This is a genomic window from Enterococcus sp. DIV1368b (genome assembly GCF_050529595.1).
GTDB classification, from domain to species: Bacteria; Bacillota; Bacilli; order Lactobacillales; family Enterococcaceae; genus Enterococcus_B; species Enterococcus_B mundtii.
Window position 1 is genome coordinate 288,358 of the sequence record NZ_CP172883.1, and the last position, 216,643, is coordinate 505,000.

Sequence of the window (216,643 nt, forward strand, 5' to 3'; positions counted from 1 at the left end):
TTGCGCCATCACCAAGAAGCGGATGCCCCTCGTGTCATGGTGGCAGCACACATGGACGAAGTTGGTTTTATGTTGACACAAATCCAAGATAACGGATTGTTCAAAGTGGTTCCGCTAGGCGGTTGGAATCCTTATGTAGTATCGGCTCAACGCTTTACATTGAAGACATCAACAGGGAAAAATTACCCATGTATTTCTTCTTCTGTTCCACCACATTTATTACGTGGTACAAGCGGTCAAAAGTCAGTCGAAGTAACAGATATTTTATTTGATGCTGGTTTTGAATCAAAAGAAGAAGCAATGAGTTTTGGTGTCCTACCAGGAGATACGATCGTTCCTTTTGCAGAAACGATCAAAACAGCAAACGGCAAAAATATCATCAGTAAATCATGGGACAACCGTTACGGTTGTACGATGGTCTTGGAAGCATTAGAAGCCCTAGAAAAAGAAACATTAGGTCATACGCTGATCGCCGGCGCCAATGTCCAAGAAGAAGTTGGTTTACGTGGATCAAAAGCTTCAGTGAACAAATTCAAACCTGATCTATTCTTTGCGGTAGACTGCTCTGCAGCAGATGATACAGTAACGAAAAAAGGCACATTTGGTCATCTAGGAGAAGGCACATTGATGCGTATCCAAGATCCAGGATTGATCATGTTGCCGCGATTACGTGAATATTTATTAGATATTGCTGAAACAAACAATATTCCTTATCAATACTTTGTATCAAAAGGCGGTACCGACGCTGGTGCTGCTCATACACAAAATGAAGGAATCCCAAGTACCGTTATCGGTGTCGTTGGACGCTATATCCATACGCATCAAACGATGTTTAGTATCCGTGACTTTGAAGCAGCCAGAGAAATGTTGATCCAAACATTGAAGGGCTTAGATAAATCAACGGTGAATACGATCGTTTACGGAAAATAAGTAATCAACGAGTAAAGGCGATCCGCTTTTGCTCGTTTTTTATTTTTTAGATATAGTTTGGTCAGTTTTTTGTAAAGGTGTATAATTTAAGTAGAACATAGAATAAGAAAGAAGTGTGAACCTATGATTACTCCTAAAAGTCTTGAAGAAGTAGCCGGTTATGTTGAAAAAGGCAATCATATCTTTTTCTTTACTGCCGATTGGTGTGGCGATTGTCGCTTCATCAAACCACAAATGCCAGAAATCGAACGTCATTTTTCAGAGTGGACATTTGTCGAAATGGATCGAGATGCGTACATCGATTTAGCAGCAGAATGGAATATTTTCGGTATTCCAAGTTTTATTGTCATCAAAGATGGGAAAGAGCTAGGTCGTCTGGTCAATAAAGATCGTAAAACAAAAGAAGAAATCGAACAATTTTTAGCAAAAACGATTCAGCAGTGAGAAACGAGAGGAGTGGGAAAAATGGAACAAGCATATAAGAAAATATTAGTTGGAATCGACGGAAGCGAGCAAGCGTTTGCTGCATTCAAAAAAGCCGTCGAGGTAGCTCGTAGAAATGAAGGCACAGTATATGTGACGAATGTGATCGACCAACAATTTTATCAATTTATGGGGTATACGCCTATTGACCAATCCTTGATCGATCAACAGACTGAATCAGCAAAACAATTGATTGAAGAATGTAAAAATTACGGAAAATCCGTTGACTACCAAAAAATAGAAGGTATTGTGGCTTATGGTTCGGTCAGAGAATCTATGGCAGTAAAACTACCAAAGAAATATCAAATCGACTTGATCATGATCGGTCAATCAGGTTTGAATGCCGTTGAACGCTTTATGACTGGGAGTGTGGCAAGCTACGTGATTCGACAAGCTCCGTGTGATGTCCTAGTCGTTTCAGAACCAAGAGAAGCCTAGTTTTTGATTCAATAGGCAGATCCTTGAACAAAAAAGACGAGGAAACGAAAGATGGTGCATTTCGTTTCCTCGTCTTTTTTTGTGATCCGTGCTTTCTTTTTATTCCGGCAAGTTTTTCTAAGAGAATTTATCATGCAAGAACTTCCTTTTTTTGTTAAGATAATACAAGAGAGTTTGGTGCTGATCGATCTACTCAGTTGCCATAAATCAAAAACAACTTCAACAAATGATATTGGAGGAAACAAAATGATTTTTGCTTATAATCGCGCACATGTGGGCGACACATTAATGGTGATCATAGCCGACGATAAAGGCACGGAAAACACTGTTAGTCGTAAATGGAATGTTGCGCAAATCAAAGATGAATCTGGTCAAATCGTTGCATGGAACTTTTTCCATATCTCAGATCATCTAACAATTGAAGGCAATGGCCAAGTAACAATCTCAGAAGAACAACTAGCTGAATTGAACCGTTTGATCAAAGAAGCTGGCTTTGAAGAAACATTGGAAAAAGACAACCAACCGAAAATCGTTGTTGGTTACGTCAAAACTTGTGAACCTCATCCAGATTCTGATCATTTATCTGTAACTGAAACAGAAGTAGATGGTGGTGAAGTTTTACAAATCGTTTGTGGCGCACCGAATATTGAAGCAGGTCAAAAAGTAGTCGTTGCTAAACCTGGTGCAATGATGCCAGACGGTATGATGATTTGGCCTGGAGAATTAAGAGGGGTCAAAAGTGACGGAATGATTTGCTCTGCAAAGGAACTTCACGTACCTAACGCCCCAGAGAAAAAAGGCATCTTAGTTTTACCTGAAGATGCGATAGTTGGCGAAGCATTCAAAAACTAGCATGAATAAAAAAACGACTACCTCCATTGAGGTAGCCGTTTTTTTATTAATTATTTGAGCCATTGGAACTATTTGAATTTCCTTGATTTAATGCAGTATTATCAATTGTCAATTTGATATCTACAGTTTTTTCTTCTTCGCCACGGTAATAAGTGATCTTCACAGTGTCACCAACTTTTTTACCATAAAGCACAGACTGTAATTCAACACCAGATGAGACTTCTGTATCATCGATTTTTGTGATGACATCATATTGTTCTAAGCCAGCTTTTTCCGCAGGCGTTGCTGGTTGAACCGAACGAATGATCACGCCATTTGTTACAGAAGATGGTAATTTCAAGATCTGTTCCTGTTGTTGTGTAGAAACGGCGGAAAGATCGGTCATTGTGATACCCAGTGCAGGGCGTGTTACTTTTCCATCTTTTTCAAGTTGATTGATGATATTTACGACATCATTACTTGGAATCGCAAAGCCCATTCCTTCAACACTTACACTTGAAGAATCAGAAGTCGATGCAATTTTACTTGAATTGATACCAATAACTTGGCCTTCGATATTAACTAGTGGACCACCAGAGTTCCCTGGGTTGATCGCTGCATCTGTTTGGATCGCATTGATATTCACTGTCTCATTAGATTCATTTGTACTTGTCACTTGACGATTCAAGGAAGAAACAATTCCTGATGTCACCGAGTTTGCGTATTGAGAACCTAGAGGAGAACCAATCGCAATCGCAGGTTCGCCGACTTTCAATGAAGCAGAGTCGCCAAATGAAGCAACAGTATCGACTTTGTCAGCACTGATTTTTAAAACAGCTAAATCAGTATAAGCATCTGTACCGACTAATTCTGCTTTCACTTTTGTTCCATCTTTTAGTAAAACTTCTAGTCCTTGTTGTCCATCGACAACGTGATTATTCGTCACGATATAAGCGGAATCGCCCTCTTTTTTATAAATCACACCGCTACCTTCACTGTAAGCTTGCAATTCGCCATCTTCGCCACTACTTTCTTGTTGTTGGCCAAATAATGAACCAAACGGGTCAGATGATGAACTTTGTTTTTGTAGGTTGATAACAGAAACAACTGCTCCTTGCACTTTATCTACTGCAGAAGTGATATCTGAATCTACATTGACTTTTACATTTTCGACAACTGTTTCGCCTGATGCATTTTGTGTCCCACTGCTAGAAGAAGTCGTTACTGAGTTACCACCTCCAGTTGCTGCATAAAAAATACCGAAAGTCAGTAATCCGCCAATCACGCCACCAACTACGCCAAGACCTAGCTTTCGCCAAATGCCATTAGATTTTCTTTTTTTCATTTTTGGTGTCACATCTCTTCTGTCCATGTGATCTGCCTCCATTTATTATTTTCTTGATAAGTTAAGTATAGACTTATTTACTAAATTTAGTCTACTTCCAGACTGTGAACTTTTTATGAAAAACATTAGGAAAAATAATTGTTTTCAGATGAAAAAATAAAATACAAACTTATACACAGGAATTGTGGAAAAGTATTTGTAAAAAATGCGTATAAATGCCCATAAAAGTTATCAACAACTTGTGGAAAAAGTGGAAAAATCTGTGCGAAACATATGTTTGCTTAAGAAATACTTATGAAATAAGCAATAAAACCACGATAAGCTGTGGATAAACCTGTGGAAGATGTGTATAACTATGTGGGAAAACTTTTTTAAATCTCTTTGTCGAATAAGAATACTCTATTATAATAAGAAAGAAGAATTCGATATGAAAGACCGAGGGAAGGAAATTATTATGAATATAAAAATCATTTCAGTTGGAAAATTAAAAGAGAAATATTTGATCCAAGGAATCAATGAGTATGTCAAACGACTTAAAGCATATGGAAAAATCGAACTAATCGAAGTACCTGACGAAAAAGCACCAGAAAATCTTAGTGAAGCCCAAATGCGCCAAGTCAAAGAAAAAGAAGGCGAGCGTATACTCGCAAAAATCAAAGATCATGAATTTGTCTACGCTTTAGCGATCCAAGGCGAAAATCCTACCAGTGAAGCCTTTGCAAAGCAAATTGATCAATTAGGCATCCAAGGAAAAAGCCAGCTCGTCTTTGTCATCGGTGGCTCATTAGGATTAAGCGATGACGTCATGCAACGCAGCAATGCCCAAATCTCCTTCGGCAAAATGACCTACCCGCATCAACTGATGCGTCTAATCCTCGTTGAACAAATTTATCGCGCGTTTCGGATCAATACGGGGGCGCCGTATCATAAATGAAATAATGATCGATATCACGAATGACTGTCAATAAATGACGGTCTTTTTTTAATGTTATTTTAACGATTATGAAACCAAAACGACGTTTTATGATATGTTCTATTTTTCAATTGATTATTATATTAAAATGGAAATATATCGAAGGTGTAAAGTTAATTTTATCAGTTATTTTATTTGATCAAAGAGCTCATTTTTTTATGAAATAATAAAAATCGTTTTAATCGTTTTAAATATGAAAATAATTCAGAAAAAATTCGTATTTAGTTTAAGAAGGACAGTATCTAAAGAGCAAAGCTATCGTTTAGGAAAAAGAATGTTGTAAGAAATCAACCATCAAATATCTAAGAAGGTGAATGAATGTCAATAGACAATGAAATGATCTATGAGAATCAAAAAGAAATTTGGAAAGTGGAACACCAACAAGACGAATTAGCAAATGGAAAACGTAGGTTAGAAAACCAGCTCCTTCAATTAGAAAAAGAACTTCAAAGAGGTTTTCGCCAATTATCTGAAGTGAATCATGAAGATATCCAACAAGGCATGGCCAATGCGATTTGGATGCAGAAGGAGTATGAAGCAAAGCAACAAACATTTCAACAACAATTTCATCAGGCACATGAAGAACTTGATTTTTCGTACAGGAAAACTTTACAAGGATTAGAAGTAGAAAGAGAAGAGTTGTTTGCAGAAAGGAGAACATTTGAGTGGGATTAGTTTATGTGAGTGGGGAATCATCAGAATTTATGTCAGCGTTAAAGAAGAACTTAGCCAGTAGTAAAGAAACGATCAATCAACTAAAGAGAGGAAGTCAAAAAGTCGTATCAGCTGTTAACGGAAACGAATTGTCTGGTGCAGCATATACAGCAGGAAAAGGATTATTTAGTGAATTGATCATTCCGACAATTACACGAACAACGAATGCGATTGAAAAAATTGAACAGGAGCTACAAAGGTATAAAGTCGCGGATCAGATTGTAGCAATGGAAGGATACTTGGATGAGAACAAACTGAACCAGCAACTGGCGACGACGCGAGTTATGAAAGCATCAGTAGACACGACTTCTGCTTTTGTTCAGTCCCAAGCACAAAGTAATCCGTTCGTCGGCATTCTCGAAACATTGCTAAATGTCCAACGAGATCTAAATCGTATGTCAGAGAGCTTTCAACAAGATATTGATCAATTACAAAATAAGCTAAAAAAATTACATAATTTCAATTCTCAAACTAGTGGATTATTCAGTCATAGTTTGGATGAATTGAAACTGGCAATGCAGGGTGTATTAGTGTTAAAGAATACGAGAGTGCGGACAGATGGTTCATATTTGTTACCCGAGGGGATAAATAAAAAGTGGTTTACTTCTGATCAAATGGATATAGAAAATTATGATGAAGTTATTTCAGTACTTCAAACAACAGGGGGGACTCTGGCTAGTGAGAAAACAGAGAAACTATTTATACAAAAAGGAATACAGCATGGTCAAGATGCTTCCGACTATATCTGGAAAAACCGATATTCGTTAGAATTACCAGACGGAAAGATTTTGGGAGAAGTTCCTGGAGCCACTCTAGCTGCAAGAGAATCGGCTGAGAATGCAATAAAAGGGGTATTTAAATATGGAGGTAAGGTAATAACAGAAGGAGCAGGATTATTAATTGGTGTAGGGATAGATATAGTTTCAGGTGATAGTGCTGAAGAGGCTTGGGGAAAAGGAATAATTACAGGATTAGCTAGTGCAGGAGTAGTAAGTGGTATAAAGCTTAGTACTGGAGCATTAGCTGCAGTTGGACTAATTTCTGCTCCTGTAAATATTGGTATAGTAGGTTCTATAGCTGTAGGTATAGGTGTAGGTATTGCGAATGATATTTTAAGAGAAAAATTTAAATTTGTTAGAGATTTTGAAGATAGTGTGGGACAAGCAGTAGTATCTGGATGGGGTGATTTCACTGAAGGGGTGAGTGGTTTTATTGGAGGCCTATTAGATGGAATATAGCCGTAAAATTATTGGTGGGAAAATATATAATATTGCATTTCAAAAAAATAAAATTATTCGCGGATGGTTGTTATTAGTAACAGAAAACAATGAAGAATTTGTTGTTCGACAGAATTCAAATTTGTTAAGGTTGGGCAACTATCATCTGAAGAGAGAAATATATAAATCTAATACTTCTTTAATGAGTTTTTCTGTAGACTGTAAAGAGATAGAGAAAGATTATAAGAAAAAATCGAACAGTAATTACATAGGTAGTGCGGTTGCTTTAGTATTATATCCAATAATAAGAAAAATAGTTCCAGTTGAATGGTTATGGGATAATTCTGATCAATCTTTTAATTTTTCTATAGGTATAAAAAATCTATTGTTTTTTTGGCTAACTATAATAGTTTGCTTGTACTTTTGTTCTTTCTTTAGAAAAAGAAATTTTCTTTTTAAAATGATGAATAATGATTTTGATGTAAGTTTTTTAGGAAAGATAAATCTGATTAATAATTCTAAATATACAAAAAAAGTATGGACAATAAATAATCTAGTTGGTCTAGCTTTGATTATTTGTTTTACAATCATTTTTTTGTTTATAATACCTTTTTTAGTACAAGCAAGATTGCTAAGTTTGTTGAGTTTTTATATAGTTAAAATTTTTTTGTTCAATGGTAAAGTTTGGTTCGTTAATAATGATGTGAAATATATAATGTTAGAAAGTGTATCTTGAGTAAATGATATGGAAATAGAAGATGGTGAGATTAGAAATTTATGCTTTGATAAAAAAAGAGTAATTCCAGGTTGGTGTCTATTGATTTCAGATAATAATGAAGAATATTTAATAAGACAAAACAATTTCATGGTAGGTTTAAAGCAATATAGAGTTAATAGAAAGATCTATCAAGCCAGTATTTCTTTGAGTGAATCCAGTATTTCTGGTTTAGAAATGGAGAAGGAAATCAAGAAAAAATCAGAAAAAAGTTATTTAGGAGTAGCCATTGGACTTCCTTTAAGTAACTTAGTGAGGGACTTTATTCCACAGAATTGGCTTTGGGGCAAAAGTAATTTGCCAATAGATATGTTGGAAGGAATCATCAATTTATTATTCTTCTGGTTAACATTAGTCGTTTGTCTTTCTGTTGTCTCTTATTGGAGAAAAAATAGATTAAAAATGGAATTAGAAAAAAGAGGTAGTTCTTTAAAGCTTATAGGTAAGGGATATGCAATTACTCCATTGATCATTACACAAAAAAATTTAAAGTGGTGGTGAGAAGAATGAAGATGATTCATTGCGTAAAGGTATTAATAGTAGGGATAGGATTGCTTATATTTTATGGCATATTTACGCTAGTGCTTCCTTTTTTGATACAAGAAAGATTATTATTTTTTCTTACAGTGTTTATTCTTGTGAGTACTATATATAATGGCAAAATATATTCAACAAAAAAAGTGAAATATAAAATAATATTTGATAAAGATGATCGGTAAATATGTATATCCTTTTTTTGTATTAAATTTCTTATGGAATAGAAGTCGGAAATACAGAGATTGAGCCTACTAATAGCAACAGCTATAATAACTAGAATGGAGAATACATATGGAACAAACTAACTTATTGCCTTTGGGTAGTGTTGTGTACATGAAAGAAGGAATTATGCCATTACTAATTGTTGCGCGACAACCGATTTTGAAGATGCAAGAGGAAATTTATTACTTAGATTATGCTGCAGTAAATCAACTAACTGGTTTAAATAATATTGAAGAAATAGCGTATTTTAATAACGAGGACATTCGAGAAATTTTATATCAAGGATATATAAGTGAAAATGAAAAAACAGTTTTAACAGCCTTAGAAGAATGGAAGCAAAATAATTTGGATATCCCTAAAGGTAAAGTTATTGATCTAAAACATACTTCTAAGAAAAAAGAATACGGGGATTTAGGAAAAAAATCTTTATTGGAAGGAGAAACATTTGGTTTTTAATTTTATATTGAGTTAATGAGAATGCTAGCAAGGATTATTAAGCCCATCAAATACAATTTAAAGATGAGGAGGAAGATCGTTTTGGTTGGTTTTTTATGAAAAAATCACAGAAATAAAATACTATAGAACTGTTTTGAAACTAATTAAGTAATAGCTTATAGTGCTAAATTTTCCAGAATCAACTGAGAAACTTGAAGGAGGCTTTAGATGATAGGAAACAACTGTGCCCAAGAGATTAAAAGAATTAATGGCAGATATTATTTACTGGAATTAAATGATGGATTGTACATTGTTGATTATTTTAAGTTAATGAGGCTGAGAAACTTTTTTCCGTTTAGTACCTTTTACGACAACGCTCCGAAAAAAAGTTGGACTGCATATAAAGTAACTGGATCAGCAGAAATTTTTGAAGGTAAAAAAATACCTGAAATACAATTTTATGTTCCTGAATCTTATGGAATTTTCGGAGTTTTTGTAATTAGTCCTTTTCTTATATTTTTGGGCTATCTTGAATCAATATATTTAGCTCTATTGATTGGTAGTGTTCTTAGTACATATGGAATAATATCGACCTGTCGACTATTACATAACAATAAGAAAGTGAAAGAAATCGTTAAAGATACGACAATTGTACAGTTAGTACTTGTTGAAAATAAAAGGTCAAAAATTTATGTATTTCTGAGTAATTTTTTATCATGTGTATATGGTATGTTTATAGGTTACCTATTTATATCGGCAATTTTATCAGGTGACTTTTGGAAAGTTATTTTTGTTTCATTAGTATCACCTACAATTTCATTAATATTTGGAAAAATCATATCAAATTTTAGAGAAGTTCCAGATGCATCTTCTAAATATCAAATTGAAAAAAGATGAAAATTACATAAAAGATTATCAATTGAAATGATTGTATATTTTGAACCCATTATTCTAATCGATTATGAGGATAAACAAAAGATGAATGTGTGAAAAGAAATAATATGACTACCAAAATTTAAGTTTCTGTTGAATGTGTATGTATTTTTTAGTCCACCTCTAAGCATTTAGGAGCATAGGTGCTGTATCTTTGAGAATCTATCAAGAAATCCTACCAAATAAAGAAAATTAGGAAATCATTCATTGTTCCATAGGAATCTTGTAATAATTATTTGATAAGGTATCATCGTGGGGGATTGAGAAAGAGGGTTCAGATGAAGAAAACTTATCAAGTGATTTGTCTATTGATCATGGCTTTTTTGTTTTTTACGCCCGTTCAAACTTTTGCCGTAGCAGGTGGGCATGGTGGTGGTTCAACCGGTGGGGGCTCTGGTGGCGGTTCGATAGGGGGAGGTTCCAATTCCTATTATCGGAGGAGTCGGACGACTAATAGTAACAGTACATCAGAAGATTTTCTCTTTGTTGCTTATCATTAGGAAGTATATTTGTTTTTTCTTTATTTAAAAAAAAGAAAACGCACAATATGGATATCAATGATTTGTTATCAAGAATGCCTGGAACAAAGCGTGAAAAGAAAAAATTGCTTTCTGAGATCAACAGAATCTTTTATGCAATACAAAAATCTTGGGAAGAAGAGGCTCCTGAAAAAGCAAAAAATTGTTATACTTCAAGATTATTTGAAGAACATCAGCAAGTGTTACAAAAAAATAAAGATGACGGTGTAAGAAATCATACAACGAAAATAGCCATTCAAGAATTGGCTAACTACCGACAAATCAATGATACTAGTTTCTCTATTCGAATCGATTTTAGTTGTTTCGATTACTTAGTCGATCGAAAGAACCAGCAGTTGATTTCAGGAGATAAGCGGGAAAGGCTTTATTTTTCGCAAGTATGGTATTTCAACTACTCTGAAAAAGACAAAATTTGGCAAGCAGATTTTATTCAACCGATATTTTTAGATTGATAGCGTGTCTTTAGAGGATAAATGATCAACCATATAAAATAAGATGACAAAAAAGAGGATTGAAGAATCAATAAGATGCTTCAGTCCTCTTTTTATAGTTATTGAAATAGATGATTCTCTATCATGATTAAATAACTAAAAAATGTCATTCGTGATATGAGTATAATGGGATCCTAACTTAGTCTTATAGGAATTATATAAGAGAAAAATCAGGAAAATCATCAATGAAATTAGAGAGAGATATCTTGCGAAAATAGCGAGATTTGTATAGGTATAAGTAATCACAATTGTGTTTTTACCGGGTGGGATGACTAACTCAGTTGTACCTATTGAAGATAAAGAAGTTTCAACTGGAGTGTTATTCACTGTTGCGATTTGTCCATCATAATGGTAAAGAGATGTTGTGAAAACTGATTTTTCATTATTTTTATTATCAACTTTAATTGTATATTTACTATTAGTAAAAGAAGTCTCGGGTTTTATTTCCTCATTATTAAGGAAGTATTTATGATTGTTAATCACATCTGGATATTTTATTGATTCTTTATTTGCATAATCAGTATGCTGGTAGTTCTCGGCAGCAGAAATAGCATTTTCAGGTTCGATGCGAGTTAATGAGTCATTATTCGCTACTAGATTAATTATCCCAGAAAAATGAAGGGTAATCCCAATTAGAGTAACACTGATGATTTTTATCATATTTTTTTTATTATATAAATTATAATAGATTAAGATACTTATTGTATAAGCTAAAAACAATGAAGTGAAGCCATTCAATCGCCAAATAAATTGTAGGCTCTTTATAGGGGTACTGTTCAGTAATTTTAAGGGAAATAAACTAGTACAACAAAAAAGTGTAAATATACCAAGCGCGAAAATGAATTTATCAGTAACTTGCAATTTTTTTACAAAAGTAAAAGTTACTAATAATCCAATAAAAATAAAGAATCCGATTGTATAATTTCTATAGTTATTATTTAAAATATGAGAGAGCATATCACTAGGAGCCATCCCGATTAATTCTCTTCCTTGAGGTACTTTGAGTTCTTGTGCGCTAGATTGCTGAATAAATGGAATTAAAAAAGCCGCACTTAATAAAAAGGTCACTGTAGTTGCTTTTAACAAGCTTAATAATCTAGACATTTTATTATTCCAAAAATAAAAAGATAAAATTATGGTGATAGCTATAAAGCCTGTAACCATTGCTACCGATAGTAAATGTGTATAGACTACTAAAGTCATACCAATAGTAAGCCAATACCACTTGCTATAATCGCCCACATATATTTCATAACAACCAACCAATATTAGAGGTAAAAAGGTTAAAGCAACTGCTTCTCCTAGTGAGGCTCTAAAAAAGATATCAATTGCGCGATAGCCTGCAAATGTGTATATGATAGAAAATAGTAGAGCGATGTATCTGTTTCTTTTTAATTTATTCATTGAGAAGTAAGCTATTAACATTGTTAAAAATGTTATGAAAAAATAGTATAAATTATAACTCAATACAAGATTACCTGTAATTTTAAAGAAAAAACTAGCCGGGTAAAAAGTTAACCAAGGGTAGAAAACGTTTATCATAGTACCATGATGGGCAAAATTATTAAAATTGACTGGAGAATCCCATACATTATCTAAACCTACAAGGCGTGACAAATGAAAATATGTGTCTTGAGACGAGTTATGTAAGATTCCATGTGTCAAAAATAAAGGTAGTACATACATCATACTTAAGCAAAGTATAAACATGATATCTATTAATTGATATTTATTCTTTTTCATCTTTTTCTCCTTTTTTTCATCTATTACTAAAAACATTTAATAATATTATAACATATATTGGTTATTTTATAAACTACTTTTAAAGTTTGTTCCTTTAATAAATCTAAATAATAAAGCGTAAGATTGCACGATTAGATAAAATTTAATTATAAAAATAAGTAATTACTAAAAAGATAAATAATAAGAATTTTCTGAAAATTACCCTTTTGTTTCTCTCATGAAGATGTTAGAATGGTTGTTAAACTATAAAGGGGTGGTTGTTTGTTAGAGAAATTCTTGGACATGTCGTTAGTTCAACGTATTGGTTGTGGTATTTTAATTGGTATAATATTAGGTATTTTTTTACCGACCTGGGGATTTATTGCTTTATTAGGAACGTTGTTTGTTAGTTGTTTAAAGGCTATTGCACCACTATTGGTGTTTTTTTTGACTGCCGCTTCGATTGCGAAACACAAAATGGGGAATGAAACATTTGTAAAGCCGATTTTAGGATTGTATCTAGGCGGAACTCTTTTAGCAGCTTTTGTTGCGGTGATCACTAGCTCGATTTTTACAGTGCCGATCACGCTACAAGAAACAGCTTCGGAACAAGCACCTCAAAATATAGGGACTGTTTTATCTACGATGTTGACCAATGTCACTCAAAATCCGATTCAAGCAATTATTGATTCTAATTATTTAGGTGTGTTATTTTGGGCTGTATTATTAGGGTTGGCATTGCGGACACGTACAGAAGCAACGAAAGAAGTTATCGATCAGATTTCAGTCGCATTGTCACAGGTGGTCCAATTGATTATTTCTTTCGCTCCGATCGGTATTTTGGGATTAGTCTATGAATCGATTGCCACAACAGGTCTTTCTGGACTGACCGAGTATCTCCAATTAGTTCTTGTGTTAGTAGGTACGATGCTCTTTGTTGCTTTGGTCATCTATCCATTACTTACTTTTTTGTTCATCAAAGAAAATCCCTATCCATTGATTTTCTTTTGTTTAAAAGAAAGTGCAATCTCTGCCTTCTTTACTCGTAGTTCTGCGGCGAACATTCCGATCAACATGATGTTGGCAGAAAAACTGAAATTAACAAAAGAATCTTATGCCATTTCGATTCCATTAGGAGCAACGATCAATATGGGGGGAGCTGCAGTGACGATCACAGTGATGACGTTAACGACTGTTCAAGCGTTAGGTATCGAAGCTTCTTTTGGCTTAAAATTGATTTTAAGCATCTTGGCGGCTTTAGCTGCTTGTGGTGCATCTGGAGTAGCTGGTGGTTCATTACTGTTGATTCCTTTGGCTTGTAGTTTATTTGGCATCTCAAATGATATTGCGATGCAAGTGGTAGGAATTGGGTTTATTATTGGGGTCATCCAAGACTCAGTTGAAACAGCGCTGAATTCTTCCAGTGACTTACTATTTACCGCAATTGGTGAATTAGGTGATAGAAAAAGAAATGGCGAGGCTGTTTCGATCAAAAGTCGTTTGAGTGAATTGTAATAGAGGAATCTTTCTACCATCATTTCAAAGTACATTTTTTTTAAGCCCACAGCAATCGTCTGTTGGCTTTTTTCATGTCTTTTACTGCGGGTAGAATTATTTAGTTGTTTCTGAGTATACTAAAAAAAGACTTCGATTAGTAATGTGCAGACTATCTCATTATTTTCTAATGATTTATTTGGTCTTCTAATCGGTTGTTAGAAAAATTATAGTAAATATAGAAGGTGATGGAAAATGACAGTTATGCACTATCAGGAAAATAAAATGCGCAGAATAACCATTCTCAATCGACTGTTGAATTTTGAGCACTTAAGTTACCAACAGCTTTCTGATGAATACTTTGTCTCACGAAGTAGTATTGCCAATGATCTTTCTTATGTGAAGGATATTTTTACCAAAGAAGGATTGAATTTGACATTTGATCGTTCGGGAACATTTTTTGAAGGAAATGAAATTCAAATCCAACGTGTGTTGAAGCGGACCATCCTTAATCATTTCAATGAACTAGAAGTGGTAGCAGAACTGGTAGAACAGCAACTTTTAAGAAGAATTGAGCAAGCTTTTCGTCAAGGAATCAACGAAAAACAAATGGAGATTCCAGAGAGTTATTTCAAAAGCATTGTGATTTCAATTTTATTGATTGTCCAACGCTCAAAAGAGGGTAAAAAAATAGATTTGATTGGTAAGAATCAGTATGGAAAATATTTCTTGGAGTTCAACAAGTACCCGCTTGTGTATGAACTATTAAAAAAATTAGAAGACCAGAAAATTTATCAGTTCACGCAAGAAGAGGTCCAATATTTAACTTACATTATCGTAGGAAGTGGCTTGAAATTCTTTATGAAAAGTGAAAATATTCCTTTTGCTTTTCGTGGGAAAATTCGGCAATTGATCCAAAAGGTTAGCGAAGGTATCCAGATTGATTTAACACAAGATAACCGTTTAGAAGAAGATCTTCTAGTTCATCTGTATCAATTACTTTTGCGAATTGAAGCGCAAACAACGATCGTCAATCCATTGATTGACGAAATCAAACAAAATTATCCATCCATTTATGGGGTTGTATGGTTTGCATTAAAAGATTTTTGTTGGCCAAGTGAAGTGAATCTATCTGAGGATGAAGTTGGGTTTGTCACCATCCATTTTCAAGCTGCTATTGAGAGAATCAAACGATTGAACAAATTATTATTTGTCTGCCCGAATGGCATTGGAACAAGTTCATTTGTTTCAGCCAAAATACGAAGAATCTTACCTGATATTGACAGCATTGAAACTGCCTCTATTGATAAGTTGACTTACATGGATCTATCAGAAATTGATTTTATTATTTCTACAGTCGATATACCCAAGCAATCAAAGCCTGTCGTCAGAATCTCGCCCATGGTGACTAGTCGTGATATGAAACGAATCATGAATCATTATATCGATTTAGTCATTGATCATGAGCATATGAAGGAAAGGCGGATATTGCCTGAAAAAACAAAACACTTGCTTGCGTCCAATATTTATTTTGGTCATTATGAGTCAAAAGAAGAAGCAATCCATTTTCTGATTGAGCAGCAAAACTTTAAAAATGACTATAAAAAAGAACAATACACCCAGTCGGTTTTTGACCGAGAAGCAATCCAATCAACCTATCTCGATAACGGTTTTGTGATTCCTCATGGTAATCCGTTATTCGTAGAAGAAACTGCTATTGCAATATTAGTAGCGGATAAACCAGTTAATTGGGGAAATCAAAAAGCAGATATCATCGTATTATTGATGATCCGAGAAGAAGATGTGAAAGAAGTTGAAGCAGTGATGAAACTTATCATGCAAGGGATTGGTGATAAAAACTGGTTCATCTCAAAAATGTTGGAGGTAAAAGAATGAGCAGAATTGATCCATTATTGGCAAAAGAGCAGATCCAAGTAATCGATGCAGTGGAAAATTGGGAGACTGCCGTTGAGATTGCAAGTGAGCCTTTGTTAAAAAGTGAAATGATAGCGCATACCTATTTGGATAATATGATCAAAAGTGTAGAAGAGCATGGTCCATATATGGTTTTAACCGACTATTTTGCCCTCATGCACGCCAAACCAGGTGTAGGAGTGAATGAACAAAGCATGAGCCTTTTAGTCGTAAAAAATGCAGTAGATATGAAAGAAAAAGCGGTGAAAATATTTTTGATCTTAGCTGCGAAAGATAGTGAGAGCCATCTGGAGAAATTGCAAGAAATCATGTCCATATTTATGGATGAAGTGAAGTACCAAACTATTTTATCGGGAAATAAGGAAAAAATAATCCAATTACTAACCTAAGGAGGAAGAAAAAAATGAAAATTTTAGCAGTATGTGGATTTGGTGTTGGAAGTTCAATGGTTTTAAAAATGTCGATTGATAAGGTGATCAAAGAGTTAGGTCTTAAAGCTACAGTAGAGAATACTGATTTATCCTCAGCAAAAGCGACTCAAGCAGATGTTTATTTTACTAGTAATGAATTACTACCAGAACTGAAAGCTTCGGTCAAAGCGCCTGTTTATCCAATCAAAAAATATATGGATACAAATGAAGTGAAAGCACAATTAGAACAATATTTAGCAAACAAGGAGGGCTAGACTGATGAATTTTATTAGCGATCATATTTTGAAAAATCCACCTGTTCTTTTAGCCCTGATCGCGATGATCGGTTTGATCATCCAACGAAAGTCATTTTCAGAAATCATCAAAGGTTCCTTGACCGCAGCCTTTGGGATGGTGGCGTTAACGGCTGGGGTAAATATGTTGGTAGGGACGATAGCTCCTATCAATACGGCGGTCCAGACACAATTAGGTGTGCAAGTTACTGAAGGGTTATCTGATGTGACTTTTACAGCAGAATACGGTGGTACAGTCGGTTTAGCCATGTTCTTAGGATTGATCATCCATTTGTTGATTGCTAGGTTTACACCAGTCAAAACGATTTTTCTGACTGGACATATGCTGTGGTGGTTCCCATTTGTATTTGTAGCTGCCGGAGTAGAGGCTGGTCTAACTGGCGCTTTACTGATTGGGATCAGTGCATTATTGTCTGCTTGCTATTGGTCATTCATGCCATGGATCATGCGCAAATATGTTTGGGATGCTACCGGTGATGATTCTTTCTTGATCGGTCATCCGACAGGAATCTTATCATTGATTTCAGGATTTGTGGCAAAGCGTGTGGGAAATAAAGAAAAATCGACAGAAGATATCAATGTTCCAGAGAACCTTTCATTTTTCCGAGAAATTTCGATCACGGGAGCATTGGTCATGTTTCTTATGAATGTGGTAGTTGGGATCATCGCACCAGTTTTGATTCCAGAAGGTGGGAATCTTGTTATGTTTGCCATTGAAGCTGGGTTGAATTTCGGTGCTGGATTATTGATCATGTTGTATGGTGTTCGTTTATTGATTAATCAAATTATTCCAGCTTTCCAAGGAATTGCTGAAAAAGTGGTACCAGGTGCGAAACCTGCTTTTGACGTCCCGATTCTATTCAACTATCGTCCGAATGCGGTCATTATTGGTTTTATCGTTGCGATGATCACTTCAACGATTTTAGTTGTCTTAGCAAATTCATTCCAGTTATTTGGTGTACTGATCGTACCATTGGTCATTACAAGTTTCTTTGAATGTGGTGGAGCCGCAGTCATTGGTGAAGGCCAAGGCGGTTTTCGTGGGGCAGTTATCGGAACGATTGCAGCATCTGTCGCAATGGTTGCTTTAGTTGGTTTTTCTGCCATGATTTTCAGTACAACGATCCAAAGTTGGATCTTGATTTTTGGCGGAAACGATTTGTCATTGTGGGGAATGATTGGACGAGGAATCAGCAGTTTGTTTGGAGGGTTTTAAATGTTTCGTTACATGGATAAAATCAGAGAACTATTAACAATTGTCGAAGAAAAAGAAAGGCAATCAATTGGAGAAGCAATTAAATTATTGACGCAAGCAAATTTACAAAAACATTCGATCTATATTTTTGGCGCCAGCCACGCGGGTATTTTAGCAGAGGAAATGTATTACCGCGCTGGAGGAATGATGACGATCAATGCAATATTTGGACGAGAAGTGATGTTGGATCGAAATCCAGTAACCTTTACGAGTCAAATGGAGCGATTAGAAGGCTATGGAATGGCCATAGCCGGAACGATTCCTTTTAAAGAAAATGATGTATTGATTCTTCATTCAGTATCTGGCAGAAACCCGATCATTATTGACTTAGCTAAAGTGGCAAAAGAAAAAGGAGTAAAAATCATCGCACTAACAAATGTATCCTACTCGAAATCTGTAACTAGTCGCCATTCATCAGGGAAACGATTATTTGAAATTGCGGATATCGTGATCGATAACCACGGCGATATCGGAGATGCGTGTTGTGAACTAACAGGTCTATCACAAAAGGTCGGCCCTTCTTCTACGGTGATTGGAGCGTCCATTCTCAATACGATCATTGTAGAAGTTTGTGAACAGTTGATTTCTGAGGGAGTGAAACATCCACCGATTTTCTATTCTGCCAATATAGATGGTGGCGATCAATTGAATGCTGAATTATTTGAAACGTACAAAGAGGTCATTCATTATCCATTCACTTAAACTAGCGCGTCGTGAGCCATTGATTTTAAAAAGATAACTTTTTTGAGAATATAGTAAATAAGCTATGTCAAAGCAAAAAATCCTCTGATCCTAACTCACTGAGTGTGACAGAATCAATAGGATTTTTTGTTTTGCAATTAAATTGAAAATGTTATTCTGTATATAAGAATAAAAGTGTTTTGGAGGAGTACATGTTTTTTTTACGACGATATGGGCTTTATTTTTTATTTCTAGGAGTGTTGAGTGATTTTTCAACACCTTATATTTTGGGCTTGTTCTATCCTGGTTTAGATCAATTGAGGCTGCCAATCAGTGTGTTCGGTGACGTCACAAGTCCAGTGAGAACATTCTTTCTTGTTTATTCTGTTTTTTCAGGAATCTTTTTTATCTTATCCTTACCTGCGTTGTATGCTTCGTTTGAAAAAGTATCTACTCATTTAGCGAAATGGTTGGTTGTTTCACTAGGTTTCTATGCGATAGGCGATTGCCTTTTTACAGGATTGTTTAGTCTTAACACCCAAGCTACTTCGTGGGATTTCTCAACGTGGGTACATAATGTTGGTTCTAGTTTAGGTTATAGTGGCTTTCTTTTATTTCCGGTTTTTGCTTTATTGCTCTATCGAAAAGAAGCGAATCAACCAATCAGTCGAATGTATATCGTCTTAATAAGCTTGAGTCTGCTGAGTGCGATGATTTACGGACTGGCAAGGATCCCAGTGCTGAATCACCTCCCACTATTGGATAAACTAGGTTTTTGTCAAAGATTGAGTTACTTCTTCAATTATTTAACGATCGTATCAGTAGGTATCAACCAACTAAAGCGAGTGACAATATAGCTGTTTGGTTGAACGAAATGGATATTTCTAAACAATCGAATAAGCGAGCTTCCTGAAGTTTTTTTTTCAGAAAATGAGCCGCGCAAGCCAAAAATAGGAGAGACTATTTTCGACTTGTGCGGCTTATTTCTCGAAAGTAGGTGCTTCTGCTACTAACTTGCTTAAAAAATTTATAAAGGTGTTCTTACTTTTCTGCCAACTTAATTGGCAGAAATCTCTACTTTTTATTTTGGAAGCGCCAACATATACTTGGTTCAGAAAGGAAAATCAATCATATGAAAACGAGAACGATTGAGTTACTTCAAAGATTTAGAGCATATCATTATCCAATCAAAGCGGAACAATTAGCGTTAGAGTACCAAGTCAGTCAACGAACGATTCGTCAAGATGTGTTGGATGCCAATAGTTGGTTGCGAGCCAATCAGCTGGCAGAGATCCAAACGGTTCGTAAGCAAGGGTTTCTATTGCGTTTAAGCGATGAGGAAGAAAAAAGACTGGCAGAAGCATTGGTGACTTATCAAGAGGAGTTGTTGAATCGTGACGAGAGGACCTTTGATTTAGTGTTATCAATTGCTTATGAGCAACAGCCAGTTTATTTGAATCGTAAGGAAGAAGCATTCATGATCTCGAAAAGTACGATGGACGAAGATATGCGTCGTTTGCGAGCGGATTTGATCAAATACGGTATCGAGATCGTGAGTTTTGGTAGACAGGGATTAGTCTATAAAGGAGCGGAGCGCTCCATCCGCACGATGATTTATGACTTGATCAATAAGAATCTAGGAAGAATTGATTTTTCAGCAAGAAATGGTACGAAAATCACTGCGGCTCAAAGAATTTTTCAACAGTATTTTCCACCTTCGGAGATTGTAAAGCTCGAAGCCATCTATACAGATACTATGATCAGACAAGAAGATGATATCTACAAAAATCAACTGTTGCTGTTTACGATGATTTGGGTCCAGCGAGTCAGAAAGCATGAACTTATTGCAGCCATTAATTGGAAAAATAGTAACGAAAAAAAAGACGGTTTCACTGACTTTATTGAAAAGGTGATCGCTGAGTTTCGTTTGACAGACGTTCCGCCGGTTGAAAGAAACTACCTTCGTTTTACGATCGAGACATTCAGTTCAAAAGATATCAGTAATTCGTTGGAATGGGTCCAAGCCCAACTGTTGACGATCCAACTGATCCAGTTTGTCGAGGAACAGACCCGTATCCCATTTCACTTAAAAGAAGAAATCCTGTGTGAAAACCTTTATAAACATATGACGGCTTTGATCATTCGCATCAAACATCGAATCCAAGTCACGAATCCTTTGAAAGAAAATATTCGGGCCAATTACCGCCCCATCTATGAAGCAGTTGAATTATTTGTCCCAACGATCGAGGAAGTCATTGGTGGAGAGATAATCGAAGATGAACTTGTTTTTCTAGTGATCCATTTTTCGACGATTGCTAGCACGATCAAACAGAATGTCATGTACATGTATAAATCAGTGGTGGTTTGTCACCATGGATTGGCAACAGGCAATCTATTAGCAGAAAATTTAAAAGAGAAGTTCCCACAAATTGAAGTTGTTGCGGTATTAAGTTCTAGAGAAGCGGAGTTGGTGGATAAGTTAAATGTCGACTTGATTTTCAGTACGTTCCAATTATCAGATCAGAACAAACCACTGCTTGTGTTGGAGCCTATTTTAACCGATGCGAATCGTCCAATCATTGCAGATTTTTTAAATGCTCACCAAAAGGTCCAACGACTGATTCCGACAGAGAGAGGGCAAACAGAATTGTTTACCGACGTCTTGCGGATCGTGGAAGAAAGTGGAGGCAAGATCGATCGGCCAATCTACACCAAATTAGAAACATTATTTGAGCAAAATCATTTAGAAATCAATAAAAGGGAGATCCAACCAATGCTAAAAGACATTTTGACAGATAATCATATATTGATCCAAGAACACGTAGACAATTGGCAAGAAGCGATTGAACGAGTGGCTAAACCATTGTTGAAAGAAAATATCGTTGAGTCAAGTTATGTTGATGCGATGGTTCGTGCAGTAGAAGAGTATGGCGCCTATATCGTTATTGGCAAGCATCTGGCATTAGCCCATGCCAGACCAGAAGATGGCGTCAATAAGTTAGGGGTGAGTGTCGCGACAATTCGTCAGCCAGTTGATTTTGGCAATGAAGAGATGGATCCGGTTAAAATCATTTTCTGCTTGGCAGCGGTGGATTCATATTCCCATCTGACAATCATGAAGGAGTTGATCGAGTTGATCAATGACGAAACGAAATTGACTCGTTTGATCGAAAGTCCTAATGTAGATTCATTTAAAAAACGACTATTTAAGTAGCTAAAAGGAGAGAGTGGAATGAACAAATTGAATATTTTATTTGTATGTGGCGCAGGACTAGGAAGTAGTTTTGCCGCTCAAATGTCAGCCGAGGATGTATTGAATAAATTAGGAGTGACAGCTAAGCTGGATCATTGTGATATTTCGTCAGCCGTTTCGATGAAGCCGGATGTGATCATTACCGCAGAGAATTTTCGTTCACAATTTGAGAAATTTACCATTGATCCGACAACAGCCATGATTTACTTGAAAAATATCGTCTCAAAAGTTGAGATCGAAGAGAAGTTAACACCAGTTTTACAAAGTAAGGGAGCTATCTAATCAAAAAAATAGGGGGAGAAAACATGGGTGTTATCAATTTTATTATCGAAAATATTTTGACTCAAGCATCGATCACGATTGCCTTGATTGCGATGCTAGGCCTGATCCTGCAAAAGAAATCAACGGGTCACATTATTTCGGGTACATTGAAAACATTGCTAGGCTTTCAAGTTTTAAGTGCGGGTTCGAGTATCATCGTCGGTAGTTTGACGTATTTTGGGCAAATTTTTACCGAAGGGTTCCAAATGGAAGGGATCATTCCTTCAATTGAAGCAATCAATGGTCAAGCAATGAATGAACTTGGTCTAGGTAGAGACATCGCATTAACATTTTTAGCTATTTTTGTCTTTAATATCTTACTTGCCCGTTTTACGAAGTGGAAATATATCTTCTTGACTGGTCAAGCAATCTTATGGATGGCGACGATGACCACTGTATTTGGGTACTTTGCTGGGTTACGTGGATTTGTCTTGATTTTAGTTGGTGGTTTCATTGGGGCAGTTTTTGCTATTGCGATGCCAGCGATGGCGCAACCAATCATACGCAAGATCACTGGTTCAAACGATATTGCTTTAGGCCATTTTTGTACGATCGGTTATTTATTTGAGGCTGGGGTAGCAAAAATTTTTGGTGAAAGAGGCGAGAACAAGAAATCGATTGAAGATATCAAATTGCCTGCTCACTTTGAATTTTTACAAGATACGTATCTATCGGTCATGGTGGTGATGGTACCTCTTTATATCGTGACTGTGTTGTTTGCAGGAGAGACGTTTGCGGCTGAGCTATCAGGGGGCCAAAACTACATCATGTTTGCCTTTTTACAAGCTATCCAGTTTGTTGTCGGTGTATACGTATTACTTTCAGGGGTACGCTTATTACTAGGCGAAATCGTTCCAGCGTTTCGTGGGATTGCGATGAAACTAGTCCCTGATGCGATTCCAGCGTTAGACTGTCCGGTATTCTTCCCTTATAGCCCGAATGCGGTGATTTTAGGGTTCATCACAACAACGATCGGTACGGTCATTGCGATGTTTACGTTGCCGGTGTTTGGATTAGCGATGATTCTGCCAGGGATGTTGACGAATTTTTTTGCTGGAGGGACAGCGGGGATTTTTGGTAATGCAGTTGGTGGACGACGAGGAGCAATCATTGGCGGGATCGCTCATGGTTTCTTTATTACCTTGTTGCCAGCATTACTAGTAACGATTTTTAACTCAATGGGATTTGTCAGTGCGACAGCGACAGATGTCGATACAGTAGTGGTAGCGCTACTTTACGCTTGGATCTTAAGTCCGATTTTAAAAGCATTCTAATGTGAAAGTAGGGATCATGATGTTTGGTTTTTTGAAAAAGAAAAAAGAGCAACCTGAAGTAATACAGATGCTCTCCAGCGAAGAAAAAGAAGAACTTCAAACAGCAATCGAACGACTCAAGAAAGATATCGACCAGACAGAAGAAACAGACCAACTAGCGGTTCTTTTTGAACAAGTAGGACTAAAACTCGCTGAGTTAGGGGATAACGATCAGGCAATCGAACAGCTTGAGAAAAGTTTATCACTGAAGAAAAGTATCAATGATGGGTACAAGAAGTTGATGTCTTTATATAATGCAAAAAGAGCAGAAGCTGCACGAGCTGGAGACGATCAAGGAATTGATCATTATATGGGGAAAATGGACGAGATGCGACAAATTGCTAAACAACTCACGATTACAGGGAATAAATAAGAATAAAGGTGGCTATAAAAAAATGTATACGACATTAAAAGAAGTAACAAAAACAGCAGAAGCTTTGAACTTTACCGTGGGCGCATTCAATGCGCATAACTTGGAGATGTTGCCAGAAATGTTACGAGCAGCCAAAGAAATGGGTGCGCCGATCATTATCCAAACAAGTGTGGATACGGCGAAATATATTGGGATGAATGTCTTAGTCAATGTAGTGAAAACGATCGCTGAAGAAGAAATGGTGGATGCTGTTCTTCATCTGGATCATGCGCGTGATTTCTCCGATATCAAGCAAGCGATCGATAGCGGTTATACTTCGGTGATGTATGATGGTTCCCATTTACCTTTTAAAGAGAATATCTTGAAAACAAAAGCAGTCGTTGAATACGCCCATGCTCGTGGTGTCTCAGTGGAAGGGGAGCTAGGAACGATTGGTGGGACGGAAGAAGGAATCCATGTGGCAGAAGATGATAAAGTGTATACCAAACCAGAAGATGCGGTAGAATTCGTAGCAGCAACTGAAGTAGACGCATTAGCAATTGCTATTGGAACAAATCATGGGCAATTCAAATCAAAAACAGAAGTCAATCTACCACTCCTGAAAGAAATCGACGCAGTAGTCGATGTTCCCTTGGTCATCCACGGTGGTACTGGAGTGAAAGAGGAAGATTATCCAGAGTTGATCAATCACGGAATCCGTAAATTCAATGTTGGGACAGAGCTACTTGTCAACTGGACGAAAACCGCAAAAGAAAGCTTTGGTGAAACAGAAGTCAGCCGATCATTACGCCACAACGTGATCCCAGCCAATGAAGCAGTGAAGGCAATCATCAAACATAAAATCGGCTTGTTTTTGAATACAGGAAGTGAGATCTATGCAGAAAAGAGCTAAAATGAAAAAATATTTGTTTCTTTTGGCAGGAAGTCCGGGAACAGGAAAAACTTATTTGATGGAACGACTGTTCGAACGGTTTCCAACGATGTATCGTCTTACCTTAGATGAAGTCAAAGAGTATTACGCTGAATCAATTGGGTTCGATAATTTAGCTGAACGAGCAGAGCAAGAAAAAAACAAGGTGTATCCATTCTTTTATCAGGCGTTGGAACTGTACATGGAAGCTGGGAAGAAAGTGATTGTTTCAGAGTATCCTTTCAGTGACAAACAAAAAGGACCATTAGAAGCGTTATCAAAAAAATATGGCTATGAAGTGATCACGATTCGCTTGCACGCAGACTTTGATGTACTATGGCAACGACGTTATAAAAGAGATCGTGATCCTGAACGTCATTTGAGTTATATCATGGACCATTATCATTATGGAGATACGTTGGACGATCGATCGTTAGGAACCAATCATATCACCAAAGAAGAATTTAGAGCTGTTATAAATGATCGAAAGTATGAACACTTTGAACTTGGAACGCTTTATACATTCGATGTGACTGATTTTACCAAAGTGGATTATACGCCGCTGTTAGACGAGTTAGAGTGGCGAGTGGCGAATGACCAATAAAAATTAATGACAAATTGATTGATTCGACTGGTGTTGAATGGTTAGTAGGGATGTTGCGCACGATTTTGAATGTCAATTCTGATGTGTATTCAGCGATCCTAGTGGCGAAATCAGTCGATGAAATCGATTATGAGATTTTTAGTCGTGGCTAAATGAATAAAAAGAAAGGGGTTGCAATTTTAAAAAATACTTGTTATAGTAAATGTAAATAAAACAGGCATGTGACTGGTAAAGCAGGCAGGACCTAAAGAAAGACACACAAAGAATCCTTTGTTGTTATTTCTTATGGTCTTGCCTGCTTTTTTCTTTTTTGTCTGCGCAGCGAAAAAGGAAAACGAAAGAAGGAGTGGAAAAAATGGATTATCAAACTTTAGCAAAGCATATTTTACAATTCGTTGGCGGAAAAGAAAATATCATTCATTTGGAACATTGTTCAACTAGGCTTCGTTTTACGTTGAAAGATGTCAAACAAACAAATCGTGAAGAGTTAGAACGCTTAGATGGGGTCATCGGTGTTCGTAGCAATGCTCAATTCCAAGTAATCATTGGGAATGAAGTAGTGGAAGTTTATGACGAATTAGCCAAACTGATCGGAGAAATCTCTGCAGATCAGAACATAAACAAAGAAAAGAAACCTGTTGGAACAATTTTACTTGATTTTATCATTTCAGTTTTTCAACCGTTGATTCCCGCGATTGCAGGTGGCGGTGTCTTAAAATCACTTTTACTGCTCTTATCTTTATTGGGTGTCATGGATGCAAACTCATCTACTTACCTTCTATTGAATTTGATCGGAGGAGCGCCTCTTTATTTCTTACCGATTTTAGTTGCGATGACGACGGCAAGAAAGCTAAAAGTCAATGAGATCGTAGCTGTTTCAGCAGTGAGTGCCTTGCTTTTACCAGAAATGGCAACCCTTCTAGCAGACGGAACATCCTTTCTAGGGTTCTCAATTGAAAATATTGCGTATGCTTCTCAAGTCTTCCCAGCAATCTTAACAGTGTTGTTTTATAGTATCGTCGAAAAATATGTCACGAAAATTTCTCCGAAGCCGATTCGTATTTTCTTTGTTCCGATGGTTGCTTTATTAGTGACTGTCCCAGTTGCACTGCTGATTTTAGGCCCTTTAGGCTATAACGTTGGTGGCGCATTCTCATATTTGATCGTCGAGTTATATCAACGATTAGGCTGGTTAGCAACAGGTTTACTTGCTGCAGTTTTACCATTGATGGTCGTTACTGGTATGCACAAAGCGATGATTCCTTATGCTGTTTCTTCAATGGGAGAGTTAGGAAAAGAGATGCTCTATTTACCGGCTTCTTTGGCTCACAATATCGCTGAATCTGGTGCATGTTTTGCCGTAAGTTTAAAGACAAAAAATATGAAATTGCGACAAACAGCGATTTCTGCAGGAATCTCAGCTTTGTTTGGTATCACTGAACCCGCATTATATGGGGTCACGATCTTACACAAAAGGGTATTGAGTATCGTGATGGTTTCTAGTTTCATCGGCGGGATATTTGCCGGAATCATGGCTTTAGAAGCCTTCGCATTGGTTGGACCAGGGATTGCGAGTATCACTATGTTTGCCAGTGCAGATCAACCGATGAATCTTGTCTGGGCATTCGTCTGTACAGCTCTTTCTTTTGTTGTGTCGTTTGTAGGTGGCTTGGTATTTTTTAAAGATCAAGAAGAAGCAACCACACAAGAAGAGAACGAGAGTCGTAGGGGAGGAACTTGGGGTATCGTGAGCCCAGTCAAAGGGCAAGTGATTCCTCTTGAAACAGTCCCAGATGATGTCTTTTCTAGTGGGATGGTTGGCGAAGGTGTCGGGGTCATTCCAGAAGAAGGTATTGTTTTTTCTCCTGAAGAAGCACAAGTGACCATGCTATTTGAGACAGGTCATGCAATCGGGTTACGAACGGTGAGCGGAGTAGAATTACTGATTCATGTAGGAATCGATACAGTCAAGTTACAAGGTGAAGGTTTCCATGCCCTTGTTCAAGAAGGGCAGATGGTGCAACCAGGCGAGCGTTTACTTGAGTTTGATATTGAAAAAATCAAACAAGCAGGATTTGATCCAGTCGTTGTGGTGGTCGTGACCAATCAGAAGGAGTATCACATTGATCGTCAAGTAGAAAATCAATCAGTGACACCCGAAACTGAGTTATTGATGATTTCTGCTTTAGCAAAATGAAAAAATGAAAGTGAGGAATAGAAAAATGGATATGACACAAACAGGTTTTCCCGAAGGATTTCTATGGGGAGGTGCAATTGCAGCAAACCAAGTAGAAGGGGCATGGGATATTGGTGGAAAAGGGTTATCTGTGGCCGATGTTGCAACCTACAAACCCAATGTAGACAACAAAGATTACGCAGCTCATGTAGGTGTGACGATCGAAAAAGTAGAAGAAGCAATAGCCGACCCTACAGACAAGTGGTTCCCTAAACGACGAGGGGTCGATTTCTATCATCGTTACAAAGAGGATTTAGCGTTATTTGCAGAAATGGGGTTTACTACATTACGTTTGTCGATTGCGTGGTCCCGACTCTTTCCAAATGGGGATGAAAAGACAGCTAATCCTGAAGGTGTCTCATTTTACAAAGAAGTTTTTAAAGAAATGAAGCGCTTAGGAATCGAACCGATTGTGACCTTGTCTCATTATGAGATGCCATTAGCATTAGCGATGAAAGGCAACGGTTGGATTCAACGAAGTGTGGTGGATGACTTTGTTCGATTTGCAGATACTTGTTTTGATGAATTTGGGGAGTATGTTCATTACTGGTTGACGTTCAATGAAGTGGATAGTATTTTTAGACACCCATTTACGACTGCAGGGATTTTGACTGATACAATCGAACCAGACAAAATCGAAGCGGCTATTTATCAAGCGTTACATCATCAATTTGTGGCAGGGGCTTTAGCAACGAAACATTGCCATGAAAAAATCCCTGGTAGCCAAGTTGGTTGTATGTTGACCAAATTGATGACCTATCCGTTGACGAGCCGACCAGAAGATGTGGAACGAACATTGAAAAAGAATATGAACAATCATTTTTATGCGGATGTTCAAGTGAAAGGTATGTATCCGCCGCTCGTGTTGAAAGACTTAGCCAACCGTCATATCACAATCGACATGCTACCTGGTGACAAAGAATTATTGAAAGAACATACGGCAGATTTCTTATCGTTTAGTTATTATATGTCTATGTGTGAATCCGCAGATCCAAAGGCAGAGCGGACACCGGGGAATACCGTTTTGGGTGTTAAAAATCCTTATTTAGAAGCGACAGATTGGGGCTGGCAAATCGATCCTTTAGGCTTGAAAATTTCTTTACTAGAATTATATGACCGTTATCAAGTACCCTTGATGATCGTTGAAAATGGCATGGGAGCTTTTGATGAAGTGATTGACGATGAAATCCATGATCCCTATCGAATCGCCTATTTTACTGCACATTTCAAAGCGATGAAAGCAGCCATCGATGAAGGGGTGGATTTGATTGGGTATACAAGTTGGGGGCCTATTGATTTAGTCAGTGCCGGAACCTCTCAAATGTCAAAACGTTACGGATTCATTTATGTAGATGCGGATGATGAAGGAAATGGAAGTTATGATCGCTTGCGTAAAGATTCATTTTACTGGTATAAAGAAGTTATTAGAACGAACGGTCGATCCATCGAGTGAAGGAACTGTTCGATGCGTTCAAGGAGTAACCTTGACCGAAGGAGGCTATCATGAGGAAAATACTAAAGGTGCTTAACTCCAGTGTGGTATTGATCGACAGCAATCAGCAAAAAATGATTGCTTTAGGAAAAGGGATTGGTTTTGGCAAAAAGCCCGGTGAGATCATCTCGGATGATTCGATTGATGAAATCTATCTGCCCTATGATGAAGGCAAAGCCATGCAATTATTGGATTTGATCAAAGAGGTTCCTTTGACCTATTTTGAATTAACGAAAGCAATGGTCTCTAGTATGGAGAAACGACTAGGGAAACGGTTAAACTCTAGTATTTATTTAACATTACCTGATCATTTACATTTTTCAGTTGAACGTATGACCAAAGGAATCATCATCACTAACCGGTTATATTGGGAAATCAAGAATTACTATCCGGAAGAATATCAAGCAGCCGAGCAAGCGCTAACGATCTTCAATGAAAAATCCGATGTCGAGTTACCCATTGAAGAGGCAGCAAATATCGCCTTTCATGTCATTAATTCATTGTCTCAAGAAAGTCAGGGAACCGATAGTATGAAGCAAGCGAAAATGATTGGTGGCATCGTCAACTTAGTAAAATATTCGATTCGGATCGACATTGCTCCAGACTCGATCCATTATAGTCGTTTTATTACTCATGTTCGTTTTTTCGTTGAACGGTTGTTTGCGAATAAGATGCTGGATGGACAAGATGATGGTCTGTATCAGCAAATGTGTACCTTGTATCCATTGGCGATGGAAAATGCAGACAAAGTAAGGCAATATATCCAGAAAATGATCCAACAGGAAATCACGAAAGAGGAAGTCACCTATCTAGGTGTGCATATCAATCGATTGATGCGGCACCCTGATTGAAGAAAAAATAGACAAGATTAAGTAATGAAAAGCAGCAAGCCAGTGATCCTTTCTGGTAGCTGCTTTTTTTTGTAACAAATAGGAGGAATAGACTTTTTAGCAAAATATATGTCTATAAAGTACCAGATATCCTATTTTTTGGATAATATCGTGTGGTGATTCACAATCGTATCTGATTAGTTATATAACATAATTGATTTAAAAATTAACAAAAATAATTAGGGTTATATTAAAAAAACGGGCTGTTTTTAGTGTATAATACTCCTTAGTGTCATGCGACAACCCATCCACTTGGGCTTAAAATGATTAGATAACGCTTACGTTTGTGAGCAATCAATCAGGCTATTTGAAATAAATCAAAGGAAATGGGAAAATGAGTCAAGTAAAATAGTTTTTCAAGCGAATAATCAGTCATAACTAGCGGACATTGTGAATGATTGAATGATCGTAAGGGGAATTATTTGCTTATTCGTCGTATAACCAAATTAAAGGGGGAGAACAAAGAAATGAAGATAGCAATTGCTGGTGCAGGTGCAATGGGGAGTCGGTTTGGACTCATGTTGCAAAAAGGTGGAAATGACGTGACATTGATCGATGGTTGGAAAGACCATGTAGAAGCGATCAAAGAAAACGGATTGAAAGCTAACTTTAACGGTGAGGACATCGTTGTCGATATCCCAGTCGTTCTTCAATCAGAAATCAATGACGTAGAAAAAGTTGATTTGATCGTCTTATTCACGAAAGCAATGCAACTAGAAAAAATGTTGGAAGATATTCGTCCAATGATCAAAGATGAGACCAAAGTCCTTTGTTTATTGAACGGAATCGGCCATGAAGATATTATTGAAAAATTTGTACCAATGAAAAATATTTTTATTGGTAATACAATGTGGACGGCAGGCCTAGAAGGTCCTGGACGTGTGAAATTATTTGGTAGTGGTTCAGTAGAACTACAAAACTTAGGAGACGGACAAGAAGAAGCTGCGAAAGAATTGGCAGAAACTTTAGCTGAATCGGGTTTGAATGCGAAGTATTCAAGTAATATCCATTACTCGATCTATCGTAAAGCTTGTGTCAATGGCACGATGAACGGCTTATGTACGATTTTAGACGTGAACATGGCAGGACTTGGTCGTACTTCTACGGCTCATGATATGGTTGTTGCTATCGTAAATGAATTTGGTCAAGTAGCAAAAGCAGAAAATATTGATTTAGATGTGGAAGAAGCAGTCGCACACTGTGAAACTTGTTTTGATCCTGAGACGATCGGTATGCATTTCCCATCGATGCATCAAGATTTGATCAAAAACAACCGATTGACAGAAATCGACTATATCAACGGTGCGATTTCACGTAAAGGAAAGAAATACGGGATCGCTACGCCTTACTGTGACTTTTTGACAGCGCTCGTGCATGCAAAAGAACAGATTTTACAGGCGAAATAGGAGGAACAAATAAATGGATACGACGAATAAATTAACGCCAAGAATTTTTTTGAACAAAGTATTAGCTGGAACAGCAACAGGGATCATCGTAGGACTGATTCCAAATGCTGTTTTAGGAGCTATTTTAAAGTATTTCAGTGAATATCCTGTTGCTGTGACGATCGCACAACTAGCTGTGATCTTCCAATTAGCGACTCCGTTGATCATTGGTGGTTTGATCGGGTTACAATTTGGGTTTAATCCGATGCAAATGATGGTAGTAGCTGGTGCTTCATTTGTCGGCTCTGGTGTTGTCCGCTTTATGCCAGACCTTGGTGAAGCAGGTGTATATGTAGGGTCAGGTACAGGAGATATCATCAATACTATGATCACTGCAGCGATTGCTGTTGGTCTGATCCTATTGATCGGCGATCGTTTTGGCTCAGTCGCAATCGTATTGACACCAATCGTAGTCGGTGTGGGCGCAGGTCTTATTGGGTTTTATTTATTCCCTTATGTGACAGCGATCACCTCTGCAATCGGTGAAGGTATCAATAACTTCACGACATTGCAACCTCTTTTGATGTCTATTTTGATCGGTTGTTCATTTGCCTTTTTGATCATTTCACCGATTTCAACAGTGGCGATTGGTTTAGCAATCCAGTTAGACGGTGTCTCTGCTGGTGCTGCTGCTATGGGTGTTGCAGCAACAACCTTTGTGTTGATCGTCAATTCTTGGCGTGTCAATAAATCAGGTGTCACGATTGCGATTGCGTTAGGTGCGATGAAGATGATGATGCCGAACTTATTCCGTAAACCGATCATCTTAGTTCCATGTTTAGTAAGTGCGGTTATCACAGCGATACCTGTTGCACTTTTCTCTGTATCAGGAACACCAGCTTCTGCGGGCTTTGGGATCGTTGGTTTAGTTGGCCCTCTTGCTTCATTAGATGCTGGACTAAATATCGTGATGGTGTTGATTTGTTGGTTCGTCGTACCAGTCGCGGCTGCTTTATTTACGCAATTGGTATTTGAAAAAGTCTTAAAACTTTACGACCGAGAAGAAGTCTTCAAATTCTTAGGTTGATCAAAATTATAAAAGAAAAAAACGCAAAACAGAGAAATTTCTGGATTGCGTTTTTTTTTGAGAAGAAGCTGGTGTTATCTGCTATACTGACACTAAATGAAAACAATGGATCATTTGATCCAATAGAAGGAGAATACATGAGAAATATAAAATTAACGATCGAATATGATGGAAAAAGATATTCTGGTTGGCAACGACTTGGTAATGATGAAAAAACGATCCAAGGAAAGATCGAAGCGATCATTTCGCAAATGACCGGTGAAACGATTGAGATTATCGGTTCTGGTCGAACAGACGCTGGGACACACGCCAGAGGTCAAGTAGCTAACTTCAAAACAGCTAGTACAATGAGTCGAATGGAGATGCTGGATTTCCTCAATCGTTATTTGCCAAGAGATATTGTGGTGAAAAAAGTGGAAGAAGTACCTGAACGTTTTCATGCTAGATATAATGCAAAAGGGAAAAAATATAGTTACTACGTTTGGAATGCACCGATTCCAACAGTGTTTGAAAGAAACCATAGTTTTGATTATCCGAAGGCACTTGATTTGGAGAAAATGGAAGAAGCTTGTCGGAAACTAGAAGGAAAACATGACTTTATTGGATTTTCAGCATTGAAAAAAACAAAAAAATCAACAGTACGTACAATTGAAGAATTATCGGTCCAACAAGAAGGTAATATGCTTCATTTTACATTTGTAGGGGATGGTTTTTTGTATAAAATGGTACGGATCTTAATGGGAACGATTTTAGATATTGGTTCAGGTAAAGCAGATTTATCTTTGATCGATACGATTTTTGAAACGAAAGTCAGACAGCAAGCAGGCGAGACAGTTCCCGCACATGCGCTTTTTCTAGATGAAGTGTATTATTAAGAGATGTTAAATGATTCAAAGAAAATAGTGAAAAAGCAATCTCAGCTTTTTCCTGTTTCCTTGGATCGACAAGGGACACTTTGGGAGGAGGAGATCCGATGAAGAAAGAGGAAGAAATCACCACTCTCTATAATTTGATTTTAAACCCAAACACGCGAGACTGGGAGCGGCAACAACTAATGGCAGCAAAAGAAGAGTTAGCAACTTCTGTTTCTCTAAAAGAGGTACTTGAAAAGTTGGAAGTTTCTTTACGACCATTAGCTTTACGACAAAATCTAACGCCAGACGTCATGGATTTCTATTTGCAAATGATCGGCGATCCGTTAGGGGAAGCGCGGTATGATTTTTCTAAACACGAAATGACAGATCCGACTGTTCAAGAACGAGCAGTATTTGCTGGCGGTTGTTTTTGGTGTATGGTAGAGCCTTTTGAGCAAAAAGCAGGGATTGTTTCTGTGATGTCCGGGTACACAGGTGGACAGTTTGATTCCCCTAATTATGACCAAGTCAGTGGCGGCTATACTGGTCATGTGGAAGCAGTGGAGATCATATTTGATAAGCGAGTGATCAGTTATCAAGAGCTAGTCGAGATTTACTGGCAAGTAACGGACCCGACGGATGAATTTGGACAATTCCAAGACCGCGGAGAACAATATCGCCCAATCATTTTTGTTCAAAATGAAGAGCAACAAAAAACTGCTGAAGCGTCGAAACAAGCATTAAGCGCATCAGGTCGCTACAGAAAACCGATAGTTACAGCTATTTTGCCAGCGACAGCTTTTTGGCCGGCTGAAAATTACCATCAACAATTTTACCAGAAGCAACCAAAACGTTACAAAAAAATAAAACAAACCCGTCGTCAATTAGCATTTTTGCAAAGAATGACGCACAATTGGGGGAAAAAAGCCAAGAAATAAATAAGTTAACACAATTATGATAGCGTTTTCTGCCAGAGCTGATGTATCACTTGAAAGTAGACAAGGATACATGGGTACTTGAAATAGAGATGGATCAAAAAGCTGGGTTAGTAGTCATCTGCTATCCTTGAAAATGAAAAACGGCATTCCAGAAGTAACTCCTTATTTTTTCGGAGTGGAAGACTTCTGTGATAATCATAAAAAATAAGGAGTGAATGAAATGTATGTAGCTGATAAAACGCGTTACGAAAACATGGAGTATCGTAAAAGCGGTCGATCTGGCTTAAAGCTGCCCTTACTGTCTTTAGGGTTATGGCAAAATTTTGGGGAATATGATCCCATCAGTAATCAGCGGGAAATTTTAAGGGGGGCTTTTGATTTAGGCATCACCCATTTTGATCTAGCCAATAATTATGGTGGACCTGCTGGAGCAGCTGAAACAAACTTTGGGCGACTTTTTAAAGAGGATTTCAAATCCTATCGAGATGAACTGATTATCTCTAGTAAAGCAGGCTATCATATGTGGGATGGCCCTTATGGCGATTGGGGGTCTCGTAAGTCGATCATTGCCAGTTGTGACCAGAGTTTGCAACGTATGGGTTTGGACTATGTGGATATTTTCTATCATCATCGTCCAGATCCTGAAACACCTTTGGAAGAAACCGCAGAGGCATTGATGCAATTAGTTCGACAAGGAAAGGCCCTTTATATCGGTATCTCTAACTACAATGGGGCGGACACACAGCGAATGGCGGAAATTTTACGCAAAAAAGATGCACCCTTCGTGATCCATCAAATGCGTTACAATCTGTTTTCAAGAGAATTACTTGAGACGGACTTAGCACCTGTTCTTGCTGAAAGTGGACTAGGTGCAATCACGTTTAGTCCCTTAGCACAAGGCTTGTTAACGAATCGCTACTTACATGGTATTCCTGAAGATTCACGTGCCCATCGAAAAGAAATCCCTTTTCTTTCAGAAGAACAGATTGCACCGACACTACGTAAAATCACACAGTTACAGGAAGTGGCGGAAGCGAGAGGACAAACATTGGCTCAGATGGCATTGGCGTGGAATGTGCGACAACCATCAGTGACAAGTGTCTTAGTCGGTGCTAGCCGTTTGAGTCAGTTGCAGGAAAGTGTCAAAATGAAAGATAATCTCGTCTTTGCACCAGAAGAACTAGCAACGATCGAAACGATTTTGGCAGAAAATTAACGTGTGAGAAAATCACGTTGAAGTGGATACAATAAAAGCAAGAGTGTCTGGGGCATTAGTCCTCTAGCATATTTTAAAACCGAATAAAAGGCGGAAACAGGAGTAACTTCTTCGGAAATAAGGCGTCATCCACAAAAATTTGAAAAACAATTTTCGTGGATGGCGCCTTATTTATCGAGGCTAAACACTTCTGTTCCAACCTCCTCTTGCTTCTGCTATCGTATTTTGTGTTTGAGAGGTGATGTAGAGACAGACGGCGCAGATTGTTTTTCTTCACTTCTTTTTTACTTGGTACAATAACTTGCCTGCTTGTTCTTCTAAAGTGAAGGTTTTATCGTCTTGCTTTTTTTGTTCCTGTTCTATTTGTTCCAAATTTGTTTCAGACGCAACAGAAGGAGCCTTCACATACAACATACGCCCATCTTCTGCGGTTTTTATTAAAGATACGGGAGACGAGTGGCTATCGATTTCTGTTTTTTTTTCTGACACTGTCGCTGTTTCTAGCGTTAGCTCACTTATTTTTCTTGTGAATGGTTCATGTAGTTCTTCCTCAGTTTCCAAATCAATCTCTTCCTCTAGTGGTAGTTGATAAATTTCATCTAATAAACTTTTTGAGAAAAACCAACCATCATTCTTTTTTTTACCCATAGTTGTCAAACACTTCCTTTTATTTAAAAATAACTTTTCCTAAAATACGAGAATGACTAACAAGTCCAAATGTCCGACTATCTTCAGAAATATCCGGATTATCGCCTAAAACAAAATAGGTATTTTCAGGAAGATAGGTCAAATGTTTCATTTGCGCGACTGCTTCTGGACTCAGTCGAAAAATCTCTGTAGGAGAATGGGGCTTGCTGCCTAAATGCAAGGTCAGTTCATTCCCATGTACTTTTATAGAATCTCCTGGGATTCCGATAATCCTTTTTACGATTTCATCCGTAGAGGATCGCTGAATAGCGATGATGCTATAACGTGTAAGCGAAGAAAATTTGTCCACGATCACTATGTTGCCGTTGACTAAAGTATCCTCCATCGATGTTCCAGTAACTTGATGAAAGTGATAGCGGTGAAGCAAATAAGTAAACGTAACGCATAGAAGCAGACATATTAAGAAATAGGGTCCTTTCTTTTTCCTTTTTCGAAGTTGACCATTCACCCAAATAAACAAGAAAACAGCTCCCTTTTTTTACTTGCTTGTTCTTTTTGATTAGTCCAATCGATTTTTTAGTTCTTGGACTCGTTCAACTAACTCAAGGATTGTCTGATGGTCATTTATTCGAGCATTTTGTAGTTCAAACAGCATGTAGACGCAAAAGGCCAATGCAATAGTTAGCAAGCTATTAATGATCAAAAGATAAAAAAATTGTTTTTTCAATAATTTCAGTTCATAAATACTGATTTTTTTATATAGAAGTGGTTGACCACCGGCTTTCTTTTTTAGCAAAATCAATCTCACTTGTTTTATCATTTGGATTCCCAAGAAAAATAAAATAGCCAACACAACAAGGGATAAGATACTGTTGATAAGCATGAAAGAGACCTCCTTTATAAGTAGTTCTTTTGAAGATGTTTTGCTCAATGGGGGAAAACACTTAAACAAGATGGAACAACAGTATCGGTATCAATAAGAAAAAAACGATCGGGATCAAGGTCTGTAATGGCTCGGCGACGATCTTAGACGCCACGGACATTGACCACGAATTAATGGGATGGACGGGAGAGTCCGCGAGAATCGTACCATCTATGTTTGTACGGTTTTTTTCTAAGCCTAATTGTGCTAATTCAGTAGCGGATAAGGTGCTTAGACTTTTTACGCTACTTAAATTCCCTTGAACGACTCGACGAAAACGTGTGCCGATGTCACCTTCACAACGCACTAAAGTGATCATAGCTTGTGGTGCTTCTTTTTTGATTTCGAGTAACTCGATTTCTGTATCAACAACGACATCGTTGTAGCTCACTTCATAGACAAATAGCTCGTTGAAATCTGTCGCATAGATCTTTGCATTGAGACGAAGTTGAGCGATTTGATGAAGCAAGACATTTTGTTCAAATACATTATGTGACAAGAGGACATAATTGCCTTTGCCGAGTTGTTGATTTTGCGTGTAAGTGGCTACGCCATTCATCAAGTTGTCATTATTCATACCGGCCAGTATCGGTAAGTCGATTGCTACTTCTGGGATCATTATTTTTCCGATGCCCCAGTCATTGATGCTTTGTTGGTAATTGATCTTCGCTTTGGAAAAATTACTGAGATTGACACTCGCAATGTCGATTTCAGAGTAGTTAGCTGCCGCTATTTTTGGCAAGTTGAACGTTGAAAGGTCTGTATTTTGTCCTATATCAATGCTCTCCATTTCTTGTTGTTTCTGAATTTGTGTATAGCCATAGATTCCGACACTTAGTAAAGCAACCATTGAAAGAACTAAAGTAATAAAGAGCCCTTTGGTCAAGAAATAAAGGCGAAGCAATTTTTTTCTGGATTTTTCTTTGACAAAGGGGTCTTCAGAGCGAAAGCGTTTGACTAGATAACGAAAACGAACAATAAGTAGGAGAGCGAGAGTGAGACAAACACTGAAAGAGCCTAATACAATGGTTTGATAACTCCAGAAATTTCGTTTTTCAACTTGTCGATTAACGGCTTCGTTGTAAGGAATCCGGACACCATTTACTAATAATCGATACGTATTGATTCCTGGTGGCGTGCAAGTCAATAAGATGACCATATCCTTTCCAGGGATGATTTTGGCTTTATCGACTTCAGTAGGCAAGACTTCTTCAAAGGATTCGATTTGATAAGCGAGGCGTTCACCTAAAATCGTGAGAAAGAATAGATCGCCAATTTGAAGATGGATGATATCAGTAAATAAAACTTGGTTCTGGATACCGCTATGACCAGTGATGATCGATCGTGTGTTTTCACCGCCCACTGGAATCGAACTCGCTTCGTAATGTCCTAAGCCACGATTAAGTGTCAAAAAATCAGTGCCGTGATAAAAAGGCATGGTTTCGATTGCCAAAGCGGGAATGTCTAGTGTACCCATTACCCCAGCGGTATTGATCAATGTTTGGTACTCAATTTCATCGAAGTCAACCAAGTCTCCTTGTTGTTCTTTATAAATCAATTCATTGTAACGTTTTGCTTGCTCGAATTTATGCCCTAATTCATCTTTCGTTAGCTGTTCTAATGCTTGATGGTAATTGATGGAAGCAGTACTACGTTCACGATTTGCGAGATAGTTCGCAAAAATCGGATAGATCAAAGTGAGCGTTCCTAAAAGAATCAATAGTGAAGCAAATAACAAAAGAACAGACTTTTTTTCTTTTTCAATCAAGGTTGTTCACCTCATTTTCATTTCATTATTTTTGTTTTTAGATTTGCGAAAAAAGCAAAGTCATTTCTCTTTTCTGCTTTCGGAAATGTAAAAACGAGAGTTGTGAAAAATTCTGAAATAAGCGGAAATCCACAAAAATCAACACTCGATTTTTGTGAATTTCTTCTTACTTCTTAGGTTAGAAACAATTGGTTCTAGACTGTTTAAGGCTTTTTTTTCCCTTTTGGTTTAAAATTAACGATTGTGACGATCCCTAGTAAGATGATCAATGCCAGTGTAAAATAAACCGGAAAAAGTGAACCGAGATTCCCACTTGTTTGTGGAATCCTTTTTGTAGTCGCTTGCCCTTGTTTCGGTATAGTCGATCTAGGAGTAGCTCCTTCTTCAGGAGAGACGACCACGCTTGATTTTGGATAAATAAACAATTGATCTAAACGAGTGCCATCGGCAGTAATTGCAGGTAATTGGACAACGACTGGCTTAGCTGGGGAAGACAATGCATCGTTTGCAAGTTCGGTGACTTCATAGAGTCCTTCAGTCAATGGAATAGTCGCTTGCCCGTTTGACCCCGTGATGATTTCGATTGGTTCAAAACTTGGGATTTCCGTAAAAGGATCACTGGCATCATTACTCGGTGTGACCTTCTTGATTTGATAACGAATCCCAGGAAAGGGGGTTAATGCCTGTCCCTGTTCGTTCGTTAATCCCGTTTCTAAGGAGCCAGTTGGCTCAGAAGGAAGTAGGTGATTATCCATTTCCTGCTCTGAAAGCTTATATTTTACAATGGTTAATTGGAAGGCTTCTTCTGCGTATGCCACAGGAGTAGTCCATTTTCCAATTGAACCACCGAAGAGGAATAGTAGAACCAACAGGAGGCGAATAAATAAAATGGAATGATCATCTTTTTTTGGGTTCATCTTTCTTTCCTCCTGTTTTTTTTCGATTCATTTCCTCCAATTGGTATTTTGTACCTAATCCGATTAAACCAATCAGGGATAAACTAGCAGCTGCGATAAGGACACGTTGCATGATTGAACTGTTACCGGCAAAAGGCAATTCAGTGATCAGCTCATCTTCGGCAAAGAGATGAACGATCGTGTTGTTTTCATCCAATGTGACCTCGCTTGGTTGTTTCAATAGTTCATAGCCATCGGGTGCTTTTGTTTCAACCAACTCATAGGTACCGAAGGGAACCTCTTCAAAATGAATACGTCCATTCGCGTCAGTTGTCTTCGTTTGGAGGATCACGCCTGATTCTTTTTCGTGGAGGGAAAACTCAGCGCCAGCCAGTTTATTTCCTCCAATCAACTGATTTTCGTCATTGATATCTGGTTGATCATCCTGATCATCATCTACAGCGGTACCTGCTTCTAACTTATACAAATAAATCTCTCCAAGTGTACTGACAAATCCTAGGTTCAAGTAAGGAATATGATAGATAGAATCATCTGTCGTGATCATTCCCGGCAAATTGGCTAAAGGTTCAGCGATATACTCATTGGTTCGGAAGGTGGTTTGATTTGCTTTTGAGTTGATGGAAGGATCATCACCAACCATTGGCCTCGTTACTGCAACTTCTTTTCGTTCGATTTGATCGCCGATTTGGAATTCTACTACATAGGTTCCTTCTGGTAGATAATTAAAACTGTAATGACCATTTACATCTGTTTTTAGTGTGGCATTTCCGTTACTGTCAACAAATGATGTTCCTTTCAAGTTATGCTCGACCAACTGATCGGCTACTTCGCTTGGGTGAGTCAGGCTTGTTCGATAGAGTTTGACAGGGATATTTGCTAGCCTTTCCTCGCCATCATCGTATAGACCATCGCGATCTTCGTCTAACCATACGAACCCGCTCAACTCTCTGCCATATACTCGGGTAATCGTTTCTTGTGAATGGACAGGTAAGTCGATTTGCGCATTCATATGGGCGGTATTTCGATATTGGTCGCCTGGTAATTGGTCAACTGGTTGGACAGTGATGGAGAGAGTGACCGATTCACCAATCGGAACAGTTGGTTTAGTGATCATAAAACCTGTGGCATGTTTGATTTCTTCATCAGGTGTTGAACCGGGTGTGTATTCCGTCCATGTAGCAAGGTCGATCTCATTTGGGTTCGTCGCATCTTCTACTGGTTCGGTGGTGTAATACATCGTATATCCTTCTGTGTCGATATCCACTGAAAGAACCTCTAGCGTACCATTGAAAGAAGAGCCACGAGAATCACCGTTATACGGTAAGATATCCATCAGACGAAAATCATGAGCGGGTTGTAAGGCACTGTTGGCTGAAGTGATCGAATAAGTGAACGAAGTATCAGCATCCGCTTCGGTCAAAGGATTCATTTCTTGATTTCCTGTTTCAATTGATGTTTTGTTGACGGACTTGCTTATTGTTAGTTGCTGGACAAGCTCTTGAATGAACTGGTCTTGAGATGATCGAGCTGATTCGGCACGGGTATCTGTAATTTCTGGAGTATCGGAAATCCACATTTCACCAACACTACGTATGACGAGTGAATGAGTTAAGCCCATGTCATTGAATGCTAGTTGCGAACTATCACTGATAGCCGTGAAATTCACTTCAATCCCCTCTGTAATAGAGGAGTCAGGAAACACCCAACGCAATGTCGTTTCTCCGTTTTCGTGTTGGATAATGATTGGATCAGGTAAAGGATTATCATGTTCATCTTTCGAAGAACCAGCTAGGTAATTGATTCCTTTTGGAAGAATGGTATTCAGCGCACTATCATAATCAACTTCTTCCGATCCAGAGAATGTTCCTCGAACTTTGACATCGATTTGTTCGTCGGATTGATACAAAGGTTTCGATACAAGTGTTTCTGTTTCAATTCCAAAATTCTTAATAAAGGCATTTGTACCAAGAAAAGGCGTAGTAACAGCACTTGGTATACTACTATCGTAGGGAATGGTTACATTAGAACCATCCGCGGCCCAAGTAGCTGGAAAGAAAGTAAGATTATTTTCCGCAGGGCTTTGCTTAAAAACAACACCTGAATCATTTCTGAGAGCAGCACGTGATAGGTGGACATAAGGATCGCCCTCCTCATCCAATGCGCCTGATTGACCGATGACTCTTATTGGAACGCCATTCCAGTGTAAAAAGGTAGGCTCGTTATTGATATGGTATTGGAATCGGACGGCACTGATCACCCCAGCTTCCTGTGCTTCTTGGGGAGTGTCGTACCAAGTGTAATTTGAAACGATTGTATCAATATGTGGGACGGTTAAGTCGGGCATAGCATTTCCATTATTTCTAACACCATACGTTAAATAAGAGTAATCACTTTCGTTTGGATAATAACGTTGTGTATACGGTTGTCTAGAAATATCATACTCAAATCCATTGGAATTCCATTGGAAAATTTGGTCAGAGGTTGCTGTTCCAGGAACATTCTGTGTGACAAACCAGCCTCCTAAATGTAATTTTTGTCCTCTCATAAGAGTCGGTTTGCCAACATTAAATTCCCACGTATTGAATCCAATATCCTGATTTCCCCAACTGTGTATCTTGCCTGTTATGGGATCTGGAGGATTTAAAACGACGAAGTTTGGACCGGAGGAAATATCTCCTGTCGGAATCATATAACTACTAAAATGTACTTTAGCGTCATTAGTAGTAGTTACTCCATCATAATTTAAAGTAGGAATACTTAAGTTTAATGTGTAATACGACCAATTGTTTGTTAACATTAATTCCTGTAACCTCGAATGATCCCAGTCAAAAATAAATTCAATGCTGATAAAAGCTTTGTTTGAAAAGGTATGACCTAAAGTGTCATAAGTATAGATATTTTTGATTCCTTTATAGTTTGAGATTTCCCAAGATTCTTGATAATTTCCTAATTCAATCATGACATTACCAGAGTTGAACACCCCGATTTTTTTGTGATCACTATAAGGTTCAGAAAAGTAAAGTTCATTTGTTTTTCCGTGGGGTACAGGCAATGGGTGCGCTAATATTGTCGGATCAAATGTTGCTTCATACGGACTACCTTCTGTGGTTGCTTGCCAATCAGCAGTCGTTCGATCGGCATCTGTGACAGAATAGAAACGTGTTTGGGCGGAGTCATATTCAGATGGATCTACAGGTATTTGAGTATTTCCCAAAGTTCCGGTGACATTTTGAATAAGATCAAAAGTAATCGGTCCTTCAGGGTAGGTGGAACCGCGAATATCACCGATACTTCGTCCATCTAGATTTTTTAGCTCAATGACTAATCCTAGGTTGTATACCGAATCATTATTTGTAGCGTTAGGATCATAGATTTGATAAGTCGTTTGCTCGCCACGGACGAGTGTTGCAGCAATAGAAGGTGCGGAAGAAACGATTGTTGGCGGCGCAGTTAGATTTGCTAAATGTTCGACTGTATAAGTGTGATTAAATGTTTCTAACTCACCAGTATTTATATTTATGGCATCAATCAGTTGCAATTTGAACGTGGGTTGCATGATCGTTCCGTTCTTTGCACCAGACACATTGACAACGATGGGCACGAAAACTTGTCCCGAAGTGCTGATGATCGATTCCATGATGCCTTCAGAATACATGGTGCCATCACCGATGCCTGTATCAATATACGTGCCATTGGCAATTTCTCCATTAATAAAAGGCGCATCATTAATCAGGGTAGTCGCGTTAGGCAAGGTGCTAACGACACGATAGCGGATATTTGTGTAATCGTTTGGTAACTGTGTTTGTATTGAGAAGCCAAGTCGGTATAAGATTTGATCATTGGAACGCACGATATCGTTATTTGGAGAACTATCATAGCCAGGATCATCGTGGGAATCAAAACTGTCTGTACCAGTGGCCATCGTTAATTTGGCATCTTTGATGACGATAGGATTACTGCTAGTTTCTTCGCTGGTATCTATTTCTTCAGCCACTAATTTTGGTGTAATGATGGAGTCTTCTGCAGGGAACTCTTCTTCGAGAAGTTCTTCCATTGTTAAATCAGTTTCCTTTGTTTCGACCACTAAGATATTCTCATCGGCGATAGTTTCCTCAAATGGAGGAAGTGCTGTATCGTTTCTTTCATCATGGGTTTCAGCTTGTTCTGTTTGGGCCTCGTAGTCTGAGTCTTCGGCTGAAGATGACGTTTCTTCAACGTGGGATTCGGATGTTTCTTCTAATGCAGTCACATCATCTGGTCTTAACCATTGAAAAAGGGATTGATACTGCTGAGAATAAACATCCGTCAATACGATACTCATATCTTTCGTTGGTTCCCGAAAAACGAGAGTGACTGGCTGATCTTTGACTAAGCGTAAGTAAATAGTCGGTTGCTCCGAGTTTTCCTCGGATGCTACACCAATTACATCACTTGCTACTGCTTGTTCAATTGTAGGGAGGGCAGGCTCAACCATGGACGCAGTAGTTGAGGAGACGGTTGTTTCCGTCGTTTCTACACCAATACCTAGACGAGCAAGCTCTTCTTCTTGAACAAAATTTTCGGTGGAATAGATAGGGATGGTTTGCTCCTGTTCCTCATTTAAGGTGGTGATTGCATAATCCGTACTAGCTGGGAGAGCGAGTAAACGATTTTCAGTACTTCTGATCGTGATGGTTGCAGGATCATCATAAATTTGTGTTTCTTTTGTCATAAAGGTTTGATCCTGATTGATTACTTCAACTAAATGTGCTTCTTCTTTGGCTCGAAGGGGACCACCTACAATAACGACTTTAGCGATTATACCAAGGATAATCGCTAAAACAATCACTATTAGAATAGGAGGTTTTACTTTGAGTCTAGAAAAACTAGTATTCATTGCAGTCTCCTTTCATTCTGGACTTACGTCTGTTTTCGCTTTTTGTGGATAATGACCACTGTTGTGCCAATAACGATGGCTACAAGTGCAATTGTGATGATCAGATTTCTGCCTATACCGCCAGTAAATGGCAAGCTTGTTTGCGGTTTATTAGTGACTGTCAGCTCAATCGTTGCATCATCTGCGGTCGTCAAATCGACAGTTACTCTTTGGGGAGCTTTCAATAATTCGTAGCCCTGAGGAGCAGTAGTCTCGACAACCCAGTAGTCGCGTGTAACCTCGTGATTTTCCACGTAATTATTACCATTGGCATCCGTCCAGTCTAAGGCTAACCCATCAAAAGTCGCGTGACCATTTGCATCAGAAGTAGAAGTTAAGAAAGTTATCCCTGATGGTAAATTGGCATCCTCTGCATAGCTATTTCCATTACTAGCAATAAAAGTTTTATTGTTCGCATTACTCTCAGAGGTGGCAATTTTGAATTCGGCACCAGCTAGACCAGTCCCGCTATTTTCTGAAATTTTTTCGATATCAAAGCCACCAGTATAGTATTTTGGATTCGTTGTTTCTGGTGGTGTTGTACTTTTTGGTCGTTGGCCCGGAAGTTGATGGTTGACAGTAAAGGTATTTTCAACAATATTGTTCCAATATTCTGGAACATGCGTGGTAAGCACCGTACGGATATCAGTATAGCCATTTGCGACTGATCCGGCTTTGATCAGACCAGCTTCTGTCAAAGTGGTTGTCAGTCTATTTGTCTCAGCATCAAACGAGACCGTATAATCGGTAAGCGCCAAGTCTGTCCATTCACCACCAGCTTGTCTAACTTGCATTTTTGCGCTATCTGGAACATAAGTTAAGTCACTATTCAGTTCGTCTACCATTGAAAAATTTGGCTGTAATAACCCACTAGTATCTCGATATACAATGGGCTGACCAGCGATCATCTCGACAGTATCCACCGTCTGTCCAGCGGCATCTAAAATATCGATCGTTCCTGTTTGACTGGCGACTTGCCAGAGACCTGCTGGGATGTTAGTAGTCAATTCCCAGCGAAAGGATTGTCCGGCTTGAACAGAATCGCCTTTTTCACCATTGATTGTTTTGTCAGGATGCAATAAATCTTCTAAAATATTCTTTGGTTCAACTTGTACATCATAGATCAATGAAGATAAATCGGTACGACTGGTTTGGGGAATATGCACAAAAAAAGGATAAACAGCTGTTTCGATTTTTTTTCCATCGGTTGCAGCTAAATTTTCGCCTGTACGTTCATCTGGTAATTCAGTAATTAAATAGATGCCATCATTGGCTCGACCAATGCCTAAGTCAAGCGTTGCTTTTCCACTTGTGTCAGTTGTAATTGTCTGGGCGTTGAAAGTGGTGTCGATTTCGTAATCTGTGCCCAATTGTTGTTGTTTTGGATCAGTTAAAGAGCTACCACTCGATAATTTTTTCACCCGTTCCACTTTGAAGTTGATTCCAGGAATCAACTCTCTATCTGGATTGGTGAGGGTTCCGTCTCCTCGAGGTTCCAACTCACTAAAGTCAGTGATCGCGTACTTCCAGATCGTTAAGCTTCGCCTAGATGTTTCATTGGCAATTGCGTTATCAACTGTTTCAGCTAAGGCGATTGGTACATGAGGTAATCGCAACGAATGGTCAATAGAAGATAGACCGATTGATAAAAGTGTTGTAGCAAATACTAATTTTGATAATGTTTTTATTATGGATTTCTTCTTCATTTTCTCCCTCCTCAACTATCAAGCAATGCATGTCCAAATGTGTGTGTACGTTAGATTTGCTGAGTGATTGAACATGTATGCCTGCTTACATACATAGGTCAAGAGTAGAGGATGAAAGTGATTTCCAAAGCAAAAGTTTCATAAATGACACTTTTATCATTAGAATAAGGTGAGTTTATGATGGTAATAAGATTAATTTACGTTTGCTGGTTGATTGTACTAGATGAACATCCATAAAAGAATAAAGTAAATGAAATATTGGATTTACTAAAAAACTTTTAGCAAATGTAGCTTCTAAGTAGATAATAAAAATCAGACCAATGGCTATAAAAAGGGTAACCTGATGGAATAGGTGATTGTCATTACTCGGACATTTGTGCAATGATCTCTACTTTTTCCCATAAGGTATTGAGTGTCTTGATTTCGAAAACCCCTTTTTGTTCGTCTCGGAAGACATAGGCGATGATTTTTTGTAATCGACTATATTTTTTTTGCCCTCTTTCCAATTCACCATGAAGCGTTAGTTTTGCAGCATATAAAAATAATCGCCAAATCCGAAAGCGATAATTAAAACGGTGAGGTGTTCGTTTCAAAATAAATGTCGTTGCAACGGTGACATTGCTTTTACGGCAAGAATCTAGGGCTGTTTCGTAATACCCAAAATACAATAGATCCAAGACTAATGGGTCTAAGACTTCTTCATGATTCGTTCTGCGGTATAAAAATCGTTTAAAAAAATAATCATATTCTTCAAAATTAAGCGTTTCCGTAATTGAAGAAAAAAGTTTTAGTTCGATGTTTGTCCATAGATCAATACTATTTAAATAAGTTTTTACTTGTTGGATCAATGTTTCGTATTCTTGATAATCGCCAATGAACTTGCTGTGGATTAGACCAGCGCGCCAATATACATATTGATAACCTAAACCATCTGTTTTAACAAATTGGTCCAACGCTTGAGTTTTAATTTTTGCGATTTCAAGATAGTCAAATTTAGCAAGGGCTTCAGCCAACTGGTTTTCTAAAATTTTAGAACCTTGTTTGATCAAAGGGATTACTTCTTCAAATTCAGTTAATTCGATCCCAAGAATGTCAATGATTTTTAAAAAATTGTTTAGACTGATTTCACCTTCTCCGCGAACAAAGCGATAATAAGTAGGTCTTGTGATTCCTGTAGCAAAAATCGTTTTTGTTGAAATTTTTTTTTCTTTTCTAATATCATTCAATAATTCCCCCAAAGCAAGAGGAGTTTTTACATGGTTGATCATCGGATTCACCCTTTCTTTTATCTTGAAAAATAAAAAATATAAGTTATTTTATTTTTTAAATAAGTTATGTTTTATATTGATAAATAAAATTTTATCTTACTGTTTTAGATATAAACATTATAATAATAAGGTTAATCTATTATATATTTACTTTTAGATAACATTAATTATTTTTGTTTTGTTATTTAAAAATAATATTTTATTATCTTAAGTGTAATTTTTTTTGATGTAGTGATAAAGTTATTTGCTTATGAATGAGTCAACCTATTTTCAAGTTAAGAAAATTTTAAGAATTGGTGTATTATTTTGATTTCTGTGAAAATTTGTACAAAAAATTCTTAGAACGTACCTAATAAATCGTAGAAGAGTAGTGTCATATATGAAACTCTCTGACACTGTAGATCCATTTAAGTTTAGTGTAAGGATATTAAGCTGTTAGCTACTTGTATGTAGGAGATAAAATAGGATCGCTGAAAATCAATGGGATAGTCAAAGGAGTAACTTTTTATGGAAAAAGAAAAAATATTATATAAAAATGGTAAGAAAATAACTATAAGAAGTACAAGTATCAAAAAAAGTAATGTGTATAAACGAAAGATCGCTGGGGCGTTTATAGTCATTGGTACGGTGGCAAGTAGTTTTAGTCATAGTATTGTATCAGCTGATCAAATCATTACGAATACGATAGAAATGGAAGATACACCCATTTCGCCAATCGATGAGATGGTCTTATCAGAAAGTACCACAAACTCAGATAGTGAGCGACTTGAAGCGAAAGAGGAGGAGGAAGTACCTACAGAAGAAGATAATGAAGTGACTACTCCTTCACCTGTCCCTGATTTGCCGGACAATCCGGAACCAGAACCAACTTTCCCTCAACCTTCTGTGCCAGAAACGCCTAAACCACCAATATCACGACCTCCAGCAATCACACCTGAGATGCCAACAACGCCTCCACCGATAGGATCAGAAATAAAGGGTAATGAGGATTCAGGCACGAATGGTGTTGAGTCAATCCCAGATCAAACGGAATCAGAGGGAGAAGTATGGACGTCTCCACCTGAATCATCTTTGGGAGCGGCCCCTGCTGAGACGGTGCCAACTGAAACCGTAGAAAGCATAACGATAACCAAAGGACCGATTGCCCGAACCGAACAGAGTAGTCCCTTTTTCAGAGGGTTTTCTGCCAATACGACCACGGAAGCTTTTATTCAAGAAATTGCGCCGGAGGCTAGAAAAGTTGCTTTAAGCAACGATCTATATGCATCTGTGATGATTGCTCAAGCCATTTTAGAATCGGGTAGTGGAAGTAGTCAATTAAGTGCATCTCCTCATTATAATCTCTTTGGAATAAAAGCTTACACCGAGGAAAATTCGGTGGAATTTTTAACACAAGAGGATGATGGAACAGGAAACTTATACACACTTAGCGCACGTTTCAAATCTTATGAATCCTACGAAGAAAGCTTTTTAGATTACGCCAAATTATTAAGAGAAGGATTAACTCAAGATGCTGATTTCTATTCTGGTGTCTGGCGTTCGAATACTTCTTCATATCAAGAGGCTACAAGGTTTCTAACGGGCAGATATGCCACTGATACGTCCTATTATCAAAAATTAGATGCATTGATCGATGTCTATGACTTGGAAAAGTTTGATATTGAAATCGATCAACTAATGATTGGAGAAAATGGATTTATCAACCCATTGGAACACTTTACGATTACGAGTCACTATGGTATGAGAGGAGCGGAGTTCCATCGAGGGATCGATTTAGCAGCCAATGCCGGAGCGCCGATCTTTGCCAGTGAAGCAGGAACAGTTATAAAATCCGAATATCACGCTTCGTGGGGAAATGTCATTTCGATACGTCATGAGAACGGATTATTTACATTATATGCGCATCAAAGTGTCAATGTTGTTGAACCAGGGCAAGTCGTTCAAAAAGGGGAAGTGATTGGTTTTGTTGGTTCGACGGGGAATTCAACTGGACCACATTTGCATTTTGAGCTATCAACAGATGCCAGTATGGAACAACGATTTTTAATCGATCCGTTTGAAATCATACAACTATGAAAAGGAGTAACCTATGAACTTTAATGCAGAGCAATTAAGGAAAATCACTTTCCCCACGGTTTCTCTAGCGGGGTACAAAAAACAAGATGTGGATGATTTTTTGACACACGCAGCAAATGATTATGATGCGATGAAAGAGACCAACACAGAATTAGAGAAAAAACTGACACTTGCTGAAAATCAAAAAGAGAATTTAGTAAAAGTATTTGAAAAAGAAAAAAGTGATTACTTGGCTGAGATCAAAGAATTAAACGCTAAATTGAATGAAGCAAGTAAAGATGAAAGAGACGTGCATGCCAAAAAAAGAAGTTTTGAGAATGCCTTGATCATTGCGCAAGATGCAGCGTTGAAGATTGAAGAAAATGCTGAATTAGAAGCCAGACGTCTGGTGGGAGAAGCAAGGGCTGAACAAGAAAATATTCTCAAAGAAGCAAAGATCGAAGGGAATAATATCAAAGCCGAAGCCTATAATTTATTAGCTGAAGTAAATGGAAAAGTCAGTGAAGCGGACACTTATTATGAAGAACAGATGACGAAGCTAGAAAGTGAAAAAGAAAAAAGGACCAAAGAAATCATGCAGTTGGAAAGGGAAGCGAATAACGTTCGCTTGCAAATCATTTCAGAATATCAACGTGCCATCAATAATTTGTCTGAGGGGAAATGGCAAAACTGGATAAATGCAGTCAAACAAACGGTTAGTGATGGCAGTGAATAGTTCATACCACCTTTCGACTTCCCCTACTTTCACCACGAACTTAGTCGGAGGATATAATAAAGCAGAAGTTGACTCTTTGTTGGAAAAACTCAAGGGAGAACAGGAAGCAATGAATCATAGGATTCAAGAGCTAACCCGTGAGAATACAAAGAAAACAACAGAATTGATCAATTTGATCAAAGCTAATGCGACCGTTTCTTCTATATTAAAAGAAAAAATGACTAAGATAAATGTGTTAGAAAAGTCTTCCCCGACCAAACAGACTGAAAAGTTAACGGATACGATTCAAACCACCCAAGCAAAAGAAGCACTGTCTATTGAAAAAGAAAGCATCCATTGTTTGAAGAACGAGTTGAAACAGAGGCTACATGAATTCGAAGATTTTCGAACAAGAAATATCGAAGCATGGCGCCATTCGATGGCTCTGCTGAATGAAGAGATAAACGAAAGTACAAGGAAACATGAGAGGAACGTTGGATTAGTTCAGCAAAAAAAGTTTGGAGGTTGAAGAGGTGACAGGATTCGATAAAAACTTATGGGCTTACAAACGACAAAAATTAGAAGTCTTGGCTAAGAAACGTGTTACTTCTATAGAAGTATTACAAGAATTGAAATTTATGAAAAGAATCGATGCGATTGAATCAAAAAATAAATCAACGAAGTAACTACTTGTTGATTTTTTCTAGCAAACAATCATTGAAATCCGCCAAGTGAGGAGTAGCCATACTTTTTACTTGGTGTTTTTTGTACTCTGCCCTCTCTTTTTGCACACTAAAAATAGTGTGCAATACAAAAATTAGAGTGTGCTTGATAAAAAAACAACATGAAAACCCTTTTATACCAACTTGATAAAGCGATTTCAAAGTTGGCACGATACTTGCATTATATAAAAGTGTAAGAAGAAGAAAAGGAAGTGTTCACAATGGAAAAAAGAACAATCATGCTTGTCTGCTCTGCAGGAATGAGTACAAGTTTATTAGTGACAAAAATGCAAAAAGCAGCAGAAGAAAAAGGCGTAGAAGCGGATATCTTTGCAGTTTCAGCATCAGAAGCTGATAACCAACTAGAGTCAAAAAATGTAGACGTTTTATTATTAGGGCCACAAGTACGTTTCATGCAAAGTCAATTTGCTGAAAAACTAGCACCAAAAGGGATTCCGTTAGATGTTATCAACATGCAAGACTATGGCATGATGAACGGTGCAAAAGTATTGGAACAAGCAGAATCATTGATCAATAAATAAAAACAAGAAAAAGAGGGAAGAAAATGGAAGATCAAAAAAATTTAGAAGCGATCATGGGCTTGATCATGTTCGGCGGCAACGCAAAAAGCGATGCAATGGAAGCGATTGCGGCTGCGAAAAAAGGTGACTTTGAATTAGCAGATGCAAAAATCAAAGATGCAGAAGAATCATTGGTTCAAGCACATCATTCGCAAACAGGGTTATTAACACAAGAAGCACAAGGGGAACACATGGAAGTTACTTTGTTGACCGTTCATAGTCAAGATCATTTGATGACATCGATCGCGTTTACAGATTTAGCAAAAGAAATTATTGATCTATACCGTCGTATAGAGGCTTAAATAAAAGTTTTTTAAAGGAGAAAAGAGGAAAAGATATGGATAGCTTTGTAGCATTTATGGAGAAACACTTTATACCAGTCGCATCAAAAATCGGTGCGCAACGCCATTTAGTGGCCATTCGTGACGCTTTTATGGTCAGTATGCCATTAATGATCTTAGGCGCTTTAGCTGTAATGATCAATAACTTGCCGATCCCTGGATTCCAAGAATTGATGAATTCGATTTTTGGTGGTGAAGCATGGAAAGGATTCGGTGCGGCTGCTTGGAACGGAACGTTTGCGATTCTTTCTGTTTTGATTGCGTTCTTATTAGCTTATCATTTAGCAAACGGTTACCGTAAAGATGGCGTATCTGCCGGAGTGATTTCATTAGGTTCATTCTTCGCACTAGGCGGCGCTTTAGGTATGAGTTCAAACGGATTATTTATTGCAATTATTGTCGGAATTATTTCAACAGAGATTTTTGTTCGTTTAAGTGGAAATGAAAAATTGATCATCAAAATGCCAGACGGAGTGCCACCAGCAGTAGCAAAAGCATTTGCGTCATTATTACCAGCAATGATCACGATCTCATTTTTTGCACTAATCGCTGCAATTTTTGCAGCATTCGGTGTTGCTGATATTGTCGGAGCATTCTATACAGTGGTTCAAGAACCATTCATGGGTCTTGCTAACTCTTACCCATCTGCATTATTGCTTGCATTTATTACACCGTTCCTTTGGTTCTTCGGATTACATGGAGCAAACATGGTCGATCCATTGATGCAAACCATCAATGCGCCGGCGATCCAAGCAAACGTCGAAGCGATTGCCAACGGTCAAAGTGCACCATTTATCGTCAACAAACCTTTCTTTGACAGCTTTGTCAATTTAGGTGGTACAGGTGCGACACTAGGATTACTGATTGCGATCTATTTAGTAGGACGTAGAAACAAACCTTATATGGTCGTAACGAACTTATCGATTGCACCAGGAGTATTCAATATCAACGAACCAACCATGTTTGGTCTACCAATCGTTTTGAATCCAGTGATGTTTATTCCATTTATTTTAACACCAATGGTTTTAGTAACTGTTGCGTACTTTGCGACATCAACAGGACTTGTACCAGCAGCTACAGTAATGCCACCATGGGTAACACCACCAGTGATCGGCGGATTTTTAGCAACAAACAGTCTTTCAGGCGCAGTGTTATCTGCGGTCAACTTACTGATTTCAATTCTGATCTATCTACCATTCGTTAAAGTAGCAACGATCCAAGAAATGAAAAAAGACGCATTGAACGCGTAAGAAATAATAAACGGAGAGCAAGTGATTGCTTTCCGTTTTTTTTTGTTACTACTGTTATCATTGCTATTTTTTAGAAAGCAACGTATAGTTTTTGTAAGCATTTTATTTGAATAGGAGGATAGCGTATGAATACAATAGATATTCAAAAAAGGATCGAACGATTCCAAGCATATGGAAACACACTTCCAGGAGCTAGGGTATATTTTCGCGAAGATTGGGAAACGCTTTATTTTGATTTGGATGGTAAACAGTTTGGGATGATGAGTCCAGAAGCGAATGAAAAAGCATTGATCACGTTAAAACATTTTCCAGAAAAAAACGAGGAATTACGAACGATGTACCCTGAGATCATTATACCTGGTTACTATGCCAATAAGAAACATTGGAATTCGATCATGTTAGGCAAAGATGAATTGTCAGACGAGGAAATCGAGAAAATGATTTTGATTTCTTATGAATTGGTACTAGCTAAATTCGCTAAAAAGAAACAAGAAGAAATCAAAAACTCAGTGATAGAAAGTGATTGAAAGCTTGAAGGGGCATCAATCATTTTCTAGTCGATGAAAAAGGTCTGGAAATAGGGGCAACCTATTTCCAGACGCTTAATAAAATTTGTGCAGATGGACTCAGAATGTTTGGATCGATGATTCGCCTCTACCTCTTTGTCACAGAAATAATCAACATCATCGGACGTCTTAATTCGTCTTTCATACCAGGCATATCTAACATATGTGACGGTGGTATTGGTTCAAGCACATGGTTGATTTGAAAGCCATTAGACAATAATGTCTCAAGATAAGTTGTAATCGTTCGATGATATTTTTTTACAGAAGATCCTAGGAAGTTTGTGTCACGCTCCCCTTCGTCAAAATAATGGTCAACTGGAAAGTGCATGATCTGACTGTCTTCTGTATAAATCCAATCTTGCCGACCATCCGCTGTAAAAACAGGATGTTCAACTGAAAAAAGAAATTGGCCATTCGGTTTTAGAAAGTGATGGATATGCTTGACGAGCTGCTCCCAATTTTCCACATAATGGATAGCTAAAGAACTGAACACGACATCAAACGAGTCTTTTGCAAACTGAATCGTTGAAATATCATCTTTTATATAACTGATCGTGGTGTCATTTGTTCGAGCTCGGGCTTCTTCTAGCATCTTCTCAGACAAGTCGACACCAATGATTTTTTTTGCCCCTTGCGAAGCAGCGTAACGACAGTGCCACCCATAGCCACATCCAAGATCAAGGACTGTTTGTCCATGGAGATTGGGGAAGATAGTTGCAAGCGTTGGCCATTCTCCAGCACCTTGTAAGCCTTTTTTGCTACGAGGCATTTCTTTGTATTGATCAAAAAATTGTTGATCGTCGTAAATGTTTGTCATAATTGTTTCCTCCATGTCATTATTTTATACCACTAAACAACATGGAGCTCGTCTCTTTTGTGTGCAATCATCTCGCTCACTCCTTTGATTTCTATTCTAGCTTAGGTTAGAAAAAGAAGCAAAAATCCAAGCAACAGATAAAAGTACTTCGTGGTCTAATTTGACACTGCGTATAGAATGACTGGAGGTTGCAAAATTGAATATGTATCAATGGATCAAGTTAAATGAACACCCAGAGCTAATGGAAGAAACCGCAAGTTGGTTTTCCTCAAAATGGGGAATTCCTGCTGTAGTGTATAAGGAAAGTATTCGTACTGGCATCATTGCGAAGGAAAGTATTCCACAATGGTACGTCGTTCTAGATAAAAATGAAGCAATCGTTGGTGGAGTTGGCGTGATCGAAAATGACTTCCACGACCGTCCAGATTTAGCACCTAATCTTTGTGCTTTATATGTTGAACCGGAGCATCGGAATCAGGGGTTAGCGAAGTGGATATTGGAACAAACCAGAAAAGAGATGCATCGATTAGGGTTTAAACAACTTTATTTGATTACAGACCACACTTCCTTTTATGAACGATACGATTGGTCATTTTTGACGATGGTCAAGGAAGAAAGTGGAACAACTGCCCGGTTGTATCAAATCGCTACAATAAACTAAAAAGAGAAGCGCGAGAGGTGTGTTCAAATCTCGCGTTTCTCTTGTTTGGCTTGTTCTCTTCGTTGTTTTTTTTCATCATAGATAAAGATATTACGTACGATACGCAAGATGGGGCGAGTGGTCAAGAAGATGGCGCCTGCTAAATATAAGTAATTGCTGTAATAATCAGGGATTTTCGTGATCAAAGCAACACTTCCCAGGACATAAAATATTCCTGTCAGCAAATCGACCGCTAATGAAATCAACGTGTAACGATTTTGAAAATACAAACGAAAGCGCCGTCCACGGATCTCAATATCTTCTTCTTTGCCAATCTCGACATCATGGGTATTTCGTTTGATTTTTGGCATATAAAATCACCTAACTAGTTTTTATTTCTACGGTTTCAAAACAACTTTGATATTTTTATCTTCTTTTTTGTCAAAAATCTCGTATGCTCGAGCCGCTTCTTCTAACGGCATTGAATGAGTGATGATCTGAGTTGGATCAAACATTCCTTCTGCAATCATGTCATAAATTTTAGGCATCAAGTGGACAACTGGTGCTTGCCCATGTTTGACGTCAATATTGCGCATAAAGAATTCTTGAAGTGGATAGGAAGAAGCAGGTGTCATATAAACACCAGTGATTTGTACTGTACCAAATTTTTTCACCGCTTTAGCAGCCATTTGGATAGGTGAGATCGTTCCACTTTGTAAGCTAACTAAATTTTTAGCTTTTTCTTTTGTTGGCTCTAAACCATCCATTCCGACACAATCAATGATGACATCTGCACCGCCACGAGCTAACTCATATAAATCATCTCCGGCTTGGTTCACGTCGTCTAATAGATAGGTTTCGATTTGATTATAGCGGACCGCTTTGTCCAAACGATGTTTGACAGGATCGACCGCAATGACACGTTTTGCTCCTGCCATCACAGCAAATTTTTGTGCAAATAAACCAACAGGACCTGAACCTAAGACGACGACGGTATCATCTTTTTTAACCCCTGCATTTGCAACGCTCCAATAAGCGGTTGGTAAAATATCAGATAAAAATAAAACTTTTTCATCAGGTAAATCATTATCTGGAACGATAAATGACGTAGAATCGGCGAAAGGTACCCGAAGATACTCTGCTTGACCACCCCAGTGATTTCCGTTCAATTTACCAAAACCGAATAATCCGCCGTATAATTCTTCCTGATTGGAATTATCACACTGACTTTCCATATGGTTTGCACAAAAATGGCAATGGCCACAACTAATATTAAAAGGAATAACTACACGTTGCCCTTTTTTCAACTTCTTCACTTCGGAACCAACTTCTTCGACAATCCCCATAGGTTCATGTCCAACAACATAGCCTTTTTCCATAACGGATTCCCCATGGTGATAAAGATGGAGATCAGATCCACAAATCGCTGTTGCAGTGATACGGATGATTGCATCGGTTGGTGCTAAAATTTTTGGATCATCAACATTTCTAATTTCCATTTTTTGCTTTCCTTGCCAAGTGACTGCTTTCATCGTAGTGCTCCTCTCCTGTTTTCGTTAATAAAACTAACGATAGTTATTTATAAACTCATTCTAAGGGAATGTTACTTTTTTTCACAATGAAACGCGCTTTTAGTTTTAGTTTAAAACAGTAAAATAACTTTTGACGAAAAAAGGAAGTTGTAGTTTTATTGACTGAAAGTTATAATTAAAGTAGTTGGTTTTCAAAAAAATAAAACGTAAAAGAACAATTTTTTGTGCTGACATAGGAAAGGAGAGAAATGAGAAATAGTCGATTAATCAAAATAATTATAGGAGTCGTGTGTACAGTCTTGCTCTTTTTTTTATCGATTGGCGGACTTTTTTATACGACTTTAGCAAATGAAGGATTTATGAATGAGCAAATCAAACAAGCAAACTACATACAAAAAGTAACGAAAGAGATCAATGGTCGTGTCCAGAGCTACCACCAAGAAGCAAGAGTCACTCCAGAATTACTTGCCGACAGTGTATCTGAGGAATTAGTTAAAAAGAATATCGAGCATTTTGTCAAAGAAACTTATCGCGGCAAGCAACCAAGCTTGATCCAAGCAACGGAGTTGGAAGAACATATCAAAGAGACGATCCATACATATAAAACAGAACATGAGATCAATATTGAAGAAGGGATTGCGGGAGAAGAACTCGCTTTACATATGATCGGCGGGATCTTTGAACGGAGTGTCCAACCAAGTTATCTGCATCTTTTTATTCGAGGAATCAATGACCTGAGCCACCAGGTACTTCACTATGCTTGGGGCATTGTGAGTGTGAGCCTATTGATCTTAGCGGGGTTCATTTATTTCAATCCTGGCTCTATCCGTTCACGTATCAAAAAATTTGCGTGTAGTCTGATGGGCGCTGGACTGATAAGTCTAGCATTTGCCGCAACTTTATACTATGCACAGATTTTGCAGACGGATGAGCAAATGGAGTCACTTCAAGGCTTGATGCGAACATATCTTTCTAACTTTACTTTGATTGTTTTACTAGTCGGAGGAAGTGAGATTGTTGTGGGTGGCTTCGCATGGCTCCTTGCGAAAAGAGAAAATAAAAAGAGAAGCATCGGGGAAAATCAAAAGTAGCGAAAAAACAAGAGTTCTCCGCCTATTTCCATAGGTGGAGGACTCTTGTTTTAGAACTGAAGCAGCACAGGAAAGTGGACTTCACAACCTCAATCAAACATTTTTTTCGCTGCACGCATCAACGTAGGGATATCTTTGTCATAACGTGGTGTTTTCACCAAACGTGACATTGGAATACCTGCAAAATGGAACGCAGCAATTTCTCCTGAACGAACAGCACTTTGTTCGGTAAAGATCATTTGGTAAGGCTGTTCAACGAACTCACCGGTAAAGGCAAGGTTTGTTGAATGTTTAGGAATGACTTTTGGTCGATCACTTTTCGCACGATTGTTGAATAAGGCAGAAGCATATGGCATGTAAACCGGAATATTATTGATGACACTATCGTAGATTTCGGTTTCTTTTTCGCGAATGTTTACTGGACCAGGATCAACTTTTGAAAGCTGACCAAGCAATTCTTCCAACATTTCTTTTCCGTTCATTTTAATATATTCTTTGTCGACAAATTCACCACGACGTCTTGGATACAAGAAGTAGCCCCAAATCACTGTTTCATTCGGTTTTTGTGAAGTGAAATGCGGTTGGTGATGCACGACGATCGACATATTGACATCTTTTTGACCAAGTGGGGTGATCGGTGTTGTTGAAATAAATGAATTCAACGCATTACCTGGTTCTTGTGTCGTGATACGTGTGATCTCGTTTAGCAACACATGATTTTTCGTTGTCAACGTAAAGCTGACCCATTCACTTGCGTCACGATCTGCGAAAAATTTATCTGGATTACCTAAATTGTAGAATTTTTCACTGGCTTTTTTCCACAAACTAGAAGCAGCACCGTAATCCATATTTTCCTCTGCGGGCGTTTCGTAGTCGCCAAGTGTTGCCGAATCAGTGATCGAACCATTCGTAAATAATACGCCAGTATCTCCATCAACGACGACATGTTCTTCTTCTTGTGTTTTTGTATTGATCATCTTCAAGCCTGTCACCGTGATTTCATCTTGCATCGCTGTTTCTTTGAATTCCCAGTCAACGACACGACGATTCAAAATGATTTTACATCCTTGTTCTTTCAAATAATTGATCAGTGGCAACATAATACTTTCGTATTGATTATAGCGTGTCCGATTGACCCCAACTAAATGCTCGATTTGAGTAAACTCATAAATCATTTGGTGCATATAGCGACGTAATTCTTGTGCAGAACTACGTGTTCGAAAAGCAAAAGTCGTTTCCCACATAAACCAGAAGTTTGTTTCAAAGAAATGAGGATCATCTTTGAAATACTCAGCAATCGTCACATTATCTAATTTTTCTTCTTCTGAATCAGGCATGGCAATCAGTTTCGTTAATAATACGCGATCTTTATTGTTGAAGCCTAATTTACCGCCATCAATGATTCCCTTGCCACCTTCCAACAAACGAGCTTTATCAAAAGTCGGATGTTTGGCATCGAAATCTCGTGTATCTTCTTCGGCTGTCATGCCCGGTTCTGTAGCAGAAGGGATGCGACTGAGTAGATCCATCAAATCGACATACGTACGGTAATTCAGCATACGTCCACCACGTGCAACGTATCCTTTTTGATTTTCTAAGGGGTGATTTTTGTTCCAATATTCATCAGTAACTGTGTCCACAGGAGCGCCATCATTTGATCCATGGTCATCTAAGGAGTAGAAAGTGATTTGATCTCCACGCCATTTGCCTTCTTGGATCAAATAAACAGCTGCTGCCATATTCGCGATTCCTGCACCAATCATAATTGCTTTCTTTTTTTGCATTGTCCAATCCTCCAATATCTCCTAAATCATTTTATTCTGGCTAATTTTCTAGATTGATTCAAATTCATCATAAAGGTGACTATCATCTTCTAGTAAGCCTGTTTTTTTGCCAAGATAAACAGCACCTATAGCGACTAGTCCTAAGCCAATGCCTACTTTCAACCATTTCTTGTTCATAAAAAAACCTCCTTTTGGTTTGTGAACTATTTCTACTTCAAAGCATAGAGCGTTTAGAAAAATAAGCCAAATGATAGGGTAAGGAAACAACCTGGGTTTTTGACAGTTTGGAGGAAGTGTCTGTTTTTTCGTGTGTTTTGTAATAAATTCTTAACAAAGAGAAGTAAAAAAAAATTTGGGAATGAGTTATAACGCGTTTTAATTCATGTGAATTCAGAAAGGTGTGGAAAAGATGAAGAGTTTAAAGGTGAGAAAAATTGGGAATAGTGTCGGTATCATTTTACCTAAGGAACTTAGGTTACATGAGGGGAATATTTTGAGCTATACGAAAGAAGGTACAACATTGATAATTGATACAAAAGAAGTGATGAGAGAACAAGACCGTAAAGAAGTAGAAAAAGCATTTACTGATTTCTCAAAAGGTTTAGTAGTTTCCGAATCTGAAATGAAAGATACTTTTAGTAAGTATGGTTGGGATGAGTAGATGGTGTATACGATCGTGTATTCGGAGAGTTTTCGCCAGGGGTTAGAGCAGTTGATCAATGGATGGGGAAATGAATTATTTTTATCTAAAGAAAATATTCGACATTTTACAAGGATGATCTATCAATCAATCGAACTTACTAAAAATTTTCTCGAAATGCATGAAGAAATATCTGCGTTGTATCATTTTCATGAACGTACATATCGTATATTAATCGGAAACAAATATGCCATATTTTACCGAATAAATAAAAAGAAACATCTTATTTTGATTGGCAATATTTTTCAGCAACGTCAGATGAAGCTCAGCGTTCAATAGCTAATAGTTAGTTTTGCTCAAACTGGACGAAACTCCGTACTCTTAGTAGGATAGGAGTAGAAGAAAAAGTGGGGTGTAAAGATGTTTAGTGAAACGTTGGTCCATTTGTTGGAATGGGTGACTGCGATTTTGAATATTTTCTCGATTTTAGTCTTATTGGTTGGAATTTTTTTAGTTTTAAAAAATTTGATAATGGAACGCCCATTGATCAAAGATTATGCGGTGCGTAATCGGCGGAATGCGGATATTCGAAAGTTACTAGCTAGTTATATTTTGTTGAGTTTAGAAGTACTGATTGTGGCAGATCTCATTGAATCCGTCATCAAACCAACTTGGACAGATATTTTAAAATTAGCATTGATCATTATCATTCGCACGATCATCTCTTATTTCTTAAATTTAGAAATCGCGAGTCATGTATCGCATGAAAGAAGGGAAGTTTGATGGAGATCAGTTGGATGACACTTCTTTATCCATATCTTGAATGGTTGGTCTTGATTTTAGATATTTTTGCCATTGCGGTCTTATTATGGGGTGGTTTTCTTTCGATCAAAGATTTTTTGAAAGATTCCTTGAACCCGTCATTCAAACAAAATGAACGGATTCATCAAAATAATGGCATCAAAAAAATGCTAGGTGGGTATATCTTGTTGAGTTTAGAGATATTGATTTCTGCTGGGATCATCGAGTCAATCATCAAACCGACATTACAAGATATTTTTCAGTTGGCCGCATTAGTGGTGATTCGTACGATCATCTCTTACTTCTTGAATAAAGAAATCGGTCCAGCGGATGTCTGAGTTTGCAGGATCATCATAGACAGAATGTGCAAATGATATTAGTATTCACGTCTCTTAAAATTGAATGAATAGTTTTTCAGAAAGTAACGATTATAAAAAAAGCTAGAAAAACCAAAATTTTGTAGGATGAATTTTTGGTTTTCTAGCTTTTTTTATGGAACTGTCTAGTTTTTTCACACGCTTTATTCGACAGAATAAATGTGTGCAAGAGTTACTATTACGAAAGTATGCCTCCCTCATGAACTATTTTTTACAAGCAATATAATCGCTTGTTCCACTGTTTCGACTGAGATTGGAATAACATGTTCCATGGACAAGGCAACAGGGGTGTAAAGTGTACGTTCACACAACAGCCGGTTAGAAGAGGCTGCCACAAAATCGAGAGCTTCTTTACTTAATTGTTTATAGATCACTGGCTCTACGGAAATGTCACATGTCGTAACGGCCTCTAAAGCTTCGCGATAAATCAAGTATTTGATATCTGAGTTGGTCACGATCCGCACAGTTAATTTTTGTTTATCTAAGCGTAAAATACCAGTCAATTCAATAACGAATGACCGCAGACAATTTGGATTGATCTTTAATTGATAAGGAAGTGCATGGCTCCAATCGCTAACGATCCGTTTTACTTCTTCAAATAACTCTCGTTGTTCATCGGTCAATAAATGAAATTTTTCAGGTAAGAACAATTGATAGTTTTTCCAAGCAGAACGCAAAATACGTATCAACGCACGCTCAAAAGCTTTGTTTCCAAGAAAAGGATGGTCAAAATGTTGTTCAAATCGTTGGATCAATTGTTTTGTCTCTGGATTATTTTCAATAAAGACCTGATGCAATTGGGCAAAATCATCTTCGATTGCTTCATAAGAATCAAATCCATAATCACATAGATTGAAGAGTATCAGAATAAAATAAAATTCATTTGGTTGAAAAAATTGCTTGAACGGACTTTCTTCCCAAGCAGCAAGAACGAAATGATAAATCGGTCTCTTTTTGATTTCATCGATGAATGATTGATCGATTGATAGCGGGGCATCTTTTTGATAGAACAGACTGATCAGAAAGCCTGTTTGCAAAATCTCTTGGGTATCCCGATCATAAATACGTCCACTTTTTTTAGTGACTGCTTGAATAAATTCTTGCGCTTGGACATCAAAGGAGCGAGGAAGAGAGAAGTCTGGCAATGTGCCTGTCCGATAGCTCACATTTAGCAAAACCAAGCGTCTTTCGATGTCAGTAAAGTGGGGGGAATGATGTTCAATAGCGATATCGCATGCTTGAAAGTAGTCTAACACTTGTTTCTTCAATGCATAAGCTTTGCTGACTGAAATAAATTCGAGTTCAGTCAATTGAATATAATCTGGTTCATCTTCTAAGTAAAGAAGGCAGGTTTTTAAAAATAAAGACGGTCGAGAGAGTCGTTGCATCAATTGGAAGCGAGAAGTTGTTGGTGCGAAGTATAAAGAATAGGTTTCTTTTTCTTTTGATTGATAAATGATTTGGTCGCTCAATTCTCTACTTAATGATTTGATATCATTAAGTAGAGTGGTTTGACAAACATGTAACAAAGTAGCTGTCGTTGGAAGATGGACTTCTTTATTTACATAAAACTGACCACAAAGAAAGAGTTGGCGTAAGAGATTTTTCTCAAGATAATGTTCAATCATGGGGAATCCTCCCTGTTTGTATAGTCATGCACAAGCACTTAGCTATTATGCCATGTTTTTTGTAGATACGCACCTATCACTTAATCTTTCTTAGCAAACAAGATGCTAAATTTACTTATATTTGTTATTGTATCTGTTTTATTTAAAAAAATTGGGAACTGATTGATAAAAAGAACCAAATAGAAAAAATAAATATGAATATTTTTCAACGAATAAGTACATTGGATTTCTTTTTTTTTGTTCGTGAATTAAACGTTATAATCAATAAATTGAACCATTCTTAGTAGGAAGTTTAGTCACATCGTTCGTTTTTTTTAGCTGAAAATACAGAATAATCAGACTTTATTTTTTTTGTCTTCAAAGTAAGAAATCTAAAGGTATGTTATTAAAAAAATTTTTTAAAATTTGGGCGTATAGTCAAACACGTAAACTGATCAAGAAACAACAGCCGGCTGATTATTTCCTGTGATCAGGTAATAAGAGAGGAGAAATGAATCATGAAAGATATGGATATCAAAGCCGTCTTTATTGGCGACAAAGCAGAAAATGGCCAAGTGTATAAAATGTTATTGAATAAGATGGTGGATGAACATTTAGGTTGGCGTGAAAATTATTTACCAGCTGACCTTCCCGCAATCAGTGAAGCAGACAAATCAACAACATCTTATCTTGCGACTCGACAACATATGATGGAAGTCTTAGATGAAGTCAGTGAACGAATGCGTGCCGGTTCAATTCCTTGGCATTCAGCCGGACGTTATTGGGGACAAATGAATGCAGAAACATTGATGCCAGCTTTGTTGGCTTATCACTTTGCGATGCTTTGGAATCCTAATAACGTGGCATTGGAATCCTCAATGGCCACATCACAAATGGAAGCAGAAATCGGAGAAGACTTTGCGAAGCTGTTCAGTATGCCGAATGGTTGGGGACATCTGACAGCGGATGGTTCGATTGCGAATTTAGAAGGTCTATGGTATGCCCGTTGTATCAAATCAATTCCTTTAGCGGTCAAAGAAACTTACCCTGAAAAAGTGAAGGACCTTTCGGATTGGGAATTACTTAATCTATCTGTAGAAGAAATCTTAGAAATGATCGAAACATTTACTGATGAAGAATTAGACAATGTCAAAGCTGCATCTTCACGAAGTGGGAAACACATCCAAGAATTGGGCAAATGGCTTGTTCCTCAAACCAAACACTATTCATGGATGAAAGCATTAGATATTTGTGGTGTCGGGTTGGATCAAATGATCGCGATCCCCGTTGATGACTGCTACCGAATGGATGTCCAAGTATTGGAAAAGACGATTCGTGAACTAGCTATCCAACATATTCCCATCCTAGGTGTGGTCGCTGTTGTAGGTACAACAGAAGAAGGACAAGTCGATCGTGTCGATCAAATCGTTGAACTTAGAGAAAAATTGAAAGATGAAGGCATTTATTTCTACCTTCATGTGGATGCAGCTTATGGTGGCTATGCTCGTTGTTTGTTCATGAATGAAGCGTATGAATTTGTGCCTTACGCATCATTAGCAGAATTTTATGAAGAACATCATGTTTTCCATCATGAAGTGAAAATCGAACGAAGTGTTTATGAAGGATTCAAGGCAATCAGTGAAGCAGAATCAGTGACCGTTGATCCCCATAAGATGGGTTACGTTCCTTATGCGGCTGGAGGAATCACGATCAAACATAAAAGTATGCGGAATATCATCTCTTATTTTGCACCTTATGTATTTGAAAAATCGGTTAAAGCTCCTGATATGTTAGGTGCCTATATTTTAGAAGGCTCAAAAGCTGGGGCAACGGCTGCAGCAGTTTGGACGGCGCACCAAGTTCTCCCTTTGAATGTCACTGGTTATGGTCAATTGATCGGTGCATCAATCGAAGCTGCTCAACGTTTCCGAGAATTTCTTGGTCAATTAAGCTTTACTGTCAATGGGAAAACAATTGAAGTCTATCCATTGAATCACCCAGATTTCAATATGGTCGATTGGGCATTCAAAGTCCAAGGCTGTACGGATTTAAAAGAAATCAACCGTTTGAATGAAAAAATGTTCGATGTGTCCTCTTATATGGAAGGGGATGTGTACGCAGAACGCTTCATCACTTCTCATACGACCTTCACGCAAGCGGATTATGGCGATTCTCCAGTGGCATTTGTTGAAAGCATGGGTGTTCCAAAAGAGGAATGGCAAAAAGAACAACAAGTTACTTTGTTGCGAGCTGCTATCATGACTCCTTATTTAACCGATGACAACATCTTTGATTATTACACCGAAGCCATCAAACACGCAATGGAAGAAAAACTAAGAGAAGTTCTTGCGTAGTTTTAGTGATAGAAAGAAGGATCGATCATGACAGACTCAAAATCTACCAAACAACTGTCAACGTTAACGTTTATTGGGATGACTTGCGCTTTAGTCGCAAGCGTCCGTAATATTCCTGATGTCGCTGCCACTGGTTGGACGATGTTGTTTTATATGTTAGTTGCTGTACTCTTTTATGCGTTTCCGATCTCTCTGATTTCAGGAGAGTTTGCAGGGATGTTTCCTCAAAAGGGAGGGCCAGAACTATGGGTCTCTCAATCCCTCGGTAGAAAATGGGGATTTGTCGTTTCTTGGCTTTTATGGGTTCAAATGTTTCCAGGAATGGTCATGGTTGCCTCAGCACTTGCCCCATTGTTTGGCAACATGGTCAATAACGTCCCATTGGGCTTGAATAGTAAATTCACATTACTCGTGATTTTAGTCGTTTATTGGATCATCACACTATTGAACTTAAAATTCGACATGGCAAAAATTGGCGGGAAAATCGGTGTCTGGTTGGGGTTGTATATCCCGTTGGCATTAATGCTCCTATTGGGTGTCGCAGCATGGATCAAGGTCGGTATCATGCCAAATGGAACATTAGGAAAATTTTCTTGGGATCTTTTAGTTCCCGATCCAAGTACTGCAAAATCATTCGTTTATTTTGCACCGATCATGTTCATTTTTACTGGAATCGAAATGTCTTCTGTTTATATCACTCGATTGGCACATCCAGTTAAAACTTATATACGCGGTATTTTCGCTGCGTTAGTCTTTTTATTTGTGGTAAACACGCTGAATGCGTTAGTCGTTGCCAATGTGGTACCAAAGGGTCAAATGGAGTTGAATAATATTGCCCAATCCATTTCGATCGATTGCCAAATTCTTGGCTTGCCACATATGATTGTGAACCTATTCAGCTTACTTGTATTTGTCGGTGTCGCTGTACAATTGTCTGCTTGGGCTTCTGGTCCAGCCAAAACTGTTACAGAAAGTGCAAGAAAAGGCGCGTATCCTCCTCGTTTCAATTTTTGGAAAACCAATGAATTTGATGTGTCAAAAGCGGTGATCTTGACACAATCCATTATCATTTCTGTGTTTGCACTATTTTATTTATTGATTCCAGGAGTCAATCAAGCATTTTTGATGTTAGTAAATGCAACGACAGTGATTTATTGTATCGTCTATCTTATCATGGGTGTCGCATTCTTACGTTTTAGAAAAACAAATCCAACTATCCCTCGTCCATTTCGAATCGGTAAAAAAGAGGGAAATGGGAATCTCGGTGCATGGCTTGTTGTGTTAGTCTTATTTGCAGCAATCGTTTTTTCTGTCGGACTTACATTAAAAGCTGGTACGTGGATCAACTTTGTGGCTGTCGCATTGATCAGTGGTATTCTTTTTGTTGCCCCATTATGTATCGAAAAAATTAGAAAACCTTCTTGGGAACAAGAAATAAAAAACAAATTGAGTGAACAAAAATCAACGAAGCAATCGGAGTAAAGGGGAAAATTTCGTTTGAAAAGCAAACCTAGAAACCTGGCTCATATTAAATCACACTAATTATTTCATGTTTGCCTGAAATAATCGACATAAGAAACCCTCCTTCTTACGTATAATAAGTATTATCAAATGAAATACAGGAGGGATTGCCGATGACATGGTACAAAGAAACTGCTGAACAAACAATGAATAAATTAAAGACGACCAAAGATGGTCTTTCAAATCAAGAACGTACCAGTCGTTTAGAAATACAAGGACGAAATGAAATAGAAGTAAAAAAGAAAGTGAGTCCGCTTCGGAAGTTTTTGAAGCATTTTACGGATTTGTTGATGATCATCCTGATGGTGGCTTCTGTCTTGAAGTTTTTAACGGGTGATTATATTGAAGGTAGTATTATTTTACTTGTAGTGATCATCAATAGTTTTGTTGGTTATTGGCAAGAAAGAAAAGCAGAAGAGTCACTCAATGGGCTAAAAAGTTTAATGAGTCAAGACGCAGTGGTTCTTTCTGAAGGCGTCAAGAAAAGTATCCCTGCCACTGAGATCGTGCAAGGGGATATAGTTAGTTTAACAGCTGGAGATGTCGTGCCTGCCGATATTCGTTTAGTCGAAACATATGGTTTGATGATCGAAGAAGCTGCGTTGACCGGTGAATCCGATGCGGTAGAGAAAATGAGTGAGCCGTTAGTCGATGAATTAGGCGCAGGAGATCAACTCAATATGGCTTTTTCAGGTACACTTGTCCAAGCTGGATCGGCGCTTGGTGTCGTCGTTGAAACAGGGAATACGACAGAGATTGGTAAAATCAATCAGGCATTACAATCAGTTCAACAACAAACGACCCCTTTGGTTCGCAAGATCCATCAGTTGAACAAGCAAATCTTCAGAGGAATCGTTTTTCTAAGTTTATTCTTGATTTTCTTTACCTCATTTAGGTATGGCTTAGAATGGAACTTTTTATTCTCAACGATCATTGCGTTGATCGTTTCTATGATCCCCGAAGGCTTGCCAGCGGTATTGACGATGATCCTCTCACTGGGGGTCAATGAAATGGCACAAGAACAAGCGATTATCAAAGGACTACCTTCCGTTGAAACACTTGGTTCAATGACGGTGATCTGTTCAGATAAAACGGGTACGTTGACTAAAAATGAAATGACTGTTGTGGAAACAATGACAGAAGATGAGACACGCTTACTTGAAATCATGAAAAATTGTCAAGAAGTGCAAACGAAAGATGATCAAGTAGTTGAAACGTTGAGTGGCAATCCAACTGAGCTGGCTTTATTACGATACACAGCTGAACAGAATCTTCCCCTAAAAACGGCGCTTGCTAAACTGCCATTTAGCTCAAGTTATAAATATATGGCAACATTGCATGAAGAACAGGACCATGCAGTAGTGTTTGTCAAAGGAGCGCCAGAAGTTTTATTATCGAAATCTTCTTTGTCACAATCAGAACAGCAACAATGGATCAACCAAGCATCACAACTAGCAAAAAAAGGCCAACGTGTATTAGGGTTCGCCTACAAGCAATTGCCTATTGAGCAAGAATTAGACCATGCACAGTTGCAACAACTGACATTTGTTGGGATTGCAGGAATCATTGATCCACCAAAAGAGAGTGCGATCCAAGCGGTAAGAGAGTGTCAGCAAGCAGGGATCTCGGTGAAAATGATTACTGGTGACCATAAAGACACAGCCCAAGCAATTGCTGATCAAATCGGGTTGAAGCATACGAGTAATGTCCTTGAAGGGATCGATATCGATCGACTCTCTGATCAAGATTTAGCGAAGAAAGTGAGCAAAGTCGATGTCTTTGCTCGAACGACTCCGGAGCATAAATTAAGGATCGTAGAAGCTTTGCAGAAGAATGGTGAAATCGTTGGGATGACCGGTGATGGTGTCAATGACGCGCCCGCATTGAAGCGAGCAGATGTGGGAATCGCTATGGGGATCAAAGGAAGTGAAGTCAGTAAACAAGCCGCAGATATGGTCTTAGGCGATGACAACTTCCATACGATCGCTAAAGCAGTCAAAGAAGGACGTCGGATTTTAGATAATTTACAAAAAACGATCAGCTTCTTCTTACCTACATCTTTAGCACAAGGTTTGGTGATCATCTGGGCATTACTTGCGAATCAGCCATTGCCTTTGACACCGATCCAAATCTTATGGGTCAATATGGTGACAACAATCACGTTATCCTATGCGTTAGGCTTTGAACAAGCAAGTAAAGACACGATGAGTCGGCCACCAAGAGATCCTAACCAAGGGATTTTGACTAAGTACAATGTTTTCCGGATTTTCTATGTGTCCCTCTTGATCATTATCCCAGCTTATTGGTTGGCAATGCAGTTTGAAGGTCAAGCCTTACAACAAACTGTTCTTTTACAAAACATTGTTGCTGCCCAAGCCGTCTATATGATCAATTGCCGTGAGCAAGTCGATGCTTCATTGAACAAAGGCTTCTTCCAAAATAAATTCTTATTTATTTCATTAGGTATTTTATTTGTCCTCCAAACTGGAGTCATTTATCTACCCTTTGCGCAACAAGTCATTGAAACAACAAGTTTGAGCTTTGCTCAACATTTACCAATCCTTGCAAATGTACTTCTATTATTTACAATCGTAGAAGTCGAGAAACGAATCAGTAAAACATGGATCAAAAGAAAAGAAAGAGAAGCTTTTGCCGGTAACTGAGAATCGTCGATCGTTCAAGAGATAAAGGCAAAGCGGCAGTCTTCCCCTAGGTTACAGTAGAGGAAGGCTGTCGCGTTTTATGTTTTAATGCTTGGAGCTGAACGCTTCTTTTACAACCTGATAAATGGTGTTCAAGAAGCAACACTTCAATAATAAGCCAAAAAAATCAAAAATGAAAAAGCCATTTTCGATTTTTCTTTCTTATTACTCAGTGCTGAACGCTTCTTTCACAACCTAGATAAACGGTATTCGAAAAGCTGACCTTCAACATTAAGCTGAAAAATCAAAAAATATGGAAAGCTATTTTCTGATTTCCCATCTTACTGCTCAGGTCATAACGCTTTTCTCACAACCTAGATAAACGGTGTTCAAAAGCCAGCTCCTTCAATATTAAGTCAAAAATCGAAAAAATATGAGAAGCTATTTTCTCAATTTCTGCCTTAATACTTGGAGCTGAACGGCTTTTTCACAACCTATGATAAACGGTGTTCGAAAAGCTGACCTTCAACATTAAGCTAAAAAATCAAAAAATATGGGGAGCTATTTTCTGATTTTCTATCTTACTGCTCAGGTCAGAGCGCTTTTCTCACAACCTGATAAACGGTGTTCAAGAAGCAACACTTCAATAATAAGCCAAAATAATCAAAAATGAAAAAGCCATTTTCGCTTTTTCTGTCTTATTACTCAGTGCTGAACGCTTCTTTCACAACCTTACAAATAACTTCTAAATGTGAGTTCGGTCAATTGGTCGAGCTCATTTTTTGTTGGTATGGTAGAGATGTAGATGATTGGTATCGGGACTTGGTCGAGGGGGGTGTTTGAGACGAACAAGTCGTTTTTATGGAACGTGATGTCAGAAAGTTGAGATAATTCTACTGGGATCAATTGAACTCGTTTCCCAAAGTAATCATTTAATTCTTGTTGCAAAAAGGCTTTCCAAGAGGGTTCGCCTTGAAAGAAGAAATACAGGTTCAATTTATTTGGACGAACGGATAAGATCGCTTGTTGGATCAAAAATGATAAGAGGCGCAAAAAGTATTCGTCTTCTTGAACAGGTAACTCTTGTTTCAGTTGCTCAAGTAATTCTTGTTTGAATGGGTACAACTGTGGATATTGCTGCTCATATTCTTCCAAGAAATAGTGATACTGCAAATTCAACTGCTCGATCAAGATAGGTGATTCATGATATTTCAACAATAACAAGATCAAGTTATCCGCAAGTTTTGTCTCGTTTAGTTTTTCTAAGTGCAAGGTATCAGCTAAATCCTGAACGAATTGTTTGATCTTGCCCGAAAAAGGATAACTTTGCAAGATATCTGCTACGGGTTCTTGGTATTGATTGTTGTAATTCCAACTTTCTAAAAAGCAAAAGAAAGCAAAAATCAATTCATCTTTTTGTAAATAAACGCCTTCTAATTCATAAAGCGTGGTCAATTCAGTCGCATACGTGGAGTAAAGAGTATCTTCAGGTTCAAAGAAAGAGTCCTCGATACGGCAGTTTGCCTTAACACGTATCGTGTTGATGAAAAACCAGCAAATGCCAAAAATCTCTTCTGTTTCAACAGAAAAAGGGGTTTGCTTCAAGCGTTTCAAAAAACGAAAGTAATGGGATTCATGGATGGAATAATCTTCAAAAAAATAATTATTATGAGTAAATGGCATCAAAAGACGATGATAAAACAAGCGGATCGCATTCTCAGAACCACTCATCGTACTTGTATATTTTGTCAGCTTGATCTGTAACCCATAACGAAGGAGTTGGCGATTGACTTTTCTTGTATGGCGTTTCAGCGTTTCGTAAGAAAGTCCATTGGCTGCTAAGAAATTGGTTGTGGAACATTCCTTTGTAAACAATAGTTCTTTGATCAATTGTACACTAACGGATTGCTTTAGAAACAATTCCCACAGATCATTGGCAAGTAGATTTTGTTGATTGAGTAAACGAATCCCTGACTGATCACTATCGATCAACCAGCCATCAGGTAATTGTGAGCGGATGACTTGTAAGTCGGAAAAAATCGTACGTTCCGTTGTATTTGTTTCTTCAGCAAGCTCATTGACAGTGATTTTGGGATGGTTTAAAAGTAGTTCAATCAACGTGACTTGTCGTTGTAAATCTTTTTCAGTGATGATTTGATGCATGAGCGAGTACATCCAACATCCCTCCTTTTAAAACAAATTATAACACAATCCTTGACTTACATAAGCGGTTTCTTGTAGTTTTGGAGTAAGAGATAACAGCGTGGATTTATTGAAAGGAATGAATTGCAATGACAACAAAAAACGAAAAATACAAACGTTTATTAGCGATCGCAGAAGCCGGTCTCTTCTATGGCAAAGATCCATTTGACGAAGAACGTTACCAAGAATTGAAAGCGATCGCTTTATCATTATTAAGTAATGGCGACAAGGAAATCGAAGAACGCCTTGAATTTATTTTAGAACAAAATGAAGGGTATCCAACACCCAAAGTCGATGTACGTGCCTTTATCAAACAAGAGGATAAAGTACTGTTAGTGGAAGACAGCCATACAAAAGAATGGGCATTGCCGGGCGGTTTTGCGGAAATCGGCTATTCACCAAAGGAAAATATCGAAAAAGAGGTGAAAGAAGAAACCGGGCTAACGGTGACGGTGGATCAACTACTGGCGATTTTTGATACCAATACCCGAAAAGATATTCCACAAGCCTTTCAATACTATAAAGTCATTTTTGGATGTTCAATCATCGGAGGTTCTTTTATCACGAATAATGAAACTTCAAACAGCGCCTTTTTTGCATTGGATGATTTACCTACTCTTTCCCAAAAACGGACGACAGAAGAACAGCTTGCGATCTTAGCGAAAGGTCATTTGCCTTATTTTGACTGATCAATATATTTTTGTTGCATTTGCAACAAAAATCAGTACAATAAAAGTACAACTAAAGGAGAGAAGAGATGGCTGAGATCATAAGAGAAATCGGCGCGATAGCACGAGCGTTAGATTCGATCAGTAATATTGAGTTTAAAGAAGTCGCTTTGACGAGGGGGCAATACCTGTATCTCGTTCGGATTTGTGAAAATCCAGGTATCATTCAAGAAAAAATAGCCGAAATGCTTAAAGTCGATCGAACGACAACTGCCCGTGCGCTGAAAAAGCTGGAAAGCAATGGCTTGATTCGACGTGTAACGGACGAACAGAACAAGAAAAACAAAATGTGTTATCCAACAGCCCAAGGAGAAGCACTTTATCCGATGATCATCCGAGAACACCATCATTCTACGAAAGTCGCTTTAGCTGGCTTGTCTGAAGAAGAAATCCAACAGTTGGAAAGATTATTGACACACGTAAGGAAAAATATCAGCGAAGACTGGAATTTTGTAAAAAAGGGCCATAAACGCCTGTATTGAAAGGGATGTTGGAGTGGAAAAGGTAGAAATCAGACCGATTGTGGGAAGTGAAGTGGAACGCCTTCAAGCAATCAGCATTGAAACGTACACAGATACTTTTGGCGAATATAACACGCAGGCAGATATGGATGCATATCTTTCGCAAGCATATGATTTGCAGCGATTGACAAAAGAACTGATCCATCCAGAATCAGCTTTTTTCTGGGCACTAGATCATGGCGAAATTGCGGGTTATCTAAAACTGAACACAGGAAAAGCACAATCCGAGGAAATGCCTGAGGATCATCTAGAAATCGAACGGATCTATATTCGACCACCCTATAAGAAAAAAGGGATCGGCACTCACTTGATGAACTGGGCGTTGGCTCAAGCGAAAGCACAGGGAAAAACAGATGTGTGGTTAGGTGTGTGGGAACATAATGATCCCGCCCAAGCTTTTTACCGTAAGCATGGGTTCATACGCCAAGGACAACATGTGTTTTATATGGGAGACGATGCACAGATCGATCATATCTTAGTCAAAAAAATCAATGAGGTGTAACGAATGAAAAAATTTGTAGCAGATCCATCATTTTGGGAAGTGTTCCCAGAAGCAAAAATCGAGATCTTAACGGTAGAAGGGATCAATAACGAAGTCGTTGAAGAAAACAAAGCAGATTATTATGACAAATTGAATCGTGCTGCTAAAGAAGCAAGAAATTATTTAACAGAAGAACCTTTTAGTCAAAATGAAGTGATTGCACAATGGCGTCAAGCGTTTACCCAGTTCAAGACCAAAAAAGGCGCACGTTCATCGATCGAGGCACTACTAAAAAGAGCCAGTCAAGGTCGCGAATTTTTCCCGATCAGTCCGTTAGTGGATATCTATAATAGTATCTCTTTGCGCTTTGGCGTACCCTGTGGCGGAGAAGATCTTGACACGATCGTTGGGGATCTTCATTTGGGTAAAGCCCAAGGTGGAGAAAATTTCTTGCCATTAGGCGCAGAAGAAGATGCGCCCGCATTACCAGAAGAAATCATTTATTATGATAAAGAAGGCGCAGTTTGTCGCTGCTTTAACTGGCGTGAAGCGCAACGGACCATGTTAACAGAAAAAACGACGAACGCTGTATTGGTGATCGAGGCAGTCAACGCACAACAAGCAGAAGTTGCCGGAAAAGCAATGACTGCTTTACAAGAAGACATTGAACGAACATTTGGTGTAACGAGTACTAGACAAACAGTGACGAAAGAACAACCAGAAATCACTTTGTGACCGGACACGTAGGAAATAACCAAAACGATGGAGTCACTCGTAATCTTCAAACAAAGCAAACTTGAAGATTGCGGGTGATTTGTCTTTTGATTGCTTAACACGAAAATAAGCAACCTTCGCTCAATCATCTTGTGCTTAATAGCAGTGACTTCCACTAAGTGTGTTTCCGCTTTCGTGCTATAATGAAAACAAGCTTTTATTTAGAGGAGGCGTTGTCAAATGATCCATAAATCTCGTGTCATGCTATACGTCGAAGATGTCGCGTTAGTCAGTCGGTTTTTCGTTGAGCAATTGAAGGCAGAAATAGTAGAAACGTTGGAATTGCCAGAGGAATATCAAAGCATTGTCTTGCGTATGTCGCAAGAATTGGAGTTGGCTATTTTTCCTCGGACATTCGTTGAACGATTTTCACCAGAAGTGTTAGGACCACCACCGTCTATGATTTTCTTTACAGATAAGTTTGACGAACTTTACGAACAAATCGAAACAGCTGGTGAAATTTTGGAGAACAATGGCTTGTTGACGTTTAACTTTTCCGATCCTGAAGGAAATTTTTTTGTGATTGCAAAATTAGAATCGACAGAAAAAGTAGATGAAAGGGAGACAGAAGATGAAAATCTCGATCACTGAAACACTTGAAGATTATTTCAAAAAGCAACGGATGAAAAAGAGTGATAAATTGAGAATGAAGAATTTGAAATCTGGGAAAAATCCTGCCAAAGGATGGAATAAAATGGTCGATACAGGCTTCGGTGGTTTAAATTCTTTAGATTATCGTGGGAAAGGGAGTAATTTACCGATCAGCCAAATCGACAATCAGCAATTTCGTGCGGAAGAACAAAAGCGAATCGGTAAAGAAACCCATAGATAGAAGCTTCTTCAACTATTGTGTACTTAGTTTTATTTATTAGTAATCGACATACTCTTCTCTAAATGAAAGCGGAATAGGTAAATAGTAATGTTCGGATTTTTGATTAAATCCGAATTTTTTGTTTACTTATTTCTTTATTTGGGATAATATTAAACACGTTGTTTTATTAATAAATCTAATATAGTAAGAACTTTTTTATAAATGTTCGGTTTTAGGGGGATGAACGATGAAGGAAAAGATACTTTCCTACTTCGAGATTGACGCACTGAATACGACGGTGAAACGTGAGATACTGGCTGGGTTTACGACATTTATCTCTATGGCATATATCTTATTTGTCAATCCAACAGTACTTGGTGCTTCGGGGATGGATGAAGGGGCAGTGTTTACTGCGACAGCATTAGCCAGTGCCATTGGCTGTATTTTGATGGGGGTCGTTGCACGCTACCCGATTGGAACAGCACCCGCGCTAGGAATCAATGCCTTTTTTGCTTACTCGGTCTGTTTAGGTATGGGAATTCCATGGGAAACAGCATTGGCAGGAGTGTTCGTCGCTTCGTTGATTTTTATTTTGATCACCATTTTTAAATTACGTGAGATGATCATTGATGCCATTCCAACAGACTTGAAGTTTGCGATTTCTGGCGGGATAGGTTTGTTTATTGCCTTTCTAGGCTTGAGTGAAGGTGGCTTGATCGTGGCAAATGAATCAACGCTTGTTGGCTTAGGTTCATTGAGTGTCGGTTCCACTTGGTTGACGATTTTTGGTTTAGTCATTACCGCAGTATTGTTAGTTCGTCGCGTACCAGGAGGGATTTTTATCGGTATGGTAGCTACCACGCTTCTAGGACTAGTCACTGGACTGATTCCTATGCCTTCACAGCTTGTTGCGGCAGCACCTAGCTTGAAACCCACTTTCTTAGTTGCATTGAAACACGTCGGTGATATCAATAGCTTACAAATGTGGGTAGTCGTTTTGACGTTCTTGTTAGTGACATTCTTTGATACAGCTGGAACATTGGTTGGTCTAGCAAACCAAGCTGGTTTCATGCAAGATAACAAAATGCCACGTGTTGGGAAAGCATTAGCTTCGGATTCTACTGCGATGTTAGCTGGTTCATTGTTAGGTACATCGCCAGTTGGGGCTTTTGTTGAGTCATCCGCAGGGATCGCCGTTGGTGGACGATCTGGATTAACTGCAATCACTACAGGGATTTTATTCTTGTTCGGGTTGTTTTTCTCACCATTATTATCAGTCGTGACTTCTCAAGTAACTGCACCTGCGCTGATTTTAGTTGGTGTGTTGATGGCCCAATCATTACGTCAGATCGAATGGGGAAAAATGGAGATTGCGATTCCCGCTTTCTTGATCTTGATCGGTATGCCGTTGACTTATAGTATCTCAGATGGGATTGCATTAGGATTCATCTTTTATCCAATCACCATGCTAGCAGCAAAACGTGGCAAAGAAGTCTCACCGATCATGTACGCGCTATTCTTTGTCTTTATAGGATTCATGTGGATCTTGAATGTTTGATTGATTTAGGTAGAACTTGAGTGTTCATTCGCTTTTAAAAGAGTGAGGGGCAGTCCAGTCGTCCTTTCTCAAAAATAAAAAACGAGTCTGATTTTGATGTTTTTTTGTCAAAATTGGACTCGTTTTTAGTCATATACACACTTTTTATCCATGTGTTCCCCTAATTTCCTTAGATCTAGTGCCATGAGCGCCAGTTTGATATCACTCGCCCACGTTAGTGAAAACATTGGCACACCAAGTAAGCCTTTAGATGACCGGTCACTGGTTCGACGAGTTTGCAAACACTGTTTATTTGGTTTTAAGGTATGAAACAAAAAATGAATTTTATTTTTGTCCCACCAACAAATCGAACCGCTGAAAAATAAGGACTAGAATATGACGACATGAAATTAATCGATCTTTACGATAACAATCGTTTAAAATATATGTGGTCTTTTGAATACACTGATAAAAACGTTGTTAATTACGTAGCAGCAATTCCACATTTTAAGTTTATACGATTAGTTGAAGAGATAGTTCTAAAAAAATTGAACATACAAAGGAAAAAGATAAATGAGGTACCATTTGAATAAAACAACAAATCATGATATGATTGTTTTGCAGAAAAAGAACATGTGAACACTGAAGCCCTAGAGTAGTAGGATACTCTAGGGCTTTTCTTTTTGGCTAATGTCGCCGTATTTGTTTTACTTCTTGTTACGAGTATTCAGCCAGTACTCGTATGTGGCTACTAGTAAGCCGACAAGAAGGGGGCAGAAAAATGCTAAGAACATGTGAACACCTCCTCCCAGTCGCAAGACTGTAGGATAGGCGACTACTCATTTTAACATTTCATCATAATAATAACCATGCTTTGATAATAGGTAAATAATTATCATTTTATGTCCCTTTTATTGCATTGTTAGAAAATTATTCAAGTATAGTTTCTTAGTTAGTAAATGTGAGTCCAACGAAGTATACCTTTGTTGGGCTTCTTTGATTTGCCATACAAAAAATGAAATAAATGTACACTCGCTTCGTTTTTGTAAACCTCAAGGGAATCTAATTTTGTTAAATTATTAATTGTTCTGAGGCGTTGGTTTATTTGAAACGGAGGCGAACGATGAAAAGGAAAACATTAATAGTAGTGATTCTGGCGGTATTAAGTATTCCAGCCAATATAAGTTATGCGGTTGAAAATGAAGTTTTATTTGAAGATACAATTGATAGTGAAGTACTTGATGAAATACAAGATGATCAATTAGAGGATATTGAATCATCTGTGGAGATAGACGCTGAATCAGGGTTAGAGGAAGCTTCGGAGGAAGTAAAAGAGTCTGATGATCCGACAGTTTCTGAATCAGTAGATCAAGAAGAAGTAAAAGAAAGTTCAATAGAAGTTACAAAGACACAAAATAAAGAAGCAGAGGTAATTGCTTCAGGTCAAAATGGAACTGGATTTACTTGGACTCTGTACGAAGATGGGGTACTTGTCTGTGGGGGAGGAACATGGTCAGGATCTTTTTCTGCATGGTACTCTTGGCGAAGTCAAATAACTAAAGTCATTATTACTGACGAAATAGATCCGCCCAACAATAGTGACAGATTTAGTACGATGTTTTATAACTGTAGCAATTTAATAGCAGACGAAGGATTGGAAAAATTAAAAACAGGGAATGCAAAGTCTTTTGCTTTGATGTTTTATAACTGTGAAAGATTAGAAACGATAGATTTATCTAGTTTCGATACTAGTAGTTCAACAAGTTTTGCTTCTATGTTTGAAAATTGTGTGAAATTAGAAAAAATTGATTGTTCTAAATTTAAAACCACTAATTCAATTAATTTTAGTAAAATGTTTGCATTTTGTAGAAATGTTAAAGAGTTGGACGTAGCTAATTTCGATGTGAGTAAGGCAATAAATTTATCAGGAATGTTTCAAGGCTGTAATTCTATAAGTTCAATAGATGTAAGCAAATTCAACACTGAAAATACTACTAATTTTAGTTCAATGTTTATAGGTTATAAAGGAACTCAACTGGATGTTTCAAACTTTAATACTGAAAAAGCAACTGATATGAGTTTTATGTTTCAAAATGTGTCTAATATTGCTGAATTAGATGTTTCAAACTTTCAAATGAAAAACGTTAAAAATATGGAGTATATGTTTTCAGCAATGACTAGTTTAACAAACTTGAACTTACAAGGATTTGATGTTTCAAATGTAGAAAAAATTTCTGCGTGCTTTTCTGGATTAGCTAGCATTGAAAGATTAGATCTATCTCATTTTGTGACAAACAATTTGCGAGAAGCAGAGTATGTATTTAGAAATATGACGAATTTAAAAGAATTAAATATTGATAATTGGATTATACCGTCTAATGTTTCAGTTTATAAATTCTTTGAAGGTACCTTATCTACCAAAATTACGATTGGTTCTAGAGTAACATTAAATACCCTTATGTATATGCCCGATCTTAGTAGAGGATACGTATGGGCAGACACAAATGATGAAATAATAGATAGTGATCAATTAGTTGCTTTTCATAATAAAAATGGAGTAAGCAACACCTATCGAATCGAAGAGTTGCATACCCTGACATTTGATACGATAGGAGGGTCAGAAGTTGATAGTCAAAGAAGTATTATCGGTAAAAATTGGGTTGTTCCTGATATACCAGAAAAGAAGGGATATATATTTGACTATTGGTCGACAGACAAAGATGGAGAAAATCCATATGATTTCAAAACTCCTATCTCCAGCTCACTCACATTGTATGCACAATATACTCCAGCCTATATCGTGAGCATACCAGCAACTATAAATCTAAACGAAACTAATCAATTAAAGGTAGTTGCGGAAAATTATGTGGAAGCAAAGACTTTGATTATTTCAACAGATGAAAAAGTGTCATTAAGAAATATACACGACAGTACACGGATACTTGAGAAGGAGATTACTAAAGAAAAAGAATATCCTGAATCAACTAATGTATTAGAAGTAGCAGGTATAAATAAGGAAGAAAATATTTTATACATTCAGCAAGCTGAAGAAAAAGAATTAGCAGGAACCTACGAAGGGATTTTAAATTTCACCGTAGATTTTTATTAGGAGTAAGTACATGAATGAAACTAAAAAAATACTTTATACATTTTGTTTGGTTGTTATTTGTAATCTGATTGCATTAATTATAGGGATTCAGATAAGGAAAGGGGGATTATAGAATTGTAATAGGGGTAAAAAATTAGAATAGAACGAAAATCAAATCAGGAAAAAGGAGAATACTTATGATCAAAAAAATTATTACAGGATTTGCAGTGCTTGTGTCTTTAAGTCTATTTGGAGGGATGGTACAAGCAGATGAACAAACTGAGTTGGAATACGAGGTAGGGAGTGAGTATGTTATTTCAATACCTTCTAAAATTGTATTAGATCCTTCTGGACCAGTCCCATTAAAAATCAACTCTGTTTCTCACAATTTGAGTCCATTGAAATTAGTCTCAATTTCGTTAACTGATGGTTTAATTGATGCAGGAGTAATTGAACTTAAAAGATTCATTGATCCTACAACAACTATAAATGCTTATGTTACTTTAGATGGAAATGCACTACCAGTTAATAATACTCTCAGAACTTATGACTATACAGCTGGACAAACAGAAGAACTAGCAAGGTTAGAACTAGGTATCCTTGGTTCGCCAAATACATTTAAAGCTGGTACTTATTCTACTATATTAACATTTACATCTGAGATGACTGACAAAGTGATTGGTTAATCAAGAAATATATTTGGAATGTAACGTGAGGGGGATATTTAGATGCGGGCAATCAAGTTTGTTTTGTACTTATGATGCAGACAATTAAAAACTAGCTGTGGTTACTTTATATGGAAATAAAATGTTCAATGTATCTAAAGATTAAAAATTGTATGTTTCTTGATGTTCAAAAAAGTCCAACAGGGTGTGCCCTGTTGGACTTTCTATTTAGCTATTGAACACTTAAATTAGAAAATGACATCGAAGTTGAGCAAGAAAAATAAAAGGTAAGGGTCGAAAATCTTTAAGTGGTTGATCCTTACCTGTTATTTTTCTTGCACGCTAATTATTCTCTCGCATTCATTCTGATGAATTCGTGATCTTATTTCTTTTCAGGATTTATTTTCTAAATATGCATAATGAGGTGAAAATTGTGATTTTTAATATTAAATAAATTGTTATAAGATAATGATTGTAAAGAAGGCTGGAAGATAAGACTTTTTTTCACTAAAAATTATTAAAAACAGTCGTTTTTGAGATAAATCTTAGAGGAGGAGGAAAGATGCGAAAAACTATTGGTCTTATGATTGGTCTAATGTCCCTAATAATAGCGATACAATTTCCGCTGCAGGTGTATGGTACACAGGTCCGATCCGTCGAGTCAGAAGGATCTATTGGATTTACAGGTACCTATGAACCGATCGGACCACCAGATCCCCCCCCTAGCACTAGCCCGCAAAAGCCAGGAGGCACTTTGCCGAAAACCAATATGACCGATAGCTCACTCGGAATGTGGATCGGAAGTTTCTTAGTGGCAGGCGTTTTATTAGTCGTAGGGAGTAAAAAAAGAAAAGCAATATCCAAAAATTAATTTAAAGAAAGCAGGAATTTAAGTATGAAATTTATTCGTTTAGCAACTGTAGCCGCATTATCAACAACAATTTTCGCAGGAGGAGTACAAGTCTTTGCTGAAGAGACAGACCCAGAATCAAAAGAAGTACGTAAAACAACAACGACCGGTCAAGTCACCTTCACTCCAAATATTGAAGACACAGTAGTAGAACCTGATCCTGAAGGTCCAGAGGTGACGATTCCACCAATTCCTGGTACAGGACCACTAACTATTGCCACAGTTCCAACAATGAACTTTGGGACTAAAGTTATCTCAACTGCTGATGAACATTACAACATGATTGCGGAAATGCAACAGAAAGCCGGAACAACAGGCGAAGAAAACATGATTCCTTATGTCAGTATGGCGCAAGTCCAAGACACCCGCGGCACCAATGAAGGATGGGAACTGAGCGTGAGTTTAAGTGAATTTCAAACAGAAACTGATACTCTAAATCGTGTGTTAAAAGGCGCCCAAATCACGTTATTCGATCCTTCTCTTCGTTACAGTGTGAATGATGCAGATCAGGAACCGACGATTCACGCAAGTGGTTTAGAGTTGATTCCAAATGAAGATGCCGTGCCGATCATGACGGCTGCTAACCGAAAGGGTGGCGGAACTTCTTCCATTGTTTGGGGAGATCATGATGCGCTCGCAAAACAAGTGGAAGATGGGGTAGATGTCGTCGAAAATAAGGCGATCCAATTGTTTGTTCCTGGCTCGACTGCCAAAGATGCAGTAACGTATACCTCTACATTGACATGGGAATTAGAACTAACACCAGATAATGAGGCACCTGATGAGGTTTAAGAAGTAACCATTCTTATTTCTATGTTCTATTAGTCACTGGCAGCGTTACAGATTTCTGTGACGCTGCTTTTTTAGAAAGGATTATGACAAATGATACACAAACAAACGATACAAAAAAGTCTGTGGTTGCTTATAGTGCTCTTCTTTTTCTTGCCGCATCCGACGGTCCAGGCCGAAGAAGCTGGTTTAAATACGTACGTTACCCCTCTTTTTCCAGAGAGCCAAGTGGATGAAAGTAAAGGATACTATGAGTTATTGCTCTCACCTGGGCAAAAAGAGACTTTGCGACTAGAAGTCGGCAATTCCAGTTCAGAACCAATCAACGTTCAGGTGACACCGCATACGGCTTATACGAATACTTTGGGGAATGTCGAGTATGGAAAAGACGCCAAAGAAGTGGATCCAACCTTACCCTACTCTTTGGATGAGTTGATGACTCCTTCGGAGGTCATTACTGTAGCGGGAAATGAAACAAAGGTCATAGAAATTCCTCTTCAAATGCCTAAAGACGCCTTTGAAGGGTATTTAGCGGGCGGTTTAAGGATCACCGAAGTAAAAGAAGAGGGAGATAGAGATGCTCCAGAAGGAGAAGGGGTCGCAATCAAGAATGAATTTGCCCATGTGGTAGGTGTGGTCGTCAGTAATACCCGAGACTCGGTGCAACCGGAGTTGGAACTATTAGATGTGTTTGCGGATCAATTGAACTATCGCAATGTGATCAGTGCCACGCTACAAAACTTTACGCCCACTTTTGTCAATCAATTGGCGGTGGAAGCTACCGTGAAACGAGCAGGGGAGAACGAGGTGCTCTATAAGGCTGAGAAAGAAATGATGCAGATGGCCCCAAATTCTAATTTCAACTTCCCGATTTCTTTAGAAGGCGACCGTTTTCGAAGTGGGAACTATGTCCTAGAATTGACAGCGACTTCTGGGGAAAATGAATGGTCATGGACGCGTGAATTTACGATTGAAGTCGATGAAGCTCGCAAGTTAAATCGAGAAGACGTGATGATTGATTCAAGTATCAATTGGTGGCTAGTAGCCACACTTGTTTTGTTTGCGGTACTTTTACTTATTACTGGTTGGTGGTTAATAAAAAAAAGAAAAGAGAATAAGAGTGAAAGGGTGAAAGACAATGAAAAGGAAAAATAAACTCGCTTTATTTTGTGTCATTTTTCTTTGTTCTCAGCTAGTTACACTTCCACTGACAATTGGTTTATCTACCTCTGTTCAGGCAATCGAAAATACGACTACAATTGATTCTTCGACGACCTTTAATGAGCATGAACAACTTAAAGATAAACCGATCTTCTCATTTCAAGAGACTCAAGCAACCTGCTCTATTGGAGAAGTGTTTACTTTAGTAATGATTGCAGATCAAAAAGTTACTGAAGCAGCAATAACTTTACCGGAAGAAACAGCAGTTCTAGATGACGAGTTAGCGCATGGAATCACTGTAAAACAAGACCTAGAAAAAAATCAAATAGAAATAAAAATGGCTGTTCCACAAAAAGTATTTAGTATTCCTTTGGTTTTTGAGCAGACAGGCATGTATACAATTACTTTAGGAGAAGCAACGATGACGCTTGAGATAGTTGGTGAAGAATCATCCCAAGAACATAAAGGAAACAAAGTAACTGATTCATCGAGTGAAGATAAAAAGGAGGAAACAATAGAGTCCTCTTCTTCAGAAGAAGAACTACCTGATGCCGCCACACTGAATGAACCAAACCAAGAGGTAAATCAGGAAGCAAATGATGTTGAAGTGAATAGTGATGATCTAATTAACGTAGGCTCATGGGTTGATTTTATCGAAGCCTTTTCAAATCCATCTATATCTACAATAGAAATTACTGATGATTTTGAAGTTCCTACAACGCCATTAACTGGCTTAACAGGTATGGTAACTGGAAACAATTCTAATGTGACTGGAGGAGCCACGTTCGTTTATTTGACGAGGAGTAGTATCTCTAGAAAATTAGCTATTAATGGCAATGGACATCAAATCGATTTTGGGGCTGTTTCATTGGGCTTAAGGTCAGCAACACATAATGCCAATTCCCCATGGGATATTACATTTAATGATTTGGATATCTACTCAGGGAATTGGTGGGGGTTTTTTCAAACAGTAAACCTCACTTCAGCACAACATGCACTTTCTAATATCACTCTAAATAATATCAATGGGTATGGTAACGAATTAATTGCTCCTTATTATACGAATGTTAATATTTCTGGAACAGTTAACAATCATATTACTGCAACTTATAGCTCTAAATTCCGTACGGATTGGAGAGTGAATACGGTAAATTCTGTAAATTTAGAAACTAGAAGTTTAACTATTAAGGAAGATGGAGAACTTAATTTGTCAACTGTCAATAGCGGGAATATTATTATAGGATTAGGCGGGTTAAATGCTAATTTGACATTAGAACAAAATGCTACAATCAACATGGAATCTAATGGAACGGGGACTGGGGATAATGCGAATGGCAGAGGTTCTAGTATAGATATCGCCAATGGAGATCTGATCATGAAAGAAGGGTCAACTATTAACATTGACAATAAGAGAAGTTATTCAGCGATAACCTTGCGTAGCAGTAACTCTACGTTAAAATTGGAAGATAGTGCTAAAATAAACATCGAGTCAACAGGTCATACCAATAACTCAAATGCGATAGATAGAAATTTAGTTTATATGGCTGCTGGGAGTTCTTTACTAGTAGGCGAGAATGCGGAATTTAATATCAATGCCACAGGAAGAGGCAGTGCAACATCAAACATTGTCCATGTAGCTGGAAATGCAAACTTCCAAATTGCCAAGGATGGGTCTCTAGATATAAAAAGTGATAGCACGTCAATCAGTCAAAGTTTACTTAATTTTGCCTCAGCAGGTTCAACATTCGAATTCTCTGATGCCAAAAAAGTGAACTTAGAACGTACGACACCTATTTCTGGATCTACCTCTAATGGACTGATTAGTATCGCTGGAACTACAGGTCTTCTAGATATCGATGTCCAATCTGTTAAGCAATGGAATAGAGATAATTTTACAGAAGAACCCGATTATTTTTGGACCCCTATTTTTAATTTAATTCTTCGTTACAATACGATAAATCCAACAATCACGAATGTTTCTTCTATCTTTCAAGAGACGATGACTAGCTTCAATGAAGCTTTCACTACACGTAACGTTCAGAGAATACTCTTTGAAAAAATACCAGATGTGGAGATAACTATTGACCCTCTAACAGAAGACGCATTGGAAGTAAATTCTTATACTATTACCGGCAAGGCTTCTCCGCACAGTGTAATACGGTTCTCTGGTGATCCAGCAATACCAGATGGTGAAATTCCATCACCAAATTTTTCGGAAACCGATAAATATCATGTGACTACTGATGAAAATGGAGACTATTTATATGAGTTACCTAAAGATTCACTATTCACTGAAGGAAACGAAGTGACGGCTTATGCCTACCTAAATGGAAAATCTGCTAATGCAAGTACGATTGTTGAAAAATCGAGAAGACCACCTAATCCTAAGGATCCGATGAATCCCGAAATTGAAGTCGATCCAGAAAATAAACCTGAGCTCGAAGAAGAACAAGGTTTATTAAGCATTGATTTTGCTTCTCAATTCACATTTGGTCAACAAGCGATCTCTACGAGAACGAAGCGGTATTATGCGCAACCGCAACGCTTGTTAAATCCTGATGGAACCGTTAATGAGGCTGAAGAGCGACCAAATTATATCCAGATCAGTGATCGACGGCCAGAAGAGGAACGTCACGGCTGGCAATTAGCAGTTACGCAAAACAGTCAATTTACGGATCTACAGGAAAATGAACTAAGAGGGGCACGTTTGTTTTTAACTAACCAACAATTGGAGTCTATGCACGGAAGTGAAGAGCCGATGTTGTATAATCAAGGCGGTGTCACCTTAATTCCAGGAGAAAAGACTGAACTTTTGACCGCGCTTGACGGCCAAGGGTTAGGTACCTGGATCTATCGGTTTGGTGACGGTGAAAGTGCAAGCGAAAGCGTGGCACTTGAAGTCCCTCCAACCGCGAATCCAAGAGCAAGCACATATGAAACAACACTCACTTGGGAACTAAGTGTAGTTCCCGACAATTAGTCACAAGAAAGAGAAGGGCTGCGGCTCTTTTCTTTTTCTTCTTAGAAAGGAGAGATAAAATATGCACATTTTATTTGATCATTTAGTCATGGCGGATAAGACTAAACGCTGGTTGGTCTTATTGGCAACGTTAGAAGAAGAGGAACACGTTATCGCCCACACCTTAGTTGAGCAAACTGGTTTTGGGCGACGGACGATTATTGAGGACATAAAGGAGATCAAGGACTACTTTGGTGAGAGGATCCATTTGATCGGTGATGAGAAGGGCTATCACTTTTCCTTTCTTAACCCTAAAGGGTATTATAAGGAGAAACAAGCGTTACTGGATAAAGAGAAACTTTTTCTCTTGGTGGATCAGTTGGCTGCGGGAAAGTGTTTAGACAATCAACAGTGGGTGGCACATCTTGATGTTTCGAGTACAAGCTTTCAACGGATGAAACGACAGCTTCAAACGTTATTAACGAACTATTATGGGATAAAAATTGAATCTAAAACCAATCAACTATGGGGGGAAGAAGCGGGGATTCGCCAATTTCTTTATGATTTTTATTTCACCTTACCATTGTATCCCAGGTTTCTTTCAGAACATATTCAGGACCTATATCAGGAGAAAGTGGTGATTCGAGAAGGACCTTGGCACCTAGACCAAACTTTGTTTAATCAATGGCTGCGAATAGCCAAGCAACGGGTTGACCAGGGACATTGCTTACATGAAAAAGTGGCATATAAACAAGTTCAGACGACTCTAACCCAGGCTTTGGATCAACAGGTCAGTGTGGCTCTTCCAGGATCAGAAAAAGCCGCGTTGTTCCTCCTCTCATTAGATGAACGCCAGTTTCTGAACCCTATGACACAACAAGTATTTATCCACACATTTTCACCTGTGAGTGAGTATGAGTTACCAATGCGTGAGACCGAAGGTCTGACTTATGGTTTTTTCGAAACACTCCTCTTTTTAATGGAGGCCTTTTTCCAGTTGCCTACACTTGAAGCACCAGCACAAGTGCCGTATGCAAGCCGTGAGAAACCGTCTCCTTTAGACGTACTCATGAAACGTTTTTTAGCCGAGAAGAAAAAATATAGCCAGACGATTTATGTTTCCTATCAGCTAGTAGGCCCACGAGCTTTGACACGATGGATCAAACAGGAAGTTGAAACGATTTTAAAAAAATCTGGCTTACAGGCGGTTGAAGCTGCCCAAATGAATCCGCTCGGACTAGTACGCTATGTACAAATCGTGAATCAACCACAAGCTAGAAACGCTCGTGCAACGATTGAACTTCCCTACGTACCTAGCAAGGAGAAAATCGCTGAAGTGCTCTCTGTATTTTCTGAGTCAAGATGATTTAACGGTCAGGAAAGATAAATATTTGAAAAAGTGAGGAGGAAAAAAGTTGCGTGAGTTTCAGATGGCTTTTATTACCAGCGCAGAGGTCAAGCGATGGATGCAGGTGTTAAGTGTGATGGAACAAGAACGGCGTTTTACGATTGGAGAGCTGAGTGAACAACTAGCTATTTCACAACGTACCTTAATAAAAGATATTCAAACATTCAAAAAATATTTTGGTACAAGCATCGAATTACGTTCGAATTACAGTGGGTATCATTTTGAAGAACGAAATCGTAGTGACTACCAAGAGAAAAAAGAACAACTGTTGGAAAACGAAGTGCTATTTGAAATCGTGGGAAATGTTTTTTGTGGAAAAGATTTTACAATAGCTGACTTAGCTCACCAATACAGTTACGCAGAGAGTACTTTACGAAGGTTTTTTTTAAGAATCCGACCGGTATTAGCTGAGTATGAGTTAACATTGGCTTTTAATCCAGTCAATTTTTTAGGGGAAGAAGTCAATATCCGAAAGTTCTTTTTTGATTTTTATTATAGCAGTGAACAGACTCCGTATACAATCCGTCCGCCAGAAAGCTTACATACGTTGGTCTTGAATGAACTGTCTGGTAAATTGGGGAAGTATGAATTGGGTACAGGAATCACGATTTCAGCCTTTTATTACCATCTTTATATCGCAATGGTCCGAGTCCATCAAAACCATTTTGTGTCCTTACCTGAATGGCTAAAAGCAAGCATTTATCAAGAAAAAGATTTTCAGTTGCTTTATTCTTTACAAGAAAGGATCAAAGAGGAATATGAGATTTATCTACCAAAAGAAGAATTTGCTTGGATCCATTTATTGATTATTTCCAAACGGACGATTCATCGTGTGGACCAAGAACAAACTTTTAACCAACGATTCAGCCACTGGAAGGATCTTCAGTTTATCGTGTCAGATTACCTTTCTGACCCTTTCTTTGAACAGTGGGATACGAATACTCTAGGACAGTTTATGACCTCTTTTTTCATTTCGCGTTTGATGAATGAAGCAGTGGGTCCGGTGTTGAACAAAGAGCTAGAAGAAATCCATTGGATGGTGAAGAAAAGCGATAAACAGATTTATGAGGCCCATAAACAATTCCTCTTAAAACACGCCCAAGTACTCAGTTTTTCTGCCCAATATTTTGAAGATATCGTGGTGAGTTTTACGACATATATGAACTTATTGTTCCACTATTACCAACCGGTCAAAAAAGTTTTATTTTTATTAGAAGGTGACTACTTAATAGTTCAATCGATTCGAATGCAGGCACGTGTACTATTAGGAGAATATCATAAGCTGTTGTTTATGCAGCTTCAAGAATTGACGCCGGAACGTTTAAATGATGTGCATGTTGATTTGATTGTAACGAACTATCGACCGTATCTTTTGGATTTCGCTCTTGACACGGATCATATTCTTATGAGCAGTATTCCTACGGCGCAAGATTGGGCAAGAGTCAAGCATCAGTTGAATCCACTGATCGATCAGGAAACATTTTAAAAGAAGGAATGAAAAAAATGACGACATTTTTTACAAAAAAAGCGTATCTGGAGGGCTTTAAAAGTATCTTTGAAGAGGCTGAAAAGCGAGCAAGTGAAGACCTAAAGGTCTATTTAAACACCCAGATCCAACAATTGGAGACCTTAGTGAGTCAGATCTGTCAGGAAAATTTTTGGGAAATATTTCCGGAGATCTTAGGAATCGATGCCAAGATGAGGCTATTAGCAGATTTGCTCAACTTTGATAATTTTCTAGATGTGAAAGAAATACTTAGAATCGTTGAAAGTGACTATCTCACCTACTTCAAAGAATTATGTGGGTACGATCGCAGTAAGGAACCGAATCACTCCATGATTTTCAATGTAGTATAATAGATCGATGGCCTGATTGGAGTAACTTAAATGCGTAGACTCTTATTTTGGTAAGAATTTTTTCATTGGTTAATGATTATTTGTTTTTATATAGTCATTCTTATTGTTGATTTCATGTTTAATTCTATAAACTGTTTGTCTAGTAATATTGTAGTTTTTTGAAATTGTTGAAATAGCAACACCCTTATTCAGATCCTCAACGATGCTTTTATAAACAAGGCGACGTTGAGGATCTTTTGTGTCTGCGCTGTATAGCTTAGGGCGTCCTTTATAAACACCATTCGCTTTAGCAATCTTAATTCCTTGTGCCTGACGTCATTTAGATTCTGTACGTTCCTGCTCGGCAATCATGGCAAGAATCTGAATGATTAAATCCTTAATGAACTTATCTAGGAGAGGATTACCAATTGATTCAGCCATGATAGGTAGACTAGTAATGATCAGTCGGATGTTATTATTTTTTAGGTAATTAACTGAAGCAATAATTTCATTATAATCTCTTCCTAATCGATCAATAGCCTCTCAATAAAAGTATCTTGTTCACGTACAAAATCTAAAGCTTTTTGAAAAGCTGGTCTTTCTGAAATTGTGGCTCCTGATTGTTTCTCAATAAAAATTTTTTCTGCTCCAAATTGTTTCATTTCTTCAATTTGGCGTTGTTCATTTTGATCAAGGGAAGAGACACGAATGTATGCAACTTTCAATTTTTCACCTACTTTCTCGAACTATTTAAAATACACCCTAATAATTCATCATCTACACCAATGAAAGTTTTTTCATGTGTCTATGAAAAAGAAGGATTACATTTTTCTGTGTTAGATATACTATACTTTATTGAAAGAACGAGAATATAGTAATTGGCACCCAAGATATTAAACAAAAAAATCACAGATTAGCTGATTATTATATTAAAGGACTAAGTTAACTACCAAATAATTTAGTTGAATGAAAACAGAGAGAAAGTTTAAACATATTGATAATGAAACTTAAGTAGAAGATATGGTCAATTTAGAAACAAAATCAATAATGTATTATCTCATTTTATAAATTAAATAATTTGCTGTGTATCTATGGTTAAAATCGTTGTATTAATTTTAGATAAGTTAGTGAAGTGTTAGTATAAAATCTTCCATGCTTAAGAAGATTCGCCAGGGGGAAACATAATGATTAGTAAGAAAGAAGAAAAAAAATTAATCGCAGAAATCGATAAAAAAAGAACTGAGTACATGAAGAGTAAAAGGTATGGTAAAGATATATGTGAATTATTCCTTCAAAATTTTAATTTTAAAGGAAATACGTTAGATAAATTAGATGTTCAAAAAGAAATATTTCCACTCGTAAAACAGGTTATTGAATCTTACCCAGAAGAACTTCAACATCGTAATATTGATTTAATAAAGTCTTCTTTAGATCGAAGCTATTATGCTTCCCAAAATGCTACTCTTTTATCTCATTATACTGAACAACTTATCAATCATAATGATGATAGTTTCTTAGTAGTGCCAACTGGTTTTAGAACTGGAACTGGAGCGCATGAAGTGTCATGCATCATAAAAAAAAACGATGAAAAAATTCAAGTGGAAATATTTGACAAAGCGGGTGTTTCTCCTCCTGAACGTCTTGAAAAAGCAAATGAAATTCTCGATAATTATGGAAGAAATTATATTGTAAGCAATTATTTCTATAAAATAGATAATACTCCTGATGGAATTAATTCAATGGCTAAAGCTATTGCAAGTGGGTTTACAGATAGAGGATTTAAACCTTCTGATATAAAATATCAACCGTTACACTTTCTTAGTAAAATAGCAAAGAGCGAGCATTATGGACGCAATGTTACATCAAGCCAATATATACAAGGGAACTGTTTAATGAAAGAGGTAGTAGCTTCACTAAAAAGAGTACTCTCAGAAAAAAGTTCTCCAGGGCAGCTGATCTTTGCGACTGATAAACAAGGTAGAACGGATTCTTTAAACGGTATTCTTACAGAAGTTGCTTGTTTCCGGTTAGAAAAAATGGGGTATGGAACTGATATCAGCAACTATTTAAGAGATCAATATAAAATGTATTGTTATTTAAAAGATGATAGGAAAAACTATCCAGAAGACATTAAAGTTATGAGGAAGATAGAAAATGGTAAAATATTAAATAAACATTTCACTAATAGCATTCCAGAATTTAAAAGAGTAGCTTCTTATAAGATTGAAGTATCACTCAATGATAACAATAAAAAAAAGAGTCTTTTTAGTAGATTTAAAAAGTTTATAAAATTAGAAGGAAAGAAAGTTCGAGTCAATCATTTGACTAAGGAAGAAATATCGGTGATACGATTAAACGTTAACGATATTAGAAAAAATGTAGAAAAAGATAAAGAAAACATAAGTAGGAATTTTAATAACATTAAAGAGAAAGCTTTAACTATGTCAATGTTTATAGAGCCAAACGTCTCCAGAGGATCAGTTAGAAATTCTTCGGTAAAAAATCATAATGTACGAGAATAATATATCAAGAGGTTGAAATAAGTCACCTTTAAATTTGTTGTACTCTATTGAGAGATCAAAAATATACCAAAATTTTTTTATGTCTCTACAAGTCCATTAAAGAATTCTCATATATTTTTTTGCCCGTTGCTTTGTATCCTCCACTTAAAAGAGAAGTAATATCTGGATCAAGAAAACATTCCAGATAATCAATTCGATCGATATTTTCAGCAATAAGAATGCCTTTTTCTATTTGGAAAAGAGTTTAGATGGTCTGAAATCTAGTTATTCAATCAAGAATTAGTGAATGAATAAGGTGTAAATTTGTGTAAATCGCAGGAAGATATTGTGTGAGTATAATTGAGTTTACTCAAAACTGAAAGTTAAAAAGTTTATAATGTTTATTGTTTACCCTTACCGTTTATTTTTGTTTCTATATTCTCCAAGTATTGATCCTAAAAAGCAACAGCAACAGCTTTAATATCTTTCCTATAGTGTTAAATCCTTATGATATAATTATAGTAAAATCTCATAAAATAAGTAATATTTTCAAATATTGTTATTTTCACGAAAATTGTGAGGAGTTAGTGATGAAAAAAATTTTTGTTTTTAGGTAGTGTTATTAGTGTGGTTCTATTGTCGGGTTGTGGGCAAGGGAATATCGAGATGATAGACTTTGTTGATGTCAATTTTAAGGGGTTAAATACCAGAGAAACTGGTAGTTATTTTGTTGATCATGAACGTCTTCGTAATTATTTGGTTGAGAATGATAAGGAGTTAACCTTTGAAAGTAACAACGCCTATTATGATGATAAACAACTTGAAGAAATGTTAGGTATAAATTTAGATAAAAATTCAGAGTTATCCAATGGAGATAGTGCTAAATTAACACTTGAAGTTGATTCTTCAAAAGTTAAAAATTTAGTCGGTGGGGATAAAGAAATAGTTATTAAAGGTCTTGATGAACCAAAGAAGTTAATAACAGGAGAGGTTGAAAAATATTTAGTTGTTAACTTTAACGGTGTTAGTGGACTTGGCACTGCAACAATTGATAATACTCTTCCGGACGATTTACGTTATATTCAATTTACTTTAGTTGATGATGGGAAATTTAAGAAGGGGATCTAGCAAAAATTGATATATCAGAAGATTTAGAGAATCGTTTGGCAGATAGAAGTTATCTTTTAGATGATACTTTTGATCCTAGTTTTGAAGTTAAAGGATTAGATGAAGTTGCCGAAAAAGCTACTGATATTGTTAATTTAGACGATATTAACGTATGATCGATGAAGAAGTGAATAGATCATATAAAGATTGGAGCCCGGAAAAATCTTACGGATCTCGATTTGAGATAAAAGAGGAGGGCCTATCTTATCGACAATTTGCTAGAAATAGCACTGACTCACAGTTTAGTTTTCATTCTGCAACAAACAATGGAAATCTGATAAAGATTGTCAGCGTAAAGAGGTATTACGGTGGAACTGAGAACAAGTTGAATTCTGAATTTACTGCTATAATTGGCTACTCAGACTTATTTCTTGATGAAGAAAATAAAGTTAACGTTGCTGACCTAGTATCTATCACAGATACTAAGGATTCGACTTATTCCGTGGAATCTGTTATCCAACTGTATGAGGGATACGGATATAAGCGAGTTGAAGAATAATTTACTGATTTTGTCTACCGTAAGAGTTTCGGTAGACAATTTTTATTTTGAAAGAAGGCTTCTTTAAACTCGTGAGAAAATATAGAGGGATTTTAGTTATGTACGTCTCTTGTACACTACTTCAGTATTTTGTTTTATGTTATAAAATTGATAGTGATGTTTATTTAGCAAAAGAGAGAACTATTATATAAAAAACGTGTTCATACGAGCATTCTAAGGTCAGATTCACACGTTAAGAGGTATCATTGGCTAAATGAGTCATCATACCAGCTACGAATAAATATATTTTTAGGGAGGAACGAAGTAAATGAAAGAACAACAATTAGGCTATACTTTTTGGGGACGTCCATTATAAGTATTAGAACGAAGAGCGGCTGTATCGTTCGATTATGCTTGTGGTGAACTGATTCAGTTCAATATTCAAACGAAAAAATATCATTGTGAAAATTGTTACCAATTCATTGATCAAGACTTCCAATTGCTAAACAAAAAAATAAGTAGGTTTGTTATAGTCAGACAATTGTCTGGCTTTTTTCGGCTCTATAATTTATGAATCAGAATTGATTATTCTGTTCCATAAATTATAGAGCCGAAAAACTGGAAAAATCAGTTGTACTTATCCAGGGCTTTTTTTATTTGTATCAAAGAATTTTTTGAACAGTCAAGGGAACAGAGAATATGTAGCGATTTATTCTTTGATCTTGAAAAGGTGGATCTTTTTGCTGAATTCAGCGACTTGCGCGACATCGATCGTACCGTTTGTTTTCGAGAGCGCATTAGACATGCCGCAAGCCATCGAATAGGACAATGCTTGTTCAATTGGATACTGTTTATTCAATGCTACGGCCATTCCACCAACTGTTGAATCGCCACAACCTGTTGTATTTACAATAGCAATTTTAGGAATCTCAATCTTAAAAAAAGTGGATTGGTACTTAACGATTGCCCCATCGCCACCTTGGGAAACCATAACGGTGTCGATCCCCTCGAAAAGAGTGCTCTCTAGCACAGTAAAAATTTCTTGAGATGAACATAATTTTCGTCCAATCAGCTCTTCTAATTCATGCTGATTTGGTTTAACAAAATTCGGACGAGCATTCGTTTGGGCTAAACAATTTTTTAGTTGTTCGCCAGATATATCCATTAGAATCGGTATCTGTTCACCTAATGCTTTACGGATAAATTGAAGCAATTGAGCGTGAAAGTGACCATTCGCAGAGTTTACTGAGCCAGAAATACAGACGACGGTAATCGGATGTTGCTCAATTAACATGGAGAGATGATGATAAAAAAGTTTCTCATCTTCATCAGATAAGTAAAGTCCTTTTTCTACCAGCTCTGTATGGGTGTTTCCGTCGTGCATGATCGTAATCGCATTGCGAGAATTTCCATTGATAGTGAGAAAATCTAATAAATAATGTTCTTCAGCTAGTAAAGAATCAAGAATCGATTTGCCAACATTTCCTCCCAAAATACCGGTTAATAAAACTTCTTCTCCTAACTGTGCGATGACTCTGCCAGCGTTGATGCCTTTTCCCCCAATTGATATATGCGGGTTATCCACCCGATTCACTTGATCCAATTGTAGTGAGGGCACAAGATAGGTGTAGTCCATCGAAGGGTTCATTGTAATCGTTAAAATCATTATTTTTCCTCCTTAAGGATTTCCGTAAAGGAACGATAATGCTCATAAGTAGTCTCAGAAAGTTTATTATCAGTAATTAAATAGTCGACATCAGATAGGGAGTAAAAGGTGTAAACGTCGGAACGATTAAATTTAGAGCTATCTGCAACGATGCATTTTTTGCGGGAATGTTCGAAAGCAACTTGTTGGATCGAACCTTCAACAAGATTCGCAGTGGTGATATTGTTTTCGAAGATCCCATTTGTAGCAGCAAAAGCGAAATCGATATTTAAATTTTCAAAACTTTTTTCTGCGGTTTCTCCATAAAATTCTTCCGTTGTGCGGGAAAATTCCCCACCTGTCAACAGTACACGATAATTTGTATTGTAAATTAAGTAATTAAAGGCGAGCAAACTATTTGTGATCACGAATAAGTTTGCTTTTTTTAGTTCAGGTAAAGCATGGAGCGTCGTTGTTCCGGCACCAATATAAATAGTGTCGTTATCTGAAATGATACTGTTCATGACTTTTCCGATGAATTTTTTTTGAAGAACATTTGTCTCGATTTTTTCTTGGGTAGAAAGCTCATGCTCGATTTTTTCTAGTTTTTGCGCGCCACCATAAATTTTTACCAATAAAGATTGATCCGCTAACTCTGTAATATCTCTACGAATAGTCATACCGGAAACGTCTAATGTTTTAGCTATTTCTGCAATGGATAAGTAGTCATGCTGATTCACTAACGCTAAAATTTTTTCTTGCCGTTCTTTCTTTAACATAGTTTCACCTCGGGTTGGATTAACGATCTTTCAAGTTAATTTTTTCAACTTTCTTTATACATTAATTAATAGCATTTACACTCAGAAAAAGCAAGGATAAATGTTTGGATGTGTTAAAGTTTGTTAATTTTATTTGCAGAAAAGAGCCGACATTTAGAAAAAACTGACAAAAAAGAAAGCGTTGACAACGAATAAATACTATTGTATATTTACATTGTGAAACACATCTTAACAAACATTAACATTTTTTATCATGTAAGTTGAACGAGGAGGAAGAATAGGTGGACTACACGAGTATGTTTGATGAAAGGCTGATTTTTCTCGATTTGGAAGGAGACAATTTGGAAGATCTATTTGGAGAAGTAGCGAAACGACTACAGAAAGAAGCTTTTGTTAATGAGAATTATTTAAAGGGATTAATAGCAAGAGAACAAGTTTTTCCAACTGGGCTGATTACGCAGTATTTAAACATTGGCTTACCTCATTCAGAACCAGCGTATGTCGAAAAGCCTTTTATTGCTATTGTACGTCTAAGTACTGAGGTGAAGATAAAGCAAATGGGAGATAGTCAAGAAATGCTGGTAAGGAATCTCTTTTTTTTAGGAATCAAAGAACCAAAAGAACAAGTCGGCTTATTACAATCATTAATGGCATTGTTTATGGATGGAAAATTTGTAAAGGCATTCATTGAAGCGCGAGAGGCACAAGTAATTTATCAATTGGTAACGCAGAATATAAAATGAATTTTGGGGAGGATTTTAAGATGAAAAAAAGATTAATCGTAGCATGTGGGAGTGGTGTTGCAACAAGTCAAACGATCGCAAGTAAAATCGCTGGGATGCTTGAAGACGATGGGATCGATTTCCCCGTTGAAGCAGTGGATTATAAGTCTATCCAAAATGAATTGCCATTGACAGGGATTTATGTTTACGTTGCACAGCCAGATGATGAAGTATTGGAAAAAGCAGAAGAGTTAGGAGTACATGTTTTTGCCGGAATTCCGTTTCTGACGGGCATGGGTATGGATGCTATTTATGATGAGATCAAGGAATTGATTGCCTAGCACAAAAAAATCTTATCAAAAGAAAGAAGTGAAAAAAATGCAACTATTTCAAGATGTTATCAATTATATTCTAGATTTGGGTTCCGCCATTTTTGTACCACTAATCATTTTGCTCCTAGGTTTGATTGCGGGTATGAAATTCAAAAAAGCATTTATGTCCGCGATTACGTTAGGCATTGCTTTTACAGGGATGTCGATGGTCATTGGTTTTATGTCAAACGCAGTTAGTCCAGCATCTGAAGCATTGGCAAAAAATACGGGCTTGAATTTGCCGGCGCTAGATCTAGGATGGACTGGAGCGGCGAGTATCACCTGGTCATGGTCCTATGCATTTATTTTCTTCGCAGTTGTTCTCGGTGTGAATTTTATTATGTTGATTTTTAACTGGACAAAGACGCTCAATGTCGATATGTGGAATGTGTGGGGCAAAGCACTAACGGCCTATCTTGTCTACTTTGTCAGTGGTAGTTTACTGGCTGGGTTTGTTACTGCCATCATCCAGGTCATATTGGAACTTAAGATGGGAGATATGTTCCAACGCCATATTGAGGATTTGACAGGTATCCCTTTAGTAACCGTAACACACTTAATGAATATTTCAGCAGTACTCTTATTACCAATCAATGTGATCATGGATAAAATTCCTTTCTTTAACCGGCGCGCCGATACAAAAGCATTAAAAAAGAAAATCGGTATCTTCTCTGAAAACTCAGTGATGGGATTTCTCATCGGCTTGGGTTTAGGGTTGGCCGCAGCTTATGGGGTTTCGGGTTCATTAAATTTAGCTATTCAAATCGCTACAGCAATGGCCTTATTCCCAATGATCTCAAAAATGTTTATGCAGTCTCTTTCACCACTTGCCGATGCAATGTCGGAAATGATGAAAAAACGGTTTAAAGACCGGGAAATTTACATTGGGTTAGATTGGCCTATCTTAGCTGGTCGCACTGAGATTTGGGTCGCCGCGATCTTATTAGTACCAGTCTTTATTGGTTATTCAATCGTTCTACCGGGAAATGCTGTTTTACCTTTAGCGGGAATTATCAACTATTCGATCGCAGTAGGTGGTTTATTACTCACAGGCGGAAATTTGGTTCGTATGCTGATCATGGGGGTCATTTCGATGCCAATTTATCTGTATGCAGCCACTTATTTAACTCCAATCTTAACGGGCTTAGCAGATCGAACCGGTGCAGTTGAAGGAATACAAAAAGGCCAACAAATTACCTGGTCTTCGATCGAAGGACCGGAATTTCGAATCTTGTTTGCAGAAGCGTTTAAAGGAAATATCTTGGGTATCATCGGGTCAGTTCTGTTTATCGCAATGTTTGTTTGGTTGTATAAATATATGAGCAAGGTAAAGGTGCCAAGTCAAAGATATGAAGAACAAGGGACACAATCTACGCAAGTACGTGCGACGAATGGCTAAACTTTTCAAAAAGTAAAGGGGCGACAAAAATGGGAAAGAGCGAAAAAATAAAATGGCAACTACTTCTTTTTCTAGCAATTGGCTGCTATCTCTTAGCTTTGGTGACACAACAGTACCTATTTAATGTCGTAGCTATTGGTCTAGCAGTCTGCGTTTATAAATATGGCAATCCAGTACTTTTCAAAGAATACGATGAACGGAAAAAGAAACAGGATGAAGAAGCATCCAAAATAAGAGCAGCTGTACAAACAATCATACGTAACAAAACGCTTTAAAAATAAAAAAGGTGGTTTTGAATATGTCAGATGGACGGATGATTTTTGAAAGAGAGCGGGAAGATTTAGCGCGAATCGTAAAATTGATCTTTACAAGGAAGAATACGAATGTGGCAGGCGGTAATTTCTCTTTTAAAACAACTGATGAAGTAGGGAAAGAATATATTATTATGACACCGACTATGATGTCAGAAGCTTATTTAGGGGAAGTCTCACCAGCACAAATCTTAGTCGTTGAGCCTCATACAAGAAAAGTGATTGATGGGGTAGGTCAACTTACACGAGAAATCAACTTACACGAAGCGGTTTATGATACGAATCCAGCGATAAAAGCGGTTTTACATGCCCATTCGCCACACTCGATGTTTTGGGCAACCGCCGGCTTGGATATGCCTAATTTAACGGAAGCAACCCAAAAAATCGGCTATATTCCTGTGTTAGACTTTGAACCTAATTGCTCGCCAGAATTAGCAGAATTAGTCTCTGATTACATGAAAAAAGAACAAGTAGCCTTACCGAATATGTTGCTACTCAACAGTCACGGAGTGTTGATCAGTGCGCCAGGAGCATCGGGCATTGAAGCGATCCATAAAGCTTTACAGATTCTAGATACTACGGAATGGAATGCCGAAATTGCATATAAGCAAACAATATTCCAATCCTTAGGTTTATTAGATGGTTTTTATTCTAAAGGTAGACAGGTAGGAACCCTTGAAGATTTGAAAAATCATACGCCGATTTATAATAAAGAAGAAATTTTTGCTGGTGGTGATTAACTATCAGTTAATCATCTATTACGATTGAAAAAAATCCAAGAACATTCGTTTACGAGTTCTTGGATTTTTTTCTTATGATGGGGATTTTGTTACTGAACTTCAAATAAAAATTTAAGTACGCTTAATGTAAATATTATTAAAAATTACTTATTCTTGAGAACATTCCACAAATCGAACCGCTGAAAAATAAGGACTAGAATATGACGACATGAAATTAATCGATCTTTACGATAATAATCGTTTAAAATATATGTGGTCTTTTGAATACACGGATAAAAACTTTGTTAATTACGTAGCAGCAATCCCACAGTTCAAGTTTATACGATTAGTGGAATTATCTAGCGATGAGGTAGTTCTAACGACGATTGGAAATTTTCTTGACTATATACCTGACCAAAATTAGTTAGAAAAAATTTGTCCTAGCTTGGTTGCTAAATAAATGCAAGAAGAGGTAGTAAATAAAGTGACGATATTTAATAGATACAAAGATGCGAGATTTATCTAGTTCGTCAGATATATGAAGAGACAAGATCGTTAAATTTAGAAAGTACATAATGAAAAGGACTCAATGCCTAAAAACGTGTTGAGAATTTTTTATGGTTTTGATAATTTTTGCATAATGTTATAACCAACGATCAAAGGTTATTGAACAGTTATGATGTTAAAACAATAATTTATGAAAAATTGGCAACATTTAAAAATAGCATGATATATTGAAGTAGGGAGTATGATGTTCAATTAATTTAAGGAGATGAAATAATGAAAAAAAGTGATACTAAAAGGCTTAATTTTAACTACGTTTATGTTAATGGCGTGTTCAATGATTATCCCAGATGAAGTTGCTTTTGCCAGTGAAGAAACTATTTCTGGCAGTGAAGAAGTTATAGATGAATCTAGCAATAATATGCAGGTGGATATGTCAGGATTAGTGATACATAGGAGCGTTGGTACCCTCAATTTTTCTGAGTATGTTTATATGCAAAATAAACCACATGGATCAAGTCGTTGGCTTCCAACCTTGACAAAAATTTGGCAGGTTAAATATAAAGACGGAAAAAATACCAAGGTTATGTGAATTGGACAGGTAAGTATAAAAATGGTACGCAAATTGGTGCATATTATCAATACACTGGCGTGTTAACTAGAGCATAATTTTTATAGGAAAGATAAAGTTATGATCCTTGGATAAACGAAAGGTGACAGTATATTGAAATTAAAAACGATTCGTTCTATTAGAGTAGTAAAAATAATACAGTCCTTACTTAGTTTCTCGTCTGTCTACTTACTAATAAAAGGACCTAAGTATGTATTTTTAATACCACTATTATTTGGTTTTCTCTTGGAACTAATCCTTCCAAAAGAGTATGGTGGGGGGAATATTCAAAAATAAAAAGAATGTATTTATACATTCAGATAAAATTTGGACTGAACCACTTATTGGAATTATACTTTTGATTATATTTATTATTTTTTCAACTATTTAATTATGGCGAATTTTATAATGAACTTAGACACCTAAGGCATAAAAAAATGCCATCGTTAAATTTCATGTATTATTGAAGTTCCTAGACAATCAATAAGGATGAAATCACGATGACGCAAACTGAGAATACCACAGAATCACGCAAAGGAAAACACCTTGATCAAGAGGAACGTAATAAAATTGAAGCATGGAAACAACTGGATACACCATTATCCAATCGTCAAATCGCTAAAAAGCTTGATCGATCGAATCAAACAATCCACACGGAAATTAAAGACGGAACGGTTCGCCAAATCAAACGACAAATTCAAAATGGTCATGCCTATTCCTATGAGTACTTCACCTATTCAGCAGCGGCTGGGCAAGCTTCCTACGAAAAAGTGCGCGAGTCCTCGTGCAAGAAACCTAAATGGGTGGACACACCTGATTTCATGGCGTATATCGACCAACAAATGAAACAAGAGAAACGCTCACCGGATGTCGTTGTTCACCACGCGAAGAAGAACAATTTATTTCCGCATGAAAGTATTCCTTGTACAACGACGCTATACAACTATATCGACGATTGTTTGATGGAGACTCGAAATATCGATCTTTGTCTCAAAACACGCAGAAGTACGGAGGCCTCTCGCAATCGCAAGAACAAAACGATTTTAGGTGAACTCATTGAAAACGTCCAGAGATCGTTGATAAACGATAACGCTTTGGTGATTGGGAAATCGATACGGTCAATGGCCTACATTGCGAAAAAATCAGGCATTACTGACATTAACAGAACGTAAGACTCGGTATGAAATGATCATCCAAATTGATGGAAAAACTTCTGACCCAGTCAAACGCGCATTAACGACGTTGCAAGAGGCTGCAGGAAAAAACTTCAGTCAATTGTTCAAGACAATCACTTCGGATAATGGTGTCGAATTTTCTGGTCTAACAGAACTGCTTCAGGGCATCATCGACGTCTATTTTACCCATCTATATTCTTCTTGGGAACGCGGATAGCGGATGTCTCTTTGCGGACGATTCAGCGAGTACAAGACTGGACGAACAACTTGCCGAGAAAGATTTTGAACTATGCGACACCGAGGGACCGACTCTTAGAAGAGCTGTCACATCTCTCTTTATCCGAATGATCAAATAAGGTATTAAAGAATAATAAGTAAATTTCAATAAGTGGCTAACTTGCACTTGAAATTTGCGAACTATTAATAAATGCATACAAACACTCGAAAGCAAACAAAATAGACATTGAGTTAACCCAGAGAGATAACGAAAATATATTACTAGTGATTGATAATAGTACAGGAATAAAAAGGAATCAACTAAATGATGATGAATTTTATTATGATCATTTGGGGTTGCTCTCAATCAAGCAAAAAGTCGATTGCAAAAATGGGAAATTTATTATTTATAGTGGGAAAGAGATTGGCACAGACATTGAAGTTAAGATACCAGTAATGAAAGGAATGAAGATATGAAACTTTTATTAATTGATGATCATCAATTATTTTCCTCGAGCTTAAAATTGGTGATGGAAAAATTTGATATGGTGGAGAAAGTCATTACATTAGATAAGCTTCACTTAATTAATGATTATCTACTCAAAGATATGGTTGATTTAATTTTGTTGGATATAAATCTTGGTAAAGATATCTCTCCTGAAGAATTAGTGAATAATTTATATCAAATTGTTGAAAAAGGCGTCAGTTTTATTGAACAAGAAGAAGCAATTTTGACTAAAAAAGAAAAAGAAATATTAAATTATTTGAGTGAAGGGAGGACACAATCAACAATAGCTAAGGAGTTACTAATTAGCAGAAGGACAGTAAATACACATGTTCAATCGATTCATGATAAATTTAACGTATCTTCAACTTCAGAAGCCATAATCAAAGGAGTAAAATTAGGAATTATTTCTATAATTAATTAAAATGTTAAATACATAAAAAAAGCGATGGGAAATGTAAGTTAGACACATTTTTCCATCACTTTTTATATTCTAATAATTAATAATAATTTTGCACAGAATACCTATTTAAATCATGCTGAATGACGTTTAAAATAAAATTAAAGTTGATAGTAGGATTACTTGAAAGGAGTCAAATAGCACAAACCTTAATTTTTCAAAAGGCTTACTGATAGACACTTGATGCTAATTAGATAATTTTAGTTAGTTTCAAAATTGTTGTTATTGCTGAATTACTGTTTGATACACTTTCTATGTAATTATTCTAGTTAACTATTAATTTTAAAATCAGAAGGAGGATATTTATGAAAAAAATAGTTGTTTGTACATTATCTTTAATTGTCTTGGCTACTGGTGGTATCGCTGCCTCTGCTGCAACGGAATACCCTGATGGTGGTACATGGAATTATGGTGTCGGTATCACAGGTTCATATTCTGATTATTTCCATGGTACTAAACGCCACAGCGCTACTGTAAAAAAAGGTTCAGACGAATCTTATCAAGCTCAAGGGGCTGGCGTGTGGGCTAAGGCTCGTCTTGGCGCATATTCAGGATGTAATTTCTATTATAATTATTGGTAGAATGGCTTTGAGAGAGTATACATATTTTCTCAACTATAATAGGAACGGAGCGTATGTATTTTACGTTCCGTTTTTCTTTAAAATTTGGGGGAACTACTTTGAAAAAAACAATGATCTTATTCCTATCTATAATAACAATTCTAATAAGTGTTGCATTTGCACTAAATAAAAAATCAGAAGAAGATAAATATTATGATAATATTGAGTTAACTAGTAATTCCACTCATTTTTTCATAAAAGATTCGGATATATCAATTGATGATCAGTTATCAGAGTTTGCTTCTTTATCAAAAAAATACAACGCTACATTTATTCGTTCTGATATTTTAACAGAAAATGGAAAAACATATATTTATAAGTCAGGTATATATTCTACTAATTATTTTGATCAATTGGGTATCAAGCTAGCAAGTGGAAAAATTCCTGCTTCTAATAATGAGTTTCTTGCAAATTATAATACTGAAGATAACAATCAAAGTGGCCGTATTTCGAATATGTTTTCTGATAAGAAGTTGATTTTTGGAACATTGCAGGATTTTTATACTAAAAATAAAATGAGTGTAAATGGCAGCTATACACTTATATCAGAATCAAAAGATTCAGCTGATATTTTAAATCAGATTTCTACAGTTTTTAAAATACCTAAAGATGAACTGTTAAAAGCTACTTATGAGCAAGCATATGGCCAAGGAACGATATACTTGTTAGTGTTAGTGTTATCAATCATTATCATGGCAATATTCTGTCTGATGAGTGCATTTTATCCAATTGCTAAGTTAAAAGAAATCGGTGTGATGAAATTGCTTGGCTTTAAAGATATAGATATTTGGATAAAGCTTAATAAAATTATATTATTAATCCCTGCGCTTTTCTATATATGTACACTGCCTATTCAATTCTTTATTATTCCAGATAGCAATCTATCTTATTTCTTGGAATTAACGTTAGTTGAATTAGTTGTTTTTGTATTAGCTTGGGTATTTTCTTTAGTAATGTTAATCATTATTAGACGCTATAATCTTTCGGATATTTTAAAAAATTTCTTTAATTTAAAATTTTCACTTTATTTCAGTTATCTATTGAAGTTTTTCGTTTTCGTTGCCGTTGTTGCCGTTATTCCTTTGTTAGTAACAGAATTAAATACTCTACATAAGGACTTAAAAGCAAAAGATTTGTATGAACAGCAGAAACATTATCTTACACTATCAAAGTTTAACTACGTTGATGATGAATTCCAAGAGTCTCTCCAAGGGAAAGGAAAATTAGATTCTAAATTAATTAATCTGTATAAAGAGTTAGATACTTCAGCTGATATTCAATATGTTTCAGTAAGTAATATAAATGCTACCGTATTTAACGGAGCTAAAATAAATACAAGCAAATTTAAAAATATAGAATTTGATGATTCGGACGATTACCTAATTATGAGTGCTAATGAGAACTATCTGAAAAGAATTCAATTCAAGTTACCAACACCTTCATCAAAAATATTTTCTGAAACAGAAATGACTTACCTAGTTCCTGAATATTTGAAAAAAGATTTTGAAAAAACAGAATTTTTTATAAGAATTCAAATCGCATCTCTTCTATCGGATAACTCGTTTGAAAATATTGAAGATATCCCAATTAGGTTTATCTTTTATCCAAACAGTGAAAACGAAATATTCTCTGAAAATATAGAAATGATAGGGAATAATAAGACGTTTATAAAAAATCCGATTATTTTTTGCATAAATAACAATACAATAAACACAAGTAGTATGTTCTTGAAAAATAGTCCTTTAAGTAATCCACTTAGAATTGAGAATACTAAAGAAAATAAACATGCAATAAGTGAGGCGATAATAAATAACAGCCTTGAGAATAATTCTATACAATTTGAAAATATTCTTTCCACAGGCTTTGCACAAGAATTGCTTATTTCACAATCTAGTGTAGGGATTTGGATTACTATCCTATGTCTAACGATTTCAGTTAGTGTATTAGCTTCTTATTACATTATATTGATTATTTTGGCTTCCAAGAGAAAAGAAATGATTGTATCAAGACTTTTAGGCTATACTTTCTATGATAGGTATCGCAATGAAATTTTCTATTTCTTTTCCATCTATATTTTTGGACTAATAGAAATAGTCATTTTGAATAGGCAACTACTGTCAATTCTTGCTTACTTGTTACTAGTATCAATAGATATTTTTATTATTTTCTTAATGGTTACTCGATATGAAAAAGGAACACTTAGTGCAGGTTTGAAGGGGGATGTATGATGAGTATTATTAATATCAAAAACTTCAATAAAAGTTTCGGTGATAAAGTCGTTTTTGAAGATTTTAATTTAGAAATCAATGATGGCGATATGGTTGCAATAACCGGTCCTAGTGGGTGTGGAAAAACAACTTTGCTTAATACTATTGGCTTGATTGAGCCAGTGGAACAAGGTGAATACCATATTTTTCAGAAAGCAGCACCAAAAATAAATTCGAAGCAAGCCAATAAAATGATTAGAGAAAACATTTCATATTTGTTCCAAAATTTCGCATTAGTCGACAATTTTACTATAAAAGAAAATTTACTGATGGCGTTAAGGTATGTGAAACAAACAAAAAAAGAAAAAGAAGAGTCAATAGATAATGCACTAAGAATGGTTGGATTAGAAAATTATCAAAAATTAAAAGTATTTGAAATTTCAGGTGGAGAACAACAGCGAGTTGCTATTGCTCGTTGCCTCTTAAAACCAAGTAAAGTTATTCTCGCAGATGAACCAACTGGATCACTGGATACAAAAAATAGAGATGAAATTTTAGCAATCTTGAACCAGTTAAATGCAAGTGGGAAAACTATTATCATAGTAACACATGATAACAAAGTAGCAGAGAGTTGTCATCATACTATTGGACTCGGTGTATAAAAAAGAAGGAGCTACAAATGAAATTACAAAATAGAACACTTAAGAAACTATCGATTTTGATTCTTTTGGTAGTTGGTGTTATTTCTTCCTTTTTATATGTAACATCACGATTTGATTCGCTAAATAAATTTAATCCTCTAGTAAAAATGCAAGTTGGATACGCAATTGTACCTGAAAAAGTGACATACAATGGTGGAAAAGAATATGCTGATGATGGAAAGCGTCAAATACCAGATGATTATGAGAATATTGAAGTAATAAATTCAACTACTATGAAAATTGAAAAATTAACATTTAAAGGTGGGCAAGCTCCAGAAAATCATAATTATATTAAAGTTCGTTATAAAGGAAGCTATGTATACAAAATAACGTTTATAACAGATGATTCAGTCCCTAGCGATGTGATGAAAGTAATAAGAAAAAATAAAACCGCTGAATAACAAAAATTGGTAAAAAACTAAATTCAGAAATTAAACTAAGACATAAAAAAAGGAATCCGTTTCGGTGGCGAAGCCAAACAGAAACGGATTCCTTTTTTTGATGACATATAGCCCCATATTCTAACAGGGGGCTAACAAGTAACAGGGAACTGTCTCAACTACCCTATTGAGGCTGATATATCAACGTTCTTGTTGTCACATTCCATTAGGAATGGTCACACGATTCTTCCCTATTTTTCTGGGTATTCTTTATTGAGTAAATGATTCTTTTCAACCTCTTCGACGAATGGCCGATATAACTGTCCATTAAAAATTTCAAAGTTCCTTTCTTTGAACGCCTATGTTCTCATCTATTTACTATAAGATATAAATATCCTTTTTATCTATATCAGAAAAATATTCACTCTGTAAACCTGAATTTGATTTACAATGCTCTAAATAAAATTCCATATTTCCCTAATTGACTTTGCTTTTCTTTGGATTGTTCCTGGGCTAATTGTTTATTAGTTTCATGGAGTTCTGCTTCTAAATGATAAGCGGCATACGATCATGGACAGGTGAAGCCGATTCGTTGGGTTTTGTGGTTATAATAATTGATTCCATTTCAAATCCTGCACCGGTCTTATGTGTCATTTTTCTAGATAAATAGAATAAATTTTCAGCGATAAGTGACAAATAATTAGAAAAAATTGTGCCAATTAACCATAAAAATTACAAATGATATACTAGTGTCTATCTAGAGTACACTCTAAACGCTCATGTTGATAGCAATCTATACTTATTTCAATCAACAGTTTCTGTTTTAAGGCGCTAATCCATTGATTGAAACTTTCTCCACGCTCTTTTTTATTTCTAAACCCCAGATTTTAATGTTATCGGTAACATGTTTGTACCTGTTTACTCTTGTTTTTGTAAGCGTTACAATTCTTTAAGAATAGGACAAAACAAATGGAGGATCATATGGAGAAAAAATGGTGGCATCAATCAGTTGTATATCAAGTGTATCCACGTAGTTTTCAAGATACGAATGGAGATGGAATCGGTGATTTAAGAGGGATTATTTCAAGATTAGATTATTTAACCTATTTAGGGATCGATACGATTTGGCTTTCCCCAGTCTATGAATCACCAAATGATGACAATGGCTATGACATCAGCGATTATGAAGCAATCATGGCTGAATTTGGGACGATGGCTGAAATGGACGAACTGATTGAGGAAGCGAAGAAATCAGGCATCAAAATCATTTTAGATCTAGTCGTCAATCACACTTCTGATGAACATCCATGGTTTATCGAATCACGAAAAAGCAAAGACAATCCATATCGAGATTATTATATCTGGCGTGATCCAGTAAATGGTGACGTGCCTAATTCACTACGTTCGATCTTTAGTGGACCGGCTTGGGAATTTGATGAAACGACAGGTCAATATTATTTGCATCTATACAGCAAGAAACAACCTGATTTGAATTGGGAGAACGAGCTGGTCAGACAAGAAGTTTATGATATGATGAATTTTTGGATCGACAAAGGAATTGGTGGATTCCGTATGGACGTCATCGATACGATCGGCAAATTACCGGATCAAGAAATTACCAATAATGGTCCTCGACTCCATGAATATTTACAAGAAATGAATCAAGCAACTTTCGGAGATAAAGATTTGATGACGGTAGGAGAAACGTGGAGCGCAACGACAGAAATCGCGAAGCTTTATTCTGACCCCAAACGAAATGAGCTATCCATGATCTTCCAATTTGAACATATGACTTTGGACCAGCAAGCAGGCAAGGATAAATGGGATCTAAAAGCTTTAGATGTCTCTGAACTGAAACAGGTCTTGTCCAAGTGGCAGACAGCATTAGGTGATGAAGGTTGGAACAGCTTATTTTGGAATAACCACGATTTACCGAGAATCGTTTCACGTTGGGGGAATGATCAAGAATACCGCGTGGAAAGTGCAAAGATGTTTGCTATTTTACTACACATGATGAAGGGGACTCCTTACATTTATCAAGGAGAAGAACTAGGTATGACGAATGCTCCGATCCAGGACATTTCAGAAGCCCAAGACATCGAAACAATCAATATGTATCATGAGCGTTTCGCATCTGGCTATCGTAAAGAAGAGATCTTGCAGTCTATCAATGCCAAAGGGCGTGACAATGCGCGTACCCCAATGCAGTGGGATGAAACAGCACATGGTGGATTTACGACAGGAACGCCTTGGCTATCCGTTAATCCAAACTACAAAACGATCAATGCAAAACAAGCAGTCGCAGATCCCTCTTCGATTTTCCATACGTACAAACGTTTGATTGAGTTACGCAAACACAATGAGATCATCGTTTGGGGAGAATATGAATTGTTGGCAGAAACGTCAGCCGAGGTTTTTGCTTATTATCGTACACTCAATGAAGAACGTTGGCTAGTTGTGTGTAACCTATCCGAGCAAACACATGGATTGACTATTCCACAAGAAGCAACGGAACTGATCATTGCCAACTATGACCGAGAAGTACCTATGGGAGAAGTTGAATTACGTCCTTATGAAGCGTTTGTGGTGAAAATTAAATAATGAGTGATAGAAGTGCTTAGCTCCGAGAAATAAGCGTGAAATACCAGAAATTGTTCTTGGAATTTTTGAGATGTACGCTTATTTCACTAGTAGTTATTTCTGGAACATCGTTCATTCGGTTTAAGTGTGCAAGATTCCTAATATCTTCCAGCCTATTGTTGCATTCTTTAAGATAGGCTGGAAAATATTGTATAAAAAGCTATGTTTCTTTCTTTTTGATCAGTCAATTAAATCAAAGGATAAAGCCTACATTAACAAGAAGTATAAGACAAAATTCAATAAATTCACGCTTGTTGACGTACGCTTTTATGTACGTTATAGTTAATAATAAAGAAGGATGTGAATAGAGATGGAAGTAATTACACCAACGAAGGCTCGAAATAATTTGTATAGCTTGATTAAGCATGTTGTGGCGGACAATCAACCGGTTGAAATTATCAATACTAAAAGTGAAGATGAAAGTGTAGTAATTATTAGTAAGGCAGATTGGAATGCAATTCAGGAAACGCTGTATTTACAAAATACAGGGGTACTTAATCAGATTAAGCACTACGAAGAGGAAGAAACGGAAGAGTTAGGTGAGATTGATTGGGATACCTTATAGACATTAAAAAAAATGCAAAAAAAGATTTTACTAAACTTAAAAGTGCAGGGTTACATAAAAAGTTTGATGAATTACTCAAGGTCATTCGAAAGAATCCTTTTCAGTCACCGCCACCGTATGAAAAACTAGTAGGAATTCCGTATTACTCAAGAAGAATCAACATTCAGCATAGACTAGTTTATAGTGTGGACATTGAGAGGGAAATAGTAACAATTCTTTCCGTCTGGTCTCATTATGAGCGTGGGTTGTTTTAAAGTGCGTAAACTGAATTGCTCATTTCATGATATATGACTGTTTAGACACTACAGTGGAAATTTGCCCTTAGTTATTTTACACATTCTAAAACTGAATAGATGCTTCTACATATCATTGTATTTTTATAGGTGATCATTTGAACTACATATGAATGCTATCCTCCTCTTTGACAAATCAACTAAATCATACTATGATATGTACGCTAACAGGAGGTGTAAAAATGGGGAAATCAATTGAACGTTCGTTAGAAGAATGTCTTTTTTTTAGTGTGAAGAAGCTCGATCGAGTATTGAATAAATTAGCTGATGAAGCCTTCAAGAAAACAGGACTTGCACCTACTTATGGATTTATCTTACTGATTTTGAAAGAAAAAAACGGTATTCCTCAAAAAGATATCGCGCAGATGTTGTATTCAGCGCCTTCAACGATTGCACGTTTTGTAGAAAAGTTAGAATATAAAGGCTATGTCAAAACGGTTACAGAAGGACGGTTATCTTTGGTATTTTTAACTGATGAAGGTCGTGAATTTGTCAAAGAGATCGACAGTAGTTGGGATGAGTTGCACCACGCATATAAAGTTGTTTTAGGTGCTGCCGAGAGCGAGCGGCTTTCTCAAGAGCTGAATGAAGCGACCAATAAATTACAAAAAAAATAAAATTTTTTAAACATAACAGTTGCATGTACAACTAATCGTATGGTTAAATAAATACGAGAAAAAATAAGTGACATTCGTCATATTGGAGGAAGAAGAATGGCAAAATTCAATGAATCAATCACATTTCCATCAGGTAGTGAGCTGAAAAATCGGTTGATGCTATCACCAATGACTACAGAACTTAGCTTTTTTAATGGGGTAATCACAAAAGACGAGATCGAATACTATGTACAACGCTCAAAAGGATTAGGAGCAGTGATCACTGGTGCGGCAAATGTGCAAGACATCGGTAAAGGTTGGCCAGGTGAATTGAGTATCGCCCATGATGAAATGCTTCCTCGTCTAAGCGAGTTAGCACAAGCCATTCAAGGCGAAGGCGCCAAGGCAATCGTGCAGATCTTCCATGGCGGTCGTATGACAAGCCGTGCGACATTATCAGGAGAACAAACAGTATCTGCTAGTGCGATTCCAGCAGAACGTCCAGATGCCGAAACACCTCGGGCATTAAGTGATGAAGAAGTTAGTGAAACGATCCAAGCATTTGGCGAAGCAACACGCAGAGCCATTGAAGCAGGATTTGACGGAGTAGAATTACATGGTGCGAATACTTACTTGATCCAACAATTCTTTTCTCCTCATTCGAACCGTAGAGAAGATCAATGGGGTGGTTCTTTAGAGAAACGTTATCATTTTATTGAAGAATTATTGAAATCTGTCTTCCAAGCAGTTGAAACACACGCAACCAAACCATTTATTGTTGGCTATCGTTTTTCACCAGAAGAATTTGAAACACCAGGTATCCGTTTTGAAGAAACGATTTGGTTGATGGAACAATTACGTGAAACGAAATTAGACTATCTGCATCTTTCATTGAATACCTATGATCGTGTGGCTCGTTCTGAGACCTACAACGAAAAATCAATTCTTGAATATGTCCACGAAACGATTCAAGGGAAAATCCCGTTAGTAGGTGTCGGTAATGTCCGTAACCGCAAAGATGTCGAGTCTGTGTTAGCTCATGCGGAACTCGTAGCAGTAGGTCAACAAATGTTGGTAGATCCAGAATGGGCGGTCAAATTATTAGAAGGTCGAGATGCTGAATTTGTGACGAAACCTTTTTCTGAAGCATACAAAGACTTGTATTTACCAAGTCCGTTGTATAATTTTCTTGATCAACGCTATGGATCAACCATCAATATCTAAGAAAGAAGCTGAAAAAATGAAAGTTTTGATTGTTTTGACAAATGTAGAAAAATACGACAATATCGAGCGTCCAACAGGTTTATGGTTAAGTGAATTGACTCATTTTTATGATGTATTAGTCAAAAACAAGATCGAAGCTGATTTTGTTAGCCCGAATGGCGGATACGTACCATTGGAACCAAAAAGTATATTAGATATGGACCAAGTGGATTGGACCTATTACCAAGATGAAGACTTTCGTAATCGTGCGTTAGGTCAAACGTTACGTCCGGATGAAGTGGACCCAACAGAGTATACGGCGATTTATTATGCCGGTGGTCATGGAACGATGTGGGATTTCCCCGGATCAGAAAAATTAGCAGAGATTGGTTCTGCGATCTACAAAAATAATGGGATCGTATCAGCGGTTTGTCATGGGGTCGTAGGCTTATTACCTGTCGTTGATGAAAATGGACAGTCCATTTTATCTGGACGTAAAGTGACTGGCTTTAGTAATGAAGAAGAGGAATTAAACGGAACAACGAATAACGTACCATTCCTGACCGAAGATTCATTGAAAGAAAAAGGGGCCGATTATCAGGCAGGGAAAGCTTTTACTGAAGTTGTTCATGCAGATGGGCGTTTATTAACAGGACAAAACCCACAGTCTGCACATTTATTAGGAGAAAAAGTCGTTGCTGAATTGACGAAATAACGTGGAGTTTGGAGAGGAAATCAATGATGGAAACACGGACCTTGAACAACGGATTGACAATTCCTGTACTTGGATTTGGTGTCTTTCAAATCTGGGAGCAAGAAGAATGTGAGCAAGTCGTTTTAGAAGCGCTGAATGCTGGCTATCGCCTGATTGATACTGCGGCTGTTTATTACAATGAAGAAGCCGTTGGTCGAGCAATCAAAAAAAGTGGGATTCCAAGAGAAGAGATCACTATTACAACCAAGTTATGGGTCACTGATGCTTCTTACGAGGGCGCATACAAAGCGTATGAACGTTCTTTACAAAAATTAGGGGTAGACTATATTGATATTTTCTTGATCCATCAACCTTACAATGATTATTATGGTGCATGGCGTGCCATGGAAGAACTCTATGATGCAGGCAAAGTAAAGGCGATCGGAGTCTCCAATTTTTCAACAGGTCGTTTGACTGATTTGATTTTGAATCATCGGATCAAACCAGTGATTAACCAAATCGAACAACATCCATACCGTCAACAAAAACAACAAAGAGAAACAGCCACGCATTTTGATGTCGTGACTGAAGCATGGAGTCCCTTTAACCAAGGAAAAGATGGGATCTTTGATGAACCAGTTTTAAAAGAATTAGCTGAAAAATACCATAAAACTGTCCCACAAATCATCCTACGTTGGCAAACACAACTAGGGATCATCACGATCCCTAAGTCTGTCCATGTGGATCGTATGAAGCAAAATATCGCCATTTTTGATTTCCGATTAACAGAAGAAGAATTAAATTTGATTGAACAGCTCGATCAAGCACCAGAGTCAACCGGACCTCGTGAACATCGAACCTTAGTTGAAAATCTGCATAATATCTCCATTGATCAAGCGGATCAATAACTGATATGCTGATGTGTAAAAAAGAGAGTATAGAAGCTTATAGTGTTTCTAAAAAGTAGTTCTTTAATACTTAATGCGGGTAGAAAACAGTCTTGTTTTCTACCCGCATTTTTTTGTTGAAAAACTTAGAAAACTGGGATCATATCATTCTCTAAACAATTGGATAGGAACGAAGTATCAATCAAGATAGATTGGTGTGTGATTTTAAAGTATAAGGGTGGTACATTTAGTTTTTTTCTTTTCTAATCAACCAGCTTTTCTAGCTATCTAATTGACTTGCATGACGATGACTTTGGTGGCAATAAAGGTATCGCCAACTTGTTGACCATAAAGATTGACGGATCTTTCAAGCTGTAAGTCTGCTCTTGAGCCTTCAACGATTCGAGAGTTTTGAGTTTGTGCATCATAAATAACGACTGTAATCTCAGTCTCACTGGTAATAGTAAAGCTTAATTTTTCGTCAGAGGAAACGGCCATGTCATAGGAATCTTCATCTTCATTTTTTTGATAAAATTTTGTGATCTCTAGTTCAAATTGATCACCATTCATAGACACAAGAATCCCAGACTCATCTGCTTGATCAAGTAAATCATTGGCACGATCAAAATCTGTTTGCTCGTTGTTGTTTTGCTCATCATCGCCACTTTGACTCGTTTCGGTTTGTTTTTGTGGGGGAGTGATTTGTGCATTGGTGGGGACGTTGTCATTGTTTACCTGTGACGGGTTGGAGCTAGTACCACAGCCAGTCAATACTATCGCTAAGAAGAGAATGGATAACATTCTTTTTTTCATAAAAACACCTTCCTGTTTATTCATATCGTAATGCTTCGATTGGTTTTAATTTTGACGCTTTATAGGCGGGTAAATAGCCAAAAATAGTACCGATCAGCATCGAAAAAGTAACACTGATCAAAATAGAAAGCAGAGATATCGTCAGTGGGTAATTGAGCAGATTCAGGGCGACCAGACTGATGATCGTGCCTAAAATTATACCAATCAATCCACCAATTACTGATAAGACGATTGCTTCTGTCAGGAATTGTCGCAAAATCACTTTTCGCTTGGCGCCTAATGCCTTCTTTAAGCCAATCTCTCTAGTTCGCTCTGTCACGCTGACCAGCATCGTATTCATGACTCCGATCCCACCGACTAACAAGGAAATACTGGCAATTCCGCCCAATAAAATCATATTTGAACGATTGATATCATCAGTCATCTTCTTTACTTCATCATAATTTCGAATGGAAAAAACAAAATCTGATGGTGGGATGCTTTTTGTCAGTTCATGGCTAGCCTGAACGACAGCTGATTCTAACACTTCTGCATTCGTAGCCTGAAACAATACCGTTGGCTTTTGATCAAGTTTCCCTTCAACTAGACGTTGGCTATTTCTAGGAATGAAAGCATATTTCCCTGAAAGTTGATCCGTTTCAGACTCTACGATACCGATGATTCGAAAAGGTGTTCCATTAATCTCAATCAGTTGATTTAAAGGGTTGCGATACTGAAAAAAAAACTCTGCCAAGTCAGCTGTGATCAGAGCGACTTGTTTTTGTGATTGTAATTCGGTTTCAGTCATTGCTCTACCTTTAAGAATCTTATGAGGCATGATTTCAAAGAAACTTCCATCCATTCCTAATACTACGGCATCGGTCTGTCGCTCTCTTTGAAAGACCGGCAAATTAGCTTCATAGAATAAGCTGACATTCTTGGCATGATCGATAGTCAGTAATTTTTGGAGTTCACCATCTGATATCTGAGGAGAATAGTCAGGCAGCCGATCATTTCTACCATTTTCTCCGGCAAGAAAGGCACTTCTGGCGTCATATTCGATACGCATTGAATTAGTAGAACCGCCAATCATCTGCTTTTTCATATTTTCAGTATTTCCATTGATAATACTCACAATAGAAATGATTGAAGCAATCCCAACAATGATTCCTAACATCGTCAACAGAGAGCGTAAACGATGCTGGTAAATCGATTGAATCGCTAACCGAATATTTTCTTTCATTCTTTGACCTCCTCAACAATCAAACCATCTTTTAAAAGAATTTGACGTTTGGCATAGTCAGCAACCTCTTGTTCATGTGTAATCAACACAACTGTCTTTCCCATATCATTTAGATTTGCGAATAGGGACATGATTTCATGACTATTGGCAGTGTCTAAGGAGCCGGTCGGTTCATCAGCTAAAATCACATTTGCCTCTCCAACCAGTGCTCGAGCAATGGCTACCCGCTGTTTTTGACCACCAGATAATTGATTGATCCTAAAATCGATTCGGTCAGCCAAACCGACACTTTCTAAGGCATGAATAGCTCGACATGTTCGTTCCTCTTGCATGACACCGGCATACAAAAGTGGTAAAGCAACATTTTGTAAAACGGGCAATTTTGGCAATAGTTCAAAATTTTGAAAAACAAAACCAATTTTTTGATTGCGAATTTCAGAAAGATCGTCTTCGTCCATTTGACTGGTTATCTTGCCATCAATTAGATAGCTTCCTTTTGTCGGTGTATCTAAGCAGCCGATAATATTCATCAAGGTCGATTTGCCGGAACCTGATCGTCCCATAATAGAAACAAACTCCCCATTGTCAATTGTTAGATTGATTTGATTCAAGACATGGATTTCACCAAGCCCTTGTTGGAACGTTTTACAGACATCAATTAGTTGGATCATTTGTTCTCACATCCATTCCTACTTTGACATCATTTGTGGGAAAGACAAGCTCGCTGTCCAAGTCTAGCTCACTTTCTAGCAAATACATTGCTTCATCCATTTCATCTTCGGACAACTCTACTTGTTTTTTGCTGATTTTATGATTTTCAACAACATAAATAAAAGGCTTGTCTTCTTCATAGAAAACGAATGATTTTGGCAGTTTGATTTCCGTTTGGTTTTCTTCGATCAGTTCCACAAAACAATGAGTACCAATGCTTGGTGGGGTTTCACTTTTATCCAAAGCGACTTCAAAGCTGAATTGAGATAAATTTGGGTTTGCACCTTGTTCTTCCACAACTACTGAAGGTTCTTTCATATCACCAACTCGTGTGATCTGTCCAGTCCATTGCTGACTACCGCCATTGCGATCCTTTAGTTGAACTTTTTGTCCCGGTTCCAGCTGACTGCGACGGAATTCATCTACGGTCCCTTTTAAAAACAGCCGGCTTGTGTCAACGATAGTCATGAAAGGGGACTCTGGGGCGGTTTCACTCGCACTCATATTCATTTGTCGTTCATCAATATCTTTGACGATTCCGTCAATACCAGCCTCCACGACATCTGAACCATGTTGTTCTTTGACGGAGTTCAACTCCAATTCTGCTCGTTCTAGTTCTAAGGTTGCATCGCCTATACTATTCTCTGAATTTTGAGCTTCCATCAATAGTTGACTTTGTTGTATTTCTAATTCATTTTTGCGATCTTCTAGCGCTTCTTTATCTTCATCCTTTGCGGTAGTGATTTTTTGTTTGGTCTCTTCCAATTGAGTAGTTACCTTGTTGTATTGTTCCCATTTCTGGTTTGTTTGTCGCTGGGCTTGTTCTACTGCACTCCTACGGTTTGCAGTAGTTTGCTCTGCTTCCTTAATAGCTAAAGATCCTTCAGGATTAGAATAAACAAACAGTGCTTGTCCGGCTTTCACTTGATCTCCCGCCGCAACTTTTTTTTCGACGACTGAGCCTCGCCCGCTATCTACCTTCACTTCAATGGTTCTCGCCGGTTCAATGACCCCCACCAAGTGAAAGTCATTTCTAGGTTGCAGATCTTGTAAAGATACACGCGTGATAGATGGGGCTTCTCGGCGATCACGCCTTAAAGTACTTGCCCCAGCTATACTCCCGATAACCAGTAGAGCACCAGTGACCATGATGGCTTTTTTAAAATTTTTTTTATGTTTTCTCAAACCTCTCACCTTCCTCATCGGTTAATTGGATGACTACCTTTATTTAAGCACTTCACCTACAAACGTTTTGAATGATTCTCTTAATATATTCTGAAGATTTCTTAAGAGATATTCTCTATTCGTTGTATCCTCGCTTTGTTATAATCAAGAATGAATGAAGACTATTTATTTGAAAGGAACTTTTCATGCATATTAAACATCCTCGCTTCGTTTTTTCTTTTTTAGGCATCTGCTTATTATTAGGAATCGTTTGGCTAATAAAGGAGACAAGAATCATTCACATGGTCATCGACGATTTTTTTTCAAAATTTGTCATGCAAGAAGTTGTTGGAACGAGTGACGGGGAAGGGGGGACGATTATTGGCAATTTTGTTGATTGGACGATGATCAAGCAACTCCTATTAGCATTCTCTCTCTTTCTTATTTTTATCGTTTCCTTAATCAACTATTTTATCTATCGCTACTACTCAAGAAAAAAGATTACACAAATCGCTGAAGGCATTCAGCCTTTTTTCTCTGGGTCTACGGAAGCTCCGACTAGAAGTATGCCAATCGATAATGAATTGTTAAAAATAAAAAATACGATGAACCGAAATGAAACCCTCCTAAAGGAAGAAACTCAACGAACAAAGGACTTGATCACTTATTTGGCTCACGACTTGAAGACACCTTTAGCCTCCGTGATCGGCTACCTCAACTTATTATTGGATACAAAGAACTTAACGAACGAACAAATGACTCAGTCTCTGACTATCGCTCTTGAAAAGTCTGAACGGTTGGAAACACTGATGAATGAATTTTTCGATATTACTCGATTCAATCTTCAAGATATCCAATTGTTTAAACGAGAACTTGATTTTGTGTTCTTATTAAAACAAATCCAGGAAGAATTTTACCCGTTGCTGAAAGAAAAAGGACAAGAGGTTCGGTATATCGGACCGGAAAGCTTGAAAATTGAAGCTGATAGTGAACAGTTAGCCAGAGTATTGAATAATCTGTTGAAAAACGCGATCGCCTACGCACCTGAACATACAATGATCACAATGGAACTATCGGTTTCTGAGCACCAAGCAACCTTTATTCTTGCCAATCAAAGTGAGCCCATCGAACAAGAGCAGCTAGAAGCATTATTTGAAAAGTTTTATCGCCTTGATCAAGCCCGTTCAACAAAAACCGGCGGTGCGGGACTAGGTCTAGCGATCGCCAAAGAAATCATTCTGGCTCATCAAGGAACCATTCAAGCTGCCAGCAAAAATAATGAGATCCAGATGTTTGTTACTTTGCCTTTGGGTAATGCAAAAATGAAGGGTTCAGAAAGCAACTAAGTTGAAAAGGACGGTCGATACGATTGGAAAAAATACTTTTAGTTGAAGATGAAAAAGAAATTTCAGACCTAATTCTCTTTTATTTGCAGAACGAGAATTTTTTAGTAACGACTTGCTCTGATGGGAAATCTGCTCAAACACAAATTGAACAAAATACATTTTCACTGGCAATTCTTGACGTGATGCTACCGGACATCTCGGGGTTCGAACTTTGTAAAGAAATCCGAAAAAATCATAACTATCCGATCATCATATTGACCGCAAAAACCGAGGAAATCGATAAGATCACAGGATTGACGATTGGCGCAGACGATTATATTACGAAGCCCTTTCGCCCATTAGAAGTAATTGCCCGAGTGAAGGCCCAGATTCGGCGATCCACTCAGTACAATGGATTTGATAAACACAAATTGATCGTTAAAGATTTGGTATTAGATGTTGATAAACGAAAATGTTTTTTACAGGAAGAAGAGCTTTTTCTGACACCAATCGAATTTTCCATCTTAAAATTATTGATGGAACGACAGGGACAAGTCATTAGCTCTGAAGAAATGTTTCAAGAAATTTGGGGCGAAAAATATTATACTTCCTCCAATAATACTATCATGGTCCACATTCGAAATTTAAGAGAAAAAATGCATGACACGCACAAGCAGTCTTCCTATATTAAAACGGTTTGGGGCATTGGCTATAAAATCTAAAGCTAAGATCAGAAAGCGTGGCATAAGTCAGGCAGTTTATACGCACAAAAACACAAGGGACATTCGAAAACCAACAAATTTCGAGTGCTCCTTGTGTTTTTATCTTCGATGTTTCAACTGATTTTTTTCGTTCGTCTAGCTCAATAGCGTGGCTTAGTGAACGGGATTGTCTGCTTATTTCCAGCGCGCGTCCACTACGATGCCCTTTACTGATTGAAACGTTTTCTAAGAAATGATACTCTAAGGATAACAGATGAAAAAGAGGAGAATAACATATGAGGATCGTAATCGTCGGTGGCTCATTTGCGGGCATTCAGACAGCTATTTCTTTGCGCAACGACTGTCCAGAAAGTGAGATAATCATTATTGAGAAGCAAGCGCGGATAGGCTTTATTCCGAATAGTGTCAATTTGATCTTAAAAGGGGAATTTCATGAAGAAGCGCATCATTATTGGATGACGAAAGAGCAATTGACTCAAGAACATCAGATAGCAGTACGGGTAGAAACAGAAGTGACTGCGCTAAACAGCGATAAAAACCAAATCCAATTAAATGATGGGGAAATATTGTCTTTCGATTTTCTTGTGATTGCGACAGGCTCACAACAACGCTTCCGTTTTAGTACACAAGAAAACGACACGATTTGGACAATCAAAGATCCTAAAACTTCGCAACAATTTCAACAACGTATTGGAAATGCAAAAAAAATCGCAGTGATCGGTGCAGGGCAAGTTGGCTTGGAACTCATCGAAGGATTAGCGAACTTGGGAAAAGAACTTCATCTGTATGAAAGCCAATCGACAGTTTTATTTCGATATTTTGATCCAGAGATGATCAAGCCGTTGTATCGCGAGCTGAACAATCGAGGTATTCGCTATTTCTTAAATGAACAAGTACAAGAAATCATTGAAGCAGAACAAACAAAGATCTTCACGGAAAAAAGAAGTGAGACGTATGATTTAGTCTTGTTAGCAAATTACACACGACCAGATAATCAATTATGGGAAGAATCCTTGCAATTGAATGATGATGGGACGATCTGGGTAAATGACTACCTGCAAACATCCCAGGAAAATATTTATGCGATCGGCGATGCCATCCAAGTAACCTATCGACCAACGCAAGAAAAGATGTACGTGTCTTTAGTCAACAATGCGATTCGAACAGCGAAGATCGCCAGTAAAAATATCAGTGGGCAACAAAAGAAGGATTTAGGTACGTATCGTCCCATCGGTAATCACTGGTTCGGACATTATTTTGGGAGTGTCGGTTTAACAGAAAGCGAAAGTATCTTTTATGCTGGGGAAATCAACACACAATATTTAACCACCAGAGCTTCTGCTGCGAACCAGGAGTTGATCCAAATAAAAGTGCTATTGACGGAAGAAGGAAAACTGATTGGCGCGCAATGTCATAGCCAAGCAGTGATTTTCTATCTTTTAGACCGACTGACTTTAGCAGTTGAGGAAGGATGGACACTCGCAGATCTGGAAGCGCGCGAATTCTTCTTTCAACCAGAGTATCGAGCGCCAACAGCTCTTGTAAAGGTGGTTGATTCTTTCGATGAAGATTGAAGAATTTTTAGAAAAAAAAGAGCAAATCCAAATTGAGATTTTACGAATGATTGTATTAGAAGGTGGTTCCGCTTCAATCAATGAGTTGCGCTCCTCTGTGAAATTATCAAAATCTGCCTTCGACCAATATATCGAAGACCTTGAATTGATCGGTCGTATGATGAAAACAAAGATTTCTGTCCGAAAAAATGAATTTCAAGTCGTCCTTGAATTAGATGAGCATACGAGTTTAGAAAAAATCATGCTTTTTTTGGTACAACAAAGCGTGAAATATCAGATCTTGACGTATCTTCTTGAACACCAACAAGCTTCAAGTGTTCGTTTGGCAACAGCTTTTACGATCAGTGAATCCTCTGTCTTTAGAAAAACCAAAGAATTGAATCAGCTATTGAAAGAGTTCTCTCTACAGATAAAGAATGGACAAATCCAAGGAGAAGAACTCCAGATCCGTTATTTTTATTATTCCTTATTTCAATTTTTCCCAGAGGCACAAAGACCACAGTATTTACAAGATACTCCAGATAAGCGTCCGTTGATAGTAGGATTGGCGCATGTGTTGAATACAACTTTTTCCCCACAATCATCGACAAAAATTGCGACATGGATCGGTATTACACGGAAAAGGTTACTGTCAGATAAGATAAAGTTTTCTAGTACAAAAGAGAAAAAAGAAATATACCAAGAGGATCAACTGTACCAGACCATCCATCCGGTGATTTCCTTATATCTTAGTCGAACAGCAGCTGATGTTACGGCGTATGAGTCGATGATGTTTTATAGTTTTCTCGTTACTTTCTCGGTACTGGAGGAAGAGACATTTTATCAATACGAGTTGACTCGTAGCAAAAAGTTACCTACAGCGGTGTTGGATACGTATATTCGAGAAACCATGCTGTGGCATTATCGACCAAGGCGTCTAAAAATCAAGGAAGAGAAAACAATTGGGTATCACTTGGCACAAATCAATAATGAGTTATACTTTTTTTCTGGCTATTTAACCATCTATGATCCGCCACACTTACTCATCCAACAACAACGCATGTTGGGTGATTCGTTGACTCAATTACTTGAACGATTGAAAAAAACGACAGTCGAACAGCTTCCTATGAAAAAATTGACCAATCAAGTTTTGGATAATCTGATGAGTCAATACGCGAATATTTTGATGATGATCGATTTCTATATTGAAAAATCTGTGGTTATTGGCATTGATCTACACTCCTTACCGATCTATCGGGTTGCTTTCCAACAGTTCTTGATTCGAGAGTTAAAGGGGATCAGCGGGATCGTGATCGAAGAAGTCCAACCAGAAAAAAGTTATGATTTTGTGATCACCTTCAATCAGGATAAAAAAGGTCAAGAGTACTATTATCTATCGGAGTTTGCTTCAAGTTATGATATTTTAAGGTTAAAGCAAAAAATCGAGCAAGAAAAAAAAGCCAAAAATTAAAAAACTGTCAAAAAAAAAGTGAATTGCTATTTTTTTGGCAGTTTCTACTCCTTAAATAGGTGTACCATAAAAGTAGTTAAAGAAAGCGTTTGCAAAAATGGAGGAGATCATAATGACAGAATCAACGTATATCATGGCGATTGACCAAGGGACAACAAGCTCACGAGCGATTATCTTTGATAAAAAAGGAAGACACATCGGTAGTTCGCAAAAGGAATTCACACAATATTTTCCCCGAGAAAGCTGGGTAGAACATGATGCGAATGAAATCTGGAACTCCGTACAATCAGTTATCGCAGGTGCGTTTATTGAATCTGGTATCAAGCCAACACAAATCGCCGGTATTGGTATCACGAATCAACGTGAAACAACAGTGATTTGGGAAAAAGATACAGGACGTCCGATTTATCATGCTGTAGTGTGGCAATCGCGTCAATCCGCTAGTATTGCTAACAAATTAAAAGAAGACGGACACCAAGAGTTTTTCCATGAAAAAACTGGTTTAGTCATTGATGCGTATTTCTCTGCTACTAAGATTCGCTGGATCTTAGACCATGTAGAAGGTGCACAAGAGCGAGCAGAAAAAGGCGAGTTGATGTTTGGAACGATCGATTCATGGCTTGTTTGGAAGTTGACAGATGGACAAGCACATGTAACCGATTACTCGAATGCGAGTCGTACAATGTTGTTCAATATCCATGAATTGGATTGGGATCAAGAAATTTTAGATCTACTGAATATTCCCCGAGTGATGTTACCGAAAGTAACCTCAAATTCGGAGGTTTACGGTTATACACAAGGGTACCATTTCTATGGTAGTGAAGCACCGATTTCTGGTATGGCAGGAGACCAACAAGCAGCCTTATTCGGTCAAATGGCTTTTGAGCCAGGAATGGTCAAAAATACGTATGGTACAGGTTCATTTATTGTGATGAACACAGGTGAAAAACCACAATTATCTAAAAACAATCTGTTGACGACGATTGGTTACGGAATAAATGGAAAGGTTTACTATGCGCTAGAAGGTAGTATCTTCGTAGCTGGTTCCTCGATCCAATGGTTACGTGATGGCTTACAAATGCTACAAAAAGCGAGTGATTCAGAAGATGCAGCGAAGCGTTCGACTAGTGATGATGAAGTTTACGTCGTACCTGCTTTTGTTGGACTTGGCGCTCCTTACTGGGATCAAGCAGCACGTGGCTCTATGTTTGGCCTTACTCGAGGAACAACAAAAGAGGATATCATCAAGGCGACACTACAATCCATTGCCTACCAAGTTAGAGATATCATCGATACGATGCAAGATGATACAGGCATCCAGATTCCTGTGTTAAAAGTCGATGGAGGTGCAGCCAATAATGAATACTTGATGCAGTTCCAAACCGATATCTTGAATGTACCGATCCAACGTGCCGGTAACTTGGAGACCACTGCATTAGGTGCTGCCTTTCTTGCAGGATTAGCAGTTGGTTATTGGAAAGATACGGATGAAATTCGTGAGTTTTACGAAGCTGGTAAAATCTTCGAGGCGGAAATGCCAGAAGAGCGTAGAGAAAAACTTTACACTGGTTGGAAAAAAGCAGTGAAAGCAACTCAAGCATTTGAGTAAAGGGAGGGAACACAAGATGTTTTCAAAAAAAACAAGACAAGATAACATTGACCACATGAAACAAGAAGAATTAGATCTTTTGATTATCGGGGGCGGAATCACTGGTGCAGGTGTCGCAATCCAAGCAGCTGCTTCAGGTATTAAAACCGGTTTGATCGAAATGCAGGATTTTGCAGAAGGAACGTCTTCACGCTCAACCAAGTTAGTTCATGGGGGGATTCGTTACCTAAAAACGTTTGACGTTGAAGTGGTAGCAGATACAGTAGGCGAACGTGCAGTGGTACAACAAGTGGCACCGCATATCCCTAAACCAGATCCGATGTTATTGCCGATTTATGAAGGAGAAGGCGCAACGACATTCAATATGTTTTCTGTAAAAGTAGCGATGGATCTTTATGATAAATTAGCAAAAGTAACTGGAACGAAGTATGAAAACTATACGTTGACACCTGAAGAAGTTCTTGAACGTGAGCCGTTTCTTAAAAAAGATGGCTTAACAGGTGCCGGTGTCTACTTGGATTTCCGGAATAATGATTCCCGTTTAGTGATCGATAATATCAAAAAAGCGGCAGAAGATGGAGCATATCTTGTCAGCAAAATGAAAGCTACCGGTTTTATCTATGAAGGTGACCAGATCATCGGAGTCAAAGCGCGTGATTTGTTAAGTGATGAAGTCATTGAGATCCGAGCAAAAGTAGTGATCAACACAAGTGGACCGTGGGTGGATAAGATCCGCAACCTGAACTTCAAGCGTGCGATCTCACCAAAAATGCGTCCGACAAAAGGTGTCCATTTAGTAGTCGATGCGAAGAAACTACCTGTGCCACAGCCTACTTATTTCGATACAGGAAAACAAGATGGTCGGATGGTCTTTGCGATTCCTCGTGAAAACAAAACGTATTTTGGGACAACAGATACCGATTACCAAGGTGATTTTACAGACCCTCAAGTAACACAAGAAGATGTGGATTACTTACTAGATGTGATCAATCATCGTTATCCAGAAGCAAATATCACTTTGGCTGATATCGAATCAAGTTGGGCAGGATTACGCCCGTTATTGATCGGCAATGCCGGTTCTGACTACAACGGTGGTGACAACGGTTCGATCTCTGATAAAAGCTTCCGTAAAGTCGTTGATACGGTAACGGATTATAAGGAAAGCAAGGTATCACGAGTAGAAGTCGAAGATGTGTTGAATCACTTAGAAAGTAGTCGTGATGAAAAAGCACCATCAACTGTTTCTCGCGGTAGTTCATTAGAACGTGAACCAGATGGACTAGTTACTTTATCTGGTGGTAAAATCACCGATTATCGCAAAATGGCAGAAGGCGCGATGAAATTGATCCGTCAACTGTTACAAGAAGAGTATGGTGTAACTGTAAAAGAGATTGATTCCAAGACTTATTCGATCTCAGGTGGCGATTTTGATCCGACGAAACAAGAAGAAATGGTCGAAGAATATACAAAAATCGGTGTGGAAGCAGGTCTTGATGAAAAAGATGCTGCATATATCGCAGATTTCTACGGAACAAATGCGAAACACATCTTTGAATTAGCGAAAGAAATGAGTCCTTATCCAGGATTGACTTTGGCAGAATCTGCGCGTTTGCGTTACGGTTTAGAAAACGAAATGGTCTTAGTTCCAGGTGACTATTTGATTCGCCGTACCAACCATCTACTTTTTGAAAGAGATCAGTTGGATGCCATCAAACAACCGATCATTGATGCGATTGCTGCATACTTTGAATGGACAGATGAAGAAAAAGAACGTGAAACGCAACATTTAGAACAACTGATCGCTGAGTCAGACTTACGTGACCTGAAAGGAGAAAAATAAAATGAATGCAGACATGACCCAAATCATGGGAGAATTTATTGGAACGATGATTTTGATCCTTTTAGGGGACGGCGTATGTGCGGCAGTGAATTTAAACAAAAGTAAAGCGCAAGCCTCCGGTTGGATCGTCATTGCATTTGGTTGGGCAATGGCTGTTACGATGGCAGTATTTATTTCAGGATTCATGGGACCCGCTCATTTAAATCCTGCGGTAACACTTGGGATGGCAATGACAGGGGCAATCGGTTGGAATTTGGTTTTCCCATTCATCATCGCGCAATTACTAGGTGCGATCGTTGGTGCGGTACTTGTTTGGTTATCTTATTTGCCACATTGGTCAGCAACAAAGGATCAAGGGGCAATCTTAGGAACCTTTGCGACTGGACCAGCCATCCGCAACTATCCTGCTAACTTTATTACAGAGTTGATCGGTACGTTCGTTTTAGTCTTAGGACTATTGGCATTTGGCCAAACAGAATTTGCTGGTGGAACAAATGTATTTGCTGTTGGAGGATTGATTTTAGCTATCGGGTTATCACTAGGTGGTTCCACAGGATATGCGATCAATCCAGCTCGTGACTTAGGTCCACGTATCGCTCATGCGATTTTACCAATCGCTAATAAAGGTGGTTCTGACTGGGGTTATTCATGGGTACCGATTGCAGGACCAATGGTTGGGGCAATCGTCGCAGTAGGTATGTACACGTTGATGGTTTAATAAAGTAGATTTTGTATATAAAAATAAAATAAATGGTTCTCTTGGTCGTTGTTCACAAACCAGGAGAACCGTTTTTTATTTTATAAGTCAAAGTGTAATAACAAGAGATACAACAAAGTTACATCAAGCTTTGATAGATAGCGATGATTTCTGCTACGTTCGTTTCTCTTGGATTTCCTGGGGTACAGACATCATTGAGCGCATCTTCAGCAATTTTTGCAATATCCGCTTCTTTGACTCCTAGTTCGGAGATCGTCGCAGGAATACCAACTTTTTTCGACAAAGCATCAATCGCTTCGCAAGCGGCATCACGAATGTCCTCGATGGAACGAGATTCTGCGTCTTTGATGTTCAACGCCTTCGCGATTTCTCGATATTTATTGCCTGTAAACTCTTTATTGTATTTCATGACTGTTGGTAATAAGGCAGCGCAAGCGACACCGTGGGGGATGTCATACCATGCGGATAATGGATGCGCCATTCCATGCACAAGGCCTAACCCGACATTTGAAAAACCCATTCCTGCCAGGTACTGTCCTAAAGCCATATCTTCTCGGCCTTTTGGATCACCATTCACGGAATCGGCTAAACTACGACCGATGATCTCAATGGCTTTGAGATGGAACATGTCACTCATTTCCCATGCGCCTTTCGTGATCAACCCCTCGATAGCATGAGTCATCGCATCCATCCCAGTTGCCGCACACAAGGCTTTCGGCATGCCCATCATCAAATCACTGTCAACAAAGGCAACGATTGGAATATCATGAGGATCAACACATACAAATTTACGAGAACGCTCTTTGTCAGTGATCACATAGTTGATCGTGACTTCAGCGGCCGTACCAGAAGTAGTCGGAACAGCTAAGATCGGCAAGCTTGGATGTTTTGTATCTGCCACGCCTTCTAGACTACGGACATCAGAAAACTCTGGATTTGTTACGATGATTCCAATGGCTTTGGCTGTGTCGATCGGCGAACCTCCGCCAATTGCTAGAATCACATCCGCTTTCGCTGCTTGAACGAAAGCCACACCCTGTTTTACATTCTCAATCGTTGGATTAGGTACGATACCATCGTAAATTTCATAAGCAATCTCTGCCTCATCTAATAGAGTAGTGACTTTTGCTACAACACCGATTTTATGCAACTCTTTATCAGTGATCACAACCGCTTTTTTGAAATTTCTGGCATGAAATTCTGTTGGGATAGCTGCAATAGCCCCTTTTCCATGATAGGATGTTTCATTTAAAATCATTCGATTTGCCATTTGGTTTACTCTCCTTTAGGTAGGTCGGTTTCAGAAATTATATATTCTGGTGGATAACGCAGTTTTTTGAAATAATAGGTGCGATCTTTTTTATTGAATGTCCGCACCACACGACAAGGATTTCCTACTGCTAAAGAATTAGCTGGAATATCCTTCGTGACGACACTTCCTGCCCCAATCACTACATGATCACCGATCGTCACCCCGGGAAGTACGGATGTATTTGCACCGATCCAAACATTGTCGCCGATCGTAACAGGCGCCCCAAATTCTGCTTGGTACTCTTGGCGTAAAACTGGATCTAAGGCATGACCGGCTGTGTAGATCCCAACATTTGGAGCAAGTAAGACATCCTTACCGATCGTGATCGGAGCGACATCAAGTAACGTGCAATTATTATTGGCTAAAAAGTTTTCTCCGACAGTGATATTGATACCATAGTCACAGTGAAAGGGTTGCTCAACAAAAAGTTCATCACCTGTTTTCTTGAACATTTTTTTGATCAATAGCTGACGTTCAGATAATTTTCGAGGATGGATATGATTGAATTCATAAAGGAGATCTCTCGTGACCAAACGAAGCTGCAATAATTCTTCATCTTGACGATAGACCTCACCAGAAATCATTTTTTCGACATTGGATTTCATTTTGCACCTCACGATTGTTAATCGTTCAAATAGCCAGCACGTGGGACAACCCCAAACGCATCAGCCAGTAATTTCAAATTGTCATCTTCTAACGTTTGTTTGATGCCACCTTGTGCCATGACGATCGTATAGATTTGGGCAGCTTTTTCAGCTGTTTCAATCAAACCAAATGTTTCATCCATATCTTTTCCAGAACCATAGATCCCATGTTGTGGCCAAACGACTAAACGGGTTTCTTTCATTTTTGCAGCAGTTGCTTCGCCGATTTCATTCGAACCGGGAACTAACCATGGAATGACCGAGATGCCTTCTGGGAAGACAACTAAGCACTCTGTACACATTTGCCATAATGTACGAGTCAATTCGCGTTCAGAAAGTGGATGGCTAAAAGTCATGGCTAACAAGTGTGTTGCGTGACAATGCATGACGATGCGGTTATCTGGATCGACACTTAATCGAGCGATATGGCTCATGAAATGACTTGGTAACTCAGAAGTCGGAACAGCATCAGGGGCTAATCCCCATAAAATGTCGATCGCATGACCATCTTCGGTCACACGGATCAATCCAAGATTTTCTTCTGGCTCTGCCTGTACATTTTTAAAATATTTTCCAGACCCTGTCACTAAGAAATACCTTCCGGCTAATTCTTGGGCATCAAATGGCAACGGCAGTGTTCGTAAAACTTTCGTAGGGTCGATAAAAGGTAGGATTTGCGCTTCTTCTAATAAATAGGTGATATTCCCACCATTACGTTCATCCCATCCTAGGCGGTACATATTGGTTGTTGCTTGAATCATCTCTTGTACAAATGGAGCAGTGAGCATCGCTAATTTTTTCACGAGTGAGACCTCTTTTCTTTTTCTGATGAATAGAAAGAACATGTAGTATGTGGTTATTTTGTAAATCAACAGAAAGAACCTCAAAATCAGTTAGACGGATTCTCGAAAGCTTCTGTTGATAGGTGAGGGGCTTTTTTACAACTTGATAGATAGTGTTCATGAAGCAACACTTCGGTCATAAGCCAGAAAAATCAAAAATGAACCAGCCATTTTCGATTTTCTATCTTACTGCTCAGGTCAGAGCGCTTCTTTCACGACCTAATAAACGGTGTTCAAGAAGCTGACCTTCAACATTAAGCTGAAAAATCAAAAAATATGAAAAGCTATTTTCTGATTTTCCATCTTACTGCTCAGGTCAGAGCGCTTCTTTCACGACCTCTGATAAACGGTGTTCGAAAGCCAGCTCCTTCAATATTAAGTCAAAAATCGAAAAAATATGAGGAACTATTTTCTCAATTTCCTTCTTAATATTCGGAGCTGAACGGCTTTCTCACAACCTTGATAAACGGTGTTCAAGAAGCAACACTTCGGTCATAAGCCAGAAAAATCAAAAATGAAACAGCCATTTTCGATTTTCCTGTCTTATGCCTTAGTGCTGAACGCTTCTTTCACAACCTCTTACTTTGTACGTCTTTTTCGTATTGTAGGACTTCTTGGTACCAGTCCATGCCTACTGGGACGTTGTTGATTTCACAGAAGTAATTCCAAACGTCGGCGTATGGGAAGTCTTTTAATTCTTCAGTGAAGGCTAAGCGTTTGGTGAAGTCGAAGTTTAGTTCGGCTTCTTTTAATTCTTCGATTGGTTCAAGCATGGCTTTTAACAATGCTTTTTGGGTGTTTCTTGTACCGATTGCCCATGCGGCGATCCGGTTGATGGTTGCGTCAAAGAAATCGAGACCGATCGCTGTTTTTTCAAGTAAGTGATTGCGGACTAATTCTTTGCCTATTTCTTGTAATTCGTCATCCATGATCACAACATGGTCTGAATCCCAGCGTACAGGACGAGAGACGTGAAGCATGATCCCTTTAGAGAATAAGGCGAGAGACGAAAGTTTGTTGGAGATGACCTCGGTTGGATGGAAGTGTCCTGCGTCTAGGCAGATCAATTTGTTCCGCGTCAAGCCATAGCCCATATAAAATTCGTGTGAACCTACTGTGTAAGCTTCGGCACCCAGTCCGAATAGTTTGGATTCCACAGCATCTTGCGTATATTCTTCGTTGAGTTCTTCTGAGAAAATCTCATCTAAAGATTCCATCAATCGTTGACGTGGAGATAGGCGATCGATTGGATTGTCTTTCATTCCATCAGGCATCCAAAAATTATCGATACAGGTTTGTCCGATTTCTTTTCCCATATACTCGGCGATTTTACGAGCGCGTTTCCCATGTTCGATCCAGTAATCCCGTACTTCTTTGTCTGGATGAGCAAGTGTCAAGCCATCTTTCATCATTGGGTGAGAGAAGAAGGTTGGGTTGAAATCAAGACCGATCCCTTGTTCTTTTGCCCATGCGACCCATTTCTCGAAATGTTTTGGTTCGATCTCATTCAAATCGACCGGTTCATCTGTATCTAGATACATAGCATGTAAATTCAATTTATGATTCCCAGGGATCAATGAGAAAGCTTTTTCTAAATCTTGGCGTAATTGGTCCGGCGTATGGGCGGCTCCAGGATAGTTTCCTGTAGCCATGATGCCACCAGTCAGTTCTCCATCTGGTGTCAAGAATCCTTTGACATCATCGCCTTGCCAACAATGCATTGAAATCTTCACTTCTGCGAGTTTCTGCAAGACTTCCTCGGTATCAACACCGATACTCGCATATTTTGCTTTGGCTTCTTCGTAACGTTCTTTGACATTCATCATATTGAATCTCTCCTTTTATATTAAAAATTCTTTGTATCTAGCAAGTGCTTGTGTCATTTCCTCGGTATGTCGAGGGTGAAAAGTGGCTAATGAAACGGAATCTCTGATTGCTTCACGCGCCAGTTGCAACGTACCGTAGCCATTCGTCGCAATCATTTGGACCATTAGATTACCAATAGCGGTCGCTTCATCTGGTCCTGCTTCGACTTCGATATTGCAAATATCGGCTGTCAGCTGATTAAGGAAGGTATTGTTTGAACCCCCACCGACGATGTGTAAATGATGAAATTCTTTTCCGGTGATCCGTGCTAAGTTCTCTAGTTCGACAGCGTAGCATAGAGCTAAATTGTCATAGATACAGCGAGCCAGCTGACCAGGGGTTTGAGGGATAGATTGGTTTGTTTCTTTACAATAATCTTGTAATTCTTGAATCATATTTTTGGGATTCAAGAAACGTGGGTCGTTGACATTGATCAGTTGTTGGAAAGGCGCTTCTTGTGAGGCCATTTCTGCCAATTCAGCAAAACTGTAGGCACCCTCTTGCAAACGAGCAACTTCTTGGATCAACCACATCCCCATGATATTTTTTAAGAAGCGAATGGTTCCTTGAACGCCCCATTCATTTGTAAAATTAGCATCAAAAGCTTCTTTTGTAGAAATCCCTTCAGGAATCTCCACGCCCATCAATGACCAAGTGCCAGAACTGATGTATGCCCAATCTTTGCCAGTCGCGGGTGTGCCGACGACTGCTGAAGCAGTGTCGTGAGAAGCAATCGTGATGAAGGTTGCTTTTGGCAGATCATAGGTCGGGAATTGGGCAGTTTGTAATTCGCCTAGAATCTGTCCGGGTTCGGTGATTCGTGGAAAAAGGGTAGCGTCGATGCCTAGAACAGCTAAAATATCAGGGTCCCATTTCCGAGTTTCTAAGTTCAGAAGCTGCATAGTAGATGCATTAGTCTTTTCAGTGACTGCTTCTCCAGTGAAGAGGTAACCGAGTAGATCAGGCATCAATAATAAGCGATGGGCATTTGCTAAAGTTTCTTTTTTTTCAGCAAGTAATTGAAACACCGTGTTGAAAGGTTGCAGTTGGATACCTGTTTTTTGGTAAAGTTCATCTAGTGGCATGCTTTGTTCAAATTGTGAGATGGCATCTTTCGTGCGTTCATCACGATAGCTCGTCGGGGCGTCGATCAAATGACCATCAGCATCAAGCAAGCCATAATCGACACCCCACGTATCGATGCCGACATAACATTCTGTGATGCCTTGTTGCTTTGCTTTTTCCAAACCTTTTAAGATTTCAGTGACTAGATGTGTGAGCGGCCACTTTGCGACACCAGCGATTTTTTCAAACCCATTTTTGAAGCGATGGACTTCCTGTAAGTCAAAACGGCCTAATTCATTAAGATTGGCATGAATCAAACGACCACTTGAAGCGCCAATGTCGATAGCAAGATAATTCATCAAAATTCCTCCAATTTGTTTTTGCTTGAATCAATGAAAACTAGACTTCATTTGGGAGTGGCTTCTTTTTAAGAGTAAGGAGAAGAAAAAGAATACCTAAAACGGTCATCAAAATGCAGCCATTGATAAAAATATTTTGTAAAGCATCAGAACCGATACCGAACCTTTCCAAAAGTTGATGTCCATAGGGTGAAACAAAGTTACCGATATTTGCTAGAACGAGAATAAAGGAAGTGGTACTTGCTTTTGCTGCCTGCGGAACTGAACGAGTAGCATCATTGAAGATGTAAGGAACGAACAGAGCAAAGGCGATACCGTTCAGTGCAGCCCCTATACCGATCATAAATAAATGATTGGCTGTCAAGATGAGGAACAAGCTTGCTGCCATGATGAAAAAAGAAATAGGCAACGTCCAGCGTTTCAATCCTTTGTAAATCAACCCGAATAAGAAACCAGCAACCATGTTAGCAATCTGCATAAAAGAAAGAAGCGTTCCGGCATCTGATTCTGTTCCTAGATTTTCAGTCACGATGAAAGTCGAAAGCTTGACGACAACGATCATGTAGAAAATGCAGAGAAAGAAAATCAAAATGCCATACATGACAGTGGTAGGACGGAGTGTCCCTTTTGTTGATACTTCTTTTTTAGAAGTGGTATTCTCTTTTTTCTTGGGTGGTTCAGGGACAAAAGCCATAAATAAGAAGATGATTGGAATGGTGATCAAGTAAACTAAAAATGCTTTTTGCCAGCCAAAAGTGAGGAGACGTCCGGCAGTGAAGGTCATGACTGCAGCCCCTAAACCTTGAAAGGCGGATTGAAAGCCAATCAATGTGGCTGCTTCTTCACCTTCAAAAAATTCGCTGATCATACTAACTGCCAAAGAATTGAAGAGACCAAAGCCGGCGCCTAATGCGGCGCGGGAGATCATCAGCAAATAGAAATTGGCGGTGAAGACGGGTAACACGCCAGCAACTCCAGCCAGCAATAATCCAAGTAAGACAGTTTTTTTCTGTCCGATGGTTTTTGCGATCAAACTGCTCAAAGCAATGAAGATAACGACAGTCAGTTGAGGGATGGTCATCAGTAGCTCGACGGATGAAGCGGATTGATCATTGAAGTAGCCTAACATCATCGGTAAAGCGGATGCAATAGCAGTATTTGACGTTAAAACTAAAGAAATGGATAACAGCGACAGTTTCATCAACCAAGTCTTTCTCATAGCTTGTTCCTCCAGATGAAGATGTATTTGTTGCACTCATCATATCTTGTAACCCTTTTCACAACAATGTCAGTATGTTACTATATTGGTGTCAAATTTACATATCAAGGGGGAGTAAAGCCATGAATCCGTTTGTACAAAAGATCTTTCTGCCGTATACACCCGAAGAGTTAGAACAGCGAAAGACGGGGCAATGGATCAAGGAATTTGAAGGAGAAAACTTAGACGAACAAGACCAGCAATTCAAATTAGACGATCACCATCTTTTTCAAGAAAATAATATTTTGATTCGCCAACATCGCCGCTTCGCTCATTATCCACTACATTCCCACCATTTTTTAGAATTCAATTATATGTATTGCGGTACTTCAGAACAGATCGTCAACGGTCTGCCAATCACTTTGAAAGAAGGACAATTATTACTTTTAGATACAAATAGTCGCCATGAATTAATGCCTTTGGGTGAAAAAGATATTTTGTTGAATTTCTTATTCAAAACAAATGATATCAACATCAATCTTCTGAAAAAAATCGATAATCGCAGTGGGGGATTGACCTATAATTTTTTAATGAATGCCATTTTAGAACCCGGTTATAATGAAACACATCTTTTGTTACACTTAGCAAAAGAACCAGAGATCCAAGTCACGTTGGATCAGATGATCCTCGAATACTTTTCAAAAAAACATCTAGGGAATGAAATCATGAACGCTTTTTCACAAGTATTATTTTTACAGCTTTCTAGAGTCTATCACTCACAATTAGCAAAAATATACAAAAAAGATGGACAAAGCAACTTGATGATCAAAATTCTGCAACGGATCGAAAGTGATTATCGAACATTGAACCTAAAAACATTGGCAGATGAGTTAGGGTATAATCCGAATTATCTATCTAATTTAATCAAGCAGCAGACAGGGAAATCCTTCAAACAATTGATTACGAACCAACGATTACATGAAGCACATGATTTGATTTTATCTACTCGCTTTTCGATCGAGGAGATTGCAACCAGTGTAGGGTTTTCCAATAAGACCCATTTTTATAAAAAGTATCGAGAATACTTTGGGGATACGCCGATCGCCGTTCGCAAACGACGCTGAAATAGTTATTTATACATACAAAGCCAACTGCGAAGAGGCCGGGGCTGAATCATTTTTCCTCGAGAAATAAGGCCCATCCACGAAAATTGTTTTTCAAATTTTTGTGGATGGCGCCTTATTTTCCGAAGAGATTCCTTCTGTTCTCGCCGATTATTTGGTTTTGGGTGGTACGAGAGGATTAAGGTCCCGCTCTTAGATTGCGTTTAACTTTTTTCATTTGCTAGAAGCTACTTATTTCAACTTAGTTAAAACATCTTCTGGAACTTGGTTTTCATCGATCGCCGTGGGTCCAGAGGTCACTCGTTTTTGACTTACTTCTGCTTTGACATAACTATTTGGTTCGAATGGCGTTGGATTTTCTGAGGAGATCGTGTAACCTAACTGGATCGTTTTGCCATCTTTAGTCACAAAGTTCAAGTCATAGTCATACGACTTCAACCCCCGAACTTTTTCACCGCTGCCATCCAGTGTATCAGTCAATGGTGGCACTGCTTCTGGTACTTTTGCATAAGCTACTTGACTTTTGTAGGTCTGATCGTAATATTCATACCCTTTGTAGCCACCAAACAATAACAGTAAAAGAGCAATAGCTCCAACCAATTTTTTCATCTTATCCATCCTTTTCTATTTACTTGATTATCAAGATTATCGCCGATTTACTCATCGTTTGAAAATCGAAAAACGTGACAATTTTGAAATGTTGTGCAAAAGAGCACAATTCAGGTGGTTTAGTATTCGTTTGACATTCTGGCAACCGCTTGCTATAGTAAAAAGGAAAAATAAATAAAACCTAGATGAACGAGGTATTTTGATGAGTGTAGTAGGTATCTAATCGAGTAAGTTGAATAACCAATAAAGCAGTAGGCTTATTTGGTGTGCTTATAGATGGTACCTGTCTGAAACATTTCTTGTAATCAAATCAAGGGGAGGACATGTCTTATTTTAGCTGTGTCCTGCCCTTTTATTCTATTTTAGGTCTTTATTTATTTTGGGGACAGGTATCTCTTCAAGAAAAGGAGAGAATATGAATCATACAATCAAACAATTACAATTTGAACAAATCAGAAAAGAAGTGATTGCCCGAGCAATCGGAGATCATACGAAAGAACGTCTGGCAGAAATGTCGATCCCGACAAATCTTCAGACCGTAGAAACAAGACAAACAGAAACGAAAGAAGCCCGTACGATTTTAGAAAGTAGCCAGCACGTGCCCTTTATGGGGCTGACAAGAATTGTGGCATTAACTGACCAAGTGAAAAAAGGCTTGATCTTAACCCCCGCTGAATTGATGGAATACGCCGATTTTTTAAGAAGCAGTCGAATGATCACTCGCTTCTTTGAAAAAAACCAATATCAAACGCCATTACTGTATGCGTACAGTAAAAATCTACCGGATCTGCAAGCGGTGGAGGACTTAGTTTACGAACAAATCAAGAACCAACAAGTCGCAGATGAAGCATCGAAAAATCTGCGTAAAGTACGAAAACAAATCCAAACGGTAGAAAAAGAGATTCAAGATCGTTTGCTAAAATTCTTGCGACATCCTGGGAATAAAGAAATGATCCAAGAAGCGATGATCGTTCAAAAAGGGGAACACGCAACGATCCCGATCAAAGCGAGTTATAAAAATAAAGTAGCCGGAACGATCATTGAACAGTCGAATAAAGGTACGACGGTATTCATCGAACCAACAGCAGTCGCTAAAGCAAGCGCACAACATCAATTATTGAAAGCAGAGGAAATTGCTGAAGAATATCAGATTCTAGCAAGTTTGACTGGGGCATTAGCTGAAAATGAACAGGCAATCGATCAAATCATCGAAACGGTCACCGTTTTCGATATTATTTTCGCACGTGGGAAATACAGTAGAGAGATCAATGGCATCACACCTATCATCAATAAATCAGAACGCATCCATCTGAAACAAGCGAGACATCCACTGTTATCAGAAAAAGCTGTGCCCTTAGATTTTGATTTGGGTGCAGAATATCGTGGATTAGTGATCACAGGTGCAAATGCTGGTGGGAAAACAGTTGTTTTGAAAACAGTCGGATTGCTGACGTTGATGGCCATGTTTGGTCTGCAAGTACCAGCAAAAGATGGGACAGAGCTTGCCGTATTCGACGAAGTCTTTGTCGATGTCGGTGACCAACAAGATTTAGCGAATGCATTGAGTACTTTTTCTGGGCATATGCAAAATATCGCACAGATTTTGAATAAAGTGGGTAGAAATACCCTAGTTTTACTTGATGAGATCGGTAGTGGGACAGAACCAACAGAAGGGGCAGCTTTAGCAATTGCCATCATGTCTGCGATGTACGAAAAAGGGGCGTTGATGGTGGCGACGACCCATTATGGAGAAATCAAAGAGTTTGCGGAACGACATGAAGATTTCGTGCCAGCAGCGATGGCCTTTGACCGAGAAGCCTTACAACCAAAGTATCAATTACAGGTAGGAAAAACAGGGGAAAGCCAAGCATTGTGGATCGCTAAAAAAATGCAAATGTCAGAGGACTTGATCCAACAAGCTCAGCAGTATCTTTCTACGAAAGACTATTCAAGTGAAAAACGCTTATTCAAACAACAAGTGAAGAAGCAAGAGGTCAAGAATGAAGAAAAGGTTTTATTTTCAAAAGGGGACCGGGTATATGCCACCCAATACAAAAAAGAAGCATTAGTCTTTGAAGATACTGGAGAAGAGACGATCGTGATTTTTGTCGATAACCAAAAAGAAACCGTCCTTCGACAGCGTGTCCTTTTAAAAATGAGAGCAGAAGAACTTTATCCTGTAGGCTATGAGATCGATCATCTATTTACAGATTTTAAAACGAGAAAATGGGAAAGAGATATCGAACGCGGCTCAAAAAAAGCCCACAAAAAATTATTAAAAGAAACCCGTCAGCGTCAGGCTGCACGAAATGGAAACGCCGAAAAAAAAGAATAACAGATTCACAATGGCATACGAAGGATTGGAAGAGCTCGCAATAAAAACCGACAATTAATTGGTTCCACGTGGAAAGTACGGTAAAATAGATGAAATGACATTTTGGGAGTTGTTAAGTAATGAATGGAGCATCTGATTGGCGAAAAGAAATTCGCACGATTCCGAATCTACTATCGATTATAAGAATTCTTTTATTGCCTTTTTATTTGTATTTTATGAGTAAGCAAGCTTTCTATCTGGCTGGATCGATCATCCTCTTTTCAGGAGTCACAGACTTTTTAGATGGATACATCGCCCGAAGATTCAATCAGATCACCGAACTTGGAAAAGTTCTTGATCCAATCGGTGATAAGTTGACCCAATTGGTCTTGATCATCTCCATGGCATGGGAACGTCCGTATATCTGGCTCGTTTTAGCTTTATTTATTGTGAAAGAAGCATTTATGCTGATTGCTGGGATCGTTGCTTTGCGTAAACAGGTCAAATTAGATGGAGCAAAGTGGTATGGTAAATGGGCGACAGCTGTGATTTATGTAGGGATGATCCTGCTGTTACTTTTCCCGGCGATTCCTGAAGGATGGGTCATGGTGATATTTGCAATCATTACCTACAGTCTGGCTCAGTCCTTTGTTTTATATGCTTTGGAGTATCGTAAACTACTGAAGCGCTAGGTAGATTGGTGTATCTTATTGTTGTCACAGCGAATGAGAAGAGCACCGTTGCAATTTATGTGAAGAATTTATCGAAAATCAATCGAAGTCAAAACTGGCTGAGATTGATTTTTTTTAGTTTAAGATAGAAAAAGCGAACTTAATGCAAAAAAATAGCTGGTAATAGGCCAAAGCATAGACGTAGCAATGATTCAAGAGTAAATATTTCAAGGAGTTAGGCAATATGTGAAGTTGAAATTACACAGAGAAGACTATATGATTTTATTATAATCTATTCGAGAAGCAGGTAGTTCACAAAAAATAAGGTCGATTCAATCAGTCGCAAGTACATATTTTAGGTTTTACTATCAATCATCAGAAGGAGAGGTAATTTATGAATCTATCGAATATTCAATCTAGCGAAGAATACTTAAAACATTATAGAGAATTTATGGAAGACTGTTTTTCCATCAACTATCCACTTTTAGCTTCTTTTTACAAAGAACTTCATCATCGTTTTTTAGAGGTCGTCTCTCAAAAGGACGGACCAGTGTTTGAGCAATTACAAGAGCTGTTAGGGATCGATGCGCAGTTACAGATACTTTACGAAATGGCGGAATGTATCGAATCGTTGAAATTAGAAATGAATGAAGAGAAAATCATTGAAATGATCAAGAGAGATAGCTTCTCTTTTTATAGAGAACGGATTGGGTTAACGAAGAAAGATCCTATTCCACGCGGATTGATCTATCTGAGTGAAAAATAGCTAGTCAATTTTACAGCTATTTCTCTATCAAGGGAAAAGGTTCGACATAGTTTTTAATACATATGATCAGCGACTGTTTGTCTAGTAGAACATCTCTTTTGTCCTATTCTTGTGATAATTATCATGTATTCTAGTATGGATTAGATTTTAATATACAGAAAAGCTGTGACCTAAGTGTTCAGCTCTGAGAAATAAGCGTGAAACCCAGAAAATTCCTCTTGGAATTTTTGAGGTCTCACGCTTATTTCTGAAGGAGCTACTTCACATTATCGCCAAATAATTACTGGATCTTCTGCTTGCACGATCCTGTCACTCTGGGATAAGAGAAAATCTACTGCGGAGGCGCCGATTTTTTTAGGGGAGAAATCAATAGTCGAAAAGGCTAATATCTCACTATATGGTAGATTTCCTTCACCTATGACAGTGAAATCTTTTTTATGAATGAATCCTGCCTGTTTCATTCCTGAAATTACACCGGCTGCTGTATCATCGCCATTGACATAGATTACCTCTGGAATAGAGGCGTGAGTTGTGATCTCTATTGCGAACGCATAGCCATCTGCATAGGTTTCGATACCAGTGAAATAGTTTTTTCCTTCAATCGCCTTTCCAAAATACGTTTCATAAGCAGTTAATTTGTTTTTTGTGGTCTGGCTTTGTGAGGCACTGCGTTTAGTGGTAAAGATGACCCTGGAAATACCACGAGCATGCAGGGTAAGGAACAATTGATCATACGCTTTTTTTCGATCTGGATAAATCATGGCAAGGTCGTCATTGTCCATCTTTTCAGTTGAAACGATTTTTCCTTTGAAGCGAAGAGGTTCAAGTAGCTCATCATTTTTTGTTCGTGACGTTAGAATAAGACCGTCGATCATTTTTTGCTCTAGTAGTGTGTAATAGTGATTCTCCGTCTCCTTTTCATAATAAGTAGGGAGTAATAATACTTGATACCCTTTACTTTTTGCCTGATACAAGATACTGTCCACCAATTGATTATAACAAGAACTGTTGTTAGGCAAGGTAACACCTAAAGTATAGGTTTCTCCTTTACTCAATTTTACAGCATTGCCGTTCACCACATAGTTCGTCTCTTCAATAACGGATTGAACTTTTTTTCGTAAAGCATCGGACACGTAACGATCGTTATTTATCACTCTGGAAACGGTAGATTTGGATACTCCTGACATTTTTGCGATCTCTCGAATCGTAACGATGGGATTTTCCTCCTTTTCTCTTGACTTGGGACGCGTCCCAGTAGGTATACTTTCTTTTGAAAGGTGGTAATGGAATGACAATCAAAATGATCGCTGTAGATATGGATGGTACATTTTTGAATGATCAAAAGAAATACAATGAGGAACGCTTTAAGAAACTTTTTGACTTACTACAGGAAAAAGGAATAAAGTTTGTTGTAGCAAGTGGAAATCAATATTTCCAGTTGCGTTCATTCTTCCCTGATCTTTATAAAAGTATAGCATTCGTAGCAGAAAATGGGGCAAATATTTTAATTGGTGAAGACCATGTGTACAATGCAGAATTACGTCCTGAAAAAATCGTTCAGACATTAGATGTATTGGAAGAGTTAGCGCCCATGAACTTGATCTTATGTGGGAAACAGAGTGCCTATCTCTCTAATACGGTTTCTAAGGAGTTGTTTGAACGTGCAAGTTTTTATTACCCTAAGCTTGAAAAGGTAGAAGACCTGTATACGTTAGCTAAGGGAGAAGAAACGATTTTCAAGTTTGCTTTATCCTTCGATGAGCAAGAAGCGGTAGAAAAACTAACAGCCTTAAAAAATTCTTTAGGAGAGGGATTGATACCGGTCTCTAGTGGTCATGGAGATATCGATTTGATCATCCCTGGTGTTCACAAATTAAACGGGTTACGATTGTTAGGCAAAAAATGGGGGATCAGTGATGATGAGATTGCTACATTTGGCGATAGCGGGAATGACTTTGAAATGATCCAACAGATCAAGCACAGTTTTGCTATGGAAAATGGACAGCCCAAGATCAAAGAAGCAGCTTCGACGATTATAGGATCAAATAATACAGAGGCTGTACTCGATACGATCCAAGCAATTGTAGAAGGGGAATATACGTAACTTAGTGGTAGCAAATTACCGAAACATTGAGCTATAAGAAATAAGGCATCATCCACGAAAAATGTTTTTAAATTTTTGTGGATGACGCCTTATTTTTTTAGAGGTTACCTTTTGTTCCAGCCGTGGATTCGATTTTAGGTGGTGCAAGAGGGTTATTGTTCCAGACACTTGTGGTACTGATTTTTTAAGATCTGTGTTTATTTTTTGATGATCATATTGATGGCTTGTTCCATTTTTTTTGCTTGTTCCTCCACACTGTTTTCTGGATGCTCCAAGCAGTTTTTTAAATTTTCGGCAACGATCATCCCCATGACACGATCAATACTCGAACGAACAGCGCTTAATTGCGTAATGATATCCATGCACTCTTTTTCTTCGTCAATCATTTTTTGGATACCACGAATTTGTCCTTCTGTACGTCTCAAGCGATTTAGAATTGTTTTGTTGTCAATAGTCATCATAGAACCTCCCACTCTTTTTTTGCAAATAATACCCTATATAGGTATTATTTGCAAATGAAAACTGCAACTTTTTGAAATTAAAAGTTTTAATGGTTGACATAATCACATTTATCGTGTTGAATATACCCCAGTAGGTATATTTTTTCTAAAAAAAGAGGAGAGAATGAACATGGGATTATTTCAACTTAGTCAATCAATAACAGTAAAGGATTTGCAAGATAAATTAAAAGAAAACATCCAATTGATCGATGTTAGAACACCAGCTGAATACCGAGGCGGGCATATTAAGCAAGCGGAAAATATTCCTTTACACCGTATTAGTACGTATAATGGGGAGAAACAAGCACCAGTATACGTTATTTGTCAGTCAGGAATGCGTAGTAAGCAAGCAACGAAAGAATTAAAAAATCTTGGTTATCAGGCGATCAATATCCGTGGCGGGATGAATCAATGGTTTGGGGAAAAGATTGGAGGAAGATAAAAAATGAAATTTGTGATAATTGGCGGTGTTGCTGGAGGGATGTCTGCGGCCACTCGTTTAAGACGACTGCAAGAAGATGCAGAAATCATTGTTTTTGAAAAAGGGCCCAATGTTTCTTTTGCTAATTGTGGCCTCCCTTACTATCTTTCTGGTGAGATCGATGAAAGAGAAAAGCTCTTGATCCAAACACCTGAAAGTTTAGCTGCACGCTTTCGTTTGGACGTTCGAGTGGAGCATGAAGTCACAGCGATTTTTCCAGAAACAAAAGAAGTGGAAGTTTCTCATGGAGGGGAATCTCGCAAAGAAACGTATGATGCCCTTTTGCTTTCTCCAGGAGCTAAACCCTTTATACCTGAGATCACAGGCTTGTCTGAGGCAAAAAATGTATTTACTGTGAGAAATGTTCCAGATGTTGATGCTATCATGGAAAAATTAGAGGAACAACCTCGTAAAGCAGTAGTTATTGGCGCCGGTTTTATTGGGATCGAAGTAGCAGAAAATCTAAAAAAACGTGGATTGGATGTAACGATCGTCGAACGGACTCCGCAAGTCGTGCCGACGTTGGATGAAGAGATGGCTTCTTTTATACAAAAAGAATTAGAAAATAATGATGTTCAAGTTTTAACAAATTGTGCTGTTACTAGTTTTGAAGAACAAGGAAACATGCTTCGTCTAGAAAATGGCGAAATGTTAGAGTCAGATTTGACGATTCTTTCGGTGGGGGTCCAACCAGATAGTCGCTTAGCTGAGATGGCAGGTTTAACGTTGGGATTACGTGGCGGTATCGTTGTGGACGAGCATTATCAAACGAGTGATCCGGCGATCTTTGCAGTAGGAGATGCGATTGTCGTGAAACATCAAATCACGAAGGAACCTGCATTGATTTCTTTCGCTTCGCCTGCGAATCGACAAGGACGACAAGCTGCTGATAACATGGCTGGGCGGCCACGCCTGAATCAAGGCAGCCTTGGAACGGCTATTGTTCGAGCATTTGGTCAGACAGCTGCCTCCACAGGTATCACAGAACGACAAGCAAAAAAAGCAGGTTTATCTTTTCAAGTCCTCCATGCTTCAGGTAAAGATCATGCTGGCTATTACCCTGGTGCAACGGACTTGTTGTTGAAATTGATCTTCCATCCGGAAACTGGGGAAATCTATGGAGCTCAAGGAATCGGTCAAAAAGGAGTAGATAAACGAATCGATATTCTTGCGACAGCCATTAAAGGGCATTTGACAGTCTTCGACCTGCCAGAGTTAGAACTGACTTATGCACCGCCTTTTGGTTCAGCGAAAGATCCAGTAAATATGCTAGGTTATATTGCGATGAATGTCATCGAAGGATTGAGTGAGATGATACAGTGGCATGAATTGCCAGAAGAATTAGCACAAGGGAAACAATTGCTTGATGTTCGGAATAAGGAAGAATTGCAAAAAGGTTATTTCCCAAAAGCTAGCCATATCCCTTTATCTGAATTACGTCAACGATTGGACGAATTGGATAAAGAGCAAGAATATATCGTCAGTTGTCATAGTGGATTACGTAGCTACTTAGCAGAAAGAATCTTGAAACAAGCGGGATTCACTGTGAAAAATTTAGATGGCGCTTTTTCTTTGTACCAAGCCGTCAGACCAGATGAATTATGCTATCCTCAAGGGTAGAACTTGAGGATGTAACCGATTAGATTTGTAAGGGAAGTAGTAAGCTTGGATGATCGTTTTTCTATTTTTAGAACTTGGGGCGCTTTTTTAGGCTGTTTTTTGAAGGATAGGAGCTGACGAATGTCAAAACTCCAACCTTTCATCGATACAACTAGACAGAATACGTCAATTGTTTATAGGCGATTCCTCAGTTTTTTTCTATAATGAACAACTAGTGAAAATGAAAGGGGATGGCAGAGATGCACAAAATAAAAAAAGTACTTTTTGCTGCACTGATCGCCAGCAGTTTCTTTCTTTGTCAGACAGTCCGGGCAGATTCAAGTCAACCAGCATCAGAAACCAGTGAGTCACAGATCCAGGAGAGTCAGGAGCCACTAGAGTCGTCACATACACCTCTTAACGAAACTGATCCATCAGATTCGACTCGCTGGGAGAAGTTGGAGCAACAACGTAAAGAAGTGGAAGATACGTTGGAACAAGCGAAACAACAACTTATCGAAAAACAAAGGGAAATCGATCAAACAATGAACGATTTAGCAAATCAAGCAGCGAGTGATCGCGATGAGTTAGCTGAGAAAATAGCTGAAGAGCGAGAAAAAGCCGAATTAGCAAAACAAAAAATAGCATCTGCGACCCAACGGGCAACCGAAGTACAAACGGAATTGCAAGATTTAGCAACGTCTACTGTTGCGTCAGTGGATCAGACACAAGCGGATATTCAAGCAGCTCGTACGGAAATCCATGAAAAAGCAGCAGAAGCTCAAGCGGCAATGGCCGATTTCGAAGCAAGAAAAGCGGATTTGTCTGCTAGTATCCAACGAATCAAGGCGACCTTGCGTTCTGCTGGGGAACAGCCGGTAGAAGCGAAGACAGTTACTGAAACAGAAACAAAAGTAGTGGAAGAACAACCCGCGAAGACATTACCAAAAACGGGCGATCGTCGGTCAATTTATTTGTCGGTGATCGGTAGCTTGTGCTTGCTGGTTGTTTTTGTCGGTGCTGTGTATCAAAAAAGAGTTTGAGAATGACATCTCAAACTCTTTTTTGTTGTTTGAAAACAACGGATTGATTATTGGTCTATATTTATTTTGAAAAATAAATAGTCGGATAATAGATTTTTTCGTTCGTTTTCGTTGTTTTTACTGGTTTTTTGAATGTATTCAATCAATGCTTCCTATTTTTTTGGATAAATGGTATACTCGTTTTATTGTTTTTAGATATTTTCTAGAAAATTTACAAAAATAACGATAAACGCTCTTTCACGAGCGGAGAGAAAATAGGAGTGGAAAGAATGAAAGCATATATGCAACGAATGGGTCGCTCATTGATGTTGCCAGTAGCAGTCTTACCAGCGGCTTCTTTACTGGTTGGTCTTGCGAATTGGTTCGTAGGAGTAGGCATCAGTAATGCGGGAACGACCTTCTTAATGAATGCGGGGCTAGCGATTCTTAACCATCTTGCCTTATTGTTTGCGGTGGGTTTGGCATTGGGAATGTCAAAAGACAAAGATGGATCAGCTGCTTTGGCAGGATTGGTCGCTTACTTGATCCCTCAAACCGTTTTATCTGCGGATTCAGTACAAGGATTATTGCATCTGGGAGATCTCACTGAAGTCAATCCGGCTTTCAATACAATGGATAACAATGTATTTGTTGGAATCGTGGCAGGATTAGTCGCTGCTGCGATGTATAATCGGTTTAGCCAAGTGAAATTACCTATGGCCTTATCATTTTTTAGTGGGAAACGCTTAGTTCCGATCATGTCTGCCTTGAGCATGTTGGTTATTTCTGCGATATTATTATTTATTTGGCCAACTGTTTATGATGTGCTGGTTTCCTTTGGGAAGGGAATTTCTCAATTTGGGTTTGTCGGTGCAGGGCTATACGGTTTCTTTAATCGTTTATTGATTCCAACAGGCTTACATCATGCATTGAATTCTGTTTTTTGGTTCGATGTGGCAGGTATCAATGATATTGGGAACTTTTTAGCTGGACAACAAGCGTTAGATAGTGGAAAAGCAATAATTGGACAAACCGGTATGTATCAAGCTGGTTTTTTCCCAGTCATGATGTTCGGTTTACCTGCTGGGGCCTTTGCTATTTATCAAAGTGCACGTCCAGAAAAGAAAAAACAAGTCGCTTCCTTGATGCTAACAGCTGGTTTTGCTGCGTTCTTTACAGGTGTGACTGAACCATTAGAATTTTCATTTATGTTTGTGGCGTGGCCGTTGTATGTTATCCATGCCATTTTTACAGGAATTTCATTAGCAATCAGTGCCTTTTTCCATTGGACAGCTGGTTTTGCTTTTAGCGCTGGTTTTGTGGATTACTTTTTGTCGTTGCAGAATCCAGTCGCCAATCAACCATTGATGTTGCTTGTTCAAGGAGTATTTTTTGCAGCTATCTATTATTTTGGCTTCCGCTTTGCCATCAACAAGTTCAATTTGATGACGCCAGGAAGAGAAACAGAAATTGGCGAAGAGACACCTGATATTGCTACGGGAACTAATGAATTTAGCCAACTAGCTGCGGTGATCTATGATGCACTAGGTGGAAAAGAAAATGTAAAAGCAATCGATAATTGTACGACACGTTTGCGTCTACAGGTAAAAGACACAGCAAAAGTAAATCAAGAAGCGATTAAACAAACTGGCGTCCCAGGGGTAAAAGTAATTGATCAAACAAATATCCAAGTCATTGTAGGTACACAGGTCCAATTTGTGGCAGACGAAATGACGAAACTCCAACAAGGTAGTAAAGGAGAGCGAGAGACCACTCAATCAATTCCTCACCCAGATGTGCCGGTTTCTGCTTCAAAGACAAGTAAGGAAACATTTGAACTCTATGCACCGGCGCTCGGTAAAATCATTCCGATCACTGAAGTCGGCGATCCTGTTTTTGCAGAAAAAATGATGGGTGATGGCTATGCAGTCCTGCCGGAAGCAAAAGAAATATTTGCACCAATCAGTGGAACGATCACTAGTATTTTTCCAACGAAACATGCACTGGGGATCGAAACAGACAATGGGCTTGAAGTGTTGGTGCATATGGGAATCAACACCGTTGATTTACAAGGAGAACCCTTCACTCTTTATGTCAAACAGGCACAACGAGTGGAACGAGGTCAATTATTGGCAGTTGTTGACTTAGCGATGCTAGAAAAAGCAGGCAAACAAACAGATATGATCGTTGTGTTTACAAATAGTGAGAAAGTTGAAAGTCTAACCATAGAAAAAAGAGCGATGGTTGAGGCAAATGAGGTGATTGGACAAGTCCGGTCAATGTGAAGTATATGTGAGTAAAAAAACGAGTGGAGACCCTAGAAATTTGGTGGGTCTTCACTCGTTTATTTGTTTCGCTTTTATTAAATCAATCGAACAGCCGTCCCGCTACAAGTGACCATCAACATCCCATTATCTGAACCTAAGACTTCATAATCCATCTTCATCCCGATGATCGCATTTGCGCCAAGTGCTTCTGCGCGTTGCGCCATTTCAGCTAATGCTTCTTCTCTTGCTGTTAATAATTCCCCTTCATAACTTTTTGAGCGTCCACCAAAAACGTTACGAATCCCTGCACCCAAATCTTTTAAGACGTTGATCCCCGTAATGACTTCACCAAAAACAATTCCCTCATAAGACTCAATGACTTGGTGTTCTACGCTATTTGTTGTTGTAATGATCATTTTGATCACTCCTTTCTTTAAGGAAAGTATAGCAAATATCTCTTTTTAGTCCTATCTTTATCTTCACGTGAATAAAAAAACTATCGTTCGGTATATCGCATTATTTCCATTACCCATAGGAGTTGATATATACTTAATACAGAATCAAGAAAACCCTTACAAAAAGGGTGCTAAACTGAAGGAGGGGAATTCGTTGAAGAAAAGTATCTTATTGCTTTCTCATAGTAAGAAGGTCACAGACGGCATCAAAGAGATGATTGAACAAATGCAACAGACGGATGACGTAGAAGTATTATCACTTGGCGGAAGCGAAGACGGAGAACTCGGTTCTGATCCGATGAAGATCGTTGATGCCGTCAATCAATCAGCCGATTCATCTGCTTATTTTGTCTTTGCTGATCTTGGTAGCGCAGTGATGAATTCAGAATTGGCAAAAGATTTATTGGAGGAAGCCCAACAAAAAAACTACTACTTGGTGGACGCCCCCTTAGTAGAAGGAGCCTTTGCGGCTGCTATTACAGCAGGAACAACCGACAATATCGAACAAATCATAGAAGAAGCGCAACAAGCAGGGAAGAAAGGGTGGCTGTAAATTGAAAAAAATCATGAATGAACCAGGGAATATCGTAGAAGAAATGCTAGAAGGAATCGTAAAGAGTTATCCAGAGCTAGTACATCGTGTAGCAGATTCTCGTGTAATTGCTAAAAATCAGTTGAACGAACAAGTCGGGTTAGTTTCTGGAGGTGGTAGTGGACATGAACCAGCTCACGCAGGTTTTGTCGGAGATGGCATGTTAAGTGCAGCAGTTTTGGGGGATGTTTTTACCTCACCGACACCTGATCAAATCCAACTAGCGATCAAAGAAGCAGATCAAGGAAAAGGTGTGTTATTGATCATCAAAAACTATACTGGAGATATATTGAATTTTGAAATGGCAAAAGAGTTAGCTGCTATGGATGAAATTGACGTCGAAGAAGTAGTGGTCGATGATGATATCGCGGTAGAAAACAGCACGTATACGGCAGGAAAACGTGGCGTAGCGGGGACCATTCTGGTTCATAAGATTTTAGGAGATGCTGCCAAAAATGGCGCGAGCTTGACTCAACTGAAGGAATTAGGAGAGCAAGTAGTTGCTGCGACCAAAACAATTGGTGTCGCATTACGGGCTGCGACTGTCCCAGAGGTAGGGAAGCCTGGCTTTGACCTAAATGAAGATGAAATCGAATACGGCGTAGGGATCCATGGCGAACCAGGTTATCGTCGAGAAAAACTTCAACCCTCTAAATTATTAGCGAAAGAATTAGTCACGAAAATTTTGAGTGAGTATACTGAAAAACCAAAAGAAGTCGGTGTCTTAGTGAATGGGATGGGCGGCACACCGTTGATGGAACAATTTGTATTTATGAATGATGTGTTGACGTTGTTGAGTGAAGAACAAGTGGATGTTACTTTCCATAAAGTTGGTGATTTGATGACTTCATTGGATATGCAGGGACTATCGTTAACAATGGTTGACTTAACAGAAACCACTTGGAAAGAAGCTTTAACAAGTCACGTAGAAACGATTGCATGGTAAAGGATGATGAAAAGATGAAGTTGACGGTAAAAGAGATCCAAGCATGGCTGACTCGCTTTGCTGAAGAGATCAAAGAGAAAAAAGCGTACCTAAGTGATTTAGATACCCCCATTGGCGATGGGGATCATGGGAATAATATGGGAAGAGGTGTGACAGCCTATGAAGCATCTTTTCAACAGGGGGCACCTGACACTATCAGTGATACCTTCAAGATGTTTTCTATGGCAATGATTTCCAAAGTAGGAGGCGCCTCGGGTCCTCTTTACGGTTCTGCGTTTATGAATTTGATGAAAGCAACAAAAGGAGTAGAGCAGATCGACTCACAGGAACAATTAGGTGAAATCATCCGTGAAGGAGCGAACGGCATCCAGGCAAGAGGAAAAGCGGAACAAGAAGATAAAACCATGTTAGATGTTTGGTTCCCTGTGGCTGACGCATTAACCGCAGGAAATCTTACGAAGGAAGTAATTGAACAGGCAAAAGAACACACAGCAGGATTAGTCGCGAAAAAAGGACGTGCTTCTTATTTAGGTGAACGTTCAGTCGGACATATTGATCCTGGTGCGGCATCTAGTGCCATCTTGTTTACTACGTTATTAGAAATAATCGACGAAATATAAAAAGGTTGGAAAGAAGTATTTAGCCTCGACAAATAAAGCGTCATCCACAGTGTTAACTTATGTGGATGACGCCTTTTTTTGTTCTGTCGTTTATCCCAATTAAGGAAAGATAAGTGGTTACTTGCTAGATATTCCCAATACCCCCGCCCACTTCTGGGTGATTGATTTCATCAACAACTGAGACTGTAACCGTTTTTTCCACTCTTGGATCTTCTGTTACGCCAAATGTCACGGCAAATTCGCCAGTTTTGTTTGCTTCAATCGAGGAATGCTTCACGTAAACATTTGCCTTTTGACCAAGGAGAGTCACTGCATTCGCGCCGGTTGCTTGGATCAGCGAGAGGTCATCCGTTTGACCTAACTGGACCGTTGCATCGAATGCTTGTAAAAAGAATCTAGAAGGAATAGTGTTATCTGAAGTGACGGTAAGATTGACAGTTTTAGTAAATAAACTTGAGTCTCCTTTGAGACCGAATGTAACAGTGTAGTTTCCTGGCTCAGACTTGATTGTGGAGTGTTTGATTTCTACAGGCAAAGAATGTCCTAAAATATCAGTTACCTTGGCATCAGTCATGACAATCAACGTTTGTTCGTCCAATTGGTCGATCGAGACAGTAGCATCAGATGCGTCGACAAAGTAAAGACTTTCTTGCTCGTTCCCTGCGTCATTAGTAACTGTGACTTGGACTGTCTTGCGGATCTTTGGTTCTTCTTTGATCCCTAAAACGATTTGATACGTACCAGGGGTATCACTCACTATATTTGATTTCTTGATCACGACATCTACTGGATAGCCGCTAGAAGTCGTCGCTTGCGCATTTGTTGCTTGAAGGATTGCTGTTTCATCTACTTGCCCCACCTGAACCGTTCCAGCGTCAGCAGTTAATTGATAAATACCATAAGTCGGACAGTCTTCAAGGTTATCGACGACAGTGACTGTGATTTCTTTTTCTACTGAAGACATGATCGTTGTACCAATTGTTGCACGATAGACACCTGGCGCGTTTTGTACATTGGCTGACTTGATGATTGGAGGGACTTCTACGCCAATTGAATTTGTGATGCGGGCATGAGAAGCTGTTAAAATATTCTCGTTAGAGGCTTCACCAACTTCCAATGTAACATCTGTCCCGCTAATGGCAAAAGCACCAATGAAATCAGTTTCGCCAGCTGTTGGATGTATTTCCTCAGCGCCAACAGGTTGAGAGACGTTCAAGTATGATACTGCACATAAAATCGCACTAGCAGATAAAGCAATTTTCAAAATCATCGATTTCATTTTTTATTCCTTCTTTCTAAAATAATTTTATTATCTATAACAATATAACAGCCGTTTGAGTTATTAACGTAACGACAATTATGTAATTAAAGAAAAATTGGTGCGTGCAATATGAATAATATTTTTCAACAGATCGAGCAGTAAATGATTCAATATTCTAGCAGTAGAATCAATAAAGGCTTATCCAATTCAATCAATCTTCGTCTATCTCAAGATTCAAAAGAGACGTTATTTTTTATTGTTCGATTGATCAAGAAAAATTTTTTTGTTGACAAAAAAAACAGTGCGTTCTAAGATAGGAGATAGATGAATAAGGAATTAGACGATGAATAAAACGAAGTAGTGGGTAAAGCCAATGTTTCAGAAAGCTAGTGGTTGCTGTGAACTAGTACATGCTTTAGCGCGAATTACATTTTAGGAGTCTATGGCATGAAGCCACGCGACAGCGTTAAATGTTAGAGAGATATGTTTGGGAAACAAACATATAATTTGGGTGGTACCGCGAATTTTCGTCCCTTGACTTGATTGTCAAGGGATTTTTTTGTTGTCTGCCCGTTAATAAATGACATGCTGGCAGGGACCTGCTTTCATAAAAAAAGATATGGAGGGAAATGTTATGAATATTATTGATGAATTAACTTGGCGTGATGCCATTAACCAACAAACCAACGAAGAAAGACTTCGCGAGCTTGTTGAAGAAAAGAGTATCTCGCTTTACTGTGGTGTCGATCCAACAGGAGATTCGATGCATATTGGGCATTTGATCCCATTCATGATGATGAAAAGATTCCAATTAGCAGGGCATCATCCATACATCCTGATTGGTGGAGGAACTGGAACGATCGGTGATCCAAGTGGACGGACAAGCGAACGTGTTTTACAAACGATGGAACAAGTCCAACATAATGTAGATGCACTATCGAACCAAATGCGTAAACTTTTTGGGAAAGATGCCAATATCACATTTGTGAACAACTATGACTGGTTATCAAATATTTCTTTATTAGAATTTTTAAGAGACTACGGAAAAAACTTCAACATCAATACGATGTTAGCGAAAGATATCGTGGCAAGTCGTTTGGAAGTCGGAATTTCATTTACCGAATTTACTTACCAAATCTTGCAATCGATCGACTTCTTGCACTTACACAGAACATACGATGTGCAATTACAGATCGGTGGAGCTGACCAATGGGGAAATATCACTGCTGGTTTAGATCTGATCCGTAAATTAGAAGGACCAGAAGCGGAAGCCTTTGGGTTGACGATTCCATTGATGCTGAAAGCAGATGGAACAAAGTTCGGAAAAACTGCCGGTGGTGCAATCTGGCTAGACCCTGAAAAAACATCCCCTTACGAATTCTACCAATTCTGGTTGAATCAAGATGATCGGGATGTTGTGAAATACTTGAAATTCTTTACTTTCTTATCGCAAGAAGAAATCAATGAATTAGCGAAAAAAGTGGAGACAGAACCTGAAAAACGTGAAGCACAACGCCGTTTGGCAGAAGAAGTGACACGTTTTGTCCACAGCGAAGAAGACTTACAAGAAGCACAAAAAATCACAGCTGCATTGTTCTCTGGAAATATCAAAGAACTAAATGCGTCAGAAATCGAACAAGGCTTTGGAAACATGCCGAATGTAGAGATTTCAAGTACCCCTGAAAATATCGTGGAACTACTTGTTTCCACAAAAATCGAGCCATCAAAACGTCAAGCGCGTGAAGATGTGTCGAACGGAGCTATAAGTATTAACGGTGATCGCGTAACCGATTTAAATTTTGTCATTGATCCAGCTACAGAATTTGATGGTAAATTCGTAGTGATCAGAAAAGGGAAAAAACGCTACTTTTTGGCCAAAGTAGTTGATTAGAATTTAGTAATTTTTTACCTTGTAAAAGGTCTATTCCATTACAAAATTCCAATTTTTGAAACCTATCCTAATAGTTACGCCGGTTGTCGTTAATACAATCACGAGGAGAGAATTTACATTTGTAAATTCCCTCCTTTTTTTAATTTTTATCAATTGTGCCAACAATTCAAACAATTAAAAACATTAAAATGAAATGAGGAAAATAGAAAAAGTGATATTTACAGAAATAAAAAACAGGTGTAATCTAAGCCTCGACAAAATTTAATTAATTTTTTTTAGGAGGGTTTCAAATGGAATCAAAGGGAAATGATTTAAATTTGAATGCACTATTCATTGGAGACAAAGCAGAGAATGGCCAAATCTATAAAGCTTTGTTGAATGAATTAGTGGACGAACACTTAGGATGGCGTCAAAATTATATGCCACAAGATATGCCGATCATTACGCCGGAAGAAAAAAGCAGTGAAAGCTTCGCGCACACGATCAATAAAACAAAAGATGTGTTAGCTGAAATCTCTACGCGGATGCGTACACACTCTGTCCCATGGCATAATGCAGGTCGTTATTGGGGTCATATGAACTCTGAAACATTGATGCCATCATTATTAGCCTATAATTTTGCGATGCTATGGAATGGAAATAACGTCGCATATGAATCTTCTCCAGCAACAAGTCAAATGGAAGAAGAAGTCGGAATGGAATTTGCTACATTGATGGGGTACAAAAATGGCTGGGGCCATATCGTTGCAGATGGCTCATTAGCAAACTTAGAAGGTCTTTGGTATGCGCGCAACATCAAATCATTGCCACTTGCGATGAAAGAAGTGGCACCTGAATTGGTTTCAGGCAAGACAGATTGGGAATTGATGAATCTTTCAACTCGGGAAATCATTGATCTGTTAGATCAAGTGCCAGAAAAAATCGATGAGATCAAAGCACATTCTGCACGCAGTGGAAAACATCTACAACAATTAGGTAAATGGTTAGTCCCGCAAACAAAACACTATTCATGGTTGAAAGCAGCAGACATTATCGGTGTCGGACTAGATCAAGTCATTCCAGTGCCAGTCGACCACAACTATCGCATGGATATCAATGAGCTTGAAACAATCATCCGTGAATTAGCAGCAGAACACACACCAGTTTTAGGTGTCGTTGGTGTCGTTGGTTCTACAGAAGAAGGGGCAATCGATGAAATCGACAAGATCGTTGAATTACGTCGCGTCCTAGAAAAAGAAGGGATTTATTTCTACCTACACGTAGATGCTGCTTATGGTGGTTACGGACGTGCGATCTTCCTTGATGAAAACAATCAATTCATCCCATTTGATCAATTAAAAGAAGTACACGCAAAACATCATGTCTTCACAGAAAATAAAGATTATCTTTTAGAAGAAGTACACCGTGCATATCAAGCAATTGAAGAAGCAGAATCAGTGACGATCGATCCGCATAAAATGGGCTATGTCCCTTACTCTGCTGGAGGTATCGTGATCCAAGACATCCGTATGCGCGATGTGATCTCTTACTTTGCAACCTATGTATTTGAAAAAGGAGCAGATATCCCAGCGTTGCTTGGTGCCTATATTTTGGAAGGATCAAAAGCCGGAGCAACTGCTGCAAGTGTTTGGGCAGCGCATCATGTACTACCGCTTAATGTGACTGGTTATGGTAAATTGATGGGCGCATCGATTGAAGGCGCACATCGTTTCTTCCACTTCTTGAACAATTTAACCTTCAAAGTGGGAGATAAAGAAATCGAAGTTCATCCATTGACTTATCCAGATTTCAATATGGTTGATTATGTATTCAAAGAAAAAGGAAATGATGATCTGGTAGCAATGAATCAGTTGAACCATGATGTGTATGACTATTCTTCTTATGTCAAAGGAAGCATCTATGGCAATGAATTCTTGACATCTCATACAGACTTTGCAATTCCAGATTACGGCAATAGCCCACTTCAATTTGTAAAACAATTAGGATTTACAGAAGAAGAATGGGAACGTGCTGGAAAAGTCACAGTCTTACGTGCCAGTGTCATGACGCCGTATATGAATAAAGCAGAACATTTTGAAGAATATGCGGAAAAAATCAAAGCAGCGCTTCAAAGTAAATTGGAAAAAATCTATGCAGATCAGTTAGTGGCAAACGAAACAAAATAAACGTAAATATTATGATGAGCGAAGAGAAAGCAAGTAGAATGAGCGCTCATTTCTCGTTCGAAACGAATAAAGAATGAGCCTCCTTTCTCTTATCGAATCTTTCATGTTGGAGTGCCTTTGAAGCTTGATGATCCAAGCAAAAAATACTCAAAGCACAAGTTGGCCATACGTTTGCTTTTATTTGCTGTTAATGAAAAGTTTCAAAGACACGCCTATTTATTTATTAATAAGGAGAGTGTCAAAATTGAGTAAAGCTCAAGTAAGTAAAATGGGGCTAGGAACATTTATTGGTTTGACCATGGCGCTATGTGCCACTGTTCGTAGTATCCCAACATTGTCAGCTGTTGGTTGGACATTGATTTTTTACACGATTTTTGCCGTCTTGTTTTTTGCTGGACCCATTTCAATGATTTCTGGTGAATTATCAACGATGCTGCCACAAGAAGGCGGCCCGCAACTTTGGATCAAAACAGCTCTAGGTAGTAAATGGGGATTTGTCGTTGCATGGTTGCTCTGGGTGCAAATGTTCCCAGGAATGGTCATGGTCGCTTCTACCTTAGGTCCATTGTTAGGGAATACGTTTGGGAACGCCGCTCTTGGCAACAATCACTACTTCGTTTTAGGGTGTATCTTGGTCATCTACTGGATCATCACCTTGCTCAACTTGAAGTTTGACATGGCGAAAGTCGGCGGGAATATTGGTGTTTGGTTGGGCGTTTATATTCCTGTGGTGATCATGTTTGTTTTGGGGATCTTAGCGTTTTTCAAAGTGGGACTTGTTTCAAATGGCTATTTAGGGGATTTTTCATGGTCGAAAGCACTGCCTGATCTACAACACAGTGATTCATTGAAATATTTGGCAGGGATCACATTTATCTTTGTAGGGATCGAAATGAGCTCAGTGTATATGCCTCGTTTGAAAGATGCGACGAAGAACTATACTAAAGGGGTCTTTATTGCATTGATCGGACTAGTTTTATTGAATGTCATCAACGCTTTGTTTGTTGCAAATGTCGTACCAGAAGGAACAATGGAATTGGCAAACATCACACAACCAGTATTGATCTATTGTGATATTTTAGGATTGCCAACGATCATCGGTAATATCTTCAGCTTTATGGTCTTCATTGGTGTGTTATTACAATTGTCTGCTTGGGTAACTGGACCTTCTAAAACGATCATCCAAGTAGCACGTGAAGGATTCTTACCACCAAAATTTGGCTTCCATAAAGAAAATGAATATGGTGTTTCAAGAAATGTGGTATTGACGCAATCAGTAGTTATTTCCCTCTTTGCGTTACTTTATGGTGTCATGGATGATGTAAGTGCGGTCTTTCTTACATTGACGAATGCAACAACAGTGATTTATTGTATCGTATATCTCTTGATTGCCATATCTTTAGTGAAAATGAGAACTAGCCATCCAGAATTGCCTCGCCCTTATCGGATCGGTAAAAAAGGAAATGGCTTTGCGTGGCTGGTTAGCTGTATGCTGATGTTGGCAATTATCGCCGTTGTTGTTTCAACGTTAGGAACTTCAACATTAGCGGATGCATTGCTTGTTGCGGTCATCGCGATCGTGATGTTCGTTATTCCGCTGATCATCAATCGCGTGAAGAAAACAACCTGGTTGACTGATGTTGAAGCAGACTTAAAAGAATAGTGGGGGAAACTCCCTATTAGAGGATATAAAACAACGAGGTTGTGACAGAAGTGTTCAGCTCCGAGAAATAAGCGTGAAACCCCGAAAATTGTTCTTCAAATTTTTGGGGTTTCACGCTTATTTCTGAAGGAGTTACTTCTGGAACACCGTTTGTCTAGGTTGTGAAAGGAGCGGTCAGCACTGAGTAATAAGACAGGAAAATTGAAAATGGCTTTTTCATTTTTGATTTTTTTGGCTTATTATTGAAGTGTTGCTTCTGGAACACCGCTTATTCGGTTCTAGGGGATGCAAGGTGACTAATATCCCGGGCTCGTTGTTTTTCTTAAAAAATCAAGAGCAAAAAAAATAGAGCCGTCCCAACTTTTGGCGAAGTAGACGTGCTCTAATGCTCTATCGATGCCATCCGCTTTGAACGGACTACATGGGGCATGTTTAGGCATGCCTCTTTACCCACATTTTAAGGGATTTTTAGAAAGAATGAAAGAGATCTCTTTTTTTGATTATTTCTAGTCAAATACAAATGTGGACTTATCGTTAGTGGATCAGTTGATTACTAGTAAAATAAATAGCAAAGTATCTTTTGTCCGAAGACAAGATGCTTTGCTATTTTTGTTTGATCTGCCTAGGAATGGATGCCCTATTTTTCTTTCAATGGAACGACCGTTTCGCGTTTGATCAAACGATGGGGGATCACTAAACGTACACCATTGCTCACTTCTTCATGGATCAGTTCTTGCAATTTTTGCATCGCGACTCGACCTAACTCAGAGATATCGATGTCGATACTTGTTAAGTAAGGATGCATCAATGTAGAAAAAATCGAGTTATTGAAACTGATCATCGAAAGGGTTTCCGGGATGATATAGCCATACATTTGGGCGAGTTGCATCGTGCGTAAAGCAAAAATATCATCGATAACAACTAGCGCTGTCGCTTCAGCTTTTTTTAAGATCGTGTCAAAATCTAAGTAATCTTCAGCCTGTTCCAAGGTCACACTTGGTTGGGCGTTCAGTCCTGCTAACATCATCGCTTTTTGATAACCGAAATAGCGTTCAAAGTATAAACTTTCATGTGTTGTATTGGTCACGAAAAGAATATTTTTATGGCCATTATCGATCAAAAATTCGGTGGCTTGCTTTCCTAGCAGTTGATTGTCGTTATCAATGTAGATGATTTCGTTCTCATGATGGTACGGTTGTCCGATCAGTGTGAACGGAATCTGTTGTTCATAAAGATAATCGATGACTGGATCGTCACTATCGGAGTAGACTAGGATAAAACCATCAACTTGTTTTTGTAAATGCATCCGCTGAACGTTCTCTAATAAGACGTCGAAACTTTTTGCGGTAGCAATAGCTGTTGTCACACCGTGATGTCGTGCTTCTTCGTTGATTGCTTCCATGATTTCTAAATAAAACGGGTTGCCAAGACGCTCTTTGGAATCGAGTGGTGGAAGAATGACACCTACAGCGCTTGATACACGTTTACCAAGATTTCTCGCTGTGATATTGGGGACATATCCTAGTTCATCCATGATTTTTCGTACTTTCTTTTTCGTTGTTTCGGAAATACTTGGATGGTCATTGATCACGCGAGAAACAGTAGATGTCGCTACGCCTGCTTTTTTTGCAACATCTTTCACTGTAATTGCCATAAGTTAAATCACCTTTCTTTTTCATCGTCCATCGTCTTTGAAACCAAGCTAAATAAAACTGGTTAAGTGAATGTACTAAATTCATAAGTTGTTTGGCTGACACGTTCTTGTCCAGGGCGTAGCGTAATCGAGCCAAACTCCGGAAAATGAACGATATCTGGTATTTCTTGTGGTTCGATCGCTAAGCCAAAATGAGAATGCATGTTTTGACCGTTGATCTGCAAATCTGCATCGAACCCAGTTGTAGAAAATAATACCATACTTTTGTTCGTAGTTGCTATATTCATTTGGCGACCGGAAGCTTCTTCTGATAAAGTTAAGCTATTTTTGGTGAGTTTAGGCGTATTTAATAAAAAAACGTCATCAAGACCTGAAGGATACTTGGATAAAATCTCTGTCAGTGTATTTGGTTCTTGAAAATTGATTGGTAAGTCCGCTTTGTCTAGTGTTTCCCCTGTAGGTAATTTGTCATGATCCAAAAGTAACAAGCTATCTAATTGAATCTGGAGTTGATGGGAATCAATATCACGTTTTCCATTTCCAGATAGATTGAAATAGGCATGGTTTGTCGGGTTGCAAATCGTTTCTACTACACTGTTAGCTTTAGTGATCATCACTAATCTATTTCCTTCTAATTGATAGGTCACAGTCGCGGTGATTGGTCCAGGATAACCTGAAAATGTATCTTTTAAATAAAAGACGACACCCACTGCTTGAGGTGATTTGAATACTTCTACCTCCCAAAACTGAAAGGACCAGCCGTTTGTTCCGCCGTGGATATGATGGTTGCCATTATTTTTTTCTAGTTGGTGAGGACCCCATTCACCGTTTCTGATCCTACCTGCCACTGGACCAACCGTTGCACCGAAAAAACTTTGATCAGATAAAACATCTTGAAGATTGTCGTAAGAGAGTAAGATATTTTCCCTTTGTCCAACTCTATCTGCTGTGAATATTTGATGCAAGCGAGCGCCATAATTGAGAAGAACGACTTCTAGCTCGTCGTTCTTCAATGTGATTTTTTTTAGATTTGTTTGTTTGATGGGGAGGACAGAGATGCTTGGTTCAGACATCTTTGCGCCAAACGTGTTGTAGATAGTCGAGTGTTAACGAAGACGTATCAGCGACGATCGGAATGTCCTCCCCAAGATCTTCCTTGCGTCCAACTCCTACAGGATAAGCACCACTTGCGATGATCGCTTGGATGCCTGCTTTTGCATCTTCAATACCTAAACAATCAGTCGCCTCTAATCCGATTTCTTTGGCTGCTAATAAAAAGATATCAGGGGCGGGTTTGCCACTTGCTACTTTGCTAGGATCAGCAATCGCATCAAAGTAATCTGTTAGTTGCATTTTATCTAGTAATAATGGTCCGTTTTTACTAGCAGAAGCCAAGGCGATCTTGATGCCAGCTTTCTTTAATTCTGTTAATAAAGGAACAATACCCGGAAATACGTCTGCTGGCGTGATTTCTTGGATCATTTCTAGATAATACTCATTTTTACGTTTAGCTAAAGCAGCGAATTCTTCGTTTGAAAAGTCATTTTCTTTCTTGCCATAAGCAAGAAGCAATGTTAATGAATCTTCTCGGCTGACCCCTTTTAATTGTTCGTTGAAGTTTCGGTCGATTGAAATCCCGATTTCTTCACCAAGTTTTTTCCAGGCGCGATAATGGAATTCTGCTGTGTCGGTGATGACACCGTCTAAATCAAATAGGACACCTTTAAACATGTGCATCGTCCTTTCTTAATGGAATCGTCAATTGATCTGTTAGCTCTTGTGTTTGTCCATACACAGTCAATTCCAGTGACTCACCATTCAGTAATGTAAATGTGACTTGTTCCTCAGAAACAGCGATGAAAATCAAGCGACCGCGGTAATTGATATGGAAAGAATAGGCATTCCATGTGTTTGGTAAAAATGGTGCAAAAGATAATTCGCCATGGGCGGTTTTCATTTGTGCAAAACCTTGAACGATCGCTAACCAACTACCTGTCATTGACGTGATATGCAATCCATCTTCTGTATCGTTGTTATAGTTATCCAAATCTAAGCGAGCAGTACGTTGGTACATTTCGACCGCTTTTTCTTCCAAGCCAAGTTCAGCAGCTAAAATCGCGTGGATACTTGGAGAAAGAGAAGACTCATGAACCGTCATCGGCTCATAGAAATCAAAGTTCCGTTGTTTTTCCTCTTTTGTAAATTCTTCATTGAAGAAATAGATGCCTTGTAACACATCCGCTTGTTTGATGAAGCAAGAACGCAAGATCTTATCCCAAGACCATTTTTGGTTCAATGGCAATTCGCTAAGTGGTAGATCAGAAACTGGCATCAAATCTTTGTCGAGGAATGTATCATGTTGGACAAAAATTCCTTGTTCCTCGTCGATCGGGTAGTACATGTTTTCGACAATATCTGCCCATTTTGCTAATTCTTCTTCGCTGATTTCAATTGTTGTTTCTTCTTTGAACGCTAAATAATTTTCACGAGTATAACGAAGGACCCAAGCAGCGATCGTATTCGTGTACCAATTGTTATTGATATTGTTTTCGTATTCGTTCGGACCAGTCACACCATGGATCATATACTTGTTTTGACGTTTGGAGTAATGGACACGATCCGCCCAGAAACGAGCAATCTCAGCCAATACTTCAAGTCCTTCATTTTTCAGATAAGACGTATCGCCTGTATAATTTGTATAATTGTAGATCGCGTAAGCAATCGCACCGTTACGATGGATTTCTTCAAAGGTGATTTCCCACTCATTGTGGCACTCGACACCTGTAAAGGTCACCATTGGATAAAGCGCCCCTTTCAATCCTTGTTGTTGGGCATTGTGGATGGCTTGTGGTAACTGATTATGACGGTATTTCAATAAATTTTTTGTGACTTCCGGGTCAGCTAATGCCAGATATAATGGCACAGCGTAAGCTTCTGTATCCCAGTACGTCGCACCGCCGTATTTTTCACCAGTGAAGCCTTTTGGTCCAATATTCAAGCGTTCGTCTTCTCCATAATAAGTAGAGAACAATTGGAAAAGATTGAAACGGATTCCTTGTTGCGCTTCATCGTCGCCTTCGATCACTACGTCAGCTAATTCCCAACGTTTTGCCCAAGCGGTTGTTTGTTCTTTTTTGGCTTCATCATAATGAGTAGTTAACTGATCAAATTCATCCATAAGTGTTGCCACTTGTTGTGCTTCAGGGATATCACGACTTGTCAAAATCAAGACTTCTTTATCTATGACCACAGGTTCGTTTTGTGTTAGATCATAAGAGAATACACCCTGTAACGCTAATGTTTGCTCTTCAAATAGAGGTGTCGTTTCTTTGCCATTGATAAAATGGCGCATCCCAGCAGTGACAGTGAATTGTTCAATGTCAAATGCGTTAGGGATGGTCTTCGTTGTCAAATAACCGATTGAGTCTTTTGTGCCACGGTCGATCTGATTCCAGAAATGCTCATCGTAGTTACTATCTTCATTTTGGACATTTCCATCTAGTTTCGAAACAAATTTTACAGTGGCAGAGCCGGCGATTAATTCAACCTTTACACGAATATAGGCCGCTTCGCTTTTAACAATACTCAAGAAACGTTCAAATGAGAAACGGACTTTACTTGTAGCTGTCGTAATCGTAAATTGACGAGACAAGACCCCGTTTTTCATATCTAATTCCCAAGAGAAATCTTCTGGATCTAGTGAAGCTAAGTCAATCAATTGGTCGTTGATGTAAATATCCATTGCGATAAAATTTACTGCATTGATGACTTTGCCGAAGTATTCAGGATAGCCGTTTTTCCACCAACCCACACGAGTTTTGTCAGGATACCAGATACCTGCTAAATAAGTGCCTTGGTGATGATCCCCAGAGTACGTTTCTTCAAAGTTTCCACGCATTCCCATGTAGCCGTTTCCGATACTTGTCAATGACTCTTGTAAACGCAAGTTTTCTTTATCTAATGTTGTCGTGCTGATTTTCCAAGGGTCGATTTGGAATAAGCGTTTGATTTGTTTCATGATTCTCCTCCTAAATGTTTCATTTCTTAGGTTTATAATAAACGCAACCGGTTGCGTCAGTCAATAGTAAACTGATAAATACTCAATCTTTTTTATTGGCGAACACTTCGCAAGGGGATGGAAAGCATACTTGTCATAGTTTATCTATATCATTCTTAATATATTAGATGTATCATGCTTTTGGATAAAAAAATAAATAAAATAAAAATAAAGCATTTACAAAAAAAGGAATTACCTCTATAATACGGATTAACGAAACCGATTGCGTAAAGGAGAGATAGAAATTGAAGAAAATGTTTAGTTTTGATTTTTGGCAGAAATTTGGAAAGGCTTTAATGGTCGTTGTAGCAGTTATGCCAGCTGCTGGTTTAATGATCAGTATCGGGAAATCGATCCCATTGATCAACCCGAACATGGCAGCACTTGTCACTACGGGTGGCGTTCTTGAAAGTATTGGTTGGGCAATTATTGGGAACTTGCATTTATTATTTGCATTAGCGATAGGTGGTAGTTGGGCAAAAGAACGAGCGGGTGGTGCATTCGCTGCCGGAATCTCGTTTGTTTTGATCAATCGGATCACAGGAGCGATCTTCGGTGTCACAACAGAGATGTTAGCAAACGAAGATGCCTTCACACATACGTTGTTCGGTACACGAATCATGGTGAAAGGATTCTTTACGAGTGTCTTAGAAGCTCCTGCATTGAATATGGGGGTATTCGTAGGGATCATCGCTGGGTTCGTCGGTGCGATGGCTTATAACAAATACTATAACTACCGTAAATTACCAGATGCACTTTCTTTCTTTAATGGGAAACGATTTGTTCCTTTTGTAGTGATTCTTTGGTCAACGATTGTAGCTCTTATTTTGGCAGCTGTCTGGCCAGCCATTCAAGCAGGAATCAACAACTTTGGTTTATGGATTGCACAATCGCAAGATAGCGCACCAATTTTAGCACCATTTTTATATGGAACATTAGAACGGTTATTACTACCTTTTGGTTTACACCACATGTTGACGATTCCAATCAACTATACGCAATTAGGTGGAACATATGAGATTCTATCTGGCGCACAAGCCGGTACACAGGTATTTGGTCAAGATCCATTATGGTTAGCATGGGCAACTGACTTAGTGAACCTGCGAGGTGCAGGAGACATGGCACAATATGAATTCGTCTTGAATAATTGGACACCGGCACGTTTCAAAGTCGGTCAGATGATTGGTTCTTCTGGTATTTTGATGGGGATGGCGCTTGCGATGTATCGCAATGTCGATCCAGACAAAAAAGCAAAATACAAATCCATGTATTTCTCCGCTGCTTTAGCTGTCTTTTTAACAGGGGTAACAGAACCACTAGAATTTATGTTTATGTTTGCGGCAGTTCCACTGTATGCGATCTATGCAGTGATCCAAGGGGCAGCTTTTGCGATGGCGGATATCTTACCATTACGTGTCCACTCCTTCGGGAATATCGAATTATTGACGCGAACACCATTAGGGATCAAAGCAGGACTTGGCGGCGATTTGATCAACTTCGTCATCTGTGTCATTCTCTTTGGCGTAGTCACTTATTTCTTAGCAAACTTCTTGATCAAGAAATTCAACTTTGCGACACCAGGACGTAACGGAAACTATGACAATGATAGTGAAGAAACAACCGCTGGCACGACAACAGGAGCTGCGGATCAACAAGTTATCCAAATCATCCATTTATTAGGTGGAAAAGAAAATATCAAAGACGTGGATGCTTGTATGACGCGTTTACGTGTAACAGTGGCAGATCGAGGCAGAGTTGGTTCAGAAGACGCGTGGAAACGTGCTGGTGCAATGGGCTTGATCGTCAAAGACAATGGTGTCCAAGCAGTTTATGGGCCAAAAGCAGATGTGTTAAAATCAGATATTGAAGATTTGTTGCAATCAGGGGCAGATATTCCTGAACCACAAGTCAAAGAAGTCGTGATGGAAAAAGAAACAGCGACAGCAGCATTAGGAATCGAAAAAGAATTGTACGCAGTAGCCAAAGGAGAAGTGATTGCTTTAGCAGCGGTCAATGATCCAGTATTCTCACAAAAAATGATGGGTGACGGTTTTGCTGTCATTCCTGAAACAGATACGATCACTGCTCCAGTAGCGGGTAAAATCGTTAGCGTATTCCCAACGAAACACGCCATCGGGATGGAAACAGCTGAAGGCGCAGAAGTACTGATCCACATGGGAATCGATACTGTCCAAATGGCGCAACCTGCATTTGAAGTATCTGTGAAAGAAGGACAAGAAGTCACACCAGGCATGCCGATTGCACGCATGGATCTTGCAAAAGTCAAAGAACAAGGAAAAGATACAACGATCATGGTTGTTTTCACAGATGATAAAGTGAAAGAAATTGCGATCACTACACTTGGTTCTGTTGAAATGGGTACAGAAATCGGAAAAATCAAGCTATAATAAATAAAAGAAGTGATCAGAGATTGTGACGAAAAAGCGAGACGATTGAGGAGAGATTTCTTCAATGATCAGCGCTGACGTAGCAGTCTCTGATTTTTATGTAAAAATAGAAGAGAGGTTCCGAAAAAATGAAAATAATGACATTGAACACACATAGTTGGTTGGAAAAAGAACCAATAACTAAACTACAAGAGCTTGCAGACAAGATTTTAGTTGAGAGCTATGATGTAATTGCTTTACAAGAGGTCAATCAACTGATTGAAACAGAAATCGTAAATGAACAAGAGCTAGTCGGTTTTTGTCCAGTAACGAATCAGACCCCCATCCACAAAGACAATTTCGCTTATTGTTTGATCCAACGACTAGCTGAAGCAGGAGAAGCTTATTTTTGGAGTTGGGAAATGAGTCATATTGGTTATGACAATTATGAAGAAGGGAATGCCATTTTATCAAAGGCTCCTCTGACTAGTCGGGCATACATAGTGTCTGAAACAAAAGAAAAAGAAAACTACCGTACACGCATGATTCTTGTTGCCAAAACAGTTATTGACAATCAACCACTCGTTGTCGCAAGCTGTCATTTCTCTTGGTGGTCAGATACAAAAACTGGCTTTGCCTACGAGTGGCAATTCTTACAGAAAGAACTCTTGACTTATCAAATACCTTGCTTGTTGATGGGCGATTTTAATAATCCAGCAGGTGAGAAAGGGTATCGCTTAGTTAATGAAGATAACCAATTGAACATCAAAGATTCATATGTTTTAGCCGAACAAAAATCTGAAGAAGCCACGATCGATAAAAAAATCGATGGCTGGGAAGACAATGCAGAAGCACTGCGAATCGACTATATTTTCGTTCCGACGGAGAGTAAAGTCAGTACGTATACGCGCGTCTTTGATGGGACGAATGGCCCGATCGTGAGCGATCATTTTGGGGTAGCTGTGGAAATGGAGCTATAAGATAGGTGCTTTTTGCCGTAGGTGGACTCACTCAAATAAGTTTGATGAGGTGAACGATTGGATTGATTAAGATAAAGCGAACGAATAAGAGCTGACAAGTCTTAGGATTTTTCATACCCACCTGCTTACGTTTTATATAACGATTAACTAAGAGAATGTCTGCTGAGAAAGGATAAATTAATTATCTACTCTCGAATTTTAAAACTAAGCGAGGGTGTGACAGTCAATCTGTCACACCCTCGCTTATTCTTATGCCTAGATGATAGATGTTTCACATAATCTAAAAAATGATGGTCTAGCTGATTTTCACATTTTTTTCTTTCCTAAAATTAAACTTTTGTGAAAGATAGATGCCTAAAAAGGATAGCCAACCGGCAATAGTCGCAGCAACAACGAAGTAGAAATAGACTGGAAGGTCGTAATAGAGAATGATTTCGTTGATGCCATTATGCTGCTTAACGATCGGTGTCCCGATATCGGTCAATTCAAAATCCGTCAATTTCTGTCCATTTTGCATCAAAACGGTGCGATCATAAACAATGACTGGTACATGAACAGTTGGCTCACCAGTGTTTTTCCATTTGATGCTCAACCGACCATCAGGATGGGATTTGATAAACGTTGTTTCATTTTCTAAAATTTCTTCATTGTAGCGATCGTATTTATTCGCTGTCGTTTGTTTATAGATCGGTAAATAGTCTGGTGTTGTCTTTTGGAAAACAAATAAACTTTTCGACATATCACGACTATAGAAGGTTTTTCTTGCTTCATCAGGTGTATCGAACAAATACGTATGACGACTGACAAAGGTTTCATCTTCCCATTTATCGAGGTGACGGTATAAGTTTTGGATGGTTTGAACAGAACTGATCAGGATCAGTAAGGTCGCAGCTATCCGTAACCAGGTTTTGTTTTCCCAACGATTGGCGACAATCGCAAAGTAAAGTAAGAAAAGCAAGGTAAATGGAACAAAGAAACGAAACGGAAACTGGATCAAGCTAATAAATGGTACTTCGTTTTCAACTAATGTATTCCAAGGGATCAGGCTGGTTGAAAGTAAGAAGAACACAACACTTGTGCGCAACAAAAGTTTTGGAAACAGTTCTTCTCTTTTTCGGAACAATAAGAAACATAAAAATCCAGCAAATAAAACGACAGGTAGGATTTTCGGATAATTCAACCAGTAACTTCCCTCAAGATTGATTGATTTCTCTGTCATGCGTCGATTGACGAAAGGTGGAAGAATCTCATTCCCACTGTAAACCATCGCCATACCTACCCAGATGTTTGCCGTTAGGATAAAGTAAAGCAAAATTGATTTCCCTAATTGTAAAAGAGCTTTTCCCTTGTTGGTTTGTGTGAAGAAATAATACCCATAAAAAGGAATATACATCAATACTAGCATTACAGAAGATAGCAGATGGATCTGTGTCATCAATGCAATCGCCGCAGTTACTTTGAGGACAGGGAATTTTTTATGCACGATGAAATCAACGAGCGGGATCATACATAAAGGATAAAATACTGTTCCCCAGCTCGTAAAACCTTGATTGACAGCCCAATATTGGATCGAATAGGTCGTCATGAACAGGACTGAAACCGGTACACTTACCCATTCACGTACTTTTACATAACGCAACAAAGTCAACATGGACCAACCTGCGATAAGGAAGAGGATAAAATTCGATAAAATCTGGTAATGATACCAACTTCTAGCAACGAGTACGATCAACCCTTGAAAGTATGAGAATAAGGGACCGTAGATTGCATTGACGATCCGACCGCTTTGTTGAAAGCCATACATCGATGGGAAGTAGTGTAAGTCTCCGTGAATAATTTGTTGGGCTGCATCATAAAAACGATTGTAATGAAATGGCGCATCAGCCCCGATGATCAATTTGTGTGATAATATATTTGGCAATACGAAAATAATTGCGAAAATAAAAATCAAAAAATATGGTCTATATTTTTTCAACTGTTTGGCTCCTTTTCATATAATAACTAAACTTATCATAAAGGTTAATGAAAAGAGAGGCAAGGAATTAGAAAAAATTTGAAAATAACATGAAATTATTTATGTAAATCATAAAGAAATCAATTGGAAAAGTTAAATGACCACATTTATTTACAATAAAATAAAGGGTAGAAACAAAAGCCTCCGTTTATAATGATCAAAAAGCCACTGGTCTTCATCAATTGAAGGAGTGGCTTTTGATTTTATACGAGTGAGGTAGAGTGATTATTTATTGATGCGACGGTAGTTTTCGTCGAAGTAACGACCTTCACGAATGTCTTTTGGCATGCCTTCATAAGGTTCTTCGCTAATGACATCTTCATTATCAACACCCGCATCACCCATATAAGTAATTGTCGCAAATTCTGGAACGACTAGTTTTGGGTATGTTTCATATTTTTCACGAGCAGCTTCCATTTCCGCAATATGTTCGTTTTGGAAAGTGACAGTGATCTCTGGATGTTCTTCGACCCATTTAGGGAAGAAAATCGTGCCATGGAGTTTTTTCTCATTTGGCATAAAGTCTAAAGCAACGTCTGTACCAGTTGGTTCAGTCCAAGTGATTTTAAAAACACCATCTGTTAATTTTACAATATCTGCTTCTTGATCTTTGACCCAACGACCTTTGACCATTCCGCCATGAATACGATAGTCAACGGTGTGGTCATTTTTTGCATACCATTCATATTCCCAACCATTGTCATACGTATAGATAAAGTGAGTTCCAATAAAATCTTCTAAGTTTTTGAATTGTTTCATGTAAAACATCTCCCTTTAAATTAAAACATGTAATAATTTACATGTTTTTGATTACGTGATTATGATAGAATGATTTTGAGAGAATGTCAAGGAGGAAATTTTGATGGCTAGAAAAAATACATTACGCTATATATTACTGGGATTACTGAGCAAAAAAAATCAAACGGGGTATGAATTGAATCAAGCATTCAAAAATGAAATCGGTGAATTCTGGCAGGCAAAGCATAGTCAGATCTATCCTGAACTGGCCAAAATGGAAGAACTAGGAATCATCAAACATGAAGTAGGGATCACTGGAGTCAAGCTAGAAAAGAAAATTTATCAGCTGACTGAAGAAGGGCGTGTTTTGTTAAACGAATGGATCCATACATCGCCAAATGAACTTCCAGTCAATCGAGACGAATTTGTCTTGAAACTGTATTTTGTGAAAGATATCAATGATCCAACATGGATCGAGATCCTTGAACAGCAAAAGGAGCTTCATGAAGAAAAAAGACAGCATTTATTCGTCCGACAACAAGTGATTTTCCCGACAGAAAAAGACCAACATGAAAATTATGGCCATTATCTGATCTTGTCTCACGCAATCAATCGAGAAACCGAATATATCAACTGGTTGACACAAGTATTGGAACAAGAAATAAGAAAATAAATGGAAAGTTTATGACAAACAACTTAAAAAGGCGCCATCCACAAAAATTTGAAAAACAATTTTCGTGGATGGCGCCTTATTTCTCGAGGATGAACACTTCTGTCTAGACCTCGTGGTGGCTTTTTATTTAACTGTAGCATGTCGGCTACAAGTTTTAATGGAGTAAAAAAATCAACCTGCGATCTTTTCTTATTTTTCCAGTACTTTTTTAGGATCGATCGTTTCATCTGCTGGAAGGATCTTATAAGATAGTTCATCCGTTTCTTCGTCATGAATAATACATAGCTGTTCCAGATCATTGAAGTCGCCAATTAAAAGGAGTGTGTAACGTTCATCAATTAACTGGATATCTTTAATGGATTTTGAGAATACTTTTCGGACATGGCTCATTTTGTTTAAACGTTCTTGTGCTTTTTCAGCGGCTTTGGTCAACGTGTACCCTTCATCTAAAAATTTCTTGATGATCTCAACTTTGACCACTGTCGGTAATCGGTATTTTCTTGAACAATTCGCGTCAGCAGTAACGGATTGGATAAAGCCTTTTTGTTCCCAGTATCTCAATTGTCGTGGTGAAACTCCGACGATCTCACTCAATTCACTGATGCCTACTAATAAATGGTCATTTTCCAATAATTGTTTAAGTGAAGCTCCCACCATTCGTCACACTCCTTTGTTGGTCGTTCCCTTAATTATACTTTTGTTGACTATCGTGTCAAGTAGGTTGACAAAAGTTAAAAATAGGAATAAAGTATCTTAGTGATTTCAGAAAACATTCAGAAAGAAGGAGAAATATGAGTAAGAATCAACCCGTAGATATTTACGGAAAACCATATAATCGTACACTATTAGTTGTCGTGTTATTGATTGGGACATTTTGTACGGTCTTGAATCAGACCTTATTGACAACTGCTTTTCCAACATTGATGAAAGCTTTTGATATTTCAGCTTCTGATGTGCAATGGTTGACAACAGGCTTTTTACTAGTGAACGGGATCATGATTCCGATTACTGCTTGGTTGATCAATAAGTTCAGTTCTAGAAAATTATATCTGTCTGCTATGACGATTTTTTTGATTGGGACGATCACCTGTTTTACTGCTCCTAACTTTAGTACATTATTGATTGGACGATTGATCCAAGCGTGTGGAGTAGGGGTATCTATGCCATTATTGCAAAATATCATGCTATCGATCTTCCCACCAGAAAAAAGAGGTTCTGCTATGGGAATGTCTGGGATCGTTATCGGATTAGCCCCAGCATTAGGCCCAACACTATCTGGTTATATCATTGATAACTATCATTGGCGCGATTTATTTGGAATGGTTATTCCAATCGTCGTTCTTGTTTTAGTACTTGCGTTCTTTTTGATGAAGAGTGTGATTCCTTTATCCAATCCAAGTATCGATATTTTCTCTGCCATTCTTTCAACAATTGGATTTGGTAGTTTGCTATACGGATTTTCAAGCGTAGGAGACGCCGGTTGGGGAAGTACGAAAGTAATCAGCTTCTTGATCGTTGGTGTGATTTTCATCGCCGCATTTGCTTGGCGTCAATTACATTTAGAACATCCATTCTTAGAGTTGCGTGTCTTCAAATCACCAACCTTTACAATTGCAGCGATCCTAGCAGGCGTAACGAATATGGCAATGGTCGGAGCGGAAATGGTCGTTCCTTTATATATTCAAAATATTCGTGGAGAATCGGCATTCCACTCAGGTTTGATGTTGCTTCCTGGTGCATTGATCATGGGGGCAATGATGCCGATCACTGGTGCGATCTTTGACAAACATGGGGCAAAACGTCTTGCGATTGTTGGGATGTTCATCCTAACAGCAGCTACAGCACCTTTTGCCTTCTTGACTGAAACGACACCTGTTTTGTATATCGTCATTCTTTATGCGATCCGAATGTTTGGGATCTCGATGGTCATGATGCCGGTGACAACATCAGGAATGAATGCTTTACCTAACAACTTGATCAGTCACGGAACAGCGGTGAACAATACCTTCCGCCAAATCGCAAGTTCGATCGGAACTGCGATTTTGATCAGTGTGTTGACGAATGTTACGAAAGACAATCTACCAACGGATGCTGTGTTGAAAAGTACACCTTTAGCCTACAAAGATCAAGCAATCAATGCGACTTTATCTGGATACCATGCAGCCTTCTTTGTCGCAATCATATTCGGCTTGATTGGTTTTGCGATTGCTTTCTTCTTAAAAAGAAAAGAACCAGTAGTGGTGGAAGTGGGGGATAACGCATGATTATTTTCGTATTGATTGCCAGTGTCATTGCCTTTGCTTTGACGAATGTTTTTGCCAAAAAAAGGTGGCAAACACTTCTTTCACTCGTCTTTGGCTTACTGTTTGTTCTCTCATTAGGACTGATCGTAGGAAATATCACTAATCATTTTGGTATGGAAGAAGTGACAGAAACAAAAACGACTCCGCTCGTTTCCAGTGCGGATCAGTCAGACGTAAATATGTTGCTTTATCAGTCACTAGGAGATGGGACAGAAAAAGTCTACTTATATCGAACAGATGACAAGCAAAAAGAACCAAAAGCAACTGGCACAAAAAATGAAACAAATAAGGTTGAACAAACGGAAGGCAAAGCAGAAAAAATCAGTGAAACAACTTATTGGTTCTATAAAAATGACCAATATAAATTCTGGTTCAACTTGGCGGACAACAACCATGAATATGAACGCCGGGTCAATACGTTCAAACTTCCGAATGATTGGATCGAATTAAATACTGACCAAGCCTCTGAATTGGCAAAACGTGTCGAAGAACAGAAAGACACGATGGAAGCCGATGCACAAAAGTTTGTAAAAGAAGGCTTGATGAAAGCCATCGCCCAAAATCCAGCGATGTCTCAAGAAGAACAACAACAAGTATCAAAAGACTTAGCGACAGCTTATCAAAAACAAGCATTGGCAAAATTAGTCGCAGAAGTGAAGAAGTAAAAGGAAAACTGTTCGTACTCAGGTCTTTTCAGCCGAGTACGAACAGTTTTTCTTATTGTTGATTCAATCGGTTCCATTTCTTTGTTATACTGAAAAAAAGGAGGGAAATAATGACTGAAATACATAAATTTGAATCTAAAATCTATGCCTCTGAAGTTGGTAAAGGTGGCGCATACGTCATCTTTCCTTATGATGTGAAGGCATTGTACAATGTTGGAAGAATCAAGGTTTCTGCCACTTTTGATGGTGAACCCTATGAAGGTAGCATTGTGAATATGGGCATAAAAAATGAAGACAGCACGATTTGTTATATCTTAGGGATACGCAAAGACATTCGCCAAAAGATTGGTAAGGATATTGGCGATATAGTGAAAGTAACCGTTGTCAAAACATCCGGGTGAATTATTACTTTACCGCTAGTCATATCTTGTCTCTCAAATTCAAACAAATAGTGTGATCGAATTAACAGTTGCGGAAAGAAAAAAATCCACAGTATGGATGAGGTCGGAACAGAAGTGTTCAGCCTCGAGAAATAAGACGGAATCCACGAAAATTGCTTTTCAAATTTTTGTGGATTCCGTCTTATTTCCGAAGAGGTTACTTCCAAAAGAATAAAGCAAAAATACAGTTGGTTTTGAAATTACTTGTCAAAACCAACTGTGTTTTTTTCTATTATATTTTACTATTCTGCTCTTAAAGCAATCGCTGCATCTTTCTTCGCTGCCATACGAGCTGGGATGTGTCCGCCTAACATCGTTAAGATCGTTGATACAACAATCAAAATCAAGGCGTGTACAGGATTTAGTTGAGCAACATTTTCTAAATCAGTCATATTGTACAAGAGACTATTGATTGGGAAAGTCGCTAGCCAAGCAATCAAGACCCCTAGTAAACCAGAAGAAATCCCTAAGATACAAGTCTCTGCATCGAATACCCGTGTGATATCTTTCTTACGCGCACCTAATGCTTTCAAGACACCGATTTCCTTCGTCCGCTCGATCACAGAAGTATAAGTGATGATGCTGATCATGATCATACTTGTTACAAGTGAAATACCTGCAAAAGCAATCAAGACATACGTGATCGCATCCATCAATCCACCAGTCAATTCGGTCATCGTTCCAGCTAAATCGGAATAGATGATTTTATCTTCATCTGATTTTCCTTTGTTGAATTCATCTAAATAGTTTAGAATCTCTTCTTTATCGCCAAAATTATTTGGATAGATCATGATACTTGAAGGTAAGCTGTCTCCACCTAAATAGCTGATCAGCGTTTGTTTTGCTGAGTCATCTACTTTTTCGGTCGTCAATACGTTCATATCGCTGTCTTTTTGCGCTCGAACGATTTCAGAATTTTTGTTTTCATTGACGATTTCTGTTGTCAATTGGTCGCTGTAAGCAATACCCGGAGATAACAGATTCATCGTAGAAGAAGATTTGACCCGTAGAATACCAGAAATCTTAACTTCTCTGGAGGCATCTTCGTACATCGCTTGGTAATCCGTATTAGGAATGAAGTTTCCTGTCGGTAATTTTGTATAGTACGTATCATTGTTCACTAATTTGAAAGTCGTTCCGACGATTTTGTCAAAATCAAGCGTTTCGCCGTCTTTCACATCAAAGCCTAAATTTTTCAACGCATTGATGTTGGTATTGTTATTACCATCCACGATCAATACGACATCATTTGCAGAGGCAGGATAACTACCAGAAAGTAATGAGTAATTTGATTCTAAGAAATTGTCTTTTTGGTCATCTAGTTGTGTTGGGAAACTAGAAACCCCCACACCAGTCATGGAAGACATCGCACTTGAGAATGATAGTGATTCAGAATCTGGGTTTTGATTCGAAAAGCTAACAGGCTGTACTTCGCCGTCAACATCTCTTAACAAATTGATACCAGTCGTGCGGGTAAAACCAATATTATTACTTAAATCAGGATCGATACTCGTTACATAATCAACATATTCTTGGTCGATGTTATTCGTATGTTGTGCCCGGTCTTCGTCGCTGACCTTGGCTGTAACAGTTTTCGTATCTGGATAGTCGGCTGTATTAGAGCTCAAGCCATCCGATTCAGAAGGTGGGCTAGTGGTGACTCTGGAAATCGTAATTGGAAAACGAGCCATCGTTTCTGACTGTGTTTGGTCAATTTGTTTTTGGAATCCAGTAGATAGGGCCAATACGATCGCAATCCCGATAATCCCAATACTTGAAGCAAAGGAAGTCAAGAATGTCCGTCCTTTTTTCGTGCGAATATTATTGAAAGATAATTTTAGTGCGGTCCAAAAGCTCATCTTTGTCCGGCGTAGATTAAATTGATCATCTTTTGGACGTTCGATATGTGGATTAGAATCAGAAACGATTTTTCCATCTGAGAACTCAATGATCCGATCGGCATATTCATGTGCCAACTCAGGGTTATGTGTGACCATGATCACTAGTTTCTCATTGGATAGTTCTTCAATCAACTTCATAATTTGGACACTTGTTTCTGTGTCTAAAGCACCGGTTGGCTCATCACATAAAAGGATGTCAGGGTCATTGGCTAAAGCACGTGCAATTGCGACACGTTGCATTTGTCCACCAGATAATTGATTGGGTTTTTTGTGCATGTGGTCGGTCAATCCAACACGACGCAATGATTCCTCCGCTTTTTTCCGTTTTTCATCTTTAGAGACACCACTTAATGTCATGCCAAGTTCAACATTTTCAATGATCCCTAAATGCCCGATCAAGTTATAGCTTTGGAAAACAAAACCGATGGAATTATTACGATAAGCATCCCAATCGCTGTCTTTAAAATCTTTTGTGGACTTCCCGTTGATGACCATATCGCCAGAGTCATAATTATCCAAGCCGCCGATCACGTTCAACATGGTTGTTTTACCAGATCCACTTGGGCCTAAAATGGCTACAAATTCTTTTTTTCTAAAAGCGACGGATACGCCGTCTAATGCTTTTGTCGTTGTTTCACCAACTTTATAATATTTCTTTATCTCTTTTAATTGTAACATTGTCACCCTTCTTTCCGTTTGAAATATTCGTTATACTAATAAGTATAACAGAACAACGAACGTAGTATAATGAATGAATGTTAACTGAATATGAACAATCAGAAAAAAAACTGAAATTTTTCAAATAATTACATGAGGAGAAATGATGAATCGAATATTATTAGTAGAAGATGATGAGCGTTTGCAACAACTTTATCAATCCGTTTTAGAACGCGCTGGTTTTTTGGTTTTCGCCGTTGCAAATGGGACCGAAGCTTTGAAGCGATTAGAGAGTACTCAAGTGGATGTGATCATCACAGATATTATGATGCCTGTGATGGATGGGTATGAACTGTTGGAAACTTTACGAAGCAGTCGCGTAGAAACCCCTGTGTTGATCATCACAGCGAAAGCAGATTTTGAAGATAAAAAGAAGGGATTTCAACTGGGAACGGATGACTATATGACTAAACCAGTAGATGTCAATGAAATGGTATTGCGGGTAGAAGCCTTGTTACGGCGAGCGAAAATCAATCATAGCCACCAATTGAACATCGGACAAACTAGCTTGAACCAAGAAACCTATGAAGTGATCAAGCAAGATCAAGCCATCTTACTTCCACAAAAAGAATTTCAATTATTGTACAAACTACTTTCTTATCCAAATAAGATTTTTACACGGCAACAATTAATGGATGATATATGGGGGTTGGATACCAATACGGAAGAACGGACGATCGATGTGCATATCAAACGATTACGCACGCGTTTTATTGAAAATGATGATTTCCAGATCATGACAGTTCGCGGCTTAGGCTATAAGGCGGTGATTTGATGCGTAAAAAAATCTTTTCGCAATTATGGATTTATTTTGCTTGCATTGTGTTTATTTCCATTTTAGTTACTTTGTTGTGTTTCTTAGGTTTTATTTTCTTACTGTCACATAAAACAGTTCCTGCTTCAGAGCAACAAGCGACATGGTTTCCTTTAGTCGTTTTTGCAGGATTTAGTATGATGGTGGGCACAGGGATCTCGATCTTTGTCGGTCGTCGGATCTTGCTGCCGATCAGTGATTTACGAACGAATATGAGCAAAGTAGCAACTGGCGATTTTTCGATTCGGATGGATGAGCAACAAAAAGTCGAAGAAGTGCAGCAACTATACAAAGATTTCAACGTGATGGTCCAAGAATTGAGTAGTATCGAAACGTTACGAAATGACTTTGTTTCCAATGTTTCTCATGAATTCAAGACGCCGCTTGCCACGATCCAAGGATACGTCCAATTATTGCAGGCACCTAACATTTCAGAAGAAGAAAAGCAGGTTTTCTTGCAACGGATCATTGAGAGCATCACTCAGCTTTCGCAATTGACAGAGAACACACTGAAATTGAATAAATTAGAAAATCAGCGAATCAAATTAGAAAAGCGCCCTTTTCGTTTAGATGAACAGATTCGTGAAGTGATTGTTTTTTTACAACCTAAATGGGAGCAAGAACACCTTCAACTGGAGATCGATCTAGAAAGTGTCAACTTTGTCGGTAATGAAGAATTTCTATATCAAGTCTGGCTGAATCTCATGGACAATGCCATCAAGTACAATCAACCACAAGGGAAAATCAAGATTCGCCTAACACAAAATGCCACTCAAGTGATCGTTGAAGTGACAGATTCTGGCGTGGGAATGGATCAAGAAACACAAGCACGACTCTTTGAGAAATTTTATCAAGGGGAATCCAGTCGTCAATTTTCTGGGAATGGGCTGGGCTTATCACTAGTCAAAAAAATCGTTGAATTGCATCATGGAAAAATCAGTTATAACAGTATCCCAAAAGTAGGTACGACCGTCATCGTTCAATTAGACAAAGAAAACACGCAACCAAATTCTCCGATGGAATAAGATCCAGAGAAGTGAACAGTTAATGATCTATAGGAGCAATAAACCAACAAAAACGAAGAAAAAAATGCCACTTCTGATTTAATCGTTCTAAGGTGTATTTTTCAAGTAATATATAATTGGAAAAGTGTACGAAAACAAGTCGTACATAAGTGAGCATTCGTATATTTTTCTAATAACCGTTATTGGAGGAATGATAGGAATTGAAAAAACAAGTCGGTTTATTGCTCGGACTTTTGACGTTAAGTGTTGGACTGAGCGGAGCCAATCCCATAGTCATTGCAGAGGAAACAACTCATTCTCATGATACTCCCGTGGCATTATTGAAACAGGATTCGGTCTTAGGAACACTTGTGGCAAATGCAAGTGCAGAGGATGAAAAACAAGCAGATCGTGGTATCGGTTATTATTGGAAATGCCATACCTGTAGCTATCATAGTAAGTGGCATCTATTCCCTGGGACAGCAGTTTCTGTTGCCAATAAACATGCACAGCAATACGATCATGTCACCTCTGTTTATCCAAATTAGCAACTGACTATTTTAGAATGGAGTGTAGCGAAAGATGAATGAAACGTGGTTGAATAGGAATAAAAAAGAAGTGATCCGTTTCTCTCTTGCCGTTTTTCTAGGTTTTGCACTAAGTTTTATCGTATTTGCTTTGTTGTAGGTAAGAGGATAATAAAAAGTATTCAAAAGGAACAAAGACCAGAAATCATTACGGTCTTTGTTCCTTTTTTGTAAGCAGAATTTTTATGATAATTAGCATTGTTTTCGCGAAGATTGAAGTAATCAAGGGGATGATTGGGAATTTTACTTGCAAACAATATTATACGTGATATAATATTGGTAAATATAAAATATTGCAAACTATAAAGAAGGTGAAGTAATGCATATCCAAGTCCCAACAGTTTTACTTGATGGTACGGTTTTAGCGGCTTTGAGCAGAGAAGACATGTACGGTTACGCATTAACGAAGATCGTCCAAGAAAGTTTATCTGTCAGTGAATCAACGATGTATCCTGTTTTACGCAGATTAAAAAAAGAAGAATACTTAGAAACATACGACGAACCATTCGAAGGTAGAAATCGCCGATATTACCGCTTAACTCCGAAAGGACGTCAACATTTAGAAGAAATCATTGATAAATGGATCGTGTTTCGAGATTCCTTAAACCGATTACTGGAGGAGAATACGAATGAATGAATATTTAAATGATGTGTTGGACGAACTTCAAGAAATACCTGAAGATGATCGCTTTGATATTATTCAGTATTATGAAGAATACTTCTTGGATTCTGGCAAAACAGTAGAAGAAGTCGTGGATGAATATGGCTCACCAAAGCAATTTGCCCTGAAGCTGAAAATCAATTATTACTCGGAACAAGACGACGATGAATCAGAATACAGCCAAAGTCCTAAACGGAAAATCCGTTTGATTTGGATGATCGTTATCGGGTTGTGTGCATCACCTTTATTGATTCCTTTAGCATTAGCGTTTATTCTGGCGATTTTTGGTATTCTGATTGGCTTAATTGGCGTGATCATTGGAATCTATGTCGTATGTATCAGTATTTTAGGAGTAGGTTTATTTTCGATCATTTCAGGTGTTGCTGTCTTGCAACAATCGATTGCTAGTGGGCTGTTCTTTGTAGGACTAGGGTTACTTGCCACGGGAGGTGCCGTTTTCTTTGCACCATTATTGTTAAAAGGAACTAAATGGTTATTCCAAATGATGATGAACTTTGTCAAGTGGGTAGGACGCCGGTTTATTACGAAACGAGCGATCCATACGACGAATAGTGGGGTGTAAAAAATGAAATTAAAATATATCTTGGGGATAGGATTGGGACTGATGGTCACTGGTGGCTTGATGGCAGGATTAAGTTATGCCTCTGGTGCCCAAACGAGTCTGACGTGGGAAGGTGGACCAAGGATCATAGAAATGGCTCGCGAAACAAAAGATTTTTCGTCTGAAAAAATCGAAAAAATCGTTGTCCGAGCAGATTACCAAAATATCGTGATTCAACGAGGCGTGAACTTTGGGGTTGAAACGTCTTATGATAAAACGCAAAAACCAAAAATCAATCTGGAAGATCACACATTGGATATCTCAGCTGACGGTCAAACGCCAGCAGTGATGATCAACGTGACAGACACACGTTCGATGTTGAAAATCACGATCCCTAAAACCATGTCCTTAACAGAATTAGTGGTTGAAGGGAAAAACAATGAATTATTTTTAGATGAGTTCAATAGTAAGAAAATCAACTTGAATTTAGCAAATACTTGGACATCGATCAATGAAGTAAGTGGAGAACTTCTTACTGTAGAAAATCAAATGGGTTCGTTAGATTTTCATGAGGTTTCGATAGATAAAGTCAAATTAGCTACAAGTGATGGCAGTATCATTATTAACGAGAATAAAAAACCAATCAAAGGCGAAATCACACTTCAAAATAGCACGATTGATTTCTACGATAATCAAGAGCAAGGATTAGCTGTGACACTTGAAGGGGATTCTTATATCAACAAAAATTATGAATCTTTGACAACGAAGACGTATCATCAAGGAAACAAAGACCTCAAAGTGACTGGTCATAATAGTCAAGTGAACTTGACGAATGAAGATGATGAAGAGCCTCCGATGGATGATGAAGATTACGGAGAGTATGATTAATCGTTGAACAGTCAAGACTGTCTTTTTCAAAATAACGAATAAATAGTTGGAAAAGCGTATAATTCTTTATGGAATAAGGAATTATACGCTTTTTTATTTATTTTACATGAAATATTATCGCCTATCATTCAATAATATAGTAGAATAAGGAAAGGGAAAAACGTACATATATGGGGAAACTAGGGTGAATATTGAATGAAAACAGAGGAAATCAAGCGAGAAGAATTGAAAAATGAATTAGGGAAATTGCATCATTTTTTAACAGAACTGAGTACCAAGTATTATGATACAGACAAAGAAAGAGTGACGATCCAATATCCAAATAATTCCGAAGGACGACAACTTGAACAAGTGTACAACGAAATGTTCAAACATCTATTGAAAGTGAAAAAAGAATTAGATTATTATTCACTGCCAATCATCGATACGGGTATTTTAAAATACGATCAAGCAAGTGAGCGATTTGTCTTCAAATCGGTTCGTGAGAATCTTGAATTATCCGCTGGTATGGACTTAGAGATCTTAGTGGAAGACTATTTTACTGAAACAAAACAGTGGGTCCGTACACGATTAGAATATTTGCCAGAAGCATCAGGTGGCGTACACGAAAACGGTTGGTATATCACGGAAGACAAAGAATTGGAATTAGAAGGAGCCATGGCAAGGATTCGCAAAAAAACAGAATAGAACCAAAAAAATTAGGAGTGAGTAAATGAAAGAAAAAAAGGCATTCACTATCAATGGCTATACAGGGCTGTTTATTATTCTTCTAATGTTTGTCGTAGGACTCTTATTATTTTTCATAGGGGTTGCTCGATTTTCAGTTGGCTTTTCAATTGCTGGGATTTTCTTATGGGTGATTGTTTTCTTAGCAATCAGTGGACTGACAGTAGTCAGCCCCAATCAAGCAAAAGTAATCGTCTTTTTTGGTGAATACAAGGGGACGATTCGTGAGAGCGGGTTTTTCTTAACGATTCCGTTTGCACAAAAAATCAACTTGTCTTTAAAAGTTCGGAACTTCAATAGTTCGCTGTTGAAGGTCAATGACTTAGATGGAAATCCAATCGAGATTTCCGCTGTCGTCGTTTTTAAGGTAGTAGATACAGCCAAGGCGCTTTTTGATGTAGCAAACTATCATCAATTTGTTGAAATCCAAAGTGAAACCGCCATTCGTCACATTGCCAGTCAATATCCATATGACACATTCAACGAGGATGATCTTACTTTACGTGGAAATACCACTGCGATTTCAGATGAATTGGCAAAAGAATTACAAGAACGTTTATCGGTGGCGGGGGTCGAAGTTTTAGAGACAAGATTGAATCACCTGGCTTATGCAACAGAAATTGCTAGTGCGATGTTGCAACGACAACAAGCCAAGGCCATTTTATCCGCCCGTCAAACCATCGTTGAAGGCGCAGTGACGATGACACAAATGGCTCTGGAACAAATCGAAGCAGGTCAGGATATCACCTTTACCGATGATCGAAAGGTCCAATTGATTAATAATCTACTTGTATCGATCATTACTGATAAAGGCACGCAACCAGTGATCAATACTGGCAATAATAAAGAAAAATAGCTAAATGAGGAAAGCATCCGTCAGTGGAATGCTTTCTCCAATGAATATCGGTTTGAATCAATAAAAAAAGAATTTGGAGTGGCTCACACTTCCAGATTCTTTTTTTTATGGGACATATGACAATAATGAAAGAGTTTTGATAGTAAAAAGAAAGGAATTTTCACGGATACTTGACTATACTTAATTTATCAGAACAGGAAAGAAGGAGTCACAATGAAAAAATTATTGATTGGGTTGGGAGCATTTATCATCATCGCTTTTGGTGGCTACCGTTTAGCAGATCATTTGATCATGGGTGGTGAAAGCTACTATGTTCAAATCACAACGGATGGTGAGAAACAGGTGGATCACGCTGACGGTGGACAAGAAATCATCAGTTATCGTTATGAACTACCTGGGTTTAATAAAGAAGGTAAAGAAAAAACAATGGACTTCAATGGTTTTCAAGAGCGACCATTAAGAAAAGATGCATTTTTGAAAGTGACTTGGAATAAAAATAAAGGCGTGACGTCTTATGAGGAAGTACAGGCAAAAGACATTCCATCAGCAGCACAAGAAAAATTAAGTAAAGGAACGGTCAATAATGGATAAAATCGTAGAAATCAAGAACGTAACAAAAGTTTACGGAAAAAGTAATGAGAAACAGACACAAGCATTGAACGGTATCAGTTTTAGTGTGGAAAAAGGCGAATTCATTGGTATCATGGGGGCTTCTGGATCAGGTAAATCAACCTTATTGAATATCTTATCAACATTAGATAAACCAACAAGTGGCACGATCCATATCAACCAAGCAGATGTCACGAAGTTGAAAGGAAATCAGTTAGCCGATTTTCGAGCAAAAGAAATCGGCTTTATCTTCCAAGATTTCAATCTTTTAGAGAACTTGACTGCACAAGAAAATATTGCAGTTCCGCTTTCTTTACAAGGCGTGAAACCAAAAGATATCAAGAAAAAAGTCAATGCGGTGGCTGAACGCTTATCAATCAGTCACATTTTAGACAGCTACCCCGCAAAAATCTCCGGTGGACAAAAACAACGGGTAGCAGCTGCGCGTGCATTGGTGACTCAACCAACGATTCTTCTAGGTGATGAACCGACAGGCGCACTGGATTCAAAAAGTGCGAAAGATCTTTTAGATACGATGGAGGAGCTAAACACGAAAGATAATGTCTCCATTTTATTGGTGACACATGATGCTTTTTCAGCAAGTTACTGTCAACGAATCTTATTTATTAAAGATGGCGTGATCCATCAGGAAGTTAAACGCGGAGAACAAAGCCGTTCAGACTTTTATCGTCAAATATTAACGATTCTAGGTAATCTAGAACAGTAAGGGGGAAACTGAACATGCTTTGGAAATTATCACTTACTGGGATCAAGAGTCGGTTAAGAGACTATATTGTTCTATTTTCAGGTTTAGTCATGGCTTCAGCCATCTTTTATATGTTCGAGTCAATGGCAAGCAACACCGATTTTTTGAACAATAATTCCACTTTAGCGATGACAGTCTTCATCTTTCGCTTTGGGTCGGTATTATTGGGGATCATCACATTCGTCTATATTCTTTATGCCAACTCATTTTTGATGACGATGCGACAAAAAGATTATGCGATGTTTATGATGTTAGGAGCGAAAGGGCGAAAAATTGCCCAAATGATTTTCTCTGAGACCTTGATAGTAGGAACTGTTGCTACATTGGTTGGTTCAGCGCTAGGTATTGGTTTAACAAGCGTCGTCCATCGACTATTAGTTGCCCAGTTAAATATTAAAATCACACATTTTACACCGTTCAATATGAATGGATTATTGATTACTTTGCTGTTTTTCATTGTACTATTCTTATTAGCAGCGTTTGTCAATGCATTCTCGATTGTCAAAAAACCAATTTTGACTTTACTACGTGCGGATCAAACACCTGCGCAGATGAAACAACACAAATTCTTGTTTTTCCTTGAAGTAGTTTTAGGCATCATTTTTATTGGCGTCGGTTACTATATGATGGCAAATATCGGAACCTATCAGTTGATGGCAATCGCCGTCGCGTTAGTTACAATCGTTTTAGGAACGTACTTTATTTTCCATTCGGTCATCATTTTCTTCCTTAAACTATTGAAGAAAACAGAAAATCTTTCGATGAAAAAACTGAACAACTTTACGTTATCACAGTTAAGCTTCCGTATTCGTGAATACACGCAAATGCTTTCAATGGTTGCAATGTTACTCGCATTAGCTTTAGGTGCATTAACAGTCGGTCTAGGCTTTAAAAACCAGATCACTCAGTTGACGAATGAAGTATCAAATTATGATCTAGTATTGAATCAATCAGAATTGATCGATCAATCTAAAGTGGAGAAACTTTCACCAACGATCAACGCGGTCTATCAACAAAAAGAAGACGAAAAAACAGTGTACTATAACTATAGTGAGTTTGAACAAAATCCATTTTTGATCATGGAAAATCAAACACCTAACACTGGGGAAAGAAACGTCAAAACGAAAAAAGTAACCGCAGAAGAATTAGCGACAAACTTAAACTATCAAGATGAGTTACGCTATTACGAATTGCCAGAACAACGAGAAAAAGAAATCAAATTACTGCCAGCAGAAGAATTTGCTCAATTAAATCTTCCACAAACAAGTATGCAACTGATCCAAGCAAAAGATTTTCATGAGAATATTGAACTAATTGGTGATCTGGTAGCAGAAAACAATAAAAATAATGAATCATTAAAAGATGGAATGTTTAGTTTCACGCAAAAATATGATGCGTATCAAATGATCAACGGCATGTTCTCTGGCTTTGAATTCATGGGCTTCTTCTTAGGGATCGCCTTCTTGACAATGTTAGCAAGTTGCTTGATGTTCAAAATCCTTTCAGGTAGCAAGAGTGATGTCGTTCGTTATGAGATGCTCGGTAAGATCGGTGCTCGTCAAGCATTGTTAAAACAATCGATTCGTCGAGAAATCGGTATTCTCTTCTTAGCACCAGGGATTCTAGGAGCCATCCATGTATTATTTGGACTTCAAATGTTTACTGTTTTGATGGATGATCCATATCACAACTTATGGATACCATTTACAATATTCTTTGTTCTCTACTTTATCTACTATGTTGTAACTACTTGGCTGTATACAGGCATCGTTTTGAACAAAAAAGAATAAGTTTAGATTGATAAAGAGCGAGAAGATGGTTCGTAGAAAAACCTCCTTCTCGCTTTTTCTGTTGCCTTCGATAAAATTTGCTTGAAGCATGATCAAATAGAGAAAAGACCACTGGATACGATGGAAGGAGATCGGTTATGAGTGAACTGCTAGTTTTTTCAAAGACGGATAACTGCAACAAATCCCTAGAAAATAAAAAAATACACGCTTGCTTTTTGATCATCTTTATTCGAAGTTTGAATTTGATAAAGATTACTTAGAGAGTGAGATCAACACAATTTTAAAAAGTATTTACTCTGATCATGCCATATTACGGCGCTACCTCGTCGATTATCGTTACCTTGATCGAGAAAAAGACGGTTCGATCAAAAGGCAGTGAGAGAGACAGAATCAAATAAATAAAAACGCATCTCTTTAAAAGCCAAAGTGGCACGAAAGAGATGCGTTTTTTAGGAACTTTTATTTGTTTGTTTTTGCCAAGCATCATATTTCAACAAAAAATATTCGATCACGAAAAAAAGTGTTGAAGTTGTTTCAAAAGGTGTAAGGATATCTTCTTGATCTTGTACTTCTGGATTCAAGAAGAAAATCGTTTCATCACAAAGTTTTGAGACAGTTGAGTTCCTAAGTTTTGTGATACCAATTGTCTGGATTTTTCGTTGTTTCAGTTGCTTCGCTAATTTGACGACTTCAGGAGACTCACCATTTAGCGTGATCAACAGGACTAAGTCTTCTGGCTGAATGATTTGGTAAAACTGCTTGTTGATGGAAACGGCACCGAAGTCATAGAGTATCAATCCGTTGTGTACGAAAAGCAATTTCATATAACTCGAAACTAGCGTTTGTATGTCACCTGATCCATAGATAAAAATCCGATTCGCATTTGCCATCATTGTACATAGATCGGTGAAATCTTTTTTCTTGAGATTTTCAATTGTTTGGATATGATTTTCCAAGATTTCTCCTTCAAGTTCAGATAGAGGAACATTTTCCTGTGTAAGTTCATTTTTTAGATGATATTTGAATTCTGAGAAACCATCAAATCCTAGTTTTTGGCAAAAACGCATGATTGTTGTGCGCGAAACGTTGCATTGTTTCGCCAGTTCGTTAATAGACATTGTTAAAGAATTTTTTTTGTGATTTGTGATATAGGACCAGATAAGAAAATCATTTTCAGTCAACCTTGACTGAAACGTCGTAATTCGGTCTTGTAACATCTCTTTTCATCATTGCCAAAAATCTATAAATCGTTAGAATTAACCATAAAAGTTTTCAGAGCCATGTTTCTACAACGCTTGTTTGGTCATTTGTAAATATGGATCTGACGAATAGTGGTTATTTTTTTGATGTAGCGATTGAATGTTCGATTCTAATTTATAGATATTACAGGTTTTGACAAATCAGTTTCCCCCTTTTTTCATTTGATATTTTTGAGAGAGTTCACGCTGTAATCGACGTAGACGTTTCTCAATTTTGTTTGTTTTATTGCTATTTTCATAGACCTTGTAAGGTGATACAACTGCTAAATCTTTGTTACCTAACTCAATAACCAATTCTTCATTAGCCAATTTTTGGTTGGTAGACTGTCTTCAATCACCCTTTGGTTTACCTGGAGGATTTTCCAATTGCGTGTGTCCTTATTGTTCTCACCTCACTAATAAGATACGTCTTCATGTACCGTTTATTTGATTAACTACTACCAGGCCTCTTGTTTTATTCGCGAAGATAGGATGTGATGATTCACAAATTTTGTGACAAAAACCTTTTTCCTGTGAGGAGTTTTTAAATCATCTTAAAGTGTTTCAGGAATCCATTTTAATAGTAAACTAAGAATCAGTAAAGCGCTTACTAAAAAATATGAAGGACTAAAAAACTATGATGAAAAAAATTCAAAGATTTGGTGGAGCAATGTTAGCACCTGTCATGCTATTTTCTTTTTTCGGTATCGTTATTGGTTTTTCTTTACTTCTTTCCAATCAAACGATCATGGGAGATATTGCTGCGCCTGATACACTCTGGTATAAGTTCTGGAATGTTGTAGCAGCCGGTGGCTGGACCCCATTTTTTCAATTACCGCTTTTATTTGTGGTCGGATTACCAATCAGTTTAGCTAAAAAATATGCGGCTCGAGCAACGATGGAAGCATTAGTGATCTATATTGCTTTCAATTATTTCGTCAATGCAATTTTAACGTTATGGCCAAATTCTTTCGCTGTGGATCTATCTCAAGGAACAGCCGTTGGTTCTGGGTTAACATCGATTGCTGGAATCATTACTTTAGATACGGGCATGATCGGAGCATTGTTGATTTCAGGTGTCGTGGTTTATTTGCATAATCGCTTTTATGAAAAAGAATTACCAGAGATGTTGACGATTTTTAGTGGTTCTGTTTTCGTTACGATGATCGCTTTTTTTGTCATGATTCCTCTAGCACTTTTGATGTGTGTCATATGGCCAATCATCCAAGAAGGAATGAGAAGCATGCAAGGATTTTTTATCCATTCGGGGAATTTTGGTGTATTCATCTATCAATTTTTACAGAAAATCCTTATTCCAACTGGCTTACATCATTTCGTGTACGCGCCATTTGCTTATGATAGTGCGGTGGTTGAAGGAGGGATGGCTGCTTATTGGGCATCCAATATTGGCGAATTCCAAACAAGTGCGCTTTCGCTTAAAGAACTTTATCCTTTTGGTGGTTTTTCTTTATCGGGCATGTCAAAAGTATTTGGAACTGCTGGCTTAAGCTTAGCCATTATTCAAGCCGCTCATCCAGAGAAAAAGAAGAAGGTCATTGCATTGATCGCCCCAGCTGCATTAACTGCGATTTTGACGGGAATCACCGAACCTATTGAGTTTACGTTCTTATTTGTTGCTCCAGCTTTATGGGGTGTCCATGCGCTATTAGATGCGTCCATTGCTACGGTTTCTTACGCTTTTGGCGTCGTTGGGGATTTTGGTGGTGGATTGATCAATTGGTTAGGACTAAATTGGTTGCCTCTTTGGAATTTTCATGGGTCAACCTACCTCACCCAAATCATGATCGGACTTACATTTACTGCGATCTGGTTCTTAGTATTTACCTTCATGATCAAAAAATTCAATTTAAAAACTCCAGGACGTGAAGAGGATGTATCAGAGATACAACTTTATTCAAAAGCTGATTACGAAAACAAAAAGAAGACACAACAAGATGAACAAGAGAAAAACCTACCTAAACATGCTAGACAAGCACAAGCCTATCTAGTGTTAGTAGGTGGAAAAGAGAATGTACTGGATGTGACGAATTGTGCCACACGGTTACGACTTACCGTGAAAGATACAAGTAAAGTAGCCAATCCTATTGATTTTCAGGAAGCTGGAGCCGCAGGACTTGTCAATCCAGGCAATGGTGGTATCCAAATCATTGTTGGGTTAACTGTACCAAGGGTGAGAGAATCATTTGAAGAATTGATCGCAAAATAAGAGGAGGATAATTATGAATAAGAAAAAAAGTTCAATCTTGATCGCAGGTGGAGGGAGTACATATACACCTTCATTAGTGATGATGTTAATAGAAGACCGAGAACGATTTCCAGTCAGAAAAATCAAATTTTATGATAATGATGAACAAAGGCAAGCTGCTATAGCAAAAGCATGCGCGATCATCCTCGCAGAACGAGCGCCAGAAATCGAATTTGACTATTCAACAGATCCCAAAGAGGCTTTTACAGATGTTGATATCGTTATGGCACAACTCAGAGTCGGAAAATATGCCATGAGGGAACAAGATGAAAAAATTCCATTTAAGCACAATGTTGTAGGTCAAGAAACATGCGGACCAGGGGGACTTTCTTATGGGTTGCGCTCGATCGGGCCAGTCTTAGAACTAGTCGACTATATGGAAAAGTATTCACCAGATGCTTGGTTATTGAATTATTCTAATCCAGCAGCAGTGGTCGCAGAAGCAACAAGAAGGTTTCGCCCCAATTCAAAAATCATCAATATTTGTGACATGCCCGTTTGTTTAGAAGATATCATGGCTCGAGTGATTGGGCTACGGGATCGTAAAGAGTTTGAAACGTCTTATTTTGGCTTGAATCACTTTGGGTGGTGGACAAGCATCAAAGACCATGACGGCAATGACTTACTACCAAAAATAAGTGCCCATGTAAAAAAATATGGCTATACAGAACAAACACAACAAGGCCAACACAAAGAAACAAGCTGGTTGGAAACCATGCTAGCAGCCAAAGAGTTACATGAAATCGAGCCGACCTTTTTATCTAATACGTATTTAAAATATTATTTGATGGCTGATGAAACGGTTGCTCATGCCGATAAACAGTATACAAGAGCGAATGAAATCATTGATGGACGGGAGAAAATCGTTTTTGAAGAATGCCAGCGGATTATTAATAACCAAACAGCCAAAGACACGCTTTTTGTCTCTAATGAGCATGCCTCATTTATTACAGATCTAGCTTGTGCGTTGACATTCAATACGAAAGAGCGCATGATCCTGATCGTTGAGAATAATGGTGCCATCTCTAATTTCAGTCACGATGCGATGGTCGAATTGCCTTGTATCGTAGGGAAAGACGGTTATGAAGTACTATCGATTGGTGAAATCCCTACTTTTCAAAAAGGTTTGATGGAACAGCAAATTGCATCTGAGAAGTTAGCAGTCGATGCTTGGGAACAAAAATCATATCAAAAATTATGGCAAGCCTTCATCATGAACAAAACGGTACCTAGTGCAAAAGTAGCGAAGGAGATCCTCGATGAAATGATCGAAGTCAATGCTCCTTATTGGCCGGAGCTTCACTAGGTATCACTTATAAAAATGAAAGGGGTCGGCTGGAGGAGATCCTTCAGCCGATCATTTTGAAAGTAGATATGGCAGTAAAGAACAAATTTCAACTCGTCTATTTGTTTCAGTATGCGTTGATGGCTATTTTGATGACGCAGATCGTACCGTTTTTGACCGAACAAGGCTATGATGCAGTCCAGAGAGGCTGGTTTTTGGCTTCTTACAGTGTGACCACGATGATCTTCCAAATCTTTATTGGCTATTATTCTGACCGAAGTAAGGAGATAAAAAAAGTTTCCATGGTAGTTTCTGTACTATTCGTATGCTTTGCGATCACTTTTTATTTGCTAGGAAAAGATATCTGGCTGATTCATCTGATCGTACTGGCTATTGCAGGAGGGCTATCCAATACAGGAGCAACCGTCCTAGATAATTGGGTGTTGTCAGAGTCAGAGATGCGAAACAACCTTGCGTCGATCAAAGCAATAGGTTCTTTAGGTTGGAGTGTGATGAGTGTATGTATTCCGGTATTCATTTTTAATAATAATTATCAGTGGCTGATGGTTCCCTTTCTCTTTTTTCTAATTAGTTATTTGTGCATCTCAAAAACATTGCCCAAAACATCTCACGATAAAAATGACCATAAAGAACAAAAAAACAAGGAATTTAATCTTTCGGATATGTATCAACTGTGTAAGAATGGGGAGTTCTTATGTTATACGTTGCTGTTTTTCCTTTTATATTTAACGATCGTCGCCAATAATACGATCGTGATTGACAAATTACTCTTAATGGATAGTGGAAATACGTTCGTAGGATTAAAGTGGGCGATTCAAGCTTTCTGTGAAATTCCAGCGTATCTTTTATTGAATCATTCGGTAACAAAATGGAAAAATGAGCGATTGCTTTTTATTTCTGGTTTTTCTTTGGTTTTGCAATTTTTGATTTATGCAACTTCACGAACGCCGCTAGTATTGCTTGCTGCCAGTTTCTTGCAGTTTTTCACTGTACCAGCTTTTACTATCGGTAGTCGAATGATCATCAGTGAGATTACCCCTAAAAATGTTTTTTCCTCCGGACAACTTCTGTCTATAAGTGTTTATATGGGGCTTTCTTCCTTTGTTTCTCCATTACTAGGCGGTGTCTTGGCCCAACAGTTATCATTGAACCAAGCACTTTACTTTTTTAGTCTGCTACCGATCTTCGCTTTTATTTGTTATTACTTTTACAACATGTAACAAAGAAATAAATGAGAAATCTGAACAGAGGCGTACAAGAAAGGTGAGGGGATTCCTTACTTTTTTTGTATAATCAAATAAAGGAGAGGAATACTTATGGATAAAAAAGTGCAAGTCTCAGCTAAAATGACGTCCAAAAGTCAAATTACTGTCCCTAAGAGTGTGTGTCAAAAATTAAGCTTGAAAGAGCATCAGAAAGTTATTTTTGAATTCACGTCCGAAGATGAACTTAAAGTGACTAGTGAAAAAAAATTCTGGCTGATGAAGACTTTTGGAACAATGAGTTGGTTGTGATGGAAGAACATGCGAGTGATAATACAGAAATCGTTGATTTTGGAGAGGATGTAGGCGAGGAGAAAATCGAATGATAAAACAAGGGGATATTATTTTTATAGATTTGGTTCCAACAAAAGAGAACGAACTAGCAAAAAAATGACCGTGTGTCATCATTAGCAATGACAACTATAACAAGATTTCAATACCGTTTTAGTCATGCCAATCAGTAGTTCAACAAAATATTTACAGGAAAAATATCAACGCTCAGGTGCATTTCAAACAATTTCTGATACAGCGATGAATACAATCAAAGGAACGATATTATGTCAATATAGCCGAAGCATCGATTGATCTCAACGCAGTAATCTTCAAGTGGTTGATCAAATTGATCCTCAAACAAAAGAAAGGTTATCAGAAATTGCCAAATATTTTTTCTAACCAATAATGCAACTATCCAGCGCCTATTTAGGTGGAGTAAGATACATAAAAAGAACCAGAACACAGAAGTATTCCATCCACTTCTGAGTTTTGGTTCTTTGATGTGGTGTCCATTTTTGTTATCTCAAAAATTGTTTCATCCGAAAGACACGATCAAGGTTCAAGCGACTAGCAAGTGGCTGATCGGTTTCTCTGACTGTAACAGAAAGTTTCTGTGGGATCTCTCTCACTGAAAAATGATGCCATAGGTCCCAGAAAGAAGCAAATCTTAATTCTGATAGATATAGAAGTGAAGGGTTTCTTTGATTGAACAACGAAATGGTCATTCTAGATGAAGTAGACGAAGAATTTCGCCAACGAGTAGGAACGACAAAGGAATCCATTCGTTCATTTGTTTCAGAATCCTGTGTTTCTTGTTCTTTTGGTTCGTCGTATTGCGTCAAGTCATACGCTTCAATGATCGCATTCAATTTTCTAGAATATTGTCGATCAGTTGCATAGCGCCCTTCTAGATATTTCGTTGCTTCTCGGTAATCTTTGGTCTCAGATTTCCATGTTGGTTTGTAAAAATCAGCATTATGAGATAAGCCGTTTTTGATCAAATCTGCGTAGTCTTCTAAGCTTTCTTTGTAAGAAGGATATTTACGAAATGCTGCACGGATTTGATAGTTTTGCCCAGCTGCTGTTTGTTCTAAGGTATTGAAGGAAATACTACTCCCTTTATAAGCGCCCTTGATCCCAAAAAGATTATAGTTAGGTGAACGAGAAAGCAAGCTGTTACCAGAACCACTTTCTAGGATAGCTTGTGCCATCATAACAGAAGCATAAATATTTTCTTCTTGTCCGATTTCTCGAGCATCTTCAGCGATTTTTGCAACAAACTGATCTGTTGTTTGGTTTTGTGCGAAATGGAATGAATCGTTGATTCCATCTAAAATCGGTGAGCTGGCTAATGAATTTGTCGCTCGTGGTAAACCAGCTATATTGACACGTAAGGCAAAGTCGGGTCTGTAATCCTTGATAGAAGTGATCCGCACATGGTCACCCGGCTGAGGGGCATGGATGTAATTCCCATTACCAATATAAATACCTACATGATGGGTAGTACCAGAAGCAGGGCCCCAAAAGACTAAATCGCCCGGTTGAGCATTCTCGACAGGGATTTGTGTACCAGCATATTGTTGTTCCCCTGTCCAACCTCCAATTGAATGGCCAGTTACTTTTTTATAGATGTAATAAGTCAAACCAGAACAATCGAAAGTCGTAGGACCTTTGGCACCCCAGACATATGGTTTTCCCAGCTGGCGATACGCTTCTTTTACAAGTGCTTGTTGGATGCTCGTTGTGTTTGCTGGTAAAATTGCTTCGATCGGTGTTTTTACAACAAAATCAGATGATTCTGAAGCTGGGTTTTCAATTCGATCGGGCGTCTGAGGCCGATTAGTGTTTGTTGTCTGGTTTGAAGATGAGCCATTATTGTTTGTTGATCCTGTAGAACCACTTGTATTCCCATTATTATTTGAAGAACTTGGTGGTCGTGAAGGATTTGTCGTATTGCCTGTAGTTGAATTTCCGTTGTTGTTGCCATTATTTCCCGAATTGCCAGTGTTGCCATTATTGCCACCATCCGGAATATCTGGAGTAACTGGCGTTGGCTCTGAGGAATCCGTCGTTTCTTCTTCTGGAGAGGTTGGTTCAGAAGGGGAAGTTGACGACTCAAACTTTGCGGAGATCGTTAAATCAGTCACGCCGACTGTAAAAATTTGTTTAGTATAGTCGATTTCTTGCGCACCTTCGATTTTGACAGAAACTAATTGTTCATTCGTTTCAGGTGTGATCATATATGTAACTTTGGTTCCTTCTTTTAAATCTTTGATTTTGCCAGACTTAGAAATCTCTAGGAAATCTTCTTCTGTGTACTCTCTTGTTTTGATCTCAGATTCTTCTTTCTCTTCATCAACGATCTTCAATTTGATTTTTTCACGTAAATTCCGAGCAATCGATAGCGTCCGAGTGGCTGTTTCAGTAGATTCTTCTGTGGATTCCTCCGTGTTGTCTGAAGAATCAGGCGAAGAACTTGATAAGGTTGAATCATTTGTACTTGAATCGGTCGTAAACGACGGACTCTCTGCAACGATCGTGCTTTCGGATGTCTGTGTTTGCCTGATTGTAGCAAACGCAGGCTGTGTAGATAACAAAGTTGGAGCAATCAGCCAAGATGCTGCAAATAGGCGTATTGCTGTTTTTTTCTTCATAACGAAATACTCCTTTTCTTTTTCCACAGTTGTACTAATAAAGTTACATCTGTTCTGTCAGTTGCTTGATTTCGTGAATACATTCAATCAAGATTCACGAATAAAAAACAAATAAACATTGGACAAAAGCATTAAGTAGCCATTTATTTCGTTTGAACATTCATTGGTTGATGTACCCTATTTCATTTGTGGGGGCACAAATTTTGGGGGAAATGAGTACACTTACTATAAGTTTACCAAAGATTTATCAATTCTTCAAAACATTTCGTTAAATAACGAACGTAAAAAAAAGGCCTAACTGATGGCTTTTCATGTAAGAAATAAAAATATAAAATAACGTATTATTTTAAAAACCAATGATAACAGGTTCAGTCATCATTGGTTCGCAACAAATATTCGTCTTATTGATGGTCAGAGGGATCGATCGATTGAGTCGAGGTACGTTGGATCAACTCTACGGGCAATAAAAGTTCTTCCCATGATTTATCAGGGTGTTGGATGCGTTCTAAGAGTAAACGCGCAGTCGCTTTACCTAACTCTAAAATAGGTTGAGCAATGGTCGTTAATTTAGGCTTCATGTATTCACACATATCAATATTATCATAGCCGATGATGCTATAATCTTCGGGAATGATTTTATCATGCTCCGCTAATCCGCGATATACACCAAAAGCTAGTTCGTCATTTAATGCGAAGATCGCTGTAGTAGCAGAAGAAAGTAAATCAGGGACGATTTCATAGCCCCCTTTTTTTGAAAAGTGAGTAGGGAACCAATGAATCTGTTTCTCAGAATGATCCACATGTTTACACGCTGCTAAGAAACCATCTATCCGATTTTGGACATTTTGCGGTGTCTGTTGTGGATAGACTAAAGCAATTTCCTGATGCCCTAAACCTAGTAGATGCTCACCGGCTAAGTACCCACCTTGATAATCATCTGTTAAGACCGCATCACTAGAACCTTCTGCTTTTTTCTGATCTAATACGATAAATGGCTTTCCTTGTTTCTTCAAAGAAACTTGGAGGGCTTTCGTTGAGACAGCCGAAGAGGCAATAATAAACCCGTCGACACCACGTTGCGTCAACTCAAGTAAATAATCCGTTTCTTTTTGATGATCAAAATCTGCATTGCATAGAATCGTGACAAAATTTTGTTGGTAAAGATAGTCTTCTATCCCTTGCATCAATGTATTGAAAAAAGGGTTGGTGATATCAGGGACAAGAACACCGATTGTTTTTGTTTTCTTTGTGATCATTTGACGTGCAATGTAATCAGGTTGGTAACCTAATTCGTCTCTTGCTCTTACTACTTTTTTGACCGTATCTGGATGGAATTTTGCTTCATTGCCATTCAAGATCAATGAGACAGTTGCGATGGATACGCCTGAATGTTTCGCAACGTCTTTGATCGTCACTTTTTTCTTTGCCATTGCTATACTCCTATCTCTTTCTTAGTGTCATTTTCCCATGAATACGTAAAGAAGTAAATGATGATTCTGTGATATTATTCACCTTGCACACCCTAGAAGCGAATAACCGGTGTTCCAGAAGTAAAACTTCAATAATAAGCCAAAAAAATCAAAAAATGAAAAAGCCATTTTAGCTTTTCCTCTCTTATTACTCAGTGCTAATCGCTTCTCTCACGACCTCTTGTAAACGGTGTTCAAGGCACAACACTTCGGACATAAGACAAAAAATAAAAAATGAAAGAACCATTTTCTATTTTTCTTTCTTATGCCTCTGTGCTGAACGTACCTTTCACGACCTCTTTTGAAAAGGTTTTTTTCACAACCTTTCATTTCAGTGTTAAAATAGAAGAGATTTACCAAATAGACAAATAAACGGGAGAATGAAGGTGGAAGTTTTATGAAATATGTAGAAGTAAAAAATGAATTTAAGCGTTACCAGATGGGCGAAACAACGATTACAGCGAATGACGATATTTCATTCTCCATTGAAAAAGGAGAATTAGTGATCATCCTTGGCCCTAGTGGAGCAGGGAAATCAACGGTATTGAATATTTTAGGTGGGATGGATACACCGGATGAGGGACAGATCATTATTGATGAAACAGATATTGCTCAATTCAATGACAAACAATTAACGGCTTATCGCCGGACAGATGTTGGCTTTGTTTTTCAATTTTATAATCTTGTTCCTAACTTAACCGCAAAAGAAAATGTTGAATTGGCAACAGAAGTTTCGCCAAATGCGTTAGATCCTGTAGAAGTTTTGACACAAGTTGGTCTTGCGCACCGGTTGAATAATTTCCCATCACAATTATCAGGGGGCGAACAACAACGTGTGTCGATTGCACGAGCGCTTGCGAAAAACCCAAAATTATTACTTTGTGATGAACCAACTGGCGCATTGGATTTTGAAACAGGAAAACAAGTATTGAAATTGTTGCAAAATGCTAGCCGTGAACATGGCAACACCGTTTTGATCATTACACATAACTCGGCTTTAGCGCCAATCGCTGATCGAGTGATCCATATCAACGATGCAAAAGTCCGTGCAGTCGAATTAAATGAACAGCCTTCATCTATCGATGAACTTGTTTGGTAAGGAGGTTTGCCATGAAAAATAGAACTTACCTCAAAGCAGGATTTCGTGAAATACGCCAATCAAAAGGACGCTTTATCGCGATCATTTTGATCATTTTACTCGGCACGCTCCTATATGTAGGCGTCAAGACAGCGGGTCCTGTGATGCAAAAAACGATGGATGAATATGTCAGGGCAGGTAAACTCTCTGATCTACAGATCGTTTCGACAGCAGGATTGACGAAAGAAGATGTTGCAGAAGCAGAGAAACTCTCAGATGTAACCGTTGAAACGGGTAAACAGCTATATTACGCGAATGCCAATAAAAATGAAGTTGTCCAAGTGTTCTCCTATGCACCTGATATGAAACAAAATCAGTTGACGGTGATCGACGGTCGCTTGCCGCAATCGGATGATGAACTTGTACTAGATGAGAAGGCAAAAAATCAAGGTTACAGCATCGGTGACACTTATACGATTGAATCAGATGACTTGAAAGAGACGGCGTACAAGATTACAGGATTTGTTCGTTCCCCGTTATTCATCAATAATTTAGAACGAGGGTTTGCAAATGTAGGGAATGGGAGTATTGATTACTTTGCCTATGTTCCCCAAGATAATTTTAAAACAGATATCCAATCCGTTTTATATCTTGACTTTGCAAATGTCGACGATTTAAATACGTACAGTGAAGAATACCAAGAAGAGATGGAAAAAAACATCGAAAAGCTGGAAGCGTTGTTTGAAGAGCGACCGCAGCAACGTTTAGAACAGTTGAAGCAAGAGGGCAAGGATGCTTTAGCCCCTGCAAAACAAGAAATCACAGACGGAAAATCACAAGTGGCTGATGCGAAAAGTCAATTAGAGGCAGCGAGAACACAGATTGATCAACAACGTCAAGTCTTGGAGCAGTTACCTGAACCGCAGCGAACACCGGCATTGAGTGCTTTAGCGGAACAAGAAAGTCAATTATCAGAACAAGAAGCACAATTGACAACAAAAGAAGCGGAGCTAACAGAGGCCGAAGCGTCTATTGCGGAGAATGAAGAAAAAATCAATGAATTAGCCAAGCCAACTTATCTTTTCCAAGAGCGATCGGAAAATGTCGGCTTCCAGGAATTTGGCGATCTAGCTGAACGCATCGCAGCCATCGCAAATGTCTTTCCAGTCTTTTTCTTCTTTATTGCAGCATTGATCACTTTTACCACGATGACACGGATGGTAGAAGAAAACAGACGAGAAATCGGTACATTGAAAGCTTTAGGATACAGTAAATTGGAGATTGCCAAAAAATATGCCATTTATGCTTGTCTCGCTTCAGGTATCGGAATCATTTTAGGAACGATATTAGGAACCAATCTTTTGCCTCGGATCATTTTCGAGCTTTCAAACGAACGTTATGATATTGGCAGTGCGGTGATTTTCTATGATTGGCCACCAATCATCCAAGCAGCTATTGCGTTCTTCATTGCTGCTTTTGGTGCAGCGATGTTAGTTCTATTCAAAGATCTACGCGAACGACCAGCTGCTTTGTTACAGCCTAAAGCACCGAAACCAGGGAAAAGAATTCTTTTAGAATACATTACTCCTCTTTGGTCACGTTTAAGCTTCAACCAAAAAATCAGTTATCGTAATCTTTTCCGTTATAAATCACGGATGTTCATGGCAATCATCGGAATTGCTGGTTGTGCAGGATTGATGGTTGCAGGAGTTGGACTAAAGGATTCGCTTAGCTCGGTTTCTGCCAAACAGTTTGGACCAATCATTGATTATCAAGCGATCGTAACGACCAATCAAACTGATGAAACGAGTCAAAAAGAAATCAATGACGCAATGGATGATCAAGTGAAGATCACTGATCGTTTAGCGGTTGATTCGCAGACGATTGAACTACGTAAAAAAGGTCAAGCATCACAAAGTTTGACATTGATGGTACCAGAAAATGAACAAGCATTAGAAACATTTATCCATTTGAAAACAACGGACGATCAATCGGTAGAACTACCAGACCAAGGACTTGCGATCACACGCAAAGCGGCCGAATTATTCGATTTATCCGTCGGTGATACGGTGGAAATGTATGATGACGATCAACAAAAATTACATGGAACGGTGGCAGTCATTTTGCAAAATTATTTGGGTAATTTTGTCTATATGAGTCCAACATATTATGAAGAGATTTCTGGACAGCCAATGACAACCAATGCGTATCTACTCAAAACAGAAAAGATGTCGAAAGAAGAAGAGGATACACTCTCAGAAGAATTATTGAAAACGGGGGCGGTTACTAATACCTCTTTTATTTCGACACAGATCAAGAACCAAGAAGAATCTCTTTCAAATTTAGATGCAGTGGTCATCATTTTCGTCGTTCTATCTGGTTTATTGGCGTTTATCGTTTTATACAATTTAACGAATATCAATATCTCTGAACGAGTACGTGAACTTTCTACAATCAAAGTATTAGGCTTTTTTGATAAAGAAGTCACGATGTACATCGTTCGAGAAAATATCATCTTTACTTTATTAGGGATTTTTGGAGGATTTGGGATCGGTTATGTGCTGACCGACTTTATCTTACGCCAAGCTTCAATGGAATCAGTGATTTTCCCGTTAGTTATTACCTGGGTTGCTTATACACTATCCGCTGCTTTGACGATTCTATTCACGGTGATCGTGATGATCGTCACTCATTTCAAATTGAAGCATATTGATATGATCGATGCATTGAAATCAAATGAATAACGAGTGGGGGGACTAAGATGAGTATTACTGTGAATATCCTATATAGCGGTAAAGAAGGCAATGCAAAGGCATTTGCCCAAGAAATGACAGAGCGAGGAATCGTCGAACGCATTCGTGCGCAAGAAGGAAATGAACGTTATGAGTATTTTATTCCTTTAGAAGATGCTGAATCGATCTTATTGGTAGATCGCTGGACAGATCAAGAAGCAATCGATCGTCACCACAAATCAGAGATGATGGTGGAGATTGCTGAATTACGAAAAAAATATCAGTTGAAGATGAAGGTCCAACGTTTCATCGATGAACCAACAGAATAGATCAATCGATAGTTCTGATCCGTTTATTGCTTATTCTTGAAAAAGAAGATCGCAATAAACGGTTTTTTTGTTGAAAGATAGAGGAGAATAGATAAAGAGAGCCTCGGGGCAAAGCCAAAAAAGGATAAACGGTAAATTTCCCCGTTTATCCCTAGGATTATTCAGTTGGATGAGTTGAATTAGCTGTATCAGTAGTGTTCTTAAAGCGAATAAAGCTACGGATCATCTCCCGAATGATCGTATACGTCGGCAATACGAGGATCATTCCTAATAAGCCAAACAAGTTCCCAGCGACAAGTAAAAGAAAAACAGTCGCAATTGGATGGATATGAATCATCTTATTCATCACTAGAGGAGACACCAAGTAAGATTCCCCAAATTGAATCAAGGTGATGAAAGCTACTAAGAGTAAGGCTGTTTTCACGTCTTGACTTAATGCGTACAGTAAAGCCGGTGCAGCACCAATAAACGGACCAAAATAAGGAATGATATCCATCAATCCACAAATCAAGGCAAGTAATAACGCATTTGGCAAGCCTAATACTTTAAAAACAAGATAACTCCCCACACCTACATACGTACAGACTAAAAGCTTGCCACTAATATAGGTCGAAGCTGCTAAATGGAAATCATGGCACCAATCTCTGACTAACTGATGGAATTTCTTAGGCGTGTAGCGTGTCAATATAGCTGGAATCCTGTCGCCATCTTTGAACATATAAATCAGTAAGAGTGGAATCGTAAAGAGAATGATCGCAGAGCGCGAAACGATTTCGAATACATTGACTAAACTTGAAGTGGCACCTGAAACAAATTGTAAAACAAAACGTGTCAATTGGTTCAATTCCAGTGTATCAATAAATGGGAGCAAGCGTTCTTCTAATAAGGAACCATCTAGATTCTCTGCCAAAACATAAAGAATTTGAGGAACCTGACCGATAAATTTACTGATTTCCAAAATGATGATCGGTAAAATCACTTGTACGGTCAAATACACAGTTAACAAAATCAGTAGCATCATCAGTGTGACCGCAAGCGTTCTTGATTTTATATATTTGAGGAGTTGATTGTATATTGGAAGAAAAATATAAAATACGAAAACTGAAATCAAGATTGGCAAGAAGATACTTGCCATGATCGCTTCGAGTGGCCTGAAAATAAAAGTGATCTTAGAAAAAATAAAAATAGTGATTCCTGTCAAGCTAAGTAAAACAAGTGTTGCAAATAATTTGGAACGTTTTAAAAAAGTCATAGTAGAGATCCTCCGCTTTTTGGCTTTTTATCGTTTAGGGTATGTATGAAAAAAGCATGTTACTTGAAGACTGTTCAATCGATTTTAGATGCTACAAGCTGATTTATATCACGACCCTATACTTAAATATAACATAACTAAAAGAATTTATTTTCTTGAAAAAGGAATTTGTAAAAAAATAAATAGTTAAATGAATTGAGCGCGGCGTGAATGATCGATTTAACGTAAAATATTTGCTGGAAAAATGATGGTACACATTTCCTAGCGTCATTGATTTACAAACGCTTACGTTTCATATATAATTGGATTATCAACTTGTATATATAAGTTAAAAACAGCTGGAGGTACAGGCTTATGGCGTTTACAGAAAAAGTGATTTATCAGATTTATCCCAAGTCATATCGTGACACGAATGGTGATGGGATTGGTGATTTACCAGGAGTCAAAGAAAAATTGCCTTATTTAAATGAATTGGGCATTGATATGATTTGGTTGAACCCCTTTTACCCAAGCCCGCAAAAAGACAATGGGTATGATATCTCTGATTATCAAGCAATCGATCCATTATTCGGTACGATGGCTGATTTTGAAGAGCTAGTCGCTGAAGCAAAAAAATATCAGATCGACATCATGCTAGATATGGTATTGAACCATGTCTCTATTGAACATGAATGGTTCCAAAAAGCATTAGCTGGAGACAAGTATTATCAAGATTTCTTTATTTTAAGAGATGAACCAACAGATTGGGTATCAAAATTCGGTGGGAACGCTTGGGCGCCCTTCGGCGAAACAGGGAAGTACTATTTACATTTGTATGATAAAACGCAAGCTGATTTGAATTGGCGTAATGAAGCAGTCCAACAAGAATTATTCAAAGTTGTTCGTTTTTGGATGGATAAAGGTGTCAAAGGGTTCCGTTTTGATGTAATCAACGTGATCGGAAAAGACGAGGAACTAAAAAACAACGCGGAAAATGAAGGGAAAGCCGAGTACACAGATAAACCAATTACTCATACGTATTTACAACGCTTAAATAAAGAAACGTTTGGCCAAGACCCTGAAATCATAACGGTAGGGGAAATGAGTTCAACGACTATCGAAAACTGTCTTTTATATACGTCACCTGAACGAAATGAATTGTCAATGGTATTTAATTTCCACCATTTGAAAGTCGATTATGAAAATGGCAATAAATGGACAACTCCGCCATTTGACTTTGAAGAGTTAAAGCGTTTGTTCCATACTTGGGGAGAAGAAATGAGCGCAGGAAATGGCTGGAATGCACTATTTTTGAATAACCATGACCAACCACGTGCCTTAAATCGTTTTGTCGATGTTGAACAGTACCGTAAACAAGGGGCAGAGATGTTGGCCACGATGATCCATTTAAATCGAGGCACTCCGTATATCTATATGGGGGAAGAAATTGGCATGATCGATCCTGACTTCGATTCGATTTCTGACTATCGGGACATTGAAAGCTTAAATGCATATAAACTTTTACAAGAACAAGGATTCACACCAGAAGAAGCCTTTCGACGAATTAAAGCAAAGTCACGAGATAACTCACGCACACCGATGCAGTGGACAGATGAACCACAAGCTGGCTTCACATCAGGGACACCATGGTTACCTTTAGCATCGAAGCACGAAACAATCAATGTAGCAACTGAGCAAAAGCAAGAACAGTCGATTTTTGCCTATTACCAAAGACTGATCCAACTAAGAAAAACATATCCAGTGATTGCTAATGGTGATTACAAAGCCTTTGTACCTGAGCATCCACAAGTCTATGGCTATCTTAGACAAACCGATGATCAAAAATTATTAGTTCTGACCAATTTTTACGCGAAAGAAACGTCGGTGGAATTACCGGAAGAATTTGTAGGCGCGGAAGTATTGATCAGTAACTACCCAACGACAGTTGAAAAAGAAATGAAGTTACAGCCTTATCAAGCAGTCGCACTATTAGTCCAAGAAAAGTAGAGACTGTGACAAACGAATAGTTTTAAAAATAAGCAGCAAAAGCATGAATAGCTTTTGCTGCTTATTTATGGAGGAGTTGCATCTCTCTGAAATGTTGCTCTTTGAATACCGTATAGTTTTTTTAAGGATAGGAGTGGACGAATGTCTTACTCCTATCCTTTTTTAGTTACTTAAAGTAATCCTTCTCTGAAAAATCAGCTTTTTGATAAACCCCTTGATCCCCATAAAACTTGTTATAACGCTGTTTGAATTTTCTAAAGAGAAAAACAACGAGTAGTTTGATCAGCGTATAGATCGGGATACCAAAAATGACACCCATGATTCCTAGAAGATCTCCCATGACTAATAAGACAATCAAAATCGTGATGGGGTGGATCTGTAACCGATCACCCATCACACGAGGGACCACAAGATCTCCGTGAAGCAACTGGACAACGAACCAGACGATCACAAATTTTACAGCCATGAACGTCGAATCTTGAAAAGCAATGAACAGTCCAGGAAAGAAAGCGATGAATGGACCAATATAAGGAATAATACATAATAAACCAGCAGCGATAGCCAGAATACTTGCAAATTCTAAGCCAATCAATAAGAAAGTTACCCAGTAAACGGCACCTAGAATGAAAGAAGCGATAATTTGTCCTTTTAAGAAAGCACCTAATTGTTGGTTCGCAATTTTAGTCAATGTCCGAAAATCTGTGCGAAATTTTGGTGGAACGATACCTAAGACCGATTGATAAAAATTGTGCGGATCTTTTAAAAGGAAAAAGGCAATGATTGGACCAGTAAATAAAGTGATAAAGGTCGTTGTGACCGCTGAGAATAGATTTCCTAGACTTTCAGCACCGCTCTCCCAATAGTTACCGATAAATGAAGTAAAGTTATCGGTGAAATCATCAATCGATGCAAAGAATTGATTGAACGAATCAGAAAATGGTGTCTGTGCTAAAAAGTCCTTCAACGTTTGTTGAAAATCTTGGAATAGGTCAGGCAGTTGTTGAATCAAAGTGGTTGCTTGCTGTTCTAAAAAAGGAAATAGCCAGACACCTCCTAAGCCAATCAGCAATAAAATAATAACAAAAACTAAAATGACTGACAGATTACGTGAGAGTTTCTTGCTGAGACGTTTGATCAAAGGTTCTAATAAATAATATAAGACCAAAGCAAAAAGGACTGGTGGTAAAGTCGTGATGAAAATGACAACCAGTGGTTTGAATATAAAAGCAATCTTTTGGAAAAAGTAAACGACCAACGCGATCATCACGAGTAATCCTAGAACGTAATACGAAGTTTTCCCTCCTAAAAAACGAATCAGTCGGGAAGATTCTTTCGGTTTTTTTTCCACGATAGTTCTCCTTTCTCTTGAAATAAGTAGTTGGATTTTTGGGTTATGCCGTTCTCATTGATCAGCTACTGAAACCGAATGAATACTTTTTCAATAGCTAGCCAGACCATGAAAAATATAAAGAGCTATTTTCTCAAGTTCTGCCTTACTACTTGGAGCTGAACATCTTTCTCACAACCTGATAAACGGTGTTCAAGAAGCTGACCTTCAACATTAAGCTAAAAAATCAAAAAATATGGAAAGCTATTTTCTGATTTTCCATCTTACTGCTCAGGTCAGAGCGCTTCTTTCACAACCTATGATAAACGGTGTTCAAGAAGCAACACTTCAATAATAAGCCAAGAAAATCCAAAATGAAAAAGCCATTTTTGATTTTCCTGTCTTATTACTCAGTGCTGACCGCTTCTTTCACAAGCTTGTCCTACTCCAAGTTATTATAATCTGAAACGGGTATAAAAAGAAAATGATACAGTTGAAAAATCAATCGAATTTCGATAATAAAATAAATTTAGTAATAATGCTTGACGGTTGGTTTGATTCTATGCTAAATTAATTCCTGTTGCTAAAACGTAACTATTACGATTTGCGTTTATTAATCGTAATCAAATAGAGAAAGAAGATGAGAAGGAGCGAATAAAATGAAACGTTGGATCAAGGTGGTAGGAGGATTACTGTTGACAGGGATCCTTGCAAGTTGTGGCACAGGAGATACTGCAACAAATACAAATGCACAAAATGATGAAAGCTTGAATGTAATGACGACATTTTATCCAATGTACGAATTTACGAAGCAAGTAGTTGGTGAAGAGGGAAATGTTGAATTATTGATTCCAGCTGGAACAGATTCACATGACTATGAACCTTCAGCAAGAGATATGGCAAAAATCCAAAATGCTGATGTTTTTGTTTATAATGATGAAAATATGGAAACTTGGGTTCCAGCAATTGAACATACTTTAAAAGAGGGCGATGTACTTCCAATCAAAGCAACCGAAGGAATGTTGTTATTGCCTGGGGATGGTCATTGCCATCACCACGATCATGACGATGAAGATCACGATCATGAAGACCATGATCACGATGATCATGCGGATGACCACGACCATGATCACGATCACGGAGACCACGGTCATTCTCATGAATTAGATCCACATGTTTGGTTAGCTCCTAATCTAGCGATGAAGCAAGTAGAAACGATTCGTGACCAATTGATTGAGGCATATCCTGAAAAAGAAGAAGCATTCACTGAAAATGCTGCCTCTTATTTAGAAGAATTAGAAGCGCTACACAACACTTTTAAAGAAACATTAGGTCAAGCAAAACAAAAATCATTTGTGACCCAACACGCTGCGTTCAATTATTTAGCTCTAGAATACGGTCTTAATCAAGTACCAATTGCCGGTCTTTCTTCAAGTGAAGAACCATCTGCTGCAAGAATTGCCGAGTTAAAAGAATTTGTGGAAGACCATGGGATTGAATATATCTATTTTGAAGAAAATGCCAAAGATAGTATTGCTCGTACGTTAGCCACTGAAGCTGGGGTATCACTAGCAGTATTGAATCCTTTAGAAGGATTGACAAAAGAACAAATGGATAACGGCGAAACGTACATTTCAATCATGGAAGCAAACTTAAAAGCGCTCCAAAAAACTACGGATACTGAAAATCCATTAGAAGATACATTGAAGCCTGAGAAAGAAAAAACAGTTTACAATGGTTATTTTGAAGATGCAGAGGTCCAAGACCGCCCGTTATCAGATTGGAACGGTGTTTGGCAAACTGTCGATACGTATATGTCAGATGGAACATTCGATCAAGTATTTGAATATAAAGCCAAAACAAACCCCGATATGACAGCTGAAGAGTATCGTGAATACTATGAAATAGGCTACAAAACAGATGTCGAAAAAATTGAGATCAAAGATGATACGATGATCTTTACTTTCAAGGATGGCGAAGTTAAAGAATCGAAATACCGTTATGCTGGTAAAGAAATCTTGAACTATTCAGCAGGTAATCGCGGTGTCCGTTTCTTGTTTGAAGCAGAAGATCCTGATTCTGGTGCATTCAAGTATGTACAATTCAGTGACCACTCGATTGCGCCTACCAAATCAGACCATTTCCATATCTATTTAGGAAATGAAAGCCAAGAAGCTTTACTAGAAGAAATGGACAATTGGCCAACTTTCTATCCTGAAGAAATGACTGGAAAAGAAATCGCGCAAGAAATGATCGCGCATTAAACGATACTAAAAAACGAAGAATGAATGGAAAAGAGGATTTTACGACTTTTTCATTCATTCTTCGTTTCTTTATTAAAAAGAATTTATTTATTTTATTGTCTTTCAAGAAATCAACTTCTTTAGCCCACGAATCGAAACAGGGATCACTTCCCCGTTAGATAGAGTCACTTCTCGTGTTTTCTTATTGATTGTTTGGACGTTTTGGGTATTGATGACATAAGATTTGTGACAGCGGATAAAGTGTTGACTTTTCTTTTCGATATCTTTTATCTTCTCGTAAAACTGCATTTGGGCATGTGTCAAATGGACCTCCAGTTTATGAGGAGTACCTTGAGCAGTAGAAAAGTATTGGATATCTCGAATAGGTAAAAATTTGATTTCATCATTGAATTCAATTCTAAAAATATCCTTTTGTAATGGCGCAGTTTGGAAATCTTCGAATATTTTACTTAAGATACGTTCAACATTTTCTTTAAGATCAAAAATATCTTCTTTGATGATATAATCAGTCGGCTCAATGTTGCTTTTCAAAATCGTCATGGAAAGATCGGTGTGTGAAGTCACATAAATGATTTTTCCAAGCGAATCCAAGTCACGTACTCGTTTTCCAATGGCAATGCCATCTAATTCACTGTCTTTCAGTTCGATATCCAAAAAATAAATACCAAAAGAAGACGTACGTATCCTTGCTGCATTGAGGAGTTCAATAGGATCAGAAGTTGCAATATGGACATAACTATCCAAATTTTCAATCATGATCCGATTCTTGATTACTGTAGAGATGACTTCCAGTTGTTTCGGATCGTCTTCACAAATGTAAATGGGAATCATAAAATTACTCCTTTAATTGTATATGGATTGTTTGTGAAAATCGCTGATTCTCAATCGATGTTTCAAGAAAAAGATAAGGATTCGTTTTTGTTAACTCATCAAGAATAAATAAACCTAATCCTTCATTTTTGGGATTTGTTTTCGTCGAGAAGCCTTTTTGTTTTAACTTACTCAATGGAAACGTATTCGTAGTAGTGTTGATGACACGGATCATCAACGACTGTTTTTTCTTGATGATCAGTACTTCGATTTTTTTCTTTTTGGTTACTGTTGCACCTTCGATTGCATTATCAAGAATAATACCAAGCATTCTTACCAAATTGATCGTATATTTTTTACCAATGACGATTTCGTCTGGAACAGTCAATTGGACAGAGATACCTTTTTCTTGTGCCATCATTAATTTTAAAGAGAATAGACTTCTTATTTCAGGTACCTTCATTTTGTCTAGTAAGCTAAGATTTGCTGGGAAGAGATTCATCATTTCACGTGTAGGTAAAATCGTTTGGTTGTAATATTTTTGTAAGCCTTCAAGATCGCCTTCAGAAATATAACTATTCAAAGAAAACAACAGATTTTGATAATCGTGTTTAAACTCTCTAAGTTCTTGATAGTTTTTTTCTAGATCTCTAATGTAATCTTGCTGTAATTGGATGCGTTGTTCCAATAATTGATCTGCCATCTTTTTATTTGATATTTTCCAATAGTAAATCAAGATAATTAGGCCGACACACAGATAAAGGATAAAAAAGCTCGTATTTAATGCTAGTACTTTTGGCGTTTCACCAGAAAAGCGTGTATAAAAAATAATGATATAGTAGGTAAGTAGAACCAAGGAACCGATTGTACCAATCATTCGACGGTCAACGCTAGCGGACCAATTATCTAAAAATTTTTTGAATCCATACGCAAATAATAAAGATAAAATCGCTGATACAGTTATATGGAAATATTGTAATGCATCTCCAGGTTCAATGACAGCAGATTCCAATACTAAAAAATCCGCGACGCTCGTCAAATGATCGCCTAAGATGGAAGCTAATAATCCCAATGGTAATGCGTAGATCATATGTTGGCGCGAGGATGAAAAGAAAAAGAAAAGTAGACTCAACATGGCAATTGCGACAAGTGCAGAAAAAATACCTAAAATCGGGTAAAGTATTCCCAACAGGGCTGCTGCCAAGAGACTAAACGTAGAAAATAGGTATTTATTTTTAATTTGGGAATTGATGATTAAGATAGAACTTGTGTAAATCAGATATTGCAAGGCTATGGACCACAAAAACATAAAGCACAGCTCCCATTGCGTTTTCCCAAATTATAGCATATTTATAATATTATTTTTTTAATTTTTCAGGTATTTTAAATTCTGAGCTCATACCGAAGCAGCAGCCAGATACAAAGAAATCAGAAAGGTTAGTTAATTGTTTAACGATTGTTTTTTTCATAAAAAATTCCTCCAATATTCATCATGTAATTTGTAACTGGAAGCAACGTAGCTATTTCTAAAATAATCCCAAGTAGTAAATAGGTAGAAAAGTAAGAAGCAGAGAAAAATAATGTGAGTACTGCAAATAAAAGATACATGAAAATTGCTTTTTTTAGTAGGGGTGGGCGTTTCTCTGGTGCAATCGGGTTAAGGGCTGTGCCTCTTGATCCATAGCGAAGCAAAAGGAAAAAACAAACAATTAACAAAAGGACCATCATAGGGAAAGAGAAAGTCAATTGATAATGTTTCATTACTAAGGGAACCCCCCACAAATAAAGCAAAGTCCAAAGTAAGCAAACAAATTCAGAATCGGAATGGAGACCGTAAGCATATCTGCGAATACAGATATATGAAAGGAAAGTCATTCCTGTTTCCGCCCACGTGCCTGTCAATAAAGAAAATACAAAAACGACAGCAAGTTTTCCAAGATTGTTCAGTAAAACTTCCAGAGCAAACTTGACTTGGATGTAAGTCATATCTTCTTCATCTTGTTTTCCGTTGAATAATATTGCCAATATTCGATTTACCACTTTATTTTTCATCTCTATACGTACCTCCGAATACTATAATAAGCGAAAAGACACAAAAAAAGTTTTTCGATTCATAAAAGGACGTTTTGACATCAAAATCGTTAACTAAGTGAATTTTGTAACATATTTGTTATATAAGAGTGAAAACTTTTTCTTATGTAAAAAATAAAAGACATGTTTATCTCTAAATAATAAAAAAATTCCTGTAAAACTATCAAATCATCTTTAAATTTTCAACTAAACATACGATTATGCCAAAAAAGAGTGAGATTAATTAACAGTTTTGATGCCAAAAGAACTTTTTATGATATTTCTGTGTTATGTTTAAAAATTTATGTTAAAAATTAGTAGAGGTTGCGAAGATGAATGTAAGTGACACGTTCTTATATTTTTGTTTTACCAACTTCTTAATAGAAGGCAGCAACTCCCCTTCCCCTTTTGTTGTTGCCTTCTGATATCAACAACAAGGTAGTTTCTATGTTAACATGCAAGCCTTTAAGAAGGTGGGTTTGTCAATAAAGGTAACAGATTCGAAATTTTTATCAAAAGAAGTTGTGCTGTATGTACAACATAATGGAGGAAATAGCATGGAAAATGAAAATCTATTTGAAGTCGGTAAAACGTACGCATTTGTATCAGATTTATTTTGTTCTCCAATTGAAGCAGAAATTGAAAAAATCTATGAGAATAGTTTGATGGTTCGTGTTCTCAATTGCGCAGATGAAGACAATGAAACTGCACACAATTTACACTGGCAATTAGTCGTTCGTAAGTCAAGTGCAGTGAAAGAGTACAGCTACTAATAGTAACTGTTCATGAATGAAAAATAGTATTTTGATAAATAGCCAGTCAAATCTTGAATGATGGAAAATCATTTTTGGATTTGACTGGCTATTTTTACTTTGAAAGGTAAAGGAAAAGTGGATTTTGCTTTTTTGGGGTTCTCATGTAGTTTTAGGAACTCATCAAATACATCAGTTGATAGTAGAGTTTCTTTTGTTTCTTCCTAAGACCACGATCGTAAAAGGGTGAAGCCCCATTTTATTTTTTGTAAAGGTCTGGTAGTATAAAGAAAATAAATGGAGTAGAAAATAAATAAAAGAAAGATGGGGAAGATGATCAATCAAGAAAATGAGAAAGAAATTCTTCGATTGCAAAGAGAAATCAGCCATTGGGAAAGAAAATATAAAAAGCTCCAACAAATTTTTCGAATGCAAGAAGAAATAATTGCTAGTTATGAAGCTGCATATGGGGAAGCACCAGGGTTGGTAGAAGAACAACATGAGGAAGAACAGCCAAATGAATCATTTTTTGAACATATTGAGAAGCGTTCTTATAATCGATTCAATAATGAACAAAAAGCAGCAATCACTTATGATATGAGCAAACACTTACGGATCATTGCAGGTGCAGGAAGTGGAAAAACACAAACGATATGTGCGAAAGCTGTATATCTGATGAATGAAGAACAAGTAGAAGAGCAAAGGATCTTAATGATTACCTTTACTCGAAATGCTGCCAATGAATTGAAAAAACGGGTGGATAATTTTAGTCAAAGAAAAACGAATGTGACGATCGGAACTTTTCATAGTATTTTTTATCGTCTGTACAGTGATATCAAACGGCAGTTTCCGGATCTTTCTGCCGAAGGGATTCAAGGTGAGTTTTCTAAAGACACACCATATAAAGTAAATATTTTGCTGCAGAAACTAATAAAAAAATATCAATTGTATTCTTTCGATCAGTATGGGGAGAAAACGATTGCTAACCGATTGGATTATTGGCAAAATATGAATCTCTCCCAACAGGAGATCATCCAATTGATCAAAAAGAGATTTGATTCCATTGAAAAAGACCCACGTCAACCTATCTCTGAGCGTATGGATCAATTAATGACTGAACTATATGAAGAAAAACAAAAGCAACGACTTTTTGAATTCAATGATGTTCTACAAAATTTGAAAAATGTCCTCTCTCATGTAGATGTCAGAAGATATGTAGGTCAAAAATACGATTACTTGTTTATCGACGAGTTTCAAGACACGAATCCTTTGCAATGGGCAATCGTTCAGTTGATTGCGAAAGACTCGCCAATCAAGTTGATCATCGTTGGGGATGATGATCAAAGTATCTATGGCTTTAGAGGATCAGAACCTGATTATCTCAAACAGTTTGAAAAAGAATATCCAACAAAAACACTCTTTCTATTGACCAATTATCGTTCGCGAGCGTCGATCGTTCAAGGAGCTAATCGATTGATCACGTACAATAAAGAGGATCGCATACCTAAAGCGATGGTACCAGCACAAAAGGAACCAGGCGTATTACAGGCATTATCATTTAAAACGGTACAAGAGGAAAGTGACTGGTTGATTCAGCAAGTATATGCTTTTATAGAAGACAAAGGAAAATACAAAGAATCTATTATTTTATATCGCTCATTATCACAAACACAAGCATTGGTGCAACGTTTGATCCAAACAGATATTCCGTTTGTACTAGAAGCAGATACCCAATATGCGGGGATCTATGGAATTAAGCTTTTTTATCAATTTTATCAAAAATTTATCGGTTGGTATGATGCGGCAACACCGATAAAAGTGCAAGCACACCAACAGTTGTTACGACAGTTGATGATTAATTGTTATCTGAAAACAAATGAATGTGACCAATTTTTCTCTAATAAAAACAGTGACCAAGATATTGTCGCTTATATTTTAAAACGGCGGCCTAATTTAGAAGCTAGAGAAAAAGAACTAAAGACATTTGTAAGCGCGCTAGAAACATTTGATCAACCAACGAAGCGGTCATGTGTTTCACTGATTGAGGCCTATTGTCGGTTGCCAAGACCGAATAAAGAAATCGAGCAAGGTGACAAAGAATGGTTGCTGGAGACTGTCAGACAATATCCAACGATCCCACAATTGAAAAAATTGTATCTTGAGGTCCAAGGAATTGCAGCTGAACTAAAAACAAGGTTGATTGCTTATCGTAAGGGGAAACTAGATGCATTATGTATCCAGAGTATTCACAAAAGTAAAGGGTTAAGTTATCGTAACGTCTTTTTAATCGGTTGTAATGAAGGGATGATTCCTTACAATGGGGCGGTAGCAAAAGATAAAAGATTGAAAAGTGAGTTGAAAATCGAACCATTAACGACGATTGAGGAAGAGAGACGTCTTTTTTATGTCGCAATGACTAGGGCAAGGAATCGTCTTTATTTATGTGTACCTGAGTTTAAAGGGAAAAGAAAATTAAAACCTTCACGTTTTATTAAAGAAACAGGTTGTAAAGTTAAAAAAATCAAATAAATGACGAAAAGCAAAGCGAGTAAAAATACACTCGATTTGCTTTTTTATTCAAATAAATAAATAACTTTTATTATTTATGCCATTTTTAAATAACCTTTGTTTATAAAAAAGAATATAACCTTTAATTGACTGTTTAAATAACAATATTATGAACAAAAACAAAATTTATTTATTTTAAGGATAGCGTATGACTGGCATTATTTTGATATTACGTTTAGAATGGGATTACAATTAAAAAGGAGTGAGAAAATGATAAAACTATACACTTCGCCTAGCTGTACATCTTGCAGAAAGGCCAAAGCATGGTTACAAACGAATCACCTTGATTTTGAAGAAAAGAATATCTTTGCAGAACCCCTATCAGAAAATGAGATACGACAAATATTGGCTGCAACCGAAGGCGGAGTCGAAGATATTATTTCTACTCGTTCAAAAGTTTATGAGAAATTAGGAATCGATTTTAATGATTTATCATTAAAAGAAATGATCCGCTTGTTCAAAGAATACCCATCTTTACTTAGACGTCCGATTCTACTTGATGAAAAAAGAGTATTGATTGGGTTCAATGAAGATGAAATACGAGCATTTATTCCTAGAGAAATACGAGGTGTCGCAAGAAACTTGATTTATATGAAACATAGTGTCTTGTATTCGTAAGAATAGGAGGAGACGTTGTGAATATCAAAATCTATAGTTCAACGAATTGCACAATAACGGTTAAAGCAATCCAATGGTTAGAGAAAAAGAACTTGTCTTATCAATTTGTTGATCTAGAAAGTAGAGCTTTAAGTAATAAAGAAGTCAAAGAGTTATGTAGTTTTGAAAATGCAGATATTGAACAATTATTTACTACATGGTCATTTGAATTCAAAAAAATTAAAGCTGGGCTTCCAAAAAATCAGGAAGATCAACTTCTATTTTTGTGCAAAACGCAACGTCATCTTTTAAGACGTCCTTTGATCATCATCGATGATGCGCTGTTTGTTGGCTACGATCAACGATTGATGGAGCAATTGATTTTACATGAATAGACTGTATCCAATTGTGTTACATACTGAAAAAGGCAATTGGGATCATCGGTTTTTCCTTAGTAACAAGCCAAAGAATCAAAATCTCACTTACCTGTACTCTGGTTTTTTGGCTTATTACCAAAGGCGCGATGCATATTTTTCGTAAAGAAACTAGTGAAAACTAGCAAAAAGTGTAAGAGGCAAATCGTATATTCCAAAATAAAACATTTCAACTTTTTCGTATTTCTACTATAGAGAGGATCAGAATTGAAAGTATACCAGATAGATTTATCAGAAATAGTGATTGACAACTAAATAGAATAAATGGTATATTTTTTTTTGTTGTTTTTTGTTTATTACTGATTTTAAGAGTGTAAATAAAACTTTAAATAATGCTTGACGAATAGGAAAACACATGTTAATATAACTAGTGTTGTTTGAGAAGTTCATCAAGGAATGCTGACTCTACAAAAGAAGAGGTAAAAAAAGTTGTTGACAAATAACAAACAATGAGTTATGATATGTGAGTTGCTAAAACGACCTCGTGAAAAACGAGTTCGAAAAACTTTTAAAAAATAGTTGACAATCATTTGAGAGTTTGCTAAGATATAAAAGTTGCTACGGCAATCACAAACGATAAATCGAGACAGTTGTGTTTCATTTATCACGTAGACCTTTGAAAACTGAACAAAGTAAGACAAACCAAATGTGTAGGGCGTCTTGATTCAATTCAAGACAACAAACATTTTTAACAAGCAAGCAATATGCTAGCAAACAATTGAGCTTAGCAATCGAAAGATTGTTCTAACTTTTATTTATGAGAGTTTGATCCTGGCTCAGGACGAACGCTGGCGGCGTGCCTAATACATGCAAGTCGAACGCTTCTTTTCCCACCGGAGCTTGCTCCACCGGGAAAAGAGGAGTGGCGAACGGGTGAGTAACACGTGGGTAACCTGCCCATCAGAAGGGGATAACACTTGGAAACAGGTGCTAATACCGTATAACAATCGAAACCGCATGGTTTCGTTTTGAAAGGCGCTTTACGGTGCCGCTGATGGATGGACCCGCGGTGCATTAGCTAGTTGGTGAGGTAACGGCTCACCAAGGCCACGATGCATAGCCGACCTGAGAGGGTGATCGGCCACATTGGGACTGAGACACGGCCCAAACTCCTACGGGAGGCAGCAGTAGGGAATCTTCGGCAATGGACGAAAGTCTGACCGAGCAACGCCGCGTGAGTGAAGAAGGTTTTCGGATCGTAAAACTCTGTTGTTAGAGAAGAACAAGGGTGAGAGTAACTGTTCACCCCTTGACGGTATCTAACCAGAAAGCCACGGCTAACTACGTGCCAGCAGCCGCGGTAATACGTAGGTGGCAAGCGTTGTCCGGATTTATTGGGCGTAAAGCGAGCGCAGGCGGTTTCTTAAGTCTGATGTGAAAGCCCCCGGCTCAACCGGGGAGGGTCATTGGAAACTGGGAGACTTGAGTGCAGAAGAGGAGAGTGGAATTCCATGTGTAGCGGTGAAATGCGTAGATATATGGAGGAACACCAGTGGCGAAGGCGGCTCTCTGGTCTGTAACTGACGCTGAGGCTCGAAAGCGTGGGGAGCAAACAGGATTAGATACCCTGGTAGTCCACGCCGTAAACGATGAGTGCTAAGTGTTGGAGGGTTTCCGCCCTTCAGTGCTGCAGCTAACGCATTAAGCACTCCGCCTGGGGAGTACGACCGCAAGGTTGAAACTCAAAGGAATTGACGGGGGCCCGCACAAGCGGTGGAGCATGTGGTTTAATTCGAAGCAACGCGAAGAACCTTACCAGGTCTTGACATCCTTTGACCACTCTAGAGATAGAGCTTCCCCTTCGGGGGCAAAGTGACAGGTGGTGCATGGTTGTCGTCAGCTCGTGTCGTGAGATGTTGGGTTAAGTCCCGCAACGAGCGCAACCCTTATTGTTAGTTGCCATCATTTAGTTGGGCACTCTAGCAAGACTGCCGGTGACAAACCGGAGGAAGGTGGGGATGACGTCAAATCATCATGCCCCTTATGACCTGGGCTACACACGTGCTACAATGGGAAGTACAACGAGTCGCGAAGTCGCGAGGCTAAGCTAATCTCTTAAAGCTTCTCTCAGTTCGGATTGTAGGCTGCAACTCGCCTACATGAAGCCGGAATCGCTAGTAATCGCGGATCAGCACGCCGCGGTGAATACGTTCCCGGGCCTTGTACACACCGCCCGTCACACCACGAGAGTTTGTAACACCCGAAGTCGGTGAGGTAACCTTTTTGGAGCCAGCCGCCTAAGGTGGGATAGATGATTGGGGTGAAGTCGTAACAAGGTAGCCGTATCGGAAGGTGCGGCTGGATCACCTCCTTTCTAAGGAATATTACGGAGACTACACACGTTTGTCGATACTTTGTTCAGTTTTGAGAGGTCTACTCAAAATGTAACCCGGGGCCTTAGCTCAGCTGGGAGAGCGCCTGCTTTGCACGCAGGAGGTCAGCGGTTCGATCCCGCTAGGCTCCATTAACAACGTATGTTGTTATATACTTGTTCATTGAAAACTGGATATTGAAGTAAAAATGTAAGTAATACAAACCGAGAACACCGCGTTGAATGAGTTTTTTAATAAGTTCAATTGCTTATTTTTCTTGATTGGACTTCTATCGCTAGAAGAAAGATCAAAACCCAACCGCAAGGTTGATAAGGTTAAGTGAATAAGGGCGCACGGTGGATGCCTTGGCACTAGGAGCCGATGAAGGACGGGACTAACACCGATATGCTTTGGGGAGCTGTACGTAAGCTATGATCCAGAGAT

Annotated in this window: 189 protein-coding genes, 1 tRNA gene, 2 rRNA genes, 5 pseudogenes and 1 other annotated feature (2 of these 198 running past the window's edge); of the genes and pseudogenes, 145 read left to right on the forward strand and 52 right to left on the reverse strand. The window is 38.1% G+C overall.

Features of this window, described 5'->3' with window-relative positions:
• From pepA to ytpR, 4 genes are all read left to right on the forward strand, one after another.
• On the forward strand, positions 1–930 hold the 3' portion of the coding sequence (gene pepA, locus IGJ19_RS01385; protein WP_019724279.1) for a glutamyl aminopeptidase. It extends 150 nt beyond the left edge of the window; the window shows 930 of its 1,080 coding nt (coding positions 151–1,080); its start codon lies off the left edge, out of view; its stop codon occupies positions 928–930.
• Between the two features lie 123 nt (positions 931–1,053).
• Entirely contained in the window at positions 1,054–1,374 is a 321-nt protein-coding gene (locus tag IGJ19_RS01390; RefSeq protein ID WP_260697267.1) for a thioredoxin family protein, read from the forward strand.
• 21 nt (positions 1,375–1,395) lie between these two features.
• The gene (locus IGJ19_RS01395) at positions 1,396–1,851 is read left to right on the forward strand and encodes a universal stress protein (RefSeq protein WP_071866165.1); all 456 of its coding nucleotides are present in this window, start codon (positions 1,396–1,398) and stop codon (positions 1,849–1,851) included.
• Positions 1,852–2,097: 246 nt separating this feature from the next.
• Positions 2,098–2,703 carry a YtpR family tRNA-binding protein gene (gene ytpR / locus IGJ19_RS01400; RefSeq protein WP_071866223.1) on the forward strand — a complete coding sequence of 202 codons (606 nt, stop codon included), beginning with the start codon at positions 2,098–2,100 and terminating at the stop codon, positions 2,701–2,703.
• Between the two features lie 46 nt (positions 2,704–2,749).
• Here the strand turns inward: ytpR and IGJ19_RS01405 are convergent, their stop codons facing one another.
• Positions 2,750–4,054, reverse strand: a complete 1,305-nt coding sequence (locus tag IGJ19_RS01405) for a S1C family serine protease (protein WP_066025889.1) — start codon at positions 4,052–4,054, stop codon at positions 2,750–2,752.
• 427 nt (positions 4,055–4,481) lie between these two features.
• Between IGJ19_RS01405 and rlmH the strand changes: the two genes are divergently transcribed.
• From rlmH to IGJ19_RS01445, 8 genes and pseudogenes are all read left to right on the forward strand, one after another.
• Positions 4,482–4,961 (forward strand): 23S rRNA (pseudouridine(1915)-N(3))-methyltransferase RlmH, encoded by a 480-nt coding sequence (gene rlmH, locus IGJ19_RS01410; protein ID WP_034689953.1) that lies wholly within the window; start codon positions 4,482–4,484, stop codon positions 4,959–4,961.
• 357 nt (positions 4,962–5,318) lie between these two features.
• Positions 5,319–5,675: a hypothetical protein gene (locus IGJ19_RS01415; RefSeq protein ID WP_115357139.1), complete on the forward strand. Its 357-nt coding sequence runs from the start codon at positions 5,319–5,321 to the stop codon at positions 5,673–5,675.
• The gene (locus IGJ19_RS01420) at positions 5,666–6,952 is read left to right on the forward strand and encodes a hypothetical protein (RefSeq protein ID WP_071866168.1); all 1,287 of its coding nucleotides are present in this window, start codon (positions 5,666–5,668) and stop codon (positions 6,950–6,952) included. Before IGJ19_RS01415 ends, IGJ19_RS01420 begins: the two co-directional genes overlap by 10 nt.
• On the forward strand, positions 6,942–7,667 hold the full coding sequence (locus IGJ19_RS01425; RefSeq protein ID WP_071866169.1) for a hypothetical protein: 726 nt from the start codon (positions 6,942–6,944) through the stop codon (positions 7,665–7,667). Before IGJ19_RS01420 ends, IGJ19_RS01425 begins: the two co-directional genes overlap by 11 nt.
• Positions 7,668–7,676: 9 nt before the next feature.
• Positions 7,677–8,207 (forward strand): hypothetical protein, encoded by a 531-nt coding sequence (locus IGJ19_RS01430; RefSeq protein WP_071866170.1) that lies wholly within the window; start codon positions 7,677–7,679, stop codon positions 8,205–8,207.
• Between the two features lie 327 nt (positions 8,208–8,534).
• Positions 8,535–8,921, forward strand: coding sequence for a DUF4176 domain-containing protein (locus IGJ19_RS01435; RefSeq protein WP_071866172.1), 387 nt, complete (start codon positions 8,535–8,537; stop codon positions 8,919–8,921).
• Positions 8,922–9,128: 207 nt separating this feature from the next.
• Positions 9,129–9,797: a hypothetical protein gene (locus IGJ19_RS01440; RefSeq protein ID WP_233433751.1), complete on the forward strand. Its 669-nt coding sequence runs from the start codon at positions 9,129–9,131 to the stop codon at positions 9,795–9,797.
• A gap of 314 nt (positions 9,798–10,111) precedes the next feature.
• Positions 10,112–10,824: pseudogene (locus IGJ19_RS01445) on the forward strand (TIM44-like domain-containing protein).
• 135 nt (positions 10,825–10,959) lie between these two features.
• On the opposite strand, the gene IGJ19_RS01450 reads toward IGJ19_RS01445, so the two are convergent.
• The gene (locus tag IGJ19_RS01450) at positions 10,960–12,606 is read right to left on the reverse strand and encodes a 6-pyruvoyl-tetrahydropterin synthase-related protein (RefSeq protein ID WP_430604309.1); all 1,647 of its coding nucleotides are present in this window, start codon (positions 12,604–12,606) and stop codon (positions 10,960–10,962) included.
• A 261-nt stretch (positions 12,607–12,867) separates the two neighbouring features.
• Between IGJ19_RS01450 and sstT the strand changes: the two genes are divergently transcribed.
• The 22 genes and pseudogenes from sstT (at position 12,868) to IGJ19_RS01560 (ending at position 35,546) form a co-directional block, all read left to right on the forward strand.
• The gene (gene sstT, locus IGJ19_RS01455; RefSeq protein ID WP_430604310.1) at positions 12,868–14,100 is read left to right on the forward strand and encodes a serine/threonine transporter SstT; all 1,233 of its coding nucleotides are present in this window, start codon (positions 12,868–12,870) and stop codon (positions 14,098–14,100) included.
• A 234-nt stretch (positions 14,101–14,334) separates the two neighbouring features.
• On the forward strand, positions 14,335–15,975 hold the full coding sequence (locus IGJ19_RS01460; RefSeq protein ID WP_074799619.1) for a BglG family transcription antiterminator: 1,641 nt from the start codon (positions 14,335–14,337) through the stop codon (positions 15,973–15,975).
• Complete coding sequence (locus tag IGJ19_RS01465) at positions 15,972–16,403, forward strand: PTS sugar transporter subunit IIA (protein WP_074799620.1); 432 nt, start codon at positions 15,972–15,974, stop codon at positions 16,401–16,403. The genes IGJ19_RS01460 and IGJ19_RS01465 overlap by 4 nt, the downstream gene beginning before the upstream one ends.
• Positions 16,404–16,417: 14 nt before the next feature.
• The gene (locus tag IGJ19_RS01470; RefSeq protein WP_023518991.1) at positions 16,418–16,699 is read left to right on the forward strand and encodes a PTS sugar transporter subunit IIB; all 282 of its coding nucleotides are present in this window, start codon (positions 16,418–16,420) and stop codon (positions 16,697–16,699) included.
• Between the two features lie 4 nt (positions 16,700–16,703).
• A complete protein-coding gene (locus tag IGJ19_RS01475) occupies positions 16,704–17,954 on the forward strand; it encodes a PTS ascorbate transporter subunit IIC (RefSeq protein WP_430604311.1) in 1,251 nt (416 codons plus the stop codon).
• Entirely contained in the window at positions 17,955–18,695 is a 741-nt protein-coding gene (locus tag IGJ19_RS01480; RefSeq protein WP_074799622.1) for a sugar isomerase domain-containing protein, read from the forward strand.
• 191 nt (positions 18,696–18,886) lie between these two features.
• Positions 18,887–19,531 (forward strand): DUF998 domain-containing protein, encoded by a 645-nt coding sequence (locus IGJ19_RS01485; RefSeq protein ID WP_430604312.1) that lies wholly within the window; start codon positions 18,887–18,889, stop codon positions 19,529–19,531.
• A gap of 275 nt (positions 19,532–19,806) precedes the next feature.
• Positions 19,807–21,888 (forward strand): BglG family transcription antiterminator, encoded by a 2,082-nt coding sequence (locus IGJ19_RS01490; RefSeq protein WP_430604313.1) that lies wholly within the window; start codon positions 19,807–19,809, stop codon positions 21,886–21,888.
• Positions 21,889–21,906: 18 nt separating this feature from the next.
• Positions 21,907–22,209: a PTS sugar transporter subunit IIB gene (locus tag IGJ19_RS01495; RefSeq protein ID WP_010736508.1), complete on the forward strand. Its 303-nt coding sequence runs from the start codon at positions 21,907–21,909 to the stop codon at positions 22,207–22,209.
• A gap of 23 nt (positions 22,210–22,232) precedes the next feature.
• Positions 22,233–23,522, forward strand: coding sequence for a PTS sugar transporter subunit IIC (locus tag IGJ19_RS01500; RefSeq protein WP_430604314.1), 1,290 nt, complete (start codon positions 22,233–22,235; stop codon positions 23,520–23,522).
• Between the two features lie 19 nt (positions 23,523–23,541).
• On the forward strand, positions 23,542–23,934 hold the full coding sequence (locus IGJ19_RS01505) for a tetratricopeptide repeat protein (RefSeq protein WP_430604315.1): 393 nt from the start codon (positions 23,542–23,544) through the stop codon (positions 23,932–23,934).
• A gap of 22 nt (positions 23,935–23,956) precedes the next feature.
• Positions 23,957–24,826 carry a class II fructose-bisphosphate aldolase gene (locus IGJ19_RS01510; protein WP_195513336.1) on the forward strand — a complete coding sequence of 290 codons (870 nt, stop codon included), beginning with the start codon at positions 23,957–23,959 and terminating at the stop codon, positions 24,824–24,826.
• Between the two features lies 1 nt (position 24,827).
• On the forward strand, positions 24,828–25,448 hold the full coding sequence (locus IGJ19_RS01515) for an AAA family ATPase (RefSeq protein ID WP_071866225.1): 621 nt from the start codon (positions 24,828–24,830) through the stop codon (positions 25,446–25,448).
• 29 nt (positions 25,449–25,477) lie between these two features.
• Positions 25,478–25,600, forward strand: a pseudogene (locus IGJ19_RS01520) (dicarboxylate/amino acid:cation symporter); the annotation flags it as partial.
• A gap of 203 nt (positions 25,601–25,803) precedes the next feature.
• Positions 25,804–27,645 (forward strand): beta-glucoside-specific PTS transporter subunit IIABC, encoded by a 1,842-nt coding sequence (locus tag IGJ19_RS01525; RefSeq protein ID WP_115357150.1) that lies wholly within the window; start codon positions 25,804–25,806, stop codon positions 27,643–27,645.
• Positions 27,646–27,676: 31 nt separating this feature from the next.
• Entirely contained in the window at positions 27,677–29,137 is a 1,461-nt protein-coding gene (locus IGJ19_RS01530; RefSeq protein WP_181880083.1) for a glycoside hydrolase family 1 protein, read from the forward strand.
• 50 nt (positions 29,138–29,187) lie between these two features.
• Entirely contained in the window at positions 29,188–30,027 is an 840-nt protein-coding gene (locus tag IGJ19_RS01535) for a PRD domain-containing protein (protein ID WP_074799634.1), read from the forward strand.
• A gap of 506 nt (positions 30,028–30,533) precedes the next feature.
• Positions 30,534–31,472: a 2-dehydropantoate 2-reductase gene (locus tag IGJ19_RS01540; RefSeq protein ID WP_019722895.1), complete on the forward strand. Its 939-nt coding sequence runs from the start codon at positions 30,534–30,536 to the stop codon at positions 31,470–31,472.
• A gap of 13 nt (positions 31,473–31,485) precedes the next feature.
• Positions 31,486–32,538: a PTS transporter subunit IIC gene (locus IGJ19_RS01545; protein ID WP_071866187.1), complete on the forward strand. Its 1,053-nt coding sequence runs from the start codon at positions 31,486–31,488 to the stop codon at positions 32,536–32,538.
• Positions 32,539–32,675: 137 nt separating this feature from the next.
• Complete coding sequence (gene truA, locus IGJ19_RS01550) at positions 32,676–33,413, forward strand: tRNA pseudouridine(38-40) synthase TruA (protein ID WP_074799635.1); 738 nt, start codon at positions 32,676–32,678, stop codon at positions 33,411–33,413.
• 98 nt (positions 33,414–33,511) lie between these two features.
• The gene (gene msrA / locus IGJ19_RS01555) at positions 33,512–34,330 is read left to right on the forward strand and encodes a peptide-methionine (S)-S-oxide reductase MsrA (RefSeq protein ID WP_430604316.1); all 819 of its coding nucleotides are present in this window, start codon (positions 33,512–33,514) and stop codon (positions 34,328–34,330) included.
• A 220-nt stretch (positions 34,331–34,550) separates the two neighbouring features.
• Positions 34,551–35,546, forward strand: a complete 996-nt coding sequence (locus IGJ19_RS01560; RefSeq protein ID WP_430604317.1) for an aldo/keto reductase — start codon at positions 34,551–34,553, stop codon at positions 35,544–35,546.
• A gap of 273 nt (positions 35,547–35,819) precedes the next feature.
• On the opposite strand, the gene IGJ19_RS01565 is transcribed toward IGJ19_RS01560, so the two are convergent.
• From IGJ19_RS01565 to IGJ19_RS01600, 8 genes are all read right to left on the reverse strand, one after another.
• Complete coding sequence (locus IGJ19_RS01565; protein WP_071866192.1) at positions 35,820–36,194, reverse strand: hypothetical protein; 375 nt, start codon at positions 36,192–36,194, stop codon at positions 35,820–35,822.
• A gap of 19 nt (positions 36,195–36,213) precedes the next feature.
• Positions 36,214–36,702 carry a signal peptidase I gene (gene lepB, locus IGJ19_RS01570; RefSeq protein ID WP_430604557.1) on the reverse strand — a complete coding sequence of 163 codons (489 nt, stop codon included), beginning with the start codon at positions 36,700–36,702 and terminating at the stop codon, positions 36,214–36,216.
• 51 nt (positions 36,703–36,753) lie between these two features.
• Entirely contained in the window at positions 36,754–37,077 is a 324-nt protein-coding gene (locus IGJ19_RS01575) for a hypothetical protein (RefSeq protein WP_430604318.1), read from the reverse strand.
• A 61-nt stretch (positions 37,078–37,138) separates the two neighbouring features.
• Positions 37,139–38,884 carry a class C sortase gene (locus IGJ19_RS01580; protein ID WP_430604319.1) on the reverse strand — a complete coding sequence of 582 codons (1,746 nt, stop codon included), beginning with the start codon at positions 38,882–38,884 and terminating at the stop codon, positions 37,139–37,141.
• 203 nt (positions 38,885–39,087) lie between these two features.
• Complete coding sequence (locus IGJ19_RS01585; RefSeq protein WP_074799640.1) at positions 39,088–39,801, reverse strand: pilin N-terminal domain-containing protein; 714 nt, start codon at positions 39,799–39,801, stop codon at positions 39,088–39,090.
• Positions 39,782–44,677: a SpaA isopeptide-forming pilin-related protein gene (locus tag IGJ19_RS01590; protein ID WP_430604320.1), complete on the reverse strand. Its 4,896-nt coding sequence runs from the start codon at positions 44,675–44,677 to the stop codon at positions 39,782–39,784. Before IGJ19_RS01590 ends, IGJ19_RS01585 begins: the two co-directional genes overlap by 20 nt.
• 23 nt (positions 44,678–44,700) lie before the next feature.
• Complete coding sequence (locus IGJ19_RS01595; protein WP_115357161.1) at positions 44,701–46,422, reverse strand: SpaH/EbpB family LPXTG-anchored major pilin; 1,722 nt, start codon at positions 46,420–46,422, stop codon at positions 44,701–44,703.
• 362 nt (positions 46,423–46,784) lie between these two features.
• Positions 46,785–47,690, reverse strand: coding sequence for a helix-turn-helix domain-containing protein (locus tag IGJ19_RS01600; protein ID WP_071866199.1), 906 nt, complete (start codon positions 47,688–47,690; stop codon positions 46,785–46,787).
• A 507-nt stretch (positions 47,691–48,197) separates the two neighbouring features.
• Between IGJ19_RS01600 and IGJ19_RS01605 the strand changes: the two genes are divergently transcribed.
• The 8 genes from IGJ19_RS01605 to IGJ19_RS01640 all read left to right on the forward strand — a co-directional run bounded on the left by IGJ19_RS01605 (position 48,198) and on the right by IGJ19_RS01640 (position 53,881).
• Complete coding sequence (locus tag IGJ19_RS01605; RefSeq protein WP_430604321.1) at positions 48,198–49,766, forward strand: peptidoglycan DD-metalloendopeptidase family protein; 1,569 nt, start codon at positions 48,198–48,200, stop codon at positions 49,764–49,766.
• A 13-nt stretch (positions 49,767–49,779) separates the two neighbouring features.
• On the forward strand, positions 49,780–50,481 hold the full coding sequence (locus IGJ19_RS01610) for a DivIVA domain-containing protein (RefSeq protein ID WP_104776456.1): 702 nt from the start codon (positions 49,780–49,782) through the stop codon (positions 50,479–50,481).
• Between the two features lie 109 nt (positions 50,482–50,590).
• A complete protein-coding gene (locus IGJ19_RS01615; RefSeq protein ID WP_146156665.1) occupies positions 50,591–50,989 on the forward strand; it encodes a hypothetical protein in 399 nt (132 codons plus the stop codon).
• A gap of 4 nt (positions 50,990–50,993) precedes the next feature.
• Positions 50,994–51,146: a hypothetical protein gene (locus IGJ19_RS01620; protein WP_430604322.1), complete on the forward strand. Its 153-nt coding sequence runs from the start codon at positions 50,994–50,996 to the stop codon at positions 51,144–51,146.
• Positions 51,147–51,403: 257 nt separating this feature from the next.
• Positions 51,404–51,724 (forward strand): PTS sugar transporter subunit IIB, encoded by a 321-nt coding sequence (locus IGJ19_RS01625; RefSeq protein ID WP_066026159.1) that lies wholly within the window; start codon positions 51,404–51,406, stop codon positions 51,722–51,724.
• A gap of 23 nt (positions 51,725–51,747) precedes the next feature.
• Positions 51,748–52,065, forward strand: coding sequence for a PTS lactose/cellobiose transporter subunit IIA (locus IGJ19_RS01630; RefSeq protein WP_019723249.1), 318 nt, complete (start codon positions 51,748–51,750; stop codon positions 52,063–52,065).
• 35 nt (positions 52,066–52,100) lie between these two features.
• Positions 52,101–53,354: a PTS sugar transporter subunit IIC gene (locus IGJ19_RS01635; RefSeq protein WP_019723248.1), complete on the forward strand. Its 1,254-nt coding sequence runs from the start codon at positions 52,101–52,103 to the stop codon at positions 53,352–53,354.
• A 125-nt stretch (positions 53,355–53,479) separates the two neighbouring features.
• Positions 53,480–53,881 carry an MmcQ/YjbR family DNA-binding protein gene (locus IGJ19_RS01640; protein WP_066026160.1) on the forward strand — a complete coding sequence of 134 codons (402 nt, stop codon included), beginning with the start codon at positions 53,480–53,482 and terminating at the stop codon, positions 53,879–53,881.
• 127 nt (positions 53,882–54,008) lie between these two features.
• Here the strand turns inward: IGJ19_RS01640 and IGJ19_RS01645 are convergent, their stop codons facing one another.
• A complete protein-coding gene (locus tag IGJ19_RS01645) occupies positions 54,009–54,737 on the reverse strand; it encodes a class I SAM-dependent methyltransferase (protein WP_430604323.1) in 729 nt (242 codons plus the stop codon).
• Between the two features lie 202 nt (positions 54,738–54,939).
• Between IGJ19_RS01645 and IGJ19_RS01650 the strand changes: the two genes are divergently transcribed.
• Positions 54,940–55,398 (forward strand): GNAT family N-acetyltransferase, encoded by a 459-nt coding sequence (locus tag IGJ19_RS01650; protein ID WP_074799669.1) that lies wholly within the window; start codon positions 54,940–54,942, stop codon positions 55,396–55,398.
• A 23-nt stretch (positions 55,399–55,421) separates the two neighbouring features.
• Here IGJ19_RS01650 and IGJ19_RS01655 read toward each other — a convergent pair whose 3' ends face one another.
• Positions 55,422–55,748, reverse strand: a complete 327-nt coding sequence (locus tag IGJ19_RS01655; RefSeq protein ID WP_074799648.1) for a YrhK family protein — start codon at positions 55,746–55,748, stop codon at positions 55,422–55,424.
• Between the two features lie 27 nt (positions 55,749–55,775).
• Positions 55,776–56,909 carry an alcohol dehydrogenase catalytic domain-containing protein gene (locus tag IGJ19_RS01660; protein WP_019723244.1) on the reverse strand — a complete coding sequence of 378 codons (1,134 nt, stop codon included), beginning with the start codon at positions 56,907–56,909 and terminating at the stop codon, positions 55,776–55,778.
• Positions 56,910–57,157: 248 nt separating this feature from the next.
• Between IGJ19_RS01660 and IGJ19_RS01665 the strand changes: the two genes are divergently transcribed.
• Positions 57,158–58,000, forward strand: a complete 843-nt coding sequence (locus IGJ19_RS01665) for a hypothetical protein (protein WP_430604324.1) — start codon at positions 57,158–57,160, stop codon at positions 57,998–58,000.
• An 89-nt stretch (positions 58,001–58,089) separates the two neighbouring features.
• Here the strand turns inward: IGJ19_RS01665 and IGJ19_RS01670 are convergent, their stop codons facing one another.
• Positions 58,090–59,784 (reverse strand): oleate hydratase, encoded by a 1,695-nt coding sequence (locus IGJ19_RS01670; RefSeq protein WP_034689906.1) that lies wholly within the window; start codon positions 59,782–59,784, stop codon positions 58,090–58,092.
• Between the two features lie 48 nt (positions 59,785–59,832).
• Entirely contained in the window at positions 59,833–59,961 is a 129-nt protein-coding gene (locus IGJ19_RS01675; protein ID WP_074799651.1) for a methanol dehydrogenase, read from the reverse strand.
• Between the two features lie 232 nt (positions 59,962–60,193).
• On the opposite strand from IGJ19_RS01675, the gene IGJ19_RS01680 reads away from it, so the two are divergent.
• The 3 genes from IGJ19_RS01680 (at position 60,194) to IGJ19_RS01690 (ending at position 61,563) form a co-directional block, all read left to right on the forward strand.
• Complete coding sequence (locus IGJ19_RS01680; RefSeq protein WP_430604325.1) at positions 60,194–60,445, forward strand: AbrB/MazE/SpoVT family DNA-binding domain-containing protein; 252 nt, start codon at positions 60,194–60,196, stop codon at positions 60,443–60,445.
• Positions 60,446–60,844: 399 nt separating this feature from the next.
• On the forward strand, positions 60,845–61,207 hold the full coding sequence (locus IGJ19_RS01685) for a DUF1622 domain-containing protein (RefSeq protein WP_430604326.1): 363 nt from the start codon (positions 60,845–60,847) through the stop codon (positions 61,205–61,207).
• Positions 61,207–61,563, forward strand: coding sequence for a DUF1622 domain-containing protein (locus IGJ19_RS01690; protein ID WP_066026548.1), 357 nt, complete (start codon positions 61,207–61,209; stop codon positions 61,561–61,563). The genes IGJ19_RS01685 and IGJ19_RS01690 overlap by 1 nt, the downstream gene beginning before the upstream one ends.
• Before the next feature lie 236 nt (positions 61,564–61,799).
• Here IGJ19_RS01690 and IGJ19_RS01695 read toward each other — a convergent pair whose 3' ends face one another.
• Positions 61,800–63,230, reverse strand: coding sequence for a DNA-binding protein (locus IGJ19_RS01695; RefSeq protein ID WP_430604327.1), 1,431 nt, complete (start codon positions 63,228–63,230; stop codon positions 61,800–61,802).
• 497 nt (positions 63,231–63,727) lie between these two features.
• Between IGJ19_RS01695 and tdc (IGJ19_RS01700) the strand changes: the two genes are divergently transcribed.
• The 3 genes from tdc (IGJ19_RS01700) (at position 63,728) to IGJ19_RS01710 (ending at position 69,747) form a co-directional block, all read left to right on the forward strand.
• Positions 63,728–65,563, forward strand: coding sequence for a tyrosine decarboxylase (gene tdc / locus IGJ19_RS01700; protein WP_074799655.1), 1,836 nt, complete (start codon positions 63,728–63,730; stop codon positions 65,561–65,563).
• Between the two features lie 27 nt (positions 65,564–65,590).
• A complete protein-coding gene (locus tag IGJ19_RS01705) occupies positions 65,591–67,045 on the forward strand; it encodes an amino acid permease (RefSeq protein WP_062805805.1) in 1,455 nt (484 codons plus the stop codon).
• A 152-nt stretch (positions 67,046–67,197) separates the two neighbouring features.
• A complete protein-coding gene (locus IGJ19_RS01710) occupies positions 67,198–69,747 on the forward strand; it encodes an HAD-IC family P-type ATPase (protein ID WP_108144804.1) in 2,550 nt (849 codons plus the stop codon).
• A gap of 711 nt (positions 69,748–70,458) precedes the next feature.
• On the opposite strand, the gene IGJ19_RS01715 is transcribed toward IGJ19_RS01710, so the two are convergent.
• A complete protein-coding gene (locus IGJ19_RS01715; RefSeq protein ID WP_074799658.1) occupies positions 70,459–71,901 on the reverse strand; it encodes a helix-turn-helix domain-containing protein in 1,443 nt (480 codons plus the stop codon).
• 116 nt (positions 71,902–72,017) lie between these two features.
• On the opposite strand from IGJ19_RS01715, the gene IGJ19_RS01720 reads away from it, so the two are divergent.
• The 16 genes from IGJ19_RS01720 to IGJ19_RS01795 all read left to right on the forward strand — a co-directional run bounded on the left by IGJ19_RS01720 (position 72,018) and on the right by IGJ19_RS01795 (position 89,617).
• Entirely contained in the window at positions 72,018–72,617 is a 600-nt protein-coding gene (locus IGJ19_RS01720) for an NUDIX hydrolase N-terminal domain-containing protein (protein ID WP_430604328.1), read from the forward strand.
• Positions 72,618–72,685: 68 nt separating this feature from the next.
• Positions 72,686–73,138, forward strand: a complete 453-nt coding sequence (locus IGJ19_RS01725) for a MarR family winged helix-turn-helix transcriptional regulator (protein ID WP_430604329.1) — start codon at positions 72,686–72,688, stop codon at positions 73,136–73,138.
• Between the two features lie 13 nt (positions 73,139–73,151).
• Entirely contained in the window at positions 73,152–73,679 is a 528-nt protein-coding gene (locus tag IGJ19_RS01730; protein ID WP_430604330.1) for a GNAT family N-acetyltransferase, read from the forward strand.
• A 3-nt stretch (positions 73,680–73,682) separates the two neighbouring features.
• Positions 73,683–74,393, forward strand: a complete 711-nt coding sequence (locus IGJ19_RS01735; RefSeq protein ID WP_430604331.1) for a B3/B4 domain-containing protein — start codon at positions 73,683–73,685, stop codon at positions 74,391–74,393.
• A gap of 219 nt (positions 74,394–74,612) precedes the next feature.
• A complete protein-coding gene (locus IGJ19_RS01740; RefSeq protein WP_023519027.1) occupies positions 74,613–75,023 on the forward strand; it encodes a glyoxalase/bleomycin resistance protein/dioxygenase in 411 nt (136 codons plus the stop codon).
• On the forward strand, positions 75,004–75,264 hold the full coding sequence (locus tag IGJ19_RS01745; RefSeq protein WP_019724093.1) for a hypothetical protein: 261 nt from the start codon (positions 75,004–75,006) through the stop codon (positions 75,262–75,264). The genes IGJ19_RS01740 and IGJ19_RS01745 overlap by 20 nt, the downstream gene beginning before the upstream one ends.
• Positions 75,265–75,490: 226 nt before the next feature.
• A complete protein-coding gene (locus IGJ19_RS01750) occupies positions 75,491–76,801 on the forward strand; it encodes an NCS2 family permease (RefSeq protein ID WP_071866218.1) in 1,311 nt (436 codons plus the stop codon).
• Between the two features lie 1,102 nt (positions 76,802–77,903).
• Positions 77,904–79,889 carry a BspA family leucine-rich repeat surface protein gene (locus IGJ19_RS01755; protein ID WP_195273672.1) on the forward strand — a complete coding sequence of 662 codons (1,986 nt, stop codon included), beginning with the start codon at positions 77,904–77,906 and terminating at the stop codon, positions 79,887–79,889.
• 176 nt (positions 79,890–80,065) lie between these two features.
• Positions 80,066–80,554 carry a hypothetical protein gene (locus IGJ19_RS01760; RefSeq protein WP_430604332.1) on the forward strand — a complete coding sequence of 163 codons (489 nt, stop codon included), beginning with the start codon at positions 80,066–80,068 and terminating at the stop codon, positions 80,552–80,554.
• 733 nt (positions 80,555–81,287) lie between these two features.
• Positions 81,288–81,404 (forward strand): LPXTG cell wall anchor domain-containing protein, encoded by a 117-nt coding sequence (locus IGJ19_RS01765; RefSeq protein WP_195273670.1) that lies wholly within the window; start codon positions 81,288–81,290, stop codon positions 81,402–81,404.
• Positions 81,405–81,428: 24 nt separating this feature from the next.
• Positions 81,429–82,235 carry a WxL domain-containing protein gene (locus IGJ19_RS01770; protein WP_195273668.1) on the forward strand — a complete coding sequence of 269 codons (807 nt, stop codon included), beginning with the start codon at positions 81,429–81,431 and terminating at the stop codon, positions 82,233–82,235.
• A 90-nt stretch (positions 82,236–82,325) separates the two neighbouring features.
• Positions 82,326–83,387: a DUF916 and DUF3324 domain-containing protein gene (locus IGJ19_RS01775; RefSeq protein ID WP_195273666.1), complete on the forward strand. Its 1,062-nt coding sequence runs from the start codon at positions 82,326–82,328 to the stop codon at positions 83,385–83,387.
• Entirely contained in the window at positions 83,371–86,373 is a 3,003-nt protein-coding gene (locus IGJ19_RS01780) for a WxL domain-containing protein (protein WP_104776213.1), read from the forward strand. Before IGJ19_RS01775 ends, IGJ19_RS01780 begins: the two co-directional genes overlap by 17 nt.
• A 61-nt stretch (positions 86,374–86,434) precedes the next feature.
• Positions 86,435–87,718, forward strand: coding sequence for a helix-turn-helix domain-containing protein (locus tag IGJ19_RS01785; protein WP_108146381.1), 1,284 nt, complete (start codon positions 86,435–86,437; stop codon positions 87,716–87,718).
• Positions 87,719–87,767: 49 nt separating this feature from the next.
• The gene (locus IGJ19_RS01790; protein ID WP_115357200.1) at positions 87,768–89,246 is read left to right on the forward strand and encodes a helix-turn-helix domain-containing protein; all 1,479 of its coding nucleotides are present in this window, start codon (positions 87,768–87,770) and stop codon (positions 89,244–89,246) included.
• A gap of 17 nt (positions 89,247–89,263) precedes the next feature.
• Positions 89,264–89,617 (forward strand): DUF7006 family protein, encoded by a 354-nt coding sequence (locus IGJ19_RS01795; RefSeq protein WP_071866604.1) that lies wholly within the window; start codon positions 89,264–89,266, stop codon positions 89,615–89,617.
• A gap of 69 nt (positions 89,618–89,686) precedes the next feature.
• Here the strand turns inward: IGJ19_RS01795 and IGJ19_RS01800 are convergent.
• Positions 89,687–90,321: pseudogene (locus IGJ19_RS01800) on the reverse strand (recombinase family protein).
• A 459-nt stretch (positions 90,322–90,780) separates the two neighbouring features.
• Here IGJ19_RS01800 and IGJ19_RS01805 point away from each other — a divergent pair.
• From IGJ19_RS01805 to IGJ19_RS01815, 3 genes are all read left to right on the forward strand, one after another.
• Positions 90,781–92,118 carry a hypothetical protein gene (locus IGJ19_RS01805; RefSeq protein ID WP_430604333.1) on the forward strand — a complete coding sequence of 446 codons (1,338 nt, stop codon included), beginning with the start codon at positions 90,781–90,783 and terminating at the stop codon, positions 92,116–92,118.
• Between the two features lie 645 nt (positions 92,119–92,763).
• Positions 92,764–93,225 carry a hypothetical protein gene (locus tag IGJ19_RS01810; protein ID WP_430604334.1) on the forward strand — a complete coding sequence of 154 codons (462 nt, stop codon included), beginning with the start codon at positions 92,764–92,766 and terminating at the stop codon, positions 93,223–93,225.
• Between the two features lie 151 nt (positions 93,226–93,376).
• Positions 93,377–93,763, forward strand: coding sequence for a hypothetical protein (locus IGJ19_RS01815; RefSeq protein ID WP_071866564.1), 387 nt, complete (start codon positions 93,377–93,379; stop codon positions 93,761–93,763).
• A 688-nt stretch (positions 93,764–94,451) separates the two neighbouring features.
• Here the strand turns inward: IGJ19_RS01815 and IGJ19_RS01820 are convergent.
• Positions 94,452–95,408 (reverse strand): 1-phosphofructokinase family hexose kinase, encoded by a 957-nt coding sequence (locus tag IGJ19_RS01820; RefSeq protein ID WP_074800533.1) that lies wholly within the window; start codon positions 95,406–95,408, stop codon positions 94,452–94,454.
• Positions 95,408–96,166 (reverse strand): DeoR/GlpR family DNA-binding transcription regulator, encoded by a 759-nt coding sequence (locus tag IGJ19_RS01825; protein ID WP_430604335.1) that lies wholly within the window; start codon positions 96,164–96,166, stop codon positions 95,408–95,410. The genes IGJ19_RS01820 and IGJ19_RS01825 overlap by 1 nt, the downstream gene beginning before the upstream one ends.
• Before the next feature lie 281 nt (positions 96,167–96,447).
• On the opposite strand from IGJ19_RS01825, the gene IGJ19_RS01830 reads away from it, so the two are divergent.
• The 13 genes and pseudogenes from IGJ19_RS01830 to IGJ19_RS01890 all read left to right on the forward strand — a co-directional run bounded on the left by IGJ19_RS01830 (position 96,448) and on the right by IGJ19_RS01890 (position 107,087).
• Entirely contained in the window at positions 96,448–96,909 is a 462-nt protein-coding gene (locus IGJ19_RS01830) for a PTS sugar transporter subunit IIA (protein WP_071866567.1), read from the forward strand.
• Between the two features lie 20 nt (positions 96,910–96,929).
• Entirely contained in the window at positions 96,930–97,229 is a 300-nt protein-coding gene (locus IGJ19_RS01835; RefSeq protein WP_071866568.1) for a PTS sugar transporter subunit IIB, read from the forward strand.
• Between the two features lie 37 nt (positions 97,230–97,266).
• On the forward strand, positions 97,267–98,658 hold the full coding sequence (locus tag IGJ19_RS01840) for a PTS galactitol transporter subunit IIC (RefSeq protein WP_195273655.1): 1,392 nt from the start codon (positions 97,267–97,269) through the stop codon (positions 98,656–98,658).
• Between the two features lie 29 nt (positions 98,659–98,687).
• The gene (locus IGJ19_RS01845; protein WP_161641560.1) at positions 98,688–98,933 is read left to right on the forward strand and encodes a hypothetical protein; all 246 of its coding nucleotides are present in this window, start codon (positions 98,688–98,690) and stop codon (positions 98,931–98,933) included.
• 23 nt (positions 98,934–98,956) lie between these two features.
• On the forward strand, positions 98,957–99,709 hold the full coding sequence (locus IGJ19_RS01850) for a class II aldolase/adducin family protein (protein ID WP_074800524.1): 753 nt from the start codon (positions 98,957–98,959) through the stop codon (positions 99,707–99,709).
• 820 nt (positions 99,710–100,529) lie between these two features.
• A complete protein-coding gene (locus IGJ19_RS01855) occupies positions 100,530–100,784 on the forward strand; it encodes a hypothetical protein (RefSeq protein ID WP_130029228.1) in 255 nt (84 codons plus the stop codon).
• Positions 100,785–101,302: 518 nt separating this feature from the next.
• Positions 101,303–102,325 (forward strand): annotated as a pseudogene (locus IGJ19_RS01860) (IS30 family transposase).
• 75 nt (positions 102,326–102,400) lie between these two features.
• Positions 102,401–102,670 carry an ATP-binding protein gene (locus tag IGJ19_RS01865; protein WP_430604558.1) on the forward strand — a complete coding sequence of 90 codons (270 nt, stop codon included), beginning with the start codon at positions 102,401–102,403 and terminating at the stop codon, positions 102,668–102,670.
• Positions 102,667–103,122 carry a response regulator transcription factor gene (locus tag IGJ19_RS01870; protein ID WP_195273654.1) on the forward strand — a complete coding sequence of 152 codons (456 nt, stop codon included), beginning with the start codon at positions 102,667–102,669 and terminating at the stop codon, positions 103,120–103,122. Before IGJ19_RS01865 ends, IGJ19_RS01870 begins: the two co-directional genes overlap by 4 nt.
• 341 nt (positions 103,123–103,463) lie before the next feature.
• On the forward strand, positions 103,464–103,739 hold the full coding sequence (locus IGJ19_RS01875; protein ID WP_104776223.1) for a lactococcin 972 family bacteriocin: 276 nt from the start codon (positions 103,464–103,466) through the stop codon (positions 103,737–103,739).
• A 98-nt stretch (positions 103,740–103,837) separates the two neighbouring features.
• Complete coding sequence (locus tag IGJ19_RS01880; RefSeq protein WP_161641556.1) at positions 103,838–106,006, forward strand: hypothetical protein; 2,169 nt, start codon at positions 103,838–103,840, stop codon at positions 106,004–106,006.
• A 5-nt stretch (positions 106,007–106,011) separates the two neighbouring features.
• A complete protein-coding gene (locus IGJ19_RS01885; protein ID WP_217809051.1) occupies positions 106,012–106,647 on the forward strand; it encodes an ABC transporter ATP-binding protein in 636 nt (211 codons plus the stop codon).
• A 17-nt stretch (positions 106,648–106,664) separates the two neighbouring features.
• A complete protein-coding gene (locus IGJ19_RS01890; RefSeq protein WP_430604336.1) occupies positions 106,665–107,087 on the forward strand; it encodes a hypothetical protein in 423 nt (140 codons plus the stop codon).
• A 528-nt stretch (positions 107,088–107,615) separates the two neighbouring features.
• Here the strand turns inward: IGJ19_RS01890 and IGJ19_RS01895 are convergent.
• Positions 107,616–107,717 (reverse strand): annotated as a pseudogene (locus IGJ19_RS01895) (SOS response-associated peptidase); the annotation flags it as partial.
• Between the two features lie 330 nt (positions 107,718–108,047).
• On the opposite strand from IGJ19_RS01895, the gene IGJ19_RS01900 reads away from it, so the two are divergent.
• From IGJ19_RS01900 to IGJ19_RS01930, 7 genes are all read left to right on the forward strand, one after another.
• Positions 108,048–109,667, forward strand: a complete 1,620-nt coding sequence (locus tag IGJ19_RS01900) for a glycoside hydrolase family 13 protein (RefSeq protein ID WP_430604337.1) — start codon at positions 108,048–108,050, stop codon at positions 109,665–109,667.
• Between the two features lie 349 nt (positions 109,668–110,016).
• Complete coding sequence (locus tag IGJ19_RS01905; RefSeq protein WP_071866575.1) at positions 110,017–110,271, forward strand: type II toxin-antitoxin system Phd/YefM family antitoxin; 255 nt, start codon at positions 110,017–110,019, stop codon at positions 110,269–110,271.
• Positions 110,256–110,525: a Txe/YoeB family addiction module toxin gene (locus IGJ19_RS01910; RefSeq protein ID WP_430604338.1), complete on the forward strand. Its 270-nt coding sequence runs from the start codon at positions 110,256–110,258 to the stop codon at positions 110,523–110,525. Before IGJ19_RS01905 ends, IGJ19_RS01910 begins: the two co-directional genes overlap by 16 nt.
• A gap of 221 nt (positions 110,526–110,746) precedes the next feature.
• The gene (locus IGJ19_RS01915; protein ID WP_010736432.1) at positions 110,747–111,181 is read left to right on the forward strand and encodes a MarR family winged helix-turn-helix transcriptional regulator; all 435 of its coding nucleotides are present in this window, start codon (positions 110,747–110,749) and stop codon (positions 111,179–111,181) included.
• Between the two features lie 96 nt (positions 111,182–111,277).
• Positions 111,278–112,384: an NADH-dependent flavin oxidoreductase gene (locus tag IGJ19_RS01920; RefSeq protein WP_430604339.1), complete on the forward strand. Its 1,107-nt coding sequence runs from the start codon at positions 111,278–111,280 to the stop codon at positions 112,382–112,384.
• 16 nt (positions 112,385–112,400) lie between these two features.
• The gene (locus IGJ19_RS01925; protein ID WP_430604340.1) at positions 112,401–113,078 is read left to right on the forward strand and encodes a type 1 glutamine amidotransferase domain-containing protein; all 678 of its coding nucleotides are present in this window, start codon (positions 112,401–112,403) and stop codon (positions 113,076–113,078) included.
• 26 nt (positions 113,079–113,104) lie between these two features.
• Positions 113,105–113,965: an aldo/keto reductase gene (locus tag IGJ19_RS01930; protein ID WP_430604559.1), complete on the forward strand. Its 861-nt coding sequence runs from the start codon at positions 113,105–113,107 to the stop codon at positions 113,963–113,965.
• A gap of 267 nt (positions 113,966–114,232) precedes the next feature.
• On the opposite strand, the gene IGJ19_RS01935 is transcribed toward IGJ19_RS01930, so the two are convergent.
• The 4 genes from IGJ19_RS01935 to IGJ19_RS01950 are packed head-to-tail and all read right to left on the reverse strand — an operon-like array spanning position 114,233 to position 117,884.
• Positions 114,233–114,757 (reverse strand): hypothetical protein, encoded by a 525-nt coding sequence (locus IGJ19_RS01935; RefSeq protein WP_195513392.1) that lies wholly within the window; start codon positions 114,755–114,757, stop codon positions 114,233–114,235.
• A gap of 16 nt (positions 114,758–114,773) precedes the next feature.
• Positions 114,774–115,979: an ABC transporter permease gene (locus tag IGJ19_RS01940; RefSeq protein WP_195513394.1), complete on the reverse strand. Its 1,206-nt coding sequence runs from the start codon at positions 115,977–115,979 to the stop codon at positions 114,774–114,776.
• Positions 115,976–116,650, reverse strand: coding sequence for an ABC transporter ATP-binding protein (locus tag IGJ19_RS01945; protein ID WP_195513396.1), 675 nt, complete (start codon positions 116,648–116,650; stop codon positions 115,976–115,978). The genes IGJ19_RS01940 and IGJ19_RS01945 overlap by 4 nt, the downstream gene beginning before the upstream one ends.
• A complete protein-coding gene (locus IGJ19_RS01950; RefSeq protein WP_272017943.1) occupies positions 116,634–117,884 on the reverse strand; it encodes an efflux RND transporter periplasmic adaptor subunit in 1,251 nt (416 codons plus the stop codon). Before IGJ19_RS01950 ends, IGJ19_RS01945 begins: the two co-directional genes overlap by 17 nt.
• 272 nt (positions 117,885–118,156) lie before the next feature.
• Here IGJ19_RS01950 and IGJ19_RS01955 point away from each other — a divergent pair, with 272 nt between their 5' ends.
• The 7 genes from IGJ19_RS01955 (at position 118,157) to IGJ19_RS01985 (ending at position 127,092) form a co-directional block, all read left to right on the forward strand.
• Positions 118,157–119,200, forward strand: coding sequence for a sensor histidine kinase (locus IGJ19_RS01955; RefSeq protein WP_430604341.1), 1,044 nt, complete (start codon positions 118,157–118,159; stop codon positions 119,198–119,200).
• Between the two features lie 23 nt (positions 119,201–119,223).
• Positions 119,224–119,901 carry a response regulator transcription factor gene (locus IGJ19_RS01960; RefSeq protein WP_071866583.1) on the forward strand — a complete coding sequence of 226 codons (678 nt, stop codon included), beginning with the start codon at positions 119,224–119,226 and terminating at the stop codon, positions 119,899–119,901.
• Positions 119,902–120,176: 275 nt separating this feature from the next.
• Entirely contained in the window at positions 120,177–121,475 is a 1,299-nt protein-coding gene (locus IGJ19_RS01965; RefSeq protein WP_195513403.1) for an NAD(P)/FAD-dependent oxidoreductase, read from the forward strand.
• The gene (locus IGJ19_RS01970) at positions 121,465–122,925 is read left to right on the forward strand and encodes a helix-turn-helix domain-containing protein (protein WP_430604342.1); all 1,461 of its coding nucleotides are present in this window, start codon (positions 121,465–121,467) and stop codon (positions 122,923–122,925) included. Before IGJ19_RS01965 ends, IGJ19_RS01970 begins: the two co-directional genes overlap by 11 nt.
• Before the next feature lie 112 nt (positions 122,926–123,037).
• On the forward strand, positions 123,038–124,534 hold the full coding sequence (glpK, locus tag IGJ19_RS01975; protein ID WP_071866586.1) for a glycerol kinase GlpK: 1,497 nt from the start codon (positions 123,038–123,040) through the stop codon (positions 124,532–124,534).
• Between the two features lie 16 nt (positions 124,535–124,550).
• Positions 124,551–126,374, forward strand: a complete 1,824-nt coding sequence (gene glpO, locus IGJ19_RS01980) for a type 1 glycerol-3-phosphate oxidase (protein ID WP_071866587.1) — start codon at positions 124,551–124,553, stop codon at positions 126,372–126,374.
• A gap of 1 nt (position 126,375) precedes the next feature.
• Positions 126,376–127,092, forward strand: coding sequence for an MIP/aquaporin family protein (locus tag IGJ19_RS01985; protein ID WP_010736418.1), 717 nt, complete (start codon positions 126,376–126,378; stop codon positions 127,090–127,092).
• A gap of 118 nt (positions 127,093–127,210) precedes the next feature.
• On the opposite strand, the gene fucO is transcribed toward IGJ19_RS01985, so the two are convergent.
• From fucO to IGJ19_RS02015, 6 genes are all read right to left on the reverse strand, one after another.
• Complete coding sequence (gene fucO / locus IGJ19_RS01990; RefSeq protein WP_430604343.1) at positions 127,211–128,362, reverse strand: lactaldehyde reductase; 1,152 nt, start codon at positions 128,360–128,362, stop codon at positions 127,211–127,213.
• Positions 128,363–128,367: 5 nt separating this feature from the next.
• Positions 128,368–129,009 carry a sugar O-acetyltransferase gene (locus IGJ19_RS01995; protein WP_272017940.1) on the reverse strand — a complete coding sequence of 214 codons (642 nt, stop codon included), beginning with the start codon at positions 129,007–129,009 and terminating at the stop codon, positions 128,368–128,370.
• A gap of 17 nt (positions 129,010–129,026) precedes the next feature.
• A complete protein-coding gene (rhaD, locus tag IGJ19_RS02000; protein WP_272017939.1) occupies positions 129,027–129,851 on the reverse strand; it encodes a rhamnulose-1-phosphate aldolase in 825 nt (274 codons plus the stop codon).
• A gap of 608 nt (positions 129,852–130,459) precedes the next feature.
• Positions 130,460–131,716, reverse strand: a complete 1,257-nt coding sequence (rhaA, locus tag IGJ19_RS02005; RefSeq protein ID WP_019722530.1) for an L-rhamnose isomerase — start codon at positions 131,714–131,716, stop codon at positions 130,460–130,462.
• Between the two features lie 15 nt (positions 131,717–131,731).
• Positions 131,732–133,180 carry a rhamnulokinase gene (rhaB, locus tag IGJ19_RS02010; protein ID WP_430604344.1) on the reverse strand — a complete coding sequence of 483 codons (1,449 nt, stop codon included), beginning with the start codon at positions 133,178–133,180 and terminating at the stop codon, positions 131,732–131,734.
• A 40-nt stretch (positions 133,181–133,220) separates the two neighbouring features.
• Positions 133,221–134,399, reverse strand: coding sequence for an MFS transporter (locus IGJ19_RS02015; protein WP_115357215.1), 1,179 nt, complete (start codon positions 134,397–134,399; stop codon positions 133,221–133,223).
• Positions 134,400–134,521: 122 nt separating this feature from the next.
• Between IGJ19_RS02015 and IGJ19_RS02020 the strand changes: the two genes are divergently transcribed.
• Entirely contained in the window at positions 134,522–135,502 is a 981-nt protein-coding gene (locus tag IGJ19_RS02020; RefSeq protein WP_074800472.1) for an AraC family transcriptional regulator, read from the forward strand.
• 231 nt (positions 135,503–135,733) lie between these two features.
• Here the strand turns inward: IGJ19_RS02020 and IGJ19_RS02025 are convergent, their stop codons facing one another.
• On the reverse strand, positions 135,734–136,111 hold the full coding sequence (locus tag IGJ19_RS02025) for a DUF1093 domain-containing protein (RefSeq protein ID WP_074800469.1): 378 nt from the start codon (positions 136,109–136,111) through the stop codon (positions 135,734–135,736).
• Between the two features lie 415 nt (positions 136,112–136,526).
• Here IGJ19_RS02025 and IGJ19_RS02030 point away from each other — a divergent pair, with 415 nt between their 5' ends.
• From IGJ19_RS02030 to IGJ19_RS02040, 3 genes are all read left to right on the forward strand, one after another.
• A complete protein-coding gene (locus IGJ19_RS02030; RefSeq protein WP_430604345.1) occupies positions 136,527–138,446 on the forward strand; it encodes an endonuclease MutS2 in 1,920 nt (639 codons plus the stop codon).
• 119 nt (positions 138,447–138,565) lie between these two features.
• On the forward strand, positions 138,566–139,117 hold the full coding sequence (locus IGJ19_RS02035) for a CDP-alcohol phosphatidyltransferase family protein (protein ID WP_019723866.1): 552 nt from the start codon (positions 138,566–138,568) through the stop codon (positions 139,115–139,117).
• 373 nt (positions 139,118–139,490) lie between these two features.
• Positions 139,491–139,862 carry a DUF7006 family protein gene (locus IGJ19_RS02040; protein WP_074800460.1) on the forward strand — a complete coding sequence of 124 codons (372 nt, stop codon included), beginning with the start codon at positions 139,491–139,493 and terminating at the stop codon, positions 139,860–139,862.
• Positions 139,863–140,128: 266 nt separating this feature from the next.
• On the opposite strand, the gene IGJ19_RS02045 is transcribed toward IGJ19_RS02040, so the two are convergent.
• Complete coding sequence (locus IGJ19_RS02045) at positions 140,129–141,076, reverse strand: LacI family DNA-binding transcriptional regulator (RefSeq protein ID WP_074800555.1); 948 nt, start codon at positions 141,074–141,076, stop codon at positions 140,129–140,131.
• A 74-nt stretch (positions 141,077–141,150) separates the two neighbouring features.
• Between IGJ19_RS02045 and IGJ19_RS02050 the strand changes: the two genes are divergently transcribed.
• Positions 141,151–141,966 carry a Cof-type HAD-IIB family hydrolase gene (locus tag IGJ19_RS02050; protein WP_430604346.1) on the forward strand — a complete coding sequence of 272 codons (816 nt, stop codon included), beginning with the start codon at positions 141,151–141,153 and terminating at the stop codon, positions 141,964–141,966.
• 197 nt (positions 141,967–142,163) lie between these two features.
• Here IGJ19_RS02050 and IGJ19_RS02055 read toward each other — a convergent pair whose 3' ends face one another.
• A complete protein-coding gene (locus tag IGJ19_RS02055; RefSeq protein WP_010736403.1) occupies positions 142,164–142,424 on the reverse strand; it encodes a metal-sensitive transcriptional regulator in 261 nt (86 codons plus the stop codon).
• Between the two features lie 166 nt (positions 142,425–142,590).
• Here IGJ19_RS02055 and IGJ19_RS02060 point away from each other — a divergent pair, with 166 nt between their 5' ends.
• The 4 genes from IGJ19_RS02060 (at position 142,591) to nagE (ending at position 147,853) form a co-directional block, all read left to right on the forward strand.
• Positions 142,591–142,908: a rhodanese-like domain-containing protein gene (locus IGJ19_RS02060; RefSeq protein ID WP_430604347.1), complete on the forward strand. Its 318-nt coding sequence runs from the start codon at positions 142,591–142,593 to the stop codon at positions 142,906–142,908.
• A gap of 3 nt (positions 142,909–142,911) precedes the next feature.
• Positions 142,912–144,567, forward strand: a complete 1,656-nt coding sequence (locus IGJ19_RS02065; RefSeq protein WP_430604348.1) for an FAD-dependent oxidoreductase — start codon at positions 142,912–142,914, stop codon at positions 144,565–144,567.
• A gap of 239 nt (positions 144,568–144,806) precedes the next feature.
• On the forward strand, positions 144,807–145,589 hold the full coding sequence (locus tag IGJ19_RS02070; RefSeq protein ID WP_430604349.1) for an LPXTG cell wall anchor domain-containing protein: 783 nt from the start codon (positions 144,807–144,809) through the stop codon (positions 145,587–145,589).
• 269 nt (positions 145,590–145,858) lie between these two features.
• Positions 145,859–147,853, forward strand: a complete 1,995-nt coding sequence (gene nagE / locus IGJ19_RS02075; protein WP_430604350.1) for an N-acetylglucosamine-specific PTS transporter subunit IIBC — start codon at positions 145,859–145,861, stop codon at positions 147,851–147,853.
• 77 nt (positions 147,854–147,930) lie between these two features.
• Here nagE and IGJ19_RS02080 read toward each other — a convergent pair whose 3' ends face one another.
• A complete protein-coding gene (locus IGJ19_RS02080) occupies positions 147,931–148,251 on the reverse strand; it encodes a heavy metal-binding domain-containing protein (protein WP_019722737.1) in 321 nt (106 codons plus the stop codon).
• 193 nt (positions 148,252–148,444) lie between these two features.
• On the opposite strand from IGJ19_RS02080, the gene dhaM reads away from it, so the two are divergent.
• From dhaM to dhaL, 3 genes are read left to right on the forward strand one after another with little or no spacing between them, the layout of a single operon-like run.
• Positions 148,445–148,843 (forward strand): dihydroxyacetone kinase phosphoryl donor subunit DhaM, encoded by a 399-nt coding sequence (gene dhaM, locus IGJ19_RS02085; RefSeq protein ID WP_161641520.1) that lies wholly within the window; start codon positions 148,445–148,447, stop codon positions 148,841–148,843.
• A gap of 1 nt (position 148,844) precedes the next feature.
• Positions 148,845–149,828 carry a dihydroxyacetone kinase subunit DhaK gene (dhaK, locus tag IGJ19_RS02090; RefSeq protein ID WP_074800438.1) on the forward strand — a complete coding sequence of 328 codons (984 nt, stop codon included), beginning with the start codon at positions 148,845–148,847 and terminating at the stop codon, positions 149,826–149,828.
• 14 nt (positions 149,829–149,842) lie between these two features.
• Positions 149,843–150,448 carry a dihydroxyacetone kinase subunit DhaL gene (gene dhaL / locus IGJ19_RS02095; RefSeq protein ID WP_074800552.1) on the forward strand — a complete coding sequence of 202 codons (606 nt, stop codon included), beginning with the start codon at positions 149,843–149,845 and terminating at the stop codon, positions 150,446–150,448.
• A gap of 124 nt (positions 150,449–150,572) precedes the next feature.
• Here dhaL and IGJ19_RS02100 read toward each other — a convergent pair whose 3' ends face one another.
• Positions 150,573–151,727, reverse strand: a complete 1,155-nt coding sequence (locus IGJ19_RS02100; RefSeq protein WP_086335405.1) for a hypothetical protein — start codon at positions 151,725–151,727, stop codon at positions 150,573–150,575.
• Positions 151,728–152,043: 316 nt separating this feature from the next.
• Positions 152,044–152,247, forward strand: a binding site (T-box leader).
• A gap of 96 nt (positions 152,248–152,343) precedes the next feature.
• On the opposite strand from IGJ19_RS02100, the gene tyrS reads away from it, so the two are divergent.
• The 3 genes from tyrS to tyrP all read left to right on the forward strand — a co-directional run bounded on the left by tyrS (position 152,344) and on the right by tyrP (position 157,428).
• Positions 152,344–153,600 (forward strand): tyrosine--tRNA ligase, encoded by a 1,257-nt coding sequence (gene tyrS, locus IGJ19_RS02105; protein ID WP_010736393.1) that lies wholly within the window; start codon positions 152,344–152,346, stop codon positions 153,598–153,600.
• Between the two features lie 290 nt (positions 153,601–153,890).
• Entirely contained in the window at positions 153,891–155,765 is a 1,875-nt protein-coding gene (gene tdc / locus IGJ19_RS02110) for a tyrosine decarboxylase (RefSeq protein WP_086335406.1), read from the forward strand.
• Between the two features lie 244 nt (positions 155,766–156,009).
• On the forward strand, positions 156,010–157,428 hold the full coding sequence (tyrP, locus tag IGJ19_RS02115) for a tyrosine-tyramine antiporter (RefSeq protein ID WP_430604351.1): 1,419 nt from the start codon (positions 156,010–156,012) through the stop codon (positions 157,426–157,428).
• A 637-nt stretch (positions 157,429–158,065) separates the two neighbouring features.
• Here tyrP and IGJ19_RS02120 read toward each other — a convergent pair.
• The 4 genes from IGJ19_RS02120 to IGJ19_RS02135 all read right to left on the reverse strand — a co-directional run bounded on the left by IGJ19_RS02120 (position 158,066) and on the right by IGJ19_RS02135 (position 163,100).
• Positions 158,066–159,082, reverse strand: a complete 1,017-nt coding sequence (locus tag IGJ19_RS02120; protein WP_074800424.1) for a LacI family DNA-binding transcriptional regulator — start codon at positions 159,080–159,082, stop codon at positions 158,066–158,068.
• A 62-nt stretch (positions 159,083–159,144) separates the two neighbouring features.
• Positions 159,145–160,155 carry an aldose epimerase family protein gene (locus IGJ19_RS02125; RefSeq protein ID WP_430604352.1) on the reverse strand — a complete coding sequence of 337 codons (1,011 nt, stop codon included), beginning with the start codon at positions 160,153–160,155 and terminating at the stop codon, positions 159,145–159,147.
• Positions 160,148–160,813, reverse strand: a complete 666-nt coding sequence (gene pgmB, locus IGJ19_RS02130; protein ID WP_019722730.1) for a beta-phosphoglucomutase — start codon at positions 160,811–160,813, stop codon at positions 160,148–160,150. The genes IGJ19_RS02125 and pgmB overlap by 8 nt, the downstream gene beginning before the upstream one ends.
• A complete protein-coding gene (locus IGJ19_RS02135; RefSeq protein ID WP_430604353.1) occupies positions 160,806–163,100 on the reverse strand; it encodes a glycoside hydrolase family 65 protein in 2,295 nt (764 codons plus the stop codon). Before IGJ19_RS02135 ends, pgmB begins: the two co-directional genes overlap by 8 nt.
• 284 nt (positions 163,101–163,384) lie before the next feature.
• On the opposite strand from IGJ19_RS02135, the gene IGJ19_RS02140 reads away from it, so the two are divergent.
• Together IGJ19_RS02140 and IGJ19_RS02145 are read left to right on the forward strand one after the other, a co-directional pair.
• Positions 163,385–165,547 carry a PTS transporter subunit IIBC gene (locus tag IGJ19_RS02140; RefSeq protein ID WP_074800414.1) on the forward strand — a complete coding sequence of 721 codons (2,163 nt, stop codon included), beginning with the start codon at positions 163,385–163,387 and terminating at the stop codon, positions 165,545–165,547.
• A gap of 128 nt (positions 165,548–165,675) precedes the next feature.
• Complete coding sequence (locus IGJ19_RS02145; RefSeq protein ID WP_430604354.1) at positions 165,676–166,506, forward strand: endonuclease/exonuclease/phosphatase family protein; 831 nt, start codon at positions 165,676–165,678, stop codon at positions 166,504–166,506.
• Positions 166,507–166,801: 295 nt separating this feature from the next.
• Here the strand turns inward: IGJ19_RS02145 and IGJ19_RS02150 are convergent, their stop codons facing one another.
• Both IGJ19_RS02150 and IGJ19_RS02155 read right to left on the reverse strand, forming a co-directional pair.
• Positions 166,802–168,481: a hypothetical protein gene (locus tag IGJ19_RS02150; protein WP_086335411.1), complete on the reverse strand. Its 1,680-nt coding sequence runs from the start codon at positions 168,479–168,481 to the stop codon at positions 166,802–166,804.
• A gap of 264 nt (positions 168,482–168,745) precedes the next feature.
• Positions 168,746–169,279 (reverse strand): phenolic acid decarboxylase, encoded by a 534-nt coding sequence (locus IGJ19_RS02155; RefSeq protein ID WP_023519065.1) that lies wholly within the window; start codon positions 169,277–169,279, stop codon positions 168,746–168,748.
• A 103-nt stretch (positions 169,280–169,382) separates the two neighbouring features.
• Here IGJ19_RS02155 and IGJ19_RS02160 point away from each other — a divergent pair, with 103 nt between their 5' ends.
• On the forward strand, positions 169,383–169,931 hold the full coding sequence (locus IGJ19_RS02160) for a PadR family transcriptional regulator (protein ID WP_065096533.1): 549 nt from the start codon (positions 169,383–169,385) through the stop codon (positions 169,929–169,931).
• A gap of 189 nt (positions 169,932–170,120) precedes the next feature.
• Here IGJ19_RS02160 and IGJ19_RS02165 read toward each other — a convergent pair whose 3' ends face one another.
• A complete protein-coding gene (locus IGJ19_RS02165) occupies positions 170,121–170,588 on the reverse strand; it encodes a MerR family transcriptional regulator (protein WP_430604355.1) in 468 nt (155 codons plus the stop codon).
• A gap of 134 nt (positions 170,589–170,722) precedes the next feature.
• Between IGJ19_RS02165 and IGJ19_RS02170 the strand changes: the two genes are divergently transcribed.
• The 3 genes from IGJ19_RS02170 to IGJ19_RS02180 all read left to right on the forward strand — a co-directional run bounded on the left by IGJ19_RS02170 (position 170,723) and on the right by IGJ19_RS02180 (position 173,300).
• Positions 170,723–172,195: an MDR family MFS transporter gene (locus IGJ19_RS02170; RefSeq protein ID WP_195513430.1), complete on the forward strand. Its 1,473-nt coding sequence runs from the start codon at positions 170,723–170,725 to the stop codon at positions 172,193–172,195.
• Positions 172,192–172,899 (forward strand): DUF4811 domain-containing protein, encoded by a 708-nt coding sequence (locus IGJ19_RS02175; protein WP_430604356.1) that lies wholly within the window; start codon positions 172,192–172,194, stop codon positions 172,897–172,899. The genes IGJ19_RS02170 and IGJ19_RS02175 overlap by 4 nt, the downstream gene beginning before the upstream one ends.
• A gap of 110 nt (positions 172,900–173,009) precedes the next feature.
• Positions 173,010–173,300: a DUF1905 domain-containing protein gene (locus tag IGJ19_RS02180; protein WP_074800402.1), complete on the forward strand. Its 291-nt coding sequence runs from the start codon at positions 173,010–173,012 to the stop codon at positions 173,298–173,300.
• A 281-nt stretch (positions 173,301–173,581) separates the two neighbouring features.
• Here IGJ19_RS02180 and IGJ19_RS02185 read toward each other — a convergent pair whose 3' ends face one another.
• Positions 173,582–175,918 (reverse strand): ABC transporter ATP-binding protein/permease, encoded by a 2,337-nt coding sequence (locus IGJ19_RS02185; protein WP_108173391.1) that lies wholly within the window; start codon positions 175,916–175,918, stop codon positions 173,582–173,584.
• Between the two features lie 145 nt (positions 175,919–176,063).
• Between IGJ19_RS02185 and IGJ19_RS02190 the strand changes: the two genes are divergently transcribed.
• The 12 genes from IGJ19_RS02190 to IGJ19_RS02245 all read left to right on the forward strand — a co-directional run bounded on the left by IGJ19_RS02190 (position 176,064) and on the right by IGJ19_RS02245 (position 185,599).
• The gene (locus tag IGJ19_RS02190; RefSeq protein ID WP_074800396.1) at positions 176,064–176,732 is read left to right on the forward strand and encodes a response regulator transcription factor; all 669 of its coding nucleotides are present in this window, start codon (positions 176,064–176,066) and stop codon (positions 176,730–176,732) included.
• Positions 176,732–177,796 (forward strand): HAMP domain-containing sensor histidine kinase, encoded by a 1,065-nt coding sequence (locus tag IGJ19_RS02195; RefSeq protein WP_074800393.1) that lies wholly within the window; start codon positions 176,732–176,734, stop codon positions 177,794–177,796. Before IGJ19_RS02190 ends, IGJ19_RS02195 begins: the two co-directional genes overlap by 1 nt.
• Before the next feature lie 200 nt (positions 177,797–177,996).
• A complete protein-coding gene (locus IGJ19_RS02200) occupies positions 177,997–178,323 on the forward strand; it encodes a hypothetical protein (protein WP_430604357.1) in 327 nt (108 codons plus the stop codon).
• Between the two features lie 358 nt (positions 178,324–178,681).
• The gene (locus IGJ19_RS02205) at positions 178,682–178,999 is read left to right on the forward strand and encodes a PadR family transcriptional regulator (protein WP_010736371.1); all 318 of its coding nucleotides are present in this window, start codon (positions 178,682–178,684) and stop codon (positions 178,997–178,999) included.
• Positions 178,992–179,606 (forward strand): DUF1700 domain-containing protein, encoded by a 615-nt coding sequence (locus IGJ19_RS02210; protein ID WP_074800387.1) that lies wholly within the window; start codon positions 178,992–178,994, stop codon positions 179,604–179,606. Before IGJ19_RS02205 ends, IGJ19_RS02210 begins: the two co-directional genes overlap by 8 nt.
• Before the next feature lie 3 nt (positions 179,607–179,609).
• The gene (locus IGJ19_RS02215; RefSeq protein ID WP_237558888.1) at positions 179,610–180,473 is read left to right on the forward strand and encodes a DUF4097 family beta strand repeat-containing protein; all 864 of its coding nucleotides are present in this window, start codon (positions 179,610–179,612) and stop codon (positions 180,471–180,473) included.
• A gap of 195 nt (positions 180,474–180,668) precedes the next feature.
• Entirely contained in the window at positions 180,669–181,160 is a 492-nt protein-coding gene (locus tag IGJ19_RS02220) for a DUF5348 domain-containing protein (protein WP_086335418.1), read from the forward strand.
• Positions 181,161–181,185: 25 nt separating this feature from the next.
• A complete protein-coding gene (locus IGJ19_RS02225) occupies positions 181,186–182,055 on the forward strand; it encodes an SPFH domain-containing protein (RefSeq protein WP_430604358.1) in 870 nt (289 codons plus the stop codon).
• Between the two features lie 213 nt (positions 182,056–182,268).
• Positions 182,269–182,646, forward strand: coding sequence for a YxeA family protein (locus tag IGJ19_RS02230; protein WP_019722992.1), 378 nt, complete (start codon positions 182,269–182,271; stop codon positions 182,644–182,646).
• A complete protein-coding gene (locus tag IGJ19_RS02235) occupies positions 182,639–183,391 on the forward strand; it encodes an ABC transporter ATP-binding protein (RefSeq protein WP_062805716.1) in 753 nt (250 codons plus the stop codon). The genes IGJ19_RS02230 and IGJ19_RS02235 overlap by 8 nt, the downstream gene beginning before the upstream one ends.
• 14 nt (positions 183,392–183,405) lie before the next feature.
• On the forward strand, positions 183,406–185,220 hold the full coding sequence (locus IGJ19_RS02240) for an FtsX-like permease family protein (protein WP_086335419.1): 1,815 nt from the start codon (positions 183,406–183,408) through the stop codon (positions 185,218–185,220).
• A 208-nt stretch (positions 185,221–185,428) separates the two neighbouring features.
• Positions 185,429–185,599: a DUF2087 domain-containing protein gene (locus tag IGJ19_RS02245; RefSeq protein ID WP_330932461.1), complete on the forward strand. Its 171-nt coding sequence runs from the start codon at positions 185,429–185,431 to the stop codon at positions 185,597–185,599.
• A 70-nt stretch (positions 185,600–185,669) separates the two neighbouring features.
• Here IGJ19_RS02245 and IGJ19_RS02250 read toward each other — a convergent pair whose 3' ends face one another.
• Positions 185,670–186,437, reverse strand: a complete 768-nt coding sequence (locus IGJ19_RS02250; RefSeq protein WP_430604359.1) for a MurR/RpiR family transcriptional regulator — start codon at positions 186,435–186,437, stop codon at positions 185,670–185,672.
• Between the two features lie 658 nt (positions 186,438–187,095).
• On the opposite strand from IGJ19_RS02250, the gene IGJ19_RS02255 reads away from it, so the two are divergent.
• The 4 genes from IGJ19_RS02255 (at position 187,096) to IGJ19_RS02270 (ending at position 191,544) form a co-directional block, all read left to right on the forward strand.
• On the forward strand, positions 187,096–188,685 hold the full coding sequence (locus tag IGJ19_RS02255) for an alpha-glucoside-specific PTS transporter subunit IIBC (RefSeq protein WP_430604360.1): 1,590 nt from the start codon (positions 187,096–187,098) through the stop codon (positions 188,683–188,685).
• A gap of 13 nt (positions 188,686–188,698) precedes the next feature.
• The gene (locus IGJ19_RS02260) at positions 188,699–190,030 is read left to right on the forward strand and encodes a 6-phospho-alpha-glucosidase (protein WP_430604361.1); all 1,332 of its coding nucleotides are present in this window, start codon (positions 188,699–188,701) and stop codon (positions 190,028–190,030) included.
• 68 nt (positions 190,031–190,098) lie between these two features.
• Positions 190,099–191,250, forward strand: coding sequence for an MFS transporter (locus IGJ19_RS02265; RefSeq protein ID WP_430604362.1), 1,152 nt, complete (start codon positions 190,099–190,101; stop codon positions 191,248–191,250).
• Positions 191,251–191,346: 96 nt separating this feature from the next.
• Positions 191,347–191,544, forward strand: a complete 198-nt coding sequence (locus IGJ19_RS02270; protein WP_237558887.1) for an AbrB/MazE/SpoVT family DNA-binding domain-containing protein — start codon at positions 191,347–191,349, stop codon at positions 191,542–191,544.
• 539 nt (positions 191,545–192,083) lie between these two features.
• On the opposite strand, the gene IGJ19_RS02275 is transcribed toward IGJ19_RS02270, so the two are convergent.
• Positions 192,084–194,219 carry a glucosaminidase domain-containing protein gene (locus tag IGJ19_RS02275; RefSeq protein ID WP_074800364.1) on the reverse strand — a complete coding sequence of 712 codons (2,136 nt, stop codon included), beginning with the start codon at positions 194,217–194,219 and terminating at the stop codon, positions 192,084–192,086.
• Between the two features lie 401 nt (positions 194,220–194,620).
• Positions 194,621–195,649 carry a ribose utilization transcriptional repressor RbsR gene (rbsR, locus tag IGJ19_RS02280; protein WP_086335423.1) on the reverse strand — a complete coding sequence of 343 codons (1,029 nt, stop codon included), beginning with the start codon at positions 195,647–195,649 and terminating at the stop codon, positions 194,621–194,623.
• Between the two features lie 436 nt (positions 195,650–196,085).
• Here rbsR and IGJ19_RS02285 point away from each other — a divergent pair, with 436 nt between their 5' ends.
• From IGJ19_RS02285 to IGJ19_RS02295, 3 genes are read left to right on the forward strand one after another with little or no spacing between them, the layout of a single operon-like run.
• Positions 196,086–196,787: an ABC transporter ATP-binding protein gene (locus tag IGJ19_RS02285; protein ID WP_010736355.1), complete on the forward strand. Its 702-nt coding sequence runs from the start codon at positions 196,086–196,088 to the stop codon at positions 196,785–196,787.
• An 11-nt stretch (positions 196,788–196,798) separates the two neighbouring features.
• A complete protein-coding gene (locus tag IGJ19_RS02290; RefSeq protein WP_430604363.1) occupies positions 196,799–199,510 on the forward strand; it encodes an FtsX-like permease family protein in 2,712 nt (903 codons plus the stop codon).
• Between the two features lie 17 nt (positions 199,511–199,527).
• Positions 199,528–199,827, forward strand: a complete 300-nt coding sequence (locus tag IGJ19_RS02295; RefSeq protein WP_019723356.1) for an antibiotic biosynthesis monooxygenase family protein — start codon at positions 199,528–199,530, stop codon at positions 199,825–199,827.
• Between the two features lie 157 nt (positions 199,828–199,984).
• Here the strand turns inward: IGJ19_RS02295 and IGJ19_RS02300 are convergent, their stop codons facing one another.
• Positions 199,985–201,079, reverse strand: coding sequence for an AI-2E family transporter (locus IGJ19_RS02300; RefSeq protein WP_019723357.1), 1,095 nt, complete (start codon positions 201,077–201,079; stop codon positions 199,985–199,987).
• Between the two features lie 354 nt (positions 201,080–201,433).
• On the opposite strand from IGJ19_RS02300, the gene treC reads away from it, so the two are divergent.
• The gene (gene treC / locus IGJ19_RS02305) at positions 201,434–203,065 is read left to right on the forward strand and encodes an alpha,alpha-phosphotrehalase (RefSeq protein ID WP_430604364.1); all 1,632 of its coding nucleotides are present in this window, start codon (positions 201,434–201,436) and stop codon (positions 203,063–203,065) included.
• 166 nt (positions 203,066–203,231) lie between these two features.
• On the opposite strand, the gene IGJ19_RS02310 is transcribed toward treC, so the two are convergent.
• Positions 203,232–204,413, reverse strand: a complete 1,182-nt coding sequence (locus tag IGJ19_RS02310; protein WP_108173381.1) for an AI-2E family transporter — start codon at positions 204,411–204,413, stop codon at positions 203,232–203,234.
• Positions 204,414–205,051: 638 nt separating this feature from the next.
• Here IGJ19_RS02310 and IGJ19_RS02315 point away from each other — a divergent pair.
• Positions 205,052–206,656 carry a zinc ABC transporter substrate-binding protein AdcA gene (locus IGJ19_RS02315; RefSeq protein ID WP_430604365.1) on the forward strand — a complete coding sequence of 535 codons (1,605 nt, stop codon included), beginning with the start codon at positions 205,052–205,054 and terminating at the stop codon, positions 206,654–206,656.
• A gap of 102 nt (positions 206,657–206,758) precedes the next feature.
• On the opposite strand, the gene IGJ19_RS02320 is transcribed toward IGJ19_RS02315, so the two are convergent.
• The 3 genes from IGJ19_RS02320 to IGJ19_RS02330 all read right to left on the reverse strand — a co-directional run bounded on the left by IGJ19_RS02320 (position 206,759) and on the right by IGJ19_RS02330 (position 209,518).
• Entirely contained in the window at positions 206,759–207,487 is a 729-nt protein-coding gene (locus IGJ19_RS02320) for a LytR/AlgR family response regulator transcription factor (protein WP_010736348.1), read from the reverse strand.
• A gap of 4 nt (positions 207,488–207,491) precedes the next feature.
• On the reverse strand, positions 207,492–208,775 hold the full coding sequence (locus IGJ19_RS02325) for a sensor histidine kinase (RefSeq protein WP_019723361.1): 1,284 nt from the start codon (positions 208,773–208,775) through the stop codon (positions 207,492–207,494).
• Positions 208,776–208,915: 140 nt separating this feature from the next.
• Entirely contained in the window at positions 208,916–209,518 is a 603-nt protein-coding gene (locus IGJ19_RS02330; RefSeq protein ID WP_010736345.1) for an accessory gene regulator B family protein, read from the reverse strand.
• Between the two features lie 575 nt (positions 209,519–210,093).
• Between IGJ19_RS02330 and IGJ19_RS02335 the strand changes: the two genes are divergently transcribed.
• From IGJ19_RS02335 to IGJ19_RS02365, 7 genes are all read left to right on the forward strand, one after another.
• Positions 210,094–210,309, forward strand: a complete 216-nt coding sequence (locus IGJ19_RS02335) for a hypothetical protein (RefSeq protein ID WP_010736344.1) — start codon at positions 210,094–210,096, stop codon at positions 210,307–210,309.
• A gap of 303 nt (positions 210,310–210,612) precedes the next feature.
• On the forward strand, positions 210,613–212,817 hold the full coding sequence (locus IGJ19_RS02340; protein WP_430604366.1) for an ATP-dependent helicase: 2,205 nt from the start codon (positions 210,613–210,615) through the stop codon (positions 212,815–212,817).
• 249 nt (positions 212,818–213,066) lie between these two features.
• Positions 213,067–213,474 (forward strand): transcriptional regulator Spx, encoded by a 408-nt coding sequence (gene spx, locus IGJ19_RS02345; RefSeq protein ID WP_019724106.1) that lies wholly within the window; start codon positions 213,067–213,069, stop codon positions 213,472–213,474.
• A 17-nt stretch (positions 213,475–213,491) separates the two neighbouring features.
• Complete coding sequence (locus IGJ19_RS02350) at positions 213,492–213,848, forward strand: ArsC/Spx/MgsR family protein (protein WP_074800335.1); 357 nt, start codon at positions 213,492–213,494, stop codon at positions 213,846–213,848.
• Positions 213,849–214,640: 792 nt separating this feature from the next.
• Positions 214,641–216,201, forward strand: a 16S ribosomal RNA gene (locus tag IGJ19_RS02355).
• 77 nt (positions 216,202–216,278) lie between these two features.
• Positions 216,279–216,351 (forward strand) — tRNA-Ala (locus IGJ19_RS02360).
• Positions 216,352–216,532: 181 nt separating this feature from the next.
• Positions 216,533–216,643 (forward strand): 23S ribosomal RNA (locus tag IGJ19_RS02365); it runs 2,804 nt beyond the window's last position.
• The 16S and 23S rRNA genes sit together here with 1 tRNA gene alongside, the layout of an rRNA operon.

Coding starts and splice junctions, on each gene's coding strand:
- IGJ19_RS01390 (WP_260697267.1), top strand. CDS start 1,054: ATGATTACTCCTAAAAGTCTTGAAGAAGTAGCCGGTTATGTTGAAAAA.
- IGJ19_RS01395 (WP_071866165.1), top strand. CDS start 1,396: ATGGAACAAGCATATAAGAAAATATTAGTTGGAATCGACGGAAGCGAG.
- ytpR (WP_071866223.1), top strand. CDS start 2,098: ATGATTTTTGCTTATAATCGCGCACATGTGGGCGACACATTAATGGTG.
- IGJ19_RS01405 (WP_066025889.1), bottom strand. CDS start 4,054: ATGGACAGAAGAGATGTGACACCAAAAATGAAAAAAAGAAAATCTAAT.
- rlmH (WP_034689953.1), top strand. CDS start 4,482: ATGAATATAAAAATCATTTCAGTTGGAAAATTAAAAGAGAAATATTTG.
- IGJ19_RS01415 (WP_115357139.1), top strand. CDS start 5,319: ATGTCAATAGACAATGAAATGATCTATGAGAATCAAAAAGAAATTTGG.
- IGJ19_RS01425 (WP_071866169.1), top strand. CDS start 6,942: ATGGAATATAGCCGTAAAATTATTGGTGGGAAAATATATAATATTGCA.
- IGJ19_RS01430 (WP_071866170.1), top strand. CDS start 7,677: ATGGAAATAGAAGATGGTGAGATTAGAAATTTATGCTTTGATAAAAAA.
- IGJ19_RS01435 (WP_071866172.1), top strand. CDS start 8,535: ATGGAACAAACTAACTTATTGCCTTTGGGTAGTGTTGTGTACATGAAA.
- IGJ19_RS01440 (WP_233433751.1), top strand. CDS start 9,129: ATGATAGGAAACAACTGTGCCCAAGAGATTAAAAGAATTAATGGCAGA.
- IGJ19_RS01450 (WP_430604309.1), bottom strand. CDS start 12,606: ATGAAAAAGAATAAATATCAATTAATAGATATCATGTTTATACTTTGC.
- IGJ19_RS01460 (WP_074799619.1), top strand. CDS start 14,335: ATGACAGTTATGCACTATCAGGAAAATAAAATGCGCAGAATAACCATT.
- IGJ19_RS01465 (WP_074799620.1), top strand. CDS start 15,972: ATGAGCAGAATTGATCCATTATTGGCAAAAGAGCAGATCCAAGTAATC.
- IGJ19_RS01470 (WP_023518991.1), top strand. CDS start 16,418: ATGAAAATTTTAGCAGTATGTGGATTTGGTGTTGGAAGTTCAATGGTT.
- IGJ19_RS01475 (WP_430604311.1), top strand. CDS start 16,704: ATGAATTTTATTAGCGATCATATTTTGAAAAATCCACCTGTTCTTTTA.
- IGJ19_RS01480 (WP_074799622.1), top strand. CDS start 17,955: ATGTTTCGTTACATGGATAAAATCAGAGAACTATTAACAATTGTCGAA.
- IGJ19_RS01485 (WP_430604312.1), top strand. CDS start 18,887: ATGTTTTTTTTACGACGATATGGGCTTTATTTTTTATTTCTAGGAGTG.
- IGJ19_RS01490 (WP_430604313.1), top strand. CDS start 19,807: ATGAAAACGAGAACGATTGAGTTACTTCAAAGATTTAGAGCATATCAT.
- IGJ19_RS01495 (WP_010736508.1), top strand. CDS start 21,907: ATGAACAAATTGAATATTTTATTTGTATGTGGCGCAGGACTAGGAAGT.
- IGJ19_RS01500 (WP_430604314.1), top strand. CDS start 22,233: ATGGGTGTTATCAATTTTATTATCGAAAATATTTTGACTCAAGCATCG.
- IGJ19_RS01505 (WP_430604315.1), top strand. CDS start 23,542: ATGTTTGGTTTTTTGAAAAAGAAAAAAGAGCAACCTGAAGTAATACAG.
- IGJ19_RS01510 (WP_195513336.1), top strand. CDS start 23,957: ATGTATACGACATTAAAAGAAGTAACAAAAACAGCAGAAGCTTTGAAC.
- IGJ19_RS01515 (WP_071866225.1), top strand. CDS start 24,828: ATGAAAAAATATTTGTTTCTTTTGGCAGGAAGTCCGGGAACAGGAAAA.
- IGJ19_RS01525 (WP_115357150.1), top strand. CDS start 25,804: ATGGATTATCAAACTTTAGCAAAGCATATTTTACAATTCGTTGGCGGA.
- IGJ19_RS01530 (WP_181880083.1), top strand. CDS start 27,677: ATGACACAAACAGGTTTTCCCGAAGGATTTCTATGGGGAGGTGCAATT.
- IGJ19_RS01535 (WP_074799634.1), top strand. CDS start 29,188: ATGAGGAAAATACTAAAGGTGCTTAACTCCAGTGTGGTATTGATCGAC.
- IGJ19_RS01540 (WP_019722895.1), top strand. CDS start 30,534: ATGAAGATAGCAATTGCTGGTGCAGGTGCAATGGGGAGTCGGTTTGGA.
- IGJ19_RS01545 (WP_071866187.1), top strand. CDS start 31,486: ATGGATACGACGAATAAATTAACGCCAAGAATTTTTTTGAACAAAGTA.
- truA (WP_074799635.1), top strand. CDS start 32,676: ATGAGAAATATAAAATTAACGATCGAATATGATGGAAAAAGATATTCT.
- msrA (WP_430604316.1), top strand. CDS start 33,512: ATGAAGAAAGAGGAAGAAATCACCACTCTCTATAATTTGATTTTAAAC.
- IGJ19_RS01560 (WP_430604317.1), top strand. CDS start 34,551: ATGTATGTAGCTGATAAAACGCGTTACGAAAACATGGAGTATCGTAAA.
- IGJ19_RS01565 (WP_071866192.1), bottom strand. CDS start 36,194: ATGGGTAAAAAAAAGAATGATGGTTGGTTTTTCTCAAAAAGTTTATTA.
- IGJ19_RS01575 (WP_430604318.1), bottom strand. CDS start 37,077: ATGCTTATCAACAGTATCTTATCCCTTGTTGTGTTGGCTATTTTATTT.
- IGJ19_RS01585 (WP_074799640.1), bottom strand. CDS start 39,801: ATGAACCCAAAAAAAGATGATCATTCCATTTTATTTATTCGCCTCCTG.
- IGJ19_RS01590 (WP_430604320.1), bottom strand. CDS start 44,677: ATGAATACTAGTTTTTCTAGACTCAAAGTAAAACCTCCTATTCTAATA.
- IGJ19_RS01595 (WP_115357161.1), bottom strand. CDS start 46,422: ATGAAGAAGAAATCCATAATAAAAACATTATCAAAATTAGTATTTGCT.
- IGJ19_RS01600 (WP_071866199.1), bottom strand. CDS start 47,690: ATGATCAACCATGTAAAAACTCCTCTTGCTTTGGGGGAATTATTGAAT.
- IGJ19_RS01605 (WP_430604321.1), top strand. CDS start 48,198: ATGGAAAAAGAAAAAATATTATATAAAAATGGTAAGAAAATAACTATA.
- IGJ19_RS01610 (WP_104776456.1), top strand. CDS start 49,780: ATGAACTTTAATGCAGAGCAATTAAGGAAAATCACTTTCCCCACGGTT.
- IGJ19_RS01615 (WP_146156665.1), top strand. CDS start 50,591: ATGAATCATAGGATTCAAGAGCTAACCCGTGAGAATACAAAGAAAACA.
- IGJ19_RS01625 (WP_066026159.1), top strand. CDS start 51,404: ATGGAAAAAAGAACAATCATGCTTGTCTGCTCTGCAGGAATGAGTACA.
- IGJ19_RS01630 (WP_019723249.1), top strand. CDS start 51,748: ATGGAAGATCAAAAAAATTTAGAAGCGATCATGGGCTTGATCATGTTC.
- IGJ19_RS01635 (WP_019723248.1), top strand. CDS start 52,101: ATGGATAGCTTTGTAGCATTTATGGAGAAACACTTTATACCAGTCGCA.
- IGJ19_RS01640 (WP_066026160.1), top strand. CDS start 53,480: ATGAATACAATAGATATTCAAAAAAGGATCGAACGATTCCAAGCATAT.
- IGJ19_RS01645 (WP_430604323.1), bottom strand. CDS start 54,737: ATGACAAACATTTACGACGATCAACAATTTTTTGATCAATACAAAGAA.
- IGJ19_RS01650 (WP_074799669.1), top strand. CDS start 54,940: ATGTATCAATGGATCAAGTTAAATGAACACCCAGAGCTAATGGAAGAA.
- IGJ19_RS01655 (WP_074799648.1), bottom strand. CDS start 55,748: ATGCCAAAAATCAAACGAAATACCCATGATGTCGAGATTGGCAAAGAA.
- IGJ19_RS01660 (WP_019723244.1), bottom strand. CDS start 56,909: ATGAAAGCAGTCACTTGGCAAGGAAAGCAAAAAATGGAAATTAGAAAT.
- IGJ19_RS01665 (WP_430604324.1), top strand. CDS start 57,158: ATGAGAAATAGTCGATTAATCAAAATAATTATAGGAGTCGTGTGTACA.
- IGJ19_RS01670 (WP_034689906.1), bottom strand. CDS start 59,784: ATGCAAAAAAAGAAAGCAATTATGATTGGTGCAGGAATCGCGAATATG.
- IGJ19_RS01675 (WP_074799651.1), bottom strand. CDS start 59,961: ATGAACAAGAAATGGTTGAAAGTAGGCATTGGCTTAGGACTAGTCGCT.
- IGJ19_RS01680 (WP_430604325.1), top strand. CDS start 60,194: ATGAAGAGTTTAAAGGTGAGAAAAATTGGGAATAGTGTCGGTATCATT.
- IGJ19_RS01685 (WP_430604326.1), top strand. CDS start 60,845: ATGTTTAGTGAAACGTTGGTCCATTTGTTGGAATGGGTGACTGCGATT.
- IGJ19_RS01690 (WP_066026548.1), top strand. CDS start 61,207: ATGGAGATCAGTTGGATGACACTTCTTTATCCATATCTTGAATGGTTG.
- IGJ19_RS01695 (WP_430604327.1), bottom strand. CDS start 63,230: ATGATTGAACATTATCTTGAGAAAAATCTCTTACGCCAACTCTTTCTT.
- tdc (WP_074799655.1), top strand. CDS start 63,728: ATGAAAGATATGGATATCAAAGCCGTCTTTATTGGCGACAAAGCAGAA.
- IGJ19_RS01705 (WP_062805805.1), top strand. CDS start 65,591: ATGACAGACTCAAAATCTACCAAACAACTGTCAACGTTAACGTTTATT.
- IGJ19_RS01710 (WP_108144804.1), top strand. CDS start 67,198: ATGACATGGTACAAAGAAACTGCTGAACAAACAATGAATAAATTAAAG.
- IGJ19_RS01715 (WP_074799658.1), bottom strand. CDS start 71,901: ATGTACTCGCTCATGCATCAAATCATCACTGAAAAAGATTTACAACGA.
- IGJ19_RS01720 (WP_430604328.1), top strand. CDS start 72,018: ATGACAACAAAAAACGAAAAATACAAACGTTTATTAGCGATCGCAGAA.
- IGJ19_RS01725 (WP_430604329.1), top strand. CDS start 72,686: ATGGCTGAGATCATAAGAGAAATCGGCGCGATAGCACGAGCGTTAGAT.
- IGJ19_RS01735 (WP_430604331.1), top strand. CDS start 73,683: ATGAAAAAATTTGTAGCAGATCCATCATTTTGGGAAGTGTTCCCAGAA.
- IGJ19_RS01740 (WP_023519027.1), top strand. CDS start 74,613: ATGATCCATAAATCTCGTGTCATGCTATACGTCGAAGATGTCGCGTTA.
- IGJ19_RS01745 (WP_019724093.1), top strand. CDS start 75,004: ATGAAAATCTCGATCACTGAAACACTTGAAGATTATTTCAAAAAGCAA.
- IGJ19_RS01750 (WP_071866218.1), top strand. CDS start 75,491: ATGAAGGAAAAGATACTTTCCTACTTCGAGATTGACGCACTGAATACG.
- IGJ19_RS01755 (WP_195273672.1), top strand. CDS start 77,904: ATGAAAAGGAAAACATTAATAGTAGTGATTCTGGCGGTATTAAGTATT.
- IGJ19_RS01760 (WP_430604332.1), top strand. CDS start 80,066: ATGATCAAAAAAATTATTACAGGATTTGCAGTGCTTGTGTCTTTAAGT.
- IGJ19_RS01770 (WP_195273668.1), top strand. CDS start 81,429: ATGAAATTTATTCGTTTAGCAACTGTAGCCGCATTATCAACAACAATT.
- IGJ19_RS01775 (WP_195273666.1), top strand. CDS start 82,326: ATGATACACAAACAAACGATACAAAAAAGTCTGTGGTTGCTTATAGTG.
- IGJ19_RS01780 (WP_104776213.1), top strand. CDS start 83,371: ATGAAAAGGAAAAATAAACTCGCTTTATTTTGTGTCATTTTTCTTTGT.
- IGJ19_RS01785 (WP_108146381.1), top strand. CDS start 86,435: ATGCACATTTTATTTGATCATTTAGTCATGGCGGATAAGACTAAACGC.
- IGJ19_RS01795 (WP_071866604.1), top strand. CDS start 89,264: ATGACGACATTTTTTACAAAAAAAGCGTATCTGGAGGGCTTTAAAAGT.
- IGJ19_RS01805 (WP_430604333.1), top strand. CDS start 90,781: ATGATTAGTAAGAAAGAAGAAAAAAAATTAATCGCAGAAATCGATAAA.
- IGJ19_RS01810 (WP_430604334.1), top strand. CDS start 92,764: ATGATAGACTTTGTTGATGTCAATTTTAAGGGGTTAAATACCAGAGAA.
- IGJ19_RS01815 (WP_071866564.1), top strand. CDS start 93,377: ATGATCGATGAAGAAGTGAATAGATCATATAAAGATTGGAGCCCGGAA.
- IGJ19_RS01820 (WP_074800533.1), bottom strand. CDS start 95,408: ATGATTTTAACGATTACAATGAACCCTTCGATGGACTACACCTATCTT.
- IGJ19_RS01825 (WP_430604335.1), bottom strand. CDS start 96,166: ATGTTAAAGAAAGAACGGCAAGAAAAAATTTTAGCGTTAGTGAATCAG.
- IGJ19_RS01835 (WP_071866568.1), top strand. CDS start 96,930: ATGAAAAAAAGATTAATCGTAGCATGTGGGAGTGGTGTTGCAACAAGT.
- IGJ19_RS01840 (WP_195273655.1), top strand. CDS start 97,267: ATGCAACTATTTCAAGATGTTATCAATTATATTCTAGATTTGGGTTCC.
- IGJ19_RS01845 (WP_161641560.1), top strand. CDS start 98,688: ATGGGAAAGAGCGAAAAAATAAAATGGCAACTACTTCTTTTTCTAGCA.
- IGJ19_RS01850 (WP_074800524.1), top strand. CDS start 98,957: ATGTCAGATGGACGGATGATTTTTGAAAGAGAGCGGGAAGATTTAGCG.
- IGJ19_RS01855 (WP_130029228.1), top strand. CDS start 100,530: ATGATTATCCCAGATGAAGTTGCTTTTGCCAGTGAAGAAACTATTTCT.
- IGJ19_RS01870 (WP_195273654.1), top strand. CDS start 102,667: ATGAAACTTTTATTAATTGATGATCATCAATTATTTTCCTCGAGCTTA.
- IGJ19_RS01875 (WP_104776223.1), top strand. CDS start 103,464: ATGAAAAAAATAGTTGTTTGTACATTATCTTTAATTGTCTTGGCTACT.
- IGJ19_RS01890 (WP_430604336.1), top strand. CDS start 106,665: ATGAAATTACAAAATAGAACACTTAAGAAACTATCGATTTTGATTCTT.
- IGJ19_RS01900 (WP_430604337.1), top strand. CDS start 108,048: ATGGAGAAAAAATGGTGGCATCAATCAGTTGTATATCAAGTGTATCCA.
- IGJ19_RS01905 (WP_071866575.1), top strand. CDS start 110,017: ATGGAAGTAATTACACCAACGAAGGCTCGAAATAATTTGTATAGCTTG.
- IGJ19_RS01915 (WP_010736432.1), top strand. CDS start 110,747: ATGGGGAAATCAATTGAACGTTCGTTAGAAGAATGTCTTTTTTTTAGT.
- IGJ19_RS01920 (WP_430604339.1), top strand. CDS start 111,278: ATGGCAAAATTCAATGAATCAATCACATTTCCATCAGGTAGTGAGCTG.
- IGJ19_RS01925 (WP_430604340.1), top strand. CDS start 112,401: ATGAAAGTTTTGATTGTTTTGACAAATGTAGAAAAATACGACAATATC.
- IGJ19_RS01930 (WP_430604559.1), top strand. CDS start 113,105: ATGGAAACACGGACCTTGAACAACGGATTGACAATTCCTGTACTTGGA.
- IGJ19_RS01935 (WP_195513392.1), bottom strand. CDS start 114,757: ATGAAAAAAAGAATGTTATCCATTCTCTTCTTAGCGATAGTATTGACT.
- IGJ19_RS01940 (WP_195513394.1), bottom strand. CDS start 115,979: ATGAAAGAAAATATTCGGTTAGCGATTCAATCGATTTACCAGCATCGT.
- IGJ19_RS01945 (WP_195513396.1), bottom strand. CDS start 116,650: ATGATCCAACTAATTGATGTCTGTAAAACGTTCCAACAAGGGCTTGGT.
- IGJ19_RS01955 (WP_430604341.1), top strand. CDS start 118,157: ATGGTCATCGACGATTTTTTTTCAAAATTTGTCATGCAAGAAGTTGTT.
- IGJ19_RS01965 (WP_195513403.1), top strand. CDS start 120,177: ATGAGGATCGTAATCGTCGGTGGCTCATTTGCGGGCATTCAGACAGCT.
- IGJ19_RS01970 (WP_430604342.1), top strand. CDS start 121,465: ATGAAGATTGAAGAATTTTTAGAAAAAAAAGAGCAAATCCAAATTGAG.
- glpK (WP_071866586.1), top strand. CDS start 123,038: ATGACAGAATCAACGTATATCATGGCGATTGACCAAGGGACAACAAGC.
- glpO (WP_071866587.1), top strand. CDS start 124,551: ATGTTTTCAAAAAAAACAAGACAAGATAACATTGACCACATGAAACAA.
- IGJ19_RS01985 (WP_010736418.1), top strand. CDS start 126,376: ATGAATGCAGACATGACCCAAATCATGGGAGAATTTATTGGAACGATG.
- fucO (WP_430604343.1), bottom strand. CDS start 128,362: ATGGCAAATCGAATGATTTTAAATGAAACATCCTATCATGGAAAAGGG.
- IGJ19_RS01995 (WP_272017940.1), bottom strand. CDS start 129,009: ATGAAATCCAATGTCGAAAAAATGATTTCTGGTGAGGTCTATCGTCAA.
- rhaA (WP_019722530.1), bottom strand. CDS start 131,716: ATGATGAATGTCAAAGAACGTTACGAAGAAGCCAAAGCAAAATATGCG.
- rhaB (WP_430604344.1), bottom strand. CDS start 133,180: ATGAATTATCTTGCTATCGACATTGGCGCTTCAAGTGGTCGTTTGATT.
- IGJ19_RS02015 (WP_115357215.1), bottom strand. CDS start 134,399: ATGAGAAAGACTTGGTTGATGAAACTGTCGCTGTTATCCATTTCTTTA.
- IGJ19_RS02020 (WP_074800472.1), top strand. CDS start 134,522: ATGAATCCGTTTGTACAAAAGATCTTTCTGCCGTATACACCCGAAGAG.
- IGJ19_RS02025 (WP_074800469.1), bottom strand. CDS start 136,111: ATGAAAAAATTGGTTGGAGCTATTGCTCTTTTACTGTTATTGTTTGGT.
- IGJ19_RS02030 (WP_430604345.1), top strand. CDS start 136,527: ATGAATCATACAATCAAACAATTACAATTTGAACAAATCAGAAAAGAA.
- IGJ19_RS02035 (WP_019723866.1), top strand. CDS start 138,566: ATGAATGGAGCATCTGATTGGCGAAAAGAAATTCGCACGATTCCGAAT.
- IGJ19_RS02040 (WP_074800460.1), top strand. CDS start 139,491: ATGAATCTATCGAATATTCAATCTAGCGAAGAATACTTAAAACATTAT.
- IGJ19_RS02050 (WP_430604346.1), top strand. CDS start 141,151: ATGACAATCAAAATGATCGCTGTAGATATGGATGGTACATTTTTGAAT.
- IGJ19_RS02055 (WP_010736403.1), bottom strand. CDS start 142,424: ATGACTATTGACAACAAAACAATTCTAAATCGCTTGAGACGTACAGAA.
- IGJ19_RS02060 (WP_430604347.1), top strand. CDS start 142,591: ATGAACATGGGATTATTTCAACTTAGTCAATCAATAACAGTAAAGGAT.
- IGJ19_RS02065 (WP_430604348.1), top strand. CDS start 142,912: ATGAAATTTGTGATAATTGGCGGTGTTGCTGGAGGGATGTCTGCGGCC.
- IGJ19_RS02070 (WP_430604349.1), top strand. CDS start 144,807: ATGCACAAAATAAAAAAAGTACTTTTTGCTGCACTGATCGCCAGCAGT.
- nagE (WP_430604350.1), top strand. CDS start 145,859: ATGAAAGCATATATGCAACGAATGGGTCGCTCATTGATGTTGCCAGTA.
- IGJ19_RS02080 (WP_019722737.1), bottom strand. CDS start 148,251: ATGATCATTACAACAACAAATAGCGTAGAACACCAAGTCATTGAGTCT.
- dhaL (WP_074800552.1), top strand. CDS start 149,843: ATGAAGTTGACGGTAAAAGAGATCCAAGCATGGCTGACTCGCTTTGCT.
- IGJ19_RS02100 (WP_086335405.1), bottom strand. CDS start 151,727: ATGAAATCGATGATTTTGAAAATTGCTTTATCTGCTAGTGCGATTTTA.
- tyrS (WP_010736393.1), top strand. CDS start 152,344: ATGAATATTATTGATGAATTAACTTGGCGTGATGCCATTAACCAACAA.
- tdc (WP_086335406.1), top strand. CDS start 153,891: ATGGAATCAAAGGGAAATGATTTAAATTTGAATGCACTATTCATTGGA.
- IGJ19_RS02120 (WP_074800424.1), bottom strand. CDS start 159,082: ATGGCAATTACAGTGAAAGATGTTGCAAAAAAAGCAGGCGTAGCGACA.
- IGJ19_RS02125 (WP_430604352.1), bottom strand. CDS start 160,155: ATGTCTGAACCAAGCATCTCTGTCCTCCCCATCAAACAAACAAATCTA.
- pgmB (WP_019722730.1), bottom strand. CDS start 160,813: ATGTTTAAAGGTGTCCTATTTGATTTAGACGGTGTCATCACCGACACA.
- IGJ19_RS02135 (WP_430604353.1), bottom strand. CDS start 163,100: ATGAAACAAATCAAACGCTTATTCCAAATCGACCCTTGGAAAATCAGC.
- IGJ19_RS02145 (WP_430604354.1), top strand. CDS start 165,676: ATGAAAATAATGACATTGAACACACATAGTTGGTTGGAAAAAGAACCA.
- IGJ19_RS02155 (WP_023519065.1), bottom strand. CDS start 169,279: ATGAAACAATTCAAAAACTTAGAAGATTTTATTGGAACTCACTTTATC.
- IGJ19_RS02160 (WP_065096533.1), top strand. CDS start 169,383: ATGGCTAGAAAAAATACATTACGCTATATATTACTGGGATTACTGAGC.
- IGJ19_RS02165 (WP_430604355.1), bottom strand. CDS start 170,588: ATGGTGGGAGCTTCACTTAAACAATTATTGGAAAATGACCATTTATTA.
- IGJ19_RS02170 (WP_195513430.1), top strand. CDS start 170,723: ATGAGTAAGAATCAACCCGTAGATATTTACGGAAAACCATATAATCGT.
- IGJ19_RS02175 (WP_430604356.1), top strand. CDS start 172,192: ATGATTATTTTCGTATTGATTGCCAGTGTCATTGCCTTTGCTTTGACG.
- IGJ19_RS02180 (WP_074800402.1), top strand. CDS start 173,010: ATGACTGAAATACATAAATTTGAATCTAAAATCTATGCCTCTGAAGTT.
- IGJ19_RS02185 (WP_108173391.1), bottom strand. CDS start 175,918: ATGTTACAATTAAAAGAGATAAAGAAATATTATAAAGTTGGTGAAACA.
- IGJ19_RS02190 (WP_074800396.1), top strand. CDS start 176,064: ATGAATCGAATATTATTAGTAGAAGATGATGAGCGTTTGCAACAACTT.
- IGJ19_RS02195 (WP_074800393.1), top strand. CDS start 176,732: ATGCGTAAAAAAATCTTTTCGCAATTATGGATTTATTTTGCTTGCATT.
- IGJ19_RS02205 (WP_010736371.1), top strand. CDS start 178,682: ATGCATATCCAAGTCCCAACAGTTTTACTTGATGGTACGGTTTTAGCG.
- IGJ19_RS02210 (WP_074800387.1), top strand. CDS start 178,992: ATGAATGAATATTTAAATGATGTGTTGGACGAACTTCAAGAAATACCT.
- IGJ19_RS02215 (WP_237558888.1), top strand. CDS start 179,610: ATGAAATTAAAATATATCTTGGGGATAGGATTGGGACTGATGGTCACT.
- IGJ19_RS02220 (WP_086335418.1), top strand. CDS start 180,669: ATGAAAACAGAGGAAATCAAGCGAGAAGAATTGAAAAATGAATTAGGG.
- IGJ19_RS02225 (WP_430604358.1), top strand. CDS start 181,186: ATGAAAGAAAAAAAGGCATTCACTATCAATGGCTATACAGGGCTGTTT.
- IGJ19_RS02230 (WP_019722992.1), top strand. CDS start 182,269: ATGAAAAAATTATTGATTGGGTTGGGAGCATTTATCATCATCGCTTTT.
- IGJ19_RS02235 (WP_062805716.1), top strand. CDS start 182,639: ATGGATAAAATCGTAGAAATCAAGAACGTAACAAAAGTTTACGGAAAA.
- IGJ19_RS02240 (WP_086335419.1), top strand. CDS start 183,406: ATGCTTTGGAAATTATCACTTACTGGGATCAAGAGTCGGTTAAGAGAC.
- IGJ19_RS02250 (WP_430604359.1), bottom strand. CDS start 186,437: ATGTTACAAGACCGAATTACGACGTTTCAGTCAAGGTTGACTGAAAAT.
- IGJ19_RS02255 (WP_430604360.1), top strand. CDS start 187,096: ATGATGAAAAAAATTCAAAGATTTGGTGGAGCAATGTTAGCACCTGTC.
- IGJ19_RS02260 (WP_430604361.1), top strand. CDS start 188,699: ATGAATAAGAAAAAAAGTTCAATCTTGATCGCAGGTGGAGGGAGTACA.
- IGJ19_RS02265 (WP_430604362.1), top strand. CDS start 190,099: ATGGCAGTAAAGAACAAATTTCAACTCGTCTATTTGTTTCAGTATGCG.
- IGJ19_RS02270 (WP_237558887.1), top strand. CDS start 191,347: ATGGATAAAAAAGTGCAAGTCTCAGCTAAAATGACGTCCAAAAGTCAA.
- IGJ19_RS02275 (WP_074800364.1), bottom strand. CDS start 194,219: ATGAAGAAAAAAACAGCAATACGCCTATTTGCAGCATCTTGGCTGATT.
- rbsR (WP_086335423.1), bottom strand. CDS start 195,649: ATGGCAAAGAAAAAAGTGACGATCAAAGACGTTGCGAAACATTCAGGC.
- IGJ19_RS02285 (WP_010736355.1), top strand. CDS start 196,086: ATGAAATATGTAGAAGTAAAAAATGAATTTAAGCGTTACCAGATGGGC.
- IGJ19_RS02290 (WP_430604363.1), top strand. CDS start 196,799: ATGAAAAATAGAACTTACCTCAAAGCAGGATTTCGTGAAATACGCCAA.
- IGJ19_RS02295 (WP_019723356.1), top strand. CDS start 199,528: ATGAGTATTACTGTGAATATCCTATATAGCGGTAAAGAAGGCAATGCA.
- IGJ19_RS02300 (WP_019723357.1), bottom strand. CDS start 201,079: ATGACTTTTTTAAAACGTTCCAAATTATTTGCAACACTTGTTTTACTT.
- treC (WP_430604364.1), top strand. CDS start 201,434: ATGGCGTTTACAGAAAAAGTGATTTATCAGATTTATCCCAAGTCATAT.
- IGJ19_RS02315 (WP_430604365.1), top strand. CDS start 205,052: ATGAAACGTTGGATCAAGGTGGTAGGAGGATTACTGTTGACAGGGATC.
- IGJ19_RS02320 (WP_010736348.1), bottom strand. CDS start 207,487: ATGATTCCCATTTACATTTGTGAAGACGATCCGAAACAACTGGAAGTC.
- IGJ19_RS02325 (WP_019723361.1), bottom strand. CDS start 208,775: ATGTTTTTGTGGTCCATAGCCTTGCAATATCTGATTTACACAAGTTCT.
- IGJ19_RS02330 (WP_010736345.1), bottom strand. CDS start 209,518: ATGAAAAATAAAGTGGTAAATCGAATATTGGCAATATTATTCAACGGA.
- IGJ19_RS02335 (WP_010736344.1), top strand. CDS start 210,094: ATGGAAAATGAAAATCTATTTGAAGTCGGTAAAACGTACGCATTTGTA.
- IGJ19_RS02340 (WP_430604366.1), top strand. CDS start 210,613: ATGGGGAAGATGATCAATCAAGAAAATGAGAAAGAAATTCTTCGATTG.
- spx (WP_019724106.1), top strand. CDS start 213,067: ATGATAAAACTATACACTTCGCCTAGCTGTACATCTTGCAGAAAGGCC.